Genomic DNA, 230,686 nt, shown 5'->3' on the forward strand with positions numbered 1-230,686 from the left:
CAACTTCTTTACGGAATACTACTTAAAAAATTACATAAAAACTACCGAGAAATTGCGACTCTTGATGATAAATAAAGAACTTTTAAAAATTCTTTAACGTCTCTAATAATTTTTGGTGCATTTGTTCTGTGTAGTTTAAATGTGTTACTATTCTAATTCTTCCCTCTCCCATAGGTGTTAGTAAAATATTTTTCTCACGCATTTTAAGTATAAAGTTTGTGTCACCAATGTTGCTATCAACATAAAAAATAACAATATTAGTTTCTACTGGTGCTACTTTTGTAACATAAGAAACAGCTGATAATACAGCTGCAATTTCTTTAGCTTTCTTATGATCTTCTGCAAGTCTATCTACATGATAGTCTAAAGCATATATACCAGCAGCTGCTAAAAAACCGACTTGCCTCATGGCGCCTCCAAATAATTTTCGCACTCGTAGCGCCTTAGAAATATGCTCTTTAGAACCTAATAATACAGAACCAATTGGGGCCCCTAAACCTTTAGAAAGGCAAATAGAAATAGTATCAAATAATTTTCCGTATTGAACTGGATTTTCATTTTTGGCTACTAAAGCATTAAATAATCTAGCTCCGTCCAAATGAAATGCCAAATTATTACTTGTAGCAACTTTTTGTATTTTTTCTAACTCCGAAAATTGCCAACAAGCTCCTCCTCCTTTATTTGTGGTATTTTCTATACAAACTAAACTAGCATTTGGCACATGAATATCTGATCTTCCTGCAACAGAATATTCTAACTGATCTGCAGTAAACATGCCTCTTTTTCCATCTATCAACTTACAAGTTACACCAGAGTTAAAAGCCGCTCCACCACCTTCATAATTATAAACGTGCGCATATTTATCACAAAAAAGCTTATCTCCTGGGCGAGTATGAATATTTATTGCTGCCTGATTTGCCATCGTACCGGATGGAAAAAACAATGCAGCTTCCATTCCAAAAAGCTTTGCCATTTTTTCTTGTAAAGCATTTACAGTCGGATCGGCATTAAAAACATCATCTCCAACTTTTGCCTGCATCATGGATTCTAACATTCCTTCTGTTGGTTTTGTAACCGTATCAGAAATTAAATCTATAATCATTTATCTAGTATTTAGAAAAAATTAATAACTACCAATTGGCGAACCATCTGGTATTTGTGGTGCTTTATTCTTTTGAAAGCTAGCTGGGTTTTTCTCAAAATCATCAATCATCTTTATTAAAGAAACATTATATACTTTCTGAATGCCCGTTTTTGTGGTGTTTTTTAGAAACAACTTAATATTTTCTAGTTTAGCTCTTATAATAGCATTTACCTGGTAATATTGTTGTTTATTATTAGCTAAGTAAAACAACTGCTCTAGCACTTTAACATTTATTACATGCTGCAACTCCTGATAATAGGTGTCTTTATGTTGCTTTTTTAAAGTTTTTGCAACTAATTCGTCTATTAACTCTTCTAATCCTAACTGACTTTTCTGCAAACTTTTATGATTTACAAGTCTCGACATTCTTTGTGGGTGCAACAATAAGTCTAAAGTCATTTCAGCAGCAGTTTCTACAGCTCCAAAAGCATCAAATTCTACTCCTAAATTACTTTTAAAAGATTCTCTTGTTCTTCCATACCCAATAGCTCTTGGTGGAAATAAAGAAAGTTTATCTTTAGGTATGGCTATTTCATCTAATTGTAACGTTTGCAAAACTGCTTGTAAAGCAACACGTTCTGTAGTTCCAGAAATGCGTTTAACAACTGTTTGATTTCCTCCTTTTACAGCATAAGAGTAATCTAAACCACCAATTAATTTTGTAGTTGCCTCTGTTTGGTATCTGTGGAAAAAATATAGAGGAACAAAAACATCCTCTAAAACACTGTAAGGTTCATTATCTTTAATATTGTCTGTTGAAAAATTAGCAATTGCATTTTTTCTGATTTTTAAAACCGAATATAACTCATCGTGAATATTAGCTCCGTTATCCCATAAGTGAGCTGCTGAACTTGCACTTCCTTGTGATCTAGCATCTTGGTCCGACAAGTATTTTAATCCTTTTCGAGTAGCTTCTTCTAAAATAGTGTTAAGTGCTTTGTCTTCGTTGATATCCTCAGGGAAATCTTGATAAAAATACTGAACAATAACTTTATCCCATTCTCCAATCTTAGTATCGTAAGCATCAGAAAAATCTATAGTTCCATCACTTTTTAACCTAAATTTCGGATGCGGGTAATCCATTACCGAACTTCTTCCGTTTGTGCTTGCTGCAAAATTATGAGCAAAACCTAAAGTATGTCCGATTTCATGGGCAGATAGTTGCCTTATTCTAGCTATTGCCATTTCCAACGCATGAGTATCGTTAACCTTATTATTTTTGTAAGGCGCTTCTAGTGCCTGTGCTATAAGAAAATCTTGACGAATTCTTAAACTTCCCAAACTTACGTGGCCTTTTATAATCTCTCCAGTTCGAGGGTCTGAAATGCTCCCACCATAACTCCAACCTCTTGTAGATCTGTGAACCCATTGCACTACGTTATATCTTACATCTAAAGGGTCTGCGCCTTCTGGTAACATTTTAATCTGAAAAGCATTTTTATATCCTGCAGCCTCAAATGCTTGGTTCCACCAACTTCCTCCCTCTAAAAGTGCCGTTCTAACAGGCTCGGGTGTTCCATTATCTAAATAATAAATAATTGGTTTTATAGGTTCAGAAACCTTGGTACTCGGGTTCTTTTTTTCTAACCTATGTCTATAAATAAATTGCTTTTTTATAGATTCATTTACAGGAGAGGCATAATCTAAATAAGACATTGCATAACCACCAGACCGAGTATCGAATTTTCTAGGTTTGTAATTCGTATCTGGTAGTGCCACAAAAGAGTGATGTTGATGAACAGTTAAAAGGTTGGCGTTGGGCGTTACACTTCTTATACTATATCCTTTCGGACTTCCTTTAAAAGTTAGCATTACATCAAACTCAACATTTTTAGGAAATGCTTTGGTTCGCTCTAGATTAAAAGCAGACCTAGAAAAATCTAAATTGTAATTACCCTGTCCTTTTCTAGATAAAGTAGTAGAAACGCCATGGGCATCTCTCATTAAAAAAGAGCTAGCATCTACTAAAAAAATGCCGCTTTTTTCTTCTTTAATTACAAAGCCATGAAGAACAGATTTTGCAAAAGCTTCTTTTACAGACTGTTTCTCTAGGGTATTGTTTGTAATTGCTCTGTAGTTTAAATTTGGCTGAATTAACAGTAACTTGTTTCCAGCTTTCTTAAAAAACACCACTGCTCCGCCGCCTAGCTGACCTCTATCTAGGCCAATATCATTAGAGCCAACACCTTCAGATAAAGCATTTACATATAAAAACTCTGAATTTAATTTTTCAACTTGCAAAAATATTTTATCTGTATTTTCATCGTAATAAAAAGTAAAATATCCCTGAAATTTTGTAATTCCCTTTTGGAGTTTATTTATATTCTTATCAATAAAAAATTGAGAAAAAGTGTTTAACGAAACATAAAATAGTAGTAGGAAAAAAAGCGATTTTTTCATGTGTAAATAATTTTTCTAAAATTATAAAAATCCAACACAGAAACAAAAGAATATTTTAATAAAAAAATAGCTATTTATATATTTTTTAAGAATTTACTGTTAGGTATTTTATGTAAGCTATTTAGATTTGTTTACTTTTGATTTTAACTATGATTACACAAGAACAACTAAAAAATATAGGTGCCAGAATAACCAAACTAAAATCTTATCTAGAGATTGACAAAAAGTTAATTGAAATTGCCAATGAAGAGGAAAAAACGGCAAATCCAGATTTTTGGAATGACCCGAAAGCGGCAGAAATTTTAATGAAAGAACTAAGATTAAAAAAGAAATGGGTAGAAGATTATGAAAAAACAATTTCTTTGTATGAAGATCTTCTAGTACTTTACGATTTTTATAAAGAAGGTGAAATAGAGGAACATGAAATTGAAGTTCAATTTGAAAAAGCAAGTACTTTTTTAGAAGATTTAGAATTTAAAAACATGCTGTCTGAAGAAGGAGATTCTCTTTCTGCAACCATACAAATAAATGCTGGAGCAGGTGGAACAGAAAGCTGTGATTGGGTAGAAATGCTTTCTAGAATGTACACAATGTGGGCCGAAAAGCAAGGCTACAAACTAAAAACACTAAATTATCAGGCAGGAGATGTAGTTGGTATAAAAACAATTACTATAGAAGTTGAAGGAGATTATGCCTTTGGATGGTTAAAAGGTGAGAATGGTGTTCATCGACTAGTTCGTATTTCTCCGTTTGATTCAAATGGAAAAAGACACACAACTTTTGGTGCTGTTTATGTTTTTCCGGTAGCTGATGATTCTATAGAAATAGATATAAATCCGGCAGATATAGAGATAATTACTGCCAGGTCTAGTGGTGCTGGTGGGCAAAATGTTAATAAGGTAGAAACTAAAGTTCAGCTTACACACAAACCTACTGGAATTCAAATATCTTGCTCTAATTCGCGTTCTCAACATGACAATAGAGCTACTGCCCTTAAAATGTTAAAATCTCAACTATATGAAATTGAATTACAAAAAAGACAAGCCGCAAGAGATGAGATAGAATCTGGAAAATTAAAAAATGAGTGGGGAAGCCAAATTAGAAACTATGTAATGCATCCTTATAAATTAGTTAAAGATGTTAGAACTGCTCATGAAACAGGTAATGTAGACAATGTTATGAACGGAGATATCAATCCGTTTTTAAAATCGTATTTAATGATGAATGGACAAAAAAACAGCCAATAACTCAAATTATGCTAAAAATATACCACAATCCAAGATGCAAAAAATCTAGAGAAGGTCTAGAAATATTAGAAAACTCCTCTTTGAAATTTGAGGTTGTAAAATACCTAAGTACAGCTATATCCAGAGACGAACTTACTAATTTAATAGTACAATTAGGTATACCTCCTATAGAACTTATTCGGAAATCAGAAAAAATTTGGAAAGACAATTACAAAGACAAAAAACTATCTGATAAAGAACTTATATCTGCCATGATAGAAAACCCTAAACTAATAGAAAGACCCATTGTAACAAATGGAAAAAAGGCAGTAATTGGTAGACCTAAAGAAAGAATACTTACAATTATTTAAAGGTAAAAGAACGTAATTAATGTTAAAAAACAATTGTTTAACGTTTAATTAACTTTGTAAAATTTAAAATAAAATGAACTTTACGCTTTTAATTAAAAAGCTAAGTTTTGACAAGAAAATTTTTACTTATCATTTTTTGTATTGTAGTTACTTCTTTATCATTCGGACAAGAAACAACAAATAACACAATTACCATTTCAGGAAAAATTGTAGATGCTACTACGAAACAGCCTTTAGAATACGCAACTATCATTCTAAAAAACACAAAAACTCAAGAAATATCTGGAGGAATTACTGATTTAGAAGGTAAATTTAATATTAAAACTCCAAAAGCCAGATATGCAATAAGTATCGAATTTATTTCTTTTAAATCGAAAAAGTTTCCAGAAGAAAATATTACTTCAAACAAAAATTTTGGAGTCATAGAATTAAAAGAAGATACAGATAGCCTAGATGAGATTGTAATTGTTGCCGAAAAAACTACGGTAGATATTCGTTTGGATAAAAAAATATTCAATATTGGAAAAGACCTATCTATTCGTGGTGGAAATGCAAGCGATGTTTTAGGAAATGTACCCTCTGTTCAGGTAGATGTAGAAGGAAATGTTAGTTTAAGAGGAAATGAAAATGTAACTATTTTAATAGATGGAAGACCTAGCGCTCTTGTTGGTATAAATGGTGCAGAGGCATTAAGGCAAATTCCTGCAGAAGCAATTGAAAAAGTAGAAGTTATAACTTCTCCATCTGCAAGATATGACGCCGAAGGAACCGCAGGAATTCTAAACATAATTCTTCGAAAAAATAAATTAACTGGTTTTAACGGATCATTACAATTAGACTTAGGAGAACCTGCAAGAGTTGGGACAGCTTTTAATGCTAATTGGAGAACTAAAAAATGGAACTTATTTACCAACACAGGTTTTCGGTATAATGAAACACCTGGAAACGCTTTTAGCGATTCCGACTTTTTATCTCCTTCTGCAAGAAATGCAAAGGTAGTAGAAACAAGAAATTTTGGAAGATTAGGAAGATCGTTGTTTACAAGTTTTGGAGCAGAATACTATATTTCTGAAAATTCAAGTATCATAGGAAATGTTATTGTTAATACTGGAAATGATGACGATACGAATACTAACGAAATTAATAGATTTAATAACGTAGGCGATATTAATGAAGCTACCTACCGAACAGAAAGTGAAGGTGAAGATGAGCAAAGAATACAATATACATTAGATTATGTTAATAATTTTGATGGTAACGGTAAAAGATTAACTATCAATACACAATATTCTACAGAAGTAGAAGATATTTTAAATAATATAACTGAGGTAGATACGCAAATAAATTTATTAAATGATCTAGAACAAGTTATAGAAGACCAAAACGAAACAAGCGCATTATTACAAATAGATTACGTGCACCCTGTAGGAGAAAATATACAATATGAAGCTGGTTATAGGGGGAATTATAGAGACATTTTTAATAGCTTCTACTTAGCAGAAAGACAAGATTTTGTAAATAACGGTCCTTTAATTCCAGATACTGGACTTAATAACTCTTTCAATTACAAAGAACTTGTAAACGCTGCCTATTTTCAATATGGACAAAAGTTTAATAAAATATCTTTGTTGGCAGGGCTCCGATATGAAAATACTTCTTTAGAAATTACGCAAGAAACAGTAAATTCAGATAATAAAAGAACCTATGGTAATCTTTTTCCAACACTAAATATTGGCTTTGAGTTTAAAGACGGAGAAAACATCACTTTAGGCTACAACAGAAGAATAAGAAGACCCAGAGGCAGAAGCTTAAATCCGTTTCCTAGTAGATCTAGTGAAAGTAATATATACAGTGGAAACGTAAATTTGAATCCTGTAATTACAGATGCGTTAGATTTTGGTTACTTAAAACGTTGGAGCAAATTTACCCTAAGCAGCTCTGTGTATTACAACAGAAGTGAAGATAATTGGGAGAGAATACAAGAAGCTACCGGAGAAATTACCGACAACGGAGATCCAATAACCAGAAGATTTCCAATCAATTTATCAACTGAAGAAAGAGTTGGTTTAGAGTTTACCCTAAACTATAAACCTTTTAAAGCATGGAATATTAATAGTGATTTTAATTTATTTAATGTAACCAGCAAAGGCGATTACACCAATCCTGATACAAATAATACCCAAAATTTTGATTTTGAAAATACCGCCTTCTTTATTCGATTAAATCAAAAAATAACCTTACCTGGTAAAACAGACCTGCAAATAAATACCAATTATCGTGGCCCAAGCGAAAACGCGCAAACAAAAAGCAAAGGTGTTTTTAGTATGAATCTTGCAGCTAGTAAAGATTTGTTTAATGAAAAAGCTTCGTTAAGTATTAATTTTAGCGATGTTTTTAATAGCAGAATAAGTCAAAGAACTACATTTATTCCGCAATTTTTAGAGCAATACTCAGAATTTCAATGGAGAGAGCCACAATTTAGAGTTAGTTTTGTGTACCGATTTAATCAGCAGAAAAAGCAAAATAGAGGAAACAGAGGTAATAATAACGATGGTGGAGAAGATTACGAAGGATAATAACAATCTTTTGGGCGTTTAAACAGGCTATCCGTTTCAATCTTTTTTAGTAAAGTTAGGTTTAAAATTAAATCGGAATTTAAAAAAGGATTTCCACTACTATCCTTAACGCATTACTCGAACATAAAAAACCTCATTCAATAAAATTGAACGAGGTTTTTATATTAAAAGTACTATATATCGAATGCTAAAACTACTTTCCTTCTGCAGCTTCTCTTGCTTCTTTTTTTAATTTTAGGTTTCCCCAAATAGTTCCACCAATCCAATAAGGAACTACAAATGTTAATAAAAATATTAACAACCAAAAACCAGCTGTAAATATAAACATGAACAAAACCAATCCTGAGAATTGAGAAAAATCTAACATTATAATTTGTTTAAAAAGTTATATATGCAAAAATAAGATATATTTTCAAATTTTACTACCTAAATTTATTTTTTTTCATAGGTATTTAAAGCCTAAAGTCTTAAAACTATCTACATTGTTTTTTGTAAATTTGTTATACTTATAATTACAATCATTTATTATGAAATATAGAATCGAAAAAGACACCATGGGCCAAGTAAATGTGCCTGCAGACAAATATTGGGGAGCTCAAACAGAACGTTCTCGCAACAACTTTAAAATTGGTGCTGCTGGCTCTATGCCATTAGAAATTGTCTATGGTTTTGCTTATTTAAAAAAAGCCGCAGCTTTTACAAACACAGATTTGGGTGTTTTAACTGCAGAAAAAAGAGATTTAATAGCACAAGTCTGTGACGAAATTTTAGCAGGTAAGCTAGATAATCAATTTCCATTAGTAATTTGGCAAACTGGTTCTGGAACTCAATCTAACATGAATGTAAATGAAGTGATTGCCAATAGAGCTCATGAAATTGCAGGTAAAAAAATTGGTGAAGGTGAAAAAACAATTCAACCAAATGACGATGTAAACAAATCACAATCATCTAACGATACTTTCCCTACAGGAATGCATATTGCTGCTTATAAAAAAATAGTAGAAAACACCATTCCTGGTATTACTCAACTTAGAGATTCTTTACAAAAAAAAGCTGAAGAATTTAAAGAGGTTGTAAAAATTGGTAGAACCCACTTAATGGATGCAACACCACTTACTCTTGGTCAAGAGTTTTCTGGTTACGTGGCTCAATTAAACTTTGGTTTAAAAGCACTAAACAACACCTTAGCACATTTATCTCAATTAGCATTAGGTGGTACTGCTGTAGGTACAGGCTTAAATACACCTAAAGGTTACGATGTTTTGGTTGCTAAATATATTGCTGAGTTCACAGGATTACCTTTTGTAACCGCAGAAAACAAGTTTGAGGCATTAGCAGCGCATGATGCATTAGTAGAAACGCATGGTGCATTAAAACAAATTGCCGTTTCTTTAAATAAAATTGCTAATGATATTCGTTTAATGGCTTCCGGACCACGTTCTGGTATTGGAGAAATTATTATTCCTGCCAATGAGCCAGGTTCATCAATTATGCCAGGTAAAGTAAACCCTACTCAAGCAGAGGCTATAACTATGGTGTGTGCACAGGTTATAGGAAATGATGTTGCTGTTACTGTTGGTGGTACACAAGGTCATTATGAGCTTAATGTTTTTAAACCTATGATGGCCGCAAACGTATTACAATCTGCACAATTAATAGGTGATGCTTGTATTTCTTTTGAAGAGAATTGTGTAGCTGGTATTAAACCAAATTACACCAGAATAAAAGAGCTTGTTAATAATTCTTTAATGCTAGTAACTGCACTAAACACAAAAATAGGATACTACAAAGCCGCAGAAATAGCAAATACAGCACATGAAAATGGTACAACTTTAAAAGAAGAAGCCGTACGTTTAGGATATGTAACTCCAGAACAATATGATGATTGGGTTAAACCAGAAGAAATGACTGGAAGCTTGAAAGAGTAAAAAAATACTATCATAAAAAAAGTCCGAAGATAAACTCGGACTTTTTTTATGATTAAATACAAATTATATTAAGAGGCGTTTTGCTTTTTAATTAAATTTAAAGCAGAACCTTCATTATACCACTCTATCTGACCTTCGTTATACGTATGGTTTGCTAAAATAGTATCCTTTGTTCCATCTGCATGAACTACTTCTAGAGTTAATGGTTTCCCTGGAGCAAAATCTTTTAAATCAACAAAGTTAAAAGTATCATCTTCTTGAATTAAATCATAATCTGCTTCATTCGCAAAAGTTAAACCTAACATTCCTTGCTTCTTTAAATTAGTTTCGTGAATTCTTGCAAAAGACTTTACTAAAACTGCGGCAACGCCCAAATGCCTTGGCTGCATTGCTGCATGCTCTCTAGAAGAACCTTCACCATAGTTATGATCTCCCACAACTATCGTTTTTATACCTTCTTTTTTGTAAGCCCTTTGTGTAGCAGGAACCGCATCATACTCTCCTGTTAATTGGTTTTTAACGAAGTTTGTCTTGCCATTAAAAGCATTAACAGCTCCTATAAGGGTGTTGTTGGCAATATTATCTAAATGTCCTCTAAAACGCAACCATGGTCCTGCCATAGAAATATGATCTGTAGTACATTTTCCTTGTGCTTTAATTAATAATTTTGCTCCAGTAATAGAATTTCCTAATGGTGTAAATGGAGCTAATAACTGTAACCTTTCAGAATCTTCTTTCACTGCTATCTGAACATGGCTTCCATCTTCCTCTGGTGCTAAATACCCATCATCTTTAACCTCAAATCCTTTAGGCGGTAATTCCCAACCCGTTGGCTCATCTAACATAACTTCTTCTCCATTTTTATTGATTAAAGTATCTGTCATTGGATTAAAATCTAATCGCCCGGCAATTGTTACTGCTGCTACCATTTCTGGAGATGCCACAAAAGCGTGTGTATTTGGGTTTCCATCTGCACGTTTTGCAAAGTTTCTATTAAAAGAATGAATAATAGAGTTTTTAGGTGCATTCGCTGGATCTGAATATCTTGCCCACTGCCCTATACAAGGACCACATGCATTGGTAAATATTTTAGCATCTAATTTTTCAAAAATTCCTAAAATACCATCTCTGTCTGCAGTATATCTTACTTTTTCAGAACCAGGATTAATTCCGAATTCAGCTTTAATACCTAAACCTTTATCTATAGCTTGTTGCGCTATTGAAGAGGCTCTTGATAAATCTTCATAAGAAGAATTGGTACAAGAACCGATTAAACCCCATTCAACTTTTAATGGCCAACCGTTCTCGTTTGCTTTATCAGTCATATCTTTTCCAGCCTCTGTAGATAAGTCTGGTGTAAAAGGGCCATTTAATAATGGCTTTAATTCAGATAAGTTTATTTCTATTACTTGGTCGAAATAGTTTTCTGGATTTGCGTACACTTCTGCGTCTCCTGTTAAATATTCTTTTACTTTATTGGCGGCATCTGCTACATCACTTCTATCGGTAGCACGTAAATAACGCTCCATAGATTCGTCATAACCAAAAGTAGAAGTTGTAGCACCTATTTCTGCTCCCATATTACAAATGGTTCCTTTTCCGGTACAAGACATCGACTCTGCTCCAGGTCCAAAGTATTCTACAATTGCTCCAGTTCCTCCTTTTACAGTTAAAATATCTGCTACTCTTAGAATTACGTCTTTTGGGGCAGTCCAACCAGAAAGTTTTCCTGTTAATTTAACACCGATAAGTTTTGGAAACTTTAATTCCCAAGGCATTCCTGCCATTACGTCTACTGCATCTGCACCACCAACACCTATAGCTACCATTCCTAATCCTCCAGCATTTACTGTATGAGAATCGGTTCCAATCATCATTCCTCCAGGAAATGCATAATTTTCTAATACCACTTGATGAATAATTCCTGCACCTGGCTTCCAAAATCCTAAACCATATTTATTAGAAACTGATTCTAAAAAATTAAACACTTCATTACTAGTATTTAAGGCAGATTGCAAATCTGAACCTGCTCCATTTTTAGCTTGTATTAAATGATCGCAATGTGTAGTTGTTGGAACTGCTACTTTAGATTTACCTGCTTGCATAAACTGCAATAATGCCATTTGAGCAGTAGCATCTTGAAGAGCAATTCTGTCTGGAGCAAAGTCTACATAATCTGCTCCTCTTGAAAAAGCTTTATTTGTAGTTCCGTCCCAGAGATGAGAATATAAAATTTTCTCTGCTAAAGTTAAAGGTTTCCCTGTAACATTTCGTGCTGCATCTACACGTTCTGCAACGTTTGCATACACTTTTTTGATCATATCAATATCAAATGCCATATCTATTTTCTATTTTTAATATTTACTGTAACTACAAAACTACGTTTTTTCTATTAATTTTAAAAAATAAATAATAGATAGCAGTAATTAATGAATAAGAAAAAGCTATCTAATTATTTTTATGAAAATTCAACAACAAAAACAATAAATACTCTTAAAATAATGGAGATTCCATAAAATAAAAAAGCAGGCTAATAAGCCGAATCCTGTACCTTAAAAAGGCTCTTATCATTTATCTAGCTCTAAAATTACTCTTAGAGTCTATCTGCCTACCCTTTAGAATCGAGCGAGTAGCTCTCAAGCTCTAATATACATGGCATTGCATCGTATAGAGTTTACCTGGTTTCACTACAGCCGAACTGTACTTGCTTTCTGTTGCACTGGTCCTCGACTTACGTCGGACGGATGTTATCCGCTATACTACTCTGTGATGTTCGGACTTTCCTACATATGTAAATATGTCGATAAGATAAGCCTGCTTATTTTATGGTTGTGCAAAATTACTACTTTTATTTCATAAAAAAACCCACTCAATAAATTGAGTGGGAAAAATTGCTATGAAAAAGAAAAAGTGTTGCTGATTTCTCAACAACACTGCAAATATATGTTTTTTAGTTATACAAAAAAATATTTTCAACTTTTTTTGTATGAAATCGTAATTTTTTAACGAAATGTTATGAAAACATATCTTTTACCTTCTCGAAAAACGACTTATCACTGTTATTCGGACTTGGAGTAAAATTATCATCTTCTAACATTTTCTCGAAAAACTGCTTTTGCTCTTTATTTAGTTCTTTGGGAGTCCAAACATTTATATGAATTAGAAAATCTCCTGTGCCATATCTTTCAATACTTGGCAACCCTTTGCCTTTTAATCTTAAAATTTTTCCAGATTGTGTACCAGGCTCAATTTTTATTTTTACTTTTCCAGAAACGGTGTCTACTTCTTTGCTTGCTCCAAGTACGGCTTCAGAAAAATTAATATACAAATCATAATGTATATTTGTTCCTTCTCGTTTAAGAGTTTGATGCGGTATTTCTTCAATTAACACCAATAAATCTCCTGAAATGGCATTTTTACCCGGTGCATCATTTCCTTTACCACCAACTTTTAGTTGTACACCCTCGGAAACTCCTGCAGGAATATTTATAGAAACAGTTTCTTCTTTAACAATTAAACCTTGAGCATCTGCTCCGTTTGGCTTAGAACTCATTGTTTCTCCAGCACCAGAACAAGTACTACAAGTTGTAGCTGTTTGCATTCTTCCTAAAATAGTGTTTGTTACACGCATTTGCTGACCAGATCCATTACAAGTAGCACATGTTTTGTAAGAAACTCCGTTTGCTTGTACTTTTCTACGAACTTTTACTTTCTTCTCTACCCCTTTTGCAATCTCTTCTAAAGTAAGCTTTACACGAATTCGCATATTACTCCCTTTTACTCTAGCTTGTCTTTGGCCACCTCCGCCAAAGCCACCGAAACCTCCGCCAAAGCCACCGCCACCGAAAATATCTCCAAACTGGCTAAATATGTCATCCATATTCATGCCTCCGCCACCAAAGCCACCACCTCCTTGTGGTCCGTCAAAGGCAGCATGACCATATTGGTCATATCTCGCTTTCTTATTTTCGTCACTTAAAATTTCGTAGGCTTCAGCTGCTTTTTTAAAATTTTCTTCTGCAACTTTATCATCCGGATTTTTATCTGGATGATACTTAATTGCCATTTTTCGATAAGCTTTTTTAATTTCAGCTTGAGAAGCATTCTTAGAAATGCCAAGTATTTCGTAATAATCTTGTTTTGCCATCTTGTTGTTTTAAGTGGTTAATTTCTATAAACTATTAAAATATGAAAAGTAAGTTTATAGACTAACTACTGGGTTTTCATTTATTGTCCGATAACTACTTTTGGATATCTGATAATTTTATCACCTAGTTTATATCCTTTTTCTACACAATCAATAACTTTCCCTTTAAGGTCCTCTGAAGGAGCTGGAATTTGAGTAATAGCCTCATGAAGCTCTGCATCAAAAACGTCTCCAGAATTTGTTTCTATTCTCGACAAACCTTTTTGCTCTAGCGTATTGTAAAACTTTTGATAAATTAACAACACACCTTTTCTCAACTCTTCTGCTTCTTTATCTTCTTCTATATGTGACAGAGCTCTTTCGAAGTCATCAATAACTGGCAGTAAAGATGTCATTACTTCCTGACCAGCTGTCTTATATAGTTCTATTCTCTCTTTGGTAGTTCTTTTTTTGTAGTTTTCGAACTCTGCAAATAAGCGCAAAAATTTATCTTTTTCTGCCTGAATTAGTTCCTCAGGAGTAGGTTCTTGTTTCTCTACCTCCTGCTCAACATCTTGATTTTCTTCCACTTGAGATGTCTCTTGAGATTCTAAAACTTCTTCTTCCTTTATTTTATCTTTTTTACTCATTTTAATGTAGTCGTTAAATTTCTACTTTATGTTTACAAAAATATTGCCAACAAAAAAAAAGTGTCAAACTGACACCTCTTTTTTTATATTTTAACTTTAGACCAGTTTTCACCAGTTTTTATTCGATGAATTTGCATATCGGAAACTCCAAACCTTTTGGCAATCATAGAAAGACGGTTCTTTTTATTTAACAACTGTTTTTTTATAATTTTTACCTTGCCTTCCGATAATTTTCCATAGGTAATATTTTTTCTAGACTCAATAAAAGTTGGATTTTTAAACTGATGCAACTCTTTTTCTCTTTTAGTAGCCCACTTTAAATTTTCTACTCTATTATCTTTTTTATCGTAATTGAGATGAATTACATACAGCTGATTTTCTGTTTCTTTTTTTAAAAAATGTTGCGCAACCAACTTATGTACATATCTACTTGTAGATTTTTTGTTTACCTCTTGTCGTAAAGAAACTGTTTCATATCCATTTATATAGGTAGGCTTTCTTAATTGTTCATTCTCTTTCGAACAATCTATTACACGACCATAATTAGATATTTTAAATTTAAATGAACTACAAATTTTTTCATCGAACTTCACAACTTTCCATTCTTCTTGCCATAAATTTCTTATCATACTTTAAAAGTTTAATTAATAAATTAATTCAACTTTTTCTCTTTCTTGCGTTTTTCCCCTTCTTATGTATAATAAAATAGAATATGTTAGCCTTCTATTCGTTCAATCTTTGCTCCTATAGATTTTAGTCGTTGTTCTATGTTTTCATAACCTCTGTCTATTTGTTCTATGTTGTGAATGATAGAAGTTCCTTTGGCAGATAATGCAGCTATTAATAATGAGATACCTGCTCTAATATCTGGTGATGTCATTTTTGTTGCTTTTAATGAGCTTTCAAAATTCATACCAATAACCGTAGCTCTGTGTGGGTCACACAAAATTACTTTTGCTCCCATGTCTATCAACTTATCAACAAAAAATAATCGGCTTTCAAACATTTTTTGATGAATTAAAACAGTCCCTTTGGCTTGTGTAGCTATTACCAAAACGATACTTAACAAGTCTGGTGTAAAACCAGGCCAAGGTGCATCTGCAACTGTAAGTACTGAACCATCTATATAATTTTGAATTTCGTAAGACTTTTGTGCAGGTATGTAAATATCGTCTCCTTGTCTTTCTAATGTAATTCCTAGTTTTCTAAAAACACTTGGTATTTGTCCTAAATTATCCCAACTTACATTTTTTATAGTAAGTTCAGATCTGGTCATTACTGCAACGCCAATCCAAGAACCAATTTCTATCATATCGGGTAAAACAGAATGTTCACAACCTCCTAATTTTTCGACACCTTCGATAGTTAATAAATTAGAACCAACTCCGCTAATTTTAGCTCCCATTGCATTCAGCATTTTAGAAAGTTGCTGAATATATGGCTCGCAGGCTGCGTTATAAATTTTTGTCGTGCCTTTTGCTAAAACTGCCGCCATTAAAATATTGGCTGTTCCTGTTACAGAAGCTTCGTCTAACAACATATCTACACCATGCAACTCTTCGGCTTCTACGCCATAAAAATGCTCTTCTTTGTTATATCTAAATTTTGCACCTAACTTAATAAATCCTTCAAAATGAGTATCTAAACGTCTTCTACCTATTTTATCTCCACCTGGTCTAGGAATATAACCTTTACCAAATCTTGCTAAAAGCGGTCCAACAATCATAATAGAGCCTCTTAAAGAGCTACCATCTTTTTTAAAATCTTCAGACTCTAAGTAAGGTAAATTTATATTATCAGCCTGAAAAGCATATGAATTTTTGGTAAGCTTCTCTACTTTTACTCCAAGCTCACCAAGAATAAAAATCAATTTATTTACATCAATAATATCTGGCACATTATGCACAACAACCCTTTCTGGGGTTAACAAAACTGCACATAAAATCTGTAATACTTCGTTTTTTGCTCCTTGTGGCGTTATGGTTCCTTTTAACGTATGCCCACCTTCTATCTTAAATGATGCCATGAACTATTATCGTTTTCTGTTTTTATTTTGATTGTTGTGATGTGATTTCTTATGATTAGAGTTTTTAGAAGTATTCTGCCCCTGAGAGTTTCTTTTTCTTAATAAATTCTTGCTATCAGACAACGTTTCATCTGTCTCTCTAATATCAATTTTGCCATCAGATAAGTCGTATAAATGCTTAAAAATAACTACATCATCTACCGTGTCTTTATTCCAATTCAAATAGCACTTTTTCATGTGATTTGCTATGGTAAAAATTAAGGCCTCTTTTTTTTCTCCATCTTCCCAACTTAATGCTATATCTATCATTGTTTGAATATTGTTACCATAGTAACGATATCTTGATGCAGATTTTGGGTACGCCAAAGATTCTGGCTTTTCTTGTAGTTCTTCTTTTGATGGTTTTGGATATGGAGAATCTACTTCTAATTTAAAATCTGCCATAATGTAGAGCTGATCCCATAGTTTATGTTTAAAATCTGGAACATCTCTTAAGTGAGGTTGTAAGTTTCCCATAACATCTACGATTGCTCTTGCCATTTTATCTCTCTCTTCTTTGCTTTCAATCTCTAAACAATGGTCTACTAGCTTTTGTATGTGTCTGCCGTATTCTGGTATTATCATTAACGGTCTTTCTGAATTGTATTCTAAATCGAATGTCATTTATAGTTTTTTGTAGTATGTTCTTTTAGCTTACTATTCTAAGGAATAAACTAAGGGGGAACAGAAACATTTGTTATGTAGTTGTTTAAGGCTGCAAAATAGCAAATTATTTTTAGTTTACAGTATCATTTTAACCAATAACTTTCAATTTCGCAAATTGTAATAGTAATTTCTTTTTTCCTGCAGTTGCAAACTGAATTTCAGCTTTTTTATCAGGTCCTTTTCCTTCAATTCCTAAAACAGTTCCTTTACCAAACCTATTGTGTTCTACAATATTTCCTACAGTAATATCGCCATCAAAAAGATTCATTTTTGTACTTACTTGTGTTACTTTTTTTAAGTTTTTTGGCAAAACAACTTCTTTCTTTTTAGAAAGTTCTCTCTCCATTTTTTTTCGCTGAATTGGTTTTTGAAAGCGGATTCCTTTTGGTGCATCCTCAAAAATACTTTTGTCTACAAACCTATTTACTGCGGGCTCAGGAACTTTTGGAGTTATATAATTTAAGTATTGATCGTCTATTTCTTCTAAAAATCTACTAGGTTCTGCATCTACTAATTTACCCCATCGATAACGTGTTTGTGCATACGTTAAATAAGCTACTTTTTCTGCTCTTGTTAATGCAACATAAAACAGCCTTCGCTCTTCCTCTAACTCGCTTCTTGTATTCATACTCATTGCAGATGGAAACAAGTTTTCTTCTAGTCCAACAATGTAAACATAAGCATACTCTAATCCTTTAGATTGATGAATAGTCATTAAAGAAACTGTAGGCTTGTCATTCTCTTTTTCTGTATCAAAATCTGTTGCCAAAGCTACATCCTCTAAAAACGAAGTTAGTGAAGCATCTTCTCCTTGCTCAATTTTATCGGTTATAAAATCTTTTATTCCGTTTAACAACTCCTGCACATTTTCTACTTTACTTACAGCCTCAGGAGTACCGTCTTTTTCTAAATCTTTAATTAGTTGTGTTTGTTTAACTACAACTTCTGCAATTTCAAAAGCATTTTTTGTGGTTGCTTCTATTTGCAATCTAAGCAACATATTTACAAAATTTTGTAGCTTATTTTTTGTTCCTGCATTAATTTTTACATCTATTTTATCGATATTTTTAATAATATAGAAAATAGATTTCTTGTAGTGATTTGCAGCAATAGTAAGTTTATCTATTGTAGTAGCTCCGATGCCACGAGCCGGATAATTGATAATTCGCTTTAACGCCTCTTCATCGTTCGGATTGATTAGTATACGTAAATAAGACAAAATATCTTTTATTTCTTTTCGCTGATAAAAAGAAATTCCTCCATAAATTTTATAGTCTATATTCTTCTTTCTCAGTGCATCTTCAATAGCTCTAGATTGAGAGTTTGTTCTGTATAAAACACAAAAGTTGCTCGCATCTAGTTGATGATTCATTTGATTTTCCCAAATAGACTGCGCTACAAAACGTCCTTCCTCTCCGTCAGAAATTGTTCGCATTACATTAATAGCGTCTCCAGAATCGTTAGAGGTCCAAACTTCTTTATCTAACTTCGTTTTGTTTTTTTCGATAACTGAGTTGGCTGCATTTACAATATTGCTGGTAGACCTGTAATTTTGTTCGAGTTTAAAGGTTTTAACATCTGGATAGTCTTTCTGAAAGTTTAAGATATTCTGAATATTGGCACCTCTAAAACTGTAGATACTCTGAGAATCGTCTCCAACAACACAAATATTACCAAATTTATCTGCCAATGCTCTAACTATTATATACTGAGAGTGGTTAGTATCTTGATACTCATCTACCATTATATACCTAAATCTATCCTGATATTTTGCCAAAACATCTGGAAAACGAGCTAGTAATTCATTTGTTCTTAGCAACAAATCGTCAAAATCCATGGCACCAGCCTTAAAACATCGGTCTACGTAATTCTTGTAAATCTCTCCTACTTTTGGCCTGCTTGCATGTAAATCGGCCTCTTGCAAATCTGAATTATTAAAGTAAGCCCTTACCGTAATTAAACTATTTTTAAAAGAAGATATTCTTCCCAAAATTTGCTTTGGTTTGTATCTTTCTTTATCTAAATTCATTTCTTTAATTATACTCGTAATCAATCGAACTGAGTCTTGCGTATCATAAATAGTAAAATTAGATGGAAAGCCAAGTTTATCTGCCTCAGCTCTAAGAATTCGTGCAAAAACAGAATGAAAAGTACCCATCCATAAATTCATTGCCTCGCTATTTCCTACCACAGAAGCAATTCTTGCTTTCATCTCTTTAGCTGCTTTATTTGTAAATGTTAGCGATAAAATATTAAACGAATCTACGCCTTGTTTCATCAAGTGAGCTATTCTGTATGTTAGCACACGTGTTTTACCAGAGCCAGCACCAGCAATAATAATCATTGGGCCATCTTTCTGTAAAACTGCTTGCTTTTGGGCTTCGTTTAAAGAATTTAAGTAACTATTCAAGAGATATTTTTTTACAAGTATTTAAAGTGTGAAATTAGCCAAACTATTCGTTTTTTTAAAGAATGATTCCTCTTTTTTATTCACAAGTTATTAGTAGGTTTTAATGTTTGTAGCTGCATTTTTATCTGTTAATTAATAGATAATTAAAAATATCTGCTAATAGACAGATAAACAAAAATATCTGCTTACTAGCAGATATTTTTGTTTTTCAACATCATAAAAGTTATATTTGTGTAATAAAATGTTTTTTATGATAAGTATTTTAACGGGAGATATTATAGATTCAAGAAAAAAAAGTAGCACTATTTGGCTAGATGCGCTCAAAGAAATATTGCAAACTTTTGGGTCATCACCAAAAAATTGGCAAATTTATAGAGGAGATAGTTTTCAATTGATCATAAATAATGCTGATGAAGGGATACATGCTGCGCTAAAAATAAAATCTTACTTAAAAAAAAGAGCCAATACAAATGTTAGAATTGGGATTGGAATAGGAAAAAAAAATTCTAAAAACACAGCTATTACAGAATCGAATGGAGAGGCTTTCGTAAATTCTGGTATTGCTTTTGACACGTATTTAAAAAAACAAAATATCGCCATAAAAACTCCTTGGCAAGATATAGATGAAGCCATAAACATTGCGCTAGAGCTAGCTCTTTTAACTGCCGATTTTTGGACACAAAATTCTGCCGAAGTTTTTAATTTATCTCTAGAAAATAACGAAATAACCCAAAAAGAAATTGCAGGTATTTTAGGTATTACGCAAGGTAGAGTAAGCGAACGGCAAAAGCGAGCAGGCTCTGAACCTATTTTGAAACTAGAAAAATATTTTAGAAAAATAGTTCAACAAAAAAATAATTAATATGATTTTATTTTTAAAATTATTGCTAACTCATATTCTGGGTGACTTTGTTTTTCAAACAGAAATGCAAATCAAAGACAAAGAAAAAAATAAAATTAAATCTTTACAACTATACATTCATATAGCCATTCACACCCTTTTATTGTTACTAATTTTAGATTTTAGTATAAAAAAATATTGGCTAGGTATTGCAATTATTATCATTTCTCATTATTTTTTTGATGTTGTAAAAGCCTACTATCAGCAGAAAAAAAATAAAAGAATATGGTTTTTCATAGATCAAGGATTACACTTAACAGCAATACTAATTGTGACAAATATTTACAGCGATATCAATTTTTATTTTACAGACCTTTTAACTACAAAAGTACTGCTGTTTGTAGTATCGCTTCTGTTAGTTACAAGTTTTTCTGCGGTGGTAATAAAAGTTGTAATAACTCAATGGAATCCTGAAAGTAAAAAACAGCATGATGATTCTTTAGCAAAAGCAGGGCGTTATATTGGAATCTTAGAACGCTTATTTGTTTTTACATTCATTATTACAAATAACTGGCAAGCTATTGGATTTTTGTTGGCTGCAAAATCCGTTTTTAGGTTTGGCGATTTAACTTCTGCAAAAGACAGAAAATTAACAGAGTATATTTTAATTGGTACTTTACTAAGTTTTGGCTTGGCGGTATTAATAGGTGTTTTATATTTACAAGTAATAAAGAATATATAATTTATGGAACAAACTATTTTAGAGAGTTTTGCTTACGTTTTACCTTCACTAGTTACAGGTTTGGTAGCATATTACATGTTTAACGGCTTTCTTGTTACTACAATTAATGAGAAAAAAATTCAACTATTGGCACAACAAAAAAAAGAAAGTTTACCAATTAAACTGCAAGCCTACGAACGCTTACTTTTATTTTGTGACCGAGTAAACCCAATAAAAATACTCATGAGAATACCACCAATTTCCAACGAAACTAAAGATTATTTAGAGTTGTTAATTGCTAATATTAATCAGGAATTTGAACATAATTTAGTTCAGCAAATATATGTATCAGACGAAACTTGGACAGCTGTTTTAGGTGCAAAAAATGCAGTTATCAATAAACTGAAACAGGCTGCCGAAGAGTCTTCTACCGCCAACAACTTTAGAGAAAATATATTAATAGATTATTCGAAAATACTTCCTCCAACCGAAACAGCAATTATTCTCATAAAAAAAGAAGTAAAAACATTATTGTAAAAAAGCCTTCATTAAGAAGGCTTTTATAAGAATAGGCACTAAAAGTTCATATTCACTAAAACTGTAACCTGACCCCAAGTTTATAATTTCTACCACGAGTAGAAAAGCCTAATATATCATCATAGTCTTCATTTAATAAATTGGTAATTGCAGCAAAAATAGTTGCTGTACCGTTCAATAATTTATAGTTTGCCATAAAATCTAAAACCTCATAACGCTCTAAAATAACATCTTCACCCGCTGCTCCGAAAGAACCATACCTATCAAAAATATTTCTTTCACCAACATTTCTGTAGGTAAAGTTTAAAGTGGCGTTTTTTAACGGAGTTATTGATGTTGTAGCAACAAGCTTATTTTTTGGAATATAATCGTCAAAATCTTCAAATTTTTCTCTATCAATATAAGTGTAAGCGGCACTAAAAGCTAAAAAATCTGTAGCTACAAAATTAGAACTGAACTCAAAACCATTTGCTTCAGATGAAGCGTTTGTATATTTAAAAGTAGTATTATCAAAAATAATAGCTGCGGTTTCTTTTCTGTTAAAATAAACTAAATCAATAGAAAACTTATCTTTAAAATCGTACTCTAAGCCAAGCTCAAAAGTTTCATTCGACTCCGGATTTAAGTTGATATTCCCAGAAAAACCATCATATAATTGATACAAACTTGGTGCAATAAAAGCAGTATTAAATGAAGTTAGTAATTTTACCTGATGATGATTTTTAATAGTTAAATTATACGCTAAATTAGCATCATAAACGAATTTATTACCGTAAACATTATGCATATTTAAACGTCCTCCTGCATTTGCAGAAAGCCCGTTTTCTGCCATGTAAACTAGACTAAAATAAGGATCTACAGTATAAAAATTTGCAGTTTCTTTGGCTATTGTAGCAAATGGCGTGATGGTATTATTACTGTGAATTTGATAATTGACACCTGTAATTAACTGAACTTTTGACGAAAATTCATACTTATTAACCAAATCAACAAATACACTTCTACCTACAAATTCATAGGAATCTAAGGTATTAGAAAAAGAATTAAATTGATTAAAATTACGTTCTACAATAGTAGCAGACGATAGTAAATAAAGCGTACCTTTTGCATAGTTATATGAAGGTTTTATACCAAACCTAAACTGTTCGTTTGCTCCAGTGTTTAATTTGTGGTCTAAAAATGCCCCTGCATCAAAATCGTATTCGAATGCATCATAATTAAAAAAAGAAGCGATGTTTATATTATCATTTAAAGAATAATCTACTTTTAATAATCCGTTTTTTGCATAATAACTATCTTCTTCAAATTGTTTATTAGTGGTACTTTTAGCCGAAGACATTCCGTCTACACCAGTTAAACTAAAAGAACCTAAAAAAGCAAATTTTCCGATGGTACCGTTTAAGTTAATATTTTGATTTCTGTCAGATAGCGTATTTTTAGAAATATTAGCAGTGTTATTTGTTCCTAAACTAACTTCGTAAGTACCCGAAATATTTTTACTTGTTGCTTTTTTTAAGATTATATTAATTACGGCGGTAGCTGCACCAGAACCATACAAAGCCGAGGCTCCTCCTTTTAAAATTTCTATGCTTTCTATCTGATTTACAGTGAGTAAACGTAAATCAAACTCTTGATTAATTGCAGATTGATCGGTAACTGGAACTCCATCTATCAATACCAAAACTTGCCTTGCTCTACCTCCTCTAACATTGATACCTCTAGGTTCGGAAGGATTTGAATTTACACCTCTCACATCTATACCGACTACCGAATTTAAAACCTCTATAACCGTTTTACCAGCATTGTTTTGTAACTGTTTTTGAGAAATTGTGTGTATTACTTTTCCTGTATTCTCCTTTTTTAATTGAAACTTTGTAGCAGTAATAACCACCTCTTTTAAGGTGTCTGTTTTTAGAGATTCTTTTTGCACTTTTTGCGCAAAAAACTGTGTACTGATAAAGCTGCATGCAAAAACACCAGCTATACATACTTGTTTTTTCATTTTTTAATAAATTTGATTTACAATAAATCAGGTAAATTTCGTGTACGAAAATAGATTAGTACATAAACTTTTATCCCGAAAGTTTTTATATCTTGATGTTAGGCAGGTCTCCTGACTTGTTTTTATGTTATTTTGCCTTCCCATTTTTTACCGAAAACTTTCAGTGTAAACAGTGGCTAAAGTGTAAATAACATCCTCTAAAGAGGTACCAATCTAATTTGGTATTAACTTACAGTTGCGGGAACAGTTCTGGATTTTAACCAGATTCCCTTTTAATTTGATGTTTTAAAAAACATCAAAACCATACATCGCCGCAAATGTAGTTTAAAAATTTTTATTAAAGAATTTTTTGTAATCTTGTTTAAAATTTACTTTTAATGAAGCACTTTTATACATTTTTATCATACCTACTTTTTATCTTGATTTCCTTTTCTTGTAAGAAGGAAAAGTTGCAAAAATTTAAAAACGAAACTTCCAGTATTAAGTATGCAAAAGGGTTTGATATTATAACGGATAATGGTATTAAAAAACTGCTTATTAAAACACCATATAAAAATGCCACCAATAGTAAAAGTTATACTATTTTGTCTAAGAACAATAAACAAACCAACTTACAAGGTATACAAACTCCCTTAAAAAAAATAGTGGTAACCTCTACAACTCACATACCAATGTTAGAGTTATTAAATGAAGAAAAAACTATTGTGGGATTTCCATATACAAAATACATATCTGCACAAAAAACCAGAAAATTACTTTCTGAAGGTGCTATTGTAGAAGTCGGTAAAGAAAACTCACTAAATACAGAAATTATACTTTCCTTAGCTCCTGAGTTAGTTGTAGGTTATAGTGTGTCTTCTGCTGATAAAAGCCTAACAACAATAGAAAAAGCAGGAATAAAGGTTATATATAATGGCGATTGGCTCGAAGAAACACCTTTAGGCAGGGCCGAATGGATAAAGTTTTTTGGTGTATTATTTAACAAAGAAAAGAAAGCCGATAGTATTTTTAATAGCATTGAAAAAAACTACTTAGAGGCAAAAAAAATTGCCAAAAAGACAAATACAAGACCAACAGTAATTTCTGGTGCTATTATGAGTAAAGATATTTGGAGTTTACCAGGTGGCGAGAGTTTTGTTTCTTATTTTTTAGAGGATGCAAACTTATCATATTTGTTTAAAAACACTAAAGGAAAAGGAAGTTTATCATTAAGTTTTGAAACTGTTTTTGACAAAGCAAAAAATGCTGATTTCTGGATTGCACCTGGTTATTTCTCAACCAAGAATGAGCTAAAAAATGCCAATTCTAATTACCAAAAATTTAGTGCCTATAAAAATGATAAAATTTATACACCTACTACAAAAAAAGGAAAAACTGGTGGTGTTATTTATTATGAATTAGCACCAACAAGACCCGATTTAGTCTTAAAAGATTTGATAAAAATTACAAATCCTGAAGTACTACCAAACTACAAAACTACTTTTTTTGAAAAAATGAAATAAGTATTTTTTAGCTCCTGAATTGCTTTTTGTGTAAGTAAGAATTATTTAAAAAACGAATCTACAAATTCATACTTATTAAAAACTTGTAAATCGTCGATTCCTTCCCCAACACCAATATACTTAACAGGAATTTTAAATTGGTCAGAAATACCGATAACCACACCTCCTTTTGCAGTACCGTCTAACTTTGTAACGGCTAAAGAGGTTACCTCTGTTGCCTTGGTAAATTGTTTGGCTTGCTCAAAAGCATTTTGTCCTGTAGAACCATCTAACACCAATAATACATCATGCGGAGCATCAGCAACTACTTTTTGCATTACACGTTTTATTTTTGTTAGCTCATTCATTAAGTTTACTTTGTTATGTAATCTACCAGCAGTATCAATTATAACAACATCTGCATTCTGCTTTACGGCAGATGTTAGTGTATCGAAAGCAACGGATGCAGGATCCGAACCCATTTCTTGTCGAATAATTGGCACCGATGTTCTGTCTGCCCATACTTGTAATTGATCTATAGCTGCAGCTCTAAAAGTGTCTGCTGCTCCCAACACCACTTTTAAACCTTGTTTTTTAAATTGTGATGCCAACTTACCAATTGTAGTAGTTTTACCAACTCCATTAACACCCACCACCATTAAAACATAAGGTTTTTTGTCTTTTGGTATTGAAAACTCTGTTTCGTCTCCTAAATTGGTTTCAGACAACAAGCCAGCAATTTCTTCTCTTAAAATCTTATTTAAGTCGTCTGTGCCAAGATATTTATCTCTAGAAACTCTTGCTTCTATTCTCTCAATAATCTTTAAAGTTGTGTTTACTCCTACATCAGAAGTAACTAAAACCTCTTCTAAATTATCTAAAACATCATCGTCTACTTTAGATTTTCCAGCAACTGCTTTTGATAGTTTATCGAAAAAATTAGTTTTTGTTTTTTCTAACCCTTTATCTAAGGTTTCTTTCTTCTCTTTTGTAAATATTTTTTTAAAAAAACTCATATATGTTACTCATTTAAAATGATATAGCTATAATTATACCACCTACTATTTCCAGACAAATTGTCTGCATGCAATTTCACATCTAAAAACAATAATCATCTACACTAATACTTAATTAAAAGTATACATTACTTTATAAGATTGTGTAATAGAAGCTACTAAAGAGACTAACTCCTCAAACATTATTGACATAAAAGCAGTCAAAAGTACAAAATAATAAGGCACAAAAAAACTACTTTCTATATTGTAGAAAGTAGTTTGATATATTTTTTTAGTAAATGATTATTTTTTTGCTAAAAAGTCATTTACTAATGCTGGATCCATAATTGATTCTACAAAAGTGTAAGCTCCTGTTTTTGGAGACTTTACCATTTTTATAGCTTTACTTAATCTTTTAGAAGATGTTTGCAAAGATGCTACTGTTTTTTTTGCCATTGTGTATTATTTTTAAATCTATGTGCTTCTAAATAAGAAGTTCTAGATAAATTAATTACTTAATTTCTTTGTGAATAGTCATTTTGTTTAGAATAGGATTAAACTTTTTAATCTCCATTCTATCAGGACTGTTCTTTTTGTTCTTAGTAGTAATGTATCTAGAAGTACCTGGTTTTCCAGATTCTTTGTGTTCTGTACACTCTAATATTACTTGAACTCTGTTTCCTTTTTTTGCCATCTCTGTATAATTTTATTCTGCTTGAGCTTATTTTGTTAAAAACCCGTTAGCTCTCGCTTCCTTAATAACTGCAGAAATTCCTTTCTTGTTAATATTTTTTAAAGCAGATGCAGATACTTTTAAAGTAATCCATTTATCTTCTTCTGGAATGTAAAAACGCTTTACCATTAAGTTAGCGTCAAACTTTCTTTTTGTTCTATTCAAAGCATGAGAAACATTGTTTCCTACCATTGCTTTTTTACCTGTTAATTCACAAACTCTAGACATCTTTTCGACAGTATTTATAGTGTTATCTCTAAACGAGGTGCAAATCTACAAATAATTAAAATATTGCACAAAATAAATTTAGTAATTTTTAAATTATTTCTTTTAAAATTATTTCTAAGGCTTTACTTACAGTTCTATTAATTACTTTTTCTCTTGGCTGACCGAAATTAAACTTTTGTACAAATTGTTTATTATCAGAAACTAAAGCAATAACTACAGTTCCTAGAGTAGCATCAGTTTGGTCTTTGGTTGGACCAGCGTTTCCTGTTACAGCAATAGCAACATTAGTATTTAGTAATTTTTTTGCTCCTTTAGCCATTTCTATAGCAACCGCCTCACTAACAACAGAATGCTGTTGTATGGTTGCCTCATTTACATGAAGCAATTGCTGCTTGGTTGCCGCAGTGTAGGCAACAATACTACCATTAAAATAGGCAGATGCACCAGGAACTGCTACTAAATTTGCTGCTATTTGTCCGCCAGTAAGACTTTCTGCAGTAGCTATTGTTTGCTTTTTTGAGAGCAATAGCTTCCCTATTTTTCTCTCTAAAGAAGCATCATCATCTAAACCTGTAATAATATCTGGTATCAACTCATACACTTTTTGAACATAATTATGCAGCTCGTTTTCCAACACATCTTTGTTCATTCCTATTCCAGACAGTCGTAATCTAACTTTACCATAAGAAGGCAAATACGCTAACTTAATATGTGGCGGTAAGCTGTTTTCAAAATCTTCAATAGTTTCTGCTATCGTGCTCTCTCCTTGTCCGTAAGTCATAATTGTTTTATGGCTTATAAAAGGAAGCTCAAATTGCTGTTGAATTCTTGGCAAAACTTCGGTACTCATCAATTCTTTCATTTCATAAGGTACACCTGGCAGAGATACAAAAACTGTATTATTCTCGAAAAACCACATTCCTGGTGCAGTTCCGAAATTATTCATTAGAAGAGTTGCTTTTGAGGGTAATTGAGCCTGCGTTTTTTGAATTTCCTTAAAAGGATGATTCATTTTTTTAAACAATGCATTTATATGATCTATTACTTGTTCGTATACTATTGTTTCTGTATCATTAAAAAAAGTAGCGATTGTTTTTTTGGTAATATCATCTTTAGTAGGACCTAAACCGCCTGTTATTATTACAATATCTGCTCGATGCTGCGCTTCTTTTAAGGCCTCTAAAATATGTTGTTTATTATCTTGAATAGAGGTAATTTGATAAACAGCAACTCCAATTTTATTTAACTCCTTGCCTATCCATTGCGAATTGGTATCTACTATTTGTCCGATTAAAATTTCATCTCCAATCGTAATTATTTCTGCTTTCATACTTGCTTTATAAAACACTACCAATTATACTACAATTACTATTGTAGTAATTCATACTATTAACTAGACGGTAAATACCGACTATTTTACTTTTACGGTAAAAGCTTCATTACCTTCTAGTATTCCTGTTAAAACGTCATTTTCAGAAACTTTACCAACTCCGGCCGGAGTGCCTGTAAAAATTACATCTCCTTTTTTTAAGGTAAAATACTTAGAAACATATGCAATAAGTTCATCTATTTTCCAAAGCATCGAATTTGTATTGCCATCTTGAACTATAGCATCATTTTTTAAAAGCTGAAATTGTAATCTCTGTAAGTCGAAATCATTCTTGTTAAAAAAAGCTCCTATTACCGCGCTACCATCAAACGCTTTTGCCTTTTCCCAAGGCAACCCTTTCTCTTTACATTCTTGCTGAACATCTCTTGCAGTAAAGTCGATACCTAAACCTATTTCATCATAATATTTAGGAGCATATTTTTCGTCAATGTATTTTCCTACTTTATTAATTTTTACAAGTACCTCTACTTCATAATGAACATCTGAAGAAAAAGAAGGTATAAAAAAAGGATTTTTTTTTGGTAGGATAGCAGAATCTGGCTTCAAAAACACAACGGGACTTTTTGGTCTTTCATTTTCTAGCTCTTCTATATGTTTTGCGTAGTTGCGCCCAATACATATAATTTTCATAAAAAAGTGTATAAATTATAGTTGCTTAACTATAGCAAAAGTAATTAAAAACTGATGGTGCCATTTTAAAAAAAACTATTTATTAAATTCAATTGAAGCAACAACCCTATATATTTTTACAACTTCTTCTTTATCAATATAAAAAGAATCATAAATTGGTTTATTGGTGTAAGGATGCAACTCATTATTATAAGACTCACATAAAAAAGACTGTTGCTGGTCTGAAACTTTAATATTTTTTAAGAAACGTATTTTTTTTGTTTCTATAATGTAATCTTTATCAAAAACAATAATTTCATTGTTTGGCAATTCTTCAAGAAAAACAAACGAGCCTTTCTTATAATTAGGACTCATGCTATGATCTAAAACTTCAAATGCCGCCGTAACTCCTTTACACAATTTAGAAAGATATAAAGTTGCTGGTTGTGGTACCTCTTTTTTAATAGCAGTATTTTTTACTGATGTTGATAAAACAGGCAGATCAGTATTAAATACTTGATTGGTATTTTCTGCTGATGCTGCTTCAAAATCTACATCTCGTAACATTGCGCCAGAACCTGTAAGCAACCATTTAGGATTAATCTCTGGGTACTGACTTACAATTTTCTCTAAGATGTGACCACCAACATTCCCTTTATTTTTTTTTGTTTTAAACAAATAACCGTTTGAAACTCCAATTTTATTTGAAAACTCGTACACGCTAAGTTGCTTATAATCAATAAAATAAAAAATATTATCAATAATCATTAGAAAAAAGTAAGTTAAAAATTTGTTTTAATAGAAAATAGTAAGTTAATTTGTAAAAAATTATATTCAACAAAAGTAGCACAATATAACACAATATAAAAACAAACATTGCAAAATAGCACTCGAAAAAGTGAATATAGTAAGTTAAAAGATTGTTAACATTAAAATCCCCCAAAAATGAAAGAAAAATAGAAAGTGTAGTAAACGTAATTTAATTCTTACTTCTTCAAAAGAATAAATTACATCGAAAAAAAACTTATACTCAAATAGGTTTCTACACAGTGCCCATCTGGTATAAGTACCTCAAAGAAAAAGAATAAAAGTAGGTTTGTTACAGCTAATAGCAAACAATAATTTTTGTAACAAATCTGCAAGTAAAAAATTGTAGAAAAATGCACGAAACAGAAATTATTAAAAAAATCAAAGATAAATACGGTCTTAGTAAAAAATACATAATACAATGTATTAATAAAAAAAGAAAAAATGAAATCGCTGAATTTATCTTTAATGAATACGCAAAATTAAAAAAGTAAAAAAACAACATAGAACGCTAAAGTTCTAAAAATTTTAAATTAAAATTAGATAAATGAAAACAATTAAAAAATTAGTATTAGGACTCTTAGTTACCTCTGCAACAGTAGGTAGCTTTACTTCTTGTGTAGAAAATGAAATACCAGAAGAGATACAGAATATTTATGATGGGCAAGCAAGCTTGTTAAAAGCAAGAGCTTTAATGAATGAAGCTGAGGCTAACTTCAAAAATGCACAAGCAGCTCATGAAAATGCCATGGCTAAAGCACAAGAAATTGCAAATAGCTTTGCAGAGGCAAAAAACGCTTTGGAATTAGAAAAATTAGAAGCTCAAGCAGCATTGGCTGTAGAACAAGCAAGATTAGATTTAGAAAAAGCCAAAATAGCTTTTGAAAAAGAAGCTAATGATTTAAGAATTGAAATTTTAAAAGCAGATGATGACCTCTTAGTTAAATACTACACCTCATATTCTGGCCACAATAATACTGTCTTAAACCTTAGAGGTGAGGAGATTGATACCCAAGAAGCTATTGCTAAACAAATTATAGCAAATACTTTAGGTACAGACTTACTTGAGGTTATCTTAGCTAGGCTTAATAATGAGATAAAAAAAGAGGAAGCTGAAATTGCTACTTTAGAAGAAAGTAAAGCAAATTATGAGATATTAATAGCAAATGGTTCAGACGCTTATAAAAATAACGAAAAGAAAAAAGAGTTAGAAGCTGAATTAAAAAAAATTGAGACTCAAATAAATGCTTTAGAAATTTCTAAAGAAGAGAAAACAAATCAAATAGCTGTAGCAAATAATGATTTAATAGCTTTGCGTGGCGATTTAAATACAGCAAAAACAGATTTGTCTGATTTAAGATTAGAACACAAAACAGCTGTTAATCTTAGAGATACAGAATTATTAAATATCAAAACATCTACAGAGCAAATAGCTAAAGATAAAAAATCATTAGAAGATTATACACCTGCTAAGTTTACTGCTTTAGAAAAAGATTTAGAAGATGCAAAAGCTGCTTTAAAAACAGCAAAAGCAAATGTAAAAAAATTAACAGATGAAGAAACAGCTATTGCTAAAGTTGAAGCTGCAGAAAGTAAAAAACTTAGTGATTTACAAACTGCTTACAATACTATTGATACAGATTTAATTGCTGCTACTACAGCTTATTTTAATGCAAAAGATATTTCATCTTTAGAGACCGCTGTAACAAACGCAAAAAAAGCATTAACAGAAGCTGAAGCTGCTTTTAAAGAAGCAAAAGAATTCTTTGATGCAGACCCTTCAGGCCATGAGTGGACAGATGCTGGTGCAGATAAGTTATTTGGAGACCACTCAGATGATAACGTATCCACTATAACTTATGTTCAAATAGTATCGTATAGCGCTACAGGTGGTTTTACATTTGGTACGAAACAATATACTGATGTAGCAGATATAACTACCAAAACTGGAGAAAATATATTAGCAGACAACACTTTATTTAAAGACTTAACTTCTACTAATGTTGGTGACTATTTCAATATTGAGTTTGATGACAAACAAAATCCAGAGGGAGATAATAGAACTTATTTTGATAAAACTATTACCGACTTGAAGGTAAAGCAAGAAGCTTTAGTAACTGCTGAAACTAACCTTGCAGATGCACAAAAAAATGTTGGTACATTAAAACGCAATTACGAAAAATTATTAGCACAATTTGAAACAATAAGTAACGATATTGAAGCTGCAGAGGCTGCACACAAAAAGGCATCTGATGACTTAGCAGCAGCAACCAAAGCAAAAACTGCAGCAGTAACCGCTGAAACAAAAGCTAGTACTACTGTAACTAACTTAACTAATAAAGTGAATAATTTTGACAGCGAAAAAATAGCTTTAGAAGATAATATTAAACTTCATGAAGATAACTTATTAGTTTATAATGCAACAGTTACCAAGCTAGAAAATGATATAACAGTAATTGAGACTAAAATTGAAGAACTGGTTGTTAAGCTAGAAGCAGGAACTTCTCCAGAAGTAGTTGCAGCTCAAAAAGTAGTAAATGATTTAAATATTGAATTAGATGATTTAACTACAGAGCTTTCTATACTAAATTCAACTAAAACTCAAATTTCAAATGTAAAAAATCTAATTGGAGCTGAATATACAACTTACAAAAATGCTATTGATACAGCAGATACAGATATTAAAAAAGCTAATGATAACATTGCTTCATTAAAACAAGAAATTGCTGACTCTAATACTGCTGAGGCAGCTAATGCAGCACTACTAGCTAACTTAGAGAACAAATTATTAGAAATTCAAGAGAAAATAACTTTCTACTCAGCTTTAGTTGCTAAATATAAAGGCTTAATAGATAGCTTAATCTAATTCTTTAAGAACTTTAATGGGGCTATACAAAACTTATAGCCCCTATTTAAAAAACACTAAACTCTTAAAGATTTATACGATGAAGAAAAATATATTTTTAGCAATGCTCATACTTATTCACTTAAGTATTGGCGCACAAGAAAATAGTAACACAGACAAGCAAAGTACTATTAAACCTACAAAAAATGATTTTACAGTAGGTGTAAACTTTGGTAGAGGCTCTTTTATATCTAGCGGAATGTCTATTTTAGATTACGACCGAAATGTATCTGGAGAGGCTTCTACAAGCACTATCGATGTTAATCATAACAATTTAACAAATATGATTGGTGCAGAAGGTAGGTACTTTCTTACCAATAATATTGCGCTTACACTTTCTGGTGGATTAAAATTTAGCAGCACTCCTGCTAGTGTTTCGATACCAGCAGTAATAGACAATGTTTCAAATGCTACTATTTTACCAGCATACAACTCAGTGGTATCTGATAAAAGATTAGACGTAAGTTACTCTTTAGGTGCTTTGTACTTCTTTAACACAAAGAATGAACGCTTAATGCCTTACCTAGGAGTATCTGCAGCTTTTCAGCATGCAACAAGAACTTTATTCGACCCTACAGTTTTAAGCGATGGTTCGGTTAGAGACTTAGGAAATAGGAATTTAGAAATATTCGGAATTGGCGCTCAAGCAGTAGCTGGTGTCGATTACTACCTTACCAATAGTATGTACTTAGGTTTTAGCATAAAACCATTAACATTTACTAGTGTAAATAACTCTAAATATCCTGCTCCAGGAATGTATGCAAGAAAAATAAACAATTACACCATAGCATCTTTTGTACAACCGATGCTAAGCTTTGGATTTAAATTATAAATAATTTACAAAAGCGTAAACATTTTTTTTTAATTTTCCTTTAAAGAGGCTGTTCATTAAGTTGGCAGCCTCTTTTACTTTTAATATGCTTAGTTTTCAAAACCTGTATACTTTTCAATTAAACGAACAATTAAATCATTTAATTTTTCTACTTTATAATTTTTGGCAGACGGTTTTATATGCGAGTTTCCAATACCACTATCATCTGTTAAAAATACATACGTTCCATTAGTAGCAACACTAAAAGATCGCATTAAAAATTCTACAGTTTTATCGGCACCACTTGCCACAATTGGTATTATTTTTATTCCTTTACGTTGAGCCTCTTTTATAACTTTTTTAATGGTAACCACATTTTCTTGTGTTAAATGTGGTGGCGCATCTAAAACTAAAAATAATAACCTGGCCTTTGCATTTTTGTTCCAAGACTTTGCCATAGAAACCTCTAAGGCTCTTTCTACAGCCTCTTCATAGTCTCCTCCTCCACTTGCATATTGTTTTGATAAATTTTCTTTTACTCTTTTTATATCGGTTGTAAAAGCAAAATCTTTTACAATATATTCCTCTCCCTTATCTCTGTAAAAAGTTAAACCAACTCTTTTTTGTTGAACTCTTTGGTCTATTCTAGAAATAATATTTTGTATTTCTGACTTCAAAAAAGAAATTTCGTCTCCCATAGAGCCAGTAGCATCTATTGTAAATAAAATATCTACATCATTAGTTATTGTTGCTTTTTCGAAAACAAATTTAACATCCTTTTGGCTATTAGTTGTTTTTAATCCTTTAACCAACCCATTATAAACAGCCTGAACGGTATACTTTTTATCTGCTGTTTTAAATACTAATGCTTTTCCAAAAACATCTGTTTTGGCAGTTTGTACTAATTGATTTTTCTCATCAACAAGATAGATTACCACATTCGATATTGGCATATTTTGCTTACTAAAAACGCTGACTGTTATTTTTTTTGTTAGCTTAAAACCCCAATCATTTACTACTTTTGCATAGTTTTCGTTCTTTTTTAACTCCAACCACTCCGACCATTTCTCAATATCATTTAATTCTCCTGCAGTTAATTGTCCCGATTTTGGCTCTTGTCTTTTCATCATGCGAGATGCAGATAATCCTTTTGCTTTAAAATCTGACGATATTCTTTTTTCAGTAGCAGTTGTTTCATATTCTGTAACTACTACTTCTTCTAGCATCACATCAGATTCTTTCATTTCAATATTTAGTATACGATTTTCTCCAACTATTTTTTCTATGGAATTAAAACCTAAATGACGATATACTAAAGTATCTGTTACGGTTGCTTTTATTGCATATAAACCATCCACAGATGATGTTGTTGCTACTTTAGTGCCCTTTACAAAAACAGTAACTCCTGGCAAAGGATTGCTATCCGTATCTGTTATTGTTCCTGAAATTGAAACTTGTTGTGCTTGAGATATCGAAATACTTGATATCATAAAAAAAAGGAAAATTCTGAACATACTATTAGGGTTTTAGTTATCGATTCAATAAAAATAAAGGATGACATTATTTTAATTTACAACTGCCTTAAAGTTTTAGTTCTTTGAACTTTACCTGTTGAAGTGTAGTTAAAATTATTCAAATAAATAATTTCTTTAGGAATTTCAAACTTGTGCAAAATGTTGGATTTTTTAATTTTTTCCAACAAAATTTTTGCTTGCGTTTCTTTGTTTGATATCGTTCTTTCTACTACTAAAACTAGTTTTTGACCAAATTTTTCATCTGAAAAAGCAGTTACAAAAAAAGGAGAATCAATAACTGTGCCTAATTTCTCTTCTATCGATTCTGGATGCAATTTAATACCACCAGAGTTAATTACGTTATCTACACGTCCTAACCACTCAAACTTGTTGTCTGACACCAACTTAACAACATCATTGGTAAAAACTACATCGGACGCTATTTTTGAATTTTTTATGACCAAACAATTATGTTTGTCTTGGTAAATAGTTGTGTTAGGCAATACCTTGTAATAATTATGATGCGTTTTATTACCTTTAGAAAAATTATTTATTTTTTTTATGGCAATATGCGTAATGGTTTCTGTCATTCCGTATGTTGCAAAAATATGAGTGCTACAATCTTGAAGTTTCTGCTGTAATTTATTTGATACCACGCCACCACCAACTATTAAAGTTTTAATAAAAGATAGCTTTTCTAAGGAGTTTTCTACTTGCAACGGCACCATTGCACAGAAATCATATGATTTAGAAATTGACTTAAGAGGATAAGAACTTGGCGGAATAATATCTAATTCCCAACCTAAAGTTAAGGCTCTTACGATCATCATTTTACCGGCAATAAAATTGATAGGCAAACACAAAAGTGCTGAAGTTTTTGGTGGTAAACTAAAAAAAGTACCTGTAACCAAAGCCGAATTTATCATTTGTTGCTTTTGTAGATTTATTCGCTTTGGTTTACCCGTTGAGCCAGAAGTTTGAACCGTTATAATTTCTTTAGAAGAAAACCAATCTGTAAGAAAATCTTGCAAATCTTTAGAGATGGTAGACGAATACGATAGTAATTCTTCAGCATTTAAAAACAACTTGTTTTGTAGCTTAAAATTAGTATGAAAATTACGTGTATTCACTCTTATTACTTTATGCGCAAAAAAATGCACTATTAATTAACTATTTAAATAGTCCCTGTTAATTTTTCTTTCCATTGATGCCATCCATATTTTTTAGAAAAAATAAAAACCATAAAAGGATATAATAAAAAAACTGGCACAAAAGTTTCCCATCCTAAAGAGGGCTCAGAAATATCTACATACAATGCGTCGGTTTGAAAAACTGTCCAATCGGTAGTTACTAAAAATGCAGCAGTTATATTATTTGCTGCATGTAAACCTATGGCCAATTCTAACCCTTCATCCATAAGTGTTACAATACCGTAAAACAAGCCAGTACCAATATAATAAACCATTATGGTTTGACCTAGTTTCGCTACCTCTGGATTTGCACCATGAAGCAAGCCAAAAACTACAGAGGTTACTAATAAAGGAACCCATCTATTATTTGCAACAATGCCAATTCCTTGCATAAAATAGCCTCTAAAAAGAACTTCTTCAAAAGTTGTTTGAAAGGGTAAAAAAAGAAAAGAAATAATTACTAAAGTGAAAAAAGGCGTTGGATTAAAATTCCAAATAAAATTTTCGGGAGCAATTAGTAGCGAAAAAATAGTTAAAAGAACTGCTAAAATACCCCAAACAGAAAAACTGTACACTACTCGCTGCCAGTCAATTTTTTTTCTGCTAGTAATCATCGAAATAAACGATCTTTTATGAATGTATTTAACTCCAATCCACAAAAAAAACAAACCCGAAAAAAAAGTAAATATCATTAACATAAGCAGCAGATTTTTATCAATTCCGGCAGTAACAAAATTAGTACTTGCAAATTCTAAAAATTCAGAAATATCAGTAGCTTTAGAATACCCTACATAAACCAAAGGAATAATTCCTATGAATTGCCACCCAAAAAAGACAAATAGAATTGTAAAAACCCAATGATACCATTCATTTCTTCCTTTAACTGCTTGTAAAATAAAACTCATACTTTAAACCTTAAAATGCCATTTTTTATCTGAATTATACAATAGCTTTCCATTAGTAACCTCTAACGGACTCTCAAAATTATTGGTAAACAAACCTCCCGTCCCCAAACCTTGGGGCAAATTATTTTGTAAGGTATAAGTAAATTGTGCAATTGCATTTAAACCAACATTACTTTCTAAAGCAGAAGTTATCCACCAATCTGCATTATTGTTTTCTGCAATCGAAATCCACTCTTTAGCACCAGAAAAACCTCCAATTAAGCTAGGTTTTAAAATAATATAATGTGGTTTAATTGTTGATAGAATCAACTCTTTTTCTTTGGTAGAATGCACCCCAATTAACTCTTCATCTAAAGCAATAGGCAGTGGTGTTTGTTCACATAAAAGGGCCATTTCCTGGTATTGTCTTGGTTGAATTGGTTGTTCTATGGAGTGTAGCTCGAGTTCCGACAATCTTTTTAGCTTTTCTAATGCATGAGTTACCTTAAAAGCTCCGTTTGCATCTACACGAAGCTCAATATCTGCCTCAGAAAATTCTTTTCTTATACTTTTTAATAACGCCAATTCTGTTTCAAAATCTATGGCTCCAATTTTCATTTTTATGCAAGAAAAACCTGCGGATATCTTTTCTATAATTTGATTTTTCATAAACTGCTTGTCTCCCATCCAAACAAGTCCGTTTATATTAATTGGAGACTTTTTAGTCGTAAAATCGGACGGAAACAATTCAAATTCAGAAGTTGAATTTAATGATAAAAAGGCTTGTTCTAAACCAAATTGTATGGAGGGAAATGCCGATAACTGCATAAGCAATGTAGGTAAACCCAAATGAATATTTTTACATACCCAAATTAATTTTTCTTCATATTCTGGTACATCATCGCTACTTAAGCCTCTAAACAAACCCGTTTCTCCTACTCCGAATTTACCATCACTCTCGAGCATTAAAAACCATGTTTCTTTTGTTTTTAAAACTCCGCGAGAAGTACCACTCGGGTTTTTAAAATTAAGTATATACTTCTTGTAAGTTGCTTTTATCAAAATAAAAATGTTATTAATCTTTTTCTATAAAGTCTTTAAAATTATTTAAAATCAATTGATCTTGTGTTATAAAATTCCCTTTAAAAAAAGGAAACATACAACCCATTAAATAAGTTTCGCTTTGTCTTCTGGCATTTAATTCGATGGTAGTTTTGTCATTTTCTTCAGAAAAAAGATAGTCGTATTTTGTTAACATATTTTCTGCATCCATAAAAACGGTATACTTTTCTTTAGGAACATAAGCCATTACTCTTTCTGTAACAAAAATAGGTTGTTCTTGATTAAGTATTTTTAATTTATAAGTACTTCCTGTAATTCCAAAGTTTTTATTAATGGTTTCTATTTCCTGAATTTCTGGCATCCAATTTTTAGAGTTATCTATGTTGGTAAATGAAGTAAACACTTCATTTAAAGGCTTATTAATTGTCACTTTAACGGTGTATGTTGTTTCCTTAATTAAAAACCCTGTTGCTAAAAATGCAACAACCATTAAAGATATTATTACTAAAATGACTTTTATTGTTTTCATAAATACAATATTGAATACGTGATTTTGGGACTACAAAAATACCATTTTTTTGAGACCAAGTTGTGTTAAAAAAATTGTCCTATTGAAAAAAGTATTGCAAATAAGAAAGTACTCAGCGCCACCTTTTTTAACTCTGCATCTAAAGTTGCTGATACCTTATTTTTATATACTGTAATTATATTTTTAAACAACGGTATAAATGCTACTAAAAAAATAAGTTCAAAAAATGAACTAAAATTTATATAGACATACAAAAGTGAAGTAAATAAAGCCGTTAGTATGAGTAAATAATGATATATTTTTGCCCTTTTTTCTCCTAACCTAACCACCAAAGTGTTTTTATTATTTTTAATATCCTCTGTAAAATCTCTTAAATTATTTAAATTTAATACTGCTACACTTAAAAGTCCCACAGAAATTGCTGGTAAAAAAATAGGATAATCTATATTTTTTGTAACTAAAAAATAACTCCCAACAACGCTTAAAATCCCGAAAAACAAAAACACAAAAACATCACCAAAACCATGGTAACCGTAGGCAGAATTTCCTACAGTATATTTAATAGCAGCTACAATAGATGAAATTCCTAAAACAAAAAATAATATCGAATACACAAAATTATCTTTACCAAATGATACATAAATTAAGCACAAAGCTACTAGAAGAGTTAAAATAGTGGTTATAATCATAGCTACTTTCATCTGTTTTGGAGTAATTTTTCCTGATGAAACCATCCTAGCCTCGCCTAATCTTATTTTATCAGTTCCTTTTACACCATCTCCATAGTCATTTGCAAAATTAGAAAGTACTTGAAAGCCAATAGTAGTAAGTATTGCAAGCCAAAAAACGGAAGAACTAAAAATAGCATGCAAATAGTTGTGGGAAGTATTCGTAGCTATATTTCCCAAAAAAACGCCCATAATAATTCCTGAGATTGATAGCGGCAATGTTCTTAAACGAGCGGCTTTTAAATAACTTTTTACATCCATGTTTTATTGCTGTTTGCTATTTTAAAGAGTGTATAATTATAAATTTTTCTGGCTTTGTATAAATCGATACATGGTATTTTTATTTTGCCAGAAGCAGTTTGAAAAACTATATCTGCAATATTTCTTCTTGCTTGAAAATAATTTTGCTTTAATTGAATATTCTGCACTTTAAAAAAAGGCAAATATGTTTGATGTGTTTCTACAACTCCCGCTTTAATAAGTAACAATTCTTCTGAAAAAAGATACCTTCTTTTTTTGTAAATAAATGAAATAGCAATAGGTAATAAGGGAATAAAAAAAAGGTTTATAAGAAACGGATATTCACTATCAAAACCAATGTATAATAAAGTGTTCAATATCAATAAAAAAATTATACCTCTACTATAAAGGCGAACTTTATAATAAGAATTTACCTCGCTTTTTTTAAAACTATCTAAATTTTCGTTCGGATATAACAAGGTTTTTACTGTGTGTATCTCTTGGTTTTTACAGCCAACAATTTTAATTGTTTTTTGTTGCTTCTTACTCGAATTCCCGCTGATTGCCTGATTAAATGTAATATAAGAAATACCTAATTTCCTTTTTATAAAATTATCTGAAATAGTAATATGCTGCACTTTATCTTTTTTTAATACCAATGCTTTTTTAGTAAATAAACCTTGGTATATTTCTAAAGAAAAGTTTTTTAAAAACACTGTTAGCTTGTAATGATTTAAAAAAACGCGTGTTATTGAACTTAAAATTCCAACAATGCAAAGCAAAACTATCGAGGTAATTATAAAAATAATATTAGTTTGTAGTTGAGAAGTATTTTCTAAAATATATGTATCTAAAGCCAATTGTTTTCCAAATCCCTCTATTACATCACTTATTTGTTGATAAAACCCTAAGAGTATCGCAACAAAAAGTAATAAACTTTGCAAATGATTTTCTGTAAGTGCCACTTTAAAAAGTGCCGAAAAACCTATTTTTACAAATGGCTTATCATCTAATTTTTCTAAGTTTTCGGAAACATCATTATTAAAACTAGAAATGTTATCTTTTAATGCACTTGCCTCGCTAAAAGATAACGCTTTTATAGAAATTTCTGCAACAGATGAGCCTGCTGTTTCAATAATAACCTCGTGCACATTAATAAGCTGCTGTATGATATTTTGCTTAAAATTAATATTTTGAATTCTATCGAACGGAATAGAGGTTGTTGTTTTTTTTAAGATTCCTTTTTTTAGAACAAAATGGTGCTTATCTATTTTAAACTGAAAGTTTTTAAAAGATAAATAGGCAATTATTAAAAAAAATAGGAACAATAAAAATACACCTACATAAATATACAAAAGTGTAGTTTCTGGTATTTTAGAAATACGTTGCACAAAAATAAATAGCAAAGCCCAAAAGATTTTGAAAATTTTATAAAGAATCTGAAAATAGATAACAAAAATTCCTTTTTTTGATTGCTTTCTATAAACACTAAAATCTACGGAATTAAGCATCTATTTTTTGGGTAATAAATTCTTTAATTTGAGAAGCTTTATTTGCATCTAGCCCTTTTATTTTTAAATCGTCGCTACTATCACCAGCAGTATAAATACTAATAGAAACCAAATTAAAAAACCTAGAAACTGGTCCTTGGTCTATTTCTATGTGTTGTATTCTTTGAAAAGGAACGGTAGTAATTTTTCTAAAAAACACACCTTTTTTATATGAAATATCTCTTTCTCTAACTAAGTACTTTCTCTTCTTAAACCCAACAATAATAATAGTTGCCGAATAAATAAAAACTACAGAAAGTAAGATATATGCATAATTTATAACTTCTTGGTTTGATACAAGCTGATAAAAATCTACCAAATAGAGTACTAAAAACAATATTAAAAAGACAAAAAAAGTAGAAAGAATTAACACTTTGAGGTATTTTTTTTCTACAGGTAAAAAAGAAACCTCCTCTAGAGCAGGAAAATCATGAATTGCAATATTCTCAAAAGAATCTTTCATTTAGTTTTTTGCTAAAGCCTCTTTAATATGAATTGGTTTATTGTTTTTTAGTGCTTGTATAAAAACACCTTGGTACTTTTTTTGTAATTGTAGTTTTAAAGAGTCTGCTTCTTGGTAACTACTAAAACGTCCAAGACGGTATTTTGTGAGTCCGTTTTCATTAAAAATTTGCACTTCTTTTAGAGCTCTTAAAGAGTTATTTTGCTTTTCTAATGCCGCAATTTGGACTGTAAAAATAAGTTCTTCTTTTGTAGGTATTACTACTTTTTTATTAGGGATAACGGAGTCTTTAACAACTACATTATCTATTGGTAATTCTGTATTTTTTTCTTTATTTGAGCAAGATAAAAATACTAAAAACACCAAAAATAGGATATAGTTTCTCATTTTATAATTTATTAGCTTCTGATATTAATTCTGCAATATCTTTTACAGTAACTGAGGCCTCTTTTTCTTTGAATTTAATTCCGTCTGTCATCATTGTATTACAATATGGGCAGCCCGTTGCAATAATTTCTGGCTTTGTTTCAAGTGCGTCCTCTGTTCTTAAAATATTTACTTCTTTATCGCCTTTTTCGGCATCTTTAAACATTTGCGCTCCCCCTGCACCACAACACAAAGCTGTTCTTTTGCTTCGTTTCATTTCTGTTAAATTAACACCTAATCTTCGAATGAGGTCTCTTGGCGATTCATATACTTCATTTGCTCTACCTAAATAACACGGATCGTGAAAAGTAACTCTTTTTCCTTTTAAATTAGTGTTATTTATTTTTAAACGTCCTTCATTAATTAAATTCTGAATAAATTGTGTATGATGAAAAACTTCATAGTTTCCTCCCAAACCTGGGTATTCATTTTTTAGTGTATTGAATGAATGGGGATCGCAGGTAACTATTTTTTTTACCTCATATCCATTTAAAACTTCAATATTCATCATAGCCTGCATTTGAAAAAGAAACTCGTTTCCGGCTCTTTTAGCTGCATCTCCTGTAGAGGATTCCTCAACTCCTAAAACGGCAAAATCTACCTTAGCTTCATGAAGAATCTTTACAAAAGCCTTCGATATTTTTTTTGCCCTGTCGTCATAACTTCCAGCGGCGCCAACCCAAAACAACACCTCTGGTTGCTTTCCTTGTGCCATCATCTCTGCCATTGTTGGTACATTCATAACTCTTACTGTTTAAATCGTTAAAACTTGTATTTAAGTAGGTTTTTTACTCCTGTCTCGTATATTAAGAAAAATTTCAATCTCTAAAGAAGTCGTTAGCAATTCGTAAACAAATTGTTCAAATTATCCTTCTTTTGTCCAATTTAATCTATCTTGTTGATTGTATGGCCAAGGAGCTCCGTTATTTTCTATATTCGTCATCATAGCATTTAATTCTTGTGGTGCTGCACTCTCTTCCATCACCAAATACCTTCTCATATCCATAATTATAGAAAGCGGATCTATATTTACAGGACATTCTTCTACACACGCGTTACAACTTGTACATGCCCATAACTCTTCTGGGGTAATATAATCATTTAAAAGCTGTTTACCATCTTCTTTAAAAGTCCCATTATTTGCATCAATATTTCTTCCAACTTCTTCTAAACGATCTCTTGTGTCCATCATTATTTTTCTTGGAGACAACTTTTTACCAGTTAAATTTGCCGGGCAAGCAGAGGTACAACGTCCACATTCGGTACACGTATATGCATTCATTAATTGAACCCAGTTTAAATCTGTAACATCAGAAGCACCAAACTTTTCAGGAACTTCTTCTGTGGACTCATCTACAGGTGTCGCATAGGGATCTGCATCAGGATCTAACATTAATTTTACTTCGTTCGTAACCGATTCTAAGTTTGTAAACTGTCCTTTGGGCTGTAAATTTGCATAATATGTATTCGGAAAAGCAAGTAAAATATGCAAATGTTTTGAATAATAAAGGTAATTTAAAAATACTAAAATTCCTAAAATATGCAACCACCAAGCTGTTCTTTCGATAAGTTGTAAGTTTTCTGACGAGAAACCATTAAATAACGGAGATATAAACTGACTTATCACATTACCAGTTCCTGCTTGCTGAAAAGGCACATCTGTTGCATTCATCACCATAAAAAGAGCCATTAAAACCATTTCGAAATACAAAATAAAGTTTCCATCCTTCTTAGGCCAACCTTTCATTTCGCTACTTAAAAATCTTTTGATATTTGCTACGTTTCTTCGTGTCCAAAAAATTATAACTGCTACAAAAACAAGTGCTGCTAAAACCTCAAAGGAACCAATAAGAAAACCATAAGTAGCAGTACCAATATAATCTTTAAAAACCCTATGAGTTCCTAAAACACCATCTACAATTATTTCTAAAACCTCTATATTTATTATTACAAAACCAATGTAAACAATCAAATGTAATATACCAGAAATTGGTCTTCTAACCATTTTGCTTTGTCCAAAAGCTATGCTTAGCATATTTTTCCAGCGAGCAGATTTTTGGTCTGTTCTATTGATATCTTTTCCTAAATTGATGTTTCTAATTACTTTACGAATATTTAACGTAAAAAAACCTATACCAGCAATTAATGCAATGGTAAATAGAATGTTCGGAATATATTGCATACGAATAAAATTAATTTTTTGGTGATTCTTCGTAAGAATCTGGACTTTTACCAAAGATAGAAAAATGGATGTATCTTTTAGGATTTAACTTAATATCTCTTAACAATTGTTCTAACTCTTTGGTGGCAGCCTCTAAATTGTTATACATGTTTTTGTCATTAATAAGTTTACCAACAGTACCCTCTCCCGAATTAATTTTTTCTGATACACTGTTAAAATTAGAAATAGCATTTTCTGCATTTTTAATAATTTCATTAAAGTTTACTGATGCTAAACTGTCTGATACTTTACTAAAATTTTCTGTGATATTTTTAGTATTTTCTATACTATTCTTTAAAGATTCTTTGTTTTCTACAATCATTGTATTTACTGTTGAAACAGTAGATCTTAATTGATGAATTGTAGCGGACAAATCTGTAATTGAACGATTTACTTCAGAAATAGTTTTCTCATTTAAAATCTTATTAATACCACCAAACAAAGTGTCGGCACTAACCAAAACTTTTTCTATTTTTTGCTGTAACGGGTCTAATCGTTCGCCTATAGACGTAAATAAGCTTTCTTCCATCTCACCTGTTAAAAAATCTCCAGAAACTGCTGCTTCTCCATTATAATCGGGTATAATAGCAAGGCTAGAACCACTTAATGGGTTTGGAGAGTATATTTGTACCAAACTATTTTTAGAAAACTCGAAATCATTTTCTACATGAAAGGTAACAATTAAATAGCCTTTTTTTTCTGGGGTGGTATTAAACTCAATTTTATCTACTTTTCCTACTTTTAATCCATTTATGGTAACAGGGCTAGATTTAGACAATCCACCAATTTTTGCATACTCTACTTTAAAGACTCTAGTACCAGTATCAAATAAATTTGTTCCTTTAAGAAAATTAAATCCCCAAATAAAACCAACAACTATTACTACTGCTATTATCCCTACTTTTAACTCTTTAGACATATTTAAATTTTTACAAACAATATTACTATTATTTTTTTGTTGAAACCGTTAATTAGATGGTAATTTTAAGGCTTCTTCTACACTAATTTTTTCTCCATTTTTAAAGGCAACAATAAATGCTGTTTTGTAACCTTTTAACTTTGCCTCTTTTAAAGCTTTTTGTATATTTTTGTAGCTCGAACTATTACCATAATAATACTTAAAATAGGCACCAACTACTACCCTTTCTACATTTTTTAAACCTTTAAAATTATATGTTTTTGGTGCTATCTTGTTTTTACTTGAAGCAATTTGTACTTTATACATTATAAAGTTATCATTAGTATCTTCTTCGGATAAAACGACCGTATTTAATTTTAAATTTTCTACATACTTATAAATTGCATCTGCAATTGCAGTAGCCATTTGCGATTGCCCCCGACTAGAATTTAAATACCTTCCTTCTGTTTTGTTTGTTAAAAAACCTAATTCTACCAATACACTTGGCATAATTGTTTCTCGTAAAACCTGAAAATTATCTTGTTTTACCTTTCTATCATTTCTTTTTAGTTTAAAGGCAAAATTATGTTGAATTAAGCTTGCAATAGTTAAACTTTTGTCTAAATTTTCTTCTTGTAACAAAGACAAACCTATTACAGATTCTGCCGAATTAGGATCAAATCCCTTGTATTTATCTTGATAATTATCTTCTAATAAAACTACTGCATTTTCTCTTTTTGCAATCTCTAAGTTTTTCTTATTCCCTCTAAGTCCTAAAACAAAAGTTCCTGCCCCATATGCATTTGAAGTATGAGAATCGCAATGAATCGACACAAATAAATCGGCCTTTGCATGGTTAGCAATATCTCCACGTTTCCATAAATCTACAAAAACATCGTTCTTTCTTGTATATATTATTTTAACATCTGGTCTTTTTTCTAACTTTTTACCTACTAATAAAGCCACTTTTAAAGCAATGTTTTTCTCTTTAAAACCGTTACCTAAATTACCAGGGTCTTTCCCTCCATGCCCTGCATCTAAAACTATGGTGTAGCTTTTTTGTGCAGCTGCAGAGAAACTTATAAATAACATAGCTAAAAATACTACCCTAAAAAGAGTTGTTTTAGAAGTGTAAATATTTTTGTGTTTTTGTTGGGATTGCATCAATAAAATTTAACTAATTTTGAATTTTTAAATTTGGGGATTCAAAAAGTATACCCTATTTTAAATTAATACAAAAATAGTATTTAAAGCATTGCAAACAAACCTATCATATATTCTTTTATTTTGTAGCCTCTTTTTTACGAAGTTTACATACACTCAAGATATAAAATCTTCAAAAAAAATAGTGTTAGAAGCAATAAAAAAAGACACTTTATTACCTCTAAAAAAGGACACTGTTTTTAAAGAAAAAAAGGACAGTCTCGTTTTACAAAAAAAAGATAGTATCTCATTAGATTCTCTAAAACCGAAAGAAACTATTGAAGATATTATTGTTCATGTAGCAAAAGACTATACCATACAAGATGCTGTAAATAAAAAGGTTACTCTCTACAACGAAGCCAATATTACCTACACCGAAATAGACTTAAAAGCAGGAATTATAGTTGTAGATTATAAGAAAAACACTCTTTTTGCAAAAGGAATAATAGACAGTACGGGCTATGTACAAAAACCTGTTTTTAGACAAGGTAGTGAGGAAACTGTTCAAGATTCTATCATTTATAACTTTAAAACTAAAAGAGCACTTATTTACGGTTTAAAAACAAAACAAGGCGAAATGTTTACCTACGGAGAAAAAACAAAACGGGTAAACGACTCTACGTTATACATTCGTAAAATACGTTTTACAACCTCAGACAAAGACAATCCTGATTATTATATAGGAACAAGCAAAGCAAAAATTGTACCTGGAAAAAAAATTATTGTAGGTGGAAGTCAATTATTTTTAGCTGATGTACCAACACCTTTATTTTTACCATTTGCCTATTTTCCAATAACAGAAACAAGTGTTTCTGGTTTTTTAATTCCGGCTTTTGACACCGGTAACAGTGTTAGAGGTATTGGTTTTCAGAATGGTGGATATTATTTTGCCATAAATAATTATGTAGATTTAGCCATTACTGGCGATGCTTATTCTAACGGTAGCTGGGGCTTAAGAGCCAACTCGAACTATAATAAAAGATATCGCTTTAATGGTAATTTTAATTTTAGTTTCGAAAACAACATCAATGGTATTAGAGGTTTTGACGACTTTAGTAAGTCTAGTAATTTTAACATCAGATGGAGTCACAATCAAGACCAAAAAGCGAGTCCGAATTCTAGATTTTCTGCCTCTGTAAACTTAGGTAGCAGTAAATTTTTTAGACAATCTCAAAACCAATTTAACATTGCTCAAACACAAACTAATAGTTTTAACTCCTCTATAAATTACAGTAAAACATTTGTTGGCACACCGTTTAATATGAATGTAACCGCAACGCATCAACAAAATACAAATACAGAGCAAATAACAATGACCTTGCCATCGCTTACACTAAATATGAACAGAGTGTATCCGTTTCAAGGTAAAGGTGGTGTAAAGAAAAATGCCATTCAAAAAATGGGCTTCAACTATACGTTAGAGGGCCAGTATTTAATAAACACTACCGACAGTGAATTTTTAACAAGTAAAATGTTTGAAACTGCTCGTTCTGGTATGAAACATAGAACCGGAACAAACACCAACTTTAAAGCATTTAAATATTTTACGGTATCGCCAAGTATTAATTATGAAGAGGTTTGGCAATTCGATTATATCCAAAAAAAATACGATGCTAATGATAATATAGTTGTAACCGATACTTTACGTGGTTTTAAAAGTTTTAGAGAATACAATACTGGTGTAAGTATTGCTACAAATTTATATGGTACTTTTAATATTAACAAAGGACGATTAAAGGCAATAAGACATACATTTAGACCTACAATTTCCTATAATTACAGACCCGATTTTCAAGAAAAATACCTTCAACAAGTTAGAAATGGTAATAACCCAAACGACATTGAAAGCTATACTGCTTTCGATAGAGGTATTTATGGCGGACCGTCTGGTGGTCTAAGCAATTCTATAGGAATATCTTTAAACAATGTTTTAGAGGCAAAAATGGCACCCGAAGATCCAGATAGCGATGAGGAAGATAAAAAAGTTACCCTTTTAAACAACCTAAACTTTAGAACTAACTATAATTTAGCAGCAGACAGTTTAAAACTTTCTCCTGTTACTTTCTCTGCTGGAACCAGACTTTTTAAAGATAAGTTGGCCGTTAATTTAAGTGGAAGTTTAGATCCGTATAAAGTTATTAAAACAGCTTCGGGAAGCATTATTAATATTGATGAATTTAACCCAGGATTTTTAAGGTTAACCAATGCCAATTTAACTGCTAACTATTCTATTTCTAGTGAAGATTTTAAAAAAGATTCTAAAGAAGATACTCAGAATAACCAAAAAAGAGACCCTAATAACGCACCAGACGTAATTGGTGCAGATATAAACCCGACTGATGGTTTTGGAAGTCGTGCAGGAATAAATACTGATAAAAAAGATAAAAATAAATCGGCAGAGCTTTACAAAGCTACTATACCTTGGTCTATTAATTTAGCATATTCTACGAATTATAGAAATAATGGAATTGACAGTGGAGAAATTGGGGTTCATAGTTTAATGTTTAGTGGTAATGTAGAACTTTCTCCAAAATGGAAAATGGGATATTCTTCTGGATACGACTTTAAAGGCGGAGCTTTTACATTTTCTAGATTCAATTTTACTAGAGACTTAGACAGCTGGCAGTTCAATTTTAATTGGGTTCCTTTCGGTACAAACTCATCTTATACTTTTTTTATTGGCGTAAAATCTTCTGTTTTAGCCGATTTAAAATGGGATAAAAACAAGCCGCCAGACAGAAGGTTATTTTAATTCTTAAATAAAAAACTAAAATCTAAAAAATATGAAAAAAGTAATAACAACATCAAAAGCACCTGCTCCAATTGGCCCATATAACCAAGCAATTTTAAGTGGAAATACATTGTATACCTCAGGGCAAATAGCAATTAATCCAGAAAATGGTGAATTAGTTCTAAAAGATATAAAAACAGAAACGAAACAAGTTATGGAAAACATGAAACAGGTTTTATTAGCTGCGGATATGACTTTCGAAAACGTAATTAAATCCTCTATTTTTATCTCTGACATGAACAATTTCACAGAAATAAATGCTGTTTATGCAGAATATTTTAATGAAGAAACAGCTCCTGCAAGAGAAACTGTAGAAGTTGCCAACTTACCTAAATTTGTAAACGTAGAAATAAGCATGATTGCTGTTAAGTAAGTTTTTAACTTTTTGCTACCGCACTATTAAATATTTTACGCACAATTTGTCATTCTGTAAGAATCTTTATGCACTGTTGCTTACTCTTGCTTGAGACGCTTTCAGCGAGACAAACCGAATGGTTACTCTAAGAACTAAAAAAACCTGATAGAAATAAATCTATCAGGTTTTTTTTATAAATATATGAGTTTCTACTATAAAGTAGCTGCATACTCAATTAAATCTACAATTTTTGTAGAGTATCCCATTTCATTATCATACCAAGAAACAACTTTTACAAAGTTATCATTTAAAGCAATTCCTGCTTTGGCGTCAAAAATTGAAGTTCTAGTATCACCAACAAAATCTTGAGAAACTACTAATTCTTCAGTATATCCTAAAACACCTTTCATTGGCCCGCTTTCTGAAGCTGCTTTCATAGCCGCACAAATTTGGTCGTAAGAAGTTGCTTTTTCTAATTTTACTGTTAAATCTACAACAGAAACATCCATTGTTGGTACCCTAAAAGCCATACCTGTTAGTTTTCCGTTCATAGCAGGAATTACTTTTCCTACAGCTTTTGCAGCTCCTGTAGAAGAAGGGATTACGTTTCCAATAGCAGATCGTCCACCTCTCCAATCTTTCATAGACGGTCCATCTACAGTTTTTTGGGTAGCTGTAGCAGCGTGAACAGTAGTCATTAATCCTTCTGCAATACCAAAATTATCATGTAACACTTTAGTTATAGGTGCTAAGCAGTTGGTAGTACACGAAGCATTCGAAAAAATCTTTTGATCTGCTTTTAACTCGTGGTTATTTACTCCCATAACAAACATCGGAGTATGGTCTTTAGATGGTGCTGATAAAACTACTTTTTTAGCTCCAGCCTCTAAATGTTTTCCGGCCGTTTCTTCTGTTAAGAAAAAACCAGTAGACTCAATTACAAAATCTACACCTACCTCATCCCACTTTAAATTTGCTGGATCTCTTTCTGCAGTAATTCTAATTTCGTTTCCGTTAACAACTAATTTACCGTCTTTAACATCTACAGTACCATCAAATTTACCGTGTACAGAGTCATATTTTAGCATATATGCCAAATAATCTACATCTAACAAATCGTTAATTGCTACTACCTGAACATTGTCTCTTAAAACCGAAGATCTAAATGCTAATCTTCCTATTCTTCCAAATCCGTTAATTCCTACTTTTATCATCTTTTAAAACTTTATTTACGTATTATTAAATTATGTGGTCATAATATCAGAAACTCTTAAAAGTTCTTGATTAATAGAATGACCTCCTTTTATTGCATCTGCAATACTTGTACTTATTACTTCGTTATCTTTTAGACCAACCATTAAATTTGTTTTACCGTCTAAAATTAATTCTACAGACTTTACTCCTAACCTACTTGCCAGTACTCTGTCGAAACAAGAAGGTGAACCTCCTCTTTGCATGTGTCCTAAAACAGATACTCTAACATCATATTCCGGTAAGTTTTCTTCAACATATTTAGCTAACTCATATACGTTTTTACCAGATTTATCGCCTTCTGCAACAACAACAATGCTAGAAGATTTACCTGTTCTTCGGCTCTTCTTTAAAGATTCTAACATTCTGTCTAGCCCAAGGTCTTCTTCGGGAATTAATATCTCTTCTGCACCAGCACCAACTCCTGCATTTAAGGCAATAAAACCTGCATCTCTACCCATTACCTCAACAAAAAACAATCTGTTATGAGAAGAAGCAGTATCTCTAATTTTGTCAATTGCCTCTACAGCAGTATTAAGTGCGGTATCATACCCTAAAGTGTGTGATGTTCCAAAAATATCATTATCAATGGTTCCTGGAATTCCAATAACTGGGAAGTTAAATTCTTCATTAAAAATTACTGCACCTGTAAAAGAGCCATCTCCACCAATAACGACCATTGCTTCAATTCCGTTTTCTTTCAGGTGTTCATATGCTTTTGCTCTTCCTTCTTTAGTTCTAAATTCTTTAGATCTTGCAGATTTTAAAATGGTACCTCCTTTATTAATAATATTGTTTACGCTTCTTGCTGTAAGCTCAATAAAATCTCCATCAATCAAACCTTCATACCCTCGGTATACACCTACACAACTAACTCTGTAATAAGCACATGCTCTCACTACAGATCTTATTGCTGCATTCATTCCTGGTGCATCTCCACCAGAAGTCATGACCGCTATTTTCTTTATTTTCTTCATATTTATGTTTTGTAAATTTAATGCTTTTTAAGCAGTTTTAATAAAAAAACTACGAAATCGTTTTAGCCTGTTTTCCCTTTATTTAAAAAGCTTTTTATTCGGAAATAATTGAAATAAAAACCCTTATTCCTGTGTATTAAAAGTACAAAATTATGCGTTTATAAAAAGTAAAAAATGAATACGAATGTAAAGGAAAATTAAAATATTTTGCGAAGTCTACTTTTTTTTTAATTTCCTTCAAAATTCTCGAAAGGAACTCTTCTTGTTTGGGTAGTGTCCTTTTTAACAGACTTTACAACCGATTGCTTTTTTTTACTTTTAACGCCAATTTTAGAGAGTAAATCAGACAAAGTATTAAAGTTTACTTGGTATGAAAGTCCTATTCCTTGAGTGTAGCCCTGGTCTTCAATTGTATACTGAATTTCGTTTTGCCTATTAAAAATAACACCTCTAAAATTTCCTTCTTTATTCAGCAATACCTCTACCTTTACCTCTCCCACAACACTAGACTGTGTTTGTGTGCCTATTGGTACTCCTACTTTTCCGTTTATAATTACTCGATCACTTACTTGTGTGCTTACAGATAAATCTACTTGATTATCTATATTTAATCGATCTAAATCGTTATCTCTTTGTCCTTGTTGATAATCTACCCCGAGCTGAAATTTACTATCTGGACTGTTTAGCAAGCTTGAAAAAGCAGCAGCAATTGCACTAGAAGCTGTATTTGTGATTTGATCTGAGGCATTAAAATTAACTCTATCTGGATTTACAAAGTTACCAAAGGCTAATAAAGAAATAAATTGAGTTGTTTTTTCATTTACATTGTTATCGTTAAGAATAAATTCTAACTCGTTTGCTATTGTTGGGTCTACGTTCGTTAATAAAATATCTAACTCTTGTTTAGAGGTGAAAAGACCTCCCGTAATCCTTGCTACCAAATCTACTTCGATATTTCTATTTGAATTAAAATTTTCTAATAAAACACCGGGGTTTGCCTTTGCTTTGTATACGGCAGTTACGTCTAAATTTGCATCTGCCGGATTTCCGTTCCACGAAACAGTTCCTCCTTTTTGAATAACAAATGGTTTATTTACGATACCGCCATATTTAAAGTCATAAACACCCGTATCTACCACATAATCTCCAAACATATTAAATTTACCTCTGGTATTTATTTCTATTTGCAGGTTACCGGTTCCTTTTCCAGATAATTGACTCCCGTATACCTCATCTATAACCACCTGTGCAATAGCATCTTTAGTTACCTCTAACGTAATATTTAGTGTCAGACCTTTAAGCGCTTCAAGTGCAATTTCTTTTTGCCTTTCTTTTACAAGTTTATCGTCCGACTTAAAGTGAATAAGATTAAAACTATCTACTGTTTCTACATCTTTTAACGGCACAACAAAAACTGTTCCCGGCATCGATTTGGCATTAATATTAATGGTTAACCGGTCTGTTAACCCAAAAATATCTGCAGAGCCATCTATAAATGCAGTGCCATAATAAAGTGCCTCGTCTGAGTTTTCGGTGTCTAAAACCAATAAATTATCACTTTTTATATTTAAATCTAAAAACCATTGCTTAAAGTTTAGGTGAGAAATATTCCCTTCTAAAACTCCTTTTGTTTTAGATTTTGTATCAATCATTTTAAAATTTTCAATTATAAATGATTGTTGCAAAAGTGTAATTACCGATTCTCCCTCAAAATCATAATCTACGTTTAAGTAAGGAAATTTTAAGCCTGCATTTTTAAGCCGCAATGTTCCCTCCATATCCGGATTTCCCAAGAAACCTCGTAATGTAAAATTGCCCGTTGCACTTCCTCTTAAAGAGGATAACACATCTTTTCCGAGAGGACTAAAAGCCTCTAGTTGAAACTCTTCTAAAAAAACTTCCAAATCTATAATGGGTCTCTCTTCTGAAAAATCTAATTTCCCATTAGCGGCAATACTTTTTACATTTTTATTATCAATTGAAATAGCTACATCGTATTTTTTGTATGAATTATCTCCTTTGATATTTACAACAAGATCGCCTTGTTTAAAATCATTTACCTCAAAATTTTTAATTTTTAGTGCTGCTTCTGGATTGTAAATACTATCTTTTTGTATAAAATCTAAATGACCAGATAGTACTCCTTTTAATGCTAAACTGTCTATTTTAGGAAGAAAGCTTTGTAGCTTAACTTTGGTAAAATCTGCTAAAAATATTTTTTCATCATCTCCTTTTACACTTCCTGTAAACTCAATTTTTTGTTCATTAGAAACTAATTTAAACTTACTAAAGTTAAACTCATTGTTTGATAAATCGAAAGTTATTTTATCGAGATTTTCTGAGTCTGGATTGATATTCCAGGTGTTATTTTTAAAAATAAAAGATGATTTTTCGAATCCTAGCACAGATTTTCCTTCTTTGTTAAATGTATAAAAGAAATCGAGATTAAAGTTTTCGTTATTTTTATTTCCGCCTTTAAAAATAGACTTAAAATGCAGCGTGTCATTTTCTGTTCTATTAATTAAATTTAGTTTAGAAATTTTGTAATATTCGGTATTTACTTCACTGGCAGTTAGAGAAGTGTTGTATAATGGATTTTTATTATCGGTTAATAAAAAGATATCCTTTACCTCGTTATTGTAAGCAAAAATTCTTGGCGATGATAAATTGAACCGAAAAAGTTCTTTGTCTGAGTTTATTTTTCCTTTAAAACGAGTATTATCATCTATAAAAACTTTTGGAAAAAAAACATTGACTATTTTATTATATACACTAATATTAAAATCTAAAAATTGATTTGGAGCCACAGAATAAGGCTTATAATTTGTATAAATACTACCCAAAGCATTTTGTGCCACCTTACCTAATTCAGAAAAGTAAAACTTACCTGTAATATAGCCCTTTGCAATGTCTTCAGAAACAACTTCTATTGTTTTAATGCTATCTTTTAAAGATGAAGTAACCTCAAATTCTTTAAACCGAAATTCTTCCTTTTGATTGGTATACAATACATTTTTAAAAATGGCTTTTCCTACTATGTCATCAAAAGTATTTCCTTCAATATCTAAAGAAATAGCTCCTTTAACAATAGAAACAGTGTCTCTTGTAAATAAGTTGGTTTCTCTAAGATTTAGATATTTGATATCAGAATTAAAGTCGAACTTATTTACTTTAGAAGACAAATCTGCCAAACCGTTAAATTGCATTTTAAAATTATCATCATCAATTATAAGTTCTCCATCGAATTTATTATTTTGATATTGACCGTTTGCAGAAATATCTCTGTACGTATATTTATTAAAATTTAAATCGGAAATTGTACCAACAAATGAGGTATTTATGTTGTCTAGCAAAAAACCACTCCCATTTACTTCTCCTTCTAATGATACGTTTCCAAAATTATTATTGTTAAAAAATTTACCAACATTAAAGTTATTTAAAGAAACATTTCCTTTATATGACGCCTCGTTTATATTTTTAATATTGTTTATTTCCAAATCTGAAATAATACTTCCAATTTCAGAGTCTAACTCTAAAACAGCATCAATTTCTGTGGGAGTTACTTTAATATTTCCATTAATTGTAAAGACACCTAATTTGGCAAATTCCGAAGGAACATTTTTTCCTAAAACGTTTGGTAAAATATTCTTTAAATCTTTGTAAGTGGCTGAAGTATTTTTTAAATCTCCATTAAAAACTAGTCCATTTTCTAGATTAACAGCATTTAAAAAAGATAAATTACCCGATAAATTAATTCCGTTTTTTGAGGCTAGTTCTAACTTAGAAAGCAAGAAATTATTGAGTGTACCATTCATTTTACCCGAAAAATAAACTACATCATCTCCATTTAACTCTTTGTAAAACTTTTTTATTTCAAGTACTTTTAAGTTACTCTTTTTAAAATCTGCAGAAATTTTTACTCGATTACTAAAGTCTGCTAGCTCACCTTTTTTATACCTAAAAGTAATATCGCCCTTTAATGATGAGCTTTGTGTTTTTAGATGTGTGTTTACAAACTTCATTTTTGTGGATGAGTAACTAAAATTGGTAGTAAAATTAGCAACATTTAAACCTTGGTTTGTTGTAAAATATAATCCTCTAACTTTAGCATTAAATGCTGGTCCTAAAACTTGCATTTCTTGTAAATTACCTCCAATATTTGTTGCAGAAAAGGTAACTTCGTTTTCCTTGTTTTCATTAATTAATTTAAAATCTAGATTGTTAATATAAACATTGGCAGCATTTAGATTAAAAATTGGCTTTAAAGAATCTTTTGGTTTTTTGGGTTTAAAACTAGCTAAAAAGACACTCATATTATCAGTACTTTCATCTTTATAAGTCTTCATAAAATATGAGGCATTTTCTAGAGTGATATCGTCAAACAGAAACTTATTATTCATCATTTTACCAACACTTAAAAGAGAAGTACGAAGTTTTCCTACAAATATTAAAGTATCATTATGATGATCTCTAATCTCTATTTCTTTTAGCTGAACACTTCCTAAAAAAGACAAGTTTACTTTTCCTACTTTTAAGTTTACACCAAAATCTTCATGTATAGTATTCGTTACAAAACCACCAAGTTTTGTTTGTACAAATGATGTTGATAGTAGCATTGCACACAAAAATAAGAAGAGCACTATGTACCCAAGCCACTTCGCTATTTTTCTAAAACTATTTTTGATGATTGTAATACTTTTAAATTAGATTATTTTGATTATGAACTTAACAAAAATATTGCCAAGTATTACAAAGAACGTGCAAATTTTAGAAAGATTTAAATTTCTATTCTTAAAAAAAGGAAAATGACCGTAAAATTATACTTAATTTTGTATCAAATAATTCCATAAAATGAAATCGCCCGTTTATATTTTAGCAATTGAGTCTTCTTGTGACGATACTAGTGCAGCCGTAATATCTAACACTACTATTTTAAGTAATGTTACTGCAAACCAAGAGGTACATGCAAAATACGGTGGTGTTGTTCCAGAGTTGGCTTCAAGAGCACATCAACAAAACATTGTACCTGTAGTTGAACAAGCCCTAAAAAATGCAAACATAAAAAAAGAAGAGCTTTCGGCAATTGCTTTTACAAAAGGACCAGGATTAATGGGTTCTTTACTGGTGGGCACTTCGTTTGCAAAATCTATGGCGTTGGCACTAAACATTCCGTTGTTAGACATTAATCATATGCAAGCTCACATTTTAGCGCATTTCATTTCAGAAGAAAACACAAAATTACCTTCATTTCCTTTTATTTGCCTCACAATAAGTGGTGGTCATACTCAAATAGTAAAACTTACCAATTATTTTGAAATGGAAATTCTTGGTGAAACTATTGATGATGCAGTAGGCGAGGCTTTCGATAAATCTGCTAAAATCTTAGGATTGCCTTATCCTGGTGGTCCTCTAATAGACAAATATGCACAATTAGGCAATCCTAAAGCGTACTCATTTACAAAACCAAAAGTTGGAAATTTAGATTTTAGCTTTAGTGGCTTAAAAACTGGTATTTTATATTTTATCCAAAAACAAGAGCGAAACAATCCGAATTTTATAGCCGAAAATAGAAACGATATCTGTGCTTCTATACAACATACAATTGTTGAGATTTTAATGGATAAATTAAAAAATGCTGTCAAAGAAACAGGTATCAAAAACATTGCAATTGCAGGTGGCGTTTCTGCAAATACAGAAATTAGAAAACGTCTTTCTAAAGCAGAAAAATATTGGGGTTGGTCTACTTATATTCCGAAATTTGAGTATACTACAGACAATGCGGCTATGATTGCCATTACAGGCTATCTAAAATACATTCAACAAGACTATGCGAGTATGAATGTAACTGCAAAAGCACGATTAAAGGTAACCGATTAATCTTTTTACCAAATTTATTTCTGATGAAAATATTAAAAAACAGTTTTCTTTTTTCGGTATATTATTTTCTAAGCTGGACAATCTACTTTGTATTTGCTCGTTTATTTTTTTTAATTTTTCAGTTAGATAAAACCTTAGAAATAGATTTTTTAACTATTCTAAAAACTTTTGTATATGGTATAAAATTAGACTTTTCTTTTACTGCATATGTAAGTATAATTCCTTTTCTTATGGTTGCTTTTTCTGCTGTAACTCCAATTAAATACATCAAAAAAATAATACAATTTTATACTTTCTTTCTCTTAGTAATACTTAATTTATTATTATTAATAGATGCCGGTTTGTACAAACCATGGGGCTTTCGATTAGATACGAGTATACTTGCCTATATAGATACTCCCGAGTTAATGATAGCTTCTGTATCAAAAAAAATGCTTTTTCTTGGCACATTTTTTTTCCTATTAATTACTTATGTAAGTTGTAAAATATTCTCTAAAATTATTCAAAAAAAAATAGCTTTAATTAGTCCCAAAAACAAATTACAAATTCCAATATTTTTACTATTAACAGCGCTATTAATATTTCCCTTAAGAGGAGGTTTGCAAACAATACCAATAAACCAAAGCAATGTATATTTTTCTAAAAACATGTTTGCCAATCATGCTGCAATAAATTACTCTTGGAATTTTTTTAACACTCTTACCCATAAAACAAGTTCCAAAAACATTTACAAAACGATAGAGGATAAGATCGCTAACAATAGTATTTCTAATAGAAACAAACTACTAAAAACAAGTGCTATAGACAGCATTTTAAAAACAGATAAACCTAATGTTATACTTATTATTTGGGAAGGTTTAACAGCAAAAGTGGTAGGTGTATTAGACGGAGAACCCACAGTAACACCTAATTTTAATAGCTACGCAAAACAAGGAATTCTTTTTACCAATTATTTTGCAAACGGAGATAGAACAGATAAAGGAATTCCTGCTATTTTAAGCGGTTATTATCCATTACCTACAAAAAGGGTTATGAGGATGCCTAACAAAACTAGAAAATTACCAATGTTACCTCAAAAAATGATTTCTGAAGGTTACGAAACTTCGTTTTATTACGGTGGTGATTTAAATTTTGGCAACATGAATACCTATCTACGAAATGCCGGAATTACAAATTTTGTTGATGGAAACAGCTTTAGCAAAAAAGATTGGAACGACAAATGGGGTGTACACGATCATGTTCTTATAAATCGTTTTATAAAAGACTTTAAGGAAGATAACAAAAAGCCTTTCTTTAAAATAGCCCTTACACTAAGCAGTCATGAACCGTTTCAATTTCCCGACACGTATCAGTTTGGAAGAGATACCGAAGACAACTTATTTAGAAGCTCACACTTTTATACCGACAAAGCCATTGGTAAGTTCTTAGATTTCGCAGTAAAACAACCTTGGTACAAAAATACGCTTATTGTAATTATGGCAGATCACGGACATGGTTCTCCTAAACATGATGGATTATTTAATGGCCCAAAAAAATTTAAAATTCCAATGCTATGGTTAGGTGGTGCTTTGCATAAAACAGGACTAGAAATAGACTCTTATTCTAGTCAGGTAGATTTTTCTTACACCCTACTAGACTTACTAAAAATTAACAACTCTCAGTTTACTTTTGGAAATCATCTTTTTAATAACTCACCCAAAAAATATGCTTATTTTAATTTTAATAAAGGGTTTGGGGTTGTAGATAAAAACAACGAATTTATTTTTGATTTTGTAAGCAATAAAACAATCTTGAAAAAAGGACCTGAAACTGCACTGCTAGATACTTTAGGTAGAGCAATTTCTCAAAGAATTTACAAAGATTTTTTAAATCGATAAGTGGTAAAAATAAAATAGTTATTAAGAATAAATGTCATTTAAAATCTTAGCCAAACGAATTCCTCCTTTTTGTAATTGTTGTCTTACAATTCCAAAATAATCGTAAGAATACCTATATCTGAGGTTTTCGCCAACTGTAACTGATTTGTATACTTTTTTTGTTAACTGATGAACTTCATTTACCCAATCTACCACAGAACCGTTTTCTATGGCAGCTTTTTGTCTTTTAGATAAGTATTGCGCATTATCTGCCAATTCTAAATAACTCATATTCCAAGCCTCTATCATCTTGGTATCCCAAACTGCATGTAAATTTGTTCCTTGCCCAAACCATTGAACTTGTATTGTATTGCCACCTTTATCTTCACGCTGCCCAATGTGCATTGGTTGATGTAAATCTCCTACAAAATGTACCAACATTTTTAAATAAAAAACCTTGTCTTGCTCAGCACTATTAGCATCCTTTAGAACTTCTATACATTTATTTATTCCGGTAACTAGATCTCCTTTAGGATTTTTTTCTGCAGTTTCGTAAGTATCATCCAAATTCATGTTCACATAATGAAGTGGAGAAAACTCACGATATTTTTTGTCCGATTTAATCTCATCTCCAAAAGTAGAAACAAAAGCTAAACTTTGTCCATTTAATAACTTATCAATCTTTCTTTTCGCTTTTCTAGTTAAATAAGACTCTGCTATTTTACCAGTTGCTCTATGTCCGTTTTGACCCCAAAAAAAGGGTTTGTCATGTTTAGTGGTAGAGAAAGTAAGTAGAGATACTAATAAAATAATGTAAGCTTTCATGTGTAAATTATTAAAATTATTTTTTTGCTAATTTATAAATATTATAAAGAATATTTTTAGAAACTTAAAAAAATAAATCATATATTTACGATATCAATTTAATATTAAAATAAAACAAAATAATGAAAGTCGAAAAAATTTTTAAACCAGCTAACGGATACCTAATGTTAGCAATTGTTCTTACCTTATTTTTTGGAAGTATTACTTTTTCTATTGTAAAAGAAAATCCATTTTTTATACTTATTTCTGTAGCAAGTTTTATGTGCCTATTTGGTTTTATCTTGGTAAATCCAAACACCTCGAAAGTTGTACTACTTTTTGGAAAATATGTTGGAACTATTAAAGAAAATGGATTGTATTGGGCGAACCCCTTCTATAAAAAGAAAACAATTTCTTTGAGAGCAAGTAACTTTGATAGTGAACGACTAAAAGTAAACGATAAATTAGGAAACCCTGTTATGATTTCTACCATTCTTGTTTGGCGTGTAACAAACACCTACAAGGCAGCATTTGATGTAGATAATTACGAAAACTTTGTACGTGTACAAACGGATGCTGCAGTAAGAAAACTAGCAAGTATGTATCCTTATGATAATTTTGCTGATGAAGGACATGATGAAGACATTACACTACGTTCTAGTGTAAACGAAGTTTCAGAAGCGTTAGAAAAAGAAATTGATGAACGATTGTCTATTGCAGGAATTGAAGTATTAGAGGCCAGAATTGGTTATTTAGCTTATGCACAAGAAATAGCTTCTGCCATGTTAAAAAGACAACAAGCAACTGCTATTGTAGCCGCAAGACATAAAATTGTTCAAGGTGCCGTAGAAATGGTAGAAATGGCTCTAGAAGAATTAAATAAAAAACAAATTGTTGCTTTAGATGAAGAACGAAAAGCAGCTATGGTTAGCAACTTATTGGTTATTTTATGTGGCGACAAAGAGGCTTCTCCAGTGGTAAATACGGGTACTTTAAATCATTAAAAAAAACAGCAATTCGCGTAAATTTACTTATTCAAAAAACATAAATAATGAAAGAATACAAAGTAGTAACTCTAAGACTTGGACTTACCAAAAGGAATGAAAAACTAGAACACCTTTTAAATCAATATGCAAGAGAGGGATGGGTTTTAAAAGAAATGCCAACAAATTGGAACGCTATTGTTCTGGAGAGGGAGAAAAACAGATAGCATGAAAATTTTTATAGAAGAACAGCGCTTTACTCAAACATGGTTAATTGTTCTTTTAGCCATTAGTTTAATTGTACCAATAACAGTTGTTTCAAAAGAGTTTTTAAGTGAAAATAACACCACGACTAGCAATGAGTTTATAGGAACATTACTGGCTATAATTGCTTCAACTTGCTTTATTTTCTTCTTCAAACTAAAAACTAGAATTGATGAAATTGGAATTCATTATCAATTCTTTCCATTTCATTTAAAATACCGAATTATAAAATGGCAAGACATTAAAAAGGCATATGTAAGAACTTACGATCCGATAGGTGAATATGGTGGCTGGGGATTGAAAGGCGGTGCTTTTTGGAATAAAGGGAAAGGAAAATGTATAAATGTATCTGGAGATATTGGTATTCAATTAGAACTACAAAATAGTAAGAAACTATTAATTGGAACGCAAAATAAAGAAAAAGCAATACAAATCTTAAAAACATACCTAGCAACAACCAATGATGAAATTGCATAAAATAATCATATTCTTTAGTGTATCAACATTAATAATTACATGGTTTTACACGGCAATATCTTATTCCAAATTACCATTAAAAATTGTTGGTCATTTAGATTTTTATGGAAATATAAATAGATATGACCCTAAAATTAGAATTTGGTTTATACCAACTATTTTTACTACACTCCATTTGTTAATTTATTGGATTTCTAAACAACAAAACACTATAAAGCTTAAATTAAAAACTATACAAGCTCAAAAAACAGTTATACTATTAATACATCCTTATTTATCTATTACAACACTTCTTCTAGTTATTTGTATTATCGAAAAAACAAAAAACATACATTTAAACCTTAGCTATTTTAGCTATGCTTTTATTGCTATAACGGGCTTATATTTAACTATTTTATTTTCATTTATTTATAATAATTTAAAATCGTAATGAAAAAAATAATCGTTTTAATTATTTTTCTGTCTGTTATTTCTGACTTTTCGGCACAATTAAAAACAGAAGAAATAACAATACACAACAAAAAGATTGAACTTCCAGGTACACTTTCTTTTTATGAAGAAAAAACTCCTTTAATTATTTGGGTTCATGGTTCAGGAAATATAGACAGAAACGGAAATCAGCCCAAAACTCCTGTTAAAGCAAATTATATACAGCAGTTTAGAAGCGCAGTAAACAAAAAAAATATTGCCTTTTTTAGTTTCGACAAAAGAAGCGCTAATCCAAAAAATAAAGATTTTCTAAAAGAGACTAAAATAACAGACTTTGCAAAAGATATAGATGAAGTTATTCTATATTTCCAAAAAGACAACAGGTTTTCTAAAATATTTTTAGTGGGTCATAGTCAGGGCTCCCTAATTGCCATGTTAACAAAAGAAAAAACAGCTGGTTTCGTATCTATTGCAGGAACAGGAGAAACAATAGACAAAACAATTGTTAAGCAGTTAAATAAAAACAATTCAACTTTAGCAGAAGCAGCAAAAAAACAATTCGACACTTTAAAAGTAAAAGGGAAAATAGCTGTAGTTAATCTGTTTTTAACAAGCATTTTCGCAAAACAAATTCAAGCATTTTTATATTCTTGGATGCAATATAACCCAGCTAAGGAAATAAAAAAAATAAAGACTCCTATACTAATTGTTCAGGGAGATAAAGAGCTGCAAGTAAAAATAGAGGATGCCAACCTTTTAAAGAAAGCAAAACCATCTTCAAAACTTGTCATCATAAAAAATATGAACCATGTTTTAAAAGAAATTAATTCGGATAGTGAAAATATGAGTTCTTATTATTCCGATAAATTTCCTATTTCAGAAAAACTAATTGAAGTTGTAGTACAATTTATAAAAAAATAGAATGTCAAAAAAGAAAGCTTTCGCACTGCGTGTTAATGAAGAAATGTTAAAAGCTATAGAAAAATGGGCTGCAGATGAATTTCGCTCAACTAATGGGCAAATAGAATGGATGCTTATGCAGTCTTTAAAAGAAGCCAAAAGAACCCCAAAAAACAAAGAAGATTAGTCAAATAATAACTTTAAATAATTAAAATAATAACCATTACAATTATAAAAGTAGTTGTAATTTTTGTTAAAATAAACGCTCAATTTTTATTGAGCGTTTTCTATTTTGTATATTGTTCGCTATTAAATAAAATTATCAAACTTTTTTTTATGAAAAAACTAACCACACTCCTATTTTTATGTGCTACTACATTACTCTTTTCACAAGAGTTTTCTATGGATTTAGTAAAAAACATGAAACCAAGAAACATTGGCCCTGGCGGAATGTCTGGTCGTGTAACTGCAATAGATGTTGTAGAAAATAACCCCGAAATAATGTATGTAGGAACTGCCTCTGGTGGTATTTGGAAATCTACCTCTGGAGGAATTAAATGGGAGCCCATCTTCGAAAAAGAAGTTACAGCCTCTATTGGTGCTGTTGCCATACAGCAATCGAACCCTAGTGTTATTTGGGCAGGAACAGGCGAGGGTAATCCACGAAATAGCTTAAATGGTGGTTATGGAATATACAAATCTATAGATGCTGGAAAAACATGGCAAGCTATGGGTCTCGAAAAAACAAGGCATATTCATAGAGTGGTTATCGACCCAACAAACCCAAATATAGTTTATGTGGGTGCAATAGGATCGCCTTGGGGAGAACACAAAGAACGTGGTGTATACAAAACAATTGATGGTGGAAAAACATGGAAACAAGTTTTGTTTACCAACATTACATCTGGAGCTGCAGACTTAATTATGGATCCAAAAAATCCTAATAAATTAATAGCAGCAATGTGGGAACATAAAAGAGAACCATGGTTTTTTAAGTCTGGTGGTAAAGGAAGTGGTTTATACATTACCCATGATGGTGGTGATAACTGGAAAAAAGTAACCGAGAAAGAGGGTTTCCCAAAAGGAGAATTAGGCAGAATTGGCGTTGCCATTTCTCCTAGCGAACCAAACATTATTTATGCTTTAGTTGAAGCCAAAAAAAATGCCCTCTACAAAAGCGAGGACGGAGGTTTTAAATGGAAAAAAGTAAACGATAAACCAGGTATTGGTAACAGACCTTTTTATTATTCAGAAATTTATGTGGACCCACAAAATGAAAATCGCCTTTACACTGTTTTTACATACGTAAATGTGTCAGAAGATGGTGGTAAAAATTTCAAACAACTTATGCCTGCTTATGGCGTAGATAATGGCGTTCACCCAGACCATCATGCTTGGTGGATTCATCCAAAAAATGGTAAATTTATGATAGATGGTAACGACGGTGGACTTAATATTACTAGAGATGGCGGAAAGTCTTGGCGCTTTATTGGTAATATCCCTGTGGCGCAATTTTATCATATTAATGTAGATAATGAATACCCTTATAATGTTTACGGAGGTATGCAAGATAATGGTTCTTGGAGAGGACCTGCTTATGTTTGGAAAGCACAAGGAATTAGAAATTCGTATTGGCAAGAAATTAGTTTTGGTGATGGTTTTGATGTAGTACCCGACAAAGATGATTCTCGCTACGGATGGTCTATGAGTCAGCAAGGCTCCGTTGTAAGATATGACTATATAACTGGTAATAATTACTCTGTAAAACCAACACATAAAGACGCCAATGTTAAACTTCGATTTAACTGGAATGCAGCCATAAATATAGATCCGTTTGATAACAATACGCTCTATTTTGGTAGTCAATTTGTTCATAAATCTACAGACAAAGGGTTAACATGGAATGTGATTTCACCTGATTTATCAACTAATAATCCCGAAAAACTAAAACAAGCAGAAAGTGGTGGCTTAACTATGGATGCCACTGGGGCAGAAAACCACTGCACCATTTTAGTAATTGAACCTACTATTCTCGAAAAAGATGTTTTATGGGCTGCTACTGATGATGGACAAGTTCATATTACTAAAAACGGAGGAGAAACTTGGACGAATGTAGCTAGTAACATTAAAGGACTCACAGAAAATAGCTGGATAACCCAAATAAAAGCATCTAATAAAAATAAAGGAGAGGCACTTTTAGTAGCCAACGACTATAGGCGTTTTAATTACACACCATATGCATATAGAACCAAAAACTATGGTAAAACTTGGGAGCGAATTGTAGACCAAAATGACGTAGAAAGTTACACACTTTGTATAATAGAAGATCCAGAAAATGAAAATTTACTGTTTTTAGGTACTGATGACGGTTTGTATATTTCTGTTGATGCCGGTAACAAATGGACAAAATGGACGCAAGGTTTCCCAACTGTACCTGTAAAAGATCTCGTAATACACCCTAGAGAACACGATTTAGTGATTGGTACTTTTGGTAGAGCTGCATGGATTTTAGATGACATTAGACCTTTAAGAGCATTGGCAACTAAAAATGCAACAATAAAAAAATTACACTTATTCGAACCTCCAACAGCTTACCAAACTGCAACTCAACAACCTACCGGAAGTAGATTTGGAGCAGATGCTATGTACCAAGGTGAAAATAGAAATGGTGGTGCCATTATTTCTTACTACATTAACAAACCCGAACTAGAAAAATTAGAAACTAACAAAAAAGAAACGCTCAAAAGTTCTCAGAAAAACATACAAAAAGTAAAATACGACTCCATTAAACTAGAAATTTTTGATGGTAACAGACAAATTAGAACTTTAAAATTTAAAACTCCGAAAGAAAACGGAATCCATAAAACTACTTGGTTTTTAAGGGAAAAAGGAGTAGAGCGCGCTTCTAGAAGCATCCGAAAATCTACCAGAGAACCAGCTGGAGTAACTGTAAAACCAGGAACTTATCGTTTAAAAATGACTTTTGGTAGTGAAGTTGCAGAACAAAATATTAATGTTGAATTTGACCCTAGGTTGTCAATTTCAGAAAAAGCAATCAACCAAAAATATACAGCAAGCAAAGAACTTGAAAAATATCAAGAAAAAATTGCAGCTGCTGTAAAACAATTAGTTGAAAGTAAAAATACAGCAAACAAAATTAAAACAGCTTTAACTAACGAGAACAAAGAAAAATATAAAGATCCAATTAAAACAACTAAAGAGATTGTAAAAAAAATAGATACGTTAATAGCAAAGTTTTTAGGAAGTATAGATAAACGACAAGGAATTACAAGAAACCCAGAAATTACAGTTAACCAACGTTTCGGACAAGCAAGTAGTTACATTCGTTCTCGTTTTGGCGAGCAAACTACTACCGAAAAAGTATTAATGAATCAATTTAAAGAAGAATTTAACAAGGCAATTTCCGAAACCAATTCATTTTTTAATAATGATTGGGTAAACTTTAAACAAAAAACCGAAAATATTAAGATATCTCCTTTTAAAGAGACCGTTATTTTTGACACCTACTAAAGTTAAATGAAAAATATTGCTTTTATTTTGTGCTTGTGTTTTTCTATTTTCAAAACGCAAGCACAAAAAAAACCAGAAAACCAATTAGGAGCCTGGTATATGTACAATGGTTCGCATACGTTGACTGATAAATTTGCCATAAAAACAATGGCACATTTTCGATATTTTAAATTTATAAGTAAGTTTCAACAAGAAATATATAGACTAGGAGTTAACTACAAAATATCTAAAAAAACAAGTACAACTTTAGGTGTAAGCTATGCTAAAGCAGATTTAATATTTGACATTCCTTCTCCACATCTTTACGAATGGAGATTGTATGAAGATTTTTTTTTAACATCTAAATGGGGCAATCTAAAAACAAAACATCGTTTTAGATTAGAACACCGCTTTATTCATAAAAACACAACTATTGATGAAACTAAAAACTGGATTCGATACGACCTAAATATTCAATATCCATTTGCAAAAAACTGGAGTATTGACGTTTTTAATGAAATTTTCATGAACTTAGATAGCTCAAAAAGATTTGCACAAAATTGGACAGGCGGCGGAATTATAAATAAATTGAATAAACAGTTGAAACTTAGAATTGGCTATTTTCAAATAAAAACCCCTTCAAAAATTCTTAAAAGAATACAATTAGGAGTTATATTAAATACTATACACAGAAAAAAATAATAAATATGCAACCAATATTTACAAGTGATGCCATCGTTTTTGGTATTTTAATGATTAGTTTAGGCTTTGTTTTTTATACCGAAAATATAAAGAGTGGCTTTTGGTCTAAGTTCTATAAAATTGTTCCTGGCTTATTTATGGCTTATTTTATTCCGGCACTATTTACCACTTTTGGTATCATATCCCCAGAATGGGAAAGTACGAACGCAGCAGGAGAAATTATAAAAGGAAAATCTGAATTGTACTACATTGCTAGTAGATTTCTATTACCAGCAGCATTGGTTTTAATGACACTAAGCATCGATTTAAAAGCTATTTTTAACCTAGGCTCAAAAGCATTAATCCTATTTTTTACAGGAACTATTGGTATTATTATTGGAGGACCAATAGCTGTATTATTAATTTCTATATTCTCACCAGAAACAGTAGGCGGCGCAGATTTTGATGCTGTTTGGAGAGGCTTATCTACATTAGCAGGAAGTTGGATTGGTGGAGGAGCTAACCAAACAGCTATGCTCGAAATTTACAAATACAATCCAGCAAAATATGGCGCAATGGTTTTTGTAGACATTGTGGTTGCCAACATTTGGATGGCAATTATTTTAATAGGAATTGGTAAAAAAGAAAAAATAGATAAATGGTTAAAAGCAGATAATACAGCCATTGAAGAATTAAAAAATAAAGTGTCTCAATTTACCCAAAAAGTTAAAAGAAACCCTTCTTTATCAGATTTAATGATTATGTTAGCTATAGCTTTTGGCACAGTGAGTTTCGGACATTTTGCTGCCAAATATATAAGCGTTTTTTTTGCTGATTTTGTGGCCTCTCTAAGCTCTCAAACATGGCGTAATATTTTCTCATTTCTTGGCTCTGGATTTTTCTGGCTCATTAGTATTTCTACAATAGTTGCCATACTCTTATCATTTACAAAAGCAAAAAATTATGAAGGAGCAGGTGCAAGTAAATTAGGCAGTGTGTTTATATATATTCTTGTTGCCACTATTGGAATGAAAATGGATTTAGCAATGATATTAGACAATTTAGGCCTAATTGCTGTGGGTCTTGTATGGATGGGAATACATGCAGGATTACTAATTTTAGTTGCAAAAATTATTAAAGCCCCTTATTTCTTTTTAGCAGTAGGAAGTCAAGCAAATGTTGGTGGCGCAGCTTCTGCTCCAATTGTGGCACAAGCATTTCATCCGTCATTAGCAACCGTTGGTGTTTTATTGGCTGTTTTTGGATATGCAATAGGAACCATTGGTGCAATTTTATGTACTATTTTATTAGAATTATCGGCAACACTTTAAATAAAAATCAGCATATTTGTGCATCAAAATATTTAAATTAAATGAAGAAAATTATTGTTTTAGTATTATTGGCAGCTTTTGCTTTTGCTTGTTCCTCTAAAAAGGAAGGAAATATGATTGTTGAAGGAAATATAAAAGGTTTAAAAAAAGGCACTTTATATCTTCAAAAAATGAAAGATACGCTATTAACATCTGTTGATTCTGTTGCCGTTTTTGGTGATGGAAACTTTAGATTGTCTGATAATGTTGATTCTCCTGTAATTTATTATTTAACTTTTAACGGAAACACTACAAACCGTAGAATTTTATTTTTTGGAAACCAAGGCACCATTACTATTAACGATAATATAGATTTATTTGGAATTTCGCCAGAAATAAAAGGTTCAGAAAACCAGCTTGTTTTTAATAAGTTTCTAGAAGTAAATTCTAAATTTAAAAATCAGCGATTAGAGTTTATAAAGAAAGAATTTGAAGCAAAAAAAGCGAATGATGAAGATTTACTTAAGAAATTAGAAAAAGACTTTTCTAACATGATTCGAAGAAAATACTTATACACCACAAATTTTGCACTTTCCAATCCAAACTCAGAAGCAGCTCCTTTTATAGCTTTAACAGAATTATTTGACGCAAATGTTAAATTGTTAGATACTATAAACAACTCTCTGACACCAAAAGTTAAAAACTCCGATTATGGTAAGCGTTTAGATAAGTTTATAAAAAGCATAAAATCTAATTCAGAAAAATAACACCTCCAAAAAACCGATAATTATCGGTTTTTTTTTGCCTATTATTTTACTTTAACACTCCATTGAAAAACAAATCTAGAGACTACAACTCCTAGTTCATTTTTACCTTCAGACGTTAACCAAAACGTTTGTCCCTCTTTAGTTTCCTTAGAGTTTTGGATGGCTTTACTTATAGCTGTTGCACCATCGCATGAAAAAACAATTTTTCCGGTAGCTTTTTTAAAAAAACTAGCTTCCTGTTGGATAACTAGCATAGAAACTTTTTCTTTAGATACTGCAATCGCTTTCATTACCAAAACCCCAGTACTCATTTCTGCAGCCATGCCTTGTGCCGCCCAAAACATACTCTTAAAAGGATTTTGGTTTATCCATTTATGTTTAATAGAAACTACTACTCTATTTTCAGAAATATCCTTTACACGAACTCCTGCTAAAAAAGCCAAAGGCAATTTTAAAAACATAAATAAGTGTATTCTCTTAACTGTAATCTTCATAAAAACACTATTTAGGGCAATTTAATACTTTTTAAATCAATACATAATAATATATGAAAAATGTTAAATAAATGTTAAAACAGTACTATGCTATACATAATACCTTTTTTTAAACATATATTTGCATAAGAAAGTAGTATATATAAATAAATTATGAAAAACAACAATGAGAATACCAATGCTTTTTTAATACATATATCTTCATTTGCTGGGTTTATATTTCCGTTTGGTCATATAATAACCCCTCTAATTGCCTGGCAAACATTAAAAGATAGAAGTAACTTTTTAGATGAACAAGGCAAAGAAGTAGTAAATTTTAACTTAAGTTATACATTATATGTTCTAATAATTGGTGTGCTTTTTCTGCCCTTTGCTATCGGATCTTTTTTTAGAAATATAAACGATTTTGGTACTTTTAATTTAGATGTAGATTTTAGTAGTAGCTACATTATTAAAATTACAAGTTTTGCACTCATAACGGGTATTATCTATTTAATAGGTATAGCCTTGGTAATTATTGGAGCCATAAAAGCTAAAGATGGAGAACAGTATTCATACCCTTTTACCATTAAATTTATAAAATAAAGCAATTCATGAAAATAGAGAACACAAAAGCACAAATGAGAAAAGGGATATTGGAGTATTGCATATTATCAATCCTAAAAAAAGGAGATGCTTATACTTCCGAAATTCTATCTACACTTAAAGGTGCAGAAATGATTGTTGTAGAAGGTACCATTTACCCATTGCTTACCCGATTAAAAAATGCTGGTTTACTAAGTTATAGGTGGGAAGAATCTACCTCTGGACCACCAAGAAAATATTACGTTTTAACAGAAAACGGAGGCCTTTTTTTAAAAGAATTAGACAAAACATGGAGTAATTTATTAAACGCAGTAAACCAAGTAATTAGCACAAAACCAAACCACAATGAATAAAACAATAAATATAAATTTAGGCGGATTCTTTTTTCATATTGATGAAATTGCATACCAAAAACTAAGACGTTATTTAGAATCGATTGCAAAATCTTTAAGTGAAGATTCACAAGGTAAAAACGAAATAATTGCAGATATAGAAGCAAGAATTAGCGAGTTACTATCAGAAAAAATTACCGATAGTAGACAAGTAGTAAACGAAAAAGATATTGAAGATATTATTGCCATTATGGGGCAACCAGAAGATTATGCCGAAGCAGAAGAAGGATATTCTGATACGAAATACGCTTACCAAAGAAACAACCAAAATAAGAAAAAACTTTTTAGAGATGGCGAAGATAAATTCTTAGGAGGTGTAGCATCCGGAATTGCTCATTATTTTAATATTGATAGTATATGGATTCGTTTGGCCTTCTTGGTATCTACACTAGCTGGCTTAGGAGCAGGTATTTTTATCTATATTATTTTATGGATTTTACTTCCAGAGGCAAAAACAACAGCCGAAAAATTGCAAATGGAAGGCGAACCAGTAAATATTGATAATATAGAAAAAAAAATTAGAGAAGAATTTACTCATGTTTCTGAGTCTGTAAAAAACGCGGCAAATTCTGCTTCCGAAAAATTGAAAGAAGGAGCAAACGAATTCTCAGAAAAAGTGCATCAAAAATTTTCAGCAAAAACAAAAAAAAATAATGGTTTACAAGATTTTTTAGACACCATTGGTAAAATTTTTCTTGTATTTTTTAAAGTAATCGGAAAACTAATAGGCATTCTATTAGTATTTATAGCTGCAGCTGTAATTCTAGTTCTTACTATAGGAGGATTTTCTGTGGGGAGCCTAGAGTTCTTAAATTTTAACGGAGAGATAGTTCAATATCCACCATTTTTTTACGATGCTACTTTACCGCTTTGGCTCTTAACAGTGGTAAGTTTTGTACTTGCAGCAATTCCTTTTGTAGTATTGTTTGTTCTCGGATTAAGAATTTTATCTAACAACGTAAAAAAGTTTAATAAAACAACTTCTTTAACCTTATTAGGTATTTGGATTCTATGTTTGTTGGCCATTATTTTTACTGGTATAGAATATGCAACTACGCAAGCATTTGATGGCAAACACATCGAAAAAAACAATTTAATTCTTGCAAAAAAAGATACGTTGGTGTTAAAAATGAAAAATGATGACACTATTTATTATCAACAAAACTTTAGAACTAGTGCTAGAAAATACAAAATTACCGTAAAAAATACAGAACTAATTTATACAAATAACATTGGTGTAGATGTTAAACGAAGCACTACTAACCAAGCCTACTTTATAATTCAAAAGGAATCTAATGGTAAAAGCACCGCAGATGCAAACATAAATGCAAAAAAAATTGCCTATAATTTTGAGATTTATAATAATGAGGTACTTTTAAATAGCTATTTCCTAACCGACCTTAGCAATCTTTTTAAAGACGAAGAAATTGCGATTACATTTTTTATTCCTGAAGCAACTACCGTTTACTTCGACGACTCTATCAAAAACTTTTTAGATGATGTTAAAAATGAAGAAAATATTTATGATACTGATATGGGAAGTCATTATTTTATGATGACCGACAAAACACTAAAATGTACAGACTGTATTACCGATACTAAAGATAATTCGATTAGTAAAGAATGGTAGAATTTACAATTCAACTCAAAAAAACAACAACTAAGCAACTATTTATGTAATAATTGCGTCTTTAATTATGATATTTAACAAATCATTAAAAACAATCAAATGAAAAAAACTATCCATCAATTTTTAATCGCCTTATTAGTAACTAGTGTTTTTAGTTCATGTGGTGCAGATATATTTAACGGCATTCGTGGAAACGGAAATATTGTTACTGAAGAAAGAAAGCCTTCAGCTCCTTTTTCTGGCATAAAAGTAAGCGCAGGAATAGACTTGTACATTACACAAGGAAACAAAAATAAAATTATTGTAGAGGCAGACGAAAACCTACAGAAACTCATAAAAACTTCTATTTCAGATGGGATTTTAAAAATATACACCGAAGAAAATATATGGAAATCTTCTGCCAGAAAAGTATACGTTACGCTTCAAGAACTTTCACTTTTAAAAGCCTCTAGCGGAAGTGATGTGTATTCAGAAAACACCATAAACACAAATGAAATAAGCATTTCGGCAAGTAGTGGTGCAGATATAAATATAAGTATTGCTGCAGAAAATGTGTCTACTAGCGCCTCAAGTGGTTCAGATATTAAAATTTCTGGAAATGCAATTAACCACGCTACAAAAGCATCTAGCGGAAGTTCTATAGATGCTTATAAGTTAGAGAGTAAAAATGTAATTGCTAGGGTTTCGAGCGGTGCAGATATTAACGTAACTGCTACAGAAAAAATTGAAGCAAATGCATCTAGTGGTGGAGATATTGATTTTGATGGAAGTCCTTCTAAGATTAACAAAAAAACATCTTCGGGAGGAAGTGTTTCTAAAAGAAATTAAAAATAATTAATTTTTTATAGGAAAGCTAACTTCCTATAATTTTACTAATACTTGGTTTTATTAGTTAAATTGGTAAGTCGCTGTTTTTGTAAAAAAACAGCGCTTACTTTTTATATATTATCTAAAACTTATACTCTCCCAAAGGTTTTGGAAAATCTTCTGGATTTGCAGCTAAATGGTATCTAGGGTCATCAATATCATCTATAATTATATCTTTAAAAACAGGCGAAGCTTTGTGCAATAAAATTTTACAATCTTCACTTAAATGCTTTAAAGCTATTTTTTTACCAGCTGCCTGATATTTTTCTACCAATGCAAAAATAGCCTCAATAGCAGAATGGTCTGAAACTCTTGCCTCCACAAAATCTATTTCTACAAATTCTGGATCAGATTTTACATCAAATTTTTCATTAAAAGCTGCAATACTTCCGAAAAATAATGGTCCCCAAATTTCGTATATTTTAGTTCCATCTTCTCTGTAACGCTTTCTTGCTCTAATTTTCTTTGCATTTTCCCAAGCAAAAGCTAGGGCAGAAATAATCACTCCCACAAAAACAGCAATTGCCAAATCAAATATTACTGTTACAGCAGAAACCGTAATTAATACAAACGCATCTGAGGTTGGTATCTTCTTTAAAATTCTAAAACTAGACCAAGCAAATGTTTCTATAACCATCATAAACATTACACCAACCAACGCTGCAATTGGTACTTGCTCTATCAATTTATCTGTAAAAAGAATAAACGTTAAGAGAGTTAAAGCCATCATAATACCAGAAAGCCTTCCTCTACCACCGGCATTTATGTTAATTACAGTCTGCCCAATCATTCCACATCCTCCTGTGCCCCCAAACAGACCACTTAAAATATTACCTGCTCCTTGCGCTACACATTCTCTATTCCCATTTCCTCTAGTTTCTGTAAGCTCATCTACTAAATTCATAGTCATTAAAGATTCGATTAAGCCTACAGAGGCTGCCAAAAATGCATATGGCAAAATAAAAAGTAAAGTGTCTAAGTTAAATGGCAAATATTGCCATAATTCTGTATTTGGAGTTGGAAACTCTCCTTTTAAACCTGTTCCTCCACCTTCAATTATATAAGAACCTACAGTAGAAACCTCTAAACCAGATACTACCACTACAAAAGTTGTAATTAAAATTGCAGTTAAAGAGGCTGGTATTTTTTTTGTTATTTTTGGCAACACCCAAATAATACCCATAGTTAAAGCCACTAAACCAATCATTGTATAAAGTTCGGTACCTTGCATAAATGTGCTCACATAATTTTTTACACCGTCTGAAGAAACCTGCAATTGCTTGTGAGAAAACATTTTTACTTGAGCCCAAAAAATTACAATTGCCAAACCGTTTACGAATCCCATCATTACAGAATGCGGAATTAAACGAACAAACTTTCCGATTTTAAAAACACCTGCTAAAATTTGTATCAGTCCCATTAAAATAACACATGCTAGCAGGTAAAAATATCCCATATTATCAACAGGTGTATCAAAGAGCATTCCTTTGGTGTGCCCATCTGCTATCATACTTACAAAAATTACCGCTACCGCACCAGCTGCGCCAGAAATAAGCCCAGGTCTCCCCCCAAAAATAGCTGTAATCAGTCCTATAATAAAAGCACCGGAAAGTGCTACTAAAGGATCTATTTGTGCTACAAATGCGAAAGCAACTACCTCTGGTATCATTGCTAATGATACGGTAATTCCTGCTAAAACATCATCTTTTGCGTTTGGTGTAATTTTTTTGATAAAATTTGTCATTTTGTCCCTTTTTTGAAGTCGGCAAAGATAGTAGGTTTTTTGGGATTATCACATTTTCAAGTAAGTATCATACACTAAGAGTATATTTTTGTATGAATTTTGTAACGCAATCGATGCTTGCTCGTTGTTTTTAAAGCTTACTTTTGTTATGCCTTCTTCTAATTGTGGAGTAAGCGTATTATTATCATCTGAAGACATTAAAAACCAAAAAGTTTCTTTTAGAATAATTTGTTTGTAAAAATAAAGGTGATACGTTGTTAATAATGGCTTGATAAGTTTTATGTTTTGAATACCACACTCCTCCTCTACTTCTCGAATAGCGGCCATTTCTATTGTTTCATTTACCTCTATTTTACCTTTTGGAAGATCCCATTTACCATTTCTAAATATAAATAAAACCTCTTCAGCATTATTTAAAACGAGACCGCCGGCAGCAGAAATTTTTACAAAAAAACAATTAAAAACCGCCCAACCAATCTCTAAATCAGGAGTATATAAATTTACGCCATTAAGTCGGTTTTCTTGTAGTTCATAAAAGAGGTCTTCTAAAGAACAATCTTCTAAAACTAGGGTCGGAAAATTATTCTCATTTTTTTGAGAAGTTGTTAAAATTATTGGGCTATCATTTACAAAAACTTTATACATTTGCAGCATGAATTTAAACAAAGATACGGCAAAAAAAACAGCTGAACTTTTATTGCAAATAAAGGCGATAAAGTTAAATCCTACGAGTCCATTTAAATGGGCTTCTGGTTGGAACTCTCCTATTTATTGCGACAATAGAGTTACGCTTTCATATCCTCCAGTTCGTGTTTTCTTGAAAGAAGAAATTGCAAAAATTGTTGAGAAAGAATATGGAAAACCAGATGTAATTGCTGGTGTTGCCACAGGTGCAATTGCTATTGGTATTTTGGTTGCGCAAGAGTTAGGTGTTCCCTTTATATATGTTAGGCCAGAACCAAAAAAGCATGGTCGCAAAAACCAAATTGAAGGACATCTCGAAAGCGGACAAAATGTGGTAGTAATTGAAGATTTGATTAGTACTGGTAAAAGTAGTTTAAATGCAGTTGATGCATTAAAAGAAGCCGGTGCAGTAGTGAAGGGAATGGTGGCTATATTTTCTTACGGGTTTGAGGTTGCTTCTAAAAACTTTGAAGAAAAGAACTTAAATTTAGTTACTCTAAGCAATTACGAAAATCTTTTAGAGCAAGCCTTAGATAGTAGCTACATTACCGAAAAAGAAGTTGTAGCGCTAAAAGAGTGGAGAGAAAACCCAAGTACCTGGAAACAATAAAATAAAGAAAAACATGAATATTGAAGGAAATAAAGTTACGGTTGTAAAATCTCAAGAAGATACTTTTCTTTTTTTTAGCAATTTGAATAATTTTGAAAAAATAATGCCCGAAAATATCGAGAAATTTGAAGTTGACGGAGATTCTTTTTTATTTGGATTGCCTGGCATGCCAGAAATTCGATTAGTTCTGAAAGAAAAAACACCATTTTCAAATATTACACTAGGCGCAGCAAGCAGTAAACTTCCATTTACCTTGGCTGCAGAGTTAACTTCAATATCTGAAAATGAAACGAGTGTTCAGCTTTTATTTAATGGAGAATTTAATGCTATGATGGCAATGATGATAAAAAAACCATTGAACAAGTTTGTTGAAACACTAACCACAAACATTGCAACACTTTAAAGAAAAGAAATTTCTTTAATTTGAAACTCTAATATTTCGCTATTAGCTACTTCTATTTGCAGTTTTCCGGTAGTAGAAATTCCCCGTATAATCCCCATAAACAATTTACCATTATTATCTTTAAACATAGTAGTGGTATTTTTTTTATAAAGTGAATTTAAATAATTCTTTTCTAAAACTTCGAATGTATCTTTCGATAAAGAGGATAACAAACTATTTAAACGAAAAGATATTTTTTCTAAAATAGATGGTAATTCGTACTCTTTACCCATCAATAATTTTAGCGATGTAACTTTACCTATACTACTTGGAAATTCTGTTTGATTCACATTTAAACCAATACCAATAACTGAATAAGAAATTTTAGAACCTTTTAAAATATTTTCTATCAATATGCCACATAATTTTTTATTTGCTGACAGAATGTCGTTAGGCCACTTGATAGATAAATTAGGAATTCCTTCCTCTAAAAGCACTTGGTAAACAGCCAATGAAGTAGCAAAATTTAAATACTTTTGTTGCGATACTAAAAGTCTGTCAAAATAAAACAAAAAGCTAAAAGTCAGGTTTTTAAAAGGCTCAGAAACCCAACTAGTTGTCATCTGACCACGACCACTTAATTGCTCATTTGCCAAAACAATAGTACCATTTTCTTGGGTAGAATCTTGCGCCAATTTCTTTAAAAAAGAATTGGTAGAGTCGATGGCATTAAGTTTGATTATTTTCAATTGTTAAATAAAGTGTAAACTAGTTCAATAATACGTAAAATACTCGCAAAAAAATAATAACTTTGCGTTTAAATTAGAAAAAAGTTAATGGCTAACAAACAAGTTAATACAGACGATTTAATTGCTGTAATTGTTCAAGGAATTGAAAACGTTAAAGGAGAAGATATTCAATTACTAGATTTAAGAGAGATAGAAAATACCGTTTGCGATTATTTTATTATTTGCTCAGGAAACTCAAATACGCAAGTAAGTGCAATTTCTGGTGCAGTTCAAAAATTTGTAAGTAAAGAAATCAAAGACAAACCATGGCATGTAGAGGGCGAAGTCAATGCAGAATGGGTTTTAATGGATTACGTAAATGTAGTTGTACATGTATTTCAAAAGCATATTCGAGAATTTTATGATATAGAAAGCCTTTGGGGTGATGCAAAAATTACAGAAATAAAACAAGCTTAAACTTTTTTGATTTTAAAAAACACATGAAAGATTCTAACAAAGACAACAACAATAATGCTCCTAAATTTAAGTTTAATGCTTACTGGATTTATGGTGCTGTATTTTTACTACTAATTGGTTTTCAGTTTTTTAGTAGTGGTGATTTAGCTTCTAAAAAAATATCAAAAAATGAATTTTTTGAAGTTTTAAATGAAAACGATATTGCAAAAATTTATGTAATAAACAAAAGTGTAGCTGAAATATACATAAAAGATGAATCACTAAAAAAAGCAAAATATCAAAAATTAATCAATAATACATTTTACAGAAAGGGAGCTCCTTTGTATGAGTATAATTTTGGTGATCAGAAATACTTTGAAGAAACAGTAGATAAACTAAGAACAGAAAATGACCTAGATTTTATTTACGATAATAAGGACAGAACTAGCTTTCTAGATACATTTATTAGCTTTTTACCTTTTATTATACTAATAGCAATTTGGCTGTTTTTTATGAGAAGAATGTCTGGCGGTGGTGCTGGTGCTGGTGGAGGTGGACAAATTTTTAGTATCGGAAAATCGAAAGCAAAATTATTTGACAAAGACACAAAGGTAAAGACTACATTCGAAAATGTAGCAGGCTTAGAAGGTGCAAAAGAAGAAGTGCAAGAAATTGTGGACTTTCTAAAAAACCCAGACAAATATACTTCATTAGGAGGTAAAATTCCTAAAGGAGCATTATTAGTTGGACCTCCAGGTACAGGAAAAACATTATTAGCAAAAGCAGTTGCTGGTGAAGCCGGAGTTCCTTTTTTCTCTTTATCTGGTTCAGATTTTGTAGAAATGTTTGTTGGTGTTGGCGCCTCTAGAGTTAGAGATTTATTTAAACAAGCGGCACAAAAATCTCCTTCCATTATTTTTATCGATGAAATTGATGCTATTGGAAGAGCGCGTGGTAAAAACAGCATGACAGGTGGTAATGATGAGCGAGAAAATACGCTGAATCAGCTATTAACAGAAATGGACGGTTTTGGTACAGATACCAACGTAATAGTAATTGCTGCTACCAACAGAGCAGATGTATTAGATAGTGCATTAATGAGAGCAGGTCGTTTTGATAGACAAATTTATGTAGACCTACCAAACATAAACGAACGTAAAGAAATTTTTGATGTTCACATTAAACCTTTAAAACTTGCCGATGATGTTAATGTAGAATTCTTAGCACAACAAACACCTGGATTTTCGGGTGCAGATATCGCTAACATGTGTAACGAGTCTGCATTGATTGCTGCTAGAAACGGAAAACAATCTATACACCACCAAGACTTTTTAGATGCAGTTGATAGAATAGTTGGCGGTTTAGAAAAGAAAAACAAAGTTATTACACCGAAAGAGAAAAAAGTAATAGCATTTCATGAAGCAGGACATGCAACTATTAGCTGGATGTTAGAACATGCAGCACCATTGGTAAAAGTAACCATTGTACCTCGTGGCCAATCTTTAGGTGCCGCATGGTATTTACCTGCAGAAAGAATGATTGTTCAAACAGAACAAATGTTAGATGAAATGTGTGCTACATTGGGAGGTAGAGCCGCAGAAAAAATAATTTTTAATAAAATTTCTACCGGTGCTTTAAGTGATTTAGAGAAAGTTACCAAACAAGCAAGAGCAATGGTAACCGTTTATGGCTTAAATGACCAAGTAGGAAATATAACGTATTACGATTCTTCTGGTAACGATTCTTTTGTTAAACCATACAGCGAGGACACCGCAAAGACAATTGATGGTGAAATTTCTAAAATGATAGAAGCACAATATGACAGAGCTCTAGAAATATTAGAAAAAAACAAAGAAAAATTAACTACATTAGCAGAATTACTTTTAGAAAAAGAAGTTATCTTTAAAGACGATTTAGAAAAAATATTTGGAAAGAGACCTTTTGAAGAAGAAGTAATAGAAAAAAAGAGTAAAATAATTGAAGAAAAAGAAGATATTGCTCCTGTTGCAGAAACACCAGAAGAATAATTTTAAAAATCTTTAATTGACCAATGAATTTTATAAAAAAGCTACTTAATATTCCAATAAAAGAAGACAAAGAAATCCAAAAGCAAGAAGTAAATTTGTCTTTGGATGACTCTTTTGTACATAATTTTATAGAAAAAGGTGGTAAATTTTTATACTGTTTAAAAGAAGAAGAAATAAAAGAAAACCTTCAAAAAGTAATAACCGAAAACAATTGGTCAGATATTTTACTTTTAGAACCTAAAATTAGCTCTTTTCTGAAAGGAACTAATGTTCAAATATTAACAAAACTAGATAGTACAACACCTGTATTAACAACTTGTGAGCACTTGATAGCAGACAACGGAGATATTCTTTTTTCTTCCAATCAATTAAAAAGCAGAAAATTGTCTGAACTATCTGAAGACTTTATTGTTTATGCAACAACCAGTCAGTTGGTTAAAGATACCGGACAAGGTTTAACAGGTATTAAAACAAATAGTAAAAGTGCGTTGCCAACAAATATTTCTGCAATTAAAAATTATGGCGAAAATAAAAACGATGATAATTTTTTAAACTACGGCAACAACAATACAAAAAACCTATATTTGCTCCTGTTAGAAGATTTATAATATGCGTAACCTTTTAAAAAGGAGTTTTTCTGGAATTATATATGTAGTGCTTTTTATTACAGCAATTCTTGTAGCAAAAGAGTCTTATATTGTACTTATTGCTGCTTTTAGTGTGCTTTGTGTTTGGGAATTTTTACAGATTATAAAATTAAAAAATATAGTTCCCTATTTGTTCTTTGGAATGACGGCTTTTTTAATGATGATGAGACCACAAAGCTATGCAATAAATGGTATTTTAGGTATTAATTTAATTTCTTGCTTGTTTTTAATTTATCAGCTATTATCAAAAAAAGAGATTAAATATGAAACAGAAAGACAAAAACTTGGTTTTACAATACGATACTTAATTTTCTCTTTATGCTTTTTATTACTCCTACCCTTTTATAAAGGAGAATATACTCCGTATTTAATGATAGCAATTCTCGTTTTAATTTGGGTAAATGATAGTTTTGCCTTTTTAGTAGGTAAGAATTTTGGAAAACGTAAATTATTTGTAAGTGTTTCACCTAAAAAAACGCAAGAAGGTTTTATAGGTGGCTTCGTATTCTCCCTAATAGCAGCGTACATAATTAGCTTACTTAACAAAGATTTCGAACTTATCAATTGGATTATTATTTCTATAATACTCTCTGTTATTGGAACTCTTGGAGATTTGGTGGAATCGAAATTAAAAAGACAAGCAAACATTAAAGATAGTGGTACCATAATGCCCGGACATGGTGGCATATTTGATAGACTCGACAGCTTGTTGTTTGCAGCACCCTTTGTATATTTGTATATTAACTTTATTATTTAACTATGATACGCTTTCATAAAGAAGGATATAAAATTATTGTAATTACCTTTATTATTACAATTGCTGGTATTTTATTGGCAGAGAAATTTATTGATATTAACTGGCTTACTAAAGCTATTCAAATACTTTGCATTGCATTATTAATAATTGTTTTACAATTTTTTAGAAATCCTAAAAGAATTACAAAAATAAACGACAATACTGTTATTGCTCCGGTAGACGGAAAAGTAGTTGTAATAGAAGAAGTAGAAGAACCAGAATATTTTAAAGATAAAAGGTTACAAGTATCTATATTTATGTCGCCTATTAACGTTCATGTTACCAGATATGCAATGAGTGGAACTATTAAATATAGTAAATATCATCCTGGTAAATATTTAGTTGCTTGGCATCCGAAGGCATCCACAGAAAATGAAAGAACAACAGTTGTTATAAACAATTCAACTTTTGGAGACATTTTGTACAGACAAATTGCGGGTGCATTAGCTAAAAGAATAGTTAATTATGCTACTGAAAGTGAAACAGTAATACAAGGAACTGATGCAGGGTTTATAAAGTTTGGGTCTCGTGTAGATTTGTATTTACCGTTAGGTACTAAATTGAATGTAAAATTAGGTGACAAAGTTAAAGGAGGAACTCAAGTAATTGCGAATAAGTAAACATGCATAGTGATTTAGACTTGGCGTTTAAAGAAGCATTTGAGAAAATTTCTGACTTAAAAGAAGCGGTTGCTCCAGATATTATGTTGAAATTTTATGCCTACTACAAACAAGCAAACTATGGTAGTAGTACTTTTGCTTTTAATAGTAATGGCAATTTAAGAAATGGATTTAAAGCAAATGCTTGGATGCAACTTAAAGGAATGAGCTCTAAAGAGGCAAAAGAAAAATATATAGAACTGGCAAATTCAATATTAACAAGTAAAAAACAATAATCATGAAAAAAACAACAATTTTAATAGTAGTATGTGCTTTGATTTTTAACTTTTCTGCTTGTAAATCAGAAAAAAAAGAAACAAATACCGATAGTAAAAAGAGTGATGCTGCATTTTCTTTAAAAAAATCAGAAAATGAAATTAATTTTACTGCTTATAAATACACAGAGAAATTTCCTGTTGGCGGGCAATTCAGACAAGTTAAAATTACTTCTGGTGGAGATGGAAACTCTATAAAAGAAGCAATAAACAATACCGAGTTCTCTATTCCTATTAGCAGCTTATTTACGAAAGATTCTGGTAGAGACTATAAAATTCAGAAGTTTTTCTTTGGTGTTATGGAAAACACTAAATTACTATCAGGAAAATTATCCATAGAAAATGATTCTATTGGTGCAGCTACAATAGTTATGAATGGTGTTTCAAATAAGATACCTTTTAAATATACTATTAATGAAAACACCTTTGCTATGAATGCAACTATGGATGTAAATAACTGGAACGCCTCTAAAGCTCTTGCATCTCTTAACAAAATTTGCGAAGCACTACATACAGGTTCAGATGGTATTACAAAAACATGGAGCGAGGTAGCATTAAATATAAAAGCTAAATTTTAATATTTACTAAAATTAGGTAACTTACATAAGTAAATTACGAACCAAAAAAAGCTAGTGAAATTTAATTCACTAGCTTTTTTTTGAGCTAGCATTTTATATAAATTTAAAGATTGTTTAAAGCATTTTTTAAGCTCTCATATTTAAAGCTAAAACCTGTATTTTGAATTTTATGAGAAGAGAGCCTACTACCTTCTAATAGAATTATGGCTAATTCGCCAAAAATTAACTGTAATAAAAAACTAGGAACACCAATTGGTAAATAAGGTCTTTTAATACTGTTTGCCAATAGTTTAGAAAAGCTCTTACTTGTATGATGCTCTGGTGATACTAGATTATAAGCGCCTGAAATATTTTCTTCTACACACTTTATATAAGCAAAACATAAATCATCTATATGAACCCAAGATATGTACTGATTTCCGTTACCTAATGGAGATACTACAGGAGTTTTCATTTTCTCTAGTGCGCCTCCTTTTTTAGATAAAACAATGCCTGTTCTTAAAATTGCTACTCGAATATTTAATTGTAGAAACTGGTTGGCAGCATCTTCCCACTTCTTACAAACCAATCCTAAAAAGTCTTTACCTACAGCATCTTTTTCGTTAAATATTTTTTCTGAAGTTAGTGCGCCATAATAATTACTACCTGAAGCAGAAATAAAACCTTGTAAAGAAATACCAAGTTCAGTAACCTTGTTAAAAAGTAATTTTGCAGATGCTACTCTACTATCAATAATAACCTTTTTTCGGTTTTTAGACCAACGCTTATCCGCAATACCAGCACCCGCTAAATGAATTATAAAATCTAAATTTTCAAGTGCTTTTTCATCAATATAATGGGTGTTTAAATTCCATTTAAACTCATTTGCCTCTTTAGGGTTTCTTGTTAAAACTCTAACTTGATGTTGCCTTTCAGATAATAATGTAGCCAGCCTTTTTCCTACTAAACCTGTACCACCCGTAATTAAAATGTTTGCCATAATGTAAAATTAAAAAGCAATTATGAAAATAATCTAAGAATTTATATAAATTAAAGTTAATTAATGAATGAGTAACAGTGCTACCTCTACTGCTCTTTTTAATTCGTACTCATTTGATTGAATCTTAGAAACTACTTTTAAACCGTTGTAAAGTATAAATAATAAGGCAGCTAAAGCTTTTAAATCTTGCGTAGTTGTAAGTTGCCCATTTTCCTTTCCTTTTTTTAAATATTGATAAAAAATCTGCTCAAATAAGTGTTTATTATTTTCAATAGCAACTGTAAAACCATTATTGTTGGGTATAAGTTCGGTTGTTGTATTTACTACAAAACAGCCTTTTTTATCTTTGTCTTTAATAGACTCGGCAATCGAATTATTAAACAACTCTTTAAAACCTTCTTTAATATTCGGTCTACTTTCTAAAAAATTAGTTAGAGCTTCTATATTTTTTTTAGTATAGTACTGAAAAGACTTTTTAAATAATTGTTCCTTATCACCATAAGTAGCATAAATACTAGCTCTATTAATACCTAAATGACTTACTAAATCTTGAATTGAAGTTGCCGCATATCCTTTTTTCCAAAACAAGTTCATTGCTTTAGTTAAAACTTCATTTTCATCAAATAATTTAATTCTAGGCATAAAAAAGTGGAAACCAAAAATGATTTCCACAAATATAATTTATTTGGAACTTTCATTCCGAAAAATGATAAAAAATTAACCTAAAAGAGGATTAATTATTATACCACCATCTATGTTGTACTCGCTACCCGTAATAAAAGAAGCATCATCTGAAGCTAAAAAAGTAACAAGCTTTGCAATATCTTGGGTAGTACCAAAACGTTTTAAAGGAATACGCTCTTGCATAGCGGCTGCAAAATTAGTTAGTTGATTTTCCTCCATACCTGTTTTACCAAATATTGGCGTAGAAACTGGACCAGGGTTTACCGAATTTACTCTAATTTTACGAGGTGCTAATTCTGTTGCTGCTGTTTTAGTATAAGAGTTAAGTGCCGCTTTAGAAGCAGCGTAAACTGCTGTATTTGGCATACCAGTATATGCATTTATAGATGATAAGTTAATAATTGAAGCGCCATCATTTAAAAAAGGTAAAAATTTTTCGGTAGTAAAGAAGGCTCCTTTAAAATTAATATCCATTTGATAATCAAACATTTCTTCAGTAATATTGCCAATCGGAGCTGGCTGAAATATTCCTGCATTCACAAATAAAATATCAACTTTTCCTAATTTTTTATGAACTTCAGAAGCCAAATTTTCAATATCAGTAACTTTACTAACATCTGCCACAATACCCAAAACTCCTAATTCATTAGAAGCCTGTTTTACACGCTCTTTATTTCTGCCAGAAATAACAACTGTAGCGCCATTATCTTTCAACTCTTTTGCGGTTTCAAAACCAATACCACTATTACCACCTATTACCACAGCTATTTTTCCTGCTAATTTTGTCATTTTATATTTTTTTAGTTAAAATTATACTAGAACAATCGTTCCAAAAAGCAAACATACAAATAACAGAACAAACATTCCAAATAAAAATAAACTTTTATTATTTTTGTCACTTATCAGAAATAAATATTAAAGCTATGTTAATGTTTTTTTCTACATTTAATAAAGCTGTATTTTTATAGTGATGAAAAAAAATAAAAAACGAAAAGGGTTTATCTTTAAAAATTTTGAAGCAAACAAACAAGCTCCATTTGAAATTCTGCTTGATATTTTTAAAGAACTAATTACACATACCTCAGGAGATTTTGAGGAAGCAATAGATTGGTTGCGTACATTAGATAAAGAATATAAATTAACCGATAAAAATTACACAATTGAAGACTTTATAGAAGACCTTAAAAAGAAAGGTTTTATTAAAGAAGAGATAAAAGGAAATGGTGCGTTAGGACATAAAATTACTTCAAAAACAGAACGCGCTATTAGACAGCAAGCACTAAATCAAATATTTGGTAAAATAAAAAAAAGTGGTGCAGGAAACCATAAAAGTAAAAGTATTGGAATTGGCGATGAACATACAGGTAACTTTAAGCCCTTTGAATTTGGTGATGCGTTAGAAAAAGTATCCATTACAGAGAGTATTAAAAATGCACAAATTAACAACGGAATCGGTAATTTTTCTATTTCAGAAAATGATTTAGTAGTAGAGGAAACTCAACATAAAAGCCAAATGAGTACTGTGCTAATGATAGATATTAGTCATTCTATGATACTTTATGGTGAAGACAGAATTACACCTGCAAAAAAAGTAGCGATGGCGCTTGCAGAGTTAATTACTACAAGATACCCAAAAGACACGTTAGACATTATTGTTTTTGGCAACGATGCTTGGTCTATAAAAATAAAAGATTTACCTTATTTACAGGTTGGCCCTTACCATACTAATACTGTAGCTGGGTTAAATTTAGCAATGGATTTATTGCGTAGAAAGAGAAACACAAACAAACAAATTTTTATGATTACTGATGGCAAACCAAGCTGTTTGCGTTTACCAGACGGTCAATATTATAAAAACAGTAATGGGTTAGATCAACACATTGTAAATAAATGTTACGCTATGGCGCAACATGCAAGAAAACTTCATATACCCATTACTACTTTTATGATAGCACAAGACCCTTATCTTATGCAATTTGTAAGAGAATTTACTAAAGCAAATCAAGGAAAAGCATTCTACACAGGACTTAAAGGTTTGGGTGAAATGATTTTTGAAGATTATGAAAACAATAGAAAAAAGCGAATAAAAGGCTAAATTTTAAAAATAAGTAAACAGCAAAAAAGCTAGTTACAAATACAACTTAAATGAAGTTAGAAAATATAAAAACACTAGGAGAGTTAAAGAAATTAGGCTATACCTCTAAGTCGATAAAAGATGAATTAAGAGAAAACCTAATTCGTAAAATGAAAAATAAAGAGACAGTTTTTACTGGAGTTTACGGCTATGAAAATACGGTAATACCAGAATTAGAAAGAGCTATATTAAGCAAACATAACATTAATTTACTTGGACTACGTGGTCAAGCAAAAACAAGGTTAGCAAGGTTAATGGTGAATCTTTTAGACGAATTTATACCTGTAGTAGCCGGTTCAGAAATTAACGACGATCCTTTACATCCTATTTCTAGATTTGCCAAAGAAAAAATTATAGAAATGGGAGATAAAACTCCTATTTATTGGCTTCACAGAAATGACCGTTTTGCAGAAAAACTTGCAACACCAGATGTAACTGTGGCAGACATTATTGGAGATGTTGACCCTATAAAAGCGGCAAATTTAAAACTTTCGTATGCAGATGATCGTGTAATCCATTATGGAATGATACCTCGAGCAAATCGATGCATATTTGTAATAAACGAATTACCAGATTTACAAGCAAGAATTCAGGTAGCACTATTTAACATTTTACAGGAAGGTGATATTCAAATAAGAGGATTTAAACTAAGATTACCCTTAGATTTACAATTTATTTTTACAGCAAATCCAGAGGATTATACAAATAGAGGAACCATTGTTACTCCTCTAAAAGATAGAATTGGTTCTCAAATATTAACACATTATCCGGAAGATATAGAAACAGCAAAAAAAATTACGCAACAAGAAGCTGTAAAAGTAGGCTTACAGAAAGAAACAATTCGTGTTCCTGAGATGGCAAAAGATTTACTTGAACAAGTAGTTTTTGAGGCAAGAAAAAGCGAATATATTGATGCTAAAAGTGGTGTTAGTGCTCGTTTAAGTATTGCTGCCTTTGAAAATTTGATAAGCACAGCTGAAAGGAGAAAGTTATTAACTGGAGAAGAAATAACCACCGTAAGACTCAGCGATTTTGATGGTATTATTCCGGCAATAACCGGAAAGGTAGAATTGGTGTATGAAGGGGAACAAGAAGGCGCTCATGTAGTGGCAGAAACACTTATAAAAAGAGCAATTAAAACTTTGTACCCTACCTATTTTCCTGAAATAAAAAAATTAGAGAAACAAACGGAAGAAACACCATATGACCCTATTGTATCGTGGTTTTTTAATAGTAAAGAAACTTTTGAATTATTAGATGACTTTAGTGAAAAGGACTATAGGGAGTCGTTAGAAAAAATAACTCCATTGTCAGATTTTATCAAAAAATACCAACCAAAAACTACTAAAGAAGATAGCTACTTTGTTAAAGAGTTTATACTCTGGGCACTAGTAGAGTTTAAAAAACTAAGTAAAGAAAGGTTTGTAGAAGGCACAGAGTTTAAAGATCCTTATGGGGGTTTAATGAGTGGTTTATAAAAAAAGCAATACGCCTAACTATTTAAACAAAAAAAGCAACCGTTTTGGTTGCTTTTTTGTTTAGTTAATATTTATTTTCCGTTTTCGAAATATCTTTTTTGAACTTATAAAAAATGGTAAATTGAATTATTGCACCTATCAAAATTAAAAAACCTATTTCAATATTAGATATTAAATTATTGTTGTCTAATGACTTTTGTGCTACACTCATTAAATTCTGACTTTCGGACACCTGAATAATAGATAAATTATTTAAATCTGTTTCTAAGGCTTGTAAAAACATATTTTCTTCTTCAAAAGATGTACCTTTCTTTTGATTAATTGCTTTTAATTTTTGAAAATTTTCTTGTAAACTAATAAATGTCTTAGACTCGTTTACCGTTAGCTTAGTAGTAGCAAAAACATCTATTAAAGTTTCAAACTGTTTGTTTGAGATTGTTTTGTTAAATACAGAATTACTATCAATTAAAAACAATCTTTTTTTATGTACAATATCACTCATTTTGTAAACATAATCTTGTGCCAAAACCCTATCTTTATGCATGGTAGTAAGTGTTTCTTGTACGGTTTCGAAATGCCTTTTATCAATTCTATTTGTTGCTAAAACTAATAAAAAAACAATGGTTAGTGCCAATCCAATATTTATACGATTCGAAATTGATAATTTATTTGCCATTTCTTATTTTGTTAATTAATACATACAATATAATACAAAAAATACTATTTATTATGCGTAAAAAGTATAATTTATAATTGTTAAACTTCTTTTTTATTTGAGAATCTAAGTATAAAATACCCCAGAATAGCCGCTATTAAAGAACCTATAAGAATTCCTATTTTAGCAGAACTAATTAATTCTGGTGAATCTGCAAAGGCCAAACTCGCAATAAAAATAGCCATTGTAAAACCTATCCCTGCAATAAATGAAACTCCAATAATTTGTCTGAAACTAATATCCGAGGGTAATTGAACTAAATTTAATTTCTTGGCAATAAAAATAACCATTGGTATACCTAGCCCTTTTCCTAAAACTAAACAAATAATTATGTTTATAACTAAAGGAACTTCAATAGCTACAGAGCTATCAATTAACACTCCTGCATTTGCAAGTGCAAAAACTGGTATAATAAAGTAAGCTACCCAACCATGTAAAGCATGTTCTAAGTGCTGTAAAGGCGATTGAAATTTGGTACTCCAATCTTCTAAATCATCCATGTGTTCTATTTGTGCTTTAGATAAAATTGGCTTTTCTAAATTTGTAGCATTTTTAATGTCTGTATAAATAGTTTCTAATTGAGCTACGAAAGTGGCTGTTTTAATTTTAGGGCGAATTGGTACAGAAAATGCTAAAAGAATTCCTGCAACCGTTGGATGCACGCCCGATTTTAAAAATAAAATCCAAACAACAACTCCAGTAAAAAACAGTACATATTTAGAATAAAAACCTTTGTAAGATAAAAAGTATAAAAAGGCCAATAAACCAAGAGCAATTAATAAAAGTGTTGTATTTAGTGCTCCGCTATAAAATATAGCAATTACTAAAACAGCTTCAATATCATCTACTATAGCAAAAGCAATTAAAAATACTTTTAAACTTAAGGGAACTCTCTTTCCAAGTGCATTTAGTACTGCTAACGAAAAAGCAATATCAGTAGCCATCGGTATTCCCCACCCTTTAAATGTAGATGGATTTTCATTTAGTAAAAGATATAGTGCAACCGGAACGATTACACCTCCTAAAGCACCAAATAATGGAAAAGCTAACTTTTTAACAGAATTTAATTCGCCAATTAATACTTCTCTTTTAATTTCTAAACCAATCAAAAAGAAAAATATGGCCATTAATCCATCATTTATCCATAAGATTAGAGGTTTTTTAAGTGAAAAATTCTCACCTGAAATTCCAATTTTATAATCCCAAAGTGCTGTATAGGTTTCAGAAAATCCGGAATTTACCCAAATTAATGCAACTAAGGTGCTTAAAAGTAATAGAATTCCGCTAAAGCCTTCTATTTTAACAAATTTTTGAAAAGGTGTGATTAGGACATTTTTTATCATTAGTTATTTTTTTTATGACTATCAAAGATAGCAATAAATAAAAATTTGGAGAAATTATAAACAGTACCTTAACAAATTTACTTTCAATAAAGTATTAAAAATCTAATGCAAACAAGCCCATAAATTAATTTTATGGGCTTGTTTGTTTAAAAGCATTATTATAAGAACTTTTACTTTTTTAGGAGTTTTAAAGATTTTTGAATTCCATTTTTTTTAAAATTAAAAAGATAAAGTCCAGGGCTTAATTTTGAAACATCAACTTTTTGTTGATTATTTTTTAAATTTATAGTTTTTAGCTTTTGTCCTAAGGTATTTGTTATCTCTAAAATATCAAATAAATATTCATTATTGTTAAAGCTTAAAAACTGATCCATCGGATTAGGGTATATATTCATTTCTTTGAGTAAAATATCTTTCTCAGAAAGTGTTTTTTCTACTAATGTTACACTTGCTAACGCATCAACTTTACCTGCTCCCCAAGAATAATTTGGAGTAGAGGTTAAAGCTTCGGTATACGAATCATTAATTGCTGTACTCTGCAAAATACTCTTTACTTCATTTGTGTAAAGCTTAGGATTTGCCTCTAGCATTAGTGCAACAATACCTGTTACGATAGGTGCAGCCATAGATGTACCATGACTTGCGGCAAAATACCATTTTCTGTCATTGTTGCCAAAACTAGATTCTACATCTCTATAAGAAAGTGAGTTTGAAAAATCTCCATCTTTTGGAAGATAATTAGTGTCAAAACTACTTATTGATGAAACTATTCTATTACCTGGTGCCGAAATATCTGGTTTTATACGTAAATCTGTAGTAGGGCCTTTACTAGAAAAATTTGCGATATGTAATAGTTCTTCGGTGTCATAATCACAACTATTAGTACCTTCCTCAAAAAGCCTAGTTGTACAACTCTTAGAGTTAAAAGCTCCTACACTTATAATTGAATTACTTGTACCTCCAACCTCCGTAACAGTAAAATTACTATCTCCATCAGTTGCAACTGACTCATGTAAACTTGTAAAATACACATTATCATCTTGTTGCCATAAATGAACCCTACCAGAGGTAGATTTAACTTCTATTAAAATGGCATGGTTTACATCATCTTGTAAAGAATTATCAATATCAATTAACGCATAGGGCTTATCACTATCATTACTAATATTAATTTTAACTACTACTTCATCTGGATTGATAAAATCACTATCAATTAATTTAAAACCTTCATCTGGTGTACATGGTGCACAACTATTAATTGAAGAGTACGATTTTGTACCACCTACAATTTCTTTTGTTTTTACATTATATATATAAAGAGCAACACTAAACTGTTGGCTTTTAGAACCAGTTAAATATATTTTTGATTTAACAGGACCATTTTCAACACTGTATTGATAGGGTGACTCTTGTCCTAGTCTAAAATCTAAAAAACTATATAGATAGTTTTCTGTATTTGTAAATTTTTTAGTTAAATGAATATTATTATTACCACTATTTCCCGCAGCCCCTACCACAACATAACCAGGCCCTGCAGCTCTAATAATTTTATCTAAAGACTTATCAAAAAAAGATGTTCCATCATGTGGTCCATAATGATTACCTAAACTAATATTAATAACTGCGGGCTTGTTTACAGATTTTGCATAATTAATAATGTAGTAAATACCTTCTAAAACACTAATGTTCGTTGTTTTTGTTGAAACCAAAACTATTTCACTATCGTACGCGACTCCTCTGTATATACTTCCGGGAGTTATTCCACTTCCAGCTGCAATTCCAGCAACATGACTACCATGAGAATCATTGACTAAATCATACTTTTTACTTAGTAATGAACTTTCCCCTATAAGTTCAGTTCCAAAATTAAAATTAGCAGGCGGTATACCTTTAGAATTAGTTTGCTCCCAAACCCGAGATATTCTGTAACTACCATCTACTACACTGTAAAAATTAGGGTGAGTATAATCAAAACCAATGTCTATAACACCTACAACAACACCTTTACCTGAATATGCCTGGCTTAAAGTTACACCATTATGCACTTCATTAGTTCGTGTAAGTATAAGAGATTCATCTAACTGTTTTTCTACTCTGCTTGCTACTTGAATAAAAATAACTCCCTCTAAATCAGATATTTTCTCTAAATTTTTTACAGGTAATCCAACAACTAGCATTTCCTCTAAGTCTATATAAATATCAACTCCTAAACGTTTTAATTTGCTAATATCGAAATCATTATCTGTTTTAATAAATGCATCTACAAAAGTTTCTTTACCATATGTTGATTCAAATTTTTGTTCTTTTTTAATCTGATTGGCTTTTAATGCTTTTTTAAAGTCATTTATTAATAATGCAGTATTTATTGATACATTTTTCTTTTTATTAAACCTAATTTCATTTTTATTAATGGTTAATCTTTTCGCCTCAATTTTATCTTTTAGATTCTGTCCCAACAAAGAACTCATAGTAAACAGAATTGTTAACACTAAATAATTTCTCATAACTTTAATTTTACTTTAAAATATCTCAAAAAAAGAACCTAACTACCAGTTATAAGTTAAAAAGACTTCACAATCAAAATCGTTAAAAAGATTTGTAAACTTTTTGCTTGCTGGAAAACCACTTTGACCAGAAAAGTAGGGTGTAAAACCTGCCAACGAAATAAAATCATCATTAGTAAAAGTATCCCAATCAAATAGTTTTACTATAAAAAATTTATTAGTTTGTATGATTTTTATTGGGGATGAAGGTATAAATTCATAGGTTACATTTCCTAAACCACTTGCATTTTCATAATAGCTTGGATGTTCATAAATTATGTTACCAGAGGAATCTTCCATAGTGATATAAATATCTGCATCACTGGTATTTGTAAGTACAGCATCCCATTTTTCATTATCATTTTCATTTGGAAACTTAGTAACTACAATTTTAGTAATTGTCATAGATTTTGGTGTTTCTTGAATACCACAATCTAATCCTGCATATCCGTTTGGGCAATCACAAACGCAATCATAAGTAGCAACACCATCGTTTAAACAAGAAATGGGAACACAAGCATCATCTTCATCATCTGAATTGGAAGAACAAGCGTTTAAAAAAAAAGCAATTGTTACTATTGATAAAAATTTAATACATAAAGTTTTAGTCGTTTTCATAAGGGTATTTTTAATATTTATAATTATGGTTTTACTTTTTAGGCATCATTATTTAATCACATACGGCATCTTTTTACTTGCCTTGCGCATTAATTCGTTTACAATTCGTGACGGACTACTTCCTAATCCTCCTGAAATTTTGTGTTCATAATTCCAAATTAATTTTTTATTATCACAATCATGCAAACTCAATGTAGTTCGAACTTCATTAGTTGACCCAATACCACCAATTAATATTAATGTAGCAATAGCAGCACCGTTAGACATGGGTTTAGACATTCCAAAATTTGACGTTAATATGCCGTCTACTCCCAATATTTCACAAAGTTCTGCAGTGGTAAATACCTTTTCTGGATATCCTGCATTAGTCAATTTTGCGTTTGTAGTTTGAATATCTTGTAACTCTTTGGTTATTTTACCTTGTGATTTTCGCCTGAGCATCCAAGAATATATCTCGTTCTGAAAATTTAATGATTCTGTTTTTTGTTGCTCTTTCATAGATTCTGCATCTATCTTTTTACTAGCGGCTATTGAAACTTTTGGGGGCACAATGGCTATTAATTTTTGCTTACTTGCTAAATAAGTAGCATCTGGACTATAAAATATCTTTGCACAAGAAGTGAAAAAAATAAGTACTAGGGCAACAATAGAAAAATTGATAAATTTCATAATTTGATTTTTTTTACTTTAAAATAAACTGATTTTTTAATTGGATGATACGAGTAAATAGCTACTACTAAGAAGTATCTCTTTTATATTTAAAACTCCAATTATCGGTATACACATAAGACTCTTTCTGATAATTATAAACAATGCTAGCTTTTAATTCTTCTCGCATAAATGCAATGTAATTGTAAACAGTTCTTTCGGATAACGAGAGTTTTGAAGCCAAATCTCTGGGGCTTCCTGTCATCTCTCTTGAGATGAGACTGTCAATTCTTATGATAACTCTTATATCCAATTTTAATGCAATTTTATAGCCTACTACTGAAACTGAATTTCAGTGAGTTCATTTTTATTAACATCTGCTAAATAGTTTTTTAACTAATTACTATGCAAAGATGCAACACCACTCCGTAAAATTTATACGGAATGGTTTTTTATTAAAAAAAAGTGTCTAAGAAAATATAATGTGATAAAAAGTTAACCTAAAACTATAAGGAGAGAGAAGAAAAATAAGTAAAAAATGATATACTAAATTTAGTGGTTAGATAGTTTCTATTGCAGAATCTTTATCTAATTGAACGTTGTAGTAATTAAAATCATTTTCAGACCCATTCTCTTTTTCGATGATATGGATATACTTTGCTGACCTTGGTATTGGTGGAAAATATAACGAAAAATAGCGCCAATCTTGTTTAGATTCGAAATTGTGCTTTTCAGGTGCAATTGTAATTCCTGCTGCTTTAACCAAATAAAAACGATCTTTTAAACTAGGAATTTCTATATAGGTTTTTGGAGAAATAGTTATCCAACCTCCTTTTATGTATTTATTAGTAGTAACATATCCAAAATCTACTTTCGTGTACTTATCTGTAATTAAAACCCTCATTAACAAAGGATTGTTTTCACCATGACCAAATACATTTAAAGTATATAATAGGTTGTTTTTGAGTATGTTCATTATAATAACGATTCAGTTTTTTTCTTTAGACCTTCGGGATGAATTACAACTAGATTTTTTCCATAAGACCGAAATAACCGAATTAGCTCTCTACTTGGCACTACATTTATGGTAAAAAAACTAGACCCAGATTCGTTTTTCTCACTTTGTTGACTTTTATGAATCGGATAAGCCTCAAAATAGTTTGTTAATTGTATTGATGTAATAAATCTTATAAGCTGTTTGGGTTCATTTTTCATCGGATACACCCCATAAATATCGTTACAATAACTGTCTACAATTTCTTCTGGACACTTAATATAAATCCTTTTTAATGTAATTGGCTCATAAATTCTGTCAAATCCATAGGTACTAATTTTACTACTTTTTTCTGAATAAGCAATTAAATACCATTTATTTTCAAACTCTTTCAATCGAATAGGATGAACTATTTCCGATTTAAACGTTCGTTGGCTATATGAAAAAAGGGCAATAGATAGGGGTGTTAAATTTTTGCAAGCATTAAAAAGGATTGAAAAATTTTCTGTTCCCTTTGCACCTTCTACATAATCGGTTTGAATAATTTTTCTATTAATATTTCCTTCTGGAAACTCCTCTTTAAAAGAAACTAATATTTTTTGAATTGCCTCAGAAAATCTTTTATTTACTCTATGTACTCCTAAATTATTAACAAGCTCGAGCGCTTCTTTAATACTAGAAATATCGTAACTAGATAAAGGTATAGCGTTTATAGAATAGTTTTCATCTGTATAATAATATCCTAAATTTCGTCTGCAAAACTTAATTGGTGCTTCAAAAGTATCAGAATGCTTCATGTTTCGAATATCTTTCTCTAACGTATTTAAAGAAGGCTCTACATCTAAAAAACGAAAACATGTTTCTTGTATTTGTAATAAAGTAGGGTACTTTTTTGCAGAATTTCTAAGCATCCTATCAATTATTCGATACCTACTAAAAGCTGATTTTGAAACACTCATAAAAAAAGATTTAATACTATTTTAAATATCTTTCGAGGAATCTTCAAACTTTTGCTTCATTGTTGGATTGCCATGAGTTAGCTTTTTTATTGTTAAATCTTCGGCTTTGTTGTTTGCTAGTCTTAAATTATTTACCGAAGCAAGTAAAGCATCTTTGGTTTTCTGCAAATGAGACATTGTCTTGTCAATTTCATCAACTGCTGTTTTAAATTGTCTACTTGCCAAATCATAATTTCTAGCAAATCCTTTTTTAAAATCGTTAATTTTTTCTTCAAAATTTGTAATATCTACATTCTGATTTTTAATTATGTTTAATTCTGCCTTATACTGCATCGAATTCAAAGCAGCATTTCTTAACAAGGTTATTATTTGAATAAAAAATTGAGGCCTCACCACATACATTTTAGGAAACTTGTAGGAAACATCAACAATACCTGTATTATACAATTCGTTGTCTAACTCTAAATTTGACACTAGCACTGCAAATTCACAGTTTTTTGAAATTCTATCTTTATTTAATTTATGAAAGAAATCTTCATTTTTTTTCTTGGTAGCTGTTTCATCATTTTCATTTTTCATTTCAAACATTATAGAAATAATCTCATTGCCAAACTCGTCATTTTCTTTGTAAATATAATCTCCTTTGGTACCTCCAGAGGCATCATTATCTTTTTCGAAATGTGCTCTTTGAAAAGCAGTAGCTCTTAATTTGTTAAACTCAATTTCGCAATGCTGCTCTAATGTTTCTCCAACCATTTTGGTAGATAACTTTTGCTTAAAGTCTTTTAATCTTGCAATCTCGTCATCTTTCATTTCTATAATTTTGTCTTTAGAAAGCAAATTTTGTACATACTTTTCTTGCAACGATTTTTCTAACAACTGCTTTTCTGTCTCTTTCATTTTCAAATCATTTGCTAACGCATCTCTTTCCTTTTCAATGTTTTTAATGGCCTCAGAAACCGCTAACTTATTTTTAATTTCTGCTTGATCTATTAAAGACTGTAAATTTGAAATTTGAGTTTCTTTGGCTGTTAATTTCTCTATCAAAGCCTTCTCTGCAGAAGCCTGTAGTTTATTTAACTCATTTTCTCTGTTCGATAAGTGTGTGTTAAATTTAGCTCTTAATTGAGCCTCTGCCAATTGCACTGCATTTTGTTTTTCTTTCTCCGCTATAGCGAGCCTGTCTGATAATTCTTTTTCAAATTGATGATCTTTCACTTGCTTTAAAATATCTGCATAACCTGCTTCATCAACTTTAAATGCTTTTTTGCAATTCGGACAAATAATCTCGTTCATATATTTATTTTTTTTAATTTTTAATTAAAAAGTAACAACAACTTACAATAACTTTTTTTGATTCTATAGCTAAGATAGTAAATCTATATTTTCTTTTTTTAGGAATAAAAAAGAACACCTAGAAAATCTCTCTTAAAAAACAATACTTCAGACAATAAAGTATAGCAATATTTTTTCTAAGATTTCATCTTTTACATATTCAGAAATATAATTTACATGGCTCAAAAAATGAACACAAAATAGGCTAAAATAATAATTACATAATAAGAAAATCTTAGAATAAAGTAGTTATAGGTTACCTAAAAAGGGGAAAATTTCTGTGTGATGTAAAACAATAGAAATATAAAACAACAAAAAAGCCTCACATTTCTGTGAAGCTTTAAGTGACCTCGACAATCAAAAGTTCTAACTTTTTTGAGGATATTGAAAGTATATTATTAGAAAAATAATAGCTCGTTCAGATCGAATAAAATATGCTGCTAATTTCCATAATGCTAGTTGTATTTAATCTATAATGACTAATTTAAATTAAAAATATTATTTTTTTCTTAGCAACTCTATATGTTCTTCAAGCAACTTAAGATATTTGTTTTTCCAGCAACTTCCGTTAGTTTTTTCTTCAATTAAGTTTCTCTGATATAGAAAAGAATTCCTGTTTATCCGAACTGTTTAAAATTGCATCATTTTCCAGCAAAGGACCAACTGTTGACTATAGAGTTAAACCAGATATAACAGCACCTGGAAATAGAATTGTATCTGCTATTAGTAGTTTTGATGAAAGTTATACTTACGATACTTCAACTCCATTTAACAGTCAGGCTTTATACTCAGATATTGAAGATGGTCTTACTGATGGAAATCAAAATTGGCATTTTGCAGCAAGCCAAGGCACCTCAATGTCTGCCCCTGTTGTAACAGGAATTATCGCTTTAATACTTGAAGCAAACCCAAACCTTAACCTGAACGAAATAAAGGAAATTTTAAATGAAACCGCTGCAAGAGACACCAATACAGAAAATACATCTCCTACTCTAAATAATACTTGGGGTGTTGGCAAAATAAATGCTTATGATGCCATAAAATCAATTGAACAAACTTTAAGTACCGAACAAACAAATCAAAGTTTGCCTGTAAATCTATATCCAAATCCAACTAAAGATTATTTGTATTTTGATAATACAATTACAAAATTTGAAAGTATTAATGTAATCAATGTATTAGGTGTAAAACTTATTGAGAAAGAGCTGGATGTTAACAACACCAATATTATAGATGTATCTAAATTACAAAATGGAATCTATTTAATTGAATTTCTAAAAAAAGGTATGAAACAGTCAGCTAAAATTATAAAGAAGTAACTTAAACCTTTTTAAATTAATTTATAATGTTAAATCATATAAGTTAAAAGATGGTTTGAATTCAGTATTTTTTTCAAGCATTAAGATTTAAAGTTAACGGAATAAAGGAGTAAATTAAATTATTTAGTCCTATTCTATAGCATATATCGCTGAGGCCCACCTCTGCGAATATCTTCACTGGCAACCTCTTCAAATTGCGTAAAATTGTTTCTAAATGCATTCGATAATTTAAAGGCTGTTTTGTAATAGGCTTCATCATCATTCCAAGTAGCTCTCGGGCTTAACAATTCCGTAGGAACACCAGGGCAACTTCTTGGTTGAGCAACTCCAAAAACAGAGTGAATGTGGTAATCTTCGTATCTGTAACTCCCTAAATCTCCATTTAAAACAGCAGCAATCATTGCTCTTGTATATTTTAATGGCATTCTTCTTCCAACACCATACTGACCTCCAGACCAACCTGTATTTATCAACCAAACATTGACACCCACATCTTTCATTTTTTTACTCAACATTTCTGCATATTTAGTGGGATGTAAAGGCATAAAAGGCGCACCAAAACATGCTGAAAAACTAGGTGTGGGTTCTTTTACACCTGCTTCTGTTCCGGCTACTTTTGCCGTATAACCAGAAATAAAATGATACGCAGCTTGGTTAGGTGTTAACATAGAAATAGGAGGCAAAACACCGAAAGCATCTGCTGTCAAAAAGAAAATATTCTTCGGGTTTTTACCAATAGAAGGTTCTTTAATATTTTTAATGTGATGAATTGGGTAACTAACTCTTGTATTTTGGGTAATTGATGTATCTGAAAAATCGATAATTCCATTTTTATCCATCACTACATTCTCTAGAATTGCCCCTTTTTTAATGGCTCCAAAAATTTCTGGTTCTTGTTCTTTTGATAGATTAATCACTTTGGCATAACAACCGCCTTCAAAATTAAAAACAGTGTTTTCTGCAGTCCAACCATGCTCATCATCACCAATTAAACTTCTCTCAGGATCTGTAGAAAGTGTCGTTTTACCAGTACCCGATAATCCAAAGAAAATAGCAGTATCTCCTTTTTTACCAACATTTGCAGAACAATGCATTGGCAACGTATTTTTAAATACGGGAAGTATAAAATTTAATGCAGAAAAAATTCCTTTTTTAATTTCTCCAGTATACCCTGTTCCGCCAATTAAGGCAATTTTCTTGGTGAAATTTAAAATTGCAAAGTTGTGCTGTCTTGTTCCATCTACTTTTGGATCTGCCATAAAACCAGGTGCATTTAGAACCGTCCATTCTGGAGAAAAATCTTTCAACTCCTCTTCAGTAGGTCTTAAAAACATATTGTAAGCAAACATGTTACTCCAAGGATATTCGTTAACAACTCTAATCTTTAATTTATAATTCTCGTCTGCACAGGCGTACGAATCTCTCACAAAAATCTCTTTATTAGAAAGGTACGCTGTAACCTTATTGTACAAAGCATCGAACTTAACTGAATCAAAAGGAAGGTTGATATCACTCCACCAAACCTCATCTTTGGTAATGTTATCTTTTACAATAAAACGATCTTTTGGTGAACGGCCAGTAAACTCTCCGGTATTAACAGCAATTGCCCCCAAAGAAGAGACAACTCCTTGTTCTTTCTCAATAGTTAAAGCATGCAGTTCATCTGAAGTTAACTGATACTGAATTGTTGCGTTTTTTATTCCTAAATTTTCTAACGACTTATTAATAGTATTATTATAGTTCATAATTTATGAAAAAATTAAATGTTTTTTCGGATTTATATCATCATATTAAATAACGTTTAGTTGTTTTCTTGTTTCATTTTATTTCAGATATATAGTATCTAAAATTACTTATAAATGTTAAGGATTTTTTAAAAACTCTTACTTAACCGAAGAGAGAACTTATGATTATATAAAAAATAGAAGGACACAATAAACATCCTAGTCCTGTATAAAAAGTAGCTGTCATGGCTCCGTAAGGGACTAATTTTGGATCTGTAGCAGCCAAACCTGCAGAAACACCACTTGTTGTCCCCATTAAACCACCAAAAACAATAGCTTCATGGGGATTGTTTAAATTTATTTTTTTAGCTAAAAAAGGTGTTAAAATAGTAACACATATTGTTTTAAAAACTCCAGTAGCAATACTAATAGCAATTACTTCTGAACTAGCTCCTAAAGCATATCCTGTTATTGGCCCAACTATATAAGTACAAGCTCCTGCTCCTATTGTAGTTAAACTTACTGGATCTGTATATCCATAACAAAAAGAAATAAATACTCCTAAAAAAAAAGAAAAAGAAACCCCTACAATCAAAGATATTAACCCAGCCAAACCTGCATCCTTAATTTTATCTATATCTGAATTCATAGCGGTTGCTACAACTGAAAAGTCTCTCAACATAGAACCACCTAATAAAGATAAGCCTGTAAAAGTGCTTACATCACTGAGACCCTTTTGTTCTCCAAAAAAAGCTAAACCTAATGCTATGATTATTGCTACGGCTACACTTGGAATATGAGATTTGAATATATATTTAGATACGTAAAAAGAAAATAACATTAAGAGACCAACAGATAAAAAAGCAACAATTAATCCGTTTTTTGAAATGATATTTTCTAAAATATCTATCATTATTTTATGAAATTTGATGACTTTTTATTGCCTATTTTTGAAATTACTGGGACTAAAAAATAACCGATAAAAACAACAAAAAAACCAACTAAAAGCGCAATAAAACCTCCATCCCAAGCAGCTTTTACATTTTGTGTTGCAGACATAGCTATTACAATTGGAATATACATTGACCCCCAAAAAACAATTCCTCTTTTAGTTTCTTTTTTAAATAAGTTTCTTTTTTTTAAAAAAGTAGTTAAAAAAATAAGATATACCATAGAAAAACCAACACCCCCTAAATCTGCATCAATATTTAATAAATTACCTAATAAACTTCCAGTAAATTTTCCTAATAAAAAAGAAAATGAAAGAATTGCAACACCATAAATTTTCATATTTGTAGTATTTAAAATAACTTTTTAATTTCATTCTTAACAACCTTACCCATAACATTTACAGGTAACTCTTTTTGAATACTATATTTTGTAGGTATTTTATAAGAAGGCAACTTTAACTTTAACCACTCTTTTAAATCATCTATAGAAATTGATTTAGTATTAATAACTATGCAAACTGCAATAATTTCTCCCCATTCTTCGTCAGGCAAACCTACTACACCACAATCTGCAATATCTTTATATTTCCTTAAAACTTCTTCTATCTCTAAAGCAGAAACTTTATAACCTCCATTCTTAATTATATCTACAGAATTTCTGCCTAGTATCTTAAAACTTCCTTTTTGTAAAACTGCAATATCTCCTGTCTTGAACCAATTATCTTTGGTAAAACTTTCTTTAGTCTCTTTAGGTTTATTCCAATACTCCTTAAACACATTATTTCCTTTAACTTGTATTTCTCCTGGTTCTCCTATTTTAGACATTTTGTCATTATCATCTGATATTCTTATAGATACTCCCTTCAGTGGTTGACCTATATGACCAGGTTTTCTTTCACCTCTATAGGGGTTACTAATCGCCATTCCAATCTCAGTCATTCCATATCTTTCTAAAAGAATATGATTACTTATTGATTTCCAATCTTTAAGAACACTTACTGGTAATGCTGCTGAACCTGAAACCATTAATCTAAAATCTTTTAAAATATTAGAAATTTCGTCTTGCTCATTTTTTGCTAAAGTTTTCCAGAAAGAGATAAGTTTATAGTAGATAGTTGGTACTGCCATAAAAAGATTTATCTCTTTATTTTTAAATAAATCAAAAACATTTTTTGCATTAAATTTTGGTAAAAACTCACAACAAGCTCCAGACCATAAAGCGCATAAAGTTATGTTTACAATACCATGAACATGATGCATTGGTAAAACATTTAAAATATGATCTTTTTTATCCCATTCCCAACTTTTAACGAGTGTAACAATCTGACTTTCTAAATTATGATGAGTAGATACTACTCCCTTTGGAGCTCCTGTTGTTCCACTTGTATAAATAATCATAGCTCTTCTATCCAAAGAAATATCTGGAAGAGGACCAAAAATATTTGTAAAAGACTCTGCTTTAATACATCTTATATTGTTGTTATTAAAAATAGGTTCTAATAAATCTTTATATTTTTCACTGTAAATCAAAACAGATGCATTTGTATCATCCAATACATATTTTATAGACTCTAAAGGATGCTTTACACATAAAGGAACAGCAATGCCTCCAGCTCTCCAAATAGCCCATTGAATAGATACATAAACAAAACCTGGATCAACTAAAAAAGTTACTCTCTGTTCATTTAAGTCCTTTTTACCCGCAAGTAAATCAACTGCTATTGATTCTGATTTATTTAAAAGTGTTTGATATGTATAATCTCTATTATTACTTTTTATACATACTCTTTCTAAATGCTTAGTTGCATTTTGTACTATTCCTAACATTGTATTAAAAGGATATTAAATTTATAATAAAACTTTAAATTACTAGTATTCAAGGTTATTTAGAATGAGTTCTTGTGACTTTTCTATATTAAGTTCCAATAGACTCTGAGCTTCATTAGATATTTTTTTGTTTAGAGTTAACTTTGTTAGTGAAGCAAAAAAGTCTAAACTAGACTGAATAATTTTCTTGTTAAATAAATTAACAACTTCATCTTTATTGATTGAGGAACGATGAAAAGATAAATCTTTAAGCTCTATCGACTTTGAAGTCCCTCCAAAATAAAATTGTGAAGGATTTAATCTTTCTTCAACTTCGCCAACATTTACGCCATTTAAATATAAAATAGATTTCTTATTTGCAAAGCTATGCGATAAAACTAGATGATTCCATTTATCTTTATACCTATCAAATGGTACAGATATGTTTTTATATTTTAAGTTAAACCCTTTAATTAAAATTAAATTATGTTTTTTATCTTGAACAAAACCCGCGATACTTCCATCTTCCAGTTTTTTAAATCTAAAACTTAAAGTAAAGGAATGAACAGTATTATTTTTAAGATCCAATAATAGAGGTGCTTGCTCTGATTTTTTATTTTTAAGAGTTACATAACTAGGGTTATAGTCATAAGTTGGAGTTTTTTTTCCAGCTAGTAAAGCATCAAATAAAGAGGGTACAATAGTGTATGACATTTCTTTGTGACCTAAATTATTTGGATGCCAAGGGTCATTTACAAAACCATTTACCCATTTACCTTCATAATCATCTACAGCTCCCAAAACATTAATACTAGGATATTTCCACGTGTTTATAATTTCATTCATTCTTTTTGTAATCCTGTAGTGGTTTTCATCAAATAAAGAATGTGCATAACAATTTACAATAACAGGTTTTATTCCCTGATTGTGTAGAGAGTCAGAAAGTCTTAGCAATCTACTTCTAAACTGTTCTAAAACTTGCTCTCTACCATTTTGGTCTACCTGTTTTCTCAATCCCTCATTACCTAAAGATAAACCGATTACAACTATCTTTGGTTTTGTGGGATACAATTTTTTTGATAATCTATCAAACTTCTCTAATTTTATTGTATTGTCTCCATTAGTAGAAACATTATAATATTTGTATTTAAGAGTATCTATTACGTTACTATTATAAAACATCCATGCATACCCTTGATCATTTTTTGCACCATATCCTTTACATACAGAAGAACCAAAAAAAGTTACATTAACCTTTGATTTATTCTGAGAATAAGAATTGTAAGAAAAAAGAATACAGGAGACTAATATTAATAATCTATTTATTTTTAACAAATCAATTTTATTTTAAGTTAATTTTTTCTGGGTCAAAATCTATTTTTGGGTTTACATCTACCTCGTTTTGTGGTAGTGGATAAAGGTATGGATACGTAACATTTCCAAGTGTTTCAATAACTTTATTTGTTCTTCTTAACTCAAACAAACGATTACCTTCTCCAGATAGTTCAAATTTTCGTTCATTTCTAACTGCTTCTCTAAAGTCTAGATCACTTAAACCTGGCTGTAAATCACTTAATCCTGCTCTATTTCTTATTTTATTTATTTGCTGATATGCCAAAGAGGTAGCTCCGGATGCCTCTGCATAGACTAATGCAATATCAGACATTCTAAGATATAAAGGACTAGAACTCGTTTTATCCCAATCTATCCATTCTGGATCAATATATTTTAATGAAAAATAATGTTCATTATAAGTAGCTCTTAGAGAACCATCTGCGTTATAAAGCATATTAGAATATAAGTTTTTTCTTAAGTCTCCAGGCTCATGAGTATTTACAAATTGATTTGATATTCTATAAACCCTATACCCCCATGTTGTAGGTAAATATGTGTTTGTCAAAAAAGGGTGACTTACATGAAAATCTGTAGAATAACTTACACCTGGATTAGGCATCCAAATTGCAGCAAAACCAGATTTACCGACAGATTTTTCTCTATTAGTAGATAAAAAATAAATATTTTCAGAATTCATCTTATTATTAACATCAAAAATATCCCATAAGTCAGTTTGCAACTCATATATAGATTGATCAAAAATTACTTTCCCTGCGTATTCTTTTGCTTGATTGTACATTTCATCTGAATTCAAAACCCAATTGTATCTTGGAGAATTACATTCTTTAGAAGAAGCTAACGTCAAAAAAACTTTTGATAATAAACTTTGAGCAGCTACCTTATCTGCACGTCCATATTTCCTTTCAATTTGCATTAAATCAATCGCATTAGTTAAGTCTTCAATAATAAAATCATAAACCTCTTGAATGTTACTTTTTGGAAGAAATAGATCTTCTGAACTAGTCACTGAACTTTTTCTTAAAGGAACTTCACCAAAAAGACGAACAAGATTAAAATAATGCCATGCACGAATGAAATATAATTCTCCTTTAAAATGATTTTTTTTTGAGATTTCTATATCTACAGAATTAATGTTATCTAAAACAGTATTCGCTCTATTAACACCTATATAACTATACTTGTAAAAACCCTGTATACCAAGAGTTAAAGGGGATACCTGCCATAAATCAATCTCATTTCTACCATAAAATGTATTTGTTGGTGTACAGTACATTATTTCTGATGATAAGTCAGTTAATTCTATATAACCATATAAATATTCATTTGTCTGATTTACTATATAGGCATATAAAATTGCAGACTCAACTTCGTCTTCAGATTTAAAAAAATTTTGATCTGTATAGAATCCTTTGGGGTTTTCATCTAACTCAGCACATGAATTTAAAAAAAAGAGAAAAAAACTAACTACATAATAAAATTTAAACTTCATATTTTTTAAAATTAAAAGTTAATGTTAAAACCAATAGTAAACCTTCTTACTCTTGGTCTAAATCCATAATAAATTCCGTTTGTTCCAACTTCAGGATCGTATCCTTTAAAACTTGTGAAGGTGTGAAGGTTAGTTGCATTTAGGTATGCTTTAAGGGATTTTATACCAATATCAGGAAAATTGAAAGTATAAGCTAAATTAACATTTTGAATCCTTAAAAAACTACCATCTGCTAAGTACCAATCAGAAAACAAAGGTGTTCCTCTATCGCCTCTTAAACTTGGCCATGAGTTTGTTGTGTTTTCTCCAGTCCATCTTAAAGGTTTCTCTGTTACTCTCTCAAACTTCCTTGTATCTAAAATATCATATCCGAAAGCTCCATTAAAAAGAGTAGAAATCTTAAACTTTTTGTATTCAAAATTTAATGCTAAACTTCCAGTAAAATCAGGATTTGGGTCTCCAATTATAACTCTATCATCAGATGTAATGATTCCATCACCAGATAGATCGGCATAATAAGGGTCTCCAGGTTGATTTACAGATGCATACGTTGGAAAATTTTGGGCTTGGTCATTATTTTGGATGATACCTAGTTGTTTATATCCATAAAATACATTTAAGGGTTTTCCTAATGCATAAACTGAAATAGTTTGAGAACCAAAAGTGTTTTCTAGACTAAGACCTGTATCTAAGAATTTATTTTCGAAAAAATCTGTTATCAAGCCCGCATTAGCCTCTGAACCTATCGAAATAATTTCATTTCGATTTCTATTAAATGTTAGTGTTCCAGAAAGAGACAACTCTTGTTTTTTTAATAGAACTGCCTCTAATGTTACATCTACCCCTTTATTATCAATTTCACCATCGTTAACCAACATAAAATCAAAACCAGATGATAATGGGAGTACTTGATCTCTTAGTAAATCTGTTGTATTCTTGTAATAATAGTCAAACGTAACCTTTAATTTACTATCAAAAGCTTCAAAATCTGTTCCAATATTTAATTGAGCTGTAGATTCCCACTTAAGATTGTTATTTGCAATTCCTCTCCATTGAAACAACCTTCCTCCTGAAGAAGAATTTACACCTGGCCCAATAACAGTTTGCCACTGAGAACCATTGTAAAACTGGTCTTCTCCGAATCTAGATTGTGTTGAATACGCCTCTATACCGTCATTCCCAGAAACCCCATAACTAGCTCTTATTTTAAATTGGTTTATTTTATCAAAATGCTGCATAAACCTCTCGTCTAAAAGATTCCATGCTAAAGCTCCTGATGGAAAAAAGCCCCATTTACTATTTTTACCAAATTTAGAAGAACCATCAAATCTACCTGTTAATGTTAGTAAATACTTACTGTTTATAGAATAGTTAAGTCTTCCATAATATGAACTTAACCCCGTATTAAATTGAAAATTATCTACAAACTGATTTTCAACAGATGCACTTGATAGATTCTCATTTCCTAAAACATCATTAAGGAAATTCCTACCTTCTAAAAATAAACGCCTATCATTTGTAGATTGCTCAGAATTTCCAATCATAATAGTATAATTATGATTTTTAAAAGAATTTTTGTAGGTAATATAGTTTTCGAAAACTCTTTTAGAATCGGTTGTATTTTCAATACTTCCAATACCATCGTAAACTTGAGATAATGTTGATGGTAAATAATAATCTTTAATATTGGTGCCTGATTTAATATTGGCTCTTGAATTAAATGTAATTTGATCTGTAATTTTCCAATCTAAAAAACCTGAAACTAAAAAGTCTTCACTTTTGGTTTCATCAGTTATCTTTCCTCTTCTATATGCGGGATGAAAAAAATCGTTATCTGAAACCAAGTAAAAGCCTTCAGCTGGATTATTTGAATTATAAACCGGCCATAAAGGATTCCGTGTGTAATTCGTGAAATTATTATTTCTAAATTTTATGTTTGTATATGTTGTATTTAAAGTAAACTTTAAATTGTTTAGTAGTTTAATATTAAAAGTAGAAAACAAGTTAATTTTTTCGTAATTATTATCAATTTTACTCCCCTCTTGGCTCCAATGATTTAAATTAACATTGTATTTAATTTTATCTGAACCACCATAAACACCTAGATTAGTGTTTTGTATCTCACTTGACTTTCTGTAAACATAATCAGTCCAATCGGTATAATAAGGCCAATCTCCAGATCTAATTTGCTCTAAAGAAGGGTAGAAACCACCTTGTAACTCCTCATCTCCCGATGCACCAACATAAGGCACAACACCACCACCATTAATAGCATTTTCATTGGCTAACTCAGCCATTAATAATGTATTTTTCCATACATTCTCAAAATCTTTATTAAATGAAGAAGTTGTAGTTTGGGAAGTCAAGTATATGTTCATCCTATTTGCCTTACCTTGCTTTCTAGTAACTATAATTACACCATTTGCTCCTTGCGAGCCATAAATAGCTGAGGCAGACGCATCTTTTAAAACCTCTATAGATTCAATATCAGCAGGGTTTATCTCATCTAAACCTCCGGGATAAGGAAAGCCATCTATAACAATTAAAGGGGATGCGTTCCCTTTAATTGTACTAGAACCTCTTATTCTTAGGGTAGCTTGGCTACCTGGTTCATCAGATGTGTTTATAACATTTAATCCAGCTACTCTTCCTTGTAATAACTCCCCAGCATTTGAAGCAGGTATCCCTTTAATCTGCTCTGCCTTTACAGTGCTTACAGAACCTGTTAAGTCCTTTTTTCTAACATTTCCATAACCAATAATTACAATTTCATCCAAACTAGTTGAACTTTCTACTAAAATGACATTAATAATGTTTTTTTGGGAAACGAGAATATCCTGAGTTAAAAAACCAAGGTATGAGAAGCTTAAAATAGATTTTCTACTATTTACGCTAATAGTAAATTTACCGTCAAAATCAGTAACTGTAGCGTTTTTTGTATCTTTTTCAAAAACAGAAACTTGAGGAAGAAATTCTCCTTTCTGAGATAAAACTGTTCCTTTTATTTCTATCTTCTGAGCTACTCCTATAAAAGACAATAAAAAAAATAAGAAAATAAAATTAAGTTTTTTAAATGTTATCATAAATTAGACAGTTTTATTATTTTGTAAAAATATTAATATTGAAATTTCAAATATTTGTTAATTAACCAAATTAATGATACTATTATGAAAACAAATTAACAACTTCGAACAATAAAAAGTTTTAAACAGTATTATTTTTTGTCACAATTTATAAAATTGATTTAAAAATATTAGAAATATCGGTTTCATTCATTTTAGTAAGATTATAAGATAATAATCTTGACTGCTTTAATGTTCCTGTTGTTAGAGTATTTATATCTTTTTCAGTAATATTATAATCCGATAATTTAGTACTTAAGTTTAATTCTTTAATTAAACTTTCAATTTGATTAATTAAATAATTAGCTGCTTCTAGATCAGTACTGAAAATTACTTCTGAATTAATTATTCTAGACAAATCTGCATATAATGAAGTTGCCTTTTTTAAATTAAAACGCATTACAGGAATCATAACTAAAGCATTACTTTCTCCATGTGGTAAATTAAAAGAAACACCTAAAGGATATGATAATGCATGAACAGCACCAACACTGGCATTAGCAAATGCAAGACCTGCCAATGAAGACCCAATTAGCATATTTCTTCTTGACACTATGTTTGTACCTTTAAAAGTTGCTGTTTTTATATTATTAAACAACAATACAAATGCTTTTTTAGCTAAATTATCTGAAATGACATTCTTTCTAACTCCTGAGGTATAGGCCTCAATTGCATGAACCATAGCGTCAACACCTGTAGCTGCAGTTATTTTAGGTGGCAGTCCTGTGGTTAACTTTGCATCCAATAAAACAATATCGCATATTAAATGAGTATCAACTATTGGAGATTTACTTCCATCATCAGAAGTTACAACAGCAACCGGAGTAACCTCAGATCCAGTTCCAGAGGTGGTTGGTATTAAAGCAAGTGGTAATCTATCTCCTATCACTTTATTTACACCATAAATTTCTTCAATATTTTGAGGCGATTTTAATAAAACAGCAGCAATTTTAGCAATATCCATTGGGCTACCTCCACCAAAACCAACTACATAAGTGATTTCATGATTTTTACAAAATTCTACTATTTCTCTAACTGTTGATACTTTTGGTTCTGGTGCTACTTGATCAAAAACAAAAATATTAGCATCATTCTTTTCTAATGCTTTTATTGCTGGAGTTGCTATGTTTAGATTTATTAAATTTCTATCTGTAACAAATAAAACATTCCCTGTAATCTTCAACTCTTTATAAGTATCAACTTGATAAGTACAACTATCTCTTAAAACTATTTTATTCGGTGTGTTATATTCAAAATTTTCCATAAATAATTTTCTAATTTAAATCTCCAATACATCTGTATTTAACTTCTTGCCACTCTACTAATCCTTCACTTCCGCCATTTCGTCCTATTCCAGATTGTTTATAACCTCCAAAAGGAGCTCTAGGCGTTGAAAAAGAAACAGTATTCTCACCAATTATACCAGCCTTTAAAGCCTCTGAAACTCTCCAAGACCTTTTCCTGTCGTTTGAGTAAAAATATGCAGCCAAACCATGAATAGAATTATTTGCTAGCTTTATAACTTCTTCTTCAGAATCAAACTTTTGAATCATTGTTAATGGTCCAAAAATTTCACATTGACAAGGCATCATTTCATCAGATGCATTCGCTATAACTGTTGGTTCAAAAAAGCTTTTACCTAGTTTATGCCTTTTACCTCCAGTTAACAATTCTCCTCCCTTCAAAAGGGAATCTTTTATATAATTTTCCATATTTTCTGATGCCTCAATTGAAATTAATGGCCCCATATCAACGTCAGCGTCTAGACCATTTCCAACCTTAAGTAATTCAACTTTTTTAATAAATTTAACTATAAAATCATTATAAATACCTTTTTGAATAAAGACTCTATTAGTAGCAACACAAGCTTGTCCAGAATTCCTATACTTAGAAGAAATTAATCCTGTTAAAGCCGCATCTATATCTGCATCATCAAAAACTATAAACGGTGCATTTCCTCCTAGTTCAAGACTCATTTTCTTTACAGATTCCATTGCTTTTTTTGCAAGCATTATACCGGTAGCTGTAGATCCTGTAAAACTTATTTTATTTATTTTTAAATGAGATGTCAAAACATCTCCTATTTTTGGGGTATTTTTTTTATCACCAGTAATTACAGATAAGACACCTAGAGGTAAACCAGCATCAATTGCTAATTTGACTAAGGCTAAAGGCGTTAAAGGTGTCAATTCTGATGGTTTTATTACTACAGTACATCCTGCGGCTAAAGCTGGTGCAACTTCTCTCATAACCATTAGTGCTGGAAAATTCCAAGGTGTTATTGTTGCTCCAACACCAAGAGGCTCATGTGTAATTAATATTTTTTGATCTGTTTGATGCGCAGGCATCATTCTTCCTATTGGTCTTTGAGCTTCTTCTGCATACCAATCTAAAAAACTTGCCGAATAAACTATTTCACCTATTGACTCTTTTATAGTCTTTCCCTGTTCCATCGTCATTATTACAGCTAAATCATCTTTATTCTCTCTAATTAATTCAGCCCAACTTCTTAGTATATTAGACCTAAAATCTACAGTCTGATTTTTCCACATTTGAAAAGCTTCATTAGCAATTTCTATAGCCTTTATCGTCTCATGCTCTCCCATATTCGGAAGTGTACCAATACTCTCATTTGTAGCAGGATTCATTATATTAAATGTACTTTTATCAAAAGCATTACACCAATCTCCAATGATTGCCTTTGAACATAATAAGTCTTTATTTTTAATAATCATTTTTTTTAAATTTTACTAATTACTACTTAATCCTACTGTTAAACCTCCACATACAAATAGAGTTTGACCCGTAATAAAACTACAATTATCGTCTAGAAAAAAATTAACAGCATTACCTATATCAGCAGGAGTACCTATTCTTTTGACAGGTATAGCGTTAATTATTTCTTTTGTTTTAGAGCTTTCAGGTGGATTATTTTTTTTAAAAGCGTCTGTTTCAATTGGGCCTGGTGCAATTGTATTAACTGTAATTCCCTTAGAAGCTAACTCCAAAGACCATGTTTTAGACATTGCTGATAAAGCTCCCTTACTCCCAGAGTATGCGGTTCTTAATTCTTTTCCAAGAATTGTTCTACTTGTAATTGAAACTACACGACCGAAATTTGCATTTTTCATTGCCGGTAATAAACTTTGTAAACACAGAGTTGCCACCCAAGTATTAAGTGAAATCACTTTATTAAAATCTTCAAAACTAGTATCCTCTATAGGACTTGGTAATACAATGCCAACATTATTTATAAGTCTTAGTATTTTAAATTTACTTGTAACCTTATCAAGTACTTTTCTAGTTTCTATTTGATTAGAGAGATCTACTTTAAAAAAAAGTATACCTTCAGTATTTTCAGGTTCTACAACATCTAACACAATAGGACTATATCCCATTTTTAAAATTTCTTTTACAATACCTGCACCTATACCTAGGGCTCCCCCTGTTATTAAAACATATTTATGCTTCATCTTTTAATTTTATTTAAAATTTTACTGATAGTATTATTACCAAAATTAAATGAAAAATACTTTTAATTGTTAAGGATTCATAAAAACATTAGAAATCGACAGATTTAACGAAATCTTTGATTTCTTATGATAATGATTACTATATTTTGAATAATATCTTTGTAAAAATAATTTTCTTATTGATAAAAAAAAGATTAAATGACTGAATTTCTTAGTTTAGAAAAAGCAATACAAAAGTATGTAAAACCAAAAACTAGTGTTGCTTTAGAAGGGTTTACCCACCTAATACCTCACGCTGCAGGTTTAGAAATCATAAGGCAAAAAATTAATGATTTGCACTTATTTAGAATGACACCAGATATAATTTATGATCAATTGATTGGAATGGGATGCGTTAGCAAACTAACATTTTCTTGGGGTGGTAACCCTGGGGTTGGTTCTTTACATAGATTCAGAGATGCTTATGAAAATGAATTTCCAAATAAAATTGAATTTAAAGAACATGCGCATTCCGCTATGGCAAATGCATATGCAGCGGGAGCATCTGGGTTACCTTGTGCTATTTTTAAAGGATACTTAGGAACAAGTTACCCAGATATAAATGATGATATAAAATTTATGAAATGTCCTTTTTCTGAAGAAAAACTAACAATTATACCATCAATAAGACCTGATATTGGAATTATTCATGCCCAAAAAGCAGATAATAATGGTAATATTTGGATTAAAGGTATTTCAGGCAGTCAAAAAGAAGTATTAATGGCTTCAAAAAAAACAATCGTAACCGTTGAGGAAATTGTTGATATAATTGATGAAAAGAATGGTGGAACAATAATACCTAGGTGGGTAATTAATGCTATTTGTGTTGAACCTAATGGAGCATTTCCATCTTATGCAGAGGGATACTATAATCGTTATAATGCATTTTATAAAGAATGGGATACAATAAGTAAAGACCGTAAAACATTTAATAACTGGATGAATAAATTCGTCTTATCAACTAAAAATTATACGGAGTTTTTTAAAAAAATAAATAATGAAGAATAAAAATTTTACTTCTAAAGAAATGATGGTTGTCTCAGCATCTAGATTCCTTAAAGATGATGATATTGTTTTTATAGGAATAGGACTTCCAAGTCTAGCCGCAAATTTAGCAAAAAGAGTACAAGCGCCAAATATATCTATGATCTATGAAAGCGGAACATTAGATACAAAGCCAGAAAGACTGCCTTTATCTATTGGAGATGATGAATTAAGTAAAAAAGCTTTAGCTGTTATTTCTGTACCTGAGGTTTTTAACTATTACCTTCAGGGAGGTAAAATTGAAATTGGATTTTTAGGAGCGGCTCAGGTAGATAAATTTGGAAATATAAATACTACTATAATAGGTAAAGACTATAAAAATCCAAAAGTTAGACTACCAGGAGCTGGTGGAGCTCCTGAAATAGCTGCTTTTTGTAAAGACACATTAATTATGTTAAGACAAACAAAAAGAAACTTTGTAAATAAATTAGATTTTATTACTTCTGTAGGCTATGCTGATGGTAATAATAGTAGAGATAAATTAAATTTTGTTAGTAATGGTCCAAAAGCTATCATTACAGATTTAGGAATATTAGAACCTTGTAAAGTTACTCAAGAATTTATTTTAACACATATTCATGAAGGAGTAAGTATACAGGAGGTTAAAGATGCAACAGGTTGGCCATTAAAAATATCTGAAAATATTATAACTACCTCTTCTCCTTCATTAAAAGAATTAGAAATTTTAAGAAAATTAGAGGCTACACAAAATTAAAACAGATGAATAGAGTATATTTATATGACGGAATAAGATCTCCTTTTGGAAAATATGGGGGAGAATTAAGTACTACCAGACCTGATGACTTGATGGCTTATATATTAAAGAAATTAGTTGAGAGAAATAATAATATAAAAGACTTAATTGAAGATGTAGTAATTGGAGATTCTAATCAAGCAGGAGAAGATTCTAGAAACATTGCAAGAAACTCAGCATTATTAAGTGGAATATCAATAAATTCAGGTGGTATTACTGTAAATAGACTTTGTGGCAGTGGTTTAGCCGCTGTTCATCTTGCAACAAACTCATTAAAGTGTAATGAAGGTGAATTATATATTGCTGGAGGTGTAGAGAGTATGACTAGAGCTCCATTAATAATATCAAAAACTGAAAAAGCTTTTACAAGAAATATTGATGTAGCTGATTCTACAATTGGATGGAGATTTCCAAATAAAAACCTTTTGGATAGATTTGGTACCCACACTATGCCAGAAACATCAGATAATATTGGAAAAAAACTAAAAATCACAAGAGATGAAAGTGATTTATTTGCTTATCAATCTCAAATGAAATACAAGAATGCCCTAGAAACAGGATTTTTTGATGATGAAATTTTACCTTTTAAAATATTAGCTAGAAATAAAAGAGAGAATGAATTTATAATGACTGCAGACCAACATCCAAGGCTAAATACCTCATTAGAAGGGTTATCTAAATTAAAACCGATTAACAAGAACGGTGTGGCAACAGCAGGTAATTCATCAGGTATTAATGATGGTGCAGCGGCAATTTTATTAGGTACAGCTGCAATGAGCAATTTGTTAGGTAAAGAGCCAATAGTAGAAATAGTAGCTCACGCAGTATCTGGAGTAGAACCTATGTATATGGGACTTGGACCTGTAAAAGCATCTGAAAAAGTTTTAAAAAGAGCAGGATTAACAATTAATGATATGGATATTATAGAAATAAATGAAGCTTTCTCTACTCAAGTATTAGGTTGTTTAAAATCTCTAAAATTATCTTTTTCAGATAGCAGAATTAATCCTAATGGTGGCGCTATAGCTATTGGTCACCCGCTAGGAGCTTCTGGAGCTAGATTATTAATAACAGCAAGTAGAGAATTAAGAAGAATTGGAGGTAAATATGCTTTAGTTAGTTTATGTATTGGTATAGGACAAGGAATAGCTACTATCATTAAAAACCCTGATGTTAATTAATATCTCATTTTAAATATGCTTTTACCTTTAATATTCTAAGTTGATTAATTTGATTTTGACTTTCAGCATTAATATTCCTTATTTTACTTTTCATTTCTGTAAAATCTAAAAAATTATTTTTTTTGGAATCATAGGGTTCCCATGTATTTAAACCTTTTTTATTTGGATTTCCAGTTTTTGCAAATTGAACCCAATAAGAAATCATATTTTCGGCTACTTTATAGTCCTTTTTCTTAAAAGTATCATTTAAGTTATTGAACACATATTTTATTTCAGCACCATGGACAGCTCCTAACTTTGGATACTTTCTATTAGGCACAGAAAAACGATATTGATAAACTTGAGAAGATACATTATCCATACCTTTTAACAAATGTAATGAAGGCTCTAAAAACCAAGCATCAGTTATATATCGACTAACTGCTAATTTTACACTCTTATAAGAATTTGTAAAATAAAATTCTGAAATATGCTCTGCCCGAGAGGCATAAAAACTTTCTAAGCTTTTGGTAATGTCACTAATAGTTTTTTGTTTTATAAAGTTCCAATAATAATTACCTTCATCTTTATTTGTACCAATAATTATAGGAACGTCTGCTTGATTCCCTTTCATAAAAACAGATTCTTGAAAATCTTCTAATAGCCACCCATCAACTGTTATTCTTGTCTCATAGTAAGGTTCATCTCTTGTAATTAATTTTGCATCTAAAGCTCTTAACTTTTTAAGGGTATTTGTATCCTTTTTTGTCAAGTACTTTTTAGACCAATTTAAACCCAACGATTCAGCACTTGGAATGTTTGCGATTCCTTTTTTTAAATACGTAATATTTGGTTTTGCTGTATTAGACATAAAACCAAACATCCAAGGACTTTGAAGAATCGCTTTATGAAAAAGACCTTTTGATTGTTTAGAAGAGCATAGAACACTTACACAGGTTCCGCCTGCAGATTCACCAAAAATGGTTACATTCTCTGGATCTCCTCCAAATTTTGAAATATTTTTTTTTATCCATTTTAAAGCTAAAATCTGATCTAAAATTCCATAATTACCAGAGACCCCGTTTTCAGATTCTGCAGATAACTCTGGATGTGCTAAAAAACCTAATTGACCTAATCTATAATTTAAACTCACAAGTACAACACCTTTCTTAGCAAATTCAGATCCATCAGAATTTTCTCTAATACCAGTACCCATATTTAAACCACCTCCATGTATCCAAACCATTACTGGGACCTTTTTTTCATTATTTAAATTTGTTGAAAATATATTTAAATATAAGCAGTCTTCACTCATATTTTGAATTCCTGAACCGTTTACCCTCTGAGGGCATATAGGGCCTGGTGAATCACAAACTTTAACTCCCTCCCATTTATCCTCTTTTTGTGGAGCTCTCCACCTCAGATCTCCTACTGGAGGCTTTGCATATGGTATTCCTTTAAAAACGACTAGATTATTTTTAGCATCTTTTAATTCTCCTTTTAGGAAACCTGACTCTATTTTAACTAATGGAGTATCTACAATCTCTTGTTGTCCATATATTAAAGAACCATTCATAGTGAGAAAAAGAAAAAAGTATTTTACAAATTGATATTTACTTGAAAATTTTAGCATAATTTAAAAATTTAAAGGAATAAAAACCACCATTAAAGACTGTAGAATAAAAAAAATCAAAAAAGGAATAACCAAATACCCCATAACATCTCTAGCCTGTATTTTTATTCCAGCACCCATAATAGGTATAACTAATAATAAATAAAATGGCTGTAATAAATTAGTTAGACTTTCACCATATGCAATAGATAGAGACGCTTTTGCAATCATCTCTGTAACTTGTAACTGTGATAAATTAGCCCCAATCTCTTTAACCGCCTCTATAACACTGGGTCCAATTACAGCATATTCACCTCCACCAGATGGGATTGCAAAATTTACAATACCACCTATTAAATAAGAAAAAAAAGGGTATGTTTCTATTGTGGCAACTGAAGAAATTAATCCTGCTAAACTTTTGCCTAATCCAGTATTGGTCATTATTCCCATAATACCTGCATAAAAAGGAAACTGAAATAAAATTCCAGAAATATTACTACTTGCTCTTTTAATTGATATACTATATCTCATTGGAGTTTTATGAAGAAGTAAACCTAAAATTATAAAAGTAAAAATCATAATATTTAGATTTAAATCAAATCCATTTTTATAAAAATGATAACTAATAAAGTACCCTCCCATCAATACAATTATAATTGGCAATAAAGAATTATTATTAAGTGAATCAGATAAAGCTTTAATAGATAATTTTAAATCAGCTGCTTCCTCTTTAATTGTTTTCTCAATTTGTAAAGTTTTGTCACCTAACATATCTTTTAATTCTCTTGTATTTTTTTTTGGAATTAAAAGAACCATTAAAAGTGGAGTCACAATTATATAAAGTAATAACATAAAAACATTTAGTGTTGAACCTAATGTATATAATGTTGATATTGTACTGGGTATAATACCACCCTCTATCATATAATTACCTTTGGTATTCAAAAGCAAAGGTATAGAGCTTGATAAACCAGTAACCCAGCTATTATTTGAGAAATATACGCAAGCAATTAAATAAGGATAATGAACTCCTTTTACTCTCAATGCAAGTTCTCTTGCAAAAACTGCTGCAATTACTATCCACCCCCAACTTATCATTGATAATAACACACCTATTATTATAACAAAAAAATAAACCTGTTTGGGAGTTTTTATAAAACTGGTTATAGAGTTAATACCTTTTTTAATTAATGGTGAAAGAGCAATACTATATCCTGTTATTATTAATAATGTCATTTGCATCCCAAACTCTAGTAACATCCAAAAGCCATCATACCAGGAGTTAACTACCTCAAAAAGAGATTTATTTAACCCTAAAAGAGCCAGAAGAGATACTAATATTGTTAATATTAAAGCAAATACAAAAGAGTCTGGCATGTATTTTTTAAATACATCCGTAAATTTTTCTCCAATATTATTATGCATAATTATTTTTTTTGAATTATTTATTAATTGTAAAAAAAATGAAATTAATCAATTCATAATAGTATCATAATGTTCTATTGTAATACTATTATGAATTTATACTCGTTTAATATTTGAATTTTATTTTTTTAAAAAAAAATATTTGTATTATTACTCATAATATAAATTTAGAAAAATTTAATTATATGGAGATAATTAAAGCAAATAGAATGGTAACTCCTTTAAATAACAATAACTTTTTTTCCATTCTTAATTATACAAAAGCAAAGTTTACTTTTCCAATTCATTTTCATCCAGAATATGAGCTTAAATTGGTAATGAATGCAAGTGGGAAGAGAATAATTGGGGATTCTAACTTAAGTTTTGAAGTAAATGATTTGGTTTTAGTAGGTCCCAACACCCCTCATGTTTGGGCTGCAAAACCAATAGGGAAATATGCTCATGTAATTACAATACATTTTAATGCTGAAAGTTTTCTTAGTAATTCATTTCTTGATAAAGATTCTTCATTCAATCTAAAAGAACTTCTAAAAAATTCTAAAAGAGGTGTCTTATTTTCAAAAGAAGCAATAGAAAACATATCTAATAGTATTATATTATTATCTACTTTAAATTATGATTTTAACTCCATTTTAAAACTTCTATCTATTTTACATCAATTATCTATATCAAAAAACCAAAAATTATTAGCATCATCAAACTACAAAGGTCCAGTAAGAAACACCTATAACTTGAGAGTTAAAAAAGTAATAACTTTTATTGAAAATAACTTTCAAAATCAAATCAGAATTAAAGACATATCAAAAATAATCTCTATGTCTGAATCTGCGTTCAGTCATTTTTTCAAAAAAACAACTAACAAATCTTTTACAGACTTCTTAACAGAGTATAGAATAGGGAATGCTTCTAAATTACTTCTCGAATCTGAAAAAAACATTTCTGAAATATGCTATTCTAGCGGTTTTAACAATCTATCTAATTTTAACAGAATTTTTAAGAGAATGAGAGGTTGTAGTCCAAAAGAATTTAGACAGAAGCATAACTTAACAAGATTATTTTAAGGGGTTTCTCAGAAATCCACTCATTATACTATCAGTATATAACATAATTGACAAATATGATTTATTACCAAAATTTTAATTTTACGATTTAATTCTTTTATTTATGAAAAAATTATTTTTAATTACTATTATTTTTTTAACTATTAATGGGTGTTCTGACGAAGATTCTTTTTCAATAAAATACATTTTAAAGGTAGAAAATACAAATGGTGGTAAAACTAATGCCGTTGAAAATTCTTACGACGAAGGAACAAATATAACCGTTACTGCTATTCCTGAAAATAATTATAAATTTATAAGGTGGGAAATTATTGGAAACAACTCTTCTGAAGAAAATCCACTTGAATTAACAATGAATGGAAATAAATTTTTAACGCCGATTTTTTCAGGACTTAGAGTTTCTAATATAACTATATCTCCAAAATCACTCCAGTTAGAATTAGGAAAAACTAGTAATTTAAGTGTGGATATTTTACCAATAACCGCAACTGACAAAACCTATACTTGGCTTATTGAAAACCCATCAATAGCATCTATCAACAACCAAGGTGTTATAGAAGCACTATCAATAGGTAAAACAAATATAACAGTAATTTCTAATGATAACGGATTAACAGATACTGCTTCAATTACTGTAATTGAATCTCCGCCAACAAATTCATTTTTAATTGATTTTGGACCTAACGACACTACAAATGGAAACTTAACATCAAGCCCGGATATAAATGACAATTATTGGAATAATTTCATAGATCCAAGTATTAATTCTGTTATTAATAATATAATTGACGTTAAAGGAGTTAGTTCTACATTTAACATAATTTTAAATGACGAGATGAGAGCTAACGGAATTGTTAATGGAGGTTTACTAGCTCCTGAAGATAGTCTTTTAAATGATCTTGCAATTAATACTGCTACTCAAGATTATTTTTTCAATTATAATACATCAAGTACAATAACTTTTTCAGGATTAAATATTGAAAATGGCTACAGCTTTAAGATTTTTGGTAGTAGAAATTCAACATCTACTAGAATAACTCAATATAAAATTAATGGTTTCAATAAAAATGGGATTTCAAATTCCTCACAAGGCTCTTTAACTACAAGTGGAGCTGACATAGGTCTTGGTAATTCATCTGTAAATGGAAATGATAGTAATGTATTTAATTCAGAAGTAGTATACCCAACAAATAATGGTGAAATAACTTTAGAAATTGAGGCTATTACAGGTGGATTTGCATATGTGAATTTAATTAAAATTTTAGAATATGGCAACTAAAAAGTATCTTTAAATAATTAAAAAACAACACAATAGTCATCAAAGTATCATTTTATAACATGATATTTCAACTTTTTTTTTTTGAATTCATATAGATTTGTTAAAACGAATTTAAAAAACAAATCATGAAAAAACGACTACTTTTTATTTTTACACTTTTTGCTATTAACTTAATAAATTCTCAGGTTTTAGAAGAAACTTTATTTGTAGATTTCGGGCCCAATGACTCTACAAATGGAAATGTAACATCAAACCCAGATTCAAATGGTAATTATTGGAATAATCCAATAGATCCAAAAGCAGCAACTGCATCACCGCTCACTTTAATAGAAAATGATAATACGAATACTAACTATACACTTAACGTAAATACAGATATGTTTACAAACGGTATTCAAAGTGGAGGATTAATCAATCCAGAAGTTAGCTTATTGGGCGAATTTGCAATAAATACAGCTACTCAAGACTATTTTACGTCAAATGGTGATTTAGGAGAGCTTACAATTAGTAACTTAAATTCTAATTATGGATACAAATTCAGCATGTTTGCAAGCCGAACAGGATCTGCAACAAGGTCTACAAAATACACGCTTACAGGATCAAACACAACCTCTGGCACATTAGTTACAACAGGAACTGGGATTGGAAATAATAGTTACGACGGTAATAATAATACTATTTACACATCAGATTATGTGTTCCCTGATAGTTCTGGGAATATAAAAATTAATATATCAAAAGCTGCAGGTGCTTTTTGCTATATAAATGCAATGAAAATTGAATCTTATAGTGGTTTATCTATTGTTAATGTGGCTACTATAACTTTATCTGGAAACAATATTACATCTAATAGAGAAACTTCTAAAATTACTGCAACTATCCTACCTGAAACTGCAGATGAAAAAGGTGTAACTTGGAGTGTTAGTGATGACAGTATTGCATATATAACACAAGAAGGTATAGTTTACCCAAAATCAAATGGAAATGTGGAAATTACTGCTACATCTAAAGAAGAAAACTCTACTGTTTCTGGCACTATTAATTTAGCTATAAGTAATCAACATGAACCATCTAATGATTTCTTAATAGACTTTGGAGAGAACAACACTACTAGTGGAAATCAAACCACTAGCCCCGATACGAATAATAATTATTGGAATAATTTAATCGATCCAGAAACTACAGCTAGTGCTATATCTTTAATTGATAAAACTGGAAACTCTTCTTCATATAATATTTCTATTTCTGGTGAAAGCTTCAGCTCTAATGGTGGTTCAGCTAGTGGAGGCCTAATGGCACCTGAAGAATCGCTACTGGGAGAGTATGCAATTTCAAGCGCTACAGAAGATTACTTTTTTAATTATAATAAAACTAGCAAATTAATTATTTCTAATCTTGATTTAAATAATGCTTACAGTTTTAACCTTTTTGGAAGTAGAAATACGACTTCAACTAGAATTTCTCAATACTCAATTATCGGACTTGATAAAAGTGGTGCTACTAAAACTACAGTTGGAACAAACCAAACTAGTGGCAGTGGGATTGGTTCAGGCACATCTTCTGTTAACGGAAATGATAGCTATGTATTTACATCAGAAATGGTATACCCTAATAGTAATGGAGAAATAACAATAGAAATTACAGCAACTACTGGTGGTTTTGCCTATATTAATTTTATGAAAATAGATGAATTTACACCAAGCTCTTTATCAATAAATAAATTTAAAAATGTAAGTTTAAGCTTTTATCCAAACCCTGTAAAAAATTATTTAAACCTAGATACAAAATCTAATTTATCAGTAAAAAAGGTTGAAGTTTTTAATATAATTGGATCAAAAGTATTAAGTATTTCCAATAAAAACTCCATAAACTTAAAAGAATTAAAACCTGGTATTTATGTTGTAAAAACATTAATTAGTAATGAATATAGTAAAAGTTTTAAAATCATAAAAGAGTAAAAGAAAACAGAAATACTCAAAAAACATCTATTTAAGTAGATGTTTTTTTTTCTTAATTAATATTTAATCATTATTAATTAATATTAAAAAATGAAAAAAATATTTTATTTCACTTTATTTATTCTCTCTGTTCAATTATATAGTCAAGAAAACGTACAATCTTTCCTGATTGATTTTGGCACGAATGACGGAACAAATGGAAACATTACATTAAGTCCAGACAATAATGGAAACAGCTGGAACAATAGTATAGATGCAACTACAGCAGCACAAACCGTTAAACTTGTTAATCAAAAAGGTGAATCCTCAAACTATAATTTGAATATTATACGTGAAATGTTTACTAATGGCATCTTAAATGGGGGGCTTTTATCACCAAATTATACTTTAAATGATTTAGCTACTAAAACAGCTACACAAGATTATTTTTTCACTAACGATTCTGGAAAAATTATATTAAGTGGTTTAAATCCAAATCATAGTTATAAATTCAAAGTATTTGCAAGCAGAGAGTCTACGCAAGAAAGAATTACGAAATATTTATTTAAAGGTAAGAATGAAAAAATTGGGTTTTTAAAGACATCAGGCCTTAATATTGGTGGCAATGGATACAATGGGAATAAGAATAACACTTATTTATCTGAATACATTTATCCAAATAATGCAGGTCAAATTGAAATTATTATATCTAGAAATACTGGTTCATTCGGGTATTTAAATGCCTTGAAAATATTAGAATATTCAAATATTGATAATTGTGATACTATTGATAAATTTAAAATCTCCATATTGGGTTCCTCTGTTGCAAAGGGTGTTGGTGCAGATAATTTAGAAGGTTACGCTTATCAATACACTAAACTACTAAATGAAAGGTATAATGATGATATTGGAAAAGAATGGAAAGTTGTAAATATTTCTATTAGTGGTAATAATACTATAGACGTCCTATCAAGATGGGAAAATGACCTTTTAAATGAGTGTGGGTCATATGTGGTTTATGGACTCTCTCTTGGTAATGAAGGTATAAGATACGGAGGACAGTCTAAATTTAATCAATTTAGAGATAATATGATTCTATTAATTGAGAAAGCTAGAGAAAGAGGTATTGTTCCTATTGTGATGAACAACTACTCAAGAGGTGATTACGACAGCGAAGATTATACATATATAAAAAAAATAAACTTATTAATTCATGAATGGAACGTACCCAGTATTAATTTACTTGGAAGTAACGACAACGGAAATGGAAACTGGGTAAATAATTACTGGAAAGATTCCTATCATCCAAATAATTTTGGACATCTTGAATTTTTCTACTCAATTGTTCCATCTCTTTTTGATGCTTTGGAAAAAAAGAAACCAATGCCTAAATTTATTGATAATACCCATTTAAAAATGGGTCCTAATCATAATTATAAAGAGTTACAATTTATTCCAGAAAATATTACACATTCTTTTACAACATCATTTGATATAAAAACCTCAAAAAAAGGAAAACTACTATCTATTATTAAAGATGATTCTGAAATTGGCAGCATATTTATAGATGATATGAATAAAATTATTTATAGGACTATTTCAGAAAACTCAATTATTAGTAATGTTTTAGTTAATGATAACTCCTGGCATAAAATAACACTTACACACTTTTATGCAAGCAAAAAAACAATATTATACATAGATGGTATAGAGCAAGGTTTAATAAATCAACAAATAGCCATACACAAACTATTACTTAATTACATAAATAATAATGATACTATAGAATATAGAAATTGGTTTTTTTACCGGTCTGGAATGAATAAAGAAGAAATATTATCTCTAAATAATAATACAATGTTAAAATCTAGTTTAGAACTATATGCTCCATTAGATGAAACTATTCAAGATGAGGAAAAGTCATTAATAAATTTAGCACAAAGCACAAATAAAATATCAAAATCAGAAGCTTCATTAAGTACACATAATATTAAAAATAAAGAATTTAAAATTGAACTATTAAATCATCCTAATAAAGAAGAATTAACAATAAAATTTTTTAATAAAATTAATAGTAATATTGAAATTTCAGTATATAATTTGGCTGGAAGTAAACTGTATCATCAAAAACAAAATAATTTACAAACAGGTAGTTTTAATAAAACTATTAACACACAGAATCTTAAAAAAGGGGTTTATATAATTCAACTGAAAATTAATAATAACAATATTTTTAAAAAATTTTTAAAACCTTAGTTGATTTCTTAAACAATTTAAAATCAAAAATTATTTCTATTCCTTGTTCTAAATACTCATTCCTATAATAAAATTATTTCTCTTTAATAGTGAATTAAAAAAGTGTAAAAACATGTAAAACACCGTTTTCAGTCGTTTTACATTGTATTACACTTCATAACATCTTTTTTTTGTTACTTTTATATAATCAGGGCTAACGGGCTGTTTTTATTTTTAAAAATAATAATTATTTTATAAAATAATTTTACAGAAAAGGCGTGAGTGCTTTTCACTTACGTTTAAAAGTGATTTTAATTAGTGAATAATTATTTACTGAAAGAAATACAAATTACATTGCACTAAGAAAATAAGAGTGTTAAACTTCTTCTTCATTATTTTCTTTTTGATAGTTAACGATTAAAACCGCAACTAATGTTGTAATTAAAACTGCTGCAACAGCAATTATAATATAATTAGATTCTTGTGAATAATTCTTTCTTGGATACTCTCTATTTTCTGCTATCCAGCTTGGCAGCATCTCTATTGGCATAGACTCTCTCATCTTAATTTATTTTTATAGATTTCAATAATTAATTGATTGCTTGTGTTCCTAAACAAGCGGTAATAGTAGTCATACAAAAGATAAAACTTGTTAGTTCCATCTTCAGAAACTCCTGTATGATTTTTAGTTAAAAACCCCTCTGCTTTTAAAATATCTAAGTAACATTTAATAGGTTCTTTTTTTTGGCTTTCAACACTAGCTATATAATGTTTTTCTAAAACTCTATTATTTAACCTGAGCTGCTTTTCAGTGGCTGTTCTATTCTTGTTTTTTTCTTTTCGTTTTGTTTGATTGTAATCAAAATCATAATGCCGTTTATCAATATAAAGTTGGTCTTTACGATTCGGCTGAAATTCATGACCACAACCACACTTGCACTCTCTTATCTGAATAGGGCTTGGATGATATTGTTCTGCTGTAATTCTTGTGTTATTTTTCATAACTCTTAATTTTTATACTCTTATCTTTATTTTAAAATAATTACACTACGTGGCATAATTAATACAAATATAATTACTTTTGTTTTATATATTGTAATTTTCATATATTTGTAAAAAATAATTTTTAAAATGACAATCGAAGAAATTAAAAATATAGGGAACATTGTTTTCGATAATCGTGATATTAGCCCAACACAACTAGGTATTACCTCTAGAAAAATAAATTATTGGTTAGACCACAATTTAGTGCCTTTTGTAGAAAAACATCAAAAAGTTACGGATACAGATACAATTTCTAAAGAGGCTGCCACAAAAACAAAATGGATACGACTAAATTTATCACAGGCTGTATGGGTTTGCATTATTGATACACTATCCTCTTTTGGAGTATCAGCAGACAAAATACACACTTTAGGAAAATCCATTTGGCATGAACCAAGAGTTGATAAATATGCTGATAAGGTATTTAAAGAGCATATTAAAGAGAATAAACACCAATTACCAGACGATGTAATTCAAACTTTAAAACAAATAGTAGCAGACGAATACTGGATGAAAGATTTTAGAACTCTTATCAATCCATTTACAGACATGTTAAAATCAGCTATTTTAAGAGAGTCTATGCCGCATACGTTATTATATGTCCCACAGACTAATGATTTCGACTTCCTTTATGGTGATGCAAACCTAAGCCTAAAACTTAGTAGTGTTTACATGCAACACCCTATGTTATCAATACCACTGATACCATTACTTGCTAAAGTACTGGCAGTAGATTTTGGAAATAAGAAAAAGGAGCTTTCTTACCTCTCTGAAATCGAAAAACAGATTAGAGATATTATCGTTTTTAAAAAACCTAAAGTAGTTGAAATCGCTTTTGAGAACGAAAACATCAAACCTATTATAGTTACAGAACAACATAAAACAAGAGAACAGTTAGCAAAATATATCTTGGAGAATAAAATAGCAAAAGGCGCAAAACTTCTTATTGATATCAGGGCGCAAGGAAACTATAAATTAACATTGATAAAAAACTAATGAAGATAGAAGTAGCACAGATTCGGTTCCTGCAAATTCAGCCCGATTTAATACGAATCCGTTATGGACCGAAACTTAAATCAAGAGGCCTTCAAATTCAAAGAAAATTGTTTAAGTACTGAGATTTCATTTGATGAAAACGATGCTCAAACCCTCAAAAAAAGACAACAAGTAAAAGAAAAATTAACAAAAAATACAGAAATAACTCAAGATATAGACGAACTTCTAACTTCTATAGAACAGTATTGTTTTATCATACTTCAATCATTAAACTAATGTAATTATGAATACCCTGCAAAGATTTCAGAAATTTAGCCCAGAGCAAGAAGCTATCGGGACAAATAAAAAGGCAATTATTTACACTAGAGTTTCTACTAAAGAACAAGCAGACACCAATACAAGTCTGGGAACTCAGAAAAAATATTGTGAAAACTATGCAAAGTCAAATGGCTATGAGGTTGTTGGTTATTTTGGTGGCACGCATGAATCTGCAAAAAGTGATGATCGAAAAGAGTTTAAGCGAATGTTGAAATATGTTCGCCAAAGCGGAAACGTTGGTTACATTATTGTGTATTCTTACGACCGCTTCTCTAGAACTGGTTCCAGTGCCGCTCAAATATCACATGATTTATTTAAGCAAGGTATTCAAGTAAAAGCAGTCACTCAAGAAGTTGACACAACCTCTGCGGCAGGTAAGTTTCAGCAAAACTTATTTTTTATGTTTAGTCAGTTTGATAATGAACTACGAAAAGATAAAACCATTACCGCTATGAGCGATTTGGTTAGAAAAGGCTACTGGCTTTGGGCTCCTCCTTTAGGATATGTAAATAATAAAAAATACCACAAAGCAGTAGAATGGGACATTACCATCAATCAAACAGGAGAACAACTAAAAAAAGCGTTTAAATGGAAGGTAGAGAAAAAATATTCGAATGTAGAAATTGTAAATAAACTTCAGTTATTAGGTGTAAAAATAAATGAAAGACGCTTAGGAGAACTCTTTAAAAACCCTTTTTACTGTGGTATTTTGATAACAAAAATGCTTCCTGGTGAAGTTATTTTAGGAAATCACAAGCCTTTGGTATCTAAAGAAGATTTTTTAAAGATCAATTCTGAAGAATCTGCACATCCTAAAACTCACAAAACCGACAATATTAACCTGCCTTTAAAGCAATTTATTTATTGTGAGACTTGTAAAAAACCTTTGACAGGTTATTTGGTTAAAAAGAAAAATTTATATTACTATAAATGCAGAACCAAAGGTTGTGGTTGCAACAAATCTGCTAATAAAATTCATCAAGATTTTTCAAAGATGTTGGATGGTTTTCAAGTAGACCCAAAATACAATGATACAATTAAAGAAGTGATGTTGTATACTTATGACAATCTTACAAAAGAATTAAGAACAGAAGAAGCACAATTAAAAAAACAATTAAACGAAGTCAATGAAAAAATAGATGCAATAGAAGAACGGTTTGCAGTAGGAGAAATAGACACAGATATCTATCAGAAATTTAAATCGAAATACACAGCAACCCAAAAACAAATTTCTACAACTTTAAGCCAATCGGCTATTTCGAGTTCGAACCTTACAAAAGCCATCGATGTAGCTTTAAAATTATCGACAAATATCAGTGATATATGGGCTTTAGGAGATTTGAAACAGAAAAAGAAAATTCAGAATTTGGTATTTCCATCCGGAATAGGTTATGACAAGCAAAACGACGTAGTTCGAACCTTAAAAACAAATTCACTATTCTCTGTTATGCCAATAATACAAAAGGAACTCTTAAAAACAAAAAACGGAAAATCAATTCAAATGAATCAATTCTCCGTTAGAGTGAGCCCTGAAGGATTCGAACCTTCGACCGCCTCCTTAGAAGGGAGGTGCTCTATCCAGCTGAGCTACTAATTACCAGTCACTTAACCATTAATTAATATTTAATGTGTCAAAAGTGTGCCAAATGAAAGTAATTTATCCAAGAGTAAAGATTAATTCTTCAAGTAGAGTTTACGTAGTATTTTATCAAAACAACAAACGCTATAGATTGTTTAATGGTTCTAAGATTAATTCTGAAATCTACCCTAACTCCTATCCTATTTCTAAACGAATTGAAATGGGGAACCTTTTAGCATCAGAAGTATATAAATTTTTGATAAGTGGTTTAACTCTAGAACAGATTAAAGTATCCAGTCTTATAAAGCCTAATATGACAGATAAGGATTACTTAATAGTAGCGTTAGAAAACAAACTAAAAAAAAACTATACCAAGAAATATAAAGAAATGTTACAGTTTATATTTAACAGACTTATTGATGAACTAAATGACTCCCATATTCAACCTCTGCACATAGAGACAGTATTAAATAAATACAATTCAGAAAGTTCCTACAACACCTATAGATTGAGGTTATGCTCATTGATAAATGAAGCAAGAAAAATAGGTATGACTTCCAATCCAATGCAAAGAATAAAGTCAAAAAGAACAAAAGCTCAAATGCACAAACCCTTTAAAAATGTCAATGTAATACTTGAAGCTATTAAAGCATATAATAAACATCTATACCTATGCTGTTTAATGACATATGGATGCCTTTTAAGGCCTCATAGAGAAATAAGAGAACTTACTTGGTCAGACTTTTCAGATGACCTCAAATACATTCATTTGTCTGGTAGTAGAAATAAATCTGGTAGGAATAGAATTGTTCCTGTACCAAAGTATGTTAGAGATATTCTTGTAAAAGGAGAACGGCATCATAATATCTTTTCAGGTAAACCCAAACCTTTAAATAAAGACTATTTTAAAACCCTTTGGAGCCGTTTTAAGAGACAATCAAACATACTTGAACAAGGACAAACCCTATACTCTTTTAGGCACTCAGGAGCTATAGAGATCTTTAAAAGAACTGGTTCTATAACCAAACTACAGAAAGCTATGGGGCATTCATCTATAAATGTTAGTTTAACCTACTTGAGGGGTCTAGAAATAGCTGAATTGAAGGAGGAGGATATGCCTATTGTTTGACATATGTAACGTTATTTGAACCATACATTCCTCCTATCCATTTTATTGAATTTTCAGATACTTTTTCAAATTCATAACGAAATTCACTACCTGCAATAGTAGTAATTGTTAAATATCTTGTATTGGATATTTCTTCATATACATTAAAATCAGTTACTTGACTATAAGTTTGCTCGTAGCAAGTGGTAATATTTCCAGAGGCTAAACAAAAATCACTATCTCTAAATTCAAATCCTGAAGTTACTGGAACATTTGGAATTATCCAAACTCCCTGAATCCAGCTAGGTGGATTATAATTGTTGTCTGACATTGCACTCTCACTATCATCACTACTGGTACATGAAAATAATATAACTAAACTAAACAATAAGATTATTTTTTTCATAATATTTTTTTTTCAAATATAATATTTTTATTTGAATTTGAATTTGAATTTGAATAAATGTACTGTAAAACCTGAAATAGAGTATATTAAATTAACAATTATAGCTATATAAATATATATAGACGTGAAATTTTTATTTTTTAACTTTACCTAATAAAATTGTTTCTCAGTGATTCCCATAGAGGGGGACATACGCTTTTAATATGTATATGGGGAGTTGTAAAAGGACACCCAACTTAAACTTAACACACAATAAAATGAAACACCTTTTTCACAGTATATACCTTTTATCAGATAATAAAAGTTTTTCTTTAGATTGTTGGAACCTCATAGAGGACAATCTTTGGTTATTAGCTCATTTTGGAGATTTAGAAATAATATCTAAAAAGATTATGTATGCCAAACTACCGAGAAAAAATGAAGGCTCTATTGACAAAAGTAAAAGACACACACTTAGAAAAAAAGTAAACAATACAATAGAATTACTAGAGTACTTGTGTAAAAGAAAAATTTATATTTATTCTATAGAGATTGAATTCAAAAATAAAACGAGAATAAAGCTTTTTAGTAACTTGTATTTTAATATTAATACAAACAGTACAGAAGACAGAAACTCTTTAATAAACCTGTTTATGAAGGTTTCTGGTATGCCTCAGTTTGACATAGATACTTTAAAACCAAATTATGAGTATTATTTGGGATATAAAACAGCTCCTGTAAAGAGTAATTTTGCCATGCCAAGTGAGTTTTGGAGTAAAGAAAATAGAGATGCCTGGTATAGTGATAGTTTTTAAATTATGGTTATAGCTATGTACTGCAAAAAAAATTATAAATTAACTTTATTAAAAATCGTCAAATAATAATTTAATTATTGTTTTAAAAATCCTTGTGCCTTTTACTAAATGAAAGTTTGCAATATATACTTTTCCATAACCTTTCTTTTTTTCTAAAACTCTGTAGTGCAACAAATCTTTTTCAACTAACAAATTTAATTTTTCCTTAACAGACTGTTGTGAACTTTTTGTTAATCTTGACAATGAATTAGATGTATGAGGTTTATTATTTTTGTCCAAACAAATATTATAGTCTTGTTCCAAATTACATGACATAAAAATAAATAAAGCTAGATCCACCTGTCTTATGCCAGACCTAATTAGTTTTCCTAAAGCAGATGTATCTATATGAAAATAAGAGTTATATTCATATAAAATTTCACTCGGTTTACCTACAACATTAGTACTCCCGTCAAATAGTCCATTCAAAAAAATATTGAAAATTTGCCCTTTTTTCAAAAAATTTGGATTTACTACGTATACTTTCCTATTATATCCAACTTGCTTAATAGCCCCATAATATAGCAAGCCAAGTTTTATTAGCCTATTTAGCTTAATCTTTACTGGTTGTTCTCTTTGATTAATCATTTTTGCTATAGAGGCAGTTGAATGAGGCTTGCCATTTTCAGCAAGACATATATTTTGACCTTGTACTAGGTTTAAAGACATGCAAAGAATTAAAGCGAGATCTACATCTTTTATTCCAATGGCAATTAAATCTCTTAATTTATCATTATTAATATAGTTGAAACTAGAATAGTTTACTGAAAATTCTTCTCTAGAAATCTTCTTTAATAAAACTGAATTTGAGATATCAAATGATTCACCTGTTGTAGTATCTACTATTTCATTACCAACTACAGGTAACTCAATATAATTATAGTACTCTTTTATTACACCCATAAAAAATTCAAATTAACCTATTTAAATGAATAAAATGTTTCAAAATAAATTTATAAAACATTAAAAATCAATATGTTATTAAATTATTCTTTTAATATTAGTACAAACTATAGTTTATATACTTATTTTATCTACAAAAGGAATAAAAGATCTTTCAAATTTTGGTAAATTTTCTACTAAAAATTCACTCATTTTATCCCAGTCTTCAGCTTGAAATAAATTTACATTATCCATAACAACTCTTATTCTACTAGATTTACTATCTGGTAATTCTTCCCAAAATAAATCACTACCAAAACTTTCTTCTATCTCTTTTTTACTTTTTAATAATTGGCTATAAATAATCTTATTCTCTTGCTTAGAAGCTCTAGACATTAAAAATTCAATAGCAGTGTATTTTTTTGTAATTATCATTACAAATGAAAGACCTGTTTTACCAGCTCCTGTGCTCAACCAATGATCTTTAGTTGGATTTACATTTGAAAACAATGCTGTTCCTTTAAGCTGAGGTAATAGTTGTCTCCAAAAAGCCTTTCTTATTTCAAACCTGCTTTTACTATCTACCTGATTACCATTTGAAAACTTGATAATTAATTCATCCTCCATTTCAAACAATAATAATAATTTCTCTAGAATAACAAACTTTGAATTACTATCCATGTTGGTTTCTATAAAATACCCATTTCTTAACTCATGAGGAGTTCTAAAATCATTCCTAGTTTTATTTATTTTAAAAGAATTCTGATCTTGTAATAATAGTTGTGGATTCTTTTCAAATAGAACATCAATTACGTAAATGTACATTTGAGAAATTGCAGTTTCTTCAACTTTTGTGTCTTCTAATATAAAATATTCTAATTTTTGATGCGTTGGACTTCCTGCATCAAAAATACTAACCTCAGCATTTTCACCCTCTTCTTGATATTCTACTTCAGGATACTCCCAAATGTTTAAAAACCTCTCATATATAATGCTAAACCTATCTTTATAATCATTAACAGTCCAATTCTCTAGACCTTTTAAATAATCATTTAACCAAAGTCTACTATATTTATAACCTTGCTCTCCATTATTGGTATTCATGTCTCTCTTTGCTTTAAAAGACTTATTACTTAGAGCTCCGTTATTACCAGACAAAGTTAAATTTGCTATTGTATTTAAATAGTTATCCTTAAACAACATATAATCTTGAGGAGTTAATGACGTACTCCAATCTTCATTTGGATTTTGGGGATAAATATGCTCAATGGTAATCTTATCATTATTTGTATCTACATACTCTCGGTTATTAAAATTTTCTAATAACTCAAACATATAACTTCTATTCTTACTCTTTATATTGTAGAGGTCTTTATCTTTTAAGGCAGTCTTTAAATCTTGGTTCGTTGGAAATTTACCACTACCTCTTTTTCTTATCAATGCTAGCGCTAAAGACTCAAAGTAATCCTCATGATCAATTTCAGAATATAAGGTCATAAATATCTTGTTAAGAGCATTTGTAGGCAACCCTACAACAAATCTCCTCCATGTATAAGACTGAATTAGCTTTAGTACGTTAAGCAAAGTTTTAGAATCAATAATACCGTTTTCTAAGTCTTCAAAAACTTGCAATAAAAAAGGATAAGAAACATTAATTTCTAAACGTGAAATATACTCTAACTCTCTTCTTAAGTTGGAATCTAATTCACTGGAAGGGTTGATAAATTTCTTATAGTGAAATGAAAGTGTTTTTATATTTTCAAGTTCTTGACTAAAATCTGCTTCACTTTTGTTACTATATAGTTTTTTAAACTCAAGATACACCTTGCCTTTATTCGGTATTTTCTTAGTCTTTAAAGTTAAATAATCTCTTATATATTCTGATACAAGAGATTTTTGTTTACTTAAATCTCTAGCATTTTCTTCTATAGGGTTCCAAATATGCTCAAAAGTTCTATTTTGTTCTTTTGGCTCTAAATCCATTAGAATAAAATTTCTAATTAAATCTGATTGAGACAACTCTAAACCAGTTGAGTTTAAACTTTCAAATATTCTTTGCGGATCATCTTTACCTCTCTCTAGTGAGATTTCAACAAAAATCAATCTTTTTAGACCATTAAGAAATGTTTGAAAATTATCATGGTTAATTAATTCTCTAAAAAAACTATAGTTTTCTATTACATTAGAGTAAGATTGAAATTGATTTTCTGTTGCATTCATTATAGCTTTGAATGCAAGTGAATTGGTATCTGTTTGTTTTAATTTTAATTTACTGGACTCATTTTCTACATACTGATTTACCAAAAACATATTGTAAATCATATCTGCTTCTTTATCCAAACTATTTTCTTTAGCAAAACGATATAATGACACATACAAAATATTAATAGTAGTAAGACGTTGCTGACCATCAATTATTACCAACTCTTTAACCTCACTTGTACTATATGCACCTTCATGTATAAATACAATACTTCCTATAAAATGAGTACCTCTATTTTGATTTTCAACAGCTAAAATATCATTTGCTAGTTGTTTGCATTCACTTGTTGTCCAATCATAATTACGCTGATATACAGGTATAACAAATTGAATATTTGGAGCTTGTAAAAAGTTATTTATAGGTAGTTCGTTAGCTTTCATAAGTTAGTTATTTTATAATCAGGATTTTTAAAATTCCACAAACTCACAAGTTTACTAATATGAGAACTGTCCTCTAAAAAATACTTTAATGCATTATGTACTTTTTTTTCTAATATTTTTTTCCCTTTACAGTCATGTATAGTTCCGTCAAAGAAAAATCTGCAATCTATGCTTTCTGAATTTTTCACAATATGAAAGTGGGGTTTTTTATCAATTAAATGGTCATTAGAATAAATGTGAAACTGATAACCATATTTAGATTTCCAATCTTTAATTTGATGTAATTCAAAATAACGTTTACCCTTTCTTAAACCTTCAATGGTATTACCTTTTGTAAGTTGGTGAATTATATCATCTAAAGTTTGATTTAACTTTTCTTCAATATTAACCTCCATAATCTATATGTTTTCTACAATTGCAATTTGTTCATTAGTAAGATCATACAACTCATAAACCATAGCATCTATTTCCTTATCTGTTTGATTTATTTCATTTTTTAGAACTTGTGCTTTTTGTTGTTCTTGTAAAAAATAATCTTCCCATTCTGACTCTTCAGCCAAACTTAATTTTATTTTCTTCTTTTTTAGTTCTTTTACAAAATCTGCAAAAGTGAGTAAATACCAATTCTCTAATTTTTTGGGTAGTTTTTCTAAAGCCTCAAATTTTCGTTGAAGTGTTCTTTGGAATTTTGAAGAGATATCTTGTAAGTTTTTACTGCTTGAAAGAATTTGATTTACATTATAAATCATTAGATCTGAGTTTGCAGAAATTTCAGGTAAAGGAAAAGGTTTTAAATAATTTGTTTTAAAAACATAGTAACCCCCTCCATACTCTGATCCTGTATTCTTTAGAAAAAACCACATTAATTTTGAATTTAAAATACCCAAATAATACTTTTCATCAACGTCAAATTTTTCGTTTTTAACAAATGAATAAACTTTAGTGTTATGGTAATATTCTCCATTTTGATCATATGTCATATTACAACCTAAAGATATTTCTCTTGTCATAATTTTAGATATTTCAACATTGGAAATACCTTGTTTTCTACTAAACAAAAACCATTCATCTTCATTATTGAATCTTCCTTTTTCACGATTTCTTAAAAAGTCTTCATTTTGTTTAAAATACTTGGCAGATAAAGGAAAATCATCCTCAATTTCATCAAACCTCATTGAAATGGTTTTTTTATCTTTAATTATGTAAGGAAATATTATATATTTTTTAATTAATGGCTTTTCATACTTAAAAACATCTCTCCCACCAATAATAGGTTTTAAAATATTTAACTCAACTTCAACCTTACAACGATTCATTTCAGAATAAAAGACTCCTATATCACCTTTTTTTTCAAGTAATTCTAATGTAAAAAACTTATCACCACCACTAGCAATTCCTTGAAAAATTTTATCAAAAACATCATCAACTGTATAGGGTTGTGTTTTTAAATTTTCAATCACATCAAATACACTTTCGCTTTGTAAATCCCAATTATCACTTGATAAATTAGCATATGACATTGTATCCCAAACAAAAAGTTCAAAAAGGCTATGTGGATTTACTTTTTTAAATTTTACCTTTTCTTTATGCGTTTTTGTTAAATCTACAATACAAGTATAAGTTGCTGCATCCTTAAATACAATTTCAGACCCAAAATGCACTAAATTTTCAACAGCTGTATTTTTTTTAAAAAACGTTCTAATTCCTTTTCCAAAATCACTTACTAAAAACTTATGAGGAAGAATAAAAGAAACTATTCCTTTATCGTTTATAATTTTGTAGGATGCCTCCATAAACAAAGCATATAAGTCATAATTTGCAGTTGCAGACACATATTTACTTTCGTAATAGACACACATTTCTGGATAATGCTCCATTAATCCCTGTTTTCTAACATAAGGTGGATTTCCAATGACCACATCAAAGCCGCCTTTAGCAAATACTTGTGGAAATTCTTTTTCCCAATTAAAAACTTTATCTCCTCCAATTTCAGGATCATCAATTAAAGAATTACCACATTTTATATTGTTATTTAAGCTGTTTAGTTTTCTGTTAGGCTGTGCAGTTCTTAACCACAAAGAAAGTTTGGCAATTTCTACAGACTCTTCATTTAAATCTACGCCAAAAAGGTTGTTTTCTAAAATGCTATTTTCAACATCACTCAGCACCATAGCATCTCCAAATAGCTTGGCTTGTAGTTCATCTACATACCCATGTTCTGCGATTAAAAAATTTAAGGCTTCATTTAAAAAGGCACCAGAACCACAGGCAGGGTCACAAATAGTAAGTTGCAGTAACCAATCTCTATATGTACTTAATTTTTCTACTAAGGGTTTTATGGTTTTCTTTTGTCTTTTTTTATCTGTAAAATAATCGGTTTCAATTATACTAAGTGCTTTTTTCTTCTCATCACAGAGTTTTCCAACAGTATTTTCTACTATATACTTAGTAATATATTTAGGGGTATAAAAGACACCATCTTTTTTACGCTTGGTAGTACTTTTATCTATAGCTGTGCCCTCTAATTGTGCTTTAACTTCATCTAACTCATTTAGAGAGTTTTCAAAAATATGACCTAGAATATTTACGTCTACTTCAGATGCAAAATCATAATCTGCTAGTTTTAGCGTGTATTTATATAAGAGATCATCATCTATTATGATACTATCTAAAATTTCATCTGGCTTAAATAAACCTCCATTGTATGCAAATATATCGTACTGTTTGCCTTTAAACCCAGTATTTAAATAGCCAAAATATTTTTTAAATCTATTATAAAGAGGGTCATATGCATCTAAGTCTTTCAGTTGTTTCCATTGCGTTAGAATGAGTCTAACAGAATTTGGTGGCAGTAAGTTTCTATCTTCTGCAAAAAACAGAAATAAGAACCTATCTAATAACTTTTGAGATTTTTTAAAGAGTTCTAAAGGCTCAAATTGTGGGTTTTGTTTTGTTAAATCTTGAAACAATTCACGCTTAAAAAGTGAATAATCTTTATAAAGTTGTTTGGTAATTTCTTCCTCTTGGCTAAGAGATTCCTCTTTTAATTTTTTAGGGATGTGTTTTTTAATATTCTCAAAAGCTACACACAAATACAATAATTTAAAATCTTCTTCTGTTAGCGTAAATAGATTAAACGCTATATACTCTGTAGCATTGTCTATATAAAAACGTAATTTTTCAAAGTTAGACGTAATTACATACACACAATCTGTCTGGTTGTTCTTATAACCAAAGGCTTGCGCTTCTACCTTAGATAAATCTGTGGTATTCGTTCCTTTTAACTCTATAACACCAAATACTTTATTATCTATAATTATACCACCATCTGCCTTCTTGCTGTCTTTTACATTTTTTAGTTCTGTAGTAAGGTTGAAGTTAGTGTTTGGGTTTAAGGTATATCCAAATACATTAACAAATAAATCTCTTAAAAAACCTTCTTGGTATTGTTCCTCTTTTGCATTTCTAATATTCTCCTGCTTGGTTGGATCTAAAAAATGCGTTTTATATATCTCCCATTTTTGAGATAAAACTTGGGTTTCTTGGTTTTTAAGGTACTTGTTTACTACTGTATTTTGAAAGATTGACATTTAATTTTCTAGCTATAGTGTTGTGTAATTCATGAAATATTTTCTTTGTAAAAGAAGAAATACAATATAGAAAAAAAATTTGTTAAACACTAAACCTCTTAAAAGAAGTAAACAACAATAAAAATCACTGCCAGTTTTATGGTTAAATTCAAAAATAACTAGTGATAAAATTACATAACAATTAACTATAGAAACAATAAATATTAATCCATATCACAAATAAATGTGTGTCAAATGTGTGTCAAATGTGTGTCAAATGTGTGTCAAAATTATAAATATTTTAAAATAAATACTTAAATTTACAATGCGTTAAGTGATAATAATAGAAGTATTAGATTGTTGTTAACCCTTATTAATATTGAGTTTTAACCAACAAAAAAGCCTCACATTTCTGTGAAGCTTTAAGTGAGCCCTGAAGGATTCGAACCTTCGACCGCCTCCTTAGAAGGGAGGTGCTCTATCCAGCTGAGCTAAGAGCCCGTAATTTTAAAGTTGTTACGACCAACTGTGTCGGGGTGGCAGGATTCGAACCTGCGACCTCCTCGTCCCAAACGAGGCGCGATGACCGGGCTACGCTACACCCCGAAAGTGTATTTTTTCTATATATTGCGGAGAGACAGGGACTCGAACCCTGGCGACAGTTACCCGTCGACAGATTAGCAATCTGCTCCATTACCACTCTGGCACCTCTCCTTTGTAAAGAACTATTACAATTGTTTAAAATTGCGAGTGCAAATGTAATATTACATTTACAATTTAGCAAGATGTTTTTAAACTTTTTTTACTTTTTTTTTATTCAGGATATTCTACTCTCAAATGATAAATATTTAGTAATTTCTTTTTAATTACTTTTTTTATAATCTCAATTTCTTTAAATGTAATATCTGAATTTAAAAACTGATTTTCTGAAAGTTGCTTTTCTGTAATTTTATCAATTAAATCACTTATTACTTGAGAATTTGGTGTTTTTAGACTCTTAGAAGCAGCCTCTGCCGCATCACACATCATTAATATAGCGGTTTCTTTTGAAAACGGGTTGGGCCCTTGATATTGAAATTTTTTAATATCAACTTCCCTATTTTCTTGTAATTCTTTTTCTTTCATATAAAAATAATACACCGTACTTGTTCCGTGGTGAGTTCTTATAAAATCTATAACCCTATCTGGTAAATTGTGCTTTTTGGCTATTTCAACTCCTTTTATTACATGATTTAAAATAATTTTTGCACTATCTAAAGGAGGTAAATCGTTATGCGGATTAACGCCTGTTGTTTGATTTTCTATAAAATACATCGGGTTTACCATTTTACCAATATCATGATATAATGCTCCTGTTCTTACCAACATAGAGTTTGCTCCGATTTCATTTGCTGCTGCTTCTGCTAAATTAGCAACTTGCATAGAGTGCTGAAATGTACCTGGTGCCTTTTCATTAAGTTCCCTTAATAATTTAGAATTCGTATTAGACAGTTCTAACAATGTAACATCTGAAACCAATCCGAAAATTTTTTCATAAATGTAAATTAGTATGATTGCTAAAAAAGATAAAGCGCCATTGGCCGCAAAAGAAATAAAATATTCTAAGTTAATTTGAGAGGCATTTCCTTCTTTAATAATAGAAAAAGCAAAATATGTAAGCATGTAAATACCAGTAATTTGAGCTACTGATATAAATAAACTTGCTCTTTTATAAAGCTCTGAAACAGATAAAATTGTTACTATACCTGCTATAATGTGTAAGTAAATAAACTCGAAACTATTTGGTACAATATACCCCAATAATAACACAGTTAAAACATGGGTAAATAGGCCTAACCTAGCATCAAAAAAAGCTTTTAACACTATTGGTAATATACTTAATGGCACCACATATAAATAATCTGAGTTGTATTTTATAACAATTGTTTGTACAAAAATCATTAAAAATACATTGAAGAAGATAAATGTAATTTTATTGTTGTTATGATAAATTTCTTTTCTATTCTTTTTTAGAAATAGTAACAACATCAAAAGTGCTAAAGACACTAAAATTGTATATCCTACAATAATCCAATTGTAATTAGACTCGGTCCAAACTTTAGACTCAGATTCACTTTTTAAGGAATTCAAAATCGCTAATTTTTTACCTTCTACAATATCACCCTTTAAAATAATAAGCTCACCAGATGAAACTTTTCCTTTAGTATAGGATATATTAGCAATTTCATTCTCTACTATTTTTTCAGAAAAATCAGCATCAAAAGTTACATTCGGTTCAATTATTTCAGATAATATTGAAAAAAGCAACTTTTCTTCATAAGCATTCGTTTTAGTTGAAAGTGAGTTCATAATAATATTTAAAACATCGCTAGAGGAATGTAACTTTTTAAAAGCGATATCTTTAACAATATTACCTGTTCTTAATGCAATTAACTCTTCTTTATTTGAAACCCTATCTTGACTTGCCAATTCTAAAAAACCAGTTCTATACACCTTGTCAACTATTCGTAAACCTAAAGCATATAGCTTCTCTATTTCTTTAATACTTAGAGAATCTGAACTTTTTAGCGTGTATATTCGTGTTTTAAAAACTTCTTTAACAGTATTAACGGTTAATGAATCGTAAGTAAAATATAGCTTCGAAAAAGCATCTATCTTTTTCTTTTCTATAATAATTTCTTCTTCAGATTTCTGAATTGCAAAATCAAAAGGAGCATACAAATTATCATATTTCCATAGCTGACCGTTACTAAAATCATACTTAAATTGCCCTCCTTTAGGAAATAAGTAAACAATAGAAATTGTGGTAATTAAAAACAACAGCACCTTATAAATAATTGTGTTGTTCTTATATATTTTATTAATAAAATTACTCATACACTTAATGTTCTTAGAACAAACTTACAGTAAAAAAAGTAAGTCCAAAAATTCGAATTGTATAAACCTAAAAAAAATGATTAATTTTCTTTAATTTAGCAAGATATTTTACACTATAAAATAATACAAACTATATATGAAAGAAGTTGTAATTGTATCTGTGGCAAGAACCCCAATTGGTAGTTTTTTAGGAAGTTTATCTTCTATAACAGCCCCAAAACTAGGTGCTATAGCAATAAAAGGTGCTCTAGAAAAAATTAATTTATCTCCAGAAATGATAGATGAAGTATTTATGGGAAATGTGGTTTCTGCTGGTTTAGGTCAAGCACCTGCAAGACAAGCAGCAATTTTAGCTGGCTTACCAAACACAACACCTTGTACCACAGTAAATAAAGTTTGTGCATCTGGTATGAAAGCTATTATGTTGGCTTCCCAAAGTATTGCCTTAGGAGATACCTCTATTGTAATTGCTGGTGGTATGGAAAATATGAGTCTTATACCTCACTACCAACATGCCAGAAAAGGCAACAAATTCGGACCAATATCTCTTGAAGATGGTATGCAAAAAGATGGCTTAGTAGATGCCTACGATAATGTTGCAATGGGAGTTTGTGCAGATTCTTGCGCAACAGAATATAATTTTTCTAGAGAAGAACAAGACAATTTTGCCATTCAATCTTACAAAAGAACTACAAAAGCATGGGAAGAAGGAAAATATAATGATGAAATTGTACCTGTAGAAATTCCTCAAAGGAGTGGAGAACCTATTATTTTCTCTGAAGATGAAGAATTTAAAAATGTAAAGATGGAAAAAATTCCAACTTTACGTCCTGCCTTCACTAAAGAAGGTACTGTTACTGCCGCAAATGCCTCAACAATTAATGATGGCGCAGCTGCACTAGTTTTAATGTCTGCGGATAAAGCAAAAGAACTAAATTTAAAACCATTAGCAAAAATAAGAAGTTATGCAGATGCTGCACACGAACCAGAATGGTTTACAACAGCTCCCGCAAAGGCATTGCCAAAAGCATTAGCAAAAGCCAAGCTAGATATTAAAGATGTTGACTTCTTTGAACTGAACGAGGCATTTTCTGTTGTTGGCTTAGCCAATATGAAACTGTTAAATTTAAACGATAGCAACGTTAATATAAATGGTGGTGCAGTTTCTATAGGGCATCCTCTTGGGGTTTCTGGAGCAAGAATAGTAATAGCACTAACTTCAATTTTAAAACAACAAAATGCAAAAATCGGTGCGGCAGCAATTTGTAATGGTGGCGGAGGTGCGAGTGCAATTATAATAGAAAGAATTTCTTAAATTCAATTACTAAAAAAAATAACCTAAACTATTTTGTTATACGGCGTTTGCAATTTAAGTGTTGTTCCTTTGAGAGCTGAAAAATCAGATTTTTCTGAAATGATAAGCCAAGTTTTGTTTGGTGAACATTTCGAAATATTAGAAAAAGAGAAACAATGGAGTAAAATTCGTTTGTCCTTTGACAACTTTGAAGGTTTTATAAACAATAATCAGTACCAACAAATAAGCGAAAAAACATTTGACGCTATTTCTAATGAAGAACCTAAATACGCTTCGGAATTAGTAGACTTTGTTAGTAATAAAAATAATGAACTTACTACTATAACAATTGGTGCTCACTTACCGTTATTGCAAAATAACACACTTTTAATAGAAAATGTTATCTACAGATATGATAGTGCTACATTTTCTAAAAAACTTCCAAAAGAAGAAATTATAAAAATAGCATTTACTTTTCTTAACTGCCCTTATTTATGGGGTGGTAAAACTCCGTTTGGAATAGACTGCTCTGGCTTTACACAAATGGTGTATAAACTCTGTGGATACCAACTATTAAGAAATGCTAAAGAACAAGCTACTCAGGGTGAAGTATTAAGCTTTATAGAAGAAAGTGAGGCTGGCGATCTTGCTTTTTTTGATAACGAAGAGGGAGAAATTACACATGTTGGTATTGTATTAAACAATTATAATATAATTCACGTTCATGGTAAAGTAAGAATAGACACCCTAGACCACAGTGGTATTTTTAATGCCGATGTTCAAAAACACACTCACAAACTAAGAGTCATTAAAAAATTAGTGTAATCCATTATTACTAAATATAGAAAGCAAAAAAAAAACCGAAATTTTAAAATTTCGGTTTTTTTTAAAGATTGGTTATTAATAAAATTAGTTACCAGATCTCATTTGCTTATAAATTGGTCTTAAAGCATCTGCTTCTTTAGTCATCTCTAAAGTATCATAAATATTTAAAAGTGATTTTACAGTACCTTCATTTCTTTTTATACTATCTGCTTTTACTAGGTAAGGTAATGCTTTTCTGTATAACGCTTTTTGCTTTCCTTGCAACTCATCATACTTTTTGAAATTAGATAAATTTTTGTTCATTTCATCAACAATAGCTTGCTCTTCAGATAACATAGTAACTGCTAAATTCATATACGCATCACCGTAGTTAGGGTCTAGCTCTATAGCTTTGTTATAATATTTAATTGCTTCTTCAGAATTTCCTTCATTGGCATTTACTACCCCTAAGTTAAAAAATAAAGTTGGGTTTGTAGGATCTAACGCTACTGCCTCTTTCATAAGATCTCCAAACTTATCCATTTTTTCTAATTTAATATAAAGCTGAGCTTCGTTCAATATTAAATTTACATCTTTAGGACTCTCCTTTCTTGCTTCTTGTAATGCTACAATAGCTTCTTCGGTTTTTCCTTGATTTACTAAAATATAGCCAATATTTTTAACTATTTCTGCATACTTAGATTCAGTGCTTTTTTGAGTAGGATTTGTATGAGTACCTAATTTAACCATCGTATCTCTGTTAGACTTATTTCCTAAGTTTTCTTCTTCTCCAGTTTCTTTATTGGTGGCTAGATACATAGTAGAAATACCCGTATAACCTAACTCTTTTAATTGCTTAAAGTAAGTAAGTGAGGTGTCGTAATCTTTTCCTAAAGAAGCGCTTATTGCTGCATTGTATAAAAATGAAGTATCTTTTGGACTTAACTTAAAGGTAAGTGCAAAATTTTTAGCTGCCTGAGCGTAGTCTTTATCATCATTATATTGGTTAATAGCTAAATTAGATACTTTTTGAATAATTTGATTAAGCATCGGTGCCACATCTTTTGTGTATTTTTGCTTACCTATTTGTTTCTCATAGCTTAAAAGAGTATTAAAAGTCTCTGCTGCAGCTTCATAATTATTTTTTCCAGATTGAGCTTGAGCCTTTAAAAAATAATATTTAGCCTTGTACTTAGCATCCATAGAAGCTAACATTCCCTCTACAGAATTTACGGCTTTCATAGCAGCAGTATACTCTTTATTTTTTATTGCTTTCTCTGCAACTTTTAATTCTTTCTTTTGACCAAAAGTTACAACAGTCATTAATCCTAATGACAGCGTTAATATTTGATTTTTCATTGTAGTTATTGTTTAATTGTTTTTAGTTATTCTTGATTATCTGTTGATTCGTTTTCAATTTCCGTGCCACTTTCAGAATTTGCATCAGTATTTTCTGAAGTATCTATACCTTCTGTTTCTTCTTCCTCTTCTTCATGTGCCACTTTAGCTACTGCTGCTATACTATCGGAGTCTTTAATTTTAATCAAACGAACTCCTTGTGTAGCACGTCCCATTACTCTTAAATCTTCTACAGCCATTCTAATTGTTAAACCAGATTTGTTAATTATCATTAAATCATTGGTATCATCAACATTTTTAATAGCCACTAAGTCTCCTGTTTTTTCAGAGATATTTAATGTTTTAACTCCTTTACCTCCTCGGTTTGTAACTCGGTAATCTTCTAATTTAGATCGTTTTCCATATCCTTTTTCAGAAACTACTAAAATATTACTTTCCATATCATTTACAGCAACCATTCCAATAACCTCATCATTTTCATGTTGTAAAGTAATTCCTCTTACACCAGAGGCAGTTCTTCCCATTGGTCTTGTTTTGGCTTCTTCGAATCGAATACATTTACCAGACTTTAATGCCAACATTACTTGGCTATCTCCAGTAGTTAACTTTGCTTCTAATAACTCATCTCCATCTTTAATCGTTATAGCATTAATACCATTAGTTCTTGGTCTAGAGTACTGTTCTAAAGAGGTTTTTTTAACTTGACCTTTTTTGGTAGCCATAATTACATAATGACTATTGATATACTCTTCGTCTTTTAAGTCTTGTGTTACTAAAAATGCCTTAACAGAATCGTCTTGCTCAATATTGATAAGGTTTTGAATAGCTCTTCCTTTTGTGTTTTTACCTCCTTCCGGAATTTCATATACACGCATCCAGAAAACTTTTCCTTTTTGTGTAAAGAACATCATATATTGATGATTTGTTCCAACAAACAAATGCTCTAAGAAATCTTCATTTCTGGTGGTTGCTCCTTTTTGGCCTCGTCCTCCTCTATTTTGAACTTTGTATTCATCTAAATTTGTTCGCTTTAAATACCCCGCGTTTGATATAGTTACCACCACTTTAGTATCTGGTATAATATCTTCAATTCGCATATCACCTCCAGCATACTCGATGGTAGATCTTCTATCATCACCATATTTATCTTTTATCAATAAAAGCTCTTCTGTTATAATTTCGTAACGTCTGTCTTCGTTAGATAAAATATCTTTTAAATCGGTAATAGTAAGCATTATTTCGTCATACTCTGCTCTTAGCTTGTCTTGCTCTAAACCTGTTAGTTGGCGTAAACGCATTTCTACAATTGCCTTCGCTTGTATCTCAGTTAATTCGAAACGAGCTATCAAACTATCTCTAGCTTCATCTGCATTAGAAGAGGCTCTTATAATTTTAATAACTTCATCAATATTATCAGATGCTATAATTAAACCTTCTAAAATATGAGCTCTTGCTTCTGCTTTTTTAAGTAAGTATTCTGTTCTTCTTACAACAACCTCATGCCTATGTTCTACAAAATGATGAATTAATTGTTTTAAATTCAATTGTTCTGGCCTACCATTTACTAACGCAATGTTGTTTACACTAAAAGAGGTTTGTAATTGTGTATATTTAAATAGCTTATTTAACACAATGTTCGGTATAGCGTCTCGTTTTAAAACATATACAATTCGCATACCGTTTCTATCAGACTCATCTCTAATATTAGCAATACCCTCTAGCTTCTTCTCATTTACTAACTCAGCAGTTTTTTTAATCATTTCTGCTTTGTTAACTTGATAAGGAATTTCGTTTATAATAATACACTCCCTTCCTTTTACTTCTTCAATTATAGCTTTGGCGCGCATTACTATACGACCTCTCCCTGTATGAAAAGCATCTCTAACGCCATCGTAACCATAAATAATACCTCCTGTAGGAAAATCTGGCGCAGTAATGTGTTGCATTAATTCATCAATCTCAATTTCTCTATTTTTGATGTAAGCAACAGTTCCATTAATTACTTCTGTTAGATTGTGAGGCGCCATATTGGTTGCCATACCTACAGCAATACCAGAAGCACCATTTACTAATAAATTCGGAATTCTTGTAGGCAATACTTTAGGTTCGTGCAAAGTATCATCAAAATTTAATTGATGATCTACAGTTTCCTTGTCGATATCTGCCAACATATCTTCAGAAATTTTCTGCATTCTAACCTCGGTATATCTCATTGCTGCAGGGCTATCGCCATCAACAGAACCAAAGTTACCTTGCCCATCTACCATCATATAACGCACACTCCAATCTTGAGCCATACGCACCATAGAATCGTATACAGAAGTATCTCCATGTGGGTGATACTTACCTAAAACCTCTCCTACGATTCTTGCCGATTTTTTATAAGAACCTGTGGCTTTAATTCCCAATTCATGCATACCATATAAAACTCTTCTGTGAACTGGCTTTAAACCATCCCTAACATCTGGTAATGCTCTTGAAACAATAACTGACATCGAGTAATCGATGTACGCAGCTTTCATCTGCTCTTCAATGTTAATCGGAATTAACTTTTCTCCGTCTGTCATATATATTTTCTATTAGTATTTAATCCTTTTTTTAAAACAAGGCAAGATACAATTTCTACGAGTATTTGCAAAGGTTTACCTATGTTGAATGAAAGAGAGTTATCAACATTTTTTAATAATTTTTAACATCCTTTTATTTTATTGATTTTCAAGTGTTTTATTCTTAAAAAAGAAAGTCAAACTGTCAGTTTTTTATGCTTGGCACCTTTTTTGTAAATATTCAGAAAAAAAAGAATTAAATTTACATCAATATATAAAAGATATGGACGATAATTTTTCACCAAGAGTAAAGGATGTAATCGCTTTTAGTAAAGAAGAAGCGCTAAGGTTAGGGCACGAATTTATTGGAACCGAGCATTTGGTATTAGGTTTGTTAAGGAGTACAGATGGTAAGGCAATGGAAATTTTAACTGCTTTTGATGTAGATACTACTTTGCTAAGAAGAAAGTTAGAACAACTAAATCCTGTAAATCTTACATTTAAAGATGCTTCAGAAAAGAAAAGTATTCATTTAACTAGACAAGCAGAAAAGGCATTAAAAACTACTTTTCTAGAAGCAAAACTCTACCAAAGCGAATCTATAGATACTGCACACCTACTATTGTGCATTCTAAGAAATGAGAACGATCCTACAACCAAACTAATTCAAAAATATCACGTTAATTATGATGAAGCCAAAGCAGTTTACAAGCAGCTTCATACAGATAATAACGAACTGCCAAACAACCCGATTGCAGAAACTCCTTCAGATGATGATTTTCCTTCTGGGAAGTCAAACCCTTTTGAACAACCTCAAAAGAGCAAAAATGTAAAAAAGTCTAAAACTCCAGTTTTAGATAATTTTGGAAGAGATTTAACAGCTTTGGCAGAAAATGGAAAATTAGATCCTGTAGTTGGTAGACAAAAAGAAATTGAGCGTGTTTCTCAAATTCTTAGTCGTAGAAAGAAAAACAATCCAATGTTAATTGGTGAACCTGGAGTTGGTAAATCTGCTATTGCAGAAGGTTTAGCATTAAGAATTGTTGAACGTAAAGTGTCTAGAATTCTTTTCGACAAAAGGCTTGTGTCACTTGATTTGGCAAGCTTAGTAGCTGGAACAAAATACCGTGGCCAATTCGAAGAACGCATGAAAGCTTTAATGAATGAACTTGAAAAAAATGATGATATCATTCTTTTTATAGATGAAATTCATACCATAGTGGGAGCTGGTGGTGCTACTGGTTCTTTAGATGCTTCTAACATGCTAAAACCTGCGCTTGCTCGTGGCGAAATTCAGTGCATTGGTGCTACAACTTTAGATGAGTATAGAACCAATATAGAAAAAGATGGTGCTTTAGAAAGACGTTTTCAAAAGGTAATCGTAAACCCAACTTCTGTAGAAGAAACCATTCAAATTCTTAACAATATAAAAGAGAAATATGAAGAACATCATCATGTAAACTACACCGATGATGCAATAGAAGCTTGTGTAAAGTTAACCAATAGATACATGACAGACAGGTATTTGCCAGACAAAGCTATTGATGCACTTGATGAGGCAGGTTCTAGAATTCATATTATCAATATTGTTGTTCCTAAACAAGTGTTAGAACTTGAGGCACAACTTGAAGTAATTAGAGATCAAAAAACAAAAGCTGTAAATGGTCAAAAGTATGAAGAAGCAGCAAAATTGCGTGACGATGAAAAGAATATGGAAGCTGCTCTTGACTCTGCTCAAAAACAATGGGAAGATGATTCGAAACTAAACAGAGAAGTAGTTACTGAAGACAATGTTGCTGAAGTGGTTTCTATGATGACAGGTATTCCTGTAAACAGAGTTGCAGAAGCTGAAACTAAAAAACTACATGAACTACCACAACTTATTAAAGGTAAGGTTATCGGGCAAGATGTAGCTGTTAGTAAAGTCGTAAAAGCAATACAACGAAACAGAGTTGGGTTAAAAGACCCAAATAAACCAATCGGATCTTTTATTTTTCTAGGACAAACAGGAGTCGGTAAAACGCAACTTGCAAAGGTATTAGCAAGAGAACTATTTGACTCAGATGATTCTTTAATTAGAATTGACATGAGTGAGTATATGGAAAAATTTGCAATCTCTAGACTTATAGGAGCTCCTCCAGGATACGTTGGGTATGAAGAGGGAGGCCAACTAACAGAAAAAGTGAGAAGGAAGCCTTATGCCGTAGTTCTTTTAGATGAAATAGAAAAAGCACATCCAGATGTTTTTAATATGCTATTGCAAATTTTAGATGATGGATATATTACCGACAGCTTAGGTAGAAAAATAGATTTTAGAAACACTATTATTATTATGACCTCAAACGTGGGCGCTAGACAGCTAAAAGATTTTGGCGGTGGTGTTGGTTTCGGAACTGCAACAAAAGCTGCTCAAGCAGATGAACATGCAAAGTCTGTAATAGAAAGTGCTTTGAAAAAATCTTTTGCTCCAGAGTTTTTAAATAGAATTGATGATGTTATTGTATTTAACGCACTAGAAAGAGAAGACATACACAAAATTATAGACATAGAACTAGATAAGTTATTGCAAAGAATATCTGGCTTAGGATACACTTTACAACTAAGCGAAAAAGCAAAAGACTATATTGCAGATAAAGGCTTTGATAAAAAATATGGGGCAAGGCCGTTAAAAAGAGCTATTCAAAAATACATTGAAGATGCGCTGGCTGAAGAAATTGTGAATTCGAAACTTTCTGAAGGCGATACCATTACTATGGATTTGGATAGTGAAAATAACAAACTTTCAATTCAAATAGAAAAAGGAGATAAAAAATCCGAAATAAGAACTGAATCATAACAAAAAAATCCCAAATTAATTTGGGATTTTTTTTTATAATCAACTATCATCCTTAAAATCAAAAAAGACCATCGCTATTTTACTCTTTTATTATGTGAATAAAAGTTATATTTGCTTTTTTTAAAAAACAATTCAAATGAAACAAACATTTTATCTTTTACTTACAGTAGCTATTTTAACTGCTTGTACTAAAGAAACCCCTCAAAATTACTTATCCTTTTCCGGAAAACTAGAAAACAATAAAGACTCTACGCTTACTATTGTTAATAACCAAGGACCTATTAAAACTATAAAAATAAATGCAGACGGTACTTTTAAAGATACGCTTTCCGTTAAAGAAGCTGCTATTTTTACCATACAAACTTCTCCTGCAAAAAGAGCTCCTATATACCTGAATAATGGTTATGACTTAAAACTATCTGGAGATTCAGAAAAATTTATGACCAGCTTCAAATTTTCTGGTGAAGGTGCTGATAATAGTAACTTTATTCTAGCACAAATAGAAGAAAGTCAGAATTTAGGTAATCCTTCTTTAATTTTAGAATTAGAAGAAGTTGCTTTTCAAAACAAACTAAAAAGCATTGAAAATAGATACGATAGTATTTTAAACTCATACAAAGAGTTAGATAGTGCTATGGTAAGTATGGCAAAACAACAAACTTCGCAAATGATTGCCTATTTTAACCAAGCCTACAATCAAAATAAAACGATGGGACCTGGTAAGCCTTCTCCTAAATTTACAGATTATGTAGATTATAAGGGTGGTAAAAAATCTTTAGATTCTTTTAAAGGTAAATATGTTTATTTAGATATTTGGGCAACTTGGTGCGGACCATGTATACAACAAATCCCTTTTTTAAAGGAATTAGAAAAAGAATACCACAACAAAAATATTGAGTTTGTAAGTATTTCTACTGATGAAGCTAGAAGAAACGGTGGTTCATGGGAAGCTGCAGAAAAAAAATGGAGAAATTTTGTAAAAGATAAATCACTTACAGGTGTGCAACTATGGTCTGGTAAAGATTTTTCTTTTCAACAAGCATACCAAATAACAGGTATACCAAGGTTTATAATCATAGATCCTAACGGAAATATTGTAGATGCAAATGCACCTAGACCTTCAGAACCGAGACTAAAAGAACTTTTTAGTTCTTTAGGATTGTAATACTTTTAATCTTAAAACATAAAAAAGCGAAATTCAGAATTGAATTTCGCTTTTTTATGTTTAAGTATTTTTAGGTTACTCTTTATAAACACCCATATTAGCATATTTATCCATTCTTTTATTCACCAAATCATCGTCTGTTAAATCTTTTAATTGTTCGAACGCTTTAACAATTTGGTTTTTAACCGCAGCAAAAGCCCCTTCTCTATCTGCATGAGCACCTCCAACTGGTTCTTTAATGATACCGTCTATCAATTTCATTTTTTTCATATCGGTACCGGTAAGTTTTAAGGCTGCAGCTGCCTGTTCTTTAAACTCCCAGCTTCTCCATAAAATAGAAGAACAAGACTCTGGAGAAATTACTGTATACCATGTATTTTCCATCATATATACTCTATCTCCAACACCAATACCTAAGGCTCCACCAGAAGCTCCTTCTCCAATAACAATTGTTATAATTGGTGTTTTAAGACGAGTCATTTCAAAAATATTTCTTGCAATTGCCTCTCCTTGACCACGCTCTTCAGCTTCTAAACCTGGGTATGCTCCTGGAGTATCTAACAAAGTAACAACAGGAATTCCGAATTTTTCTGCCATCTTCATTAAACGCAAGGCTTTTCTGTAGCCTTCTGGATTTGCCATTCCAAAGTTTCTATACTGACGTGTTTTGGTGTTATACCCTTTTTGTTGTCCAATAAACATAAAAGATTGATCTCCTATTTTACCAAGACCACCAATCATAGCTTTGTCATCTTTTACAGATCTATCTCCATGAAGCTCCATAAAGGTATCTCCACAAATTGCCTTAATATAATCTAAGGTATAAGGTCTATTAGGGTGTCTAGATAATTGAACACGTTGCCAAGGTGTTAAATTTTTGTATATATCTTTTCTGGCTTCAGCAAGTTTCTTTTCAATTTTTTTACAAGTAGCAGTAACATCTACGTCACTTTCCTCGCCAATAATTTCACATTTTTGTAGTTGCTCTTGCAACTCTTTTATTGGCAATTCAAAATCTAAATATTCCATTTTGTAGTGGTTTGATTTTTGTTCATTGTAAGAACAAACATACTATAAAATTTACTTTTTCAAGTAAAATACACTTATTTTTTTCGAGGATTATTTTTTAAAAACCTCGATTTTAAGGCTCCTTTATTCTTTAAAATTCCGTTTAACAAAACTACAAATAAAACGATGCTGGCACCAAAATAAAAGGAAGAACTCATTTGTTCTTTTTCTTTAAAAATTAACAATGCTAAAATAATGGCATATACAGGTTCTAAGTTTATAGTTAACATAACCGTGTAGGGCGACAAGAACTTCATTATTTTTACAGAAGCAATAAACGCATAGGCTGTACAAATACTACTTAACAACAACAAATACCACCAGTCTGATAAAGAAACCTTAAAAAAACTAACACTAAAACCATTCGTAAAAAAAAGATACACAGTTATAAATACAACTCCAAAAAACAACTGATATAAAGAGATTGAACTGGCTTCATACATTTTTACAAACAAACCATTTAAAACAGCAAACAACGCTCCTAAAAATGAAGCAATTAATGCATATATAATTCCTAATTTATACTGACTTTCAAAATTAAAAATAATGTAAAGACCTAGAATAACTATTAATCCTAAAAATATTTCAATAAACTTCAGTTTCCTCTTAAAAAATAATGGTTCAATAAATGCTGTAAAAAAGGCACCGGTACTCATGGTAACTAATGCAACAGATACATTAGACACCTTTATTGCTTTAAAAAAGAAAATCCAATGCAGTGCAATAATAACTCCAGTAATAAAAAATTTTAAAAGAGATTTTTTATCGGTTTTAAAAGATTTCCTTTTCCACACAAAGTATAAAACAATAAATAATACTGCCAATAACATTCTATACCAAACCAACGGAATAGCATCAATAGTAATTAAAGCCCCAAGAATAGCGGTAAATCCCCAAATAAATACTATGAAATGGAGTAATAAGTAATTTTTTAATTTATTTTCTAGCATTAATGTAAAGGTAAACTGCTAATGTACCAAACAATATATTTGGCAACCATACATATAAAAGTGAGTTAACTCCTGCTACAGAGCCCAAAACTTCGCCTATTTTCATAAAGAAAACGTAAACAAACATAACGCCTACACCTAAAGCTAAATTTACTCCTGTACCACCTCTTCTTTTTCTAAACGCAAGTGCTACAGCTATAATTGTTAAAATATATGAAGCAACGGGCAAACTTGTTCGTTTGTATAACTCTACTAAATATGCGTTCAAATTTTTTACACCTCTTTTCTTTGATAGATTAATAAAATCTAAAAGCTCATCTGAGGGCATTTCTTGAGCAAAAGCGGACTTATAAATCAGGTCTTTAGGTGTAAAACTAAACACAGTATCTATTTTTCTACCTTTAAAAATACTATCATGATTGGGATAAATTTTACGAATTCGCCAATTGGTTAAAGAAAAAGTAGAATCATTAATATTAAAGCGTAAATTATCTGCAGATAATTTAGATTGCAGCTCTAAGCCTTTATATGTTTCTGAAGTAAAATCGTATCCAGAATTGGTGTCTACATTAAAACTTCTTAAATAAATATATGTACTATCGGTAAGTTGTAAACTAAAATCAGACACATATTTCAATTCATTTTTTTGCTTAGCACTGCTAATATATTTTTTTTCGAACTCTTTTCTAATTTTACTGCTATTCGGAACTACATAATGGTTCATTGCCAAAGAGAGCAACGTTACCAAAGTTGCACCTACAAAATAGGGATATAAAAAACGTGTAAAAGAAACCTTAGCATTTGTTATAGCTATAATTTCTGTATTGTTAGAAAGTTTTGAGGTAAATAAAATAACGGCAATAAATAATGCCAAAGGCATAAAAGTATTGGTATAATATATTGTAAAGTTTACATAATAATCATTTAAAATCTCTGAAAATCCTAAATTAGGATGCTCTAAAAAATTATCTACTTTTTCAGAAACATCAATGGCTATAGCTATTGGTATCAATATTAATAAGGTAAACAAAAATGTTACCAAATAACGTTTTAATATGTACCAATCTATAATTTTCATTGAAACTTTTCTCTATTATTTTTTTAAACTTTACAACCTGTTGTCCATTTGTTTTACTATTTTATCTTTCCACTCTCTAAAATCACCAGCCAAAATATGCTTTCTTGCTTCTCTTGTTAACCATACATAAAAGCCCAAATTATGAATAGAAGCTATTTGTTTACCTAACATTTCTTTGGCAACAAAAAGATGGCGTAAATATGCCTTAGAATACATGGTGTCTACACCAGTAATTCCCATTTCGTCTATTGGAGAAAAATCAGTTTCCCATTTTTTATTTTTTATGTTGATACTTCCATGTGCTGTAAATAACATCCCATTTCTTGCATTTCTTGTTGGCATCACACAATCGAACATATCAATACCTAAAGCAATATTTTCGAGAATATTTATTGGCGTACCAACTCCCATTAAATATCTTGGTTTATCTTCTGGCAATACTTCGGTTACTACTTCTGTCATTGCATACATCTCTTCTGCTGGTTCCCCAACTGAAAGCCCCCCAATTGCATTTGCTTGCGCGCCAGCATTGGCAATATACTCAGCAGATTGTTTTCTTAAATCTTTGTAGGTACTTCCTTGAACAATTGGAAAAAAAGTTTGTTCAAAACCGTATTTGAAAGGAAGCTTTTCTAGGTGATTTATACATCTATCCAACCATCTATGAGTCATATGCATAGAGCGCTTTGCATAATTATAATCACATGGGTAAGGTGTACACTCGTCGAAAGCCATAATAATATCTGCACCTATAGTTCGCTGAGTTTCCATAACATTTTCTGGCGAAAAAAAGTGCATAGAGCCATCGATATGGCTTTTAAATTTTACGCCTTCCTCATTTATTTTTCTTCTACCAGATAAAGAATACACCTGGTATCCTCCCGAATCGGTTAAAATATTTCTATCCCAATTCATAAACTTATGCAAACCTCCTGCTTTCTCCAACACATCTAGCCCTGGTCGCAAATATAGATGATATGTATTGGCAAGAATAATATCTGGATTAACCTCTTTTTTTAACTCCGATTGATGAACGCCTTTTACAGTACCTACAGTACCTACTGGCATAAAAATTGGAGTTTCTATAATTCCGTGATCTGTAGTAATTACACCTGCTCTGGCTTTACTTTTTTGATCTGTAGTTTTTAAGTCAAATTTCATTGATGGCAAAGATAGTATTATTTAAGAATAAGTAAGCATAATTAAAGGTTTGTAAATTATTACCAACGTTTCTTTTTTCCGGAACTATTTCTTTTGTTTTTGGGTGATGATTTTCTAAAAGAGGCGCTTTTTCTATTAAAATTATTTTTAACTGGTGCTGCTTTTTTCTTTTTTTTATGAACTTTTGGTTGTTTTTCTATTATTGATGCTTCTGCAGTTTTAGAGGAAGAGGCAACCATTTTATTAATTTGCTGCATTTCTTGGTCGGTTAACTCTCTCCAATCTCCAGTTTGTAAATACCCTAATTCTACATTCATAATTCGGGTTCTTTTTAACTTAACAACCTCATAGTCTAAATACTCGCACATTCTTCGTATTTGCCTATTTAAACCTTGAGTAAGTACAATTTTAAAAATCTTAGCACTTATTTTTTCTACCTTACATTTATTGGTAATTGTTCCTAAAACAGGAATCCCATTACCCATTTTTTCAATAAAATCATCGTTAATTAATTTATTTACCGTAACAATGTATTCTTTCTCATGATTATTTCCTGCACGTAAAATTTTATTTACAATATCTCCATCATTCGTCAAAAAAATTAATCCTTCAGAAGGCTTATCTAATCGTCCAATAGGAAACAGTCTTTCTGGGTGATTAATGTGCTTTACAATGTTTTTTGGCTCTCTATCATCTGTAGTCGAGACAATGCCTACAGGTTTATTTAAAGCAATATAAAGAGTTTTATTTTTAGGAATTACCGGTCTACCATCTAACTTTACAACATCATTTTTGGCTACTCTGTTACCAAGTTGTGTTGGTTTGCCATTTATAGTAACTCTCCCTTCAGTTATAAATTTCTCTGCTTCTCTTCGTGAACAAATTCCAGATGAGCTTATAAATTTATTAAGGTTTATTGTAGTATGCTTATTAGAATCCAATGGGAATATTTTTTTGCAAAAATATGGAAACTTTTTCCATGAAATAACTATTCAATTAACGAATTAACTATGTAAAAAAAATAAGCTAAACTTTTTTAATGACTTACACTATAGTTCTAAACGTTAGGTTGATTCTCGGGGTTTGTACTTTTTTTGTTGGTGGCAATCTATGCAACCAGTTGGTTTGAGTATTTTCTTTCATAACTAGTAAACTTCCTCTTTCTAACAAAATATCTATTCGTTGATTACTTTCTTTGTGTTTAAATGAAAATTTTCTTTCTGCACCTAAAGACAATGAAGCAATTGCACCGTTTTTCTTTAACATTCTTTCTCCGTCAGAATGATAAGCCATTCCTTCATCCCCAGAGTGGTATAAGTTTAATAAACAAGAATTATAGGTTTCTCCACTCTCCTTCTCTACTTTTTTTTTAAGTTGTAATAAATGGTCTGTAAAAAGTAATGCGGTCTTTGTAATACCAGAATAAGTGTAAGAAAAAGCCTTTGTACCATACCAAGCAACCTTTCTTTTTGTAATTACTTTTTTACCAAAAATAAGAGCTTCATCATTTTTCCAACAAATCGTTTTCATTAACTCGTTATAAAAATAATCGCACTCATTGCTATCTAAAATTGCACCGTGATAGTTTGCAACGCCATCGAAGGGTAAAATATTTTTTATAGGTTCGGTAGAAAATAAATCCATAGTTCAAAAATACAATGAATCTTTTAAAATTGGTGTTAAATACCGAACGGATTATAAATTGAATACGCTGGATTTGTAAACCATTTTGGTCCATTTTTTGTTATATAAATATGATCTTCTAATCGTATTCCAAATTCATTAGGTACACAAATCATTGGTTCGTTACTAAAAGTCATACCTGGCTTTAAAATAGTTTCATTACCTTTTAAAAGATATGGATATTCGTGAATTTCTAATCCTATTCCGTGGCCAGTTCTATGTGGCAAACCTGGTAAATTATAATCAGGTCCTAAATGATGCTTTTCTAGAACAGACCTTGCAGCTGTATCAATATCTGAACAAGTATTTCCTAAAATAGATGCTTCAAAAGCAGCTTGTTGGGTTTCTTTTTCAATATTCCAAATTCTTTCTTGTTTTTCGGTTGCTTTACCAAAAACGTACGTGCGTGTAATATCAGATATATAATCGTAAAATTGACAACCTGTATCTACCAATACAATATCATTCTCTTCTAATTTTTTTGGATTTTTTACACCATGAGGAAACGAAGAATCAACCCCAAATAAAACAATGCAAAAATAGGAACCTGAAGGTATACCATACTTTTTATGTGCTTCATGAATAAAGTTTTCTACTTCTGTAGTAGTAATTCCTACACGTAAAATTTTTGCTGCTGCCTTATGTACTTCCATTGTAATATCCATTACATGTTGCATAATAGCAATTTCTGAAGCAGACTTTATCATTCTACAATTAGCAATTATTGATGTTGCTGTTGTAATTAAATAAGAATTTCTGTGGGTAAGAAAGTTGTGAATTATAGAAAATGGAGTCGTTTCATCTACTTGTACTTCTCCTGATAAAATTCCGTTTTCTTGTAATATTTTAAAGAGTAATAAATGCGGATTCTCATGCTCTTCCCAACAATGAATAGAACCCTTAACTTGCATAAAATCTTGAATAGTTCCTTTTTCGAAATTAGGAGCTATGTAATGTACATCAGCATTTTGTAACACAACTGCTCCTACCATTCGTTCGCTAGGACGCCAGTGCGTGCCTGTGAAATAGTTTAAATTTGCTCCAGCATTTAAATACACTGCAACTATATTTTGAGCTTTCATTTGTTGACTCAAATTTAAAACTCTCTTTTTATATTCTTCTAATTCAATAGGTTTTACACTTGCTTGTTTAGGTGTAATTTTGGCCAATTCAATGGTAGAAGTACTACCTCCAATTCCAAATTTATTCATACAAATTAAAATTTTCTGTCTGGGTGAAAAGCTGCAATATCTATGGATGTTTTTGTTTCTGCAAGCAACTCAGCTACTAATTTTCCTGTAGCAGGACCTAAACTCCAACCCATCATAGCATGACCTGTAGCTATCGTTAAATTTTTACAGTACTTAGATTTTCCGATGTATGGTAATCCGTCTGGAGAACAAGGTCTTAAACCGCAACTAGCATTTTCGATTTCTTTAGACGTTATTTCTAAACCTTCGAAATATTTTTTACTAGCATTGGCAATAGCATGTACTCTATTTTTATTAATTTTTTCATTAATTCCTCCAATTTCCATTGTTCCGGCAAATCTTGTAAAACCTTGCATTGGAGTAACTGCTACTTTTGCTTCACATAAAATTGCTGGAATACTAATATTTGTATTACTTTTTACATTTATGCTATATCCTTTACCTGCCTGCAGAGGAATTTTTAAGCCCATTTTTTTGGTTAAATTTGAGCTCCATGTTCCTGCTGCTAAAACTACTTCTTCTGCCTTTAAGGTTCTTTGGTTTGTAACAATAGATAATACTTTTCTGTTTTCTACTATAAAGTCTTCTACTTTTTCATTATGGTAAAAAATAACACCATTTTTTAATAAAAATGATTGCATCTCTTTCATAAAAACTGAAGGAGTCATGTGTGCATCTGAATGATAATAAATACCTCCTTTAATATTTAAATTAACTTTAGGTTCAAGGTTAGACACTTCTTTAGCAGATAAATGCTCTACATACAAGCCTTTTTCAATCCCTTTTTTTCCAATACTCCATTCTTCCTCTCCCACTTTGTCGGACTTGTAAAGCATAAGCAGTCCTTTTTTTTGATAATGAAAATCGAAATCGGCATTCGACTTCAATTTCTCGTACAAGTCTCTACTTAAAAGATTGATATCTAAAATTGGTTTTATGGCTTTTGCAACCTTAGCTTTTGTAGCCGATTTCTTAAACGCTAAACTCCATTTTATAAAATCGATATCGAGTCTTGGCTTCACATAAAAAGGACTCGAAGAGTTGAACATCCATTTTATTCCTTTGGTAATAACACCTGGTGCAGCCAAAGGGATAAAGTGACTTGGTGTAATGTAACCTGCATTAATGTGTGAAGCTCCAGTAAATCCGTTAGTACTATTAACTATGGTAACCTTATAACCTTCTTTAACTAAATAATAGGCAGTACTTAAACCTATAATACCACCTCCAACAATTACAACATTTTTAGACATAAAAATTAGATTATATTACTTGAAATCCGTGTGCATATGGGTCATCTTCTTTATCAATAATTAAAGTATTGTAACCATAAATTTTTGCCCAACCCTGAATGCTTGGTACAATAGCTAACTTACCTCCTAAAGTAGTTTCTGCTTCAACCGTACCAATAAACTTAGAGCCAATATAACTCTCATGAGTAAAAGGTTCGTTTATCTTTAATTTCCCTTTTGCATAGAGCTGCGCCAATCTTGCTGAGGTTCCTGTACCACACGGACTTCTATCTATTGCTTTGTCTCCATAAAAAACGGCATTTCTGCCAGAAGAACTTTTATCTAAAGGAGTGCCTGTCCATAATAAATGTGTAACATCTCTAATTGTAGGATCTTCTGGATGCACAAACAAATTTGGATATTTTTGTTGGATGCGTTCTCTTAAAATTTGAGAGAAATAAACAATTTTACTAGCTGTAAAATCTTGAACACCACTAAAATTTTCTTGCGGATCTATAATTGCATAATAATTACCTCCATAAGAAACATCAAAAGTTAATACACCTAATTCCGGACAATCTATAGATAAGTTTTCTGCTGCTAAATAGCTTTTTACATTTACTAATTTTACCCAATCGACCTTTTTGTTAGTTTGCTGGTAAGTAATTTCTACCAAACCGGCGGGAGCTTCCATTCTTATTTTTCCTGGTATTTTTGGAGTAATCAATCCCTCTTCTATAGCTACAGTAATAGTACCGATAGTTCCATGACCACACATAGGTAAGCAACCCGAGGTTTCTATAAATAAAATTGAAAAATCATTTTCAGGATGATGAGGTGGAAATATAAGTGAGCCACTCATCATATCATGTCCTCTCGGTTCAAACATTAACCCTTTGCGAATCCAATCGAATTCTTTTAAAAAATGCTGACGCTTTTCACTCATATTTTCGCCAACTAAATTAGGGCCTCCGCCCGCTACTACTCTCACAGGATTCCCGCAAGTGTGTGCATCAATACAAAAAAAAGTGTTTCTACTCATGTAACTTCTCGTCAATATAATTATTTACTCGACTTTCCATAATAGCCAAGGTAACAGTACCTTCAGATAAAATAACTTCATGAAAATCTCTTATACTAAATTTATCTTTTAGTATTTTTTCTGCTTTGGCCCTTAATTCACGGATTTTAATTTCCCCTATTTTATAAGAAATTGCCTGACCAGGCCAAGAAATATATCTATCTGTTTCTGTGGTAACCTCATGTAGCGATAATGCTGTATTTGCCGCCATGTAATCGATAACCTGCTGCCTAGACCAGCCTTTTGCATGAATACCAGTATCTACTACCAACCTACAAGCTCTCCACATTTCGTAGGTATACTTTCCAAAAAGTTCGTAAGGAGTTGTATAAATTCCCATTTCTTCTGCCAAAGTTTCGGCATATAAGCCCCAACCCTCTCCAAAAGCCGATAAATATAAGTTTCTTCTGAAAGCAGGAATTTTTTCTGGAGATAGCTCATTATTTAAAGAAATTTGTAAATGATGCCCTGGTACGGCCTCGTGCGCAGTTAAAGCGGGTATTGTGTATAAAGTTCTACTTGGTAGATTGTAAGTGTTTACCCAATAAAACCCAGCTTTTAAAGGATTTTTTGTTCCAGAGTACCTACCTCCTGTGTAATTAGGTGCAATTGCTGCAGGTACAGGAACTACACCATAAGGTTTTCTGGGTAGGGTTTTAAAATATTTTGGCAGTTCTGCATCTATCCGCTTAGAAATATCTCTTGCAAATCTTAATAACTCTTTAGCCGTTTTCGGATAAAATTGTTGGTCTGTTCTTAAAAATGTAATAAAATCTGCAAATGAACCTTTAAAATGAAGGCTATCTATTATTTTTTGCATTTCTAACTTAATTCGAGCAACTTCCTGAAGTCCTATTTTATGAATATCATCTGCCGTATATTGATTACTTGTGGTGTAAAAATTTATCCTGTTCTGGTAAAATTGTGCTCCATTAGGAGTTTTATCTACACCAATTGCCTCTCTGGTATTTTTAAAATACTCCTGTTCGAAAAAGTCTTTTATTTGTTGATATTTTTCTACAACATTTTTCTGTACGCTCTTTTTTGCCTTCTTTAAAATAGCCATTCTTTCATTCTCTGATATAGATTTAGGTAATTTTAAAAATGGTTTAAAAAAAGCACTCTTAGTTACATCGTCTACAATATGAGTATCATAGGTATATTTATAATTGCTAAACACTGCTTTTGGTTGAGAAACTTTTGCTTTTACACCTGCTCTAAGTAAATTTATATTATAGTCTATTGATTTATTTAAATTTTCTAATTTTATAAAATAGTTTTGTATATCATCAGAATTTTTAAAAACAGTTGTTCCCATATTAGCCAAATTTAAATGAAAAGCAACTTCATTTGTTATTGGATTTAGAAACATTTTATACTTAAATTGATCTATTTTATCTTGTAGAGAAAATAATAAAAGTTCTTTAGAAATTTTATCAGTTTCAGAGAGCTCTTCTTCCTTTATAGCTTTTATTTCCTTTATTAATTCTTTTGCAAAATCGGCTTCTAATTGGTAAAATTTAATGGTATTTTCTACGGATACTGTTTTATCAAAATCGTAGTTTTGTTTTTGTTCGTATTTAGAAATAACAGCTTCTAATACTTTTTTTGATGACGGTTCTTTACAAGAAATACAAATAATAAAAAAGATAAAAAAATAGAAAAAAGAAGATTTCATGCTAGCTAATAATTTGATCTGTGGTTTTTTTACCATTGATAGTTCTTAATATACCCAACGGATTATTATTTTGTAATGCTTTTGGAAGCATACTATTTGGCCAATCTTGGAAACTAAAAGGTCTAACCCAACGCTTAATAGAACCAATACCAACAGCTGTAAACCTGCTATCGGTAGAGGCAGGATATGGACCACCATGCACCATAGACTCACAAACTTCTACACCGGTTGGTACACCATTAAAAATAATTCTTCCAACACGAGTTTGTAAAGCATTTACAATAGTAAAGTATTGTTCTAACTCTTCATCTGCAGCAATTATAGTTCCTGTAAGCTGCCCTTCTAATTGTAAAATAATTGTTTCTAGCTCAGAGATGGTTTCACATTCTACAACCATCGAAAATGGACCAAAAACCTCAAGATGTAGCGTCGTATTTTTAAGGAAATCTACTCCTTTTACACTGACCACCGATTGTGGTGCGTAGTTAGTTTTTAATACCTCTGTTAAATCAGCTTGAACAACAACACCTTTTTGAGAAGTAACATTTTCTTTATTCTTTAAGTAGCCTTCTTTAATGTTCGGATGCAACATTACAGATGGATTAATTTTTAAAATATCATCCGATAATGAATTTATAAACGTTTGTAAACCTTCTGATTTAACTCCTAAAATTAACCCTGGATTGGTACAAAACTGACCTGTTCCCAATGTAATTGAACTCGCATAAGTATTTGCTATACTTTTAGCATTTTTACGCAATGCCTCAGGCAGAAGCACTACCGGATTTATACTACCCATTTCTGCAAAAACAGGAATTGGTTCTTCTCTAGTGGCTGCTAAATTATATAAGGCACGACCTGCTTTTATACTTCCTGTAAATCCGACTGCTTTAACACCTGGGTTTGTAACCAATTGTTGACCTACTTCAATTCCTTTGGAGTTTAAGTTTGAAAAAACACCATTTGGCATTCCTATTATTTTTGCAGCCTTTTGAATTGCAGAGGCTACTAACTCTCCCGTACCTGCGTGCATAGGATGTGACTTTACAATTACAGGGCATCCAGCAGCTAGTGCAGCAGCAGTATCGCCTCCTGCGGTAGAGTATGCTAACGGAAAATTACTAGCTCCAAAAACAACTACTGGCCCTAGTGGAAAATTAAACTTTCTTAGGTCTGGCTTCGGTAATGGCTTTCTATTAGAATCTGCAGTATCTATTGTAGCCTCAACCCAAGAACCTTCCTTTACCAAATTTGCGAAAGCTTTTAATTGACCTACTGTTCTTCCTCTTTCTCCGATGGCTCTTCCTTCTGGCAATCCAGTTTCTGAACAATATGTATCAATTAATAATGTGTCTAATAATAAAATTTGAGACGCTATTTCGTTCAGAAAAGCAGCTTTTTTTTCACCTGAAATTTTACTATATTCTTTAAAAGCTGAACTTGCTAAGTTTACCGCTTCTTCTATTTCTGTAGATGATGCTTCGGTAAACAACGTACTATTTTCTTGATGTAGCTCTGGGTTAAAGGTTTTATAAGTGATGGTTCCTTTTGCTGAAATTCTGTTGCCAATATAATTTTTTCCTGTTATCATATAATCTGTTTCTTGCTTTAAATATACTGATGTAAATTTATAAATTTTAAGGTTAATAATATATAACTACGCTGTGTTAGGGATTGAAGCATTTGTTGAAGCTCTTGTGTTTTTTAAACACAAAGCGACTGCAAAAAGCCCGACCGCTTTTGTTGCGGTAACACCCAAAAAATACTATAAATTCTTATAATCTGGTAGCTTTGGTCTAACTGCTAAAGCGTCTATTATAGTTTTTTCTATACGTGCTCTCTCTTCTCCCTCTAAAATTAATCTTGGGGCTCTAACGTACTCAGAACCAATACCAGTATGTTTAGATGCTAATTTTATATACTGAACTAATTTCGGATGAATATCTAACTCTAAAAGTGGCATAAACCATCTGTATATAGAGATAGCTTCGGTAATTTTACCTGCTTTTACCAACTCGTAAATTGCTACGGTTTCTGCAGGAAAAGCATCTACTAAACCAGCTACCCAACCATCTGCTCCCAACACTAAACTTTCGAGCGCAAGTGTATCTACACCCGTCATAATTGCCAATCTGTCTCCGAATCGATTTTTGATTCGTGTAATATTTGTGGTATCTCTAGTAGACTCTTTTACTGCCTGAATATTTGGGCAATCTGCCAATAGTTCTTGAAACATGTCTAAGGTTACCAATAATTTATAATCAATAGGGTTGTTATATATCATAATTGGTAATTTAGTACTATTTGCTACTTCTTTAAAATAAGTAACAACCTCTGCATCACTTGCATTATAACGCATTGGTGGTAACATCATTAAACCAGAGGCTCCATCTGCTTCGGCTGCTTTTGCTAACGCTATGGCTCCTTTGGTAGTTTGCTCTGCAATATTCATTAAAACTGGAACTTTACCAGCTACAAAAGCAACTGTTTCTTTAGTTAACTTCCTGCCTTCTTCTTCAGATAATGTACTAGCCTCACCTAAGGTACCTCCTAAAACTAAACCATGAACTCCAGCGTCTAATTGTGCTTGGATGTTTACTTTAAACATGTCTAAATCTAACGTGTCATCGGGTGTAAATTGTGTGGTTATGGCTGGCATAACTCCTTTCCATTGAATACTCATATCTATATCGTTTTGATAAAATTTATATTATTGATACAAAATTAGGAGTAGTACTACCCTAAATGATAGCCTTGTTTTATCCAAAATAAATACTAAATTATCCGAAAAAATAAATTAAATTACTATTTTAGATATTATTTGCAAAACAATAAAAATGAAGGTACTACCATTTCAGATTCCAAAACCAGAAAACAGCGCACTAATAGTTCAAGAGGATATTGAGTTTGAGTTTTACAATAAATTACATCAACATGATGAAATTCAAATTAGTTATGTAGTAAAAGGAGAGGGAACAATACTTGTTGGTGATACTATAAATAATTTTAATACTGGAGATTTAATTGTTCTTGGAAACAATTTACCTCATGTTTTTAAAAGCATTGAAAATAGAAAAGAAAAATCGCATATGATTACCTTATTTTTTACCAAACAATCATTTGGTAATCATTTTTTTGATTTGAAAGAGTTAAGTGAAAGTAGCTCATTTTTTAACCAAGCAAAACATGGTTTTAAAATTTCTAAAACTAAAAAAGAAATAGTTCTTTTATTTGATAAAATTAAAAAAGCCAGTAAACTAGAGCGTTTTATTCTTTTCTTAGAGCTTCTATTACAATTAACAAAAACGTCATCGAAAAGTCTATCCTCTTTTATTTATGAAAAAAAATATACGCAAATAGAGGGAAAAAGAATGCGGGCTATTTTCGATTACACACTAAAAAACTACAGTGACCCAATTAGTCTTGATAATATTGCAGATGTAGCTTCTATGACTAAAAATGCATTTTGTAAATATTTTAAAAAAAGGACTAATAAAACTTATTTTCGTTTTTTAAATGAAATTAGAATTGCACATGCATGTAAAATTATTGCTCAAGAAAAGGAAACCACTTTAGCAGAAATTTCATTTGTATGTGGCTTTAGAAATGTTTCTAATTTTAATAGACAATTTAAAGCTATTAAAAATTGTAGCCCCAGTTATTACAGAAAGAAATAGCTTTACTCTTGGTTATTACTTTTTTATTAGACCTAAAGTATATAAAAAACCCTTACAATCTATAGATTATAAGGGTTTAGCGGAGAATGAGGGATTCGAACCCCCGGACCTGTTACAGTCAACAGTTTTCAAGACTGCCGCATTCGACCACTCTGCCAATTCTCCAAGTGTCTCATCAGATATTCTCTGAATGCGGGTGCAAATATAGAAAGCTTTTTTAATTTATTAAAAGAAAAATGGTATTATTTTTTCTGTTTTTTGAATATCAGTTATAAAAAAAGCTATCTTACTATAAATCAACAATTTTAAAAAATTTATTTTTTGTAGGTTTCGGTTTATATGCTACATTCTCGTTACAATCTAATGGTTAGTTTAGTATATTTGTAATTCATTATAATTTAATATACATGTCGTTTAATACGTTTGGTAATTTATTAAAAGTTACTACTTATGGTGAATCTCACGGAACTGCAATTGGTGGAGTTATTGATGGTTTTCCTGCAGGTCTCACCATTAATTTTAATGCTATTCAGGAAGAACTTAACAGGCGTAAACCTGGTCAATCTAAAATAGTTACTCAGCGTAAAGAACCAGATACCGTAGAATTCCTTTCAGGAATTTTTGAAGGTAAAACTACTGGAACTTCTATTGGGTTTATTATTAAAAATACCAACCAAAAATCTAAAGACTATAACCATAACACTAATGTTTATAGACCTTCTCACGCAGATTTTACCTATGATAAAAAGTTTGGAATAAGAGACTACAAAGGTGGTGGAAGAAGTTCTGCTCGTGAAACTGCCAATTGGGTGGTTGCTGGAGCTTTGGCCAAACAACTTATTTCTCATATAAATATTAATGCGTTTACATCTTCTGTTGGAGATATTTTTATAGACAAACCTTATCAAGAATTAGATTTTTCTAAAACTGATACTAATATTGTTCGTTGTCCTGATAAATTGTCTGCAGAAAAAATGATTACGAAAATTAAAGAAATTAGAAAAGCTGGAGACACCATTGGAGGAACAATTACTTGTGTTGCTAATAATATGCCTGTCGGTCTTGGAGAACCTATTTTTAATAAATTACATGCAGAGCTTGGTAAAGCAATGCTATCTATAAACGCTGTAAAAGGTTTCGAGTTTGGGAGTGGTTTTTGTGGTGCACGAATGAAAGGTTCGGAACACAATGATGTTTTTAATTCGAACGGTACAACACAAACAAACTTATCTGGTGGGATACAAGGAGGTATTAGTAATGGAATGGATATTTATTTTAGAGTTGCCTTTAAACCTGTGGCAACCATTATGAGTTCTCAACAAACCATAAACTCAGATAATGAAGTTACAGAAATTACAGGAAAAGGTAGGCACGATCCTTGTGTGGTACCAAGAGCTGTTCCCATTGTAGAGGCAATGACAGCTTTAGTATTAGCAGATTTTTGGCTACTTAATAAAACTCGAAAAATATAACCTTATAGTTTATCAAAAGTAAAGCTATCGCTTCACTTTTGATAAATATATTTAAACCAATACAATTTCAAGATTTTACGCTTTTCCCGTAGGTCCGAAATTCATTGGAATTGTAGGTTGTTCGTAATCTTTAATTTCTCCGTGAATTTCTTCAAACTTTCTCACATTATCTGCCAATGCTTTGGTTAATCTTTTTGCGTGTTGAGGAGTTAAAATAATTCTAGACTTCACTTTTGCTTTTGGCACACCAGGCATAATATTTATAAAATCTACAATAAATTCTGATACTGAGTGATTAATAATGGCCAAATTAGAGTATGTACCCTCTGCAACTTCTTGGTCTAGTTCAATATTTAATTGACCATCTTTGTTTTGATTTTCTTCCATGATATATTTGTATTGAAAAACTTAATTTTAAAAAAAAAGTTGAACTGAATACTATAATACAATTACAGTAAACAATTCAACTTTAATATACGTAAACGTTTACACGTTATTTATTAGAAACTCTGTTCTATTTCATCTTTAGGTCCTACTAAAATTTTATCGTAAGTTCTCATACCTGTTCCAGCAGGAATTTTCTTACCTACAATTACGTTTTCTTTTAGACCTTCTAAAGTATCAATTTTACCACTTACCGCAGCCTCGTTTAATACTTTTGTAGTTTCTTGGAAAGAAGCTGCAGAAATAAACGATTTTGTTTGAAGCGATGCTCTGGTAATACCTTGAAGAACCTGTTCAGCTGTTGCTGGTCTGGCATCTCTAGCTTGAACTAAGTTTAGATCATTTCTTTTTAATAAAGAATTTTCATCTCTTAATTGACGAGCAGAAATTATTTGACCAGGTTTTAAGTTTTCAGAATCTCCAGCATCTTCAACAACTTTCATTCCATAAATTGCGTCGTTGTATTTTATAAAGTCTATTTTATGAATTAATTGATTTTCTAAGAATAAAGTATCTCCAGAATCAATAATTCGAACTTTACGCATCATTTGACGAACAACAACTTCGAAATGTTTGTCGTTAATTTTCACACCTTGTAAACGATATACTTCTTGTATTTCATTTACTAAGTATTCTTGTACTGCAGATGGCCCTTTAATTCTTAGAATATCTGAAGGTGTTGTTGCACCATCAGATAAAGGCATACCTGCTTTAATAAAGTCATTTTCTTGAACTAAAATTTGGTTCGAAAGTTTTACTAAATATTTACTTATTTCACCGGTTTTAGATTCTACGATAATTTCTCTATTACCACGCTTAATTTTACCAAAAGATACAACACCATCAATTTCCGAAACTACAGATGGATTGGAAGGATTACGTGCTTCAAATAATTCTGTTACTCTTGGTAAACCTCCCGTAATATCTCCTGCTTTACCAGATTTTCTTGGTATTTTTACTAAAGTATGTCCAGATACTACTTTATCTCCGTCGCTAACCATTAAGTGTGCTCCTACTGTTAAACTATAAGAACGTAAGGCATTACCTTGGTCATCTTCAATTATTAAAGAAGCGATAATCTTTTTGTTCTTAGAATCTGTAATTACTTTTTCCTGGAAACCTGTTTGTTCGTCAATTTCTACAGAATAGTTCATACCCTGCTCTAAATTGTCGAATTTTACTTTTCCAGAGAATTCAGAAACTATAACACCATTAAATGGATCCCATTGAACAATTGCATCTCCTTTTTTAATGGTTTTTCTATCTTTATCAAAAATAATAGAACCGTAAGGTATAATATTTGTACTAAGTGTAATTCCAGTTTTCTTGTCGGTAATTTTAATTTCTGCTGTTCTAGAAATTACAATATCAACATCTTTACCTTCATTATCTTTTCCTACTACAGTTCTTAAGTCTTCAATACTTACGTTACCATCAAACTTTGCAATTAACTTATTATCCTCAGAAATATTTCCTGCTACCCCACCAACGTGGAAAGTACGTAATGTTAACTGAGTACCAGGTTCTCCAATAGACTGTGCAGCAATAACACCTACAGCCTCTCCGATTTGAACTTTGCTAAGTGTTGATAAACTTTGACCATAACATTTTGCACAAATTCCTTTAGAAGATTCACATGATAATGGCGATCTTACTTCGATACTATCGATACCAGATTTGTCTACTGCTTCTGCTAATTTAGCTGTAATAGCTTGATTAGCCTCTAACAATAACTCATCTGTTAAAGGATGGTATACATTATTTAAAGATACTCTACCTTCAATTCTATCTGCTAATGACTCAACAATTTCATCATTTTTCTTTAAAGGAGCAACTTCTAAACCTCGTAGTGTTCCACAATCTTCTTCGTTGATAATAACATCCTGAGAAACATCTACCAATCTACGTGTTAAATAACCTGCATCCGCAGTTTTTAAGGCAGTATCTGCTAAACCTTTACGAGCTCCGTGAGTAGAAATAAAGTATTCTAAAATAGATAATCCTTCCTTAAAGTTAGAGAGAATTGGGTTTTCTATAATTTCTCCACCACCTGCTGTAGATTTTTTAGGTTTTGCCATTAATCCACGCATACCAGTTAACTGACGAATTTGTTCTTTAGAACCCCTTGCACCAGAATCTAGCATCATATATACAGAGTTAAAACCTTGTTGGTCTTCTCGTAAGTTTTTCATAGATAGTTCTGTTAACCTTGTATTAGTAGAGCCCCAAACATCAATTACTTGATTGTATCGCTCTTTTTGTGTTAACATACCCATGTTATAGTTTCCTACAATTGCATCTACTTCTTTATTCGCTTCATCAATCATAGATTGTTTTTCGTCAGGAATAATAATATCTCCTAGAGAGAAGGATAATCCTCCTTGAAAGGCAAATTTATATCCCATATTTTTAATCTGATCTAAGAATTCACCTGTTGTAGGAATATCTGTAGCTTTTAATATACCACCAATAATACCACGTAAGTTTTTCTTAGTTAAAACTTCATTAATATATCCTGCTGCGGCTGGTACAACTTCATTAAATAAAACTCTACCTACAGTAGTTTTTATTATTTTAGTTACCTGCTCACCATTTTCGTCAATATCTTGAGTTCTAACTTTTATTCCAGCATTCAAATCTACCTTTTCTTCGTTAAAAGCAATAGTAACTTCTTCTGGTGAATAAAACGTTAATCCTTCTCCTTTAATTGGTACTTCTGGAGTAGAAATTCTTTCTTTGGTCATGTAGTACAAACCAAGTACCATATCTTGTGATGGTACCGTAACTGGAGCACCATTTGCAGGATTTAAAATATTATGAGAAGCTAACATTAAAATTTGTGCTTCTAAAATAGCTTCTGGCCCTAATGGTAAATGAACTGCCATTTGATCTCCATCGAAATCGGCATTAAATGCAGTACACACTAATGGGTGTAATTGAATGGCTTTTCCTTCAATTAATTTAGGTTGAAAAGCTTGAATTCCAAGTCGGTGTAAAGTAGGAGCCCTGTTTAGTAAAACAGGATGACCTTTAATTACATTTTCTAGAATATCCCAAACAACTGGTTCTTTTCTGTCTATAATTTTCTTGGCAGACTTTACTGTTTTAACGATTCCTCTTTCTATCAATTTACGAATTACAAAAGGCTTGTAAAGCTCTGCAGCCATATCTTTTGGTATACCACACTCTGATAGTTTTAATTCTGGTCCTACAACAATTACAGAACGAGCAGAATAATCTACACGCTTACCTAATAAGTTTTGACGGAAACGCCCTTGTTTTCCCTTTAAAGAGTCTGATAAAGATTTTAACGGTCTATTAGATTCTGTTTTTACTGCTGATGATTTACGTGTGTTGTCGAATAAAGAATCTACAGATTCTTGTAACATACGCTTTTCATTTCGTAAAATAACTTCTGGAGCTTTAATTTCTACCAACCTTTTTAATCGGTTGTTTCTAATAATAACTCTTCTATATAAATCATTTAAATCTGAAGTAGCAAAACGTCCTCCATCTAATGGTACTAAAGGTCTTAATTCTGGTGGTATCACCGGAATTGCCTTCATAATCATCCATTCTGGATTATTATCTCTATTCTTTTGAGAATCTCTAAATGCTTCTACAACATTTAAACGCTTTAACGCTTCTGTTTTACGTTGCTTAGATGTTTCTGTATTTGCTTTGTGTCTTAATTCAAAAGACAACGCTTCTAAGTCGATACGAGCCAATAAATCTATCAAACACTCCGCTCCCATTTTAGCAATAAACTTGTTTGGGTCCTCGTCGTCTAAGTATTGATTATCTTGTGGTAATTCATCTACAATATCTAGGTATTCTTCTTCCGTTAAGAAATCCATTTTTTGCAACGGTTCTCCTTCTACATTTTTTGCAATACCTGGTTGTATAACAACATAACGTTCGTAGTAAATAATCATATCTAACTTCTTAGACGGTAAACCTAAAAGGTATCCCATTTTGTTAGGTAATGATCTAAAATACCATATATGAGCTACTGGTACCACTAAATTAATGTGACCAACTCTATCTCTACGAACTTTCTTTTCTGTTACTTCTACCCCACATCTATCACAAACAATTCCTTTGTAACGTATTCTTTTATATTTACCACACGCACATTCGTAATCCTTTACAGGTCCAAAAATACGCTCGCAAAACAATCCATCTCTTTCTGGCTTGTGCGTACGATAATTTATTGTTTCTGGTTTTAAAACTTCACCTTTAGAAATTTCTAAAATAGCTTCTGGTGATGATAAACCAATGGAAATCTGGTTAAACTTTTTTACAGTGTATTTCTCTTGTTTTCTTGCCATCTTGTTTCAAATGTTGATTTTATACAAGGGGTTTTACCCCCTTGCAAAGTCCTGTATGAAAAATTATTCTTCTAATCTAACGTCTAAACCTAAACCTTTAAGTTCGTGCATTAATACGTTAAATGATTCTGGTAAACCTGGTTCTGGCATAGTTTCACCTTTTACGATACTTTCGTATGTTTTGGCTCTTCCCATTACATCATCAGATTTTACAGTTAAGATTTCTCTTAAGATACTTGATGCTCCATATGCTTCAAGTGCCCAAACTTCCATCTCTCCAAAACGCTGACCTCCAAACTGAGCTTTACCTCCTAATGGTTGCTGCGTAATTAATGAATAAGGACCTATAGAACGAGCATGCATTTTGTCTTCAATCATGTGTCCTAACTTAATCATATAAATTATACCAACGGTTGCTGGTTGATCGAAACGTTTTCCAGTTCCTCCATCATATAAATAAGTGTGTCCAAATCTAGGTACTCCTGCTTCATCTGTAATTCCATTAATCTGGTCTAAAGATGCTCCATCAAAAATTGGTGTTGCATATTTGGTATTTAATTTTTGACCTGCCCAACCAAGAACAGTTTCATAAATTTGACCAATGTTCATACGTGAAGGTACACCTAAAGGATTTAACACAATATCTACAGGTGTTCCGTCTTCTAAGAAAGGCATATCTTCTGCTCTAACTATTCGAGCAACAATACCTTTGTTACCGTGACGTCCTGCCATTTTATCTCCTACTTTTAATTTACGTTTTTTAGCTATGTAAATTTTGGCAAGTTTTAAAATTCCGGCTGGTAATTCATCACCTACAGAGATCGTAAACTTTTGACGTCTTAATGATCCTTGTAAATCGTTCACCTTAATTTTGTAGTTATGAACTAATTCACCTACTAAATCATTTAACTCCTTATCGGTAGTCCAAGAACCTGTTAAGTGCAAGTAATCATCTACTGAGTTTAACATTTTTAGAGTATATTTTTTACCTTTTGGTAAAACTTCTTCCCCTAAATCGTTATAAACACCTTGTGAAGTTTTACCACTAACTAGTGCAAATAACTTCTCTATTAATTCGTCTTTTAAACCTTCAAATTTAGATACAAAAGAGGCTTCTAAAGTAGCTACAGCTTCTTTATCTCTTAATCTTTTGTTTTTATCTTTAACGGCTCTTTTAAATAGTTTCTTATCAATAACTACTCCTCTCAAAGATGGCGATGCTTTTAAAGATGCATCTTTTACATCTCCTGCTTTATCTCCAAAAATAGCACGAAGTAGTTTTTCTTCTGGTGTTGGATCAGATTCTCCTTTTGGGGTAATTTTACCAATTAAAATATCACCAGGATTTACTTCTGCTCCAATTCTAATCATTCCATTCTCATCCAAATCTTTGGTAGCTTCTTCAGAAACGTTAGGAATATCATTGGTTAACTCTTCAGTTCCTAATTTTGTATCTCTAACATCTAAAGAATACTCATCTATATGAATAGAGGTAAAAATGTCTTCTCGAACAACTTTTTCTGAAATTACTATCGCATCCTCAAAGTTATACCCTTTCCAAGGCATAAAGGCTACTTTCATATTTCTTCCTAAAGCTAATTCTCCTTTTTGAGTTGCATAACCTTCACAAAGAACCTGCCCTTCTGTAACTCTATCTCCTTTAACAACAATTGGTTTTAGGTTAATAGATGTACCTTGGTTGGTCTTTCTAAACTTTATCAAATTATAAGATACTTCGTCAGAATCAAAACTTACCATCTTTTCTTCTTCAGTTCTATCGTATTTGATTGTAATTGTATTTGCATCTACATATTCTACAACACCATCTCCTTCAGCATTAATTAAAATACGAGAATCTTTTGCTACTCTTCTCTCTAATCCAGTACCTACAATTGGAGATTCTGGTCTTAATAATGGAACTGCTTGACGCATCATGTTCGATCCCATCAAAGCACGGTTAGCATCATCATGCTCTAAAAACGGAATTAAAGATGCCGATATAGATGCAATTTGATTTGGAGCAACATCCATATAGTTAATCTCATCAGGATTTACTACCGGAAAATCACCCTCTTCACGAGCAATAACTCTATCTAAAACAATAGTACCATCTTCTTTAAGTTCTAAGTTAGATTGAGCAATTTTCATTCCTTCCTCTTCCTCTGCACTCAAATAAATTGGCTCTTTACCAGCTACAACACCGTTTTCAACTTTTCTATATGGAGTTTCAATGAAACCTAAATTATTCACTTTTGCAAACACTGATAAAGAAGAAATCAAACCAATGTTTGGTCCTTCTGGTGTTTCAATAGGACATAATCTTCCGTAGTGTGTATAGTGAACATCACGTACTTCGAAACCAGCTCTTTCTCTCGATAAACCACCTGGCCCAAGGGCAGATAATCTACGTTTGTGAGTTATCTCTGCTAGTGGATTTGTTTGATCCATAAACTGAGACAATTGGTTGGTACCAAAGAAAGAATTAATTACAGAAGATAATGTTTTGGCGTTAATTAAGTCAATTGGAGTAAACACTTCGTTGTCACGAACGTTCATTCGCTCACGAATAGTCCTAGCCATACGTGCTAATCCTACACCAAACTGACCAGCTAGCTGTTCTCCAACAGTTCTTACACGTCTGTTAGATAAATGATCGATATCATCTACTTCTGCCTTAGAATTAATTAATTCAATTAGATATTTAATAATTGTTATAATATCTAATTTGGTTAAAACTTTTTGATCAATAGGCTCGTTTAGTTGTAATTTGGTATTCATTCTAAAACGACCAACTTCACCTAAATTATATCTTTGTTCAGAGAAAAATAATTTATCTATAATACCTCTTGCAGTTTCCTCATCTGGCGGTTCTGCATTACGTAATTGTCTGTAAATGTGTTCTACAGCTTCTTTTTCTGAGTTTGTAGGATCTTTCTGTAAAGTATTATGAATAATTGCATAATCGGCAGTATCATTGTCTACTTTATGAAGTAACACAGTTTTTGCACCAGCATCAATTATTTCATCAATATGTTCTTTATCTAAGATAGTATCACGATCTAAAATAATTTCGTTTCTTTCTATAGATACCACTTCACCTGTATCCTCATCTACGAAATCTTCATGCCAAGTTTTTAATACTCTAGCAGCTAATTTACGCCCTAATACTTTTTTTAATCCAGCTTTAGAAACCTTTACTTCTTCTGCAAGATCAAAAATTTCTAATATATCTTTATCTCTCTCAAAACCGATGGCTCTGAATAATGTGGTTACTGGTAATTTTTTCTTTCTATCAATGTAAGCATACATTACTTGATTGATATCGGTAGCAAACTCTATCCAAGATCCTTTAAAAGGAATAACTCTTGCAGAGTATAATTTTGTACCGTTTGCGTGAAATGATTGCCCAAAGAATACACCTGGTGATCTGTGAAGTTGAGAAACAACAACACGTTCTGCACCATTAATAACAAAGGTACCTGAATTGGTCATGTAAGGTATAGTACCTAAATAAACATCTTGTACAATTGTTTCGAAATCTTCGTGCTCTGGGTCTGTACAATATAATTTTAAACGTGCTTTTAAAGGTACACTGTGTGTGAGACCTCTTTCGATACACTCTTGTATTGAGTATCTTGGTGGATCTACAAAGTAGTCTAAAAATTCTAGTACAAATTGATTTCTTGTATCTGTGATTGGGAAATTATCCATGAAGGTTTTATACAAACCTTCTTCACCTCTTTCTTCTGCTTTAGTTTGAAGTTGGAAAAAGTCTTGAAAAGACTTTACTTGAATATCCAAAAAATCTGGATATTCCTTTATCATTTGAGAAGTTGCGAAGTTGATTCTTTCAGTAGTGTTTTTCGTTGCCAAAAGAGAATATTTTTTTGATTAAAATCTGAATTAAAATAAAGAACGAATATATACACAAAATGGTTTAGGACTAAAAACTAATGTTTTTAGTACCTAAACCTAAATTTGTTTTCCCGATACGCTTAGCATAATCGGGAGTAATAGCTTACTTAAGCTCTACCTCAGCTCCAGCTTCTTCTAGAGATGCTTTAAGCCCTTCGGCTTCGTCTTTAGAAACGCCTTCTTTTACTGCTGCTGGTGCGCTATCTACGATACCTTTAGCTTCTTTTAATCCTAAACCAGTTAATTCTTTAACTAATTTTACAACTGCTAATTTAGAAGCACCTGCTGCTGTTAAGATAACATCAAATTCTGTTTTCTCATCTGCTGCATCGTCACCTCCTGCTGCTGGTCCTGCAACCGCTACTGCTGCTGCAGCTGGCTCAATACCATACTCATCTTTTAAGATAGTTGCTAATTCATTAACTTCTTTTACTGTTAAGTTAACTAATTGTTCTGCGAAATCTTTTAAATCTGCCATTTTAATTGTTTTTAAAAATTTTGTTTATTTTAGTTTATTTGTGCGCGAAATTATTTTTCAGATAAGGTTTTTATAATACCTGAAAGTGTTTGTCCACCAGATTGTAATGCTGAAACAACATTCTTGGCTGGTGATTGTAATAATCCGATGATTTCTCCAATTAATTCTTCTCTTGACTTAATGTCTACAAGAGCGTCTAATTGCTCATCACCAATGTATACAGATTCTTCTGCAAATGCTCCTTTTAATAAAGGCCTATTTTTAGATTTCTTTCTGAATTCTTTGATTAACTTTGCTGGTGCATTAGCAGCCTCAGCAATCATCATTGATGTATTACCTTTTAATACTGATGGTAAGTCTCCAAACTCTTTGTCTGAAGCTTCCATTGCTTTTGCAAGTAATGTATTTTTAACAACTGATAACTGAACACCTGCTTTAAAACATGCTCTACGTAAATTAGAGGTAGTCTGTGCATCAAGTCCAGAAATATCTGCTAAATATATCGTGTTTGTGTCTGCTAATACTGCTGTTAAATCTTGTATTACTTGTGATTTCTCTTCTCTAGTCATAATTATAAGTTTTAACGTATTATACAGCTTTAACCTCAACAGCAATACTAGGACTCATAGTACTAGACATAAAAACGCTTTTCACATACGTTCCTTTAGCAGTTGTTGGTTTTAACTTAATAATTGTTTGGATTAATTCATTTGCATTCTCTTCAATCTTCTTAGCGTCGAAAGATACTTTTCCGATTGATGCGTGTACAATACCAGTTTTATCAACTTTGAAGTCGATTTTACCAGCTTTTACATCTTGTACGGCTTTTGCAACATCCATAGTTACAGTACCTGTTTTTGGGTTTGGCATTAAACCTCTAGGACCTAAAACTCTACCTAAAGGACCTAATTTACCCATTACACTTGGCATCGTAATAATTACATCTACGTCTGTCCAACCACCTTTAATTTTCTGAAGGTACTCATCTAAACCAACATAATCTGCGCCAGCTGCTGTTGCTTCTGCTTCTTTATCTGGAGTTACTAATGCTAATACTTTAACGTCTTTTCCTGTTCCATGAGGAAGTGTTACCACACCACGTACCATTTGATTTGCTTTTCTTGGATCTACTCCCAAACGAATTGCAATATCTACCGATGCATCAAACTTTACGTTAGTAATGTCTTTGACTAGCGCTGAAGCTGCAGCTAAATCATAAGATATGGAACTATCTAATTTACTGTGTGCTTCTTTTTGCTTTTTTGTTAATTTTGCCATTTTACTACTTATTATAAAGTTTATACTGGTGCTTCACCTTTAACTGTTAAACCCATAGAACGAGCTGTACCTGCAATCATTTTCATTGCCGAAGTAGCTTCAAAAGCATTTAAATCTGCCATTTTGTCTTCTGCAATAACTCTAATTTGATCCCAAGTAACTGATGCTACTTTCTTTCTGTTTGGTTCGCCTGAACCTTTTTTAATTTTGGCCGCTTCTAGTAACTGAACTGCTGCAGGAGGAGTTTTTACGATAAAATCGAAAGATTTATCTTTAAAAACAGTAATAACAACAGGTAAAACTTTACCTTGTTTGTCTTGCGTTCTTGCATTAAACTGTTTACAAAACTCCATAATGTTAACACCAGCAGCTCCTAAAGCGGGTCCAACCGGCGGCGATGGATTCGCTGCGCCTCCCCTTACTTGTAACTTAACTACTTTACTAACTTCTTTTGCCATTTTAAAAATGTTTAATGATTTGTTTAAATTTGGAAGCTAAAAACAAATCGTTGTATATATTTGTGTAACAATTATATTTTTTCTACTTGCATATAGCTTAATTCTAATGGTGTTTTTCTTCCGAAAATCTTAACCATTACTTCAAGCTTACGCTTTTCTTCATTTACCTTTTCTATGGTTCCGTCAAATCCATTAAAAGGACCATCTACAACTTTAACAGTTTCACCAACATTAAAAGGAATTGAAATATTTTCATCTTGTACAGATAACTCATCTACTTTACCAAGCATTCTGTTAACTTCAGACTTTCGCATAGGCACAGGTTCTCCACCTTTAACCTCTCCTAAGAAACCAATAACACCTGTAATAGATTTGATAACATGAGGTACCTCTCCTGAAAGATTTGCCTCTACCATTATATAACCTGGAAAATAAACTCTTTCTCTATTAATTTTTTTACCATCTCGAATTTGAACCACTTTTTCAGTAGGAACAATTACTTGGCTTACATAATCGGACAGTCCTAATCTTGCAATCTCTGTCTCTATATATGTCTTTACTTTATTTTCTTGTCCTCCAATGGCTCTTACAACATACCATTTCATTACTGAATCAGCCATAATTTGTTTTTAGAATAATTTAAAAAAGTTATCTAATCCAGTTTGAAAAACATAGTCTATACCGGCAACAGCTAATGCAAACAAAATTGTAAACACAGCTACAGTTACAGTTGTTTTCTGAGCTTCTTCTTTTGATACCCAAGTCATATGATTACCTAGTTCGTCAAAAGAGTCTTTGATATATTGTATAAAGTTCATCTTACTTTTTTATTTTACACGCCTTAAAACTTAATAAAATAAGCTTTGCCTCGAATTGTATTTGCACGGATTGAGAGACTCGAACTCCCGACACCTGGTTTTGGAGACCAGTGCTCTACCAACTGAGCTAAACCCGTTTTTATTCATTGATAAAGGCGTCACGCTATTAAGCGTGACACCCTTTAATGATTATCAATTAATAAACTAAAAAAATTAGTCTAATAATTCAGTAACTTGTCCAGCTCCTACTGTTCTACCACCTTCACGGATAGCGAAACGTAAACCTACGTTTAATGCAATTGGCTGAATTAAGTCTACTGTTATTGTTAAGTTATCACCTGGCATTACCATTTCAACACCTGAAGGTAAATTAATAGTACCAGTAACGTCTGTAGTTCTTACATAGAACTGTGGACGGTAGTTGTTATGGAATGGAGTGTGACGACCACCTTCTTCTTTTTTAAGAACATAAACCTCTGCTTTAAACTTAGCATGAGGAGTTACTGAACCTGGCTTACAGATTACCATACCTCTTTTAATATCTTCTTTTGCAATACCTCTTAATAAGATACCTGCATTATCTCCAGCCTCACCTCTATCTAAGATTTGACGGAACATTTCAATACCAGTAATAGTAGAAGACATTTTTTCTGCTCCCATACCAATAATATCTACAACATCTCCTGTGTTTGCAATACCAGTTTCAATACGACCAGTTGCAACAGTTCCACGACCTGTAATAGAGAATACATCTTCTACAGGCATTAAGAAATCTTTATCAACTTCTCTTAATGGCTCTTCAATCCAAGTATCACAAGCTTCCATTAATTCTAAAACGGTATCAACCCATTTTTGTTCACCATTTAAAGCTCCTAATGCAGAACCTGAAATAACAGGACCATTATCACCGTCATATTCATAGAAAGATAATAATTCTCTAACTTCCATGTCTACTAACTCTAAAAGCTCTTCATCATCTACCATGTCTACTTTATTCAAGAAAACAACAATACGAGGAATTCCTACTTGACGACCTAATAAAATGTGCTCTCTTGTTTGTGGCATAGGACCATCAGTTGCAGCAACAACTAAAATTGCACCGTCCATTTGAGCAGCACCCGTTACCATGTTCTTAACATAATCCGCGTGACCTGGACAGTCTACGTGTGCATAGTGACGATTTTGTGTTTGATACTCTACGTGAGAAGTATTAATTGTAATACCTCTTTCTTTTTCTTCTGGTGCATTATCAATCTGATCAAAAGATCTAGCTTCAGAGAAACCTGCATCAGCTAATACTTTAGTAATAGCCGCAGTTAAAGTTGTTTTACCGTGATCTACGTGTCCGATAGTACCAATGTTTAAGTGTGGTTTCGAACGGTCAAAAGTTCCTTTTGCCATAATTATTAATTTTAGTTCTTAGTTTAAATATATAGTGTCTAATAATACTTTTTAAATGAGCCAATGACGGGATTTGAACCCGTGACCTCATCCCTACCAAGGATGCGCTCTACCAACTGAGCTACACCGGCTTGCTGATAATTCGAGCGAAAGACCGGGTTCGAACCGGCGACATTCAGCTTGGAAGGCTGACGCTCTACCAACTGAGCTACTTTCGCAAAATGTAAATTGTGGGGAGAGCAGGATTCGAACCTGCGAAGACATAGTCAACGGAGTTACAGTCCGTCCTCGTTGGCCGCTTGAGTATCTCCCCTTTACTTACTATTTTAATGAACTTTCAAATTGCACTTGCAATTTATGTTTTTTTTGGAGCCGATGGAGGGACTCGAACCCACGACCTGCTGATTACAAATCAGCTGCTCTAGCCAGCTGAGCTACATCGGCTTTTGATGTAAAAAAACAACCCGCTATTTCTAACGGATTGCAAATGTATAAAGTTTTTTTATATTTTAAAACTTTTTATAATTTTTTTTTACTTTTTTTTATCTTTTTAAGAAATTAGAGAATCCCTATGCTTTTCCTTAGAACGTTTTAACTGCCTCTTTAAATTGTCTACCGCAGCGTTTACACCCTCTTCGAAAGTTTTTGTCTCTCTTTTTACCATTAATTCACTCCCTGGAATATTAATTTTAATTTCTGTAATTTTATTTTCTTTATCGCTTGTATTCTGAACTTTTAGAAATACTTCGGCATCTACAATTTTATCATGAAATTTTTCTAAAGAGGCTACTTTTTTTTCTACATAATCGATTAGCTTTTGATCTGCATTGAAATTTACTGACTGGGTGAATACTTTCATAGATTACTGTTTTTTATTGCTCCTAGGGTGAGCACGGTTATACACTTTTTTTATTGCATCAAGACTATTATGGGTGTAAACTTGTGTTGATGCTAAAGAAGAATGCCCTAACAATTCTTTTACTGAGTTTAAATCTGCGCCTTCATTTAATAAATCTGTTGCAAAAGAGTGTCTTAAAATGTGTGGACTCTTTTTCACTTTCGATGAGGCTCCACTAAAATAGGAATTAATAATTCGATAAACAAGTGTTTCGTATAAATTATTACCTTTAATTGTTACTAATAAATTCTCAGAAAATATACCTTGCTTTTCTTTTAATGATAGGTACTTTTTTATAGAACTTACAATGGGCTGTAATAAAGGAATTATTCTTTCTTTATTTCTTTTTCCTAACACCTTAATTTTTCTACTTTCTAAGTCTACTGAAGATTCTTTTAATTGAATCAACTCTATTCTTCTAATTCCTGTTGTATAAAGCAACTCGACAATGAGTTTATTTCTAACAGATTCGAAATCTTCTGACAGAGACAGTTTTTTAATTACAGCATCTACTTCTGATGATGTAAAAGGAACTTGAACTTTTTTAGGAACTTTTAAGGATTTGTGTTTGGATAACGGATTTTGAGGTAATTGATTCGTTTTTAATAAAAAAGTATAAAAACTTTTTAAAGTCGTTACTTTACGATTTATAGATCTATTCGAAATATTTTGATCTACTAAAGACACAATCCAATGTCTTATTTGAGGATATTCTACTTTTGTTAAATCTGATATTTCAAAAAATTCTTTACAAAAATCTTTAAAAGCGAATAAATCTGCTTTGTAAGCAATAATAGTATGCTTAGAAAACTGCTTTTCTAAATGTAGGTATTCCAAAAAAGCTGTAATGTGCATTAATTATTTATTTACTTTCAAAGTTAACAATTTTATTGATATGTAACAATGCATAATTGTAACAGTTGTTTTTAAATTTGATAAAATCTTAGTCATAAAAAAAACTCGTAACAATATTGTTACGAGTTTTAATTGCTTTGGAGTATCTACCTAAAGATACTGCTAATAGTTATTAGTTTAACTTACATCTTTTAATAGATTGCTGCGCAATTACTAAAAGTTAAGTTTGACTATCCTACTTCTTCTTGCGTTCTTAATTTCTGAACATAAGAGGCTTTAATTCTTTGCGCTCTTTTTGCTACAGATGGCTTTGTAAAGTTTTTTCTGTTACGTAAGTTCTTCATTGTTTTTGTTCTGTCGAATTTTCTTTTGTAACGCTTTAAAGCTCTATCTATATTTTCTCCTTCTTTAATAGGTATAATTAACATAAGTTGGCACCTCCCTTCATACGTCTCTTTATATTTTTAATAGTTCGAAAACTAATTGTTTTTAAAATTTAGTTTGCAAATGTAATTACATTTAGTGAATTAACAACCTAAAATTGAGTTATTTTTACCTAACAATTTGCGTTAGCGATTGAAATGGCATCCTTTTAAACAGAAATATTATTTCTTTTTAAAAGATATAATGAAAAGCGCGCCCTTTTTTTCAAAGGAACGCACAATTATATAAATAGCATGATGAATATAAAACTATGTGGCAGGTTTGTATTCTTTATTATCGATTACCATTTTTGCGATAATTTCTTTTAAAATTTCGGAAGTACCACCACCAATAGGTCCTAACCTACTGTCTCTTAGTAAACGAGCCATCGGATACTCCTCCATGTAGCCATAACCACCCAACAGCTGAAGCGCATCGTAAATAACCTCATCGGCCATTTTTGTGGATAATAACTTAGACATACTTGCCTCTTTTACAACATACTGTCCATCGTCTAGTCGCTTTGCTATAGAATAATTGTATTCTTTACACATATCTACCTTACTGGCCATTTCTGCAATTTTATGTCTTAGCACTTGAAATTTGTCTAATGACTTGCCAAATGCTATTCTTTCTTGCATGTATTTTATAGCGTAATTTACAGCAAACTCTGCTCTTGCATGCGCATTTACTCCCATAATTAATCTTTCTGAAGCAAAATGCTGCATAATGTATGGAAATCCTTTACCTTCTTCTCCTAAAAGATTTTCTGCTGGTATTTCTACATTATCAAATGCGAGTTCTGCAGTATCTGAAGCTCGCCACCCCAATTTATTTAACTTAGTTGCAGATACACCTTTTGCACTTCTATCTACAATAAATAAACTAATTCCTTTATATTTTTCTGACGGATCTGTTTTTGCAGCTACAATTAAATAATCGGAATAAACACCATTTGTTATGAATGTTTTTGAGCCATTTAAAATATATGATTCTCCCTTTTTTATTGCCGTTGATCGCATTCCCGCAACGTCACTTCCTCCAAAAGGCTCTGTTATACATAAACATCCTATCATTTTTCCAGCTACACTTGGTACCAAGTATTTTTGCTTTAAATGTTCGCTTGCTTCTTTGTTTAAATGTGTCATTGCTAAATACTCATGCGCCCACATTGCCGCAGCAAAACCTCCAGAATTAATTTTTTGTAATTCTTCTAAAAAAACTACCGTGTAAAAAAGGTCTAACTCTAAACCACCGTAAGCCTCTGGTGTTGCCAAGCCGAAATAGCCCATTTCACCAAATTTCTCCCAAATAAAGCGTTCTATGGTACCAGTTGACTCCCATTTTTCGATGTGTGGAACTACTTCTTTTTGTAAAAAATCTTTAAAACTTGCACGAAAAGCTTCATGCTCTTCAGTAAAATACATACTGCCCATCTATTATGATTTAGAATTTTTTATTCAGCCACCAAATATAAGACTATTCTCTCATATTTATCTAAAGGAAAATCTTCTATTTCTTTTAATTCTGAGATATTTTGCAACTCTGCAACTTCATCTCTGTAATTAAAAATCTTTTTACAAAGCTCATAATCGATATACGGGTTTTTAAGTAATTCTCTGAATTCTACAGTATTTACGTTCTGTTTAACAATAATTGGTTTTGCTACAACAACAAACTTTTTAAGTAGCTTTTTTACCGTTAAACTATCTATGTTAAAAACTTCATAAAGTTGATATCCAAAAGTAAAACCTTGTAATTTAGAACGATACTTAATAATTCTATCAGAAAATGTTGGTCCGATTCCGCTAATAGTTTGAAAATCATTTTTTGTAGCTTTATTTATATCCGAAGTAGATATCCGCTTTTTTTCTACAAATATATTTTTTTGAGTTTGCTTTTTTAAGGATGTGTTTCTTTTTAAAACCCATGAAGGGAATTTAAATTTTGAGGAAATCCTTTTTAATAGGGAGTCGCTTACATTGGTTACTTGCTGAAATTCTTTTACAGAATTGATAAATTTTCCTTTAGAACGGTATTCGAGTAATCGATCAATTTCAAGTGTAGACATACCAAGTTTTTCACCGCTGTAATCGGAAATATAATTCGGATTGAAAGGAAATATTTTTGGCTTTCTATTTTCTAGTTCAATTTTTTGTAAGCTATCTAACTTTTTTAAAATAGCTGAGCTTACATTATTATTAATGGGAGAAATATCATTTTTAGAGACTGTATTTAAATATATAACTACTTGAAAAACAACAATAATTATTCCCAAAAAGAAAATCCCATTTCTTTGGCTTTTTGTATACCAGAAATGGGATTTTAATAGTTTCATATTTTATATTTACATATGCTCGTTTACATCTATAGCTCCGTCTTCTATAGCTTCTTCTTTTTTATTGATAGCATTCATGTATTTAGAAAGTTCTTTTTTAATGATTGGCGATAACATGATTACACCGATAATATTTGGAACAACCATTGCAAAAATCATAGCATCTGAGAAATCTATTACTGCTCCCAAACTAATTGATGCACCGATTACAACAAACATTAAAAATAAAATTTTATACACTAAATCGGTAATTTTACCTTTTCCGAATAAAAACTTCCAACCTTGCATACCATAATAAGACCATGATATCATAGTAGAAAAAGCAAAAAGAATAACAGCAATTGTAAGTACCACAGAAAAGTGAGGAATAACTGAGTCGAAAGCTACAGCTGTTAACTCTACTCCTTCTTTAATTTCTACACCATATTGCATAAATTGGCCATCGAAATTTGTTATAATTATTACCAAAGCAGTCATTGTACAAATAACAACTGTATCTACAAAAGGCTCTAACAAAGCGACTATACCCTCACTAGCAGGATATTTAGTTCTTACAGCAGAGTGTGCAATTGCAGCAGAACCAACTCCGGCTTCGTTTGAGAATGCTCCTCTACGAATACCTTGAATCATTACTCCTATTAAACCACCTGCGATACCTAAACCAGAAAATGCACCTTCAAATATTAGCATAAAAGCATCATCTATAAGTGTAAAGTTTGCAAACAATATAATAACAGCTGCCAACACATAAATTCCTGCCATAAAAGGCACTACTTTTTCTGTTACAGAGGCAATTCTTTTAATCCCTCCAATAATAACTATAGCAACTAAAACTGCCATTACAATACCAAAATACAAACCTGCATTAGGACCTGTTAATTCAAATAATTTTGTAAACTGTGCAGCCGCTTGATTTGCTTGGAACATGTTTCCACCTCCAAAAGAACCACCAATTACAAAAATTGCAAATAATATTGCTAATACTTTTCCAAAACCACCAGCACCTTTTTCTTTTAATCCTTTCGTTAAGTAGTACATAGGACCTCCGTATACAGTACCATCCTCTCCTACATCTCTATACTTTACTCCTAAAGTACATTCTGCAAATTTAGACGCCATACCCAACAACCCTGCAACAATCATCCAAAAAGTTGCTCCCGGTCCTCCGATTGATAAAGCTACGGCAACACCAGCAATATTTCCTAAACCTACTGTAGCCGAAAGTGCTGCAGTTAAAGCTTGAAAATGAGAAACTTCTCCATCTACACTTTCATCTCTAATAGTGTCTAAAACATCTCCTTTAGTTGTTTGATTTCCATATAATTTGTCTACACCGTGCTTTTCGATATCTTCATATTTACCTCTTACTACCTGAAATGCAGTTAAAAAGCCTGTAACATTAATAAACTTAAAATAAATTGTAAAGTACAATGCACCACCAATTAGCACGATTAAAACCCATGGAATTTGGAATGATTCTGAAAATGGAATTTCGTAAAAAATAGCATCTACAAACCACCCTGTATAATCTTTAAATACGGCATCTATGCTATCTGTTGTGCTTTGTGCAAATGTTAAAAACGGAACTGCTAGCAGCAATAACGAAAAAAATTTTTTCTTCATAATGTGATTGATTATTTTTTAATTAGTAGCACGCAATATCATAAAAAAATGCTCCTTTAACAAGTTTTAACAGTTAAAACTGTCTTTTTAGCTAATTTTTTGTTTGAAAGCAACTAAACTTTCTTTGAATGATTTAGGGTAAAAAAGTAGTTGGGTATTGGTTTTCGACAAGTCAAAACCTGTTTTTGAGGGTCTTATTGCTCGTTGATTTAATGTTTTTGAAGAAATTGGCTTAATTAAATTTTTATCTAAATTAAAAACACTTGCAATTTGTTGTGCAATTTCATAAACACTTAGTAAAGTGCTCGATGAAATATGAAAAACACCTTTAGCACTTTTATCCATAGAAATTTTACAAGCCATCGCTAAATCTTCAACATAGGTTGGCGCCCTAAACTGGTCGTTTACAATTGTTATTTCTTTATTATTGGCAAGCATCTCCCTTACCCATAAAACGATGTTATTTCGCTTCATTTGATCTACCAAGCCATAAACCAAAATTGTTCTTAAAATTGTATAATGAACACTACTGTTGGTTATTATTTCTTCTGCTTTTAGTTTAGAAAACCCATAGTAACTTAAGGGGTTTGGCTCATCTGTTTCTTTGTAATTTCCTTTTTTTCCATCAAAAATAAAATCTGTAGAAATATGCACTAAATGACAAGAATTTTTTTCGGAAATATCTACAAGCCATTTTACTAGCGTAACGTTTGTAAGATAGCAAGCATCTTTTTCAACTTCACAAACATCTACCTGAGTCATGGCAGCTGTATTAATGATAACATCTGGCTGAATCTGCTTTACAGCTTTTTTTAACAAATGCTTATTGGTTAAATCAACAGAAATATATGCAAAATTGTTCTCCTTACACCTGTTTTCTCCTCTAGAAAAACCGTAAACAGTATAGTTGTTCTTGTCTGCAGCTAATAATTTTACTAAAGTTTGCCCTAGTAAACCGTTACTGCCAGTAATAATTACTTTTTTCATAGACTATTTGATGATACAAAAGCTAAAAGCTTTTATTTGCTGATCTAAAACAACTCTCTTAATTTTATTATTTGCTCTGGTCTACCTAAAACAATTAACTGAGAGTCTGCAACCAACTTAATACTAGCCTCTGGATTGATAATATAATCTTTGTCTTGATTTCTAAACCCGATTACAGTACAGCCTGTTTTACGTCTTAAATCTAAATCTAAAATAGTCTGATTAAGATATTTTGCTGGTAAATCGTTCACAGAAACTTCCTCTAAGTTTGCGGTGGTTTCTCCTTCTATAGTCAACCTATCTACAAATTCAATAACATCTGGTGTTGTAACCAAAGAAGCCATATGATTTCCACCAATTTTATCTGGCATTATTACATTATCTGCCCCAGCAATTTTTAATTTATTGTAAGAGCTTTGCTTGGTTGCTCTACTTATAATGGTACAGTTAGCATTTAACTGTCTTGCACTTAAAACCACAAATAAATTATCGGCATCAGATGGCAATGCAGTAATTAAAAAAGAGGCCTTTTTTATACCTGCCTGTACCAAAACCTCATCTACTGTTGCATTGCCATGAACACTTAAATACCCTTCGGCATCTAAAGAATCGGCTATTTCTTTTTCATTTTCTATTACAACAAATTCTCTATTGTAATTTTTCAACTTAAAAACAGCTTGTTTTCCGTTTCTACCATAACCACAGACTATGGTATGTTTCTCTAATTTATTAATTTGCTTTTTCAATCTTTTAAATTTAAAATGTTCAAAGAGTTTACCACTAACAATATACTCTGAAAATGTTGAAATGGCATAACCAAAAATGGAAATACTTGTAATTATTAAAAATATAGTAAATATTTTTTCTTCGGAAGTAAAAGGTCTTATTTCGCCAAAACCAACAGTTGTTACCGTTATAACTGTCATGTAAAGAGCATCTACAAAACTAAAATCAGAGAGTAACATGTAACCAAAAGTTCCAACGAGAGTACTTCCTGTAATTAAGATTAAAATTTTATTTATCTTAGATTCTAAAATTTTCATAAGCTACAAATCGAAAACAGAACTTCTTTTGGTGTACACAATGTCTTTTAACTTTAAAATAAAAGCCATTGTTAAATAGAATGCAAAAGACAAACCTACGGTAAAAAAAGTTACATATATAAAAAATAAACGCACATTAACAGCACGCATTCCTAAACGATCTGCTAACCTAGAAAATACGCCAAAACCATGTCTCTCAAAAAAATGTCTAATAGAGTCCATTTCTACAACTATTTAGGTATTGCAATATACTATTTTGTGTAAATTTATCAATATTTTTAAGAAGATTTCTTTCGAAAGTGAAACAAATCACTAAAAAGGTTTTTATAAACATTCTATTTTTTAAATTCCTATTGATTAACTTTGCTTTTTTCTTAAAAATAACACTTTGAAAGACCAAGAATACCTAGATGTTTATGGAGCCAGGGCTCATAATTTAAAAAATATAGATGTAAAGATTCCACGAGATCAATTAGTGGTTATCACTGGACTTAGTGGTAGTGGAAAATCTTCTCTTGCTTTTGATACTATTTATGCAGAAGGTCAAAGGCGTTACATAGAAACATTTTCGGCGTATGCAAGGCAATTTTTGGGAGGTTTAGAAAGACCTGATGTTGATAAAATTGATGGATTATCGCCTGTTATTTCAATAGAACAAAAAACAACAAATAAAAGTCCGAGATCTACTGTTGGCACTATTACAGAAATTTATGATTTCTTGCGATTGTTATTTGCCAGAGCTGCAGATGCGTATTCTTACAATACAAATCTGAAAATGATAAGCTATTCCGACGAACAAATAAAAGAACTTATTTTAAAAGAATACAGCGGGAAAAAAGTAGCAATACTAGCACCTTTAATCAAATCTAGAAAAGGACATTATCGAGAATTATTTGAACAAATTTCTAAGCAAGGCTTTTTGCGAGTTCGTGTGGATGGTGCTATCATAGAAATTGAAAAAGGAATGAAACTAGATCGCTATAAAACACATGATATTGAAGTAGTTATAGACCGACTAATCGTTTCTAATGATATTGAAAATCGGCTAGACGAAACCATAAAAACTGCTTTATATTCTGGTGATAATATAATGATGGTTATCGATTTAGAAACCAATACACCACGTTATTTTAGTAGAGAGCTAATGTGCCCAACATCTGGTATTGCCTACCCAAATCCAGAACCTAACACGTTTTCATTTAACTCACCAAAAGGAGCTTGCGATGTTTGCAATGGGCTAGGAATAGTAAATGAAATCAACTTAAACAAAGTAATTCCAGACCATAAAATTTCTATAAAAAATGGTGGTATCGCTCCTCTTGGAGAACAAAAAAATAGTTGGATTTTTAAACAATTACAAAACATAGCTGAGCGGTATCAATTTAAACTTACAGACGCTATTAAAGATATTCCAAAAGAAGCTTTAGATATTATTTTAAATGGCGGAAACGAGTCTTTTGAAATCACCTCAAAAACTGCGGGTGTTCGTAGAAATTATAAAATTGATTTTGAAGGAATTGTAGCATTCATAAACAACCAATTTAACCATGCAGAAAGCACTTCTATAAAAAGATGGGCTAAAAACTATATGGATGAAGTTTGTTGTAATAACTGCCAGGGAAAGCGTTTAAAAAAAGAAGCATTACATTTTAAAATTACTGATAAAAACATCAGCGATTTGGCGCAAATGGATGTTACAGAATTAGCCAATTGGTTTGCTTCGATAGAGAAAAAACTATCAAAAAAACAACTTATAATAGCCTCTGAAATTATAAAAGAAATTCGAACCCGTATTCAATTTTTATTAGATGTTGGTTTGGATTATCTAACATTAGACCGAACCTCAAAATCACTTTCTGGCGGCGAAGCACAAAGAATGAGACTTGCCACACAAATTGGCTCTCAATTAGTGGGTGTATTGTATATTTTAGATGAGCCAAGTATTGGCTTACATCAGAGAGATAACCAGAAATTAATAGATTCTTTAGTCAAATTAAGAGACATCGGAAACTCGGTAATTGTTGTAGAACACGACCAAGACATGATTGAAAATGCAGATTTTGTTTTTGATATTGGACCTGGCGCTGGAAAACACGGAGGGCAAATTGTATCTGCAGGAACATTTAAAGAACTAAAAAAACAACAAACATTAACTGCAGACTATATAACTGGAAGAAAAAAAATTGAAATTCCTAAAAAAAGACGTAAAGGAAACGGCAAATCTATAGAATTAAAAGGAGCAACTGGTAACAACTTAAAAAATGTATCTGTTTCGTTTCCTCTAGGTAAAATGATTTGTGTAACAGGGGTTTCGGGTAGCGGAAAATCAACATTAATAAACGAAACTCTGTATCCTATTTTAAATGCTCATATATACAGAGGCGTAAAAAAACCAATGCCGTACAAAAGCATTAAAGGTTTAGAAAATATTGATAAAGTTATAGACATAGACCAATCGCCAATAGGTAGAACTCCACGTTCGAACCCAGCTACATACACAAAAACTTTTGATGAAATAAGAAGTTTATTTGCAAAAACCGCTGAAGCTTCTATTCGAGGATATAAACCTGGGCGTTTTTCATTTAATGTAAAAGGCGGTCGCTGTGAAACTTGCCAAGGAGGTGGAGTACGAGTCATAGAAATGAACTTTTTACCAGATGTTCACGTAGAGTGCGAAACCTGCCAAGGCAAAAGGTTTAATAGAGAAACATTAGAAATTAGATACAAAGGGAAATCTATTGCTGATGTATTGGATATGACTATCGAAGAAGCGACAGATTTCTTTGAAATGATTCCTAAAATTCATAGAAAATTAAAAACTATAAAAGATGTTGGCTTAGGATATATAACCCTTGGGCAACAATCAACCACATTATCTGGCGGTGAAGCACAACGAATAAAATTAGCTGCAGAACTATCTAAAAGAGATACCGGAAATACTTTTTATATATTAGACGAGCCCACAACAGGCCTGCATTTCGAAGACATTCGTGTATTAATGGAAGTCTTAAACAAACTAGCTAATAAAGGAAATACTGTTCTTATTATAGAACACAACCTAGATGTGGTAAAACTAGCCGATTATATTATAGATGTAGGCATGGAAGGCGGAAGAAATGGTGGGAAAATTTTATGTACTGGAACGCCAGAAGAAATTATAAATCATAAAAAAAGTTACACAGCCAAATTCTTAAAGAAATTACTAAAATAATATTGAGTATTATTAATTATTAAAAAATTGAAATTATGACTAACGACGATAGAAAAATAAAAGAAAAACTACAAACAAAAACCTGGAACGAAATAAAAACAAATGATTCTTGGGCCATTTTTAAAATAATGGCAGAATTTGTAGAAGGGTATGAAAAATTGAGTAAAATTGGTCCATGTGTTTCTATATTTGGTTCTGCTAGAACAAAACCAACACACCCCTATTATAAGCTAGCAGAAGAAATTGCTTTTCAACTTACACAAAATGGTTTTGGCGTAATTACCGGTGGTGGACCAGGAATTATGGAAGCCGGTAACAAAGGTGCTAACAGAGGAAAAGGAACGTCGGTGGGTTTAAATATAGAGCTTCCATTTGAACAACATGATAACCCATGGATAGACAAAGGCAAAAGTTTAGATTTCGATTACTTTTTTGTTAGAAAAGTTATGTTTGTAAAATATTCTCAAGGATTTATTGTAATGCCGGGTGGTTTTGGTACTATGGATGAACTTTTTGAAGCAATAACACTTATTCAAACAAATAAAATTGGTCGTTTCCCGATAATTTTAGTTGGCTCTAAATTTTGGGGAGGCTTGCTAGATTGGATAAAAAATACGCTTCTGGAAGAAGGTAACATTAGCGAAAAAGATTTGAACTTATTTAGAGTTGTAGATACCGCAGAAGAAGCTATAGAACACTTAAATAAATTTTACGCGAAATACAAACTGAAACCGAATTTTTAATTTAAAAAAAATCCTGTTTTACCTAAAAACAGGATTTTTTATTTTCATATATTTTACCTTACATTTATATCTTGCTTTTTTATTTTAATATTTTTTTTGAAGAAAAACATTTACATAACTTTTTTGCTTTTGCTCGCATCTATTAAAATGCTTGCACAAGAAAATAGCACCCATATAAAAGCACTTTTAAATACCGACAAAAAACTTTTACAAATACAACAAGAAATTGTTTTTTTTAATGATTCCGATAGCACTCTTAACAAAATTATACTTCATAATTGGGCAAATAGTTTTAAAAATAGAAAAACTCCACTTTCTAGAAGATTTATAGAAAATTTTAATAAAGAGCTTTATTTCGCAAAAGAAAGTGAGCTTGGTTACAGTAAAATTAATAATATTAGTTCAAACTTTAACACGTTAAGGTATAGCGAAGATGAACAACAACCAGATATTTTAAAAGTAACATTACAAACTCCTCTGAAACCAAACTCTTCCGTTACTTTAAACATCACTTACGTTGTAAAAATTCCTGCAGCTAAATTTACCGGTTACGGATTTACTAAAAATGGATACAACTTAAGGTATTGGTACATAACACCAGCTATTTACCAGAATGGATGGCAAAAAATGAGTAATTTAAATTTGGATGATTTATATGAAAACAACACCAATTTTAATATAGAAATAACCATCCCTAAAAATGAATATTTAGAAAGTTCTGCTCAGATATATAAAACATTTAAAAACACAAAAAACACTTATTTTTTAAAGTCAGAACACAGTAAAGATATTATTATAAATATCCAAAAAAATAATCCTTTTAAAACCTTTTACACAGATAAAAAAACTATTGTTACCAATGTTTTAGACGATCAAATAGACGACCTGTTAACTAAAGATGTTTTAAACAGAGAGCTAAAATTTTTAGAAGAATACTTAGGTCCTTTGCCGCTAAATAAAATTTTTATAGACAAAACCACTCAAAGCAAAAACCCTGTTTATGGTTTAAGTCAGTTGCCCAAAATTATTAGTCCGTTTTCAGATGTCTTTAAATATGATTTAACACTTTTTAAAGCGCTGTCTAACCGATATTTAAAACAAACCCTCCTATTAAATGAAAGAACAGACTATTGGCTTTTAGACGGATTGCAAAAATATTTGATGATGGAATACGTAACCAAATTTTACCCAGAAATTAAAGTTTTGGGCAAAGTTTCAGACTCTTGGTTTTTAAAAAAATACAATATTTCTAAACTAGAGTTTAACGAAAAATATCCTTTTGTTTATCAGTTTACAGCCCGAAAATTTTTAGATCAATCATTAACAACTCGAGCCGACTCACTTTCTAACTTTAATAGAAAAATAGTAAGCAAATACAAAGCAGGCTTAGGTCTAAACTATTTAAAAGGATACCTCGGAGAAGCCGTTTTAAACAATAGTATCAAAGAATTTTATCAGCAAAATAAATTACAAAAAACTACCTCTAAACAATTTAGAGAAATTCTAACGAAAAAAACTACAAAAAAAATTGATTGGTTTTTTGAAGACTATTTGCAAACGAATAAGAAAATTGATTATACCCTAAAAAAAGTAGCCGAAAAGCAGGATAGTATTTATATATCTATAAATAATAACAGAAACATAACTACTCCCATTGCTCTATATGGTATAAAAAACGACTCCATACAATTTAAAAAATGGTACACTAATGTTAATGCCAAAAAAGTAGTTGCCTTTGGTAAAGGAGAATTTGAGCAATTTGCATTAAACTACGAAAATATTTATCCGGAATACAACACGTTAGACAATTACTACAACACCACTAAAAAGCTGTTTAACAAACCTTTAAAATTTACCTTAATAAAAGACATTCAGGCTCCAGATTACAACCAAATTTTTTATCAACCTATAGCTCGTTATAATTTTTATGATGGATTAACAATGGGCGTTAAGTTGCACAATATGCCCATAATAAAAAGAAATTTAGAGTTTAAACTATCGCCTGCATACGCCACAAAGAGTAACATGATAAATGGTGCCTTTAGCGTGTTATATAATCAGTTTTACGAAAAAACAAAACTATATAAAATAACGTATGGTATTGTAGGAAACACCCAACAATATGCTCCAGAACTTTCATATAGTTCACTAATACCATACGTAGATTTTGTATTTAAGAGAAAATCTTTGCGAGATGCAAGCAGTGAATTTTTAACTGCAAAAATGGTACATATCAATAAAGAAGTTGCTCCTAATATTGCAAGAACAGATCAAGACAATTACAGTATTTTTAGTGTAAGTTACAATTATATTTTTCCTGATATTATAGATGAAGTTCGATATCGATTTAATACAGAATTTGCCAATAAATTTTCTAAAATATCCGCAGACTTCAGATACAGAAAACTTACCTCCTCAGACACCCAACTAGATTTTCGAGTATTCGCAGGAGCTTTTCTACACAATTCATCCGAAGGTAATTACTTCAGTTTTGGCTTAGATAGAGCCAACGACTATTTATTTGAATTAGGCTATTATGGTCGCTCAGAATCTACCGGTATTTTTAGTCAACAATTCATCATTACAGAAGGAGGATTTAAATCGGTACTACCAAAAAGATTTGCAAACCAATATATGTTGTCTTTAAACTCTAGCATTGGGCTGTGGAAATGGGTAGAGTTTTATAATGGAGTTGCCTTTTTAAAGAGTAAAAATGAAAAAGTTTTTTTTGGTTACGAAAACGGTATTCGACTTAATTTTATTCATAATATTTTCGAGCTATACTTTCCCCTACACTCCAACAACGGATGGGAAATTTCACAACAATCGTATTATCAAAAAATACGATTTACTTTTACCGGTGATTTTAACAGAGTGTATAACTTTTTTAGAAGAGGCTTTTTTTAGAAATTACTAAACAACAATTTTAGTACTCAAATTATTTCTTTTTCTATTTAAAAATTATGTATTTCATAAAATAAACTTTAAAAAAGCTGTTTTTATTACGATATTTTTAATATAAATTTATATTTCTAAATATCAACTAAAAAAACTACCTTTGCAAAATATAAACCCCAGATAAAAATGCTACAAAAAACACGTTCACAAAATACAAAAGAACTCTCTTTTGAAGATTTTAAGGCAGAAGTTTTAAACGATTATAAGATTGCGAAAATAAGTAGAGAATGTAGTTTACTTGGTAGAAGAGAAGTTTTAACCGGTAAAGCAAAATTTGGTATTTTCGGAGATGGCAAAGAGGTGCCACAATTAGCTATGGCAAAAGCTTTTAAAAAAGGTGATTTCCGATCTGGTTACTACAGAGACCAAACCTTTATGATGGCCATAGGAGAGCTAACTGCTCAACAATTTTTTGCAGGCTTATATGCACACACAAATATCGACCTAGAACCGATGTCTGCTGGGAGACAAATGGGTGGTCACTTTGCCACACATAGCCTTCATGAAGATGGCAACTGGAAAAACCTAACTGAACAATACAATTCTAGTTCAGACATTTCACCAACAGCAGGTCAAATGCCAAGATTACTAGGACTTGCACAAGCCTCTAAAGTATACAGAAATGAGAAAAGCGTTCAGAAAAACACCAATTTTTCTGTAAATGGTAATGAAGTAGCTTGGGGTACTATTGGAAACGCAAGTACTAGTGAAGGCTTGTTTTTCGAAACTATAAACGCTGCAGGAGTTTTACAAGTACCTATGGTAATGAGTGTTTGGGATGATGAATATGGAATTTCTGTTCACGCAAAACACCAAACTACCAAAGAAAGTATCTCTGAAATTTTGAAGGGTTTTCAAAGAGATAACGAAAAAAATGGATATGAAATTTTCGTAGTTAACGGATGGGATTATGTACAACTAATAGATATTTACAACAAAGCTGCTAAAATAGCCAGAGAAGAACATGTACCTGTACTAATTCATGTAAAAGAATTAACGCAACCTCAAGGCCACTCTACCTCTGGTTCTCATGAAAGATACAAAGACAAAGAAAGACTTTTATGGGAAAAAGAGCATGACTGTATTGCTCAAATGCGAAAATGGATTTTAGATTTTGAACTCCCAACTGAAGATGGTAAAATACTTCGTTTTGTAAATTCTGAAGAAGAAATCATCTTACTGGAAAAAGAAGCTAAAAAAATAGTTACTTCTGCAAAAAGAAATGCCTGGAATGCCTATACAAACGAAATAAAACAAGAGGTTTCTGTGGCAGTAGATTTATTAGATAAAATAGCTGCAAAAAGTAAAAACGGTGCTTTTATAACCAAATATAAAAACGATTTAGAAAATATTCTCGAACCTATAAGAAAAGAAGTATTAATTGCTGTGAGAAAATCTCTTAGATACTTAAACGAGGAGGATTTTCCAGAAAAAACAGCATTACAAAACTTTATAAAAACATCATTAGAAAATGCTGCTTACAAATATTCCTCTTACTTAATGAGTGAAAATGAACTAAGTGCACTTTCCATACAAGAAAAAAAACCAACTTATCAGCAAGAAAAAAAGCTTGTAGATGCTAGAATTGTTATGCGCGACAATTTTGATGCCTTACTAAAAAAACATCCAGAGCTACTTATTTTTGGTGAAGATGCTGGTTATATTGGCGATGTAAACCAAGGATTAGAAGGGCTACAAGAAAAGTATGGAAACATTAGAATTTCTGACACAGGAATAAGAGAAGCTACCATAGTAGGGCAAGGAATAGGAATGGCAATGAGAGGTCTAAGACCTATTGCAGAAATTCAATATTTAGACTATCTATTATATGCTTTGCAAATAATGAGTGATGATTTAGCAACGCTGCACTATCGAACTTTCGGCAAACAGAAAGCACCTTTAATTATTAGAACGCGTGGCCATCGTTTAGAAGGTATTTGGCACGCTGGATCTCCAATGGGAGGTATTATAAACAATGTAAGAGGGATGCATGTTTTGGTTCCAAGAAACATGACCAAAGCTGCTGGCTTTTATAATACTTTATTAGAAGGTGACGAACCTGCTTTGGTTATAGAATGCTTAAACGGTTATCGATTAAAAGAAGAGCTACCCAACAACCTAGGCGATTTTAAAACACCTATTGGGGTTGTAGAAACAATTAAAAATGGGACCGATATTACGGTAATTTCTTACGGTTCTACGCTAAGAATTGTAAGCGATACAGCTAAAGAACTTCAACAAGTTGGTATTGATGTAGAAATTATTGATGCTCAAAGCCTTTTGCCTTTCGATTTAAAACACGACTGTGTAAAAAGCTTAACCAAAACCAACAAATTATTAATTGTAGATGAAGACGTTCCAGGTGGTGCTTCTGCGTTTATTTTACAAGAAATAGTTGAAAAACAAAATGGATATCAGTATTTAGATAGCAAGCCAGCTACATTAAGTGCCAAAGCTCACAGACCTGCTTATGGCACGGATGGCGACTACTTTTCGAAACCATCGGCTGAAGATATTTTTGAAAAAATATATGCTATAATGCATGAATCTAATCCACAAAAATATAAAAGCTTATATTAACTGTTGATTATTGCACAGTTATACAAAAAAAGGCTTTCAAGAATATTCTAGAAAGCCTTTTTTTAACACTATTATTGATTTCTTTTTAACTGAATTTTAATATTTTAGTAGCATAATAACAATTTATATAATTATGAAAAAATTAATGCTTCTAACCTTTCTTTTTGTGTTCTCAATTCCTACGGAAACAACTGCACAATTTTGGAAAAAAAAGACTAAAAAAGAAACACAAAATTCACCAAAACAGAAACCGAAAAAAACAAAAGGATATAGCGATTTCGTAAAAAAAGATACAAAAACAGATAACGGACTTTTTAAAGTTCATGAAAATAAAGACAGTTTCATCTATGAAATTCCTAAAAACTATCTTGGCAAAGAAATGTTATTAGTAACTAGACTTAAAGAACTGCCTGCCGATTTAGGTGGTGGATATGTAAATGCAGGATCTAAGATAAATACACAAGTTATTGTTTGGGAATCATTTAAAAACAAAGTCCTATTAAAAGTAAAATCATACAATGCAGTAGCCAACGATTCTTTACCAATTTACAAATCTGTAAAAGCAAATAATTTAGAGCCTGTAATTTATGCTTTTGATATTAAGGCACAAAACACCGACTCTACTGCTGTTTTAATTGATGTAACAAAATTTTTCTCTACAGATGTAAAAGCCATTTCTGGACTACCCTCTTATTTTAGAAGCAGATACAAAGTAAGGCGTTTAGATGCTTCAAGAAGCTTTATAAATAGTATAAAAAGCTACCCAAAAAATATAGAGGTAATTCAAGATTTTTCATTTGATGCAGATGCACCACCTAGCAATGCAAGTACAAATACCATAACACTTCGCGTAAATCAATCGATGATTTTACTTCCAGAAAACCCAATGATGCCAAGGTTTTCTGACAAAAGAGTTGGGTATTTCTCAATTGGAAATGTAGACTACAGCTCAGAAGAACTTAAAGCAGACAGTAAAAGATATATAAGACGCTGGCGATTAGAACCAAAAGATTTGGCCGCCTATAATCGTGGTGAATTGGTAGAACCAATAAAGCCGATTATTTACTATTTAGACCCAGCTACACCAAAAAAACTAAGAAAATACATACAACAAGGTGTAAACGATTGGCAAAAAGTTTTTGAAACTGCTGGTTTTAAAAATGCAATTATGGCAAAAATGCCTCCAACTAAAGAAGAGGATCCAGAATTTAGCATGGAAGACATTCGTTACTCCTCGATCAGATATGTGGCAAGCACAACAAGAAATGCTACAGGGCCAAGTGTTTCTGACCCAAGAACAGGAGAAATTTTAGAAAGTGATATTATTTGGTATCACAATCATTTACGCTCATACAGAAATCGCTATTTACTTGAAACCGGAGCTGCCAACCCATCTGCAAGAACATTAAACACTCCTGATGAAGAAATCGGAGATATGATGCGTATGGTAATTGCACACGAAGTTGGCCATGCGCTTGGCTTACCTCATAACATGGCTGCAAGTTTTGCCTATGACACCGAAAATCTAAGAGATGGAGATTTTACTCAAAAAAATGGAATTGCAGCTACTATTATGGATTATGCAAGATATAATTATGTGGCACAACCAGGCGACAAAAACATTCGCTTTATTAGACAATTGGGGCCCTACGACCACTATGCTATAAACTGGGGATATAGAAAAATACCAAACGTAACTTCACCTGAAGATGAGGTTAAAACATTAGATGCATGGATAGAAGAAAAAGGAGACAACCCAATATATCGATTTGGAGCACAACGCTTCGACCCTTCTGCACAAACGGAAGGAATTGGTAACAACCAAATTAAATCTAGTACATATGGTGTTAAAAACTTAAAAATTGTTGCTGAAAATTTACCAAATTGGACGTCTTCTCAAACCAATAATTATGAGGACTTAGATGAATTGTATGGTGAATTATTAAGTGTTTGGGGGCGTTATTCTGGTCACGTTGCAGGTAATATTGGTGGGGTTTATGAGTTTAATAAAAAACCAACTCAAAAGGGCAATGTATATGTTCCTGTTTCTAGAGAACGACAAACTAAATCGATGAAATGGCTTCATGAAAACGTTTTTGAAACACAAAATTGGTTATTAGACAAAAATATATTAAATAAAATCGACGAAAGTGGTTATACCAAGCTTCTTGCAAACTATCAAAATAGATTTTTAAGAACTTTATTAAATACTTCTACTTTAGAAAGAATGATAAACTCTAAGATTATCGACAATAATACCTACACTGTATTAGAAATGATAAATCAACTTAATGAAGGAATATTTTCTGAAGCAAAAAGCTCGAAAAACGTAGATTTATATAGAAGAAACTTGCAAAAATCTCTTATTGCAAGTTTAGAGAGTTTGCTTAAAAACACAAGTTTAATGAATACTGATATTCCTTCTATAGTTCGTGGGGAATTATCCGATTTAGAAAATCAATTGAAAAGAGCCAGTAAAAAATCGGTTAATAAAATAACAAAATACCACTATAAAGATTTAACTGATAGAATTGGTAAAATTCTAAATCCAAACTAATAAACTAGCTAAAGTTTAAGACCTCACAGATTTCTGTGAGGTTTTTTTATGACTTTAAAAAACGAAGTCCTACAGCACAAGATAAACAACGCTTTTTATCACAATAGTTATTTTTAAGCTCTAATAATGCTTGAGTATCAAAAGCATTATCTACCGGAACTTCTAGTCTCATAAATTTACTTATAATGGTGTTTTTTTCTGGTTTTATTGCTTTCAAAATAGAAAGTGAAACGTGGTCTAACATAACTCCTTTTTTTCTTTGATATAAAAATTTTAATGGAATTATGGTATTTACTAATAATAAATCTACAAAATCATTGGTTAACTTTTTGGAAGTTTTTTTTGAGTTTGATTCAAAATTAAAATGTGTTTTCCAAAAAGGGGCAACATCAATACTAAAAAAAGTATAATAATCATTCAATTTTTCTAAGTTCATCAACTTAGAAAATAAATTTTGATGCTTAGAAAATAAGCTAGCCAATTGCGCAATTCGTAGGGTAGGAAAATTACTTGGGCGCATTCTAAAAAAAGAAAAACTGTGTATTGGTAAGGGTAATAAATTGAATTTTTTTCTTAAAAAAAGGTATTCAGTCTTTAGCTCTTTAAAGTATTCATTTTCAATATTTCGCTCTAAAAAACCAGCCTGACCAAAGAGTAATGCAGATAAATGTTGCTGATTAGATGACACTTTTTTGAGTACTGAATAATCAAATGAATTGGCAAGATTTAAAAAAGCATCTGCATTTACTTTTAAACCGAAGTTTTTTGCTAATAATTGAAATAAAACTGCTTCGAAATTTTCGTTTGAAGCTCGTAAAAGTGAATTTATTTCATTAGATTTTCTTTGTAGTCTTTCAAAAAACAATCTTTCTTTCCAATTGCTAAATTCAAAAGTCTCAATTTGTGAAATTGCTTTGTTACATGGAATCCAGCTTTTTGTTTTAGTAGATAAATCCATATAATTTGACAATACATTTTTATCAACAATATCCTTTAATATGACGGTAGGTAGTAATGAATTATTTTTAGTATAAATATTGGCATCGTGTTCCCAAACAACATGTAAAATTACAGCATCGTAATTGGCATCACTTTCATGTTTATGTAAATACCAATCTGAAGATTTAAGATGTATCTCTACATTTCCTATCCATAAATGTTTGTTAATTCTTATATGTGCATTCAAAAAATCGGGTCCTGCATTAAAATTATGACTTCCCGACTTAATTATTTGCACATTTTCGTCTAGGGTTGATTTTACGTTTAAAACAGAAAATAATTTATATTTCCACAAATAATGTAAAAAATCTTCACTCATAGCTTTTTTTATCAAGGTACAAAAAAATTGATACCTACATCGATATATACAATTATACCTCTTTAAAAAGCAAGAATAATACCTTATTTTTGCAGCTCTAAATTAAAGAAATGAATATTATAGAAAGTTTAAAATGGCGGTATGCTGTAAAAAAATTCGATGCTGAAAAAAAACTTACAGAATCTCAAATTCTTACCTTAAAAGAAGCTTTTAATTTAACAGCTACTTCTTATGGTTTACAGCCTTTAAAAATGCTGGTAATAAACAATAAGAGTATTCAAGAAAAATTATTACCATTTTCTTTTAATCAACAACAAATAGTTCAGGCTTCTCATTTATTGGTTATTTGTGTTCAAGAAAATTACACAACTTCAGAAGTAGAAAAGTACTTTAACTTACTACAGAAAGTTCGAAAAACACCGGTTGCAGTTATACAACCGTTCAAAGATTTTTTAACCCAAGAAATAGCAAAAAAAACACAAGATGAATTATTTATTTGGAATAAAAATCAGGCATACATAGCACTAGGGAATTTAATGACAGTTTGTGCTTCGCAAAAGATTGATGCCTGCCCAATGGAAGGTTTTTTACCAGAAAAATATGCAGAAGTATTAGATTTAAAATCTAAAAATTTAAAAGCCGTTTTAGTTTTGCCTGTTGGTTTTAGAGCAGAAGATGACTTTATGAAAGATTTGAGTAAAATTAGAAAAGAACTCTCTGAAACAATAATAGAAATAACACAATAAAAAATACTATCATGAATATAGAAGTGAGAAACCAAGAACCGAAAGAAGTTTGGAATATGTTTGCAGATTTAAATGCTGTACCACGCCCTTCTAAAAAAGAGGAACGCATTATTGCATTTATGGTAAATTTCGGAAAAAAATTACATCTCGATACTTTTGTTGATAGCGTAGGAAATGTTATTATAAAAAAAACAGCTACGGCAGGATTTGAAAATAGAAAAACCGTAATTCTTCAGAGCCATTTAGATATGGTTCATCAAAAAAATAATGAAACCAATTTCGATTTTGAAACTGAGGGCATAAAAATGAGGGTTGATGGAGATTGGGTAACCGCAAAAGGAACCACATTAGGTGCAGACAATGGTCTTGGAGTTGCTGCAATTATGGCAATATTAGCCTCTAAAACAATAGAACACCCGAATTTAGAAGCTCTTTTTACTATTGATGAAGAAACTGGCATGACTGGTGCAATGGGCTTAAGAGCGAATATTTTAGAAGGAAGTATTTTGTTAAATTTAGATACTGAAGAAGATGATGAAATTGGCATGGGTTGCGCTGGAGGTATAGATATTACAGCTCAAAAAAACTATAAAGAAGAAGATACTCCAAAAGAAAGTGTTGCCATTACTATAACTGTAAAAGGTTTAAACGGCGGTCATTCTGGCATGGACATTCACAGAGGACTTGGAAATGCTAATAAGATAATGAATCGAATCCTATACAATAGTGCTATAAAATTTGATGCAAGTATTGCAGAAGTAATAGGTGGTGGTTTACGCAATGCTATACCAAGAGAAAGTACTGCAATAATAATTTTGCATAGCTCTCTTAAAGATTCTTTCTTAAGTGAAACAACTTTACTCATAAAAAAAATAAAAGAAGAATTAATAGTTGTAGAAAAAAACCTTACCATAGAATTAGAAGAAACTGAACTTCCCAAAAAAACTCTAAACAAGGTAACTCAAAATGAGTTTTTAAAAGCTGTATACGCAGCATTAAATGGTGTTTTTAAAATGAGCACTACTATTAAAGACCTAGTAGAAACCTCAAATAATATTGCCAACATTACAGCAAAAGAAGGAACTATAAAAATTGGATGTCTTACTAGGTCATCATCTGAAAGCAGTAAGTTTGACTTGGCTAACTCTATAAAATCTGCCTTTGAACTTGCTGGTTTTGAAGTATCTTTAACTGGTAATTATCCTGGATGGGAACCAAATATTAATTCAGAAATTTTAGCAATTACTGCAGATTTGTATGAGAAAATAAATGGAAAAAAAGCAAAAGTAGCTGCCTGTCATGCTGGTTTAGAATGTGGTATTTTAGGAAAAAACTACCCAAAAGTAGATATGGTTTCTTTTGGGCCAACCATTAGAGGCGCTCACTCGCCAGATGAAAAAGCAAGCATTTCATCCACTCAAAAATTTTGGAAATTCTTACAAGAAATATTAAAAAATATTCCAGAAAAACAATAGCGATTATAAGATACGAAACTGATATATAAACATGCATTTACTTGATCCTAAATCTTTAAAAAGCACTATAAAATAGGCACTAGAGTTTAGAGTCATTTATTTATTTTTTTATAACTTTGTTAACATCTTTCGTTTTTAAACATCATAAAAAAACGTAATTTTACGAGAATATTAATTCAATCGATTTTATGGGGAAAATTATTGCAATTGCAAATCAAAAAGGAGGTGTTGGTAAAACGACTACGAGTGTTAATTTAGCTGCCTCTTTGGGTGTTCTAGAAAAAAAAGTTTTGATTATTGATGCAGACCCCCAAGCAAATGCATCATCTGGATTAGGACTTGATGTAGACACTGTAGAAGGTGGTACTTACCATGTTTTAGAACACACACTTTCTACCAAAGAAGCTATTGTTAAAACAAGCTCACCCAATGTAGATATTATACCTGCACATATAGACTTAGTTGCAATAGAAATAGAGCTTGTAGACAAAGATGAAAGAGAATATATGCTTCAAAAAGCGCTAGTCGATATTAAAAAGGAATACGATTTTATTATTATAGATTGTGCACCATCATTGGGTCTTATCACACTAAATTCTTTGGTTGCTGCAGATGCCGTAATAATACCTATTCAGTGTGAATATTTTGCTTTAGAAGGACTTGGTAAACTACTAAATACAGTAAAAAGTGTTCAGAAAATACACAATCCTAATTTAGAGATTGAGGGATTGCTACTTACCATGTTCGACTCTAGGCTTCGTCTATCTAATCAAGTAGTTGATGAAGTAAGAAAGCACTTTAGCTCGATGGTTTTTAATACTATTATTAGAAGAAATACACGTTTAGGAGAAGCCCCAAGTTACGGAGAAAGTATTATTGCATACGATGCAACAAGCAAAGGTGCTGTAAATTACTTAAATTTGGCGCAAGAATTACTTAAAAAGAACTCATAATGGCAAAAGCAACAAAAAAACAAGCTTTAGGAAGAGGATTGTCTGCTTTATTAAAAGAAACTCCTAACATTAATTCTGCAAATGACAAGAATGCAGATAAATTGGTAGGTAATATCTTAGAAATAGAATTAGACTCTATAGAGGTAAATCCATATCAACCAAGAACCTATTTTGATGAGGAAGCCTTACGCGAATTGGCAAGTTCTATAAAAGAATTAGGAGTAATTCAACCAATTACAGTTCGAAAACTTCCTGGCAATACTTTTCAATTAGTTTCTGGAGAAAGAAGGTTTAGAGCCTCTAAACTTATAGGAAATAAAACTGTACCAGCATATATAAGGCTAGCCAATGACCAAGAAATGCTAGAGATGGCCTTGGTAGAAAATATTCAACGAAAAAATTTAGACCCTATAGAAGTAGCTCTTTCATACCAGCGTTTAATAGACGAAATACAACTTACGCAAGAAGATTTAAGCATTCGTGTTGGTAAAAAGCGCTCTACAGTTACTAACTATTTACGTTTGCTAAAATTAGATCCAATTTTACAAACAGGCATGCGAGATGGTTTTATTTCGATGGGGCATGGTAGAGCAATGATTAATGTTGATAATACAGAAGATCAACTGGCTATCTATGAGAAAATACTACGCGACAAACTATCTGTAAGACAGACAGAAGATTTGGTTAAAAATCTAAAATCTGGAACAGTTACAAAAGCAAAGAAAAAGCCTGTACCTAGTTTTGTTAAAAATAATATTAAAGATTTAAGTAGCTTTTTTGGCAATAAAGTTGCAGTAACAGTTGGTAGTAATGGTAAAGGAAAAATATCTATTCCGTTTACTTCAGAAGAAGACTTTCATCGAATAAAAAAATTATTAGAATAATTGTCTTTCATAAAAAATATATCCATTTTCTTTGGTCTTTTACTATCCATGTCGCTTTATTCTCAGAAAGATAGCACTGCAATAAAAGACATCAATATAAAAGAAACATTTGTTCAGGAAGGTTTGTACGAGCCTCTAAAACCTGCTAAAGCAGCATTTTATGCAGCAATACTTCCTGGTATGGGGCAAATTTATAACAAGAAGTATTGGAAAGCTCCGATTGTATGGGCTGCATTGGCAATACCTACTTATTACTATCAAATAAATAATAGTCAATATAAAAGATATAGAACAGCTTACAGACTTCGAAAAGCCGGATTTCAAGATGAATTTACATATAATTCTGGAAATACAAATGTATCTTTAGAAACGCTTGAACGAGCGCAAAGACAATTAAAAGAAAATAGAGATATGTCTTTATTATCTGGAGTAATATTATACATTTTACAAATTGTAGAAGCGAGTGTTAATGCTCATTTACTACAATTTAATACCGATGATAATTTATCATTTAAGCCTACAATTCTTCAAAACCCTATTCGTTTAGATGCTCCAAAAGTAGGTCTCACCATAAAATACACTTTTTAATATGAAAATTGCTTTATTAGGCTACGGAAGGATGGGAAAAGAAATAGAAAAAATAGCTATTTCTAGAGGTCATGAAATTGTAATTAGAAAAGAGGTTAATGATATTATAGATATTAGTTTAGCAGATGTGGCCATAGATTTTAGTGTTCCGAATGCAGCATTTGGTAACATTAGCAATTGCATAAACCATAATATACCTGTTATTTCTGGAACTACTGGTTGGTTAGATAAATTCGACGAGGCGGTTTCATTATGCAATGAAAAAAAAGGAGCTTTTATATATGCTTCTAACTTTAGTTTGGGTGTAAATATTTTTTTCGAACTTAATAAACAATTGGCAAAAATGATGAAGTCTGTTGAAGATTATACTATTTCTATGGAAGAAATTCATCATACCAAAAAGTTAGATGCGCCAAGCGGAACAGCAATTACTTTAGCAGAAGGAATTATTGAAAATTCTGATAAAGAAAACTGGGAATTAGGAAATAAATCCTCTGAAAAAAATATACCTATTGAAGCTAAAAGAATACCAGATGTACCCGGTACACACACTGTTTGGTACAAATCTTTGGTTGATGAAATAGAAATTAAACATACAGCACATAATAGACAAGGTTTTGCCCTGGGTGCTGTTGTTGCTGCAGAATGGATTTTAGGTAAAACAGGTATTTTTACTATGAAAGATGTGTTAAACATTCGTTAACCATCGTAACAAATAGCAACATTTTGCTACCTATAAACACAAAAAACTCCTTTACAAACTAGAAAATATATATTATGAATTTCACAGAATGGTTTCTCTTTTTTTTAATAGTTCAGGTGCTTCATTTTTTTGGAACCTGGAAATTATATAAAAAAGCAGGTAGAAAGGCTTGGGAAGCAGCAATTCCAATTTATAATGGTATTGTTTTAATGCAGATTATTAAGCGTCCGAAATGGTGGATTATACTACTTTTTATTCCTGTAGTAAACCTATTAATGTTTCCTGTAATTTGGATAGAAACTATAAGGTCTTTTGGCTATTATAAAAAAATTGATTCCTTGTTAGTTATTATTTCGCTAGGTCTTTATATTTTTTACATTAATTATGCTTCAGAAAACTCATACAATAGCAATAGAAGTTTAAAACCTAGGTCGGAATTTGGTGAATGGGTTAGCTCAATAACATTTGCAATAATTGCTGCAACTTTAGTGCACACTTATTTTATGCAACCTTTTACCATACCTACTTCTTCTTTAGAAAAATCGTTATTAATTGGTGATTATCTTTTTGTAAGTAAGTTTCATTATGGCGCTAGAGTTCCATCGACAGTTGTTGCAGCACCAATGGTGCATGATTCTTTACCCTTTACAGGCACTGCTTCTTACCTAAAAAAGCCTCAACTACCTTACACTAGATTACCTGGCTTACAAAAAATAAAAAATAATGATATTGTTTGTTTTAACTGGCCAGCAGACTCTTTGGCTACAATGTGGGGAGATACTTCTGGAAAATTCACTTACAAACCAGTAGATAAAAAAACCAATTATGTAAAAAGGTGTGTTGGAATTGCCGGTGATACTTTAGAAATAAGAAATGGTTATGTGTTTATTAATGGAAAAAAGAATGAATTGCCAGACCGAGCAAAAATTCAATTTTATTATACCTACGAGTCTAAAACTCCGATTGACAGAAATACATTTCCAAAATTTTTAATAGATAAAGAAAGAACTGGTGTATACAAAATACTCTCAGAATACTGGAACAATCCGAAAGTGCAAAGTGCAATTAAAGAGAATGGATATTTAACTAAAATTGGTAGTGATTCATTATATACAGAAGTTGCAGGTGGTATAAATCCTGATTTTGCAAGACGTTTAAAAATAGTAAATGTTGCTAATAAAATAAACATCAATTTAACTGCAGAAGAAGTAACGCGACTCGAAAAACACAGTAATACAGTATCTGTAAAAAAAGTTAATTATGCTGCTGATGTAGCTATTTTTCCTCATGTAGAAAAATTGGGTTGGAGTCAGGACAACTATGGTCCTATTTATATACCAAAAGCTGGTGCAACTGTAAAGATTGATAATGAAAACCTTCCTTTCTACGAGCAAATTATAAAAAATTACGAGAATAATAGTTTAACAGTTGTTGGAAATGATATTTTTATCAACGGAGAAAAAACAACTTCTTACACCTTTAAACAAGATTATTATTGGTTAATGGGAGATAACAGACACAACTCTTTAGATGCAAGATATTGGGGGTTTGTACCTTTCGATCATGTTTTAGGAAAGCCAGTAATGATTTGGTTCAGCTGGGATGCAAATGCTCCTAGTTTTGGAGAAAAAATAAAGTCAATTCGTTGGGATAGAATGTTTACAACAGTTGGTGGAGATGGAGAACCTGTTTCGTATAGGTATGTTGTTTTTGTACTTATAGCAGCATATATTGGTTATAGCTTTTTTAAATCAAAAAAGAAGCGTGTAAAATAGTTGCTAACCATTATGGTGTAATAACCTTACAAACTAAAAATTTATCATCTAATACAATTTTATGCCGTTATTTATACCGACATACTTTTCTCCTATTTCTCAGTATTCTGAAATTTACAAACAATCGAAAATAGTTTTTGAGGTAGAAGATAATTATCAGAAACAAAGTTATAGAAATAGATGTTACATTTTTAACACAAATGGCAAACAATTGTTAAATATTCCCGTTAAACACCCAAAAAAAGAATTACGAAAAAAAACAAAAGATGCGCTTGTAGAAAACGCGACTCCTTGGCAAGACCAGCATTTAAAATCTTTAAAAACTGCCTATAGAAATTCTCCTTTTTTTGAGTTTTATATAGATGATTTGATGCCAATTTTCGAGAAAAAATACACGTACTTGCAAGAAGTAAATATAGATACTTTTCTATTTATTAATGATGCCTTGCAATTAGAAGTACCCTTTACCAAAACAAATAGCTTCATAGAAAATTTTGGAGATAACGATTATAGAAATTTTGCCTCAGCAAAGAATCATCCAGAAGTATCACCTAAAAAATACATCCAAATGTTTGATGATAAGCATGGTTTTATTCCAAATTTATCCATTTTAGACCTGCTTTTTATGGAAGGTCCAAATGCTATAAGCTTTTTATAAAATCGGTACCAATGGTTACGCATCAATTTATTATTCACTATGGGTTACATTTTGTGGCCCCTTTACTAATTTCTTTAATTTTCTTTAAACCGAAATGGAAAGTAGTATATTTCATTTTTCTGGCATCTATGCTAGTAGATGCAGACCATTTATTAGCAAACCCGATATTTGATAAAAACCGATGTAGCATTAACTTTCATCCGCTACATTCTTACACAGCAATTGGCTTTTATACATTAGGGTTGTTTTACAAAAAAACAAGAATACTATGCATTGCATTGCTTTTTCATATGTTTACAGATGCTGTAGATTGTTACTTGTAAAATCTTTTTAAAAGCGCACCAAACTCGTTAGATATTTTTAGTTTTATCATTAAAAAAACATACAGTATTGTAATTAAAATACATTTTAAAAAGATGTTTATTATTGGCGAAATAGAAAAACCTTTAATCTGGATTATAGGAGTATTAAAATCCCAAAAGTAAAAACTAACAAATAATATGGTAATAATAAACACCAACTTAAAAGACTTTGGTGTAAATGGTGTTATTGAAAACTTTGTATTTACAAACCACAATTTAAAGGTGTTAAAAAGAATAATAGTTATAAGTGTAGCTAAAGCCAAACCATCGGTACCAAACCCTAGATTAAAGTAAAATAATGTATTCAAAAAATAGACGGTTACAGACATACCAACTGCAATTGGTAATGTAATTTTATAAAAAGTAGAATTGTTTATGATTGCGCCATTACTCCCTAAAAACATGGTATATAATTTTGCTAATGAAATCATTAAAACAACATATTCGCCACCAGCATAACCTTTATCTGGCATCAATTTAAACAACTCACTAACTCCGCAATTTACCAATAGAAAAAACAAACCACCTACAAGCAATAAATTTATAGAACTTTTCTTATAGAGGTTTTCTACTTCTTTTGTATTAAATTCATTTAAAGATTTAGAGGTTAAAGGTTGTAAAATTTGAGTCATTGCTCTACTTGGCGCTTCAATAAAAGAGCCTATAAAAACAGCTACTGCATAATAGGCGGCTTTCTCTATAGGATCTTTTCCTGGAATCATAATTTTATCAATATCTAATAAAATTGCTCCTGCACTACCTGCTAAAATAATATAACCAGAATACTTAATTATTTCTAAAATATTATCTGGTAACTTAAAATAAAACTTAGGTAAATACATCGAAAAAGCGTAAAACATCATTACAAAAGCTCTAATAATGTAAGCTATTGTTAGATAATAAATAAACTCTTGCTTTGTTATAAACTCAAAAAATACAGCAAGTAGTAAAATCATTACCACTACTCTATTCCATAATTCTTTTAAGATATTCCCAAAAACGGTTTGAAGTTGCACTTTAGTCCAAGAATAAAAAAGCTCGAAATATGCACACGCTACAGCAATTAAATAAATATAAAAAGTATAATTTTCGATGATTGCATTTTCTTTAGCTACTTTACTCATAATCCACTCATGAAAAAAATCCCAAAAGAAACCAATAGGTAATGCAATGAGGAGTGGTAAAAAAATTACGGAAGACAAAAATTTATCTTTCTGCTCTTTTGTGGTATAGGACGAGTAAAATTTTACAATTGTGTACTGAATACCAAATGCTGTAAGAGGCATAATTAAATTAGAAGCAGAAAGCAAGAAAGCAACCATTCCATAAAACTCTGACTCTAAAAATCTTGGATAAAAAACAATAGTATTAATACCTCCTATTATAAAAGCACCGTAAATAATTATTGTATTTCTAAACGACTGTTTTAAAACAATACCCATTACCTATATTTGTTTAATAATTTTTGCCAACTGTTTTGTTAGTTCCCTTCTATGAAACTTATCTATATTGATAGTTTCTGACTGTAAACTACCATTTTTGTAGCTCTTGTAAAGCCGAAGAATTGCTGTTGTTAGTTTCTGTTCATTATTAAAATCTACCACAATTCCGGCATTTGTATTTTTAAGAATTTCACTCAAGTCACTTTCTTCTGGTCCGATGGCTAAAATAGGTCTTTTTGAAGTTAAATACTCAAATAATTTACCTGTTAATATTCCTTTATTATTTGGCACATTCGGAATCAATAATAGCAATACTTGAGATTCTTTCTGAAACTTTACTGCTTTGTCATGTGAAACATAATCTACAAACTGAGTATTTTCTGTTAAATTATTTACGTTAATTTCTTCTTTTACTTCATTGGCAATATCTCCAATAAATTGGATTTGTAAATCTTTTTTAAAGGTATCATTTTCATCAGAAATATGTTTTAAAACTTTAAAAAGAATTGTAGGATTGCTCTGTTTTGGTAACAAACCAATGTAAGAAATAGTAAATTTTTTGGAAACTTGAACAGCTTCATTTTCTAAAACTTCATCATCGTAACCATTTGTAATTACAGCAACATTTTTTGCTGTTTCTAGAAACGTTCTTTTTAATGAATTGCTAACTGTTACAATATAATCTGCAGAGCTTAACACAGATTTTTCGAGTTTTAAATTTCTTTTTTTAGCAAAAAGTGTCTGACTAAATTCTTTGTTATAGTAAATGTTTGTCCAAGGATCTCTAAAATCTGCAATCCATTTCACAGGTATTTTTTGTTTGATTTTTTGAGCAATTAAATGCATGCTATGTGGTGGTCCAGTAGAAATAATTACCTCAACATCATTCTCTTTTATGTACTTACATAAAAAATTAACAGAAGGCTTAACCCAAAAAACTTTTGCGTCTGGTACAAAAAAGTTACCCCTTATAAACGAAAGAAATTTATTGTTTGTAGCAGAAGAAACACCTTGTTGCTTTTTATTTTTTTTCCAAAAAAACAAGTTTATTGGGTTCCAAATAGGCTGTTTTAAAACCTCTACATTATCTGGAATTTCTTTTAAAAGAGATTCGTCTAACTTTGGAAAATCTATAGTGTCTGGAGTATAAACTATTGGTGTAATATTAAAATCTTGCAAATACTTTACAAATTTTAACCATCTTTGCACACCAGAACCGCCTGCAGGAGGCCAATAATATGTTATTATTAAAACTTTCAAATTTTATAAATTATCGTATAAATGTAGTAGTTTTTTTGATGTTTCTTCCCAACAAAACTCACGTTGTACAAATTGCTTTCCGTTCTCTCCTAGTTCTACTCTAAGGTTGGCATTATTATAAAGTGTTAACATTTGAGTTGTAAAACTTTTTACATTTTTTGCTTCATGAACTAAACCACAATTGTTTTTTTCTACAAGTTTTTTTTGTGCAGTCGCATTACTTACTAATAGTGGTTTGCCAAAACTCATGTACTGAAAAATTTTATTGGCGTACGCAACATCATGCTGAAGATTTCTATGCAATGGAGAAATACATACTGAACTTGCTAAAATATAAGACTGAAAAAGTGATACGTCTTGCCACCCCTCAAAATCTACATAATCTTGAATACTTAATGCTTTTACTTGGGCTTTTAAAACAGGGTCTGTAGTATTTTTTCCTACAATTACTAATTTTATTTCCGGAATAGTATTCTTTAATACCACAATACTTTCTATAGCTGTTTGTAAACCTCGCCTAAGATGAGTATCTCCCAAATATAAGACTACAAAATTGTTTTCGTATTTAGTTACAATTTGTTTGTCTATAGAATAATTCTCAAAAAAAGAGGTTCGAATGGTATTGGGTACTAGCACAAAATCATCTTTTTTATGTGGAACTCTTTCTTCTAATGTTTTTATAAATTCTGGAGAAACGGTAATTATACGTGTTGCCTTTTCTATAAAATCGTGCTCTTTACGTTTCCATGTCTTTGGAGATATTATATATTTTCCAGGAAACTTCTGTAAATGAGGATATAATTTCATAACCTCTGGTAAATTGTCATGTAAATCCAATACAACGGGTAATTTGTATTTTTTATTCGTCTTAAAAACTGCCTCTGCAATACGAATATCATGAACATGTAAAACCTCTACCTTTGTACGTTGTATAAACTTTTTAATTTTTTGTTGCATTAAAATAGTATACAAAGGTATGGTATATGCCAACGCAGAAAGTTTGTATTCTAATAAGTTAGAAGAATATCTTTGTACATATATTCCGTTTAACAGCTCTTCACTTTTTTCATCTTTGTAAGTTAAACAAAATAAAAAAACCTCATGACCGCTTTTCACCAGAGAAACTGCCTCATTTTCTACCCTTGGATCTGGAGGAAAGGGTGCATCTAAAATCATGCCTATTTTCATGATTTTATAAAGCTCATTTTCTTATCGTAAAAAAACCATCCAAAAGCAACTAAAAGAATTATTGCATAAGATGACAATGAAATAATTTTTCCTTGCTGAATAACTTTTGGCTCATACTTAAACACAATTGTATGATTTCCAGCAGGAACTTCCATTCCCCTTAAAACATAATTTACATTATAATGTGGCACCAATTTATCGTTTAAATATGCATTCCAACCATCTTCGTAAAAAATTTCTGAAAAAACAGCAAACTGTTTTTGTGCTGTTTTAGCATGATATACAAGAGAAGTTACCTTGTATTCTTGTAATGAAATAGTTGCTGTTGAGTCTGTATTTACTTGAGTAGTAATATTTATTTTTTCTGCGTCTGACATTGAAATAACTGCTGCCTTTTTTGTGTTTAAAGAGTCTAATGCCAATATCTCTTCATTAGCATTTTTAGCAACTACAAAATTATTTACAAACCAAGCATTTCCATTTGCATTGATATTAAGTTGAGCTTGAGGATTACCTTTATCATCAGGAACAATAAAATACTTTGTATTTAGCATGTTTAAAACTTGCATATTGTTTTTAGCTATTTGATACTCGAATAACTCTTGGTATCTACCAATTTTTGCTGCGTGATAACCTCCTATCGATTGATGAAAATACGAAGTACTTCCATCATTCATAATATCTGTAGTAAAATTAGCTACTCGATAATGGGTTGTATCTTGTACTATTTGTTTGTCTGCCTCTGAAGCTACAAAAGGTTGCTCTATGTTTCTTGCTTTCTTAAAATCGTCTTTGTTAACATACTTTTTATTTACACTAACCAAATCGAAAATTATAAAAACAAATAGTGCTAAGGCTACAAAAATTTCTTTCAATTTATTTTGTAACATTAACCATAAAACTGCTGCTACAGAAAATGTTAAAAGAATTGAACGAACAGCATCTGAAAATAGCATATCTTTTCTATCTGCAATTACGGCATCTAAAAACCCCGGTATTTCTGTATATTGCTGTGAATCTCTTAATCCTGAAAATGTTCCGAATAAATGTGCCAAACAGAAACCTGCAACTATAAAACCTACAAAAGTAAGCACTGCTTTTTTTAAAGCCACTTGCTTGATTTCTTTAGTTATTTTAGAAGAGAAAAACTCTTTTAGCCCGAGCGCTGCTAAAATTGGAACACAAAACTCGGCAATTACCTGAATAGAAGATACTGCTCTGAACTTATTGTAAAGCGGAACATAATCTATAAAAAAATTAGTGACAATCTCAAAGTTTCTACCCCAACTTAAAATTATTGAAAACACTGTTGCAGCCAATAACCACTGCTTTAAAGGTCCTTTGACTAAGAATAATGCAATAAAAAAAAGAAAAACAACAACTGCTCCTATATACGCAGGAGCTTCTATGTAGGTTTGATCTCCCCAATAAGTAAGTACTTGTTTTGAGTAATCGTCTGCTACTTTTCTGCCAGCTTTGGCTGAGATAAAACGATGGAAATTGGAAGTATTATCTAATTCCTCTAAAGTTCCACCACCCATAAAACGAGGTATAAATAGGTTAAAAGTTTCTAATTTGGCATAACTATATTCTGTAATATAGGCTTTATCCAATCCTTTTGTTGCTTCTTTCTGTGAGCCATCAATAGCTATTGTTAATTCAGATTTCCCTCTAGTAGACTTATCTGCATACTCTTTCATTGCCATTAATCTAGGTGCATTTGCACCAACTCCTAAAAGTACCGCAGCAATTATAATTACTGCTTGTTTGGCAAAAATTGAAAACTGTTCTTTTTTTAGGGCATCAACAAACTTTACAATACCAAGAATTAATAAACAAAACCCTAAATAATAGGTCATTTGAGGGTGATTGGTATAAATTTCTAACGCCATTGCTAGTGCTGTAACTGTAAAACCGAGTATATATTTTCTTTCAAATATCCATAAAACTCCGGCTGTTACCAATGGCATGTATGCTATTGCATGTGCTTTGGCATTATGACCTGCACCAAAAATAATAATTAAGTACGTAGAAAAACCAAAGGCAACAGATCCTAAAATTGCTATTCTCCAAGGTATTTTTAACGCCATCATTAAAATAAAAAAGCTAAAAAAATACAGAAAAGTATAATCTGCTGGTCTTGGTAAAAAGCGTAAAAGTTGGTCTAAACTTCTAACAAAATCATTCGGATAATAAGCACTTATTTGGTAAGCTGGCATCCCGCTAAATGAGGCACCTGTCCAGTATGGCTCTGCATTGTTTTCGCCTCTATAATCATTAATTTCTTTTACCATTCCTCGAAACTGAGTAATGTCTGATTGTTGTAACTTTTGCCCCTTTAATACGGGGTGAAAATAAATGATAGAAGCCAAAACGAAAACAGAAATGGCTATTAAATAGGGAACTATTTTAGAAAATTTCAATGTATTATTTTTTTGATTGATTTATTTTTTTAATGATAAACTAGTCTATTTCTTCAAAATCTACATATTCTCCTACAGTCTTTTTACTAGCAGATTGGCTATGAGTTGGTTTTTTATCTATAATTGTTTGTCCTTCTTTTACAGTATCTTCTTTCTTCGAATGATTTTGATATTGTTGTGCAGCTTTCTTCTGAATTGTTTCTGCAGCTTTTTTCATTAAAAAAGGAGCAAAAAGTCTTGCCAAAAACTTAAAGCCATAATAGAAAAGTAATAAGTAAAAAATAGTTTTTAATAGTCCTGCAAACATAACTTCATTTATAATAACAATCAAAAATAACAATTTGAACACAATTGAAGCGTTCTGAATCTATAAAACTTTCTTAAACCTAAAAAAGTATTTAATGACTTTAAAAAACAGCATTTTTAACCTATGTTTGTAATATGAGTTTACAAAAAATTGTAAATTACTTTTTAGAATTATGACACTGAGAATCTCCGCACTCTTTTGGGTGTTTTTATGGCTACATTTTACTGCCGTTTATGGGCAATATACAGATGTTATAAACTCTAATAAACCTGGTTTTTCCGAAAGTCCGTATAGTGTAGGTTCTGGTGTGTATCAGTTTGAAAGTAATCTTTTTTACAAGAAAACAAACATCACCCCCACTTTTTCTACGCCCGAGTCTTTAGGAATAGACTTCTTATTTAGAACTAGTTTTTTTCTAGAAAAGTTAGAACTAAATGCACAGCTAACCTATCAGCAGGATGAAATTGCATTTAAAAATATTTTTACATCATCTTACAATACCAACGGATTTAGTCGTATGACTGTTGGTGCAAAGTACCTTTTATATCAGCAAAAATATGAAGACAAATCAAAAGAAGTTCGAAGTTGGAAAAGAAGGAACGCCTTTGACAAAAAACGTTTAATTCCTTCTGTAGCAATTTATTTGGGCTTAAACACAGACGCTGTAAATTCTGTATACAAAAAAGGAAAAATGAGCCCCAAAGTTGGGGTACTTCTTCAAAATAATTTGACAACTAATTTTAATATAATTACCAACTTTTACTACGATAACATTGGCACCAAGTTTGAAGAATTCTCTTATATTATCACTGCAACACATAATTTTGGAAATCAATGGTCTGCTTTTTTTGAAAATCAGACTGTTTATTTAACACCACAAACAAATAGTAATTTAGGCCTAGGTTTTGCATATTTATTTCATAGAAATTTACAAATAAATACTGCTGCAAGACTTATTTACGAAGGAGTTTCTCAAGGATATTACGTTGGTTTGGGTGCTTCGTACAGAATAGACCACTACAAAGATTCTTTTATAGAACTTAATGCTGCCGGAAAGCCTTTAAAAGACACACCTATAAGTAGATATAACAAAAGGCAGAACAGTTTTTTTAATCGTCTTTTTAGTATTTTTAAGAAAAAAGGGACCACAAACAGAAAAAGACCAACAAGAACAAGAAAATCTACATCAAAAAGAAAAAAAGGAGGCTTTTTAGGGCTTTTTAAAAAAAAGAATTAAAATGAATCGTGCTTAAAAAAGCTAGAAAAAGAGATAAAGAAACAAAACAACGAATAAACGTTTTCAGTAATGATTACTCTGAAAGAAATAACCACCGAAAAGGAAATGAAACAGTTTGTGTTATTTCCCTTTTCGCTCTATAAAAATAATAGCTATTGGGTACCTCCCATTATTAAAGATGAGGTTGATAATTTTAATCCGAAGAAAAACCCTGTTTTTAAAAATGCAACTGCACAATTTTTTGTTGCCTTAAAAAACGGACAAATTGTTGGAAGAATTGCAGCAATAATAAACTGGTATGAAGTTGAAAAGCAACTCATAAAAAAAATGCGCTTTGGCTGGTTTGATGTAATTGATGATATTGAAGTAACTAAAATTCTTTTAGAGAAAGTTAAAGAAATAGGCAAAAAAAATAATCTAACCTTTTTAGAAGGTCCTGTTGGGTTTAATAACCTAGATAAAACTGGTGTTTTAATTGATGGTTTTAATCATATTGGCACTATGATTACCTGGTATAATTTTCCTTACTACAAAGATCATTTAGAACAATTGGGCTTCGTAAAAGAAAAAGAATATCTTGAGAGTAAGTTTAGTTTTAAAAATGTAGATGCTGTTTACTATGATAGGGTTAGTAAAATAATTCAGAAACGTTTTCAGTTAAAACCATTAGACTTTACACGTACAAAAGAGATAATGCCGTATGTAGATGAAATGTTTAAGGTATTTGATAAATCATACTCAAAACTATCTACCTATGTACCTATATCTGATGCTCAAATAGCTTTTTTTAAGAAAAAGTATATTTCGTTTATAAATCCCGAATACATAAAATTTGTAGTTGATAAAAACCATAAATTAATAGCATTTGCAATTGTAATGCCTTCGTTTTCGGAAGCCTTGCAAAAGGCAAAAGGCAAATTGTTTCCGTTTGGCTTGTTTCATTTACTAAAGGCACGAAAACATGCCCAAGATGTTACTTTTTATTTGATTGGTGTAACTCCAGAATATCAAAACAAGGGTGTACACGCAATTATTTTTGATCAATATACTAAAACTTTTACACCATTAGGCATCAAAAACTGTATAAGAACTCCCGAGCTAGAAGACAATCTTGCCATTAAAAAGTTATGGGAAAATTTTAACCCACAAACTCATAAAAAACGTAGAACTTACCGTAAAAACATAGATTAACAAATTATTTTTCAATCTTTTAGAAAAAGATAAAGTTAAAACTTATTTAAAATAACTTGCTTAATTTTGATTTTTTACCAAACAGATAGAATCTTTAAAATATGCAGCTATTCTACAATAAAGACATTTCTAACGAAACCAAAGAAATTACTTTCGACAAAGTTGAAAGTAGACATATTGTGCGTGTTTTAAGGAAAAAAGAAGGAGATGTTTTAAAAATAACCAATGGTAAGGGCTTTTTGTTTGATGCTGCAATTAGTTTTGCCAACGATAAAAGGTGTTCAGCTAATATTATTCATGTTGAAAAAAAACCAAAACCTTGGCAGTATTACTTACATATTGCTATTGCTCCTACAAAAAATAACGACAGAATAGAATGGTTTTTGGAAAAAGCTACAGAAATTGGTATTGATGAAATTACACCCATTATTTGCCAAAATTCTGAACGCAGAGTTGTAAAATTAGAGCGTTTTGAAAAGATTATACAATCTGCCATGAAACAATCTTTAAAATTTACCTTACCTAAACTGAATAATCCCATAAAATTTAATGATTTTATTAAAAAAGATTTTGATGGACAAATTTGTATTGCCCATTGCGAAGACCATCAAAAAAACCATTTAAAATCTGTTATACAACCTTTGGAAAAAACAACTGTTTTAATTGGGCCAGAGGGCGATTTTTCTGTTGATGAAATAAAAAAAGCCTTAGATAAAAAATTCATTCCTATTTCTTTAGGCGAAAGTAGGCTAAGAACAGAAACTGCTGGTTTAGTTGCTGTCAATTTGGTGTCTTTTGTAAATGAATAAATCATCATTTATTCCTGCACAACCAGTAACACAAACTAATTTACCAAAACACTAAAAAATCTATTGTTAAAAAAGTAATTTCTTTAACTAGCCATTTAAGACCTCTTTAGTTATTAATTATTTATTACTATTGGAATTTATCTTGAGCGAATACTAAAAGCATAAATGATATTTAGGATGAAGGAATTTTATTTTTAGAGTTAAAAATTCTTTAACTGATTTCAATGCTAACAAAAAATAAACTATCGGTTTTCCTGTAAGATTAAAATATTTTTTTTTACACAAAGAAGAACTTCGAAATTCGGATAAATCAAATTTAAATTTAAACTCTTTAATTAACAGTTATTCAGTAAATACAGTCTTTCAAAAAAGTGTCAAAATATTAAAATTTGATACTTTAAAATTTGTTTTATGGTAGAAAAAATTTTTTAACCCTTTTTTCTTATTCAACTAAGGTTTATAAAAACTTAACATTTCAAAATTATATAAAACTACTCTAAAAAGTAATCTGAAATTTTTAAAAAAAAGTCCAAAATTTCTAAAACACCAAAACACTTTAATTTCCAAACACCTAAAATCTAGCAAGTTAAAAAACAAATGAGTCCAGAATTCTTCAAAACAAGAAATTCTGGACTCCCAAAATTTATTTTCTAACTAAATTTAAACCATACAAACTCTAAACCCAATTATTATGAAAAAACAAATAATTAAAATTTGCTTAATTTTTATAACAACTTTATTTTTAAGTTGTTCAGAAAATGACAATTTAATAACAACAGTTACAGAAGCTAAACTACCACCAATAACCCAAACAGGAGAAGACACTTTTGGTTGCCTTATTAATGGCACTGTTTTTATACCAAAAGATAAAACAGGCTATACACCTCCTGGTGGTGGAACACCAAAAGGAATAGAAATTTTAGGTGATAACTCTGTTTTTGTAATACAGGCAAGAAATTATATTAACACTGCTATATATATATATATATATATATTCCAGAAAATTTACCAGAACAAAAAACATATGTTTTTGATGAAAGCCCTGGAGTAAGTTATGGATTAAACTCTCCAGATTACGCTCATATATTTTGTATCATAAATAATAAAAAATATTTGAGTTTTGAGGATTCTGGTTTAATAGATTTTACAAAAGCAAATTTTGATAACAAAATCTACGCAGGCATTTTTAATGTAAAATTAAGAAATCAAGATAACCCTGAAGAATTTATTGAAATTAAGGATGGTAGATTTGATATTAACCTTATTACCATAGATAATTAAACAAATTAGTTGCTACCAACAACTGCTCATAATAATTAAATACCACAAAAACCATTTTACTCGTGCTGAAATTTTTTCAGTATCTAATTTAACACACAAAATTATGAAAAAGATTACATTATGTATGCTTTTAATGTTACTTTCATTACGAGTAAAAGCACAGTTAACTAATAGAAATTTTACAGACGAGGTAGATTACACCCATTATTTGCCAAAATTCTGAACGCAGAGTTGTAAAATTAGAACGTTTTGAAAAGATTATACAATCTGCCATGAAACAATCTTTAAAATTTACCTTACCTAAACTGAATAATCCCATAAAATTTAATGATTTTATTAAAAAAAGATTTTGATGGACAAATTTGTATTGCTCATTGCGAAGACCATCAAAAAAATCATTTAAAATCTGTCATAAAACCTTTAGAAAAAACAACTGTTTTAATTGGGCCAGAGGGCGATTTTTCTGTTGATGAAATAAAAAAAGCCTTAGATAAAAAATTCACTCCTATTTCTTTAGGCGAAAGTAGGCTAAGAACAGAAACTGCTGGTTTAGTTGCTGTCAATTTGGTGTCTTTTGTAAATGAATAAATTACTATATTTATAAAAAATTAGTTTGCAAGTAAAAGAAATTTTTAATCTCTTCCTATTAATAAGTGCCTTACATGGGTTTCTGTTTTATTTTGTTATTCTTTTTTCAAGAAATAAAAAAGACAAAAGTATTGTATTTATAAATTTACTTGTTTTGGTAATGTCCTTAAACAACGCCCAATCATGGATTTTTTCTAGAAACTTTTTTACAAGCTTCTCTTTTTCTGATTATTTACATTTTCCTTGGCATTTTTTAATTGCACCACTTTATTACAGCTTTTTTATTTATTACATAGATATTAAAAAGAAAAGTATCAATTTACTTAAAGTATTTGTACCGTTATTTATTATAATGATTCTAATAAGGATTGTTTTTGTATACTTTTACAGAAATCAAATTAGTGGAGACCATACCGAATTGTTTATAAAATACAATTCCATAGAAGAAATTTTTAGCTTGTTGGTTTCTTTAGGTGTGTATGGATATTCATTTCATATTTTATCTAAAAAAGAAAAATTATTTACCAAAATTTTGGCTTTCGATAATTTAAAATGGATTTATACCTTCTTTAAAATTGGTTTGCTAACCTATATTGTTTGGATTGTTGCACTTTCTATAACTATAACTTTAGATTTTAAAGAAATTGTTTACACATATTTTCCATTAAGAGTATTAACCACCATTTTAATTTATTGGCTGGGTTACCAAGCTATTGTGCAATTGCGTCTTTTAAAAGAAAGAAAAAAATTAAGAAAACAGCTAAATTTTAGTACAATTTCAAAAACGGAAAAAGACTTTGAAAACGAAAAAGATGCACATAAAAAAATATTATTTGATAATATTGAAATAACCCTACAAGAAAAAAAACTATTTACAGCACCTAAATTAAATGCAGAGTTTTTAGCCACTGAACTAGACATAAGTGTTCATAAACTATCTAGTACCATAAAACTATTTTCAGAAAAAAACTTTAACGATTATATAAACGATTTTAGAATTTCACTTGCTAAAGAATTGCTAATTCATAAAGACTATAAAAACTACACAATTACTTCTATCGGTTTAGAATCTGGTTTTAATTCTAAATCTACTTTTTATGCTACTTTTAAAAAACACACAGGTTTTACACCAAGTCAATATCAAAAGAAGTTTTTAACTTTAGAAGAGTAAAGTTGTCCAGAATTTTAAAAATGAGTCCAGAATTTCTAAAAACTTAGAAATTCTGGACTCTTGTTTTTTATTTGATGACTAATTTGGTTGAAAATTAAAATCAATCTTAATTGTGAAAAAATGTATTCTTCTATTAGCTTTAATTATAGGTGGTTATTGTTATTCTCAAACACCACAAAAAGATAGTTTAGACTCTTATGAACTCAAATTAAATGCTGGATATTTAATTGCTGGGTATCCAGAATTAATTTTTGAAAAGACGTTAACGTCAGAAACATCTATAGGAATTTCATTAGCATTTGCAGTTGCAGATAACATTAATGACCAAGAAAACAGATTATTTGATTTTAGTGTAATTCCTTATTATAGAGTGTATTTTGGAGACAAACCTAATGCTGACTTTTTTATAGAAACTAATGCAGCAATTTATTCTCAGAAAAAAAGAGAAGGAAGTTTTTTAAAAAATGAAAAAGAAGGAGGTACAGGTTTTGGTTTAGGCTTTAATGTGGGCAAAAAATATAGAACAAAAAATGGCTGGATTGGAGAATTTTCTTTCGGACTAAGTAGAACCCTCATAAACGCAGACAAAGTAGATTTAATTTATCCTCGAGCAGGAATTATAATTGGTAAAGCCTTTTAAAATGAAAAAAAGTTAATTGTCATTTTATTGTTGATAAATTTTAATCTAATTTCTAAAAAAAAAACAACTTAAACTAAAATCGATTTCATTCGCTATAGGTGGTTTTTAACCAACTTATAAAAAGTATTGGACAAGCATCTGTAAATGGAACTAAATAATATTTGAAAAAGAGAGTAAAATTGTTAAAAACGTTATTAAAATTTTAATGGCGTTTTTTTTATTAGAAATTGTAAATTACTATCTTGCTTTTAAATGTAAAAATGTTAGTTTTAGTAATTTCGGTTTTTATTAGAAATTAAATTTGGAGCTACTTAATTTATGAAGCAAAAATTCTTTTTACTATTTAGTTTTGTATTTTTAAATATAGCTGCACAAGATGTTGCCATTTTAAAATATAATGGAGGTGGAGACTGGTATAGCAACCCAACGGCAATACCTAATTTAGTAGCATTTGCAAATATAAATATTAAAACAAATATTTCTAAAAACCCGAAAACAGTAACAGTTTCGAGTGATGATATTTTTAATTTTCCCCTTATTTTTATGACTGGTCACGGAAACGTATTTTTTAGTGACGATGAGGCAGAAAATCTCAGAAACTATCTAATATCAGGTGGCTTTTTACATATATCAGATAATTATGGATTAGATAAATTTATACGAAGAGAACTAAAAAAAGTGTTTCCAGAATTAGAATTTATTGAAACACCAAGTAATCATCCTATTTACAATCAAACATATAAATTCCCAAACGGGATTCCTAAAATTCATGAGCATAATAAAAAAAATGCACAAGGATTTGGCATTTTTTATGAAGGAAGATTGGTTGTTTTTTATGATTATGAAACCGATTTAAGCGATGGCTGGGAAGATGAAATTATACATAACAACCCGAAAAACATCAGAGAAAAAGCGTTAAAAATGGGAGCTAATATTATTGAATATGCTTTTAAAAACTAACTAATTAGATGACGGATAAAATTGATATAGATGCCATAAAAATAAATTTTGATGAAGGTGGTTTATGGGTACTAAATATTGCAGTAGCCGTAATTATGTTTGGGGTTGCATTAGGAATAAAAATTGATGATTTTAAACGCTTATTTAAAACTCCAAAAATAGTATTTGTAGGTGTTTTATCGCAGTTTATCTTGTTACCTGCCGGAACTTTTTTAGCTATTTTAATTATTGAACCACACCCGAGTTTTGCTTTAGGAATGATAATGATAGCCGCTTGCCCGGGAGGTAATGTTTCTAACTTTTTTAGTAAAATGGCTGGTGGAAATGCCGCTTTATCTGTAAGTTTAACAGCATTGGCAACGCTATTATGTGTTTTTATGACTCCTTTTAATCTGCATTTTTGGGGTAGTCTTTACCAACCAACAAATGCCATTTTAAAAACAGTAGCATTAAACTGGATTCAGTTATTAAAAATTGTAGTTTTAATTTTAGGAATTCCACTTTTTTGCGGAATGTACATAAAGCATAATTACAGCAAAATAGCCTCTAAAATAGAAAAAATTCTAAAGCCACTCTCTATGATGGTTTTTGTTAGTTTAATTATCATTGCTTTTTCCCAAAATTTAAGTGTATTTACAAACTACATCCATCATGTTGCTCTATTGGTTATTGCACACAATATTTTTGCTTTTATTTTAGGGTTTTACACCGCAAAATCTTTTGGGCTAACTATAAAAGATACCAAAACTATTGCTATGGAAACGGGTATTCAAAATGGTGGCTTAGGTTTATTACTAATATTTGGTTTTTTTGATGGTTTAGGTGGCATGGCATTATTAGCCGCTTTTTGGGGTGTTTGGGATATTTTATCCGGAATTATTTTAGCCGCATATTGGGGCAGAAAACCAATACTAAAAGGTAATATTAAAAGTATTTAAATGTTACAAAAAATTTGGTTTCGTGTTGTTTGGTGCTATATAAAAATAGGACTCTTTTTTTACAGCAAAAAAATAACTGTTAATGGGCATGAAAATATTCCGAAAAAAGGAGCCGTTTTATTTGCCGTAAATCATCCAAACGGGCTTATAGACCCACTATTTGTAACAACCACTAATTGCAGACAAAATCATTTTTTAGTAAGGGCGGCATCGTTTAAAAATAAGTTTATAAAGAAAATTCTAGAATCACTATATCTAATGCCAATTTACAGAATTAGAGATGGTATTAAGCAATTGGCCAATAACCAAGAAATATTTAATAAATGTCATCACATACTTAACAAAGGTGAAACTCTAATGATTTTTCCAGAGGGAAGTCATAATAGAAAAAGAACTGTTAGACCTTTAAGTAAAGGATTTACAAGAATTATATTTGGCGCATTAGAAAAAAACAATAATTTAGATATTCAAGTAATACCTGTTGGTATTACCTACCAACACCCTTCGAGTTTTCCAACAAAAGTGAGTATTAACTATGGTAAACCCATTGCAACTAGAAATATATATGTAAACAATAGCCCTGCAAAAGCTATAAATATTTTAAAAAATAATGTAAGTAATCAATTGAAACAGTTATCTGTTCATATACCAGATGATGAAAACTATCAGTCTGTTTTAAACAAATTAACTTCAGCTCAAGTAGATTTTACAGAGGTATCTTTAGTGAATGAAATGATCAAAAACAATCAATTTCCTGCTGAAAAAACAGCTAAAAGAAATAATATAAAATCACTTAAATTTATAATTTTAATAAATAGTTTACTCCCCTATTTACTTTGGAAAAAAATAGCCACTAAAATTGATGAAATTGAATTTATAGATACTTTTCGTTTTAGCATTTTACTTTTTACCTGTAGCATTTTCTATGGACTTCAAGCATATGTAATTTACCTTTTTTGGGGTTTAGAAATAGGCATTTTTTATTTTACTGTTAGTGCTTTTTTAATTTTTATATATGTAAAATTAGCACCAACTAATGCAAAGTTTTTAGACTAAAGTAAATGTTCGTAATTAATAAATAATAGCGTCTTGTATAACCTGCTGAATTTTTGTTCGCATATTACTTTGCACCAACTTTCTATTATCCATGTTTGGGTACACTCTATTCGACAAAAAAACATATACCAAACCTGTGGCAGGATCTGCCCAAGTATAGGTTCCTGTAAAACCAGAATGTCCAAAACTTTGGTTAGACACACATCCGCAGGTTGCTTTCACATCCGGTTTTAATTGTGGTTTATCGAACCCCAAACCTCTACGAACTTTTTCGTCAGAGAAATAACGAAAATTAAATGTATCTATAGTAGAAGCCTTTAAATAACGTTTGCCACCATAAAAACCTTTCTGCAAATACATTTGCATAATTTTACCAACATCATTGGCGTTGGCAAACAAACCTGCATGCCCTCCAACACCACCTAACATAGCAGCTCCCATATCATGTACGTTTCCTACCAACAATTGATTTCTGAAATAGGTATCATTTTCTGTTGGCACAATTTCATTTAAAGAAAATTTATTTCGTGGCAAATAAGCTGTTCTATCTGCCCCTAAAGATTGATAAAACTCTTTATCTACTAACTTATCTATCGGTGAATGATATTTTAATTCTAAAGCTTCTTTAAAGATATAATATCCTAAATCACTATACTTATATTCTTTTGTATCGTTCTGTTCAGCCTCGCGTATATATTTGTAAATACTGTCTTTATAATGTTGTGTTATAAAGAGATTTTCTGCCACTTTAATACGATAACTTTTAGACTTTTTATTACGATAAAAAAGCGGTAAATTCTTACCTGTTATACTATCTTGTGTATCTTTATAAAATGGTATCCATGCTTTTAACCTACCAAAATGAGCCAAAACTTCCTTAACAGTAATAGAGGCTTTATTAGAATTAGAAAAACTCGGTAAAATATCTTTTAATTTGGCAGTTATCGGAATTGTCTTCTCTTCTTCAGCTTTCATTAAAAGAGGTAAAGACGCCAAAATTTTTGTTAAAGAAGCCAAGTCGTAAACATCAGAATTCTTTACTTTAATTTTTTTCTCATCTGTGTGATAACCATAACTTTTGTGTAAAACAACCTTGCCATTTCTAGCGACAAAAACCTGTAAACCTGGGGCCATTTTTTCTTGTAAAATAGTGTCTGCCATTTTATCTATAAGTAACAGTTTTTTTGAGGATAATCCCGCTGCTTCTGGTATGGTATATTCAAATCTGCTTAATGAAGATGTAACAATTCCTGTACCCTCATTAAATTCATTGCCAATAGAAACTGGCAACTTTCCTTTTGCGCCAAAAGCACCAAACAATAGTTGTGCAGAAATTTCTTGTGCCAGTCGACTATTTTGATAAGAAACCACCACACCTTCTATGTTTTTAAAACTTTTAATTTGTAATAAACTATACGGACTCGTAAAAATATCTAAAACCACAGGTTTATTTCTTGCAATTTCATGTAACCAAACTAATTCTTTATTACTAAATTTATAGGTTTTCCAAGGATTTGCATTCGACTTATGAAAACCAATAATAACATAATTATAAGGAGCCAACTTCTTAATCAATCCGTTTAAATTTTCATCAGAAACAACCGTTACCTTTGTATAATTTTTTAACATTTCTACAAAAGGAGCATTAGTTGCATCTCCTAATTTTACATACGCAATTTTTTTTCTTTCTAAGTTTCGAATTGGTAAATTTTGCTGTTTATTCTTTACAATTGTAATGGCATTTTTTAATAGTTCTCTATGTAATAATTCATCTTCAACCCTATTTAACTGTGGCTGTAAACTATCTAAAACTACTGGTTTGTAATTATGTAAACCTGCCCAATATTTAGCTTTTAAAATTTTTCTAACAGAAAAGTTAATGCGTTCTTCTGTAAGTGTTTTCGTTTCAATAGCTTTTTTTATAAGTGCTATAGAAGCAGGTATTTCTTGAGGAATTAATAGTAAATCGTTTCCTGCTTGCAAAGCAGCTAAATTCACTTCTGCAGAAGTTGCATAATTACTCGCACCCTTCATATTTAATCCATCTGTAATAATCAACCCTAAAAAACCTAATTTTTCTTGCAATAAATCTGTTACTACATTTTTAGACAACGAAGTAGGTACATTTGGTTCCGACTCTAAACTAGGTATGTTTAAATGTGCGGTCATTACAGTTGCCAAACCAACATCAAATGTTTTTTTGTAAGGATATAACTCTATCGAATCTAACCTAGAAAAATCAAAATTTAATACAGGTAATGTATGATGAGAATCTGCCGCAGTATCTCCATGACCTGGAAAATGTTTTCCATTAGCCAGCACTCCTACCCCTTGCATTCCTTTAATAAAAGCAATGGCTTTATGTGTTACATTTTCTTTATTTTCTCCAAAAGACCGGTTCCCAATAATAGGGTTTTCCGGATTTACGTTTACATCTAATACTGGTGCAAAATTTATATGAATTCCTAGCCTTTTGCAATGCTCTCCCAAATGCTTGCCAAAATTTTCAATTAAATTGTGGTCTCGTATAGCGCCTAACGTCATGTTCCAAGGAAAACGATAGGTATTTTTTAAACGCATATCCAATCCCCATTCACCATCAAAACCAACCAACAAAGGGATGTTCGATATTGCTTGATATTTATTGTTAAGAACCGCTTGTTTTTCTGGAGTTCCTTGCATAAATATTAAATTTCCTATATGATAGTTTTCAATCATTTCAGTTACAAATGCCTCATGTTTTTCATCGGCATTCGAATAGGCTTGTAGCATAAATAACTGACCTATCTTTTCGTCTAGTGTCAATGAGTTTAAAAGGCTATCTACCCAAACTTCTTGAGCTTCAAAATCGATTGTCCTCAGAGGATCAGGTCTTTGTGCATGTAAAATATTGACAAAAGCAATTGATAAAAAAAGTAGTAAGTTTTTTCTCATTTTAATTTTTATAAATATTTTTTGGGGCGTTTTAACAGGCTATCGCTACTCGCTTTAGGCAAAAAAGCCTAAGAGCTCAAACAAGCGCTCTATCCCTAACGCATCATTTTTTTATCTAAATAAAGAATACCATTTATTGTAAAAACCTTTGATGCCAACTTTCACTAGCAGAAATCTCCCAGCTATTTTCTAATGCTCCTTTAGAGTCTACCATATTATTAAAAACAATGGTGGTTGCATCTACTTTACCCTCTTTTACATATCGTTGAAAATCGGGTAATTTTACAATATTTATAGTGTTTTTTATTTTAAAACTAATATTCATTTTATTCATTAAATCTACCTTAAACTCATCTTCTATTTGCTTTATAAAACGAAC

The 230,686-nt window shown here is 31.0% G+C and carries 195 protein-coding genes, 10 tRNA genes, 1 other RNA gene, 2 pseudogenes and 1 riboswitch (2 of these 209 only partly in view); of the genes and pseudogenes, 85 read left to right on the plus strand and 123 right to left on the minus strand.

Translation table 11 applies throughout. The features are described from left to right. Positions 1-75, plus strand: the final stretch of a protein-coding gene (locus WHD54_RS02090) for a hypothetical protein (protein WP_088323012.1). Its footprint begins 540 nt before the window's first position; only the last 75 of its 615 coding nucleotides appear in the window; the start codon falls outside the window, past its left edge; its stop codon occupies positions 73-75. Between the two features lie 7 nt (positions 76-82). Here the strand turns inward: WHD54_RS02090 and WHD54_RS02095 are convergent, their stop codons facing one another. Next, positions 83-1,102 (minus strand): threonine aldolase family protein, encoded by a 1,020-nt coding sequence (locus WHD54_RS02095; RefSeq protein WP_088323013.1) that lies wholly within the window; start codon positions 1,100-1,102, stop codon positions 83-85. Between the two features lie 21 nt (positions 1,103-1,123). Continuing rightward, entirely contained in the window at positions 1,124-3,544 is a 2,421-nt protein-coding gene (locus WHD54_RS02100) for a zinc-dependent metalloprotease (protein ID WP_088323014.1), read from the minus strand. A 149-nt stretch (positions 3,545-3,693) separates the two neighbouring features. Between WHD54_RS02100 and prfB the strand changes: the two genes are divergently transcribed. The 3 genes from prfB to WHD54_RS02115 all read left to right on the plus strand — a co-directional run bounded on the left by prfB (position 3,694) and on the right by WHD54_RS02115 (position 7,717). Continuing rightward, positions 3,694-4,791: a peptide chain release factor 2 gene (gene prfB, locus WHD54_RS02105; RefSeq protein WP_088323015.1), complete on the plus strand. Its 1,098-nt coding sequence runs from the start codon at positions 3,694-3,696 to the stop codon at positions 4,789-4,791. Between the two features lie 8 nt (positions 4,792-4,799). Next, entirely contained in the window at positions 4,800-5,141 is a 342-nt protein-coding gene (arsC, locus tag WHD54_RS02110) for an arsenate reductase (glutaredoxin) (protein WP_088323016.1), read from the plus strand. Between the two features lie 107 nt (positions 5,142-5,248). Next, positions 5,249-7,717, plus strand: coding sequence for an outer membrane beta-barrel family protein (locus WHD54_RS02115; RefSeq protein ID WP_198943132.1), 2,469 nt, complete (start codon positions 5,249-5,251; stop codon positions 7,715-7,717). Between the two features lie 193 nt (positions 7,718-7,910). Here WHD54_RS02115 and WHD54_RS02120 read toward each other — a convergent pair whose 3' ends face one another. Continuing rightward, positions 7,911-8,084 (minus strand): hypothetical protein, encoded by a 174-nt coding sequence (locus WHD54_RS02120; protein WP_198943133.1) that lies wholly within the window; start codon positions 8,082-8,084, stop codon positions 7,911-7,913. 160 nt (positions 8,085-8,244) lie between these two features. Here WHD54_RS02120 and fumC point away from each other — a divergent pair, with 160 nt between their 5' ends. Further along, positions 8,245-9,645 (plus strand): class II fumarate hydratase, encoded by a 1,401-nt coding sequence (fumC, locus tag WHD54_RS02125; protein WP_088323017.1) that lies wholly within the window; start codon positions 8,245-8,247, stop codon positions 9,643-9,645. 68 nt (positions 9,646-9,713) lie between these two features. Here the strand turns inward: fumC and WHD54_RS02130 are convergent, their stop codons facing one another. From WHD54_RS02130 to WHD54_RS02165, 8 genes are all read right to left on the minus strand, one after another. After that, the gene (locus WHD54_RS02130; RefSeq protein WP_088323018.1) at positions 9,714-11,984 is read right to left on the minus strand and encodes an aconitate hydratase; all 2,271 of its coding nucleotides are present in this window, start codon (positions 11,982-11,984) and stop codon (positions 9,714-9,716) included. A 179-nt stretch (positions 11,985-12,163) separates the two neighbouring features. Further along, positions 12,164-12,466, minus strand: an RNA gene (gene rnpB / locus WHD54_RS02135) — RNase P RNA component class A. A 192-nt stretch (positions 12,467-12,658) separates the two neighbouring features. Further along, entirely contained in the window at positions 12,659-13,792 is a 1,134-nt protein-coding gene (gene dnaJ / locus WHD54_RS02140) for a molecular chaperone DnaJ (protein ID WP_088323019.1), read from the minus strand. A gap of 80 nt (positions 13,793-13,872) precedes the next feature. Further along, the gene (locus tag WHD54_RS02145) at positions 13,873-14,421 is read right to left on the minus strand and encodes a nucleotide exchange factor GrpE (RefSeq protein WP_088323020.1); all 549 of its coding nucleotides are present in this window, start codon (positions 14,419-14,421) and stop codon (positions 13,873-13,875) included. Between the two features lie 83 nt (positions 14,422-14,504). Beyond that, positions 14,505-15,050 (minus strand): HNH endonuclease, encoded by a 546-nt coding sequence (locus WHD54_RS02150; RefSeq protein ID WP_088323021.1) that lies wholly within the window; start codon positions 15,048-15,050, stop codon positions 14,505-14,507. Between the two features lie 86 nt (positions 15,051-15,136). Beyond that, positions 15,137-16,447: a UDP-N-acetylglucosamine 1-carboxyvinyltransferase gene (gene murA, locus WHD54_RS02155; RefSeq protein ID WP_088323022.1), complete on the minus strand. Its 1,311-nt coding sequence runs from the start codon at positions 16,445-16,447 to the stop codon at positions 15,137-15,139. Positions 16,448-16,453: 6 nt separating this feature from the next. Next, on the minus strand, positions 16,454-17,110 hold the full coding sequence (locus tag WHD54_RS02160; RefSeq protein ID WP_088323023.1) for a DUF4290 domain-containing protein: 657 nt from the start codon (positions 17,108-17,110) through the stop codon (positions 16,454-16,456). 130 nt (positions 17,111-17,240) lie between these two features. Further along, a complete protein-coding gene (locus WHD54_RS02165) occupies positions 17,241-19,562 on the minus strand; it encodes an ATP-dependent helicase (RefSeq protein ID WP_088323024.1) in 2,322 nt (773 codons plus the stop codon). A 250-nt stretch (positions 19,563-19,812) separates the two neighbouring features. Between WHD54_RS02165 and WHD54_RS02170 the strand changes: the two genes are divergently transcribed. The 3 genes from WHD54_RS02170 to WHD54_RS02180 are packed head-to-tail and all read left to right on the plus strand — an operon-like array spanning position 19,813 to position 21,661. After that, positions 19,813-20,424, plus strand: coding sequence for a sigma factor-like helix-turn-helix DNA-binding protein (locus tag WHD54_RS02170; protein WP_158211798.1), 612 nt, complete (start codon positions 19,813-19,815; stop codon positions 20,422-20,424). A 1-nt stretch (position 20,425) separates the two neighbouring features. Continuing rightward, a complete protein-coding gene (locus WHD54_RS02175; protein WP_088323026.1) occupies positions 20,426-21,145 on the plus strand; it encodes a DUF3307 domain-containing protein in 720 nt (239 codons plus the stop codon). 3 nt (positions 21,146-21,148) lie between these two features. Then, the gene (locus tag WHD54_RS02180) at positions 21,149-21,661 is read left to right on the plus strand and encodes a hypothetical protein (RefSeq protein WP_088323027.1); all 513 of its coding nucleotides are present in this window, start codon (positions 21,149-21,151) and stop codon (positions 21,659-21,661) included. Between the two features lie 55 nt (positions 21,662-21,716). Here the strand turns inward: WHD54_RS02180 and WHD54_RS02185 are convergent, their stop codons facing one another. After that, the gene (locus WHD54_RS02185; RefSeq protein WP_088323028.1) at positions 21,717-23,663 is read right to left on the minus strand and encodes a TonB-dependent receptor plug domain-containing protein; all 1,947 of its coding nucleotides are present in this window, start codon (positions 23,661-23,663) and stop codon (positions 21,717-21,719) included. A gap of 84 nt (positions 23,664-23,747) precedes the next feature. Beyond that, positions 23,748-23,984: riboswitch (cobalamin riboswitch) on the minus strand. 56 nt (positions 23,985-24,040) lie between these two features. On the opposite strand from WHD54_RS02185, the gene WHD54_RS02190 reads away from it, so the two are divergent. Further along, entirely contained in the window at positions 24,041-25,165 is a 1,125-nt protein-coding gene (locus WHD54_RS02190) for an ABC transporter substrate-binding protein (protein WP_088323029.1), read from the plus strand. A 41-nt stretch (positions 25,166-25,206) separates the two neighbouring features. On the opposite strand, the gene ftsY is transcribed toward WHD54_RS02190, so the two are convergent. The 7 genes from ftsY to WHD54_RS02225 all read right to left on the minus strand — a co-directional run bounded on the left by ftsY (position 25,207) and on the right by WHD54_RS02225 (position 29,867). After that, positions 25,207-26,160, minus strand: a complete 954-nt coding sequence (ftsY, locus tag WHD54_RS02195) for a signal recognition particle-docking protein FtsY (RefSeq protein ID WP_088323030.1) — start codon at positions 26,158-26,160, stop codon at positions 25,207-25,209. 282 nt (positions 26,161-26,442) lie between these two features. Then, a complete protein-coding gene (locus WHD54_RS02200) occupies positions 26,443-26,595 on the minus strand; it encodes a DUF4295 domain-containing protein (RefSeq protein WP_088323031.1) in 153 nt (50 codons plus the stop codon). 55 nt (positions 26,596-26,650) lie between these two features. After that, positions 26,651-26,833: a 50S ribosomal protein L33 gene (gene rpmG, locus WHD54_RS02205; protein WP_088323032.1), complete on the minus strand. Its 183-nt coding sequence runs from the start codon at positions 26,831-26,833 to the stop codon at positions 26,651-26,653. 27 nt (positions 26,834-26,860) lie between these two features. Further along, a complete protein-coding gene (gene rpmB / locus WHD54_RS02210) occupies positions 26,861-27,100 on the minus strand; it encodes a 50S ribosomal protein L28 (RefSeq protein ID WP_088323033.1) in 240 nt (79 codons plus the stop codon). Between the two features lie 88 nt (positions 27,101-27,188). Next, positions 27,189-28,430 (minus strand): competence/damage-inducible protein A, encoded by a 1,242-nt coding sequence (locus tag WHD54_RS02215; RefSeq protein ID WP_088323034.1) that lies wholly within the window; start codon positions 28,428-28,430, stop codon positions 27,189-27,191. Positions 28,431-28,511: 81 nt separating this feature from the next. Then, complete coding sequence (locus WHD54_RS02220) at positions 28,512-29,120, minus strand: fumarylacetoacetate hydrolase family protein (protein WP_088323035.1); 609 nt, start codon at positions 29,118-29,120, stop codon at positions 28,512-28,514. A 75-nt stretch (positions 29,121-29,195) separates the two neighbouring features. Continuing rightward, positions 29,196-29,867 carry a hypothetical protein gene (locus WHD54_RS02225; protein WP_088323036.1) on the minus strand — a complete coding sequence of 224 codons (672 nt, stop codon included), beginning with the start codon at positions 29,865-29,867 and terminating at the stop codon, positions 29,196-29,198. A 392-nt stretch (positions 29,868-30,259) separates the two neighbouring features. Here WHD54_RS02225 and WHD54_RS02230 point away from each other — a divergent pair, with 392 nt between their 5' ends. From WHD54_RS02230 to WHD54_RS02240, 3 genes are all read left to right on the plus strand, one after another. After that, entirely contained in the window at positions 30,260-30,400 is a 141-nt protein-coding gene (locus WHD54_RS02230; protein WP_158211800.1) for a hypothetical protein, read from the plus strand. 53 nt (positions 30,401-30,453) lie between these two features. Further along, positions 30,454-32,772: a hypothetical protein gene (locus WHD54_RS02235; protein WP_088323037.1), complete on the plus strand. Its 2,319-nt coding sequence runs from the start codon at positions 30,454-30,456 to the stop codon at positions 32,770-32,772. Between the two features lie 79 nt (positions 32,773-32,851). Beyond that, positions 32,852-33,643 (plus strand): BT1926 family outer membrane beta-barrel protein, encoded by a 792-nt coding sequence (locus tag WHD54_RS02240; RefSeq protein ID WP_158211801.1) that lies wholly within the window; start codon positions 32,852-32,854, stop codon positions 33,641-33,643. A gap of 89 nt (positions 33,644-33,732) precedes the next feature. Here the strand turns inward: WHD54_RS02240 and WHD54_RS02245 are convergent, their stop codons facing one another. The 13 genes from WHD54_RS02245 to WHD54_RS02305 form a co-directional block, all read right to left on the minus strand. After that, entirely contained in the window at positions 33,733-35,112 is a 1,380-nt protein-coding gene (locus tag WHD54_RS02245; protein WP_158211802.1) for a carboxypeptidase-like regulatory domain-containing protein, read from the minus strand. A gap of 80 nt (positions 35,113-35,192) precedes the next feature. After that, positions 35,193-36,266 carry an AMP-binding protein gene (locus tag WHD54_RS02250; protein WP_233130957.1) on the minus strand — a complete coding sequence of 358 codons (1,074 nt, stop codon included), beginning with the start codon at positions 36,264-36,266 and terminating at the stop codon, positions 35,193-35,195. Between the two features lie 44 nt (positions 36,267-36,310). Beyond that, on the minus strand, positions 36,311-37,231 hold the full coding sequence (locus WHD54_RS02255) for a CPBP family intramembrane glutamic endopeptidase (RefSeq protein ID WP_088323040.1): 921 nt from the start codon (positions 37,229-37,231) through the stop codon (positions 36,311-36,313). A 3-nt stretch (positions 37,232-37,234) separates the two neighbouring features. Beyond that, positions 37,235-38,272, minus strand: a complete 1,038-nt coding sequence (locus tag WHD54_RS02260) for an o-succinylbenzoate synthase (RefSeq protein ID WP_088323041.1) — start codon at positions 38,270-38,272, stop codon at positions 37,235-37,237. 13 nt (positions 38,273-38,285) lie between these two features. After that, a complete protein-coding gene (locus WHD54_RS02265) occupies positions 38,286-38,801 on the minus strand; it encodes an SRPBCC family protein (RefSeq protein ID WP_088323042.1) in 516 nt (171 codons plus the stop codon). Between the two features lie 65 nt (positions 38,802-38,866). After that, positions 38,867-39,790 (minus strand): 1,4-dihydroxy-2-naphthoate octaprenyltransferase, encoded by a 924-nt coding sequence (gene menA, locus WHD54_RS02270; RefSeq protein ID WP_088323043.1) that lies wholly within the window; start codon positions 39,788-39,790, stop codon positions 38,867-38,869. After that, positions 39,781-41,175: a PH domain-containing protein gene (locus WHD54_RS02275; protein WP_233130958.1), complete on the minus strand. Its 1,395-nt coding sequence runs from the start codon at positions 41,173-41,175 to the stop codon at positions 39,781-39,783. Before WHD54_RS02275 ends, menA begins: the two co-directional genes overlap by 10 nt. Before the next feature lie 97 nt (positions 41,176-41,272). After that, positions 41,273-41,782, minus strand: a complete 510-nt coding sequence (locus tag WHD54_RS02280) for a PH domain-containing protein (protein ID WP_088323045.1) — start codon at positions 41,780-41,782, stop codon at positions 41,273-41,275. After that, positions 41,783-42,169 (minus strand): SPOR domain-containing protein, encoded by a 387-nt coding sequence (locus tag WHD54_RS02285; RefSeq protein ID WP_088323046.1) that lies wholly within the window; start codon positions 42,167-42,169, stop codon positions 41,783-41,785. A 1-nt stretch (position 42,170) separates the two neighbouring features. Then, positions 42,171-42,950 (minus strand): (Fe-S)-binding protein, encoded by a 780-nt coding sequence (locus WHD54_RS02290; protein WP_088323047.1) that lies wholly within the window; start codon positions 42,948-42,950, stop codon positions 42,171-42,173. A 123-nt stretch (positions 42,951-43,073) separates the two neighbouring features. After that, positions 43,074-44,390: a (Fe-S)-binding protein gene (locus WHD54_RS02295; RefSeq protein ID WP_088323048.1), complete on the minus strand. Its 1,317-nt coding sequence runs from the start codon at positions 44,388-44,390 to the stop codon at positions 43,074-43,076. Positions 44,391-44,400: 10 nt separating this feature from the next. Continuing rightward, positions 44,401-45,348 carry an MlaD family protein gene (locus tag WHD54_RS02300; RefSeq protein WP_088323049.1) on the minus strand — a complete coding sequence of 316 codons (948 nt, stop codon included), beginning with the start codon at positions 45,346-45,348 and terminating at the stop codon, positions 44,401-44,403. A 48-nt stretch (positions 45,349-45,396) separates the two neighbouring features. Next, the gene (locus WHD54_RS02305; RefSeq protein WP_088323050.1) at positions 45,397-46,491 is read right to left on the minus strand and encodes an N-acetylmuramoyl-L-alanine amidase family protein; all 1,095 of its coding nucleotides are present in this window, start codon (positions 46,489-46,491) and stop codon (positions 45,397-45,399) included. A gap of 184 nt (positions 46,492-46,675) precedes the next feature. Here WHD54_RS02305 and WHD54_RS02310 point away from each other — a divergent pair, with 184 nt between their 5' ends. After that, the gene (locus WHD54_RS02310) at positions 46,676-49,282 is read left to right on the plus strand and encodes a putative LPS assembly protein LptD (RefSeq protein ID WP_233130959.1); all 2,607 of its coding nucleotides are present in this window, start codon (positions 46,676-46,678) and stop codon (positions 49,280-49,282) included. Positions 49,283-49,313: 31 nt separating this feature from the next. After that, positions 49,314-49,694, plus strand: a complete 381-nt coding sequence (locus tag WHD54_RS02315) for a Rid family detoxifying hydrolase (RefSeq protein WP_088323051.1) — start codon at positions 49,314-49,316, stop codon at positions 49,692-49,694. 194 nt (positions 49,695-49,888) lie between these two features. Here WHD54_RS02315 and gap read toward each other — a convergent pair whose 3' ends face one another. From gap to WHD54_RS02330, 3 genes are all read right to left on the minus strand, one after another. Beyond that, positions 49,889-50,890 (minus strand): type I glyceraldehyde-3-phosphate dehydrogenase, encoded by a 1,002-nt coding sequence (gene gap / locus WHD54_RS02320; RefSeq protein WP_088323052.1) that lies wholly within the window; start codon positions 50,888-50,890, stop codon positions 49,889-49,891. A gap of 30 nt (positions 50,891-50,920) precedes the next feature. Next, positions 50,921-51,904 (minus strand): 6-phosphofructokinase, encoded by a 984-nt coding sequence (pfkA, locus tag WHD54_RS02325; RefSeq protein WP_088323053.1) that lies wholly within the window; start codon positions 51,902-51,904, stop codon positions 50,921-50,923. A 227-nt stretch (positions 51,905-52,131) separates the two neighbouring features. Next, positions 52,132-56,520: a translocation/assembly module TamB domain-containing protein gene (locus WHD54_RS02330; protein ID WP_088323054.1), complete on the minus strand. Its 4,389-nt coding sequence runs from the start codon at positions 56,518-56,520 to the stop codon at positions 52,132-52,134. Positions 56,521-56,755: 235 nt separating this feature from the next. Here WHD54_RS02330 and tsaD point away from each other — a divergent pair, with 235 nt between their 5' ends. Together tsaD and WHD54_RS02340 are read left to right on the plus strand one after the other, a co-directional pair. Further along, positions 56,756-57,781 carry a tRNA (adenosine(37)-N6)-threonylcarbamoyltransferase complex transferase subunit TsaD gene (gene tsaD / locus WHD54_RS02335; RefSeq protein WP_088323055.1) on the plus strand — a complete coding sequence of 342 codons (1,026 nt, stop codon included), beginning with the start codon at positions 56,756-56,758 and terminating at the stop codon, positions 57,779-57,781. Between the two features lie 23 nt (positions 57,782-57,804). Then, complete coding sequence (locus WHD54_RS02340) at positions 57,805-59,658, plus strand: LTA synthase family protein (protein ID WP_088323056.1); 1,854 nt, start codon at positions 57,805-57,807, stop codon at positions 59,656-59,658. A gap of 21 nt (positions 59,659-59,679) precedes the next feature. Here WHD54_RS02340 and WHD54_RS02345 read toward each other — a convergent pair whose 3' ends face one another. Further along, entirely contained in the window at positions 59,680-60,462 is a 783-nt protein-coding gene (locus WHD54_RS02345) for a S1/P1 nuclease (protein ID WP_088323057.1), read from the minus strand. Between the two features lie 122 nt (positions 60,463-60,584). Here WHD54_RS02345 and WHD54_RS02350 point away from each other — a divergent pair, with 122 nt between their 5' ends. The 10 genes from WHD54_RS02350 (at position 60,585) to WHD54_RS02395 (ending at position 69,762) form a co-directional block, all read left to right on the plus strand. Continuing rightward, positions 60,585-61,445, plus strand: coding sequence for an SPFH domain-containing protein (locus WHD54_RS02350; RefSeq protein ID WP_088323058.1), 861 nt, complete (start codon positions 60,585-60,587; stop codon positions 61,443-61,445). 47 nt (positions 61,446-61,492) lie between these two features. Beyond that, complete coding sequence (locus WHD54_RS02355) at positions 61,493-61,651, plus strand: DUF4177 domain-containing protein (protein WP_088323059.1); 159 nt, start codon at positions 61,493-61,495, stop codon at positions 61,649-61,651. 1 nt (position 61,652) lies between these two features. After that, entirely contained in the window at positions 61,653-62,165 is a 513-nt protein-coding gene (locus WHD54_RS02360; protein ID WP_198943135.1) for a hypothetical protein, read from the plus strand. Continuing rightward, positions 62,149-62,595 (plus strand): DUF1648 domain-containing protein, encoded by a 447-nt coding sequence (locus WHD54_RS02365; protein ID WP_088323060.1) that lies wholly within the window; start codon positions 62,149-62,151, stop codon positions 62,593-62,595. The genes WHD54_RS02360 and WHD54_RS02365 overlap by 17 nt, the downstream gene beginning before the upstream one ends. After that, entirely contained in the window at positions 62,595-63,515 is a 921-nt protein-coding gene (locus tag WHD54_RS02370) for an alpha/beta hydrolase family protein (RefSeq protein ID WP_088323061.1), read from the plus strand. The genes WHD54_RS02365 and WHD54_RS02370 overlap by 1 nt, the downstream gene beginning before the upstream one ends. Before the next feature lies 1 nt (position 63,516). Further along, complete coding sequence (locus WHD54_RS02375; RefSeq protein WP_088323062.1) at positions 63,517-63,681, plus strand: Arc family DNA-binding protein; 165 nt, start codon at positions 63,517-63,519, stop codon at positions 63,679-63,681. A 149-nt stretch (positions 63,682-63,830) separates the two neighbouring features. After that, positions 63,831-67,025, plus strand: coding sequence for a WD40/YVTN/BNR-like repeat-containing protein (locus WHD54_RS02380; protein ID WP_088323063.1), 3,195 nt, complete (start codon positions 63,831-63,833; stop codon positions 67,023-67,025). 6 nt (positions 67,026-67,031) lie between these two features. Next, the gene (locus WHD54_RS02385; RefSeq protein WP_088323064.1) at positions 67,032-67,706 is read left to right on the plus strand and encodes a DUF2490 domain-containing protein; all 675 of its coding nucleotides are present in this window, start codon (positions 67,032-67,034) and stop codon (positions 67,704-67,706) included. 5 nt (positions 67,707-67,711) lie between these two features. After that, positions 67,712-69,016, plus strand: a complete 1,305-nt coding sequence (locus WHD54_RS02390) for a DUF819 domain-containing protein (RefSeq protein WP_088323065.1) — start codon at positions 67,712-67,714, stop codon at positions 69,014-69,016. 41 nt (positions 69,017-69,057) lie between these two features. Further along, positions 69,058-69,762: a DUF4369 domain-containing protein gene (locus WHD54_RS02395; RefSeq protein ID WP_088323066.1), complete on the plus strand. Its 705-nt coding sequence runs from the start codon at positions 69,058-69,060 to the stop codon at positions 69,760-69,762. Positions 69,763-69,803: 41 nt separating this feature from the next. Here WHD54_RS02395 and WHD54_RS02400 read toward each other — a convergent pair whose 3' ends face one another. Continuing rightward, positions 69,804-70,256 (minus strand): DUF4442 domain-containing protein, encoded by a 453-nt coding sequence (locus WHD54_RS02400; RefSeq protein WP_088323067.1) that lies wholly within the window; start codon positions 70,254-70,256, stop codon positions 69,804-69,806. A gap of 153 nt (positions 70,257-70,409) precedes the next feature. On the opposite strand from WHD54_RS02400, the gene WHD54_RS02405 reads away from it, so the two are divergent. The 4 genes from WHD54_RS02405 to WHD54_RS02420 all read left to right on the plus strand — a co-directional run bounded on the left by WHD54_RS02405 (position 70,410) and on the right by WHD54_RS02420 (position 73,691). Beyond that, entirely contained in the window at positions 70,410-70,841 is a 432-nt protein-coding gene (locus WHD54_RS02405) for a DUF4870 domain-containing protein (RefSeq protein WP_088323068.1), read from the plus strand. Positions 70,842-70,849: 8 nt separating this feature from the next. Then, positions 70,850-71,194 carry a PadR family transcriptional regulator gene (locus tag WHD54_RS02410; RefSeq protein WP_088323069.1) on the plus strand — a complete coding sequence of 115 codons (345 nt, stop codon included), beginning with the start codon at positions 70,850-70,852 and terminating at the stop codon, positions 71,192-71,194. Continuing rightward, complete coding sequence (locus WHD54_RS02415; RefSeq protein WP_088323070.1) at positions 71,187-72,863, plus strand: PspC domain-containing protein; 1,677 nt, start codon at positions 71,187-71,189, stop codon at positions 72,861-72,863. Before WHD54_RS02410 ends, WHD54_RS02415 begins: the two co-directional genes overlap by 8 nt. Before the next feature lie 99 nt (positions 72,864-72,962). Then, positions 72,963-73,691, plus strand: a complete 729-nt coding sequence (locus WHD54_RS02420; RefSeq protein WP_088323071.1) for a head GIN domain-containing protein — start codon at positions 72,963-72,965, stop codon at positions 73,689-73,691. Positions 73,692-73,812: 121 nt separating this feature from the next. Here WHD54_RS02420 and WHD54_RS02425 read toward each other — a convergent pair whose 3' ends face one another. Continuing rightward, a complete protein-coding gene (locus WHD54_RS02425; RefSeq protein ID WP_088323072.1) occupies positions 73,813-75,474 on the minus strand; it encodes a SulP family inorganic anion transporter in 1,662 nt (553 codons plus the stop codon). A 48-nt stretch (positions 75,475-75,522) separates the two neighbouring features. Beyond that, positions 75,523-76,128, minus strand: coding sequence for an NUDIX hydrolase (locus WHD54_RS02430; protein ID WP_233130960.1), 606 nt, complete (start codon positions 76,126-76,128; stop codon positions 75,523-75,525). Here WHD54_RS02430 and pyrE point away from each other — a divergent pair. Both pyrE and WHD54_RS02440 read left to right on the plus strand, forming a co-directional pair. Then, on the plus strand, positions 76,127-76,768 hold the full coding sequence (gene pyrE, locus WHD54_RS02435; RefSeq protein ID WP_088323073.1) for an orotate phosphoribosyltransferase: 642 nt from the start codon (positions 76,127-76,129) through the stop codon (positions 76,766-76,768). The genes WHD54_RS02430 and pyrE overlap by 2 nt on opposite strands. Positions 76,769-76,781: 13 nt before the next feature. Then, entirely contained in the window at positions 76,782-77,171 is a 390-nt protein-coding gene (locus tag WHD54_RS02440) for an orotate phosphoribosyltransferase (RefSeq protein ID WP_088323074.1), read from the plus strand. Here the strand turns inward: WHD54_RS02440 and WHD54_RS02445 are convergent. Beyond that, positions 77,168-77,899: a biotin--[acetyl-CoA-carboxylase] ligase gene (locus tag WHD54_RS02445; RefSeq protein ID WP_088323075.1), complete on the minus strand. Its 732-nt coding sequence runs from the start codon at positions 77,897-77,899 to the stop codon at positions 77,168-77,170. The genes WHD54_RS02440 and WHD54_RS02445 overlap by 4 nt on opposite strands. A gap of 87 nt (positions 77,900-77,986) precedes the next feature. On the opposite strand from WHD54_RS02445, the gene rsfS reads away from it, so the two are divergent. Genes rsfS through WHD54_RS02480 form a run of 7 tightly spaced genes read left to right on the plus strand, consistent with a single transcriptional unit; the run spans position 77,987 to position 83,316 of the window. Beyond that, on the plus strand, positions 77,987-78,355 hold the full coding sequence (gene rsfS / locus WHD54_RS02450; protein WP_088323076.1) for a ribosome silencing factor: 369 nt from the start codon (positions 77,987-77,989) through the stop codon (positions 78,353-78,355). A 23-nt stretch (positions 78,356-78,378) separates the two neighbouring features. Next, positions 78,379-80,361: an ATP-dependent zinc metalloprotease FtsH gene (gene ftsH, locus WHD54_RS02455; protein ID WP_088323077.1), complete on the plus strand. Its 1,983-nt coding sequence runs from the start codon at positions 78,379-78,381 to the stop codon at positions 80,359-80,361. Between the two features lie 23 nt (positions 80,362-80,384). Further along, a complete protein-coding gene (locus WHD54_RS02460; protein ID WP_088323078.1) occupies positions 80,385-80,969 on the plus strand; it encodes an LUD domain-containing protein in 585 nt (194 codons plus the stop codon). 1 nt (position 80,970) lies between these two features. Further along, positions 80,971-81,765, plus strand: a complete 795-nt coding sequence (locus tag WHD54_RS02465) for a phosphatidate cytidylyltransferase (protein WP_088323079.1) — start codon at positions 80,971-80,973, stop codon at positions 81,763-81,765. 2 nt (positions 81,766-81,767) lie between these two features. Then, a complete protein-coding gene (locus WHD54_RS02470; protein ID WP_088323080.1) occupies positions 81,768-82,424 on the plus strand; it encodes a phosphatidylserine decarboxylase family protein in 657 nt (218 codons plus the stop codon). 2 nt (positions 82,425-82,426) lie between these two features. Next, positions 82,427-82,699 (plus strand): acyl-CoA-binding protein, encoded by a 273-nt coding sequence (locus WHD54_RS02475; protein ID WP_088323081.1) that lies wholly within the window; start codon positions 82,427-82,429, stop codon positions 82,697-82,699. 2 nt (positions 82,700-82,701) lie between these two features. Further along, the gene (locus tag WHD54_RS02480; RefSeq protein WP_088323082.1) at positions 82,702-83,316 is read left to right on the plus strand and encodes a YceI family protein; all 615 of its coding nucleotides are present in this window, start codon (positions 82,702-82,704) and stop codon (positions 83,314-83,316) included. 103 nt (positions 83,317-83,419) lie between these two features. On the opposite strand, the gene WHD54_RS02485 is transcribed toward WHD54_RS02480, so the two are convergent. The 3 genes from WHD54_RS02485 to WHD54_RS02495 form a co-directional block, all read right to left on the minus strand. Next, a complete protein-coding gene (locus tag WHD54_RS02485) occupies positions 83,420-84,295 on the minus strand; it encodes a TIGR01777 family oxidoreductase (protein WP_088323083.1) in 876 nt (291 codons plus the stop codon). A gap of 60 nt (positions 84,296-84,355) precedes the next feature. After that, on the minus strand, positions 84,356-84,937 hold the full coding sequence (locus WHD54_RS02490; protein WP_088323084.1) for a TetR/AcrR family transcriptional regulator: 582 nt from the start codon (positions 84,935-84,937) through the stop codon (positions 84,356-84,358). Positions 84,938-85,012: 75 nt separating this feature from the next. Next, positions 85,013-85,768, minus strand: a complete 756-nt coding sequence (locus WHD54_RS02495) for an SDR family oxidoreductase (RefSeq protein ID WP_088323085.1) — start codon at positions 85,766-85,768, stop codon at positions 85,013-85,015. A gap of 181 nt (positions 85,769-85,949) precedes the next feature. Here WHD54_RS02495 and WHD54_RS02500 point away from each other — a divergent pair, with 181 nt between their 5' ends. Both WHD54_RS02500 and WHD54_RS02505 read left to right on the plus strand, forming a co-directional pair. Beyond that, positions 85,950-87,074 (plus strand): vWA domain-containing protein, encoded by a 1,125-nt coding sequence (locus tag WHD54_RS02500; RefSeq protein ID WP_088323087.1) that lies wholly within the window; start codon positions 85,950-85,952, stop codon positions 87,072-87,074. A 50-nt stretch (positions 87,075-87,124) separates the two neighbouring features. Further along, positions 87,125-88,591 carry a magnesium chelatase gene (locus WHD54_RS02505; protein WP_088323088.1) on the plus strand — a complete coding sequence of 489 codons (1,467 nt, stop codon included), beginning with the start codon at positions 87,125-87,127 and terminating at the stop codon, positions 88,589-88,591. A 64-nt stretch (positions 88,592-88,655) separates the two neighbouring features. Here the strand turns inward: WHD54_RS02505 and WHD54_RS02510 are convergent, their stop codons facing one another. The 9 genes from WHD54_RS02510 to WHD54_RS02550 all read right to left on the minus strand — a co-directional run bounded on the left by WHD54_RS02510 (position 88,656) and on the right by WHD54_RS02550 (position 97,707). Further along, complete coding sequence (locus tag WHD54_RS02510) at positions 88,656-89,267, minus strand: hypothetical protein (protein ID WP_088323089.1); 612 nt, start codon at positions 89,265-89,267, stop codon at positions 88,656-88,658. An 80-nt stretch (positions 89,268-89,347) separates the two neighbouring features. Beyond that, a complete protein-coding gene (gene nhaA, locus WHD54_RS02515) occupies positions 89,348-90,649 on the minus strand; it encodes a Na+/H+ antiporter NhaA (RefSeq protein WP_088323090.1) in 1,302 nt (433 codons plus the stop codon). A gap of 170 nt (positions 90,650-90,819) precedes the next feature. Beyond that, a complete protein-coding gene (locus WHD54_RS02520; RefSeq protein ID WP_088323091.1) occupies positions 90,820-93,153 on the minus strand; it encodes a S8 family peptidase in 2,334 nt (777 codons plus the stop codon). A 42-nt stretch (positions 93,154-93,195) separates the two neighbouring features. Beyond that, positions 93,196-93,810: a hypothetical protein gene (locus WHD54_RS02525; protein WP_088323092.1), complete on the minus strand. Its 615-nt coding sequence runs from the start codon at positions 93,808-93,810 to the stop codon at positions 93,196-93,198. A gap of 48 nt (positions 93,811-93,858) precedes the next feature. Beyond that, positions 93,859-94,479, minus strand: a complete 621-nt coding sequence (locus WHD54_RS02530; protein ID WP_088323093.1) for a hypothetical protein — start codon at positions 94,477-94,479, stop codon at positions 93,859-93,861. A gap of 67 nt (positions 94,480-94,546) precedes the next feature. Beyond that, the gene (locus WHD54_RS02535) at positions 94,547-94,771 is read right to left on the minus strand and encodes an HTH domain-containing protein (RefSeq protein WP_143744235.1); all 225 of its coding nucleotides are present in this window, start codon (positions 94,769-94,771) and stop codon (positions 94,547-94,549) included. A 246-nt stretch (positions 94,772-95,017) separates the two neighbouring features. Continuing rightward, positions 95,018-95,434 carry a hypothetical protein gene (locus WHD54_RS02540; protein ID WP_088323094.1) on the minus strand — a complete coding sequence of 139 codons (417 nt, stop codon included), beginning with the start codon at positions 95,432-95,434 and terminating at the stop codon, positions 95,018-95,020. Beyond that, positions 95,434-96,411, minus strand: a complete 978-nt coding sequence (locus WHD54_RS02545) for a helix-turn-helix transcriptional regulator (RefSeq protein ID WP_088323095.1) — start codon at positions 96,409-96,411, stop codon at positions 95,434-95,436. The genes WHD54_RS02540 and WHD54_RS02545 overlap by 1 nt, the downstream gene beginning before the upstream one ends. A 21-nt stretch (positions 96,412-96,432) precedes the next feature. Beyond that, positions 96,433-97,707: a DUF2130 domain-containing protein gene (locus WHD54_RS02550; RefSeq protein ID WP_088323096.1), complete on the minus strand. Its 1,275-nt coding sequence runs from the start codon at positions 97,705-97,707 to the stop codon at positions 96,433-96,435. A gap of 674 nt (positions 97,708-98,381) precedes the next feature. Between WHD54_RS02550 and WHD54_RS02555 the strand changes: the two genes are divergently transcribed. Further along, the gene (locus WHD54_RS02555; RefSeq protein WP_262502700.1) at positions 98,382-99,065 is read left to right on the plus strand and encodes a S8 family peptidase; all 684 of its coding nucleotides are present in this window, start codon (positions 98,382-98,384) and stop codon (positions 99,063-99,065) included. Positions 99,066-99,199: 134 nt separating this feature from the next. Here WHD54_RS02555 and pckA read toward each other — a convergent pair whose 3' ends face one another. The 10 genes from pckA to WHD54_RS02605 form a co-directional block, all read right to left on the minus strand. Next, the gene (pckA, locus tag WHD54_RS02560) at positions 99,200-100,810 is read right to left on the minus strand and encodes a phosphoenolpyruvate carboxykinase (ATP) (protein ID WP_088323098.1); all 1,611 of its coding nucleotides are present in this window, start codon (positions 100,808-100,810) and stop codon (positions 99,200-99,202) included. A gap of 142 nt (positions 100,811-100,952) precedes the next feature. Next, positions 100,953-101,702 (minus strand): malonate transporter subunit MadM, encoded by a 750-nt coding sequence (gene madM / locus WHD54_RS02565; RefSeq protein WP_198943136.1) that lies wholly within the window; start codon positions 101,700-101,702, stop codon positions 100,953-100,955. Next, the gene (gene madL / locus WHD54_RS02570) at positions 101,702-102,079 is read right to left on the minus strand and encodes a malonate transporter subunit MadL (protein ID WP_088323099.1); all 378 of its coding nucleotides are present in this window, start codon (positions 102,077-102,079) and stop codon (positions 101,702-101,704) included. Before madL ends, madM begins: the two co-directional genes overlap by 1 nt. Before the next feature lie 11 nt (positions 102,080-102,090). Continuing rightward, positions 102,091-103,566 carry an acyl-CoA synthetase gene (locus tag WHD54_RS02575; protein ID WP_088323100.1) on the minus strand — a complete coding sequence of 492 codons (1,476 nt, stop codon included), beginning with the start codon at positions 103,564-103,566 and terminating at the stop codon, positions 102,091-102,093. Between the two features lie 42 nt (positions 103,567-103,608). Beyond that, complete coding sequence (locus WHD54_RS02580) at positions 103,609-104,880, minus strand: SGNH/GDSL hydrolase family protein (RefSeq protein WP_158211803.1); 1,272 nt, start codon at positions 104,878-104,880, stop codon at positions 103,609-103,611. A gap of 7 nt (positions 104,881-104,887) precedes the next feature. Further along, the gene (locus WHD54_RS02585) at positions 104,888-106,390 is read right to left on the minus strand and encodes a RagB/SusD family nutrient uptake outer membrane protein (protein ID WP_088323102.1); all 1,503 of its coding nucleotides are present in this window, start codon (positions 106,388-106,390) and stop codon (positions 104,888-104,890) included. Positions 106,391-106,401: 11 nt separating this feature from the next. Beyond that, complete coding sequence (locus tag WHD54_RS02590; protein WP_088323103.1) at positions 106,402-109,473, minus strand: SusC/RagA family TonB-linked outer membrane protein; 3,072 nt, start codon at positions 109,471-109,473, stop codon at positions 106,402-106,404. Between the two features lie 148 nt (positions 109,474-109,621). After that, complete coding sequence (locus WHD54_RS02595) at positions 109,622-110,776, minus strand: iron-containing alcohol dehydrogenase (protein ID WP_088323104.1); 1,155 nt, start codon at positions 110,774-110,776, stop codon at positions 109,622-109,624. A gap of 10 nt (positions 110,777-110,786) precedes the next feature. Beyond that, positions 110,787-112,247 (minus strand): NAD-dependent succinate-semialdehyde dehydrogenase, encoded by a 1,461-nt coding sequence (locus WHD54_RS02600; RefSeq protein ID WP_088323105.1) that lies wholly within the window; start codon positions 112,245-112,247, stop codon positions 110,787-110,789. Between the two features lie 15 nt (positions 112,248-112,262). Further along, complete coding sequence (locus WHD54_RS02605) at positions 112,263-112,985, minus strand: SDR family oxidoreductase (protein WP_088323106.1); 723 nt, start codon at positions 112,983-112,985, stop codon at positions 112,263-112,265. A 198-nt stretch (positions 112,986-113,183) separates the two neighbouring features. Between WHD54_RS02605 and WHD54_RS02610 the strand changes: the two genes are divergently transcribed. The 3 genes from WHD54_RS02610 to WHD54_RS02620 are packed head-to-tail and all read left to right on the plus strand — an operon-like array spanning position 113,184 to position 116,003. Next, positions 113,184-114,032 carry a CoA transferase subunit A gene (locus WHD54_RS02610; protein ID WP_088323107.1) on the plus strand — a complete coding sequence of 283 codons (849 nt, stop codon included), beginning with the start codon at positions 113,184-113,186 and terminating at the stop codon, positions 114,030-114,032. Next, the gene (locus WHD54_RS02615) at positions 114,022-114,783 is read left to right on the plus strand and encodes a CoA-transferase subunit beta (protein ID WP_088323108.1); all 762 of its coding nucleotides are present in this window, start codon (positions 114,022-114,024) and stop codon (positions 114,781-114,783) included. Before WHD54_RS02610 ends, WHD54_RS02615 begins: the two co-directional genes overlap by 11 nt. 5 nt (positions 114,784-114,788) lie before the next feature. Beyond that, entirely contained in the window at positions 114,789-116,003 is a 1,215-nt protein-coding gene (locus WHD54_RS02620) for an acetyl-CoA C-acyltransferase (RefSeq protein ID WP_088323109.1), read from the plus strand. Positions 116,004-116,007: 4 nt separating this feature from the next. On the opposite strand, the gene WHD54_RS02625 is transcribed toward WHD54_RS02620, so the two are convergent. Together WHD54_RS02625 and WHD54_RS02630 are read right to left on the minus strand one after the other, a co-directional pair. Further along, positions 116,008-117,615 carry a carboxylesterase/lipase family protein gene (locus WHD54_RS02625; protein WP_088323110.1) on the minus strand — a complete coding sequence of 536 codons (1,608 nt, stop codon included), beginning with the start codon at positions 117,613-117,615 and terminating at the stop codon, positions 116,008-116,010. A 3-nt stretch (positions 117,616-117,618) separates the two neighbouring features. Beyond that, the gene (locus WHD54_RS02630) at positions 117,619-119,019 is read right to left on the minus strand and encodes a short-chain fatty acid transporter (protein ID WP_088323111.1); all 1,401 of its coding nucleotides are present in this window, start codon (positions 119,017-119,019) and stop codon (positions 117,619-117,621) included. Between the two features lie 185 nt (positions 119,020-119,204). Here WHD54_RS02630 and WHD54_RS02635 point away from each other — a divergent pair, with 185 nt between their 5' ends. The 4 genes from WHD54_RS02635 (at position 119,205) to WHD54_RS02650 (ending at position 125,552) form a co-directional block, all read left to right on the plus strand. Continuing rightward, positions 119,205-120,080 carry an AraC family transcriptional regulator gene (locus tag WHD54_RS02635; RefSeq protein WP_088323359.1) on the plus strand — a complete coding sequence of 292 codons (876 nt, stop codon included), beginning with the start codon at positions 119,205-119,207 and terminating at the stop codon, positions 120,078-120,080. A gap of 103 nt (positions 120,081-120,183) precedes the next feature. After that, on the plus strand, positions 120,184-121,359 hold the full coding sequence (locus WHD54_RS02640) for an Ig-like domain-containing protein (RefSeq protein ID WP_088323112.1): 1,176 nt from the start codon (positions 120,184-120,186) through the stop codon (positions 121,357-121,359). Between the two features lie 125 nt (positions 121,360-121,484). Next, positions 121,485-123,317, plus strand: coding sequence for a T9SS type A sorting domain-containing protein (locus WHD54_RS02645; protein WP_088323113.1), 1,833 nt, complete (start codon positions 121,485-121,487; stop codon positions 123,315-123,317). A 90-nt stretch (positions 123,318-123,407) separates the two neighbouring features. Further along, the gene (locus tag WHD54_RS02650; RefSeq protein WP_088323114.1) at positions 123,408-125,552 is read left to right on the plus strand and encodes a GDSL-type esterase/lipase family protein; all 2,145 of its coding nucleotides are present in this window, start codon (positions 123,408-123,410) and stop codon (positions 125,550-125,552) included. A 355-nt stretch (positions 125,553-125,907) separates the two neighbouring features. On the opposite strand, the gene WHD54_RS02655 is transcribed toward WHD54_RS02650, so the two are convergent. Together WHD54_RS02655 and WHD54_RS02660 are read right to left on the minus strand one after the other, a co-directional pair. Then, positions 125,908-126,093: a hypothetical protein gene (locus WHD54_RS02655; RefSeq protein ID WP_088323115.1), complete on the minus strand. Its 186-nt coding sequence runs from the start codon at positions 126,091-126,093 to the stop codon at positions 125,908-125,910. Beyond that, positions 126,090-126,533 (minus strand): hypothetical protein, encoded by a 444-nt coding sequence (locus WHD54_RS02660; protein ID WP_088323116.1) that lies wholly within the window; start codon positions 126,531-126,533, stop codon positions 126,090-126,092. The genes WHD54_RS02655 and WHD54_RS02660 overlap by 4 nt, the downstream gene beginning before the upstream one ends. Positions 126,534-126,662: 129 nt before the next feature. On the opposite strand from WHD54_RS02660, the gene WHD54_RS02665 reads away from it, so the two are divergent. From WHD54_RS02665 to WHD54_RS11840, 3 genes and pseudogenes are all read left to right on the plus strand, one after another. Continuing rightward, complete coding sequence (locus tag WHD54_RS02665; protein WP_088323117.1) at positions 126,663-127,571, plus strand: hypothetical protein; 909 nt, start codon at positions 126,663-126,665, stop codon at positions 127,569-127,571. Positions 127,572-127,634: 63 nt separating this feature from the next. Beyond that, complete coding sequence (locus WHD54_RS02670) at positions 127,635-127,847, plus strand: hypothetical protein (protein ID WP_088323118.1); 213 nt, start codon at positions 127,635-127,637, stop codon at positions 127,845-127,847. Positions 127,848-127,854: 7 nt separating this feature from the next. Beyond that, positions 127,855-128,676 (plus strand): annotated as a pseudogene (locus WHD54_RS11840) (recombinase family protein); the annotation flags it as partial. A gap of 739 nt (positions 128,677-129,415) precedes the next feature. Here the strand turns inward: WHD54_RS11840 and WHD54_RS02675 are convergent. Beyond that, a tRNA-Arg gene (locus tag WHD54_RS02675) sits at positions 129,416-129,478 on the minus strand. A 57-nt stretch (positions 129,479-129,535) separates the two neighbouring features. Between WHD54_RS02675 and WHD54_RS02680 the strand changes: the two genes are divergently transcribed. Continuing rightward, positions 129,536-130,597 (plus strand): tyrosine-type recombinase/integrase, encoded by a 1,062-nt coding sequence (locus WHD54_RS02680; RefSeq protein ID WP_088323119.1) that lies wholly within the window; start codon positions 129,536-129,538, stop codon positions 130,595-130,597. On the opposite strand, the gene WHD54_RS02685 is transcribed toward WHD54_RS02680, so the two are convergent. Continuing rightward, the gene (locus WHD54_RS02685) at positions 130,587-130,907 is read right to left on the minus strand and encodes a hypothetical protein (RefSeq protein WP_088323120.1); all 321 of its coding nucleotides are present in this window, start codon (positions 130,905-130,907) and stop codon (positions 130,587-130,589) included. The two genes, WHD54_RS02680 and WHD54_RS02685, sit on opposite strands and share 11 nt — an antisense overlap. 332 nt (positions 130,908-131,239) lie before the next feature. Here WHD54_RS02685 and WHD54_RS02690 point away from each other — a divergent pair, with 332 nt between their 5' ends. After that, positions 131,240-131,776 (plus strand): hypothetical protein, encoded by a 537-nt coding sequence (locus WHD54_RS02690; RefSeq protein WP_088323121.1) that lies wholly within the window; start codon positions 131,240-131,242, stop codon positions 131,774-131,776. Between the two features lie 48 nt (positions 131,777-131,824). Here WHD54_RS02690 and WHD54_RS02695 read toward each other — a convergent pair whose 3' ends face one another. The 8 genes from WHD54_RS02695 to WHD54_RS02730 all read right to left on the minus strand — a co-directional run bounded on the left by WHD54_RS02695 (position 131,825) and on the right by WHD54_RS02730 (position 141,786). Further along, positions 131,825-132,718, minus strand: a complete 894-nt coding sequence (locus tag WHD54_RS02695; protein WP_088323122.1) for a hypothetical protein — start codon at positions 132,716-132,718, stop codon at positions 131,825-131,827. Positions 132,719-132,832: 114 nt separating this feature from the next. Then, positions 132,833-135,340 carry a DUF4268 domain-containing protein gene (locus WHD54_RS02700; RefSeq protein ID WP_088323123.1) on the minus strand — a complete coding sequence of 836 codons (2,508 nt, stop codon included), beginning with the start codon at positions 135,338-135,340 and terminating at the stop codon, positions 132,833-132,835. Further along, the gene (locus tag WHD54_RS02705; protein WP_088323124.1) at positions 135,337-135,735 is read right to left on the minus strand and encodes a hypothetical protein; all 399 of its coding nucleotides are present in this window, start codon (positions 135,733-135,735) and stop codon (positions 135,337-135,339) included. Before WHD54_RS02705 ends, WHD54_RS02700 begins: the two co-directional genes overlap by 4 nt. 3 nt (positions 135,736-135,738) lie before the next feature. Then, a complete protein-coding gene (locus WHD54_RS02710) occupies positions 135,739-138,930 on the minus strand; it encodes an Eco57I restriction-modification methylase domain-containing protein (RefSeq protein WP_088323125.1) in 3,192 nt (1,063 codons plus the stop codon). Positions 138,931-139,336: 406 nt separating this feature from the next. Then, a tRNA-Arg gene (locus WHD54_RS02715) sits at positions 139,337-139,410 on the minus strand. 30 nt (positions 139,411-139,440) lie between these two features. Beyond that, positions 139,441-139,515: transfer RNA gene (locus tag WHD54_RS02720), tRNA-Pro, on the minus strand. A 24-nt stretch (positions 139,516-139,539) separates the two neighbouring features. Continuing rightward, positions 139,540-139,623 (minus strand) — tRNA-Ser (locus WHD54_RS02725). 99 nt (positions 139,624-139,722) lie between these two features. Continuing rightward, entirely contained in the window at positions 139,723-141,786 is a 2,064-nt protein-coding gene (locus WHD54_RS02730; RefSeq protein ID WP_088323126.1) for an HD family phosphohydrolase, read from the minus strand. A 136-nt stretch (positions 141,787-141,922) separates the two neighbouring features. On the opposite strand from WHD54_RS02730, the gene WHD54_RS02735 reads away from it, so the two are divergent. Both WHD54_RS02735 and WHD54_RS02740 read left to right on the plus strand, forming a co-directional pair. Further along, positions 141,923-143,101 (plus strand): acetyl-CoA C-acyltransferase, encoded by a 1,179-nt coding sequence (locus tag WHD54_RS02735; RefSeq protein ID WP_088323127.1) that lies wholly within the window; start codon positions 141,923-141,925, stop codon positions 143,099-143,101. A gap of 33 nt (positions 143,102-143,134) precedes the next feature. Next, positions 143,135-143,905 carry a C40 family peptidase gene (locus tag WHD54_RS02740; protein ID WP_088323128.1) on the plus strand — a complete coding sequence of 257 codons (771 nt, stop codon included), beginning with the start codon at positions 143,135-143,137 and terminating at the stop codon, positions 143,903-143,905. A gap of 84 nt (positions 143,906-143,989) precedes the next feature. On the opposite strand, the gene WHD54_RS02745 is transcribed toward WHD54_RS02740, so the two are convergent. Both WHD54_RS02745 and gyrA read right to left on the minus strand, forming a co-directional pair. Beyond that, positions 143,990-145,243 carry a tetratricopeptide repeat protein gene (locus tag WHD54_RS02745; RefSeq protein WP_088323129.1) on the minus strand — a complete coding sequence of 418 codons (1,254 nt, stop codon included), beginning with the start codon at positions 145,241-145,243 and terminating at the stop codon, positions 143,990-143,992. Between the two features lie 26 nt (positions 145,244-145,269). Continuing rightward, positions 145,270-147,810 (minus strand): DNA gyrase subunit A, encoded by a 2,541-nt coding sequence (gyrA, locus tag WHD54_RS02750; protein ID WP_088323130.1) that lies wholly within the window; start codon positions 147,808-147,810, stop codon positions 145,270-145,272. Positions 147,811-148,072: 262 nt separating this feature from the next. On the opposite strand from gyrA, the gene WHD54_RS02755 reads away from it, so the two are divergent. Further along, entirely contained in the window at positions 148,073-150,625 is a 2,553-nt protein-coding gene (locus WHD54_RS02755; protein WP_088323131.1) for an ATP-dependent Clp protease ATP-binding subunit, read from the plus strand. 136 nt (positions 150,626-150,761) lie between these two features. Beyond that, positions 150,762-151,790: a TlpA family protein disulfide reductase gene (locus WHD54_RS02760; protein ID WP_088323132.1), complete on the plus strand. Its 1,029-nt coding sequence runs from the start codon at positions 150,762-150,764 to the stop codon at positions 151,788-151,790. A gap of 75 nt (positions 151,791-151,865) precedes the next feature. On the opposite strand, the gene WHD54_RS02765 is transcribed toward WHD54_RS02760, so the two are convergent. The 12 genes from WHD54_RS02765 to WHD54_RS02820 all read right to left on the minus strand — a co-directional run bounded on the left by WHD54_RS02765 (position 151,866) and on the right by WHD54_RS02820 (position 165,615). Next, positions 151,866-152,819, minus strand: coding sequence for an acetyl-CoA carboxylase carboxyltransferase subunit alpha (locus WHD54_RS02765; protein ID WP_088323133.1), 954 nt, complete (start codon positions 152,817-152,819; stop codon positions 151,866-151,868). A 74-nt stretch (positions 152,820-152,893) separates the two neighbouring features. Then, entirely contained in the window at positions 152,894-153,808 is a 915-nt protein-coding gene (locus tag WHD54_RS02770) for a DMT family transporter (protein ID WP_088323134.1), read from the minus strand. Beyond that, a complete protein-coding gene (locus WHD54_RS02775) occupies positions 153,795-154,886 on the minus strand; it encodes an LptF/LptG family permease (RefSeq protein ID WP_088323135.1) in 1,092 nt (363 codons plus the stop codon). The genes WHD54_RS02770 and WHD54_RS02775 overlap by 14 nt, the downstream gene beginning before the upstream one ends. A 30-nt stretch (positions 154,887-154,916) precedes the next feature. Beyond that, positions 154,917-156,047 (minus strand): tRNA guanosine(34) transglycosylase Tgt, encoded by a 1,131-nt coding sequence (gene tgt, locus WHD54_RS02780; protein WP_088323136.1) that lies wholly within the window; start codon positions 156,045-156,047, stop codon positions 154,917-154,919. 59 nt (positions 156,048-156,106) lie between these two features. Then, positions 156,107-156,988, minus strand: coding sequence for a 23S rRNA pseudouridine(2604) synthase RluF (rluF, locus tag WHD54_RS02785; protein ID WP_088323137.1), 882 nt, complete (start codon positions 156,986-156,988; stop codon positions 156,107-156,109). A 103-nt stretch (positions 156,989-157,091) separates the two neighbouring features. Next, positions 157,092-157,691 (minus strand): alpha-ketoglutarate-dependent dioxygenase AlkB family protein, encoded by a 600-nt coding sequence (locus WHD54_RS02790; protein WP_088323138.1) that lies wholly within the window; start codon positions 157,689-157,691, stop codon positions 157,092-157,094. Positions 157,692-157,726: 35 nt separating this feature from the next. Continuing rightward, positions 157,727-158,941, minus strand: coding sequence for a M24 family metallopeptidase (locus WHD54_RS02795; protein ID WP_088323139.1), 1,215 nt, complete (start codon positions 158,939-158,941; stop codon positions 157,727-157,729). A 5-nt stretch (positions 158,942-158,946) separates the two neighbouring features. Next, positions 158,947-160,194, minus strand: a complete 1,248-nt coding sequence (locus WHD54_RS02800) for an NAD(P)/FAD-dependent oxidoreductase (RefSeq protein ID WP_088323140.1) — start codon at positions 160,192-160,194, stop codon at positions 158,947-158,949. 10 nt (positions 160,195-160,204) lie between these two features. Then, positions 160,205-161,215, minus strand: coding sequence for a 4-hydroxyproline epimerase (locus WHD54_RS02805; RefSeq protein ID WP_088323141.1), 1,011 nt, complete (start codon positions 161,213-161,215; stop codon positions 160,205-160,207). Continuing rightward, positions 161,208-162,932 (minus strand): DUF885 domain-containing protein, encoded by a 1,725-nt coding sequence (locus WHD54_RS02810; protein WP_088323142.1) that lies wholly within the window; start codon positions 162,930-162,932, stop codon positions 161,208-161,210. Before WHD54_RS02810 ends, WHD54_RS02805 begins: the two co-directional genes overlap by 8 nt. Before the next feature lies 1 nt (position 162,933). Continuing rightward, the gene (locus WHD54_RS02815; RefSeq protein ID WP_088323143.1) at positions 162,934-164,523 is read right to left on the minus strand and encodes an aldehyde dehydrogenase (NADP(+)); all 1,590 of its coding nucleotides are present in this window, start codon (positions 164,521-164,523) and stop codon (positions 162,934-162,936) included. Positions 164,524-164,697: 174 nt separating this feature from the next. Next, positions 164,698-165,615, minus strand: a complete 918-nt coding sequence (locus WHD54_RS02820) for a dihydrodipicolinate synthase family protein (RefSeq protein ID WP_088323144.1) — start codon at positions 165,613-165,615, stop codon at positions 164,698-164,700. Between the two features lie 154 nt (positions 165,616-165,769). Here WHD54_RS02820 and WHD54_RS02825 point away from each other — a divergent pair, with 154 nt between their 5' ends. After that, positions 165,770-166,609 carry an AraC family transcriptional regulator gene (locus WHD54_RS02825; RefSeq protein WP_088323145.1) on the plus strand — a complete coding sequence of 280 codons (840 nt, stop codon included), beginning with the start codon at positions 165,770-165,772 and terminating at the stop codon, positions 166,607-166,609. An 80-nt stretch (positions 166,610-166,689) separates the two neighbouring features. On the opposite strand, the gene WHD54_RS02830 is transcribed toward WHD54_RS02825, so the two are convergent. Next, a tRNA-Ser gene (locus WHD54_RS02830) sits at positions 166,690-166,774 on the minus strand. Positions 166,775-167,016: 242 nt separating this feature from the next. Between WHD54_RS02830 and aroC the strand changes: the two genes are divergently transcribed. Next, positions 167,017-168,081 (plus strand): chorismate synthase, encoded by a 1,065-nt coding sequence (gene aroC / locus WHD54_RS02835; RefSeq protein ID WP_088323146.1) that lies wholly within the window; start codon positions 167,017-167,019, stop codon positions 168,079-168,081. A 75-nt stretch (positions 168,082-168,156) separates the two neighbouring features. Here aroC and WHD54_RS02840 read toward each other — a convergent pair whose 3' ends face one another. The 24 genes from WHD54_RS02840 to WHD54_RS02955 all read right to left on the minus strand — a co-directional run bounded on the left by WHD54_RS02840 (position 168,157) and on the right by WHD54_RS02955 (position 189,593). After that, the gene (locus tag WHD54_RS02840; protein WP_088323147.1) at positions 168,157-168,468 is read right to left on the minus strand and encodes a DUF3467 domain-containing protein; all 312 of its coding nucleotides are present in this window, start codon (positions 168,466-168,468) and stop codon (positions 168,157-168,159) included. A 113-nt stretch (positions 168,469-168,581) separates the two neighbouring features. Then, entirely contained in the window at positions 168,582-172,856 is a 4,275-nt protein-coding gene (gene rpoC / locus WHD54_RS02845) for a DNA-directed RNA polymerase subunit beta' (protein WP_340767726.1), read from the minus strand. A 63-nt stretch (positions 172,857-172,919) separates the two neighbouring features. After that, the gene (rpoB, locus tag WHD54_RS02850) at positions 172,920-176,729 is read right to left on the minus strand and encodes a DNA-directed RNA polymerase subunit beta (protein WP_088323149.1); all 3,810 of its coding nucleotides are present in this window, start codon (positions 176,727-176,729) and stop codon (positions 172,920-172,922) included. A gap of 145 nt (positions 176,730-176,874) precedes the next feature. Then, entirely contained in the window at positions 176,875-177,249 is a 375-nt protein-coding gene (gene rplL / locus WHD54_RS02855) for a 50S ribosomal protein L7/L12 (RefSeq protein WP_088323150.1), read from the minus strand. 50 nt (positions 177,250-177,299) lie between these two features. After that, complete coding sequence (gene rplJ, locus WHD54_RS02860; RefSeq protein ID WP_088323151.1) at positions 177,300-177,818, minus strand: 50S ribosomal protein L10; 519 nt, start codon at positions 177,816-177,818, stop codon at positions 177,300-177,302. 19 nt (positions 177,819-177,837) lie between these two features. Then, complete coding sequence (rplA, locus tag WHD54_RS02865) at positions 177,838-178,527, minus strand: 50S ribosomal protein L1 (RefSeq protein WP_088323152.1); 690 nt, start codon at positions 178,525-178,527, stop codon at positions 177,838-177,840. A gap of 20 nt (positions 178,528-178,547) precedes the next feature. Continuing rightward, a complete protein-coding gene (gene rplK / locus WHD54_RS02870; protein WP_088323153.1) occupies positions 178,548-178,985 on the minus strand; it encodes a 50S ribosomal protein L11 in 438 nt (145 codons plus the stop codon). 71 nt (positions 178,986-179,056) lie between these two features. Continuing rightward, positions 179,057-179,605 (minus strand): transcription termination/antitermination protein NusG, encoded by a 549-nt coding sequence (gene nusG, locus WHD54_RS02875; RefSeq protein ID WP_088323154.1) that lies wholly within the window; start codon positions 179,603-179,605, stop codon positions 179,057-179,059. A gap of 9 nt (positions 179,606-179,614) precedes the next feature. After that, positions 179,615-179,803: a preprotein translocase subunit SecE gene (secE, locus tag WHD54_RS02880; protein WP_088323155.1), complete on the minus strand. Its 189-nt coding sequence runs from the start codon at positions 179,801-179,803 to the stop codon at positions 179,615-179,617. A gap of 64 nt (positions 179,804-179,867) precedes the next feature. Then, positions 179,868-179,940: transfer RNA gene (locus tag WHD54_RS02885), tRNA-Trp, on the minus strand. Positions 179,941-180,016: 76 nt separating this feature from the next. Next, a complete protein-coding gene (tuf, locus tag WHD54_RS02890; RefSeq protein ID WP_088323156.1) occupies positions 180,017-181,204 on the minus strand; it encodes an elongation factor Tu in 1,188 nt (395 codons plus the stop codon). A gap of 58 nt (positions 181,205-181,262) precedes the next feature. Beyond that, positions 181,263-181,335 (minus strand) — tRNA-Thr (locus tag WHD54_RS02895). A gap of 14 nt (positions 181,336-181,349) precedes the next feature. Next, a tRNA-Gly gene (locus tag WHD54_RS02900) sits at positions 181,350-181,422 on the minus strand. Between the two features lie 13 nt (positions 181,423-181,435). Continuing rightward, positions 181,436-181,517 (minus strand) — tRNA-Tyr (locus tag WHD54_RS02905). Between the two features lie 54 nt (positions 181,518-181,571). After that, a tRNA-Thr gene (locus WHD54_RS02910) sits at positions 181,572-181,648 on the minus strand. Between the two features lie 106 nt (positions 181,649-181,754). Then, positions 181,755-182,063: a ribosome hibernation-promoting factor, HPF/YfiA family gene (hpf, locus tag WHD54_RS02915; protein WP_088323157.1), complete on the minus strand. Its 309-nt coding sequence runs from the start codon at positions 182,061-182,063 to the stop codon at positions 181,755-181,757. A 3-nt stretch (positions 182,064-182,066) separates the two neighbouring features. After that, on the minus strand, positions 182,067-182,957 hold the full coding sequence (locus WHD54_RS02920) for a tyrosine-type recombinase/integrase (RefSeq protein WP_088323158.1): 891 nt from the start codon (positions 182,955-182,957) through the stop codon (positions 182,067-182,069). Positions 182,958-183,187: 230 nt separating this feature from the next. After that, positions 183,188-183,385 carry a 30S ribosomal protein S21 gene (gene rpsU, locus WHD54_RS02925; RefSeq protein ID WP_088323159.1) on the minus strand — a complete coding sequence of 66 codons (198 nt, stop codon included), beginning with the start codon at positions 183,383-183,385 and terminating at the stop codon, positions 183,188-183,190. Positions 183,386-183,649: 264 nt separating this feature from the next. Then, positions 183,650-184,816: an acyl-CoA dehydrogenase family protein gene (locus tag WHD54_RS02930; RefSeq protein WP_088323160.1), complete on the minus strand. Its 1,167-nt coding sequence runs from the start codon at positions 184,814-184,816 to the stop codon at positions 183,650-183,652. 20 nt (positions 184,817-184,836) lie between these two features. After that, positions 184,837-185,718, minus strand: coding sequence for a helix-hairpin-helix domain-containing protein (locus WHD54_RS02935; protein WP_088323161.1), 882 nt, complete (start codon positions 185,716-185,718; stop codon positions 184,837-184,839). A 9-nt stretch (positions 185,719-185,727) separates the two neighbouring features. Continuing rightward, positions 185,728-187,341, minus strand: coding sequence for an alanine/glycine:cation symporter family protein (locus WHD54_RS02940; RefSeq protein ID WP_088323162.1), 1,614 nt, complete (start codon positions 187,339-187,341; stop codon positions 185,728-185,730). 87 nt (positions 187,342-187,428) lie between these two features. Beyond that, positions 187,429-188,328, minus strand: a complete 900-nt coding sequence (gene rfbD / locus WHD54_RS02945; RefSeq protein WP_088323163.1) for a dTDP-4-dehydrorhamnose reductase — start codon at positions 188,326-188,328, stop codon at positions 187,429-187,431. Positions 188,329-188,372: 44 nt separating this feature from the next. After that, positions 188,373-189,371, minus strand: coding sequence for a potassium channel family protein (locus WHD54_RS02950; RefSeq protein ID WP_088323164.1), 999 nt, complete (start codon positions 189,369-189,371; stop codon positions 188,373-188,375). A gap of 3 nt (positions 189,372-189,374) precedes the next feature. Further along, positions 189,375-189,593 carry a PspC domain-containing protein gene (locus WHD54_RS02955; protein ID WP_088323165.1) on the minus strand — a complete coding sequence of 73 codons (219 nt, stop codon included), beginning with the start codon at positions 189,591-189,593 and terminating at the stop codon, positions 189,375-189,377. Positions 189,594-189,759: 166 nt separating this feature from the next. On the opposite strand from WHD54_RS02955, the gene uvrA reads away from it, so the two are divergent. The 5 genes from uvrA (at position 189,760) to WHD54_RS02980 (ending at position 201,420) form a co-directional block, all read left to right on the plus strand. Next, positions 189,760-192,582: an excinuclease ABC subunit UvrA gene (gene uvrA / locus WHD54_RS02960; RefSeq protein ID WP_088323166.1), complete on the plus strand. Its 2,823-nt coding sequence runs from the start codon at positions 189,760-189,762 to the stop codon at positions 192,580-192,582. Positions 192,583-192,617: 35 nt separating this feature from the next. Further along, positions 192,618-193,325, plus strand: a complete 708-nt coding sequence (locus WHD54_RS02965; protein WP_088323167.1) for a TIGR00730 family Rossman fold protein — start codon at positions 192,618-192,620, stop codon at positions 193,323-193,325. 147 nt (positions 193,326-193,472) lie between these two features. Beyond that, complete coding sequence (locus tag WHD54_RS02970) at positions 193,473-196,232, plus strand: aminopeptidase (protein WP_088323168.1); 2,760 nt, start codon at positions 193,473-193,475, stop codon at positions 196,230-196,232. Positions 196,233-196,409: 177 nt separating this feature from the next. Beyond that, positions 196,410-198,863 (plus strand): alpha-ketoacid dehydrogenase subunit alpha/beta, encoded by a 2,454-nt coding sequence (locus WHD54_RS02975; protein WP_088323169.1) that lies wholly within the window; start codon positions 196,410-196,412, stop codon positions 198,861-198,863. Positions 198,864-198,996: 133 nt separating this feature from the next. Next, entirely contained in the window at positions 198,997-201,420 is a 2,424-nt protein-coding gene (locus tag WHD54_RS02980) for a zinc-dependent metalloprotease (RefSeq protein WP_088323170.1), read from the plus strand. Positions 201,421-201,466: 46 nt separating this feature from the next. Here WHD54_RS02980 and WHD54_RS02985 read toward each other — a convergent pair whose 3' ends face one another. After that, on the minus strand, positions 201,467-202,738 hold the full coding sequence (locus WHD54_RS02985; RefSeq protein ID WP_088323171.1) for a DUF2851 family protein: 1,272 nt from the start codon (positions 202,736-202,738) through the stop codon (positions 201,467-201,469). Between the two features lie 110 nt (positions 202,739-202,848). Between WHD54_RS02985 and WHD54_RS02990 the strand changes: the two genes are divergently transcribed. The 9 genes from WHD54_RS02990 (at position 202,849) to WHD54_RS03030 (ending at position 210,843) form a co-directional block, all read left to right on the plus strand. After that, a complete protein-coding gene (locus WHD54_RS02990) occupies positions 202,849-203,484 on the plus strand; it encodes an NAD(P)H-dependent oxidoreductase (protein WP_088323172.1) in 636 nt (211 codons plus the stop codon). A gap of 11 nt (positions 203,485-203,495) precedes the next feature. After that, entirely contained in the window at positions 203,496-204,959 is a 1,464-nt protein-coding gene (locus WHD54_RS02995) for an aminoacyl-histidine dipeptidase (protein WP_088323173.1), read from the plus strand. Positions 204,960-205,147: 188 nt separating this feature from the next. Next, positions 205,148-205,912, plus strand: a complete 765-nt coding sequence (locus WHD54_RS03000) for a ParA family protein (protein ID WP_088323174.1) — start codon at positions 205,148-205,150, stop codon at positions 205,910-205,912. Then, complete coding sequence (locus tag WHD54_RS03005) at positions 205,912-206,796, plus strand: ParB/RepB/Spo0J family partition protein (RefSeq protein WP_088323175.1); 885 nt, start codon at positions 205,912-205,914, stop codon at positions 206,794-206,796. Before WHD54_RS03000 ends, WHD54_RS03005 begins: the two co-directional genes overlap by 1 nt. Next, a complete protein-coding gene (locus WHD54_RS03010) occupies positions 206,797-207,384 on the plus strand; it encodes a DUF5683 domain-containing protein (protein WP_233130961.1) in 588 nt (195 codons plus the stop codon). It abuts the gene before it with no gap. Position 207,385: 1 nt separating this feature from the next. Then, positions 207,386-208,087, plus strand: a complete 702-nt coding sequence (gene dapB, locus WHD54_RS03015) for a 4-hydroxy-tetrahydrodipicolinate reductase (protein ID WP_088323177.1) — start codon at positions 207,386-207,388, stop codon at positions 208,085-208,087. A gap of 74 nt (positions 208,088-208,161) precedes the next feature. Continuing rightward, positions 208,162-209,862 (plus strand): signal peptidase I, encoded by a 1,701-nt coding sequence (gene lepB / locus WHD54_RS03020; protein WP_088323178.1) that lies wholly within the window; start codon positions 208,162-208,164, stop codon positions 209,860-209,862. Between the two features lie 61 nt (positions 209,863-209,923). Next, positions 209,924-210,520: a WbqC family protein gene (locus WHD54_RS03025; RefSeq protein ID WP_088323179.1), complete on the plus strand. Its 597-nt coding sequence runs from the start codon at positions 209,924-209,926 to the stop codon at positions 210,518-210,520. Positions 210,521-210,531: 11 nt separating this feature from the next. Then, a complete protein-coding gene (locus WHD54_RS03030) occupies positions 210,532-210,843 on the plus strand; it encodes a DUF6122 family protein (RefSeq protein WP_088323180.1) in 312 nt (103 codons plus the stop codon). Here the strand turns inward: WHD54_RS03030 and WHD54_RS03035 are convergent. The 5 genes from WHD54_RS03035 to WHD54_RS03055 are packed head-to-tail and all read right to left on the minus strand — an operon-like array spanning position 210,834 to position 217,526. Continuing rightward, complete coding sequence (locus WHD54_RS03035; protein ID WP_088323181.1) at positions 210,834-212,324, minus strand: lipopolysaccharide biosynthesis protein; 1,491 nt, start codon at positions 212,322-212,324, stop codon at positions 210,834-210,836. The two genes, WHD54_RS03030 and WHD54_RS03035, sit on opposite strands and share 10 nt — an antisense overlap. A gap of 3 nt (positions 212,325-212,327) precedes the next feature. Beyond that, the gene (locus WHD54_RS03040) at positions 212,328-213,584 is read right to left on the minus strand and encodes a glycosyltransferase family 4 protein (protein ID WP_088323182.1); all 1,257 of its coding nucleotides are present in this window, start codon (positions 213,582-213,584) and stop codon (positions 212,328-212,330) included. Between the two features lie 3 nt (positions 213,585-213,587). Next, positions 213,588-214,772 carry a glycosyltransferase family 4 protein gene (locus tag WHD54_RS03045; RefSeq protein WP_088323183.1) on the minus strand — a complete coding sequence of 395 codons (1,185 nt, stop codon included), beginning with the start codon at positions 214,770-214,772 and terminating at the stop codon, positions 213,588-213,590. Beyond that, on the minus strand, positions 214,769-217,195 hold the full coding sequence (locus WHD54_RS03050) for a YfhO family protein (RefSeq protein WP_143744236.1): 2,427 nt from the start codon (positions 217,193-217,195) through the stop codon (positions 214,769-214,771). Before WHD54_RS03050 ends, WHD54_RS03045 begins: the two co-directional genes overlap by 4 nt. A 40-nt stretch (positions 217,196-217,235) precedes the next feature. After that, positions 217,236-217,526, minus strand: coding sequence for a DUF4834 family protein (locus WHD54_RS03055; protein ID WP_262502698.1), 291 nt, complete (start codon positions 217,524-217,526; stop codon positions 217,236-217,238). A 148-nt stretch (positions 217,527-217,674) separates the two neighbouring features. Between WHD54_RS03055 and WHD54_RS03060 the strand changes: the two genes are divergently transcribed. From WHD54_RS03060 to WHD54_RS03115, 11 genes and pseudogenes are all read left to right on the plus strand, one after another. Then, positions 217,675-218,739: a transporter gene (locus tag WHD54_RS03060; RefSeq protein WP_088323186.1), complete on the plus strand. Its 1,065-nt coding sequence runs from the start codon at positions 217,675-217,677 to the stop codon at positions 218,737-218,739. 69 nt (positions 218,740-218,808) lie between these two features. Further along, positions 218,809-219,930 carry a GTP cyclohydrolase gene (locus tag WHD54_RS03065; RefSeq protein ID WP_088323187.1) on the plus strand — a complete coding sequence of 374 codons (1,122 nt, stop codon included), beginning with the start codon at positions 218,809-218,811 and terminating at the stop codon, positions 219,928-219,930. 101 nt (positions 219,931-220,031) lie between these two features. Beyond that, positions 220,032-220,739, plus strand: a complete 708-nt coding sequence (locus tag WHD54_RS03070) for a 16S rRNA (uracil(1498)-N(3))-methyltransferase (protein ID WP_088323188.1) — start codon at positions 220,032-220,034, stop codon at positions 220,737-220,739. Positions 220,740-221,430: 691 nt separating this feature from the next. Continuing rightward, on the plus strand, positions 221,431-221,790 hold the full coding sequence (locus WHD54_RS03075; protein WP_088323189.1) for a hypothetical protein: 360 nt from the start codon (positions 221,431-221,433) through the stop codon (positions 221,788-221,790). Positions 221,791-221,852: 62 nt separating this feature from the next. Next, positions 221,853-222,020 carry a hypothetical protein gene (locus WHD54_RS03080; protein ID WP_158211804.1) on the plus strand — a complete coding sequence of 56 codons (168 nt, stop codon included), beginning with the start codon at positions 221,853-221,855 and terminating at the stop codon, positions 222,018-222,020. A gap of 194 nt (positions 222,021-222,214) precedes the next feature. After that, positions 222,215-222,608 (plus strand): annotated as a pseudogene (locus tag WHD54_RS03090) (RsmE family RNA methyltransferase); the annotation flags it as partial. 160 nt (positions 222,609-222,768) lie between these two features. Beyond that, positions 222,769-223,779 carry a helix-turn-helix domain-containing protein gene (locus tag WHD54_RS03095; protein WP_143744237.1) on the plus strand — a complete coding sequence of 337 codons (1,011 nt, stop codon included), beginning with the start codon at positions 222,769-222,771 and terminating at the stop codon, positions 223,777-223,779. 112 nt (positions 223,780-223,891) lie between these two features. After that, complete coding sequence (locus WHD54_RS03100) at positions 223,892-224,419, plus strand: DUF3575 domain-containing protein (RefSeq protein ID WP_158211805.1); 528 nt, start codon at positions 223,892-223,894, stop codon at positions 224,417-224,419. A 318-nt stretch (positions 224,420-224,737) separates the two neighbouring features. Further along, positions 224,738-225,379 carry a DUF4159 domain-containing protein gene (locus tag WHD54_RS03105; protein WP_088323192.1) on the plus strand — a complete coding sequence of 214 codons (642 nt, stop codon included), beginning with the start codon at positions 224,738-224,740 and terminating at the stop codon, positions 225,377-225,379. A gap of 8 nt (positions 225,380-225,387) precedes the next feature. After that, entirely contained in the window at positions 225,388-226,317 is a 930-nt protein-coding gene (locus WHD54_RS03110) for a bile acid:sodium symporter family protein (RefSeq protein WP_088323193.1), read from the plus strand. After that, positions 226,318-227,373: a lysophospholipid acyltransferase family protein gene (locus WHD54_RS03115; RefSeq protein WP_088323194.1), complete on the plus strand. Its 1,056-nt coding sequence runs from the start codon at positions 226,318-226,320 to the stop codon at positions 227,371-227,373. Positions 227,374-227,388: 15 nt separating this feature from the next. Here WHD54_RS03115 and WHD54_RS03120 read toward each other — a convergent pair whose 3' ends face one another. Both WHD54_RS03120 and WHD54_RS03125 read right to left on the minus strand, forming a co-directional pair. Further along, positions 227,389-230,307, minus strand: coding sequence for a glycoside hydrolase family 3 N-terminal domain-containing protein (locus WHD54_RS03120; RefSeq protein WP_088323195.1), 2,919 nt, complete (start codon positions 230,305-230,307; stop codon positions 227,389-227,391). 133 nt (positions 230,308-230,440) lie between these two features. Continuing rightward, positions 230,441-230,686, minus strand: the 3' portion of a protein-coding gene (locus WHD54_RS03125; protein WP_088323196.1) for an ABC transporter ATPase. The gene runs 240 nt beyond the window's last position; 246 of the gene's 486 nt are visible here — the last part of the coding sequence; the start codon falls outside the window, past its right edge; its stop codon occupies positions 230,441-230,443.

It is taken from the genome of Polaribacter tangerinus (assembly GCF_038024095.1).
In the GTDB taxonomy this organism is placed as follows: domain Bacteria; phylum Bacteroidota; class Bacteroidia; order Flavobacteriales; family Flavobacteriaceae; genus Polaribacter; species Polaribacter tangerinus.

Excerpts from the sequence above, each read along its gene's own strand:
- WHD54_RS02645 (WP_088323113.1), top strand. The coding sequence starts at position 121,485 with ATGAAAAAACGACTACTTTTTATTTTTACACTTTTTGCTATTAACTTA.
- WHD54_RS02280 (WP_088323045.1), bottom strand. The coding sequence starts at position 41,782 with ATGAAAGATTCTTTTGAGAATATTGCAATTCATGATTTTCCTGCTCTA.
- WHD54_RS02145 (WP_088323020.1), bottom strand. The coding sequence starts at position 14,421 with ATGAGTAAAAAAGATAAAATAAAGGAAGAAGAAGTTTTAGAATCTCAA.
- WHD54_RS02765 (WP_088323133.1), bottom strand. The coding sequence starts at position 152,819 with ATGGAATATTTAGATTTTGAATTGCCAATAAAAGAGTTGCAAGAGCAA.
- WHD54_RS02795 (WP_088323139.1), bottom strand. The coding sequence starts at position 158,941 with ATGAATAAATTTGGAATTGGAGGTAGTACTTCTACCATTGAATTGGCC.
- WHD54_RS03030 (WP_088323180.1), top strand. The coding sequence starts at position 210,532 with ATGGTTACGCATCAATTTATTATTCACTATGGGTTACATTTTGTGGCC.
- WHD54_RS02800 (WP_088323140.1), bottom strand. The coding sequence starts at position 160,194 with ATGTCTAAAAATGTTGTAATTGTTGGAGGTGGTATTATAGGTTTAAGT.
- WHD54_RS02680 (WP_088323119.1), top strand. The coding sequence starts at position 129,536 with ATGAAAGTAATTTATCCAAGAGTAAAGATTAATTCTTCAAGTAGAGTT.
- WHD54_RS02695 (WP_088323122.1), bottom strand. The coding sequence starts at position 132,718 with ATGGGTGTAATAAAAGAGTACTATAATTATATTGAGTTACCTGTAGTT.
- WHD54_RS02985 (WP_088323171.1), bottom strand. The coding sequence starts at position 202,738 with ATGAGTGAAGATTTTTTACATTATTTGTGGAAATATAAATTATTTTCT.
- WHD54_RS02285 (WP_088323046.1), bottom strand. The coding sequence starts at position 42,169 with ATGAGAAACTATATCCTATTTTTGGTGTTTTTAGTATTTTTATCTTGC.
- rplL (WP_088323150.1), bottom strand. The coding sequence starts at position 177,249 with ATGGCAGATTTAAAAGATTTCGCAGAACAATTAGTTAACTTAACAGTA.
- WHD54_RS02390 (WP_088323065.1), top strand. The coding sequence starts at position 67,712 with ATGCAACCAATATTTACAAGTGATGCCATCGTTTTTGGTATTTTAATG.
- WHD54_RS02170 (WP_158211798.1), top strand. The coding sequence starts at position 19,813 with ATGATAAGTATTTTAACGGGAGATATTATAGATTCAAGAAAAAAAAGT.
- WHD54_RS02820 (WP_088323144.1), bottom strand. The coding sequence starts at position 165,615 with ATGAGTATTCAATGGAAAGGAGTTATGCCAGCCATAACCACACAATTT.
- WHD54_RS02350 (WP_088323058.1), top strand. The coding sequence starts at position 60,585 with ATGAAAGTCGAAAAAATTTTTAAACCAGCTAACGGATACCTAATGTTA.
- WHD54_RS02420 (WP_088323071.1), top strand. The coding sequence starts at position 72,963 with ATGAAAAAAACTATCCATCAATTTTTAATCGCCTTATTAGTAACTAGT.
- WHD54_RS02585 (WP_088323102.1), bottom strand. The coding sequence starts at position 106,390 with ATGAAGTTTAAATTTTATTATGTAGTTAGTTTTTTTCTCTTTTTTTTA.
- WHD54_RS02520 (WP_088323091.1), bottom strand. The coding sequence starts at position 93,153 with ATGAGAAATTATTTAGTGTTAACAATTCTGTTTACTATGAGTTCTTTG.
- nhaA (WP_088323090.1), bottom strand. The coding sequence starts at position 90,649 with ATGATAAAAAATGTCCTAATCACACCTTTTCAAAAATTTGTTAAAATA.
- WHD54_RS02265 (WP_088323042.1), bottom strand. The coding sequence starts at position 38,801 with ATGAAAACAATAAAAGTCATTTTAGTAATAATATCTTTAATGGTTGTT.
- WHD54_RS02615 (WP_088323108.1), top strand. The coding sequence starts at position 114,022 with ATGAAGAATAAAAATTTTACTTCTAAAGAAATGATGGTTGTCTCAGCA.
- WHD54_RS02460 (WP_088323078.1), top strand. The coding sequence starts at position 80,385 with ATGAATTTTATAAAAAAGCTACTTAATATTCCAATAAAAGAAGACAAA.
- hpf (WP_088323157.1), bottom strand. The coding sequence starts at position 182,063 with ATGAAAGTATTCACCCAGTCAGTAAATTTCAATGCAGATCAAAAGCTA.
- WHD54_RS02770 (WP_088323134.1), bottom strand. The coding sequence starts at position 153,808 with ATGCTAGAAAATAAATTAAAAAATTACTTATTACTCCATTTCATAGTA.
- WHD54_RS02365 (WP_088323060.1), top strand. The coding sequence starts at position 62,149 with ATGATGAAATTGCATAAAATAATCATATTCTTTAGTGTATCAACATTA.
- WHD54_RS02790 (WP_088323138.1), bottom strand. The coding sequence starts at position 157,691 with ATGGATTTATTTTCTACCGAACCTATAAAAAATATTTTACCCTTCGAT.
- rplA (WP_088323152.1), bottom strand. The coding sequence starts at position 178,527 with ATGGCAAAATTAACAAAAAAGCAAAAAGAAGCACACAGTAAATTAGAT.
- tgt (WP_088323136.1), bottom strand. The coding sequence starts at position 156,047 with ATGAAATTTGACTTAAAAACTACAGATCAAAAAAGTAAAGCCAGAGCA.
- rpsU (WP_088323159.1), bottom strand. The coding sequence starts at position 183,385 with ATGTTAATTATACCTATTAAAGAAGGAGAAAATATAGATAGAGCTTTA.
- WHD54_RS02175 (WP_088323026.1), top strand. The coding sequence starts at position 20,426 with ATGATTTTATTTTTAAAATTATTGCTAACTCATATTCTGGGTGACTTT.
- WHD54_RS03000 (WP_088323174.1), top strand. The coding sequence starts at position 205,148 with ATGGGGAAAATTATTGCAATTGCAAATCAAAAAGGAGGTGTTGGTAAA.
- WHD54_RS02385 (WP_088323064.1), top strand. The coding sequence starts at position 67,032 with ATGAAAAATATTGCTTTTATTTTGTGCTTGTGTTTTTCTATTTTCAAA.
- WHD54_RS02815 (WP_088323143.1), bottom strand. The coding sequence starts at position 164,523 with ATGATAACAGGAAAAAATTATATTGGCAACAGAATTTCAGCAAAAGGA.
- WHD54_RS02355 (WP_088323059.1), top strand. The coding sequence starts at position 61,493 with ATGAAAGAATACAAAGTAGTAACTCTAAGACTTGGACTTACCAAAAGG.
- fumC (WP_088323017.1), top strand. The coding sequence starts at position 8,245 with ATGAAATATAGAATCGAAAAAGACACCATGGGCCAAGTAAATGTGCCT.
- WHD54_RS03110 (WP_088323193.1), top strand. The coding sequence starts at position 225,388 with ATGACGGATAAAATTGATATAGATGCCATAAAAATAAATTTTGATGAA.
- madM (WP_198943136.1), bottom strand. The coding sequence starts at position 101,702 with ATGATAGATATTTTAGAAAATATCATTTCAAAAAACGGATTAATTGTT.
- menA (WP_088323043.1), bottom strand. The coding sequence starts at position 39,790 with ATGGATGTAAAAAGTTATTTAAAAGCCGCTCGTTTAAGAACATTGCCG.
- WHD54_RS02400 (WP_088323067.1), bottom strand. The coding sequence starts at position 70,256 with ATGAAGATTACAGTTAAGAGAATACACTTATTTATGTTTTTAAAATTG.
- WHD54_RS02605 (WP_088323106.1), bottom strand. The coding sequence starts at position 112,985 with ATGAAGCATAAATATGTTTTAATAACAGGGGGAGCCCTAGGTATAGGT.
- WHD54_RS02545 (WP_088323095.1), bottom strand. The coding sequence starts at position 96,411 with ATGAGTGTTTCAAAATCAGCTTTTAGTAGGTATCGAATAATTGATAGG.
- WHD54_RS02595 (WP_088323104.1), bottom strand. The coding sequence starts at position 110,776 with ATGGAAAATTTTGAATATAACACACCGAATAAAATAGTTTTAAGAGAT.
- WHD54_RS02810 (WP_088323142.1), bottom strand. The coding sequence starts at position 162,932 with ATGAAATCTTCTTTTTTCTATTTTTTTATCTTTTTTATTATTTGTATT.
- rplJ (WP_088323151.1), bottom strand. The coding sequence starts at position 177,818 with ATGACTAGAGAAGAGAAATCACAAGTAATACAAGATTTAACAGCAGTA.
- WHD54_RS02970 (WP_088323168.1), top strand. The coding sequence starts at position 193,473 with ATGCTTGCACAAGAAAATAGCACCCATATAAAAGCACTTTTAAATACC.
- rplK (WP_088323153.1), bottom strand. The coding sequence starts at position 178,985 with ATGGCAAAAGAAGTTAGTAAAGTAGTTAAGTTACAAGTAAGGGGAGGC.
- WHD54_RS02950 (WP_088323164.1), bottom strand. The coding sequence starts at position 189,371 with ATGAAAATTTTAGAATCTAAGATAAATAAAATTTTAATCTTAATTACA.
- WHD54_RS02655 (WP_088323115.1), bottom strand. The coding sequence starts at position 126,093 with ATGAGAGAGTCTATGCCAATAGAGATGCTGCCAAGCTGGATAGCAGAA.
- WHD54_RS02465 (WP_088323079.1), top strand. The coding sequence starts at position 80,971 with ATGCGTAACCTTTTAAAAAGGAGTTTTTCTGGAATTATATATGTAGTG.
- WHD54_RS02505 (WP_088323088.1), top strand. The coding sequence starts at position 87,125 with ATGAAGTTAGAAAATATAAAAACACTAGGAGAGTTAAAGAAATTAGGC.
- WHD54_RS02475 (WP_088323081.1), top strand. The coding sequence starts at position 82,427 with ATGCATAGTGATTTAGACTTGGCGTTTAAAGAAGCATTTGAGAAAATT.
- WHD54_RS03075 (WP_088323189.1), top strand. The coding sequence starts at position 221,431 with ATGAAAAAACAAATAATTAAAATTTGCTTAATTTTTATAACAACTTTA.
- WHD54_RS02305 (WP_088323050.1), bottom strand. The coding sequence starts at position 46,491 with ATGCAATCCCAACAAAAACACAAAAATATTTACACTTCTAAAACAACT.
- WHD54_RS02380 (WP_088323063.1), top strand. The coding sequence starts at position 63,831 with ATGAAAAAACTAACCACACTCCTATTTTTATGTGCTACTACATTACTC.
- WHD54_RS02670 (WP_088323118.1), top strand. The coding sequence starts at position 127,635 with ATGGACCGAAACTTAAATCAAGAGGCCTTCAAATTCAAAGAAAATTGT.
- aroC (WP_088323146.1), top strand. The coding sequence starts at position 167,017 with ATGTCGTTTAATACGTTTGGTAATTTATTAAAAGTTACTACTTATGGT.
- secE (WP_088323155.1), bottom strand. The coding sequence starts at position 179,803 with ATGAACTTTATACAATATATCAAAGACTCTTTTGACGAACTAGGTAAT.
- WHD54_RS02775 (WP_088323135.1), bottom strand. The coding sequence starts at position 154,886 with ATGAAAATTATAGATTGGTACATATTAAAACGTTATTTGGTAACATTT.
- WHD54_RS02730 (WP_088323126.1), bottom strand. The coding sequence starts at position 141,786 with ATGAGTAATTTTATTAATAAAATATATAAGAACAACACAATTATTTAT.
- WHD54_RS02600 (WP_088323105.1), bottom strand. The coding sequence starts at position 112,247 with ATGATTATTAAAAATAAAGACTTATTATGTTCAAAGGCAATCATTGGA.
- WHD54_RS02805 (WP_088323141.1), bottom strand. The coding sequence starts at position 161,215 with ATGAGTAGAAACACTTTTTTTTGTATTGATGCACACACTTGCGGGAAT.
- WHD54_RS03095 (WP_143744237.1), top strand. The coding sequence starts at position 222,769 with ATGTCCTTAAACAACGCCCAATCATGGATTTTTTCTAGAAACTTTTTT.
- WHD54_RS02480 (WP_088323082.1), top strand. The coding sequence starts at position 82,702 with ATGAAAAAAACAACAATTTTAATAGTAGTATGTGCTTTGATTTTTAAC.
- WHD54_RS02315 (WP_088323051.1), top strand. The coding sequence starts at position 49,314 with ATGAAAAAAGTAATAACAACATCAAAAGCACCTGCTCCAATTGGCCCA.
- WHD54_RS02755 (WP_088323131.1), top strand. The coding sequence starts at position 148,073 with ATGGACGATAATTTTTCACCAAGAGTAAAGGATGTAATCGCTTTTAGT.
- WHD54_RS02660 (WP_088323116.1), bottom strand. The coding sequence starts at position 126,533 with ATGAAAAATAACACAAGAATTACAGCAGAACAATATCATCCAAGCCCT.
- rfbD (WP_088323163.1), bottom strand. The coding sequence starts at position 188,328 with ATGAAAAAAGTAATTATTACTGGCAGTAACGGTTTACTAGGGCAAACT.
- WHD54_RS03105 (WP_088323192.1), top strand. The coding sequence starts at position 224,738 with ATGAAGCAAAAATTCTTTTTACTATTTAGTTTTGTATTTTTAAATATA.
- WHD54_RS02550 (WP_088323096.1), bottom strand. The coding sequence starts at position 97,707 with ATGAACGAGATTATTTGTCCGAATTGCAAAAAAGCATTTAAAGTTGAT.
- WHD54_RS02935 (WP_088323161.1), bottom strand. The coding sequence starts at position 185,718 with ATGAAACTATTAAAATCCCATTTCTGGTATACAAAAAGCCAAAGAAAT.
- WHD54_RS02995 (WP_088323173.1), top strand. The coding sequence starts at position 203,496 with ATGAATATAGAAGTGAGAAACCAAGAACCGAAAGAAGTTTGGAATATG.
- WHD54_RS02330 (WP_088323054.1), bottom strand. The coding sequence starts at position 56,520 with ATGCTACTATCAACATCATTTGTACAAACAAAACTTGGTGGTTTTGTA.
- lepB (WP_088323178.1), top strand. The coding sequence starts at position 208,162 with ATGAATTTCACAGAATGGTTTCTCTTTTTTTTAATAGTTCAGGTGCTT.
- WHD54_RS02405 (WP_088323068.1), top strand. The coding sequence starts at position 70,410 with ATGAAAAACAACAATGAGAATACCAATGCTTTTTTAATACATATATCT.
- WHD54_RS02760 (WP_088323132.1), top strand. The coding sequence starts at position 150,762 with ATGAAACAAACATTTTATCTTTTACTTACAGTAGCTATTTTAACTGCT.
- WHD54_RS03005 (WP_088323175.1), top strand. The coding sequence starts at position 205,912 with ATGGCAAAAGCAACAAAAAAACAAGCTTTAGGAAGAGGATTGTCTGCT.
- gyrA (WP_088323130.1), bottom strand. The coding sequence starts at position 147,810 with ATGACAGACGGAGAAAAGTTAATTCCGATTAACATTGAAGAGCAGATG.
- WHD54_RS03065 (WP_088323187.1), top strand. The coding sequence starts at position 218,809 with ATGATTACTCTGAAAGAAATAACCACCGAAAAGGAAATGAAACAGTTT.
- ftsH (WP_088323077.1), top strand. The coding sequence starts at position 78,379 with ATGAAAGATTCTAACAAAGACAACAACAATAATGCTCCTAAATTTAAG.
- WHD54_RS02540 (WP_088323094.1), bottom strand. The coding sequence starts at position 95,434 with ATGAACATACTCAAAAACAACCTATTATATACTTTAAATGTATTTGGT.
- dnaJ (WP_088323019.1), bottom strand. The coding sequence starts at position 13,792 with ATGGCAAAACAAGATTATTACGAAATACTTGGCATTTCTAAGAATGCT.
- WHD54_RS02230 (WP_158211800.1), top strand. The coding sequence starts at position 30,260 with ATGCACGAAACAGAAATTATTAAAAAAATCAAAGATAAATACGGTCTT.
- WHD54_RS02525 (WP_088323092.1), bottom strand. The coding sequence starts at position 93,810 with ATGAAAACGACTAAAACTTTATGTATTAAATTTTTATCAATAGTAACA.
- WHD54_RS02360 (WP_198943135.1), top strand. The coding sequence starts at position 61,653 with ATGAAAATTTTTATAGAAGAACAGCGCTTTACTCAAACATGGTTAATT.
- WHD54_RS02625 (WP_088323110.1), bottom strand. The coding sequence starts at position 117,615 with ATGCTAAAATTTTCAAGTAAATATCAATTTGTAAAATACTTTTTTCTT.
- WHD54_RS02130 (WP_088323018.1), bottom strand. The coding sequence starts at position 11,984 with ATGGCATTTGATATTGATATGATCAAAAAAGTGTATGCAAACGTTGCA.
- WHD54_RS02235 (WP_088323037.1), top strand. The coding sequence starts at position 30,454 with ATGAAAACAATTAAAAAATTAGTATTAGGACTCTTAGTTACCTCTGCA.
- WHD54_RS02470 (WP_088323080.1), top strand. The coding sequence starts at position 81,768 with ATGATACGCTTTCATAAAGAAGGATATAAAATTATTGTAATTACCTTT.
- WHD54_RS02415 (WP_088323070.1), top strand. The coding sequence starts at position 71,187 with ATGAATAAAACAATAAATATAAATTTAGGCGGATTCTTTTTTCATATT.
- WHD54_RS02180 (WP_088323027.1), top strand. The coding sequence starts at position 21,149 with ATGGAACAAACTATTTTAGAGAGTTTTGCTTACGTTTTACCTTCACTA.
- WHD54_RS02220 (WP_088323035.1), bottom strand. The coding sequence starts at position 29,120 with ATGAAAATTATATGTATTGGGCGCAACTACGCAAAACATATAGAAGAG.
- WHD54_RS02395 (WP_088323066.1), top strand. The coding sequence starts at position 69,058 with ATGAAGAAAATTATTGTTTTAGTATTATTGGCAGCTTTTGCTTTTGCT.
- WHD54_RS02225 (WP_088323036.1), bottom strand. The coding sequence starts at position 29,867 with ATGATTATTGATAATATTTTTTATTTTATTGATTATAAGCAACTTAGC.
- WHD54_RS03035 (WP_088323181.1), bottom strand. The coding sequence starts at position 212,324 with ATGGGTATTGTTTTAAAACAGTCGTTTAGAAATACAATAATTATTTAC.
- WHD54_RS02975 (WP_088323169.1), top strand. The coding sequence starts at position 196,410 with ATGCTACAAAAAACACGTTCACAAAATACAAAAGAACTCTCTTTTGAA.
- WHD54_RS02955 (WP_088323165.1), bottom strand. The coding sequence starts at position 189,593 with ATGGACTCTATTAGACATTTTTTTGAGAGACATGGTTTTGGCGTATTT.
- WHD54_RS02370 (WP_088323061.1), top strand. The coding sequence starts at position 62,595 with ATGAAAAAAATAATCGTTTTAATTATTTTTCTGTCTGTTATTTCTGAC.
- WHD54_RS03120 (WP_088323195.1), bottom strand. The coding sequence starts at position 230,307 with ATGAGAAAAAACTTACTACTTTTTTTATCAATTGCTTTTGTCAATATT.
- WHD54_RS02345 (WP_088323057.1), bottom strand. The coding sequence starts at position 60,462 with ATGAAAGCTTACATTATTTTATTAGTATCTCTACTTACTTTCTCTACC.
- madL (WP_088323099.1), bottom strand. The coding sequence starts at position 102,079 with ATGAAAATTTATGGTGTTGCAATTCTTTCATTTTCTTTTTTATTAGGA.
- WHD54_RS02425 (WP_088323072.1), bottom strand. The coding sequence starts at position 75,474 with ATGACAAATTTTATCAAAAAAATTACACCAAACGCAAAAGATGATGTT.
- WHD54_RS03070 (WP_088323188.1), top strand. The coding sequence starts at position 220,032 with ATGCAGCTATTCTACAATAAAGACATTTCTAACGAAACCAAAGAAATT.
- WHD54_RS02290 (WP_088323047.1), bottom strand. The coding sequence starts at position 42,950 with ATGAATGTACCAACAATGGCAGAGATGATGGCACAAGGAAAGCAACCA.
- WHD54_RS02665 (WP_088323117.1), top strand. The coding sequence starts at position 126,663 with ATGACAATCGAAGAAATTAAAAATATAGGGAACATTGTTTTCGATAAT.
- tuf (WP_088323156.1), bottom strand. The coding sequence starts at position 181,204 with ATGGCAAAAGGAACTTTTGACCGTTCGAAACCACACTTAAACATTGGT.
- WHD54_RS02255 (WP_088323040.1), bottom strand. The coding sequence starts at position 37,231 with ATGAGTTTTATTTTACAAGCAGTTAAAGGAAGAAATGAATGGTATCAT.
- WHD54_RS02640 (WP_088323112.1), top strand. The coding sequence starts at position 120,184 with ATGAAAAAATTATTTTTAATTACTATTATTTTTTTAACTATTAATGGG.
- WHD54_RS02650 (WP_088323114.1), top strand. The coding sequence starts at position 123,408 with ATGAAAAAAATATTTTATTTCACTTTATTTATTCTCTCTGTTCAATTA.
- WHD54_RS02705 (WP_088323124.1), bottom strand. The coding sequence starts at position 135,735 with ATGGAGGTTAATATTGAAGAAAAGTTAAATCAAACTTTAGATGATATA.
- WHD54_RS03045 (WP_088323183.1), bottom strand. The coding sequence starts at position 214,772 with ATGAAAATAGGCATGATTTTAGATGCACCCTTTCCTCCAGATCCAAGG.
- WHD54_RS02150 (WP_088323021.1), bottom strand. The coding sequence starts at position 15,050 with ATGATAAGAAATTTATGGCAAGAAGAATGGAAAGTTGTGAAGTTCGAT.
- rpoC (WP_340767726.1), bottom strand. The coding sequence starts at position 172,856 with ATGGCAAGAAAACAAGAGAAATACACTGTAAAAAAGTTTAACCAGATT.
- WHD54_RS02485 (WP_088323083.1), bottom strand. The coding sequence starts at position 84,295 with ATGGCAAACATTTTAATTACGGGTGGTACAGGTTTAGTAGGAAAAAGG.
- WHD54_RS02430 (WP_233130960.1), bottom strand. The coding sequence starts at position 76,128 with ATGCTGCAAATGTATAAAGTTTTTGTAAATGATAGCCCAATAATTTTA.
- WHD54_RS03115 (WP_088323194.1), top strand. The coding sequence starts at position 226,318 with ATGTTACAAAAAATTTGGTTTCGTGTTGTTTGGTGCTATATAAAAATA.
- WHD54_RS02215 (WP_088323034.1), bottom strand. The coding sequence starts at position 28,430 with ATGAAAGCAGAAATAATTACGATTGGAGATGAAATTTTAATCGGACAA.
- WHD54_RS02160 (WP_088323023.1), bottom strand. The coding sequence starts at position 17,110 with ATGACATTCGATTTAGAATACAATTCAGAAAGACCGTTAATGATAATA.
- WHD54_RS02530 (WP_088323093.1), bottom strand. The coding sequence starts at position 94,479 with ATGAAATTTATCAATTTTTCTATTGTTGCCCTAGTACTTATTTTTTTC.
- WHD54_RS02490 (WP_088323084.1), bottom strand. The coding sequence starts at position 84,937 with ATGCCTAGAATTAAATTATTTGATGAAAATGAAGTTTTAACTAAAGCA.
- WHD54_RS02630 (WP_088323111.1), bottom strand. The coding sequence starts at position 119,019 with ATGCATAATAATATTGGAGAAAAATTTACGGATGTATTTAAAAAATAC.
- WHD54_RS02745 (WP_088323129.1), bottom strand. The coding sequence starts at position 145,243 with ATGAAAAATCAAATATTAACGCTGTCATTAGGATTAATGACTGTTGTA.
- WHD54_RS02185 (WP_088323028.1), bottom strand. The coding sequence starts at position 23,663 with ATGAAAAAACAAGTATGTATAGCTGGTGTTTTTGCATGCAGCTTTATC.
- WHD54_RS02440 (WP_088323074.1), top strand. The coding sequence starts at position 76,782 with ATGAATATTGAAGGAAATAAAGTTACGGTTGTAAAATCTCAAGAAGAT.
- WHD54_RS02700 (WP_088323123.1), bottom strand. The coding sequence starts at position 135,340 with ATGAAAGCTAACGAACTACCTATAAATAACTTTTTACAAGCTCCAAAT.
- WHD54_RS02685 (WP_088323120.1), bottom strand. The coding sequence starts at position 130,907 with ATGTCAGACAACAATTATAATCCACCTAGCTGGATTCAGGGAGTTTGG.
- WHD54_RS02620 (WP_088323109.1), top strand. The coding sequence starts at position 114,789 with ATGAATAGAGTATATTTATATGACGGAATAAGATCTCCTTTTGGAAAA.
- WHD54_RS02965 (WP_088323167.1), top strand. The coding sequence starts at position 192,618 with ATGACTAACGACGATAGAAAAATAAAAGAAAAACTACAAACAAAAACC.
- gap (WP_088323052.1), bottom strand. The coding sequence starts at position 50,890 with ATGATAAAAGTAGGAATTAACGGATTTGGAAGAATAGGAAGATTAGCA.
- pfkA (WP_088323053.1), bottom strand. The coding sequence starts at position 51,904 with ATGAAGAAAATAAAGAAAATAGCGGTCATGACTTCTGGTGGAGATGCA.
- nusG (WP_088323154.1), bottom strand. The coding sequence starts at position 179,605 with ATGGCTGATTCAGTAATGAAATGGTATGTTGTAAGAGCCATTGGAGGA.
- arsC (WP_088323016.1), top strand. The coding sequence starts at position 4,800 with ATGCTAAAAATATACCACAATCCAAGATGCAAAAAATCTAGAGAAGGT.
- ftsY (WP_088323030.1), bottom strand. The coding sequence starts at position 26,160 with ATGAGTTTTTTTAAAAAAATATTTACAAAAGAGAAGAAAGAAACCTTA.
- WHD54_RS02510 (WP_088323089.1), bottom strand. The coding sequence starts at position 89,267 with ATGGCAAATAAATTATCAATTTCGAATCGTATAAATATTGGATTGGCA.
- rpmG (WP_088323032.1), bottom strand. The coding sequence starts at position 26,833 with ATGGCAAAAAAAGGAAACAGAGTTCAAGTAATATTAGAGTGTACAGAA.
- WHD54_RS02710 (WP_088323125.1), bottom strand. The coding sequence starts at position 138,930 with ATGTCAATCTTTCAAAATACAGTAGTAAACAAGTACCTTAAAAACCAA.
- WHD54_RS02100 (WP_088323014.1), bottom strand. The coding sequence starts at position 3,544 with ATGAAAAAATCGCTTTTTTTCCTACTACTATTTTATGTTTCGTTAAAC.
- WHD54_RS02095 (WP_088323013.1), bottom strand. The coding sequence starts at position 1,102 with ATGATTATAGATTTAATTTCTGATACGGTTACAAAACCAACAGAAGGA.
- rpmB (WP_088323033.1), bottom strand. The coding sequence starts at position 27,100 with ATGTCTAGAGTTTGTGAATTAACAGGTAAAAAAGCAATGGTAGGAAAC.
- murA (WP_088323022.1), bottom strand. The coding sequence starts at position 16,447 with ATGGCATCATTTAAGATAGAAGGTGGGCATACGTTAAAAGGAACCATA.
- pyrE (WP_088323073.1), top strand. The coding sequence starts at position 76,127 with ATGAATTTAAACAAAGATACGGCAAAAAAAACAGCTGAACTTTTATTG.
- WHD54_RS02825 (WP_088323145.1), top strand. The coding sequence starts at position 165,770 with ATGAAGGTACTACCATTTCAGATTCCAAAACCAGAAAACAGCGCACTA.
- WHD54_RS02410 (WP_088323069.1), top strand. The coding sequence starts at position 70,850 with ATGAAAATAGAGAACACAAAAGCACAAATGAGAAAAGGGATATTGGAG.
- WHD54_RS02690 (WP_088323121.1), top strand. The coding sequence starts at position 131,240 with ATGAAACACCTTTTTCACAGTATATACCTTTTATCAGATAATAAAAGT.
- WHD54_RS02610 (WP_088323107.1), top strand. The coding sequence starts at position 113,184 with ATGACTGAATTTCTTAGTTTAGAAAAAGCAATACAAAAGTATGTAAAA.
- WHD54_RS02500 (WP_088323087.1), top strand. The coding sequence starts at position 85,950 with ATGAAAAAAAATAAAAAACGAAAAGGGTTTATCTTTAAAAATTTTGAA.
- WHD54_RS02590 (WP_088323103.1), bottom strand. The coding sequence starts at position 109,473 with ATGATAACATTTAAAAAACTTAATTTTATTTTCTTATTTTTTTTATTG.
- WHD54_RS02190 (WP_088323029.1), top strand. The coding sequence starts at position 24,041 with ATGAAGCACTTTTATACATTTTTATCATACCTACTTTTTATCTTGATT.
- WHD54_RS02300 (WP_088323049.1), bottom strand. The coding sequence starts at position 45,348 with ATGTCTAAAGAGTTAAAAGTAGGGATAATAGCAGTAGTAATAGTTGTT.
- rsfS (WP_088323076.1), top strand. The coding sequence starts at position 77,987 with ATGGCTAACAAACAAGTTAATACAGACGATTTAATTGCTGTAATTGTT.
- WHD54_RS02635 (WP_088323359.1), top strand. The coding sequence starts at position 119,205 with ATGGAGATAATTAAAGCAAATAGAATGGTAACTCCTTTAAATAACAAT.
- WHD54_RS02295 (WP_088323048.1), bottom strand. The coding sequence starts at position 44,390 with ATGCAATATATTCCGAACATTCTATTTACCATTGCATTAATTGCTGGT.
- WHD54_RS02495 (WP_088323085.1), bottom strand. The coding sequence starts at position 85,768 with ATGACAAAATTAGCAGGAAAAATAGCTGTGGTAATAGGTGGTAATAGT.
- WHD54_RS02990 (WP_088323172.1), top strand. The coding sequence starts at position 202,849 with ATGAATATTATAGAAAGTTTAAAATGGCGGTATGCTGTAAAAAAATTC.
- WHD54_RS02930 (WP_088323160.1), bottom strand. The coding sequence starts at position 184,816 with ATGGGCAGTATGTATTTTACTGAAGAGCATGAAGCTTTTCGTGCAAGT.
- WHD54_RS02340 (WP_088323056.1), top strand. The coding sequence starts at position 57,805 with ATGAAAATATTAAAAAACAGTTTTCTTTTTTCGGTATATTATTTTCTA.
- prfB (WP_088323015.1), top strand. The coding sequence starts at position 3,694 with ATGATTACACAAGAACAACTAAAAAATATAGGTGCCAGAATAACCAAA.
- WHD54_RS02245 (WP_158211802.1), bottom strand. The coding sequence starts at position 35,112 with ATGATATCAAGTATTTCGATATCTCAAGCACAACAAGTTTCAATTTCA.
- WHD54_RS02840 (WP_088323147.1), bottom strand. The coding sequence starts at position 168,468 with ATGGAAGAAAATCAAAACAAAGATGGTCAATTAAATATTGAACTAGAC.
- WHD54_RS02980 (WP_088323170.1), top strand. The coding sequence starts at position 198,997 with ATGAAAAAATTAATGCTTCTAACCTTTCTTTTTGTGTTCTCAATTCCT.
- dapB (WP_088323177.1), top strand. The coding sequence starts at position 207,386 with ATGAAAATTGCTTTATTAGGCTACGGAAGGATGGGAAAAGAAATAGAA.
- WHD54_RS03025 (WP_088323179.1), top strand. The coding sequence starts at position 209,924 with ATGCCGTTATTTATACCGACATACTTTTCTCCTATTTCTCAGTATTCT.
- WHD54_RS02575 (WP_088323100.1), bottom strand. The coding sequence starts at position 103,566 with ATGTTAGGAATAGTACAAAATGCAACTAAGCATTTAGAAAGAGTATGT.
- WHD54_RS02940 (WP_088323162.1), bottom strand. The coding sequence starts at position 187,341 with ATGAAGAAAAAATTTTTTTCGTTATTGCTGCTAGCAGTTCCGTTTTTA.
- WHD54_RS02375 (WP_088323062.1), top strand. The coding sequence starts at position 63,517 with ATGTCAAAAAAGAAAGCTTTCGCACTGCGTGTTAATGAAGAAATGTTA.
- WHD54_RS02120 (WP_198943133.1), bottom strand. The coding sequence starts at position 8,084 with ATGTTAGATTTTTCTCAATTCTCAGGATTGGTTTTGTTCATGTTTATA.
- tsaD (WP_088323055.1), top strand. The coding sequence starts at position 56,756 with ATGAAATCGCCCGTTTATATTTTAGCAATTGAGTCTTCTTGTGACGAT.
- WHD54_RS02200 (WP_088323031.1), bottom strand. The coding sequence starts at position 26,595 with ATGGCAAAAAAAACAGTAGCATCTTTGCAAACATCTTCTAAAAGATTA.
- WHD54_RS02735 (WP_088323127.1), top strand. The coding sequence starts at position 141,923 with ATGAAAGAAGTTGTAATTGTATCTGTGGCAAGAACCCCAATTGGTAGT.
- pckA (WP_088323098.1), bottom strand. The coding sequence starts at position 100,810 with ATGAACTATAATAATACTATTAATAAGTCGTTAGAAAATTTAGGAATA.
- WHD54_RS02240 (WP_158211801.1), top strand. The coding sequence starts at position 32,852 with ATGAAGAAAAATATATTTTTAGCAATGCTCATACTTATTCACTTAAGT.
- WHD54_RS02920 (WP_088323158.1), bottom strand. The coding sequence starts at position 182,957 with ATGCACATTACAGCTTTTTTGGAATACCTACATTTAGAAAAGCAGTTT.
- WHD54_RS03060 (WP_088323186.1), top strand. The coding sequence starts at position 217,675 with ATGACACTGAGAATCTCCGCACTCTTTTGGGTGTTTTTATGGCTACAT.